Raw genomic sequence first — 229,600 nt, forward strand, 5'->3', positions numbered from 1 at the left:
GGTCCGGGCCGGCCCGGCCGCCGGGTCCGCCCGGTGTCGGCCGGGGCCCGGCGCGGGCCGCGGCGGCGGGCCGCCAGACACTGGCCCCAGTACCTGGCCATCTCGCCGTACTACCTGCTCTTCACGGTCTTCATGCTCTTTCCGGTGCTCTACACCGTGTTCCTCGCGTTCCAGAAGTGGGACGGCATCGGGGACATGCAGTTCGTCGGGTTCCAGCAGTTCCGCTTCCTCTGGGACGACCAGGTGTTCTGGCTGTCCGTCCGCAACACCCTCGTCATCTGGGTGCTGTCCACCGTGCCGATGCTCTTCCTGGCGCTGGTGCTCGCGGTGCTGGTGAACTCCACCAAGCGCCTGACGGCGTTCTACCGGGTCGCCCTGTTCATCCCCAGCATCACCTCGCTGGTGGCCATCGCGATCTTCTTCGGCGCGGTCTTCAGCAACAACTTCGGCCTGATCAACGCCATCCTGAAATCGGTGAACCTGTCGGCCGTGCCGTGGATGAGCAACGAGTGGACGATCAAGCTGGTGATCGCGGCGCTGATGACCTGGCAGTGGACCGGCTACAACGCCATCATCTATCTGGCCGGCCTCCAGGCCATCCCCTCGGAGCTCTACGAGGCGGCCAAGATGGACGGGGCCGGCCCGGCGCGGATCTTCTTCTCCATCACCATCCCGCTGCTGCGGCCCATCATCCTGTTCACCGTGGTGATCTCCACCGTCACCGGCCTCCAGAGCTTCACCGAACCACAGGTGCTGTTCGGCAGCGAGGCCTCCACCAATCCCAACTCCGGCGGGCCGGGCCAGGCGGGTCTGACCACGCTGCTGTACTTCTACCACCAGGCCTTCGACAACAACGACTTCGGCTACGGGGCCGCGATCGTCTGGGCCTTCTTCCTGGTGATCCTGCTCATCGTCACCGTCAACTGGCGCCTGGTGCAGCGAAAGGAGCGACGGCCGTGAACAGCAAGAACCGCAACCGCGTCCGCGGGCTGAGCGTCCATGCCATCCTGATGACCGGTGTCGTCATCTCGGTGTTCCCGTTCTACTGGATCGTCGTCATGGCGACGAACACCTCGCAGGACATCTACAGCTACCCGCCGAAGCTGTGGTTCGGTTCCAACCTGGGGACCAACATCCAGCACCTGTTCGACAAGATGGACTTCTTCGGGGCGCTGTCCAACACGGTGATCGTCGCGGTCTGCACGACAGTGCTGGTGCTGTTCTTCGACTCCCTGGCCGCCTTCGCCTTCGCCAAGTACGACTTCCCCGCCAAGAAGTACCTGTTCGGCCTCCTGCTCGGGATGTACATCCTGCCGACCCAGCTGGCGATCATCCCGCAGTACGAGATCATGGTGCAGCTGGGCTGGCTGGGCACGCTCCAGGCGCTCATCGTGCCCGCCGCCGCCAACGCCTTCGGCATCTTCTGGATGCGCCAGTACACCAGCACCAGCGTCCCCGACGAACTGCTGGACGCCGCCCGCATCGAGGGCGCCGGCTTCTTCCGCCTGTACTGGCACGTGGTGCTGCCGTGTGTCCGCCCGGCCCTGGCGTTCCTCGGCATCTACACCTTCATCGCCGCCTGGAACGACTACATCCTGCCGTTGGTGATGCTGGTCAACCCGGACCGCCTCACCCTCCAGGTGGCGCTGGCACAGCTGTACGCCGGCCACTCCACCGACTACAGCATGGTGATGTCCGGGGTGCTGCTGTCGGTCGTACCGCTGGTGCTGGTGTTCACCTTCTTCGCGCGCGGGTTCATCGCCGACGCCACGAAGGGGGCCCTGCGCTGACGGCTCACAGGAAGGGCGTGCCCGCGTCGAGCCCCGACAGAACCCGGCCGTACAGCTCCAGGTTGGTGGCGGGGTTCACGAACGAGTGGAGGCTCAGCGCGTGCAGGTCACGGACGGCCCGCTGGACAGGCACCTCCCGGCGCAGGGAGGAGGCTCCGGAGGCGGAGCCTATGAGGTCGACGGCCTCCTTGCACAGCCGCGTCACGTAGCCGCTCTGCGCCCGGATCCGGGCCCGCTCCTCCTGCGTGTACGGATCGCCGGTCTGTGTCCGCGACTCGATCCGTGAGACGAAATCGCCGGTCAGCAGCTCGGCGCAGGAGATCTTCAGCGCCGCCTCGGCCGCTTGCAGATGGGTGACGGCCGCCTCGTGCTGCCGCTCGTGGAAGGTGTAGGTGATGCCCCGCCGGTGGATGCGCTCGGTGAACTCCGTCAGGGCCGACCGCGCCAGGCCGAGAGCGTTCGGCGCAGTCCACGCGCAGAACAGCATCAGGACGGGCATCCGGTAGAAGGGGTCGTCGGCGTTGGCCTTGGAAGGGAACTCTCCGCGCAGCAGTGGCCCGACCGGCAGGACGCGGTGAGCGGGCACCACGACGTCACGCGCGACGACACTGCTGCTGCCGCTGCCCGCCAGCCCCGAGGCGTACCAGTCGTCGAGGATCTCCAGATCGGCCATGGGGACGGCGGTCCACAGCACCTCGGGCGGCCCCTCACCGGACTCGGACTCGACCCGGGCGGTCAGCAGGTGCCAGTCCGCGTCCTGACACCCGGTGGCGAAGGCCGAGGTGCCGTTGACCACATAGCCGTCGTCCGTGGGGACCGCCGTGGCGTCCGGGATGAGGGTGCCGCTGACCCGCACGTCGGGGCTGGTGAAGATCTCGTCCTGCGCCTCGTCGGGGAAGAGCGCCGCGATGAAGGAGCAGCCGGCCTGGATCGACGCCGTGAACGCGGTCGAACCGCACGCGGCGGCGATCTCGGCCAGCGCGTCGACCTGCGTGCGCAGCCGGGCCTGGTAACCGCCATACCGCCGCGGGACGTTCAACCGGTGGACCCCGGCGTCCGACAGCGCCGCGACGACCTCGCCCGTCACCCGCCTGTCCCGCTCGGTGCGTGGCGCGTGCTCGCGGATGAGCGGCCGGAGCGCCCGCACGCGTTCGACGATGCCGGCGTCGCGGCCGGCTGCTGACGTCGGAGCCATGAACGACCTCCCGGCGGGCGGGTGGACGGCGGGCGGGTGGACGGCGGGCGGGTGGACTGGCGCGTCTCACCACCGTCACCCGGATCGCCGGCACTGTCAACGGCGCGGCGATGAACGGCAGTTGGTGTCGAGCACGGGGGTGAACTCCCGGCGGCCGGGTCGCGGGTGACCGTCGTCAATATCCGTAGCTACAGGTTGAAAAATACGTGCTACGATCCACTCTTGCAGTTGTGGTTCCCATAGACTTCAAGTGCCTTCGGCGAGTTTATGTCGCCGGGCACTTTTTTATTTCCGGTCTTCTTTCGGACCGGATTCAAGGAGAATTTGACATGGCTACTGGCACCGTGAAGTGGTTCAACGCGGAAAAGGGCTTCGGCTTCATCGAGCAGGAGGGTGGCGGCCCGGACGTCTTCGCCCACTACTCGAACATCGCCACCCAGGGCTTCCGCGAGCTCCAGGAGGGCCAGAAGGTGAACTTCGACGTCACGCAGGGCCAGAAGGGCCCCCAGGCGGAGAACATCACCCCCGCCTGATGTAGGCAGCGTATGAGGCAGCTGGGGCCCCGCACCTTGCGGTGGGGGCCCCGGCTTCTTTCTTTTCCATCGGCTCGTTCTTGCAGTTCATTCGGTTCATGTCTGCCGGGAATTCCTCGATACGTGCCCATTCGAGGAAGGTTTCCCAATGAACCGATCTGCGCACGCCGGCGGCCGATTCTCCAAGGGGGAGTTCGCGCTGCCGGTCACCCTCACCCCCGCACTCCCCGCTGCGGCGACCTTCGGTGAGATGGATCTCCCCGTCGAGTTGCTGGAACTGCTCACCAGCCTCGGCATGAACGAGCCGTTCCCGATCCAGGCCGCCACGCTGCCGAACTCCCTCGCGGGCCGCGACGTCCTGGGCCGCGGGCGCACCGGATCGGGCAAGACGCTCGCTTTCGGCCTGCCGCTCCTCGTACGCACCGCCGGACGGCGTGCCGAGGCCCGCAAGCCGCTGGCCCTGATCCTCGTCCCCACCCGCGAGCTGGCCCAGCAGGTCACCGACGCGCTCACCCCGTATGCCCGGTCGCTGAAGCTGCGGCTGGCCACCGTGGTCGGCGGCATGTCGATCGGAAGGCAGGCCGGTGCGCTGCGCGCCGGGGCCGAGGTCGTCGTCGCTACCCCGGGCCGCCTCATGGACCTCGTCGAGCGCAAGGACTGCCGTCTGGACCGGGTGGGGATCACCGTCCTGGACGAGGCCGACCAGATGGCCGACATGGGCTTCATGCCCCAGGTCACCGCACTGCTCGACCAGGTGCGCCCCGACGGTCAGCGCATGCTGTTCTCGGCCACCCTCGATCGCAACATCGACCTCCTGGTCCGCCGCTATCTGCATGACCCGGTGGTCCACTCGGTCGACCCGTCGGTGGGCACGGTCACCACGATGGAACATCACGTGCTGCATGTGCACGGCGCCGACAAGCTCGCCACCGCCACCGAGATCGCCGCCCGCGACGGCCGGGTGCTCATGTTCCTGGACACCAAGCACGCCGTCGACCGGTTCACCAAGCACCTGCTGAGCAGCGGCGTCCGGGCCGCGGCGCTGCACGGCGGCAAGTCGCAGCCCCAGCGCACCCGCACCCTGGCGCAGTTCAGGACCGGCCAGGTGACGGCACTGGTGGCGACCAATGTCGCCGCCCGCGGCATCCACGTCGACGACCTCGACCTCGTCGTCAACGTCGACCCGCCCGGCGACCACAAGGACTACCTGCACCGCGGCGGCCGTACCGCCCGCGCCGGTGAGTCCGGCAGCGTCGTCACACTGGTCCTGCCCAACCAGCGACGTGACATGACCCGTCTGATGTCCGACGCCGGCATCAGACCGCAGATCACCCAGATCCGCTCCGGCGAGGCCGAGCTGAGCCGCATCACGGGCGCCCAGGCACCCTCAGGTGTCCCGGTCGGCGGCAGCGGGCCGGTGACCGAACCCCCGAAGCGCGGCGGCACCCCCTTCCGCGGTATGGGCACCCGCCAGGGCCGGCCCGGTGGCGAGACCCGCCGGTCCGCCGAGGCCCGTCAGACCGCCGAGGCCCGCAAGGCGGCCCGGATCCGTCGTGGCGCATAGGCCGAGCCCGGACCGACAACTCCCTTGCGGGCACGGGGACATGACCACCTGGCACCTGACGCCTGACGCCCTGACGTTTTCATGCTCATGCCATGGATACGTCATCGGTATCGCGCTGTAACACTCCTGACGGAGGCTCATATGGCACCTCCGGTCTCATCAGTAGCTCACTCCCCCCACGTGACCGGGTTGATCGGACGTCGCGTCCGGGCCGCAGCGCGGGCGCGGGTGAGGAGGAGTGGATGGTTGGGGAGAGATCCACGGCATCTCGGCGCGATTTCCTGCGTTCCGTCGGGATCGCGGGTGGCGCCGGAGTGCTCTACTCGGCGATGGGCGCGCTGGGCCTCGCGCCGGTGCCGGACGTACGGGCAGCGGAGTACCGGGCGCCGAGCAGGAACGACTTCGCGCTCAGCGGGCGCAGCGCCAAGAAGGTCCTCATACTCGGCGGCGGCATCGCCGGCCTGGCCACCGCGTACGAACTCGGCAAGGCCGGCTACGACTGCCGGATCCTGGAGGCGAAGGACCGGCCCGGCGGCCGCAACTGGACGGTGCGGGGCGGCACTTCGCTGACCGATCTGGACGGGCGCCGGCAGACCGCGTCGTTCTCCAAGGGCCAGTACATGAACGCGGGCCCGGCCCGGCTGCCCCAGTCGCACGTCACGCTCGAGTACTGCCATGAACTCGGCGTCCCCGTCGAGGTGTTCACCAACCAGAACGCCAACGCGTACATCTACCACGAGAACAGCGCCGCCCTCGCGGGGCAGCCGATGCGCTGGCGCACCGCGAAGGCCGACGTCTACGGCTACGTCTCCGAACTGCTCGCCAAGGCCACCGACCAGGGCGCCCTGGACGCGCGGCTCACCGCCGCCGACAAGGAGGGTCTGATCGCCTTCCTGCAGAACTTCGGCGCGATCAAGGGCAAGGCGGACGGCTACGCCTACACCGGCACCGACCGGCGCGGCTACTCCGTCGAGCCCGGTGCCGCCTTCGAGGCCGGCACAGCGCTGGGGCCGGTGCCCTCGCTGTCGGACGTCATCGCCAGCGGCGTCGGGCAGCGCTTCTCCTTCGAGTTCGGCTACGACCAGGCCATGCTCATGTTCCAGCCGGTGGGCGGCATGGACGCCATCCCGTACGCCCTGGCCGAGGCCATCGGGCGGGACCGGATCACGTACGGCGCCGAGGCGCTGGAGGTCAAGGACCTGCCGGACGGCGCCGAGGTCACCTACAAGGACGACCGGGGCCGTATCCGCACCCGGCACGCCGACTTCGTCGTCGCCGCCGTACCGCCCATGGTCATGGCCCGCATCAAGCACAACCTCGGCGCGAACGTCACCGCCGCGCTTAAGTACCCGGTCGCGACACCCGTCGGCAAGGTGGGCCTGGAGTACGGCAGCCGCTGGTGGGAGACCGACGAGCACATCTACGGCGGGATCACACCCACCGACACGGACCTGGCCACCATCTGGTACCCGTCGTACGGCTACTTCGGCCGCCGCGGCACCCTCATCGGCTACTACAACTTCGGCGCGAACGCCCTCGCCTACAGCGCCCTGCCGCACGAGGAACGGGTGGCGCGGGCGGTGAGCCGCGGTGTGAAGATCCACGGCGAGAAGTACCGCACCGAACTCGAACACGCCTTCAGCGTGGCCTGGCACCGCACCCCGCACATCGAGGCCGGCTGGGTGGGCTGGCCCTCGCAGGACGGCCCGGAGTACAAGCTCCTCAACCAGTCCGCAGGGCACGTGCACTTCGCCGGGGACTGGCTCAGCCACGTCATCGCCTGGCAGCACGGCGCGTTCAGCTCGGCCCGCAAGGTCGTGACCGACATCCACGAGAAGGTGATGGCCGCATGAACCGGCGTACGAAGGTTGTCATGGGCACGGTCCTGACCGCCTCGCTCCTCACGGGCGGCACCGCGCTCGCCGACGCCCGGGGCTGGTGGCCCGGCCCGAGGGAGGTGCGCGTCATGCTGCCCGACGGCCAGTCCAATCCCGCTATCGCGAACGGCGTGGCGACCGGCGGGGAGGTGGCCGTCTACCAGAGCAGCGGCCTCGGGCCCACCGCGCTCAACCCCTCGGCGCCGGAGGGGACTCCGGAGCGCTACACCGACCCCGCCCTCACCGAGGGCGCCGAAGGCGTCACGATCACCGAGGCGCAGGCGCTCGTCGTGCTGCGCAACATCAAGACCAACCTGGAGGCCGCGGGGCTCACCCCGGCCCATGTCATCACGATGAAGTGCTACCTGATGAAGCCGCCCGGCGCCGAGAGCGCCGACTACGTGGGCTGGAACCGCGCGTACCGGCAGTACTTCGCCAACATCGACCTGACGACTCATCAGGTCGTGCCGGTGCCGATGGGCACGTCCGCCCCGAAGCCGCCGCTGCTCGCCAACAAGGCCCGCCCGGCACGGGCCACGATGGAGGTCGCCTCACTGGCCGTCAAGGGCTGGCTGGTGGAGGTCGAGGTCACCGCGACGTACGGCAAGCACTGACCGGGTAGTGGTCTCTCCTGTCCGGCACACCACCCCCGTGCACTGGGAGCTTCCGTGGACATCGAAGACACCTCAGCCGCCTCGAACAGCTCGAGCGCCCCTCGTCTCGGCCCTCTCTCCCGCCGCAGATTCCTCCAGACCACCGCCGCGGCCACCGCGCTCGTCACCGTAGGCACGCCGGCCGGGGCCGCCGCTTCCGGCACCACCACGCTCTCCTTCACCGCCGCCACGGGCGGCTCGGCGACCCTCGCCCCGTCCGGTGACCGGCTGGTCGCCGAGGTCCAGAACGTGCTCTGGTCCGTTCCGCGGGAGGGCGGTGCCGCGGTCGCGCTGACCCCGCCCGGCCTCGAACCCACCCGCCCGCAGTTCTCGCCCGACGGCAACCGTCTCGTCGTCTGCGCCTATCGCGGCGGAGGCTTCCACCTCTGGACGTTACGGCCCGACGGCACCGGGACGCGGCAGCTCACCGACGGGCCGTGGGACGACCGGGGTCCGGCCTGGTCGCCGGACGGCACCCGGATCGCGTTCGCCTCCGAGCGCGGGGGCGACACCGTGAGCGGCTCCCCGTACCGCGTCTGGGTCCTTGACGTGCGCACCGGCGCGCTGACCCGGCTCACCGGACGCCCCGGCCAGCAGGGTCCCGGGCAGGGCGCCGCCTGGGAGGACTTCGATCCGACCTGGTCGGCCGACGGCGAGCGGGTGCTGTTCGTGCGCGCGGCCGTCACCGCTGCGGGCGCCCTCCGATCGGACACCGTCGCGTCGGTGGCCGCCGACGGCTCGGGTGCGGTCACCACCGAGCACACCGACGACTCCGGCGCCCAGCTCATGACCCCCGCCGTCTCGCCCGCCGGCCGTCTCGCCTACCTGCGCACCACGGCCTCGCCCGCCGCCTCCAGCACCCTCGTCGTGGACGGCGATCCGGTCGCCGTCGCGGGCGATCTCCTCCCCGCACCGCCCCGCTGGACGGACGGCGAGCGCCTGCTCCTCACGGTCGACGGACACTTCCGCCTGCTCGACCCGGACGCGCCGGGCGACGGCGAGGAGATCCCGTTCACGGCCACGCTGCCCGTGAACCGACCCAACTACCGTGGCAAGGCGTACGACTTCGAGGGCGCCGGCGCCCGCCCTGTCCGCGCGCTGCACCTGCCCGCCCTGTCACCGGACGGCCGCCGCGTCGCCTTCGCCGCGCTCAACGCCCTGTGGACCACCGACACCACGGGCGGCCGTGCACCCCGCAAGGTCCTTCAAGTCCCCACGACACGCTATGTATTGGCCCCGACCTGGACGCCCGACGGCACGGCGCTGGTGTACGCCGACGACCGCGACGGACTGTTCGCCGTACGGCGCCGCGACCTCGACTCCGGCGAGGAGACCCTGCTCGCCGAGGGCGGCCGGGTCTTCCCCGCCCTCTCGCCCGACGGGACGCGGCTGGCCTGCCTGGACATGTCCGGCAACCTGATCGTGCGCGACCTGCCCGACGGCAGCGAACGCAACCTGGCCGCACCGCTCGGCGCGGGCGGCCTGCCCGGCCGCCCCAGCTGGTCGCCCGACGGCCGGTACCTCGCACTGTGCGACCGCAATCGCCTCAACCAGCGCTTCCGTGAGGGCTACAACCTCATCCGGGTCGTCGACACCGCCACCGGAACCGCCGCCCTGCACGCCCTCGCCCCGCACACCTCGCTCTCCGACCGCTACGCCAGTGGCCCCGTCTGGTCCCCGGACGGCCGCTGGATGGCCGTCGTCGCCGAGTCGGCGCTGTGGCTGCTGCCGGTCCGCGCCGACGGCAGCCCCGACGGCGAACCCCGCGCGCTCACCACCGAGCCCGCCGACCATCCGTCCTGGTCCGCGGACGCCCGCACCCTCCTCTACCTCTCCGCAGGCACCCTGCGCCTGATCGACATCGGCAGTGGCAAGGCCCGTACCGTCCGCGTCCCGCTGGACTACCGCAGACCGCGGCCGGCCGACACGGTCGTGCACGCCGGCCGCTTCTGGGACGGCACCGGGCCGGACGTCCGCGAGGACATCGATGTCGTGATCCGCGACGGCCGGATATCGGAGGTGTCCCCGCACCGGGCCGGCCGCCCGGCCGCACGCCAGGTCGACGCGAGCGAGCGCACCGTGATCCCGGGCCTGTGGGACGCGCACACCCACCCCTGGCAGAGCACCTACGGCGGACGCCAGACCGCGCTCCAAGTGGCGTACGGCATCACGACGGCCGTCTCGCTGGGCGGGTTCGCCTACGAGCAGGCACGCATCCGGGAGGCCGTCGCCGCCGGAGTCCTCGCCGGACCCCGGCTGCTGGCCACCGGCGAACTGCTCGACGGGGCGCGCGTCGCCTACAGCATGGGCCGCGCCCACCGCACCCACCAGGGCCTGCGCCGCTCGCTGGCCCGCGCGGCGGCGCTGGACTGGGACTTCGTGAAGACGTACGTACGGGCCCCCGGCTGGGTGATGAAGGAGGCCGCCGACTTCGCGCACGACCGGCTCGGCGTGCGCAGCGGCAGCCACCTGTGCACCCCGGGCGTGCAACTGGGCCAGGACCTGACGACCCATCTTCAGGCCACCCAGCGCCTGGAGTTCGGGCACGCGACCTCCGCCACGGGGCGTGCCCACCAGGATGTCGAGGAGATCTACACCCGCGCCGGCTTCCACCTCGTCGCCACCCCGTTCACGGCAGCGCCCCTGCTCGGCGCCGACCCCGCGCTCGCCGACGACCCGCGCGTCACCACGCTCATGCCGCCGTGGGACACCGTGCTCGTCCGCCAGCAGGCCGGGCAGTCGCCCACCGACGCCCAACTAGCCACACTTCAGAGGGAGTTGGGCGTCTACCGGCGGATCCTCGCGGGCGGCGGTCTGATCGCGCTCGGCACGGACCAGCCGCTCGTGCCGGTCGGGCTGCACCTGCACCTGGCCCTGCGCGCACTGCACCGCGCCGGCCTGTCACCGGCCGAGGCGCTGCGCACCGCCACGGTGCTGCCCGCGCGGGTCTTCGGTGCCGACGCCGACCTGGGCACACTGGAGGAGGGCAAGCTCGCCGACCTCACCGTCGTGGACGGCGACCCGTTCACCGACTTCGCCACCCTGATCCGCACGGTGGCCGTCCTCCGCGGCGGAGTCCTCTTCGAACAGGCGGACCTGGTCGACGCCTTCGGGGCCGCCGCCGCGCGGCATGCCGACCCACAACGGTCGTCCTCGTCCTCGTCCTCGTCCTCGCCCTCGGCCGAGGACTGGCTGGAAGTCAGCCGCCATATGCGGCGCGAGGGGTGCTGCGATCCGGAGAGCGCGGGCTGAGCCTGGCCGGAGCGGGCTCGGGTCCACGCCCGTAGGGACACGAGCCCGCGCGGCACTCCAAAGTGGCCAAATCGAATGTTGCGTTCCTGTTTCCCGAGGCGCAGGTTGGATGCTGCGGGAGCGCTCCCACGCTCCTTCGTCCCCAGTCTCACACTCACCTCGGAAGGCGCGAGATCATGAGTTGTCATGAACCGATCAAGAGAGCCCGATCCCGTACGGCACTCGCTCTGAGCGCGCTGGCCGCCGTGCTGCTCTGCCTGATCCCCTGGAGTGGCACCGCCGTCGCCCATGGTTCGGTCGTCGACCCGGCATCCCGCAACTACGGCTGCTGGCTGCGATGGGGATCCGACTTCCAGAATCCGGCCATGGCGCAGGAAGACCCCATGTGCTGGCAGGCGTGGCAGGACAACCCCAACGCCATGTGGAACTGGAACGGGCTGTACCGCAACGGCTCCGCCGGCGACTTCCAGGCGGTCGTCCCCGACGGTCAGTTGTGCAGCGGCGGCCGGACCGAAGGCGGCCGGTACAACTCCCTGGACACCGTGGGCGCCTGGAAGACGACGAACGTCGCCGACGACTTCACCCTCAAGCTGTACGACCAGGCCAGCCACGGCGCGGACTACTTCCACGTCTACGTCACCCGCCAGGGCTTCGACCCCACCACCCAGCCGCTGACCTGGGACGACCTCCAACTCGTCACCACCACCGGCCGCTACGGACCCAGCCAGAACTACTCGATCGACGTGAGCACCTCGGGCCTCAGCGGCCGTCACGTCGTCTACACGATCTGGCAGGCCTCGCACATGGACCAGACCTACTTCCTGTGCAGCGACGTGGACTTCGGCTGAGCAGGCTAGGGCCTGTCGTTTGGATCAGGTCGCAGGAAATCGACAGCGCTGTTCAGTGCCGGTGAGCGGGGTCTGGTGCGTGCAACTGCAAGGCGGAGGAGGGCGTCGACGCGATGGGGGTCCCCCCGCGCGAGGTTGTTCGAGCGTGGGGGAGTCGGCAACCGACGACAACGCGGCAGATGCGCGTGCCAGACCCCGCGTCTGCGGCGTGATCCAAACGACAGGCCCTAGGTCCGACGGGCCGGGAGGTCGTCAACCGAAGGCGGGCATGATCACGTCGTGGATGAGGCGGAGCTGCGTGTTCACGTCGGCCACGTCCTCGAGGTCACGTCCGGTGAAGGCTTTGACGAGGGTGCGGTCGGTGAGGGCGCAGATCATGTGGTTCACGCCGCTCGGAGCGATCTCCCGCTCGATCTTGTCCAGGCACTCCTGAGGGGTGCCGGCGATGGAGAGGCGTTCGGCGATGTCGGGCGTGGTCAGTTCGATGCCGCGGGCGAGGTCGCCGCCGGCGATGGCGTCGATGACCGGTTTGAGTTCGCCGGGATCCACGCCGTTGCGCCGGAGTTGTTCCTCCGGCATCGAAGAGGCGTAGATGCCGACCATGCTGCGAGCCGCGTCCTTCGCGGCCGCGGAGTCGGGTCCGGTGGCGAGGACGACCCAGGCGCCGATGTCGAGCGACCGCCAGTCCTTGCCGGCCCGTTCGGCTCCCGCCCGGATGTGCCGTACCGCGTAGTCGTATGCCTCGCGGGTGTAGCTCAGCGCGTGGTGGCAGCCGTCCGACAACTCGCCTGCGGCCTCGAAGGACTTGGGGCCGCGCATCGCCCCGAGCTTCAGCGGGAGATGGTCCTGGACCGGCCTGGCGAAGGTGAACAGGCCCTGGTAGGAGAAGAACTCGCCGTCGTGGGTGATGGCTCCGTCGTCCAGGAAGGTGCGCACCACATGGAGCGCCTCCTTGACCCGGGAGAGCGGGCGCGTGCCGGCCCAGTCGATTCCGTACTGCGCGAGGAGGCCGAAGTTCCCGCTGGACAGCACGCCCTCCGCGCGCCCGCCGGACAACTCGTCGAGCGTGGCCAGCGCCTGGGCGATCAGGGTGGGCTCCCGCAGCGTGACCGGGGAGACGCTGGGTCCCAGGCGGATCCGGGAGGTCTGTCCGGCGGCTGCGGCGAACAGCAGCCACAGATCCTTGTGCCAGGTCTCGTCGGCCGCGTAGCAGGCGTGGAAGCCGAGTTCGTCGGCGAGTCTGATCGAGGCCAGCGACTCCTCGACGGGGTAGTCGGGGAGCATGGCGTAGCTGAACTTCACAGGGCCACCTTCCGTAGAGGGCTGAACCGTTGTGCGGACGGGTCGTGCTCCTGTCGTTCTGCTCCAAGGGTGAGCCGGGGGCCCTCGACTGTCGAGTGCCCCTGTGCCGTTCTCTGGTGAGAAACCACGCCCCTGGCCTTTACAGTGAGGGACACCAGCTCCGGTGACTCTCCGACCTGTGAGGTACACGCGAACCATGTCGACCGAAACGTTTGAGTTCCAAGTAGAGGCCCGTCAGCTCCTGCAGTTGATGATCCACTCGGTCTACTCGAACAAGGATGTCTTCCTGCGCGAGCTCGTCTCCAACGCCTCCGACGCGCTGGACAAGCTGCGTCTCGAATCCTTGCGGGACGACACACTCGACGCGGATGTGTCCGATCTGCACATCGAGATCGAGATCGACAAGGACGCCCGCACCCTCACCGTGCGGGACAACGGCATCGGGATGTCGTACGACGAGGTGGGCCGGCTCATCGGCACCATCGCCAACTCGGGTACGGCCACGTTCCTCCAGGAACTGCGGGAGGCCAAGGACGCGGGCGGAGCCGAGGGCCTCATCGGCCAGTTCGGCGTCGGCTTCTACGCCGGCTTCATGGTGGCGGACGAGGTGACCCTGGTGACCAGGCGCGCCGGCGAGACCCAGGGCACCCGCTGGACCTCGCGCGGCGAGGGCACGTACACCCTGGAGCGCGCCGACGACGCGCCGCAGGGCACCGCCGTCACGCTGCACCTCAAGCCCGCGGACCCCGAGAACCAGCTCCACGACTACAGCGCCGCCTGGCAGATCAAGGAGATCGTCAAGCGGTACTCGGACTTCATCACCTGGCCGATCAGGCTGGTCCCGGAGGCGAGCGACGGCGAGGCCGCACCCGAACCCGAGACGCTGAACTCGATGAAGGCCCTGTGGGCCCGCTCGCGCGAGGAGGTGTCCGACGACGAGTACCACGAGCTGTACAAGCACATCAGCCACGACTGGCGTGAGCCGCTGGAGACCATCCGGCTCCAGGCGGAGGGCACCTTCGAGTACCAGGCCCTGCTGTTCGTCCCGTCGCACGCCCCGCACGACCTGTTCACGCAGGGCTACCAGCGCGGCGTGCAGCTGTATGTGAAGCGCGTCTTCATCATGGACGACTGCGAGGCGCTGCTGCCGCCGTACCTCCGCTTCGTCAAGGGAGTCGTCGACGCGCAGGACCTCTCGCTCAACGTGTCCCGCGAGATCCTCCAGCAGGACCGCCACATCCGGATGATGCAGCGCCGCCTGACGAAGAAGGTCCTGTCCACGGTCAAGGACCTGATGACGTCCGCCCCTGACCGCTACACCACCTTCTGGCGGGAGTTCGGCGCGGTCCTGAAGGAGGGACTGGTCACCGACTCGGAGAACCGCGACGCCCTCCTCGCCGTCTCCTCGTTCGCGTCCACGAACGGCGACGAGGAGCCGACCACGCTCAAGCAGTACATGGAGCGGATGAAGGACGGCCAGGACGACATCTACTACCTGACCGGCGAGTCCCGGCAGAGCATCGAGAACTCCCCGCACATGGAGGCGTTCCGGGCCAAGGGCCTGGAGGTCCTGCTGCTCACCGACGGCGTCGACGAGGTGTGGGTCGACGCCGTGGGCGAGTACGAGGGCAAGCGGCTGCGCTCCGTCGCCAAGGGCGAGATCGACCTCGGCGCCCAGGGGGACGAGCAGGCCGACGCCGAGCGGGAGAAGCAGAGCGAGGAGTTCGCCGGGCTGCTCGGCTGGATGAAGGAGCAACTGGACGGGGACATCAAGGAGGTGCGCCTCTCGTCGCGCCTGACCGTCTCCCCGGCCTGCGTCGTCTCGGACGCGAACGACCTCACGCCCGCGTTGGAGAACATGTACCGCGCGATGGGCCAGGAGGTGCCGCGCACCCAGCGGATCCTCGAACTCAACCCCGACCACCTGCTGGTGAAGAGCCTGAACCAGTCCTACAAGGAGGGCGGGGACCGCGCGCGGGTCGCCGAGACCGCCGAACTGCTCCACGCCCTCGCGGTGCTCGCCGAGGGCGGTCAGCCGAAGGAACCCGCCCGTTTCGTCAAGCTGGTGGCGGACCGCCTGGAGCGCACGCTGTAGTGCGGGGGACCTCACCGCGACGGCCGGTGGCGGCTGCGTCCGTGCGTCTCACCCACGCACGGTGGTACCGCCGCCGCCGGTCGGGGCGGGCGCCGCTCGCCGGAATGCCCACCCCATGTCCGGTTCCATCGCGAACCGGAACACCCGCCGGACGGGCGCGGTGCACAGCGCCGTCACGACCGCGGCGGCGACGACGGTGACGGTGACGGCCCCGAGCGGCTGGTAGATCCAGGCCGGGTCGTACCAGCCCCAGGGCTTGGAGATCTGGGCGACGAAGCCGTGCAGCAGGTAGCCGTAGAGGGTGCCGGCGCCCAGCGTGGTGAACCACGTCCGGCGCCCGGGCACCCAGGCGAGGAAGCAGGCGACCAGCGTCACCGAGCAGCCGAAGAGGGCCAGGGTCATCACCGGGCCGTACCAGTCCGGTACGCCGAAGTCCGCGGCGGTGTCGCGGTGGAAGAACCAGCCGTAGTCCATCCGCGGCACCACCCAGTACGCCACGGCGAGGGCGCAGGCGAACACCGGCACGGCCAGGACGCGCGCCGCGCGCCGGCGCACGAGCCGGAAGTGCTCCGGCTTCAGGCACAGGCCCAGGACGAAGTACGGCAGGAACTGCAGGGTTCTCGGCAGATCGAGGTCGCCGCCGATGGGCGAGAGGGTCGCCAGCATCGCGACGGCGAGCGCGAGCGGCATCGGCCAGCGGACGCTCTTCCAGATCGGGGTGGTCAGCCGCCAGATGAAAAGGGCCGCCAGGAACCACGTCAGATACAGGGGATCCAGCAGGCTGATCGGCCGGTCCGGTTCGCCGTCCGTCCACCGCGTGAAGAGGGTGTACGCCGTCTCGAAGACGACGTAGGGGACGACGACGCCGGTGACCAGACGCTTGACCTTCTGCGGAGTTGCGTCGAAGCCACGGGAGAAGTAGCCGGACATGATGATGAACGCCGGCATGTGGAAGGCGTAGACGATCATGTAAAGCGCGGTGACCGTCCGGCTGTCGGAGCGCAGCGGCTCCCAGGCGTGGCCCATCGCCACCAGGACGATGGCCAGATACTTGGCGTTGTCAAAGAAGGCGTCGCGCTGCTTCGGTGGCTCGAGTGGGGTCCGCGCCGCTGAAGCTGTCCCGTCCGAGACAGCGTCGTCGACGGCGGCCGAGGTGTGAGGGGGCGGCATCCGACGCGCCTCACCGACTTTCGCCGCCGCAAACATCTCGCACGAGGTTGTGGCGTGACTCACAGGAGCGGAAGCGGAGTCGCGTCCTTCGCGGGGATCAGTTCGGCGAGCAGGAGCGTTCGGTCGTCCGCGCCGCCGGTGGGGGAGGTGCGCTGAAGCAGCCCCTGGCACAGTGATCGCAGGCTGTCCGGGCCGCCGGCGGGTTCGACGCTCTGCGCGTCGAGGTGCCCGGCGAGGCGGGCGATGCCCTGGTCGATGTCGGCTTCTCGGGACTCGACCAGGCCGTCGCTGTACAGCAGGAGCAGCGCGGGTTCGGGGACCTGCACCACCGTGGGTTCGTAGGTGCCCGTGCCGAGTCCCAGCGGCAGTCCCGCGCTGGTGAGTGAGACCGGTGTGGCGGGCCCGCCCGGGCCGCGGATCAGCGGCGGTGGATGGCCGGCTCCGACGAAGGCGCAGCTGTGGCGCCGCGCGTCCCACTCGGCGTACATGCAGGTGGCGAAGGAAGCCCCCGGTGTGTCACAGGCGAGCAGGTCGAGCCGTCGCATCAGCTCGGCCGGGGGGATGTCGAGCCCCGCCAAGGTGCGTAAGGCGGTGCGCAGTTGGATCATGGCGACGGCCGACTCTGGACCGTGCCCCATGGCATCCCCGACGATCAGCCCGACCTGGCCTCCCGGCCGCGCCAGCACGTCGAACCAGTCGCCGCCGATGATGTTGTCCTGGCCGGCGGGGAGGTAGCCGTGGGCGATCCGGCAGCCCTCGAACTCCTGGGCCGTGGCGGGCAGCAGGCTGCGGCGGATGGCCAGCGCGGTGCGGCGCTCGCGTTGGTAGCGGCGTGCGTTGTCCAGGGCCACGCCGGCGCGCGCGGCGAGCGACTCGACGGCCACGGCGTCGCCGGGCAGGAACGGTGCCCTGTCCGGGCCGCGGGTGCAGGCGATGAAGCCGACGGCGGTGCCGCGCAGATGCAGCGGGACGACGAGGAAGGAGGTCGCCCGCAGGATGGCGGCGACGCGGGTGTCGCCGGCCCCGGAGGCGATGAGCCGCTCGGACGTGTGGGAGTCGACCGCGTCGAGCAACTGCGTCCGCCCGGCGGCGAGGGCGCGCGCGTACGGAGTCTCGCGCGGGAAGACGATCACCTCGCCGACCGGCAGCACACCCTCCCAGACCTCCGGTGGATCGGCTCTCACACGCAGCGCCAGCCTGCGGGCCTCGACCTGGGGCGGATCCGGGGCGAGGTACGCGTTCTCCTCGAGTCGCCAGCGCTCCAGCAGATAGACCGACGCGGCGTCGCAGAACCCGGGCGTCAGCGCGTGCACGACGTGGCTGCCGGTCAGGTTCAGATCGAGTTCCGAGCCGATGACGTCGGCAGCGGGGGAGAAGGTCGGCCGGCGGCGCGAGTGCGCGGCGGGAGGTGCGTGGTCGCTGTGGCTGCGAGCTTCGTTCCGCAGGATCGCGCCCTTCCGGCTGGGGGTAGGCTTCGGCCGCGTGGCATGGACATCTCCTCGCCGCGTCGTCGGCAACTATAGGATGTCGCGTCAACACCCCAGAACAGACAGGGAGTTGTTGTCGTGGCGGGCAGTGAAGGTCTACCGCAGGGGGTCGACCCCGACAAGGCGAGTGTCGCGCGCATGTACGACGCCATGCTGGGCGGGCAGCACAACTTCGCCATCGACCGGGAGGCGGTGGCGGCCTTCACGGCCATCGACCCCCAGGTGCGCACGCTGGCCCGGGCCAACCGCGCCTTTCTGGGTCGGGCGGTGCGCTTCCTGGTGGCGGCCGGGGTGCGGCAGTTCATCGACCTCGGGTCGGGCATCCCCACCCAGGGCAACGTCCACGAGGTGGCGCAGCAGGCCAGCCCCGGGGCCCGCGTGGTCTACGTGGACAACGACCCGGTGGCCGTGGCCCACAGCGCTGCCTTGCTCGCCGGCAATCCGGACGCGGACATCGTCGACGGGGACATCCGCCGGCCGGCCGACATCCTGTCCTCCCCGCAGGTGCGGAAACTGATCGACTTCGATCAGCCCGTCGCCGTACTGATGATCACGATCCTGCACTTCGTCACCGCGGAGGAGGACCCGGCCGGCATTGTGGCCGCCTTCCGGGACGCCCTGCCCGAGGGGAGCCGGCTGGCGCTGTCCCATGCCACCAACCAGGACCGCCCGGACACGGCCGCCGCCGTGGGACAGCTGTACCGGTCCAGGGCCACCTCGCCGGTCACCCCGCGCTCCCACGACGCGATCCTCGGGCTGTTCGACGGCTTCGACCTCGAGGAACCCGGCCTGGTCTACGTACCCCTGTGGCGCCCGGACCCGGGCGAGGGCGTCCCGGACAATCCGTCGGAGTACTGGGTGTACGCGGGCGTCGGCCGCAAGCGTTCCTGAGGCAAGCGGCGGGCGGTCAGTCGATCAGCGGGTAGTGGCAGGCGGTGTGCCGGCCGGACGGCGTGCGGGTGAGCGCGGGACGTTCCACCGCACAGCGCTCACGGGCGTACGGGCAGCGGGTGCGGAACGTACAGCCCGTCGGCTTGTCCACCGGGTTGGGCACTTCGCCGGTCAGGACGATGCGTTCCCCGCGTGGTCCGTCCACCGAAGGGGTGCCGTCGTCGATGTCCGGGACCGCGGACAACAGCGCCTGCGTGTAGGGGTGAGCGGGTGACTTGTACAGCGCCTCCGTCTCGGCGAGTTCGACGATCTCGCCGAGGTACATGACGGCGATCCGGTCCGACACATGCCGGACCACGCCGAGGTCGTGGGCGATGAAGACGTAGGTGAGCGCGAACTCCTCCTGGAGGTCGGCGAAGAGGTTCAGTACCTGGGCCTGGATCGACACGTCGAGGGCGGACACCGGTTCGTCGGCGACGATCAGCTTCGGGGCGGTGGCCAGCGCCCGGGCGATGCCGATGCGCTGGCGCTGGCCGCCGGAGAACTCGTGCGGATAGCGGTCCAGATGCGCCGCGGCCAGTCCTACGACGTCGAACAGCTCGGCGACCCGGCGGCGGACCGCGGCGCCGTCCCCGTAGCGGTGCACGAGCAGGGGCTCGGCCACGATGTCCCCGGCGCGGCGGCGGGGGTTGAGCGAGGCCTGCGGGTCCTGGAAGACCAGCTGCATCCCCGGACGTACGGGGCGCAGCCGGCGTGCGGACAGGGTGGTGATGTCCTGCCCGTCGAACTCGACCCGGCCGCCGGTGAGTTCGGTGAGCCGGACCAGGCAGCGGCCCAGGGTGGACTTGCCGCAGCCCGACTCGCCGACGATGCCGAGCGTTTCGCCGGCGTGCACCTCCAGGGAGACTCCGTCCACGGCGCGCAGCACCCTGCGGCGCCGGGACAGCGCCTCCGCACGCAGCGGGTAGTGCTTGGTGACGTCCGTGGCGCGCAGCAGCACCTCGCCGCCCGGCGGGGCGGCGCTGTCGTCGTCCACTGTCGCGAAGTTCTGCGCCGTCACGATGTCGTCTCCCTTGCCACGTCCGGTACGTCGATCGCGGCGGCCCGTGCCGTCAGGCGCAGCGCCGCACGATCGTCGGGGGCCAGCCAGCAGGCGTCGCGGTGCGCGGTGTCACCGTTGCCCGCGGCGAGTGCGGGGCGTTCGTCGCACCGGTCGTGCCGCAGGCGGCAGCGCGGCGAGAAGGCGCACCCCTCCGGCAGGCTCCCGGGCGAGACGGGCACGCCCGCGATGGTGGGCAGCCGCCTCAGCCGGGGACCCCCGACGCGGGGCACCGAGTCGAGCAGCCCCCAGGTGTAGGGGTGCCGCGGACCGTGGAACACGGCCCGGCGCGGGCCCTCCTCGGCCGCCCGGCCGCCGTACATGACCAGGACCCGGTCGGCGATCTGGGAGATCACGCCCATGTCGTGCGTGATGAGTACGACGGCCGATCCGCGCGCGTTGAGCTCGCGCATCAGGTCGAGGATCTGCGCCTGCACGGTCACGTCGAGCGCCGTGGTCGGCTCGTCGGCGATGAGCAGTGCGGGGCCGCAGGAGAGGGCCATCGCGATGACCACCCGCTGGCGCATGCCGCCGGAGAACTCGTGCGGGTACGACTTCGCCCTGGAGGCCGCGTCGGGGATGCCGACATCGGACAGCAGCTCCACCGCGCGCGCGTGCGCCGCCCTCCGGGACACCTGTTCGTGCGCCCGTATCTGTTCGGCGATCTGCCAGCCCACGGTGTAGACGGGGGTCAGCGCGGTCATCGGGTCCTGGAAGACCATGGCGATCTCCCGGCCCCGTATCGCGCGCATCCGCTTGTCCGGGAGAGCGAGCAGGTCCTGCCCGCGGAAGAGGACTTCGCCCGACACGGTCACGTTCGGGTTGGTCAGCAGCCGCAGTACGGCCAGCATCGACACGCTCTTGCCCGAGCCCGACTCGCCCACCACGCCCAGGATCTCGCCGGGCGTGACGGAGAAGGAGAGGCCGTCGACGGCCGTGACCGGGCCGGTGCGGGTGCGGAAGGAGACCCGCAGGTCACGTACTTCCAACAGGGGTTCAGGCATGGCGGGCCCTCGGGTCGATTCGCGCGTACAGGATGTCCACCAGTGCGTTGGCGAGGACCACGAAGAACGCCGCGTACAGGACGGTCCCCATGATCACGGGCAGGTCCAGGTTCTGCAGGGCGTCGAAGGTGAGCTTGCCGATGCCGGGCAGGCCGAAGACGACCTCGGTGAGCAGGGCGGCGCCGCCCACGAGCGCGCCGAAGTCCAGGCCGAACAGCGACACGATCGGGATCAGCGAGCAGCGCAGGGCGTGCCGGATCAGGATCCGCCGCTCGGACAGGCCCTTGGCGCGCGCGGTGCGGACATAGTCCTCGTTCAGCGCGGTGACGACCTCGCCGCGCAGCAGCCTGGCGTAGATACCGGCGTACAGCAGGGCCAGGGTCAGCCAGGGGAAGAGCATGTGCAACGCCCACTGGCCGACGTTGTCGCTCAGGCCGACGTATCCGGGTGGCGGCACCCAGGAGAACACCGAGTCGTGCAACTGCTTCTGGGTGATGAGGTTGACGACCTCGCCGAGCCAGTAGGCCGGCAGCGAGACGCCGACCACGCCGACCAGCATGATCAGCGGGTCGACGGCCGTGCCGCGCAGGGTCGCCGCGGCCGTGCCCATGATGATGCCGACGGCCATCCAGAGGACCGCCGCCCCCACCACGAGCGACAGCGTCACCGGCATCGCCTGCACGATCTGCGGGATGACGCGGGAGCCCCGGTTGACGAACGACTCCAGGTCGCGGTCGACCAGCAGGTGACGCATCATCAGCAGATAGCGGACGGGCATCGGGCGGTCGAGGCCGAAGGAGTGCCGGACCTGGGCGAGCGTGGCCGGGTCGGCGTTGCGTCCCGCGATGCGGGCCGCGGGATCGACTCCGGGGGTGGCGAAGAAGATCAGGAAGACCAGGATGCTGATGGCGAACATCACGAACAGGGCCGAGGCGAAGCGCTTGAGCGCGAAGGAGAGCATGAGCGTCACACCCCTCCGCGCAGCCGGGCGCTCGGATCGAGCGCGTCCCGCACGCCGTCGCCCAGGACGTTGAGTGCCGCAGTGGTCAGCGCGATGAGCAGTCCCGGCGCGATGGTCACGGTGGGGCGGGTGTAGAGCAGCCCCAGGCCGTCCTCGATGATCGTGCCCCAGCTGGCGTCGGGCGGCTGGACGCCGACGGACAGGAAGGACAGGGCCGACTCGGTGAGCATGGCCAGCGCGGTCATCAGCGGCACGAAGACGATCGCCGTGGGCAGGACGTTCGGCAGCACCTCCCGGCGCAGGATGCGCGGGATGGGCGCACCGGAGCCGACGGCCGCGTGGATGAAGTCCTTGTTGCGCAGCACCAGTACCTGGCCGCGCAACGGGCGGGCGATGTACGGCACATAGATCGCCGCGATGATCGTGACGGGCAGCCAGAGACTTCCCGCCTCCACGGTGAGCGGCCCCAGGCGCAGCCCGTTGGTGAGCAGGACGACCGACAGACAGATGGCCAGCAGATACACCGGGAACGCCCAGATCACGTCCAGGATCCGGGAGATGACGGCGTCCACGGCGCCGCCCGCGTAGCCGGCGACGACCCCGACGGCCGTACCGATCAGGCAGGTGAGCAGGGCCGCGGTGACGCCGATGAACAGGCTCGTACGGCCGCCGTACAGCAGGCGGGCCATGACGTCGCGGCCCTGGTTGTCGGCGCCGAGGAAGTAGTGGGCGGGGTCCCAGGTGGGGCCGATGGGCGTGACTCCGAGGCCGAGGCCGGTGCTGCTGGGAGTGAGCACCGGCACGGTCTTGCCGTCGACGACCGTGGTGCCGGAGACATGGGACTGGAACGGGTCGGTGTGGGCGATGTGGTCCGCGTACAGCGGCGCGCACAGGGTCGCCAGCACGACCACGAGCAGGACGACGGCCGCGGCCACCGCCGACCTGTTGCGCAACAGGTCGGCGGCGGCCGTCCGCCAGGGGCCCGGCGAGCGCCGGGCCTCGGTCGACGGGTTCGGGAGCGTGCGGCTCATTTGACCCACAGCTGCCCGACGAGCATGTAGAACTGCTTGCTGAACTGGTAGTTGCCGACCCGCTTCGACGTGAAGTCGATGAGCTTCGGGGTGATCAGCGGGACGACCGGGGACTGAGCCATGACCTCCTGGTCGATGGTGCCCCACTGCTGGTCGGCGCTCTTCTGGTCGGTCTGCCCGGTCTCCAGCGCGGTCTTCATCTTCGCGTCGATGCCCTTGTCGCAGAAGCCGGCGATGTTGATGCTGGAGTCGCTGCCGGGGTGGAACGAGGCGCAGGACAGCAGCACGTTGAGGAAGTCCGAGGCCGCCGGATAGTCCTGGTACCAGGACGTCAGCGCCAGCTGCACCTTGTTCTTGGTGTTCTGGATGTAGGTGAACTGGATGTTCCCCGACAGGGGCTTGAGCGTCGCCTTGTAGCCGAGCTGGGTGAGCAGGCTCTGGAGGTACTGTCCGATCGACTTGTTGACGTCGTCGTCCTGGACGACGATGCCGACCTCCTGCCCCGCCGTACCGGACTGCTTCACCAGCGCCTTGGCCTTGGCCAGATCCGCGGCCGTCCAGGTCTTGCCGCCGCCCTTGGTGTAGTCGCACGAGTCGACGTGCCCGGGGAAGCCGGGCGGCAGGATCGTGCACGCGGGAGAGGCGAGGTTCTTACCGCCGTACAGCCGCACCACGGCGGACCGGTCGACGGCCCAGTTGATCGCCTGACGGGCCAGCTTGTTGTTGAAGGGCGCCGTGTTGACGTTCAGCGTCGCGTACCAGAACGCGGTCAGCGGGTTCACATGCGCCTGGGAGGCGTACTTGGTGCCGATCTCGTTCAGCCGGTCGGCGGGCGGCGGGTCGTACATCCAGTCCGCCTGGCCGTTCTGCACCGCGGTGACCTCGGACTCGACGGTCTGGCCGAAGGTGTAGTCGATCGCGTCGGGGTAGCCCTCGGGCTGCGCCGGACGCGACCACTCCTTGAAGTGCGGGTTGCGCACCAGCTTCAGCGCCCGGTTCGGGTCGTACGAGGCCGCCATGTAGGGGCCGGTCGTCGGCAGTGGCTTTGTGCCGGCGTCCTTCGCCGGCGAGTCCTTCGGTACGACGCTGGCGTGCGGGACGGCCAGCTTGAACGCGAACTCCGGGTCCGGGGCGGTGAGGTTGACGGTGACCGTGTTGGCCGTGGCGTCGCCTGTCACACCTCCCTTCAGCGTGCAGGAGGCGGGCTTCTTCAGACAGGCGTCGGCTCCGACGATGCCGTTGTAGAAGGTGCCCGCGGTGGGGCTGGAGACCTTGAAGATGCGCTGGAAGGACGCCACCACGTCGTCGGTGGTGACCGCCTTGCCGTTGGAGAAGGAGATGCCCTTGCGGAGCGTGAACGTGTACGTCTTGCCGCCGTCGGTCACCTTCGGCATCGCCGTCGCCAGGTCCGGGACGACGGTGAACGACTGCTGGCCGCCGACCTTCTTGAACGAGAGCAGCCCGTCGTACATGGACTGGTACAGCTGCCAGTACTGGAGCGTGTAGTTGACCTGAGGGTCGAGGCTTCCCGCGGCGGCGTGAGCGACGAGCTTCAGCGTGCCGCCCTTGTGCTGCGGCTGGAAAGCGGAGGAACCGGAGCCGGACGAGGACGCGGTCGGGTCGGAGGAGGCGCCGTCGTCGGAGGACGAACAGGCGGCGGCGGTCAGGGCGAGGGCCACGGTGGCGGCGGCGAGCGCGCTGCGTCTCTTGCTGCGGGTCATGCTGGACATGCGGGACATCCGGGAAGCTCCCGTCGGGGGATCAGTCGGTGGAGTCGAGGAACGAGCCCACGACGCGGAGGTAGAGCTCCTCCTCCTCGACGTGCGGCATGTGGCTGGAGTGCTCGAAGAGGTGCCAGCGCACGTCGGGGATGCGGTCGGCGAACGGGCGGAGGGTCTCGGGAGTCGCCTCGTCGTACCGCCCGGACACCAGCAGGGTCGGCACGTCGATCAGGTGCAGCCGGTCGATGACCGACCAGGTCTTCAGAGTCCCGACGACATGGAACTCGTTCGGCCCGTTCATCGTGTGGTACACGGTCGGGTCGGCCGCGATGTTGTCCCAAGTAGCCTGGATCTCGGGCGGGTTGGGGACCAGACGGCACACGTGGCGCTCGTTGAAGACCTGCTCGGCCGCGCGGTAGTCGGGGTGGTCGGTGGTCCCGGCCGCCTCATGGGCGAGCAGCGTCGCCTGGACCTCCCGGGGGAGGGCGTCGCGCAACTCGCTCGCCGCCGAGAGCCACAGCTCCATGGACGCGGGGGAGTTGGCGATGACCAGACCGCGCAGCCCCGGTGGACGGCGTACGGCGTGCTCGGCGGCGAGCATGCCGCCCCAGGACTGGCCGAGGATGTGGTAGGCGTCGGCGATGCCCAGCTGCTTGAGGAGAGCGTCGAGTTCGTCGAGGAAGAGCTGGACGGTCCAGAAGTCGGCGCCCTTGTCGGGCAGATGGGTGGACAGTCCGGTGCCGAGCTGGTCGTAGTGCACCACGGCGCGACCCTGCTGGGCGATGCCCGCGATGCTCAGCGTGTAGTTGTGACCGGCGCCGGGCCCGCCGTGCAGGACGACCAAAGGTGTCCTGCCCGGTTCGCCCGTGATCCGGTACCAGGTGGACCAGCCGTTGAAGTCGACCGTTCCGGTGTGGTTCGGTTCGGGAATCGCCACGGGGGAGCCTCCCAGAGCGGCTGGAATCAGCCGACCTCTGTCTTAAATGAGTTGGGTGTGACGGATGGATGAGATAGTGATTGGGTAAAAGGTCAGCGCACAAGACCTTTTAACCGGGCGGAGCAAGACGTAACGGCGTGTTTACGTGGCACCCGCCCGTTCACAGAAGCGGCGCCTGAAGGGAAGACACCTGACATCCGTACCTGAGCCACCTGAACCGGGGGACGAGTTCTCCCGGGTGCTCGACCGCGTCCTCCTCGGCGGCACCCCGTCGTCGTCGCTGCGCCCCGTGCGCGTGACCACGGCGGTCGACGAGGTCTCCGACCGGCTGCTCACCGCGATCGCCGTCGGAGAATTCCTGCCGGGCGAACGGCTCCCGGCCGAACGCGAGCTCACCCGGCTGCTGCGGGTGAGCCGCCCCACCGTGCGCGAGGCCGTCGGACGCCTCCAGGCCCTGGGAGTCATCGAGATCCGCCGGGGCCGCAACGGGGGAGCCTTCGTGCGCGAGAGCTGGAGCGAGTCCTCCGGGGCCGCTGTCCGCCGTACGCTGCTGCCCCGGTGGGAAGAGTTCGAGCAGCTCTTCGACCTGCGCGGGCTGGTGGAAGGCCTGGTGGCCGCGACGGCCGCCCGACGCCGACGGCCCGAGGACTTGGAGCCCATGCGTGAGGCGCTCGCCGCGCACCTGTCCGCGCACACTCCCCGGGAGGAGCAGGCCGCCGACAGCGCCTTCCACCGGAGCATCTGCGCGGCCACCCACAATCCGCAGATCGCCCTGCTCAGCCGGGACCTGCTGACCCGGATCAGCCTCGGCTTCCCGATCGAGCCGTGGGGCAAGGGCGAGCGGACCCACTTCCACCGGGCCGGCCAGGGCCACACGGCCCTCTACGAGGCCATCGCGGCGGGCGAGCCCGAGCGAGCGGAGGAGATCGCCCGGGACCACTTCATGATCAGCGCCGAGATGATCCGCGACGTATTGGCCCGTGTTCGGGCCGGGGAGCAGCCCGGATAGACGGATCAGGCTTTCACGCGACCGCGTGCCACCAGCCTCCTCAGCAGCGGCCAGGCCAGCAGCAGCGCGATCACCGCGTACACGGTCACCGCGAAGGGCGTGTCGACCAGCCCCGTGACGCTGCCGTCGCTGATCTGAAGCGCGCGCCTCAGCTGCTGCTCGGCGTTCGGGCCGAGGATGACGCCGATGACGGCGGGGAGGACCGGCAGGCCGTAGCGCCGCATGCCGAAGCCGATCAGGCCGATGATCAACAGGATCACCAGGTCGATGACCTCGCCGCCCACCGCGTACGCGCCGACCGCCGCGAAGAACAGGATCCCGGCGTACAGATACGGCCGTGGGATGCGCAGCAGCTTCGACCACACCGGCGCCAGCGGCAGGTTGAGCGCGAGCAGCAGCACCATGCCGACGAACAGCGAGGCGATCAGGCCCCAGACCAGGTCGGGTTCGCGCTCGAACAACAAGGGCCCTGGCTGGATGCCGTACTGCTGGAAAGCGGCCAGCATGACCGCCGCGACCGCCGTGGTCGGCAGGCCCAGGGTCAGCATCGACACCAGCGTGCCCGCCGCCGAGGCCGACGCCGCCGACTCCGGTCCCGCCACGCCCTCGATCGCGCCCTTGCCCCAGTCGTCCTTGTGCTTCGACAGGCGCTTCTCCGTGACGTACGACAGAAAGGTGGGGATCTCGGCGCCGCCCGCCGGAATCGCGCCGAACGGGAAGCCGATGAACGGGCCGCGCAGCCATGACCTCCAGGTCCGCCGCACATCGTCGCGGCCCAGCCAGGGGCGGCCCACCGGGATCGCCTCGCCCGGGCTGCGCCGCAGGTGCGCCGCCACCCACAGGGCCTCGCCGATCGCGAACAGGCCGACCGCCACGATCACCACGTCGATGCCGTCGGCCAGTTGCAGGGAGCCGAAGGTCAGGCGCTGCTGGCCGGTCATCTGGTCCAGGCCCACCAGACCGAGCGTGAGACCGATGAGCAGGGACGCCAGGCCCCGGATGCGGGACGAACCCAGCACCGAGGTCACGGCGATGAACGCGAGCACCATGATGGCGAAGTAGTCCGGCGCACCGATGTCCACCGCCAGGTCGGCGACCGTCGGAGCGAGCGCCACCAGCAGGATCGTGCCGATCAGGCCGCCCGCGAAGTGGCCGATGGCTGCAGCCGCGAGCGCCTGCGCGCCGCGCCCCGACTTGGCCATCGGGTTGCCCTCCATGGCCGCGACCACGGCGGCACTCTCGCCGGGCGTGTTGAGCAGGATCGAGGTGGTCGAACCGCCGAACATCGCGCCGTAGTAGATGCCCGCGAACATGATGAACGCGCCGATCGGGTCGAGTCCGTACGTCACGGGCAGCAGGAGCGCGACGGCCATCGCGGGGCCGATGCCGGGCAGGACGCCGATCGCGGTGCCGAGCAGCACGCCGATGGCGGCCCACAGCAGGTTGACCGGGGTCAGCGCCGTACCGAACCCGTCCATCAGGGAGTTGAGGGCATCCATGTCACAGCACTCCCATCAGCGGGCCGCCCGGCAGCGGTACGCCCAGCAGGTTGTTGAAGACGGCGTAGGTGGCGAGGGAGAGGACGGCCGCGATGAGCGGGTCCCGGTCGGCCCGGCGGCTGCCGAGCGTGAAGGCGGCTCCCCAGAACAGGAGTGCGCCCGCGACGGGGAAGCCTGCGGGCTCGATGAGGACGGCCGCGCCGAGGAACACCCCGGTGAGCAGCAACACCGTGCGCCAGTCGGCGGGTTCGGACAGGTCGATGTCCTCGCCGGTCTCGGCCTGGCCACGGCCGCCGCGCAGGACGTCGACGGCGAGGAGGGCGGCGATGACGAGCAGCCCGACCCCGACGACGACGGGCACGGTCTTGGGGCCGACGGGCCCGCGCTGGGTGAGGTCGACGTCCATGGTGAGCGCGTCGGTCAGGACCAGCACGCCGAGCGCCAACAGCAGGACGCAGACGCCGAGTTCGGAGTGCTCGCGCAGCCATGAGCGCAGCCCCGAGGGCCGCTCGGCCGGCTCCGCCGGCTCTGCTTGGGAAAGGCCCGTCCGCGTCGTCACAGCCCCAGCTCCTTCAGCACCGAAACCACGCGCCTGTCCTGGGCGTCCAGGAACGCGCCGAACTTCTCGCCGGTCAGGAAGGCGTCGTCCCAGCCGTTCTGCCGCATCGACTCCTGCCACTCGGGGGAGTCGTGCAACTCCTCGATCAGCCGGGTGAGCTTGTCGCGCTCGGCCTCGGACAGGCCGGGCGGGGCCACGATGCCGCGCCAGTTGGTGAAGTCCACGTCGTAGCCGGACTCCTTGAGCGTGGGCGCGTCCGCGAGCTCGTCGACCCGCTCCGGGCCGGTGACCGCGAGCAACCGGAGTTCGCCCGCCTTGATCTGGTCGAGGTACTCGCCGACGCCGGACACCCCGAAGGCGACCTTGTCGCCGAGGATCGAGGCGAGCAGCTCGCCGCCACCGTCGAAGGGGATGTAGTTGACCTCCTTCGGAGCGATGCCGGCGGCCTTCGCCATCAGCATCGGCGCGAGATGGTCGGGGCCGCCGGGTGAGGAGCCGCCGCCCACCGGGAGCTTGCCGGGATCGGCCTTCCAGGCGCGGACGAGGTCGTCGATCGTCCGGTACGGGGAGTCCTTGCCGACCACGACGACGTCCTGCTCCTCGGTGAGCCGGGCGATCGGGGTGGTGTCGGCGAGGGTCTTGGGCGCGTGGTTGGAGCGGACGGCGCCCACGACCCCGAGGCCCATCGACATGGCGAGCTTGCCGTTGCCGTGCTCGCTCACGAGCCGGCTGAGTCCGACGGTGCCGCCGGCACCAGGCAGGTTGAACACCTCGATGTTGTGCGTGAGTCCGGCGTCCTCGGCGTTCTTCGCCGCCGTACGGGCCGTGATGTCGTAGCCGCCGCCGGGCGTGTTGGGAACCATGAAGCGCAGGCCCGGGATCCGTGTGCCGGTCGCGGCGTCGCTGCCGGTCGTCAGCAGCGGAGGTCCCACCAGCACGAGCACGGCGGCCCCGAGCAGGGCGAGAGGGGTGCGCAGGCGCACGAATGCCACCACCTGTCGGTACGTCGGTGAAGGTCGATGAAGTACGGCAGCCTGTGGGGGGAGGGGGGTGATGTGGGCCACATGTTGCCCGTACGTCCAGCACCTGTCTCTCTTGCGGAACCAACGGAGCTTGTGGTCTTTGCGGTCACCGGCCGACTCGGGTCGGGACATCGGTCTGGCGCTCGCCCGCCCGGTCTGCGAGCGTCACGGTGGTGAGATGCCGGTGACCACGCCCCTGACGGGGCCCTGTTCACCGCGCGCAGGACCGTCAGCCACCTCACCGACGCGGTGGCGGAAGGAGCGCCTCGATGACCCGTACGGCGTCCGGCACGACCGACACGATCGATGTGCTCGTGGTCGACGACGACTTCAGGGTGGCCAAAGTCCACCGCACCTTCGTCGAACGCGTCGAGCCGTTCCGGGTCGTCGGAGTCGTGGGCACCGGCGAGCAGGTGGCCGACGCCGTCGACGCACTGCACCCGGACCTCGTCCTGCTCGACCTGTATCTGCCCGACGTCTTCGGCCTGGACGTCATCCCCCGGCTGCGCACCGCCGGCCACGACTGCGACGTCATGGTCATCAGCGCCGCACGCGAGGCCGACGCGGTGCGCGGTGCCGTCCGTCACGGCGTCGTCGACTACCTCCTCAAGCCGTTCGCGTTCGACGACCTGCGCACCCGCCTGGAGCGCTACGCCCACCAGCGCGGCCGCCTGCTCGCCACCGTCGTGCACGGCCAGGCCGACGTGGACCGGGTCCTGGCCGGAGCACCCGTGCCGGCGTCGACCGCCGGCGCGCTGCCCAAGGGCATGAGCGCGGAGACCGCCGCACTGGTCGAACGCGCGCTCCGCGACGCGGAGGGCACCCTGTCCGCCGCCGAGTGCGCGACCTCGACCGGCATCTCCCGCGTCAGCGCCCGCCGCTACCTGGAGTACTTCCACACCACCGGCAGCGCGGAGGTGTCCCTGCGCTACGGCACGGCCGGGCGGCCCGAGCGGCGCTACCGGTTCCGCGGCCGGCCCACGGGACTGCGGCCCGGCGGCGAAGCGCGCGCTTAGGGGTCAGAACTTCCTGGAAGTCGGCTGCGTGAACTTCCGGGCTGTAGGTCGGGACGCTGAGCAGGTACTTCTCGGAGCCTGCGGTGAAGACCTCGGGTTCCTTGAACGTCGCATACGAGGGGCGGATGTGCAGCTCATCGCCCAGCCTGTTCGCGCCCGCTGACGTCCACGGTCCGATTACCCAGCCCGCAGTTGCTGAGACGGATGCCAGTACGGCCCCCGTGATGCCAGATCCGATGTAGTTGCAGAATCGGGCGGAGAGAGTTTCGATTGTGGCGCCGTGCCATCCGGGCTTCGAAGATCGAGACGCTTGACGAACAGACCGCGACGACCAGAGCGCACAGCGCGATGGTGGTCTCCGAATTCACTCGCGGCCCTGTGATGCTCTACAAGCCTCAAGGTGATGACGGTATCTACTCGGTCGACGAGCAACCAGAGCACCACGTGGCCAACACGTGAGTGACTGCTCACGGTTCCACAGAGCACCGCTCCCGAGGAATACGCGACACCTCAACATGCGAGCCCACCAGCCCCGCGGCCGTTCATCCCCGGCCTATGAACAGTGTCTGGAGACAGCAGCCCTGGCGAGACCCCGCCGACTACTTCGATACCGCCTCGCGGGAGCTTGAGGAGGGTGGCGAGGAGGAAGCCGCCGCACACTACGAGGAGATGGTCCGGCCCGCCGCCGGCAGACAGCCGGGCCGAGGAGCCCGTGCTCTACCTGGAACGCCCCGGCGGAGACGACGAGTTGCGGCTGAGCGTCGGCCCGGCGGCGTACGCCCACGAGTCGCAGGTCCTGCTCGCCCGGAGCGAACTCATGGACGCGCTGGGCAGGAGAAGTTCCACTGCGTCTCTTGCGGCCACACCGCGCACGCGGACACGGTGAGCGCCCTGAATGTTCTACGGGCCGGGCTGGTCCGTCGCCAAGCCACACCGGCTTAGCGAGAAGCCCCCTCGTTCACGAAAGGGAGGAGTCACGAGTCCGGAATCCACCGGCGCCGGCAACTCCCGCATCCCCGCGGTGGTACGGCGTCCCGGACCGGCCGGGCTCGTCCCCGCCGTCCAGGTCAGCCAGTGCCACGTCCGTCTCCGTGGCACTGCCACTGCGTACCGAAGCCGCCAGCCCGGTCAGCCCCAGCTCGTCCTCCAGGCCCCGGCCCCCGTCATCGCGAAGGCACTCGGCTATCACGACAAGACCGTCACCCGCCTGGTCACCGACAGACGGGTCCGGGCAGTGACACGCAGATGACAGTCGATCGGTAGGGGACCGACAGCCCGGATGCCTGGTGGCCTACAGCAAACGGCTCATACCGTCTGTTGTCATGAACGACCACGAGGAAGAAGTGCACGAGCACGACCGGGGCCTCTCCTACGACCTTCCCCTTCTCACCCGTCGCCGGATGGTACGGCTGCTGGCGGGGGTGAGCCTGGTGCCGCTGGTGGGCTGCACTTCCGAGGGGGAGACCACGGCGTCCTCGTCCCCGTCGTCCTCCCCGTCGTCCGCGTCGTCGCCCGTTCAGTGCGAGACGATCCCCGAGGAGACCGAAGGTCCCTTCCCCGGCGACGGTTCCAACGGCGTCAACGTCCTGAGGGAGAGCGGTGTCGTCCGCAGCGACATCACGAAGAGCTTCGGCGACTCCGCGCGGGGTACCGCCGAGGGCGTGCCCCTGACGATCACGCTCACGGTGGTGGACGCCGCCTCCGGCTGCGGCACGCCCAAGAAGGGCGCCGCCGTCTACATCTGGCAATGCGACCGGGAGGGCAGGTACTCCCTGTACGACGACGGCGTGACGGACGAGAACTACCTGCGCGGCGTCCAGGAGGCGGACGACAAGGGACAGGTCACGTTCAAGAGCATCTTCCCCGGCTGCTACCCGAACCGCTGGCCACACGTCCACTTCGAGGTGTACGGCAGCCTGGCCGACGCCACGGCGGCCAGGTCCATCACGAACACCTCGCAGCTCGCGCTGCCGAAGGACGTGAGCGACAGGGTGTACGCCACCGACGGCTACAGCGAGAGCGTGGGAAATCTCAGCGAGCTCTCCCTGGAGTCGGACAGCGTCTTCAGCGACGGCTACGACCAGCAGCTCGCGACGGTCACCGGCAGCGTCGAGCAGGGGTACACCGCGACGCTGACGGTTCCGGTGTGACCCGTCACCGATGAACGGCTCGGGGTTCATTCCACCCGCTCACCATCCAGCCTCTCCGACTCGCGCCCCATCCCATCGACAGGGGCACTGAGCTGCCACTTGGCTTGACTCTGTCGGGAATCCTGCCGTGATGGCACCCTGAGGCGCCCGGGGGCACACCACCATGATCCGACGCTGTGCGAAGGACCTCGCGACGCGGTTCTGATCAGGGACTTCGGAATGGTGGAGAGCCCACAATTGGCGGTGGTGGCCGGTAGCCGGGCGGCGGGGCGAGGTGCTCGCACACGTCGGTGTACTCGGGGAACACGCGCCGGTTTCCTTCGCCAGCGCGGGAAGAACTGTTTGGCCTCGGGGGCCAGTGGTCTGCCAGGCGTAGTCGGGCCCGTCGGTGAGCGCCCGGAGGATCAGCTGGCGGCCGAGGCCCCGGCCCGGAGGATGGACTCAGATGTCCTGATCGTGTGGGGGGTACTCGCTCGCGATCGCCTCGGCCCATTCAGCCAGGACTCGCCATTGTTCTGGGGGCAAGTGGCGCCCGCAGCGGAGGCGCTGCTCGGGACCGGCACTGTGCGATGAGGCGACGGCAAGCGTGTGTTCGATGGATCGCAGAGCTTGAAGGAGAGCCCGCAGGGCGTCGTCATCCGAAGCGTCGGGCAGGGTGGTGTCATTGAGGAGGCGGATGACCGAGTGCTCGGGGATGCCGCAGCATAAGGACAGTGCTGCGACGTCCAGTAACTCTGCGAGACGGCCTGGCCGCTCGGTCACTTGGCTGAGACGCTGCACCTGGCCGGCGAGGCTGGTGTGGATGGCTGTCATCGAGTCCTCCTGAAGGCGTTGCAAGTCCCGGGCCCCTGACCTGAGTTGAGGCTATCCAGCCGTTCAGATCACTGCCAGAAGGCCGCAGTGTCGTTCCGCTGGGGGACAGGCCGGCCGAGGGTACGCCCGCGGCCGGGGCAGCATGGCCGCAGGCATCGTTGTGAGTGGCGGGCAACTCCTAGTCTGAAAGACCGGGCAGTGAGATGGCGGCGCCCTCCAGAAGGCGCCGTTCCGCAGCGGTGAATGTCGGACTGCCGAGTTGGGGACGTAACGGTCCCATCAGAGCCGCTGCCAGGACGCTGGGCCGCAGCAGGGTGGTGCCCGGGGCCTGGAGCGTCAATACCTCCGTCATCGCGGTCGCCACATGGTAGGAGCCGGTCGCGGTGTGCGAGAGCCGGCTGACATAGCGGTGCAGGAGCCGGTCGGCCGTGCCCGCCTTCTTGCCTTTGGTCGTCGGATAGTGGATGTCCTGACCGATGGCGAGGCTCCAGGCGAGCTTGACGGATCGGGCGATGGCTCGCTGCGCCTTGTGGGCCATGCCGGTGCCGAGTTCCCGGGAGGCTATCTGGGCGCGCAGGGCGAGTGCGCCCTGCGCGGCCACGGACATGCCGTGTCCGTACACGGGGTTGAACGCGGCCACCGAGTCGCCGAGTGCGACGAGGCCTTCGGGCCAGGACCTCAGACGTTCGTAGTAGTACCGCCGGTTGACCGTGCTGTGGGTGGTGGTGACGTCGGTGAGCGGCTCGGCCTGAGCCAGGAGATCAGCGACGATGGGGTGGCGCAGAGTGCGGGCGTACGCCTCGAACTCGGCCGCATTGCGGGAGGGCTGCCCGCCGGGGGTGCCCATCAGGCTGACGTGCCAACGTCCGCCTTCGATCGGCACGATGCCGCCTGAGCGGCCGGGCTCGGGCAGCCGCGGATCGGCCTGCACACTGATCAGGGGCCAGTTCTGGGTGGAGACAGGGGCGCGGTAGATACGGCTGGCATAGGCCACGCCGGAGTCGATGCGGTCTTCGGCCAGCCCTGTGATGCCCAGTTCGGCCAGCCACTGCGGGGTGCGCGCTGCCCTGCCGGAGGCGTCGATGACCAGATCCGCGGCCAGCTCTGTTTCGGTGCCGTCGGCGGCGCACAGCCGCACCCCGGTGACGCGGCGGGAATCCCCCAGCAGAGCCGTGGCCCGGGTGAGCGGGCGAACGCTGACCCGCGGGTCCTTCAGGACCTGCTCACGGATGACGAAGTCGGTCAGGTCCCGGCTGGCGGCGATCAGGTAGTGGCTGTCGCGTTTCCAGCGGCGATACCAGCCCTCGGGGGAGTAGAGCACCATGTTGGTGGTCATGGGGACGCGGTTGGCGCCCGCGGCCAGAAGCTGGTCGATCGTGCCCGGCAGAAGCTCGTCGATCGCGCCTGCCCCGCCGGACAGCAGGATGTGGAAGTGCGCGGCTTGGGGGACGCCGGAGCGCGGCTGGGGCCCGGTGGGCACTTCGTGCGCGTCGATGATTTCGACGGTGTCGACGTAGTCTTTGACGGCGGCCGCGGCGAGCATGCCGGCGAAGCTGCCTCCGACGATCACGGCACGGCTGCGGTGCGGCGAGTCACTCATGAGAGCTGCTTTCTGCGGAGGCACCGTGGTGCCGGCGGATGCCTGAGACGACGGGCGAGGCGAGCGCCTCCGACAGGCGGATCAGGTCATGAGATCGCCATTCCTGCGTGTCCGCAGCCTGGGCAAGATCAGGACTCGTTCGGGCCTGCTGCGCAGTGGCTGCGACGATCATGGCTGCGTCCGCCGTAATGGCGGCAGTTCGCTCGTCCTCACCCTGCTCCAAGGCGGAGCGGTGGGCCTGTGCGTGCACCATGGCGTCGTAGTACGGGGCCAGGGCAAGGAGCGCATCGTAGATGAGCGTCTTCCGCCCGGTCAGGTGCATAGCCGGAGCGGACCACCATGGCGGCAAGGCGCGGATGGCTCCCGGCGTAGGCACGTGCAGAAGCTCCCGCCACAGCGGGGCGAGCTGCCGCAGCTGCCGCATTGCCTGAGTGGTCTGCGCGATACGCGGACCTGCGAGCGGCAGAAAGAACCCGGTGACCGCGAGGAGGGCGGAGGGAGCGGCCAACTGCGGGGCGACCTGGTCGATGAGGAAGTCCAGGTTGTGGCCGGTCCACCGGGCGCCGATCGCGATGAGCTTGACGACGTCGTAGCACACATGCAACAGGTAGGCGGGGGCCAGGATGCGCAGTCCCGCTCGGAGCGAGCCGTGCACCTCAGTCGACCAGCGCCAGCACAGCACGCTCGTCGCCATCGTTGCCGCACCCTGAGCGATCAGATACGTAAGGATCATTTCGCGGATGTACGGCGTGCTGGCGTAGTAACCGTCGAACAGGGTGAGTTGCTCGACCGGAGCATCACCCACCCAGAACAGCACAATGATCGCGACGACGACGAGAGTGTAGGCCGTGATGCACACCTGCGAGGCACGGCGGGTCGTCTCCGGCGGCGCCGGGCGCCAGTTGATGATCAGCAGCAGGCTCGCTCCACCGAACGTGGCCAGCACCGAGTACACAATGGGGGCCGCGACATTGGGTATTCCGGTGAGCCGGTTGATTTCCGCGATGGATTCCGGCGCTGCCAGGAAGAAGACCCACGCCCCGGCGAAGAGGAGCAGGCAGGCGGCACGCAGCAGCATGTCGTGGCGCCTGTGGATGAGCGCCGGGACTTTCAGGAGACAGATCACCAAGAGCAGGCTGCCGCAGATGTAGAAGGCGGTGCTGTCGGGGCCGTGGTTCACCGTGCTGTGACTCTCCTCAGACGGGCACTACCCGCTCGCTCGCGATCGGAAAAAGGGGTGCGCCATAGAGACCTGGATACGGTCGGCGAGGTGGTGCGGGTCGGCGAGAGAGGGGGCCTGCGCGAGGGCGGCCTGCACGTCCGTGGCGAAGCGGAACCCGAAGAGTTCTGCCTCGCGTTCCCATTCAACCGTGTGAACATCGGCGCGGGCGGCGAAGTGCAACGCGGCGTCCGTGCGAGCGTTCGGGGGCAGCTCGATGTCGTCGACCTCGGAGACGACGGCTACGAACTCCGCCAGGGCGCCTGCCGCCGCAGTCTCCCGGGCGCGTGACGCGAAGGCACCGTGAGCGCCGGCGCTGCATTGACCCTGGAACATGTGCCACGCCTCATGACCGATGATCACGAGCTGGTGCTCGGGGTCGGTGTTCTCCTCATAGACGATCAGGTCATGGCTGGTGCGGTCGATCCACAGCCCGCTGGCGATCCCGGGCGGAAAGGCTGTCCTGCGCAGGCGGACCGGCCGTCCTCGCACGTGGGTGAGGGCCTGGCCTAACGCGGGGATGACCTCCTGCTCGCCGGCGGGCGACGGCAGGTTGCGGACGAGCTGCGCACTGAGCTGCCGCATCGCCCTGGCTCCCGTACTCACTGCTCTCCTTCGCTCTCATCAAGGACCAGCAGGGCATTCAGGGTCGCGGTGAGAACCTTCCACCGGTCCTCTGGCAGGTCACGTGCCTGCCTGAGGGCGATGCCGCGGACGTCCTCGAACTGGTCCTGTATAGCGGCCAGGGGATCGGCCGCGGACTCTGAGGTCTCTGGCACCGGCTGCTGCGCCGCGAGGATGGGCAGTAGTACGCGGTTGAGGGCCTCGGGTGCCGGGGCGGTGAAGAATGCTTCCTTGCCTTCGACGCGGAAGAAGCGCACCAGGCCGTGCAGGAGTTCGACGCTGGGCGTTTTGTCGCCGGAGCAGACCTGGCGTGCCCAGACTCCGGAGACTCCCAGCTGCCGGGAGATGCTGCCGGCGAGATCGGACATGCGCTGGCCGTTGCGCGCCAGATGGGACTCGGAGAGGACCTTGAGGCGTGCCCGGACTCGCTCGTTGACGGTGTCGGCGGGGGGAGTGCCGCCCCGGAGCAGGGTACGGACGGTGTGTTCGGGCAGGGCCGTCTCGGCTGCCAGCTCCTCGGGTTCGAGCAGGTCCGACTGCTCCAGGTCCTGCTCTTGGAGCAGCGCCCTGAGGCGCTCAAGTGTCTCGGGCAATAGTGTCTCGGGCAGTGGCGGGGCAGAGTCCACCGGCGTACTCCCAGGCGCTCCGAATCGAATTCTGGTGTGCATCGGGCACGGTACGCGCCCCCGCCCAGAATTTCAACGATCGTTAACTGGCTGAAAATGATCGTTGAAGTCCCGGTTTCGGCCGGAGCGGCGTCCGGGCGCCGGACGCTGCGGGCACACGTGGGAGGTCGGCCGGCGCGGGTGCAGTCCACCCTTCCGTCGCGCCGTCACGGTCAGGCCGATAGCCGGTCGAGGTCGCGTCGTTGGCGACCCGTGGGCGGCTGCCGTCCGCCTTGATCGCCGCCGAATCCTGCATGGTGGGCACCCGCTGTGTCCAGGGGGCCGTGTGCGGGTCGGTTTTCGGCGGGATCCGCCCGGACCTTCCCACTGTCGGCGGCCGGACCTGCGGCATCTTCCGCTGCAGTGCTGATGCACCCACGGGGCGCCACCGTCCGCTTGTCCTGCACCCCCCCGCATTGGAGATTTGCGTATGCGTGCGTCAACTGTTCCAAATGCACAGCTGACCGAGCGCGACTTCACCGACCAGGACGTCGCCGAATTCCGCCGCCTGATGACGGAATTCCTCACCACCTGCAAGACAGCCGCCGCCACGCACGCCCCGCACGGCGAGTGGGAGCCCCCTGCCTCCGACCTGTTCGGCCAGTTCAGCGATTCCATGGAGCTGATCGCGGAGGTCTCACGGGCCCTGAGCCACACCCGTCGCGACATCCGCACGATCAACACCCAGGCCCGCATGCGCGCATACGACCGCACTTCCGAGCCGGCCCAGCACCGGCAACCGCACTGAGAGGCACCCGAACTGCTCTCGGCACATCCCGTGTAGCAGGCGGGCGGGGCCGAGAGTCCGGCGGCGAAGGCCGGCCTGACTCCCCAACCGCAGACTGGCCTGCGCCCCACAGCCCGGTGCTTCTCTCTTGCTGACGCCCCGTCCGGTACCACACACCTCGGTGCACGCCGGACTGATGAGGACTCATGTCCCCAGCCGGCCGATCCCAGCGCGATCACCCCGGCTTCGACTGCCCCGTGCCCCTCCATCACGGGCTGTGCGCGCTTCAGGGCGTCGCGATGCACGCCTCGACCGACAGCATTGAGGCCATCGGCTCCGCCGTGGTGGTCCACGGAACGATCTCCGAGGAGGACCTCACCAGCATCGAGGACAGTCACCCAGGCCGGCACGTCGTGCTCGACGGCGACACACTCGTCCTGTGGCCGGCCGACAAACCGACCGGGTAATGCACCTGGTCCAGACGGCCGTTGTGGGCGTGACACCGGGAGACACTCAGGCTCTCAGCGCGGAGGAGTCATGCTCGACTTGCACGTTTTCCTGGTCACCCATCCCGAACTGTGCGTCCGGCCCGTCGACTTATTGTGCCCTCGCTCGCGACACGACGTATCCGCTCGGTTCGCATTGTCCCGGACCTCAGCGAACTGCACCATCACCCCCACGGGGCCGCGGGAGGAGTACGCCTTGTCCCCGGCGACCGCGTCCGGCCTGGTGCGGGGACGGCCGGCCGGGCCAGAGACGCGAACCTTGCCCAGCGCGGGGATGTACCGGGGGCTGTCCGCGGCCTGTCCTGCGATCGGTACGATCGCCGGCGGGCGCCACCTACGGTCGGCGGCAAGGTGGATCTTGCTGGTCTGCCCGCCCCGTGAGCGCCCGAGCAGGGCGGCCTTCAGCCGGACTCTGTGCCGGTGCCGGATGCGTCTTCGGTCTTCTCGCGCGGGGGCGTCCTCGGTGTACTGCCCGTTCCGTCCTTCCGAAATGCCCCTTTCTGCCGGGCCTTCTCCTCCTCGGCGGCGACCTTCTCCCGAGCGGTCAGGACATCGTCATCGAGGTGCGTCCCGGCGGCGTCATGGTGGGCCCGTGCGGTGGTGGAGTCCACGCTGACCAGCGACAGGTCCACCTCGTCCCGCTTCGCGGCCTCGGCGATCAGGCCCTCCAGCAGGGCCTCGAAGACACCGGCGTCGCGCCACTGCCGGAAACGGTTGTAGACGGTCGACCAGGCACCGAACCCGGCGGGCATTTCCCGCCACTGCCCGCCCGTCCGAAATCGCCACAGCACCCCCTCGAACTGCTGCTGCACCCGCACCGGGTACGGGCCATACTCGCCGGTCGGCAGGTACGGCTCGATGAACTCTCCACGCCGGCCAGTTGCGCACGTGTCATGCAAGACGATCTACCGGATCGAAGATCGTGCGAGGGGAAAACCCGCTCATTGATCACGACCCGATACGCGCCCTAGCCCGGTAGGCGGAGAGCCGGTGGGGAGCTGGCGGGGTGCCGGTGGGGTGCGCGGTGTGGGCGGTGGCCCGATGGGTACGCGGTGGCGGGTGAGCAGCACGCCGCACCGTCGTCCTTGTCCTTCGGTGCCGTGAGGAAGAAGAAGCAGATGCAGTTCCGTGACCGCAGGCAGGCGGGCCAGATGCTGGCGGAAGAGCTGCGCGTCCTTCAGGAGAAGGGGCACCTTCCGCATCCCGTGGTCCTCGCCCTGCCCCGCGGCGGTGTCCCGGTCGCCCGCGAGATCGCACGGGAGCTTCAGGCCCCACTGGACGTGCTCGTCGTGCGCAAGATCGGGGCCCCGTTCCACGAGGAGTTCGGCGTCGGCGCGATCGCGGGTGAGGATCCTCCGCTCTACGACGAATGGTCCCTGGGCCGGCTCGGGCTGAGCGAGGCCTCCCTCAGCGGGGTGGTGGAGCGTGAGCGGAAGGAACTGCGGCGCCGTGAGGAGCACTACCGGCAGGGCCGGTCCGCCCCACAGCTGAGCGGCCGGACCGTGATCGTCGTCGACGACGGACTGGCGACCGGTTCCACGGCACGCGCCGCGTTGCGCGCCGTACGGCGCCGGGCACCCGAGCGCGTGGTCCTGGCCGTACCCGTCGGCTCACCGGAAGCGGTCGACCTGATGCGGAACGAGGCCGACGAGGTGCTCTGCCTCCACCAGCCCAGGGCATTCATGGCCGTCGGCGAGTGGTACGAGGACTTCGCGCAGCTCACCGACGACGACGTACTGGAGGCGCTGCGCGACGGCCGGTGAGCGAGCGGGCGGGGGCGGCACCGACCCGCCGACTGTGAATCCTTAGCGTTCAGAACTGGGTCTGACGATCCCCAGCGGTCGTATGGAAACCTCCAGGCAGGCGCGGCCAGGGAGCTCTGTTCGGTCCGAAGGCACGCGCCTGACCTGCGCGGCCCTCGACCTCCAGGAGAAGAACCAGTGACCTCCGAGCACTCGCTGAACACCCCGCCGGCGGCCTGGGCCGCCGATCCTTCCTCAACGGCTCGCTCACCACAGCGATGGCGGCGGCCACCCTGACCGGTGCGGCGACGTCGGCACAGGCGGCGGGCACCGGCGAGTCCACCGCCGCGTCGGGCGAACTCAGGGCCGGAGTGGCGAAGGTGGACATCACGCCCACCGATCTGACCAACCTCAACGCCATGGGCGGCTCGTTCGACGGCGTACACGACAGGCTTAACGTGCGCGCGCTCGTCCTGGACAACGGGCTGAGTCAGGTCGCGCTCCTGGTGCTGGACGCGATCGAGGTCGGCGACATGCGGCCGATCCGCTGGCGCGCTGGCCCACGACGGCGGCGCCGAGGTGCAGGCCAACACGCTCAAGTTCGAGACCACGGACGGCGAGCCGATCGCCGTGCTGTTCAACTACGCGGTGCACTCCACCGTGACACTCGGCATCAAGAAGATCAGCGCCGACCTGATGCGAGAGGCCGCCACCTATGTCGAGGAGAACCTCGGCGACGGCGTCGTGGCGCTGCCCACCATCGGCGCACTCGGTGATCAGGCGCCCCGGATCGACATGAGCGCGTCGGGCAAGGACACCGCGGAGAACGAGGAGTTCGTCCACCGGGCGATGTACGCCCGTCTCATGCCCCGTCAAGGCGGGCGAGGACGTCATGGACAACATGAACCAGGCGGACGTGGACGCGGTGGACCTGCGCCTGGCGCTGATCACGCTCAACAAGGTCGCGCTGGCCGGCGTCTCGGGCGAGGCGGTGACGGAGATCTACCGGACCCTGCGCAAGGAGTCGCCGCTCGCCAACACCATCCTGCTGTCGATCGCCAACGACCGTATCGGCTACCTCCCGCAGGACTCGGCCTACCCGCTGGGGACCTTCGAGGTCAACGGCTGCCCCATCCAGCAGGGCTACTGCCAGAGCACCATCGTCGACGGCCTCACCGGCCTGATCGAGAACGCGGTGCGCTGAAGCCCGCCCGGTCCGCACCGACCCCTGCCAGCCGCAGTGAATAGGTACGGCCCTCCACTCCCCACTCGCCCGCCGGAGGCCGCAGACCGGCGTCGATCGCCCGGATGCCGGGCCGCCCGATGTGGGCGTGGACCAGCCGCCGTACGCCGTGCCGCACGGCCTGTTCGGCGACGGCCCGCACGCTCGCGTGGCCGCCGACGCCGCCCCGGAACCGGATCGGCCGCGCCCAGGCCGCGGCGTCGGCGAACATCAGGTCCGCCCCGGCGGCCCAGGCCGGAAACTCCCAGAACTCCGGTGCCCACACCACGACCAGATCATCGGCCTCGATGCGATAGCCGTAGGTGGGATGGGAGGTGTGGGCCACCGGGCGGCACCGTATCCGGACCTCGCCGAGGTCCAGATCACCGGCCCGGATCGAGACGTCCCGGGCGGTCGCGCTCCGGCGCAGCTCGGACCTGAGCTCCGACCGCTCGTCGGTGACCAGCCAGGCGGCGAGCCTCCCGGGCGGTGGTTCGGCGCCGGGGCCGCCGTCGAAGGCCACCCGGTGTCCGCCGTAGCGCAGCAGCAGACCCGCCGGGGCGAACCGCGGTGAGTTCATCGCGCCGACGCCGAGCAGCGTGAGCCGCAGCCACCGGTTCACGGGCCCGTTCCCGTCGCGGCCGGCGCACACGACAGCGTGTCGTCGGGCTCCAGGGTGATGTGCACGCCCTCGCTGATGTGGTCGAGGGTGGCGCGCAGCCAGGCGCGGTCCTCCTCCGGCGCGGGCTCCAGCCGCATGCGCCGGGCCCGCAGGGGCGCCATGCGCAGGCCGGTCAGCCGGCCCGTGTCCGCCGCCACCGTGACGAGGTAGGCGATCCGGAGGTCGTCGCGGTACTCCTCGTAGCCGCCGATGCCCTCGTAGTCGTCGACGAAGTCGCCGCAGCCGTGGAGGATCAGCCGGTCGCGGTACACCTCGATGGGGCGGGGGTGGTGCGAGGAGTGCCCGTGGACGAGGTCGACGCCGCCGTCCACCAGGGCGTGGGCGAAGCGGGTCTGTTCCCGGGGGACGCGGTAGCCCCAGTTGGACCCCCAGTGCACGGACACGACCGCGATGTCGCCCGGCTGCTTCACCTGCCGCACGCGCCTGACGACCGCGGCGGCCGAGCGGGCCGACAGGTCGGGAACGTACGCCACACCGGACAGCTCGGCGCCCGCCGCCCAGCCGGGCGGAACGCCGCTGGACGGCGTTCCGACGGCGAGGACGAGTACGCGGCCGCCGGCCGGGACGGGGACCGCCACGGGCCCCCACGCCTCCTCGGCGTTCCGCCCCGCGCCCGCCGCCCGCAGGCCCGCGCGGGTCAGCGAGTCCAGCGTCTCCGCCAGGCCCGCGCGGCCGAAGTCCAGCACGTGGTTGTTGGCCAGGACACAGACGTCGGGCCCGGCCACCGTGAGAGCGGGCAGGTTGGCCGGATGCATCCGGTAGTGGACCTCTTTGCCGGACGCGAACGCGTCAGAGCGCGTCACGGACGTCTCCAGATTCACGATCCGGACGTCCGGCGTGGCCTCCTCCAGCAACCGCAGCGCGTCGCCCCACGGCCAGGACGGATCGACCGGGGCCGGGACCGGACCGTTGAGCGACTCCGCCAGGCGCACATACGACCGTGCGTCCCGGACGTAGGCCTCCCGCAGCGCCGGATCACCGGGCCGCGCCAGGATCTGGTCGACACCGCGCCCGAGCATCACATCACCACAGACGAACAGCGTCACCACGCCTTCGGCCATACCTCCAGACTAGGAGCCGTCCCGAGCGGCGGAGGTCAGCCTCGTGACTGGACGATGTTGACCATCCAGGTAACGCCGAAGCGGTCCGTGCACATGCCGAACACGTCGCCCCACATCTGCTTCTCCAGCGGGACGGAGACGGAGCCGCCGGCGGACAGCTTCTCCCAGTAGCCGCGCAGTTCGGCGTCGTCGTCGCCGCTGACGCTCACCGAGAAGTTGTTGCCCGGCGTGAGCGGCATGTCCGGAGGGGTGTCGGAGCCCATCAGGGTGAAGTCGCTCGGCGTCTCCAGCATGCCGTGCATGATCTTGTCGGACCCCGGGGTGTCCGGCTGCCCGCCGAGCTCCCCGTAGGTGTGGAGCGTCAGAGTGCCGCCGAAGACCTCCTTGTAGAACTCCATCGCCTGCCGGGCGTCGCCGTCGAAGCTGAGGTACGGGTTGAGGCGCGAGGTCATGGAAACCTCCTTGAATGGGGCAAATAGTCGGACTTGTGCAGACTAGCGCGGGCCGCCGACAACGGCCTGACGTGAGATACCGGACAGGTCGTGGGGGGTCATGCTGTTGCGGTCGGTGACCGAGCGGCCCAGGGAGTGGTGCGGCCACAGTCCGCCGGCCATCCGGCGGCTGCGCTCGCTCCAGGCGCGGGCCGCGGAACCGCTGGTCTTGTAGTGGTTGAGGGCATAGCCACCGGTGTGGATGCGCAGCAGGCTGAAACCGCCCGGGTACTCCTTGGCGGCGCAGACCTCCTGAAGGGTCACGTGCGGAGCCTGCGGCAGGACAGTGCGCTTGTTGCGGTGCGTGTGGCCGGCGTGGTGGAGGAAGACGCCGGGCGCGTCGGCGTAGGCGTCGAGGACGGCGCGGGCCTGGCGGCGGCCCAGGCGCTGCCCGCCGGTCACGGGGAACACGCCGTCCCGGACGGTCAGCGGGTGGTGGCCGAAGACCACGGTGGGCTGATCCTTCTGCTCCCTCAACCGGGCCCGGAACCAGGAGAGCTGCTCGGCGCCGAGCCCGCCCGCGTCACTGCCGTTGCCGCTCTTCACATAGGTGTCGAGCCCGATGATCCGCAGCCCGCCGAGGTCGCGGGCGAAGTACGCCGGCCCCTCCCCGCCGAGGAACCCCGCGCGGAAGGAGTCGTCGCCGCGGTGCCGGGGCCGGTCGTGGTTGCCGCGCACGACGAAATAGTCCTGCCCGTGGGTGCCGAAGCCGTCCAGGATCCGCCGGGCCTGGGCCAGATCCCGCGGCGCGCCGCCCGCGGTGATGTCACCCGCGGCCAGCAGCAGGTCCGCCCCGCGCCGCCGGGCCTCCGCCACCAGGTCCCGGCTCATGATCTCCGCATACGGCGCGAGCCCCGGCTCCTGCGCCACCCCGCGCAGCATGGGGACGCCGGCCATCAGACCGGCGGTGGTCTCCCCGAGATGCAGGTCGTTGCAGAGCGCTATGGACAGCAGATGCCGGCCGGGCGGGGGCTGCGGCGTGGTGAAGGAGTACGGGCCGCCGCGCGTACCGAGCCCGTAGCGGTGGGTGCCGACGGCGTTGCCGCGCACGAGGTGCAGCGGGGTGGGAGTGGCGTGGGTGCGCCGCGAGCGGGCCTGGTAGTAGTACGTCTGGCCCGGCTCCAGTCCGGTCAGCTCCACCTGGTGGTGAGCGGTGGGCCGGTCCTCGGCCGCGACCCGGTTGAGGCGTGCGGGGTGGGTGCCGTAGACGACCTCGCCCTCGGTGACGGCGGGGAGCGGGTGGCCCAGTCCGTCGTTCGTGCCGGGTATTCCGGTGTACCAGGTGATGACGGCGCGATCCTCGGTCAGGGTGACCAGTTCCAGATGGAGGGCGGCCGGGGTGTCGGGGTGCGGACGGCTGTCGCGGGCGGGGCCGTGGAGGGCGGTGGCGGCGGCCCGGAGCAGGGCGGGGGCGAGGAGGGCACCGGAGCGCAGGATTTCGCAGGGAGCGGGCAGGGCCGACAGGGCCGCGAGGGGAGCGGAGAGGCAGCAGCGCATACCTGAGTATGTGCCCGTGTCCGGTGAACTCCGGCTGTGATATCGACGGCGGCATCGGGTAGGGAACGCGACATATCCGCAGACTCCCGACCAGTTCGATCTTTACCGGCGCTTCGAGTTGTCGCCCACCTGGGCTCAACCTCTGCTTATCACAAGGAGTTTGGCGGGGCGTCTGCGGGGCCCGGGGCGTCGGCGAGAGGGAGCGACATGACGTACGACGAACTGATCCGACCGTTGGCGGAGTCGTTGAAGTCACACGCCGAGATGTCGGGATAACGCGTCGCGTTCTCCGATTCCTTACGGAGCGTCACCTACGCCGAGCGTCGAGGACGAGATCGCCGGGGCGGGCTTCACATCGAAGACGGCGGAACCTTCCGCTGGGGACGCGACCGGGACCCGTGGCAGTTCTCCTTCGCGCTGTCCCCGCGGCCGGCCGACCCGACCTCCCTCGCCTACCAGGTCGAGCGGTCCCGGTTCGACGCGATCCTCCTGGACAACGCCCGCCGGGTCGGCGGCGTCCGCTGGACCGATGCCGACGGCGAGATCCGCGAAGCCACGACTTCTTCCGCAACATCGCGGTGTTCGGCTACTTCGCCGGAGGGGGGCGGTTCCCGGCGCCGGATGATCGACGCCTGCATCGAGGTCCGGGACCTCCTCGACGGAGTGCCACAGGCGACCGGGGCGCCGTACGACCAGGTCCGGGTCCGCCGGGACTGGTCGTACGGGAGTCCGGAACGAGGAAGCCCGGAACGAGCAACTCCTGGAGGAGGCCCGCCTGTTCGACGAGTTCGAGGCCCGCTACGAGGTGTTCGTCGAGCTGGTGGGCGGCCTGGCGTCCGGCGACGCGTCACTCGCCGGGCCCGTGGAGGCGGGCGCGCGCCTGACGGCCGTCTCCTGCGACTTCGACCGGGCTTCGACGGGCTGCCCCTGGAGGAGGAGACACCCGTGTGCGCCGGCGGGCTGGTGGCCTCGGAGGACGGCCTTGCCTGGGTGGATCCGGGCCGGTGACCTGAGCAGTCTGACGATCCGAGCCGCGCCCGTCAGCCCAGCTGCCTCGACGCCCGTTGCAGCAGCGTCCGCAGCAGGGCCGTCTCCTCGGTGCCTAGGGTGGTCACGATGTGTTCCTGCGCGCGTTCGACCGCCGCCGTCCAGCGGGTCAGCGCCTCACTGCCCCGCTCGGACATGAACGCCAGCACGCGCCGCCGGTCCGCGTCGTCCACCCGGCGCAGGACGAGGTTGAGCGACACCATGCGGTCGACGACCTTGGTCAGGGTCGGCGCCGTCAGCAGGGCGAACTCGGCGATCTCGGTCATCGGACGGCCCGCGCCGTCGCCGAGGAACGACAGCACGCGCCACTCCTCCAGCGTCGCGCCCTCCGCCTTCAGCGCCTCACCGATCCTTTGGACGACGCTCCGCTCCACGAGCGTGAGGGCTCGTGCCAGATCGAGATCGGATACGGCCGCCGGGGTCGTCGTGGTCATCGCCCTGCCCAGTGTCGTCGTGGTGGGGGTGCTGTGGGGTGCGCTGCACTGCCGCGGTCGCGGTCGTCCGGACGCGCACGGCAGACGAGGATCGCGTGAAGTGGTTCCACGATACAGTCATTTCCTTATCGCTGCGAAATATTCTCGTAGCAACCAACCGCTAGTGTGAGCGCCTATGATCGAGAAGGCGTCTGTCCGACTCGGCTCTGCGGCAGGCCGGACCCGGGACGCGCTGGATGTCGCCCTGGTGATCCCGCTCCAGGGCCCGGCCGGGATCTTCGGCCCGTCCTGCGAGTGCTGCGCCCAGCTCGCGGCCGAGGAGGTCAACGCCGAATCGGGCGTGCTGGGCAGGGAGTTGCGCCTGGTGCTCGTCGACGGCGGAGCGCCGCCCGAGCAGGTGGCGACCGAGATCGACGCGCTGATCTCCGGCGGCGTCGTCGACGCGGTGGCCGGCTGGCACATCTCCGCCGTCCGCGAGGTCGTCGCCCCGCGCATCGACGGCCGTGTGCCGTACGTCTACACCGCGCTCTACGAAGGCGGCGAGCGGTCCCCGGGGGTGTTCCTCACCGGTGAGACCCCGGGCCGCCAACTGCGGCCCGCGCTGGAGTGGTTCGCCGGCGAACTCGGCATCCGGCGCTGGACGATCGTCGGCGACGACTACGTCTGGCCCCGCTCCTCCGCCCGTGCCGCCCGCCGCTATCTGCGCGAACTCGGCGGCGAGGTCTGCGACGAGATGTACGTGCCGCTCGGCACCAAGGACTTCGGCCCGGTGCTGGCCCGCGTCGCGGCCAGTGACTGCGAGGCCGTCCTCATGCTGCTGATCGGCGACGACGCCGTGCTCTTCAACCGCGCCTTCACCGCGGCCGGGCTCGACCGGGACCACATCCGGTTCAGCTCGCTGATCGAGGAGAACGTCCTGCTGGCGACCGGGTCGGAGAACACCCGGGGCCTGATGACCTCGGCCGGCTACTTCGAGGACCTGCCGACCGCGTCCGGCCTCGACTTCGCCGCCGCGTACGGGCGCCGGTTCGGGCCGCGGGCGCCGCAGCTCAACAGCCTCGGCGAGTCCTGCTACGAGGGCGTCCGCATGCTCACCGAGCTGCTGCGCCGGGCGGGCGGCGTGGACGTGGACCGGATCCAGGCGACCGCCGAGGGGCTGGAGTACGAGACTCCGCGCGGCACGGTCCAGATCCAGGACCGCCACCTCAAGCAGCGCGTGTTCCTCGCCGCGGCCGACGGATTGCAGTGGGACGTGCTCCAGCAGCTGCCGTAACCGGGCCCTCCTTTTTACGCGCATGTAACACGACCAACCCTTGCCCAATTGCTTCGGCTGGAAATACTTTTCTCTCGAAGCTTTTGGAGGTTGGTTGTCCATGGCTACTTACCAATACCGCTGCACGAGCTGCGGAGCCTTCGACGTGATCCGTCCGATGGGCCGCGCCCTCGCCGAAGAGCCGTGCGACACGTGCGGCGACCAGGCTCGCCGGGTCTTCAGCGCACCGATGCTGACCCGCACGTCCGCCCCCTTGGCCCGCGCCCTGCGCGCCCAGGAGGCCAGCGCCCACGCACCCCAGGTCGTCACCGAGGTGCCGTCGGCCCGCCGCGGTCCGGCCCTCGCCGCCGACCCCCGTCAAGCCCTGTTGCCCAAGCCCTGAGCTCCACCACCCCCTTGGACCTGAGCTCCACCACCCCCTTGGAAAGGCAGCCCCCATGCCCGACGTCGTCTTCAGCGTCGACCAGGCCATGTCCATGCGTGACCAGAAGGTCCCCGGCCACAACCGCTGGCACCCCGACATCCCGCCCGCCGTCAGCGTGAAGCCGGGCACGGACCTCCGCATCGAGTGCCGGGACTGGACCGACAACCAGATCGGCAACAACGACTCGGCCAACGACGTCCGCGACGTGGACCTCACCCACGCCCACATGCTCAGCGGCCCGATCGCCGTGGAGGGCGCCGAGCCCGGCGACCTGCTCGTCGTCGACATCCTCGACCTGGGGCCCATACCGCAGCAGCAGGGCGAGGGCTCCGGACAGGGCTGGGGCTACACCGGCGTCTTCGCCAAGGAGAACGGCGGCGGCTTCCTCACCGACCGCTTCCCCGACTCGTACAAGGCCGTCTGGGACTTCCACGGCCAGCAGGCCACCTCGCGCCACATCCCCGGCGTCCGTTACACCGGCATCACCCACCCAGGCCTCTTCGGCACCGCGCCCTCCGCCGAGCTGCTGGCCCGCTGGAACGCCCGCGAGCAGGCCCTCATCGACACCGACCCGCACCGGGTGCCGGCGCTCGCCCTGCCGCCGCTCGCCGACAACGCGCTGGCCGGCACGGCGACCGGCGAGGCCGCCTCCCGTATCGCCGCCGAGGGCGCCCGCACGGTCCCGGCCCGGGAGAACGGCGGCAACCACGACATCAAGAACTTCACCCGCGGCTCCCGGGTCTTCTACCCCGTCCTAGTCCCCGGCGCCCTGCTCTCCGGCGGTGACCTGCACTTCAGCCAGGGCGACGGTGAGATCACCTTCTGCGGCGCCATCGAGATGGGCGGCTTCATCGACCTGCACGTCGACCTGATCAAGGGCGGCATGGAGAAGTACGGGGTGACGACCAACCCGATCTTCATGCCCGGCAATGTCGCGCCCCAGTACACCGAGTTCATCTCGTTCGTCGGCATCTCCGTCGACCACGAGACCGACACCAACCACTACCTCGACGCGACGATGGCGTACCGCAACGCCTGCCTCAACGCCGTCGACTACCTCATGACCTTCGGCTACAGCGGCGAGCAGGCCTACCTCCTGCTCGGCTCGGCCCCGATCGAGGGCCGGATCAGCGGCGTCGTGGACATTCCGAACGCGTGCAGCACCCTCTACCTCCCCACGGCGATCTTCGACTTCGACATCCGGCCGACGGCCGAGGGCCCGAGAAAAGCCGACCGCGGCCAGTGCGCCGTCACCTCCTGAAAGTCCTGAAAGGCAGCCCCATGAGCGACCATCTCACCTTCCAGCTGGGCGACTTCACCACCCAGAGCGGCGCGACCCTGCGCGGCGCGCACCTCGCCTACACCACGTACGGCGAGCTCAACGCGGACAAGTCCAACGTGATCGTGTACCCCACCTGGTACTCCGGCCGGCACTGGGACAACGAGTGGCTCATCGGCTCCGGCATGGCACTGGACCCGGAGCAGTACTTCATCATCGTCCCGAACATGCTCGGCAACGGCCTGTCCACCTCGCCGAGCAACACCCCGCCGCCGTACGACCGCGCCCGCTTCCCGGACATCACCGTGTACGACCAGATCGCAGCCCAACACAAGCTGGTCACCGAAGAGTTCGGCATCGAGCGGATCCAGTTGGTGACCGGCTGGTCGATGGGCGCCGGGCAGACCTTCCAGTGGGCCGTCAGCTACCCGGACATGGTCGAGCGGATCGCCCCCTTCTGCGGCTCCCCGCGCACCAGCGCCCACAACAAGGTCTTCCTGGAGGGCGTCAAGGCCGCGCTGACCGCCGACGGGGTCTTCAACGGCGGCTGGTACGACGCGGACAAGTGGCCGACGACCGGACTGCGCGCACTCGCCCGGGTGTACGCGGGATGGGGCTTCTCGCAGGCGTTCTACTGGGAGAAGGAGTACGAGAAGCTCGGCTACACCTCTCTGGAGGACTTCCTCGTCGGCTTCTGGGAGGGCTTCTTCCTCGACGGCCGCGACCCCAACAACCTGCTCACCATGCTCTGGACCTGGCAGAACGGCGACGTCGGGCTCACTCCGGGCTTCAACGGTGACACGGAGGCCGCCCTCGGCTCCATCAAGGCGACCACGCTCGACATGCCCGCCGAGAAGGACCTCTACTTCCCGCCGGAGGACGAGGCCTGGGCCGTCAGCCACATCCCGGGCGCCGAACTCCGCGTGATCCCCGGCATCTGGGGTCACTTCGCCGGCGGCGGCAGCAGCCCCGAGGACACCGAGTTCATCGACACGGCCATCAAGGAACTGCTGGCCAAGCCGGGCGGATTGGCGTAGCCATGAACATCGGACGCATCAGACTGCCGCACGAGGTCAGCGCCTCGATCGTCGCCTTCGCCACGGTCTTCCTGCTCCTGAGCCCACTCAACCTGCCGACCTGGGCGATCTTCATCACCTGGGCCGGAACGTTCATGCAGGGCGGCCCGAGCATCGCCAACGCCATTTCCATGGTCACCGCCACCACGACCGGGGCGGGGTTCGCGGTGGTGGCCGTCCTGCTCAACCGGGAGACGGGCACGATGTTCGGCACCGGGGAGTTCGCCCAGACCCTGGCGCTGGGCGTGGTGATCTTCTTCGTCAACGGCACCCTGCTGGCGACCGGCCGGCTGAAGCCGTTCGCTCTCATCCCGGCGATGTTCTTCGGCTTCGCGTCGACCTTCGCCACGTATTTCGGCGGATTCGGCTACGACGCGGGGAATCTGGGCGCCGCCTTCCTCAGCGCCGCCGCGATGTGCGCCCTCGGCCCGCTCGCGGCCACGCTCGGACTGCGGCTGATGTTCGCCCCGCAGGCCGCACCCGAGCCCGAGCAGCAGCAAAAGACCGAGGAGGTTACGGCCTCGGTCAGCGAAGCACCCGCCTGACCCGGTCGCCGGCGGGAGCCGAGGCTGAGGGCCTCGGCTCCCGCCGGCGTGCGGTCATCCCGCCCTCGTCGCCTTGAGGGAGAGGTCGTTGTCCACCGTGTAGTAAGGCTCTACGGCGACACCGTCCACCGTGGCCGTCGGATAGACGAAGATCTCCTTGCGGTCCGCCACGTCGTCCAGCAGACGGCCGATCCGGATCCGCGGGGCATCCGCGGCGGGCGGAAGCTGGACGAAGAGGTCCCAGACGCGGGTTCCGGTACCGCCGCCCGCGACCAACTCCTCGTAGTCCACGGTGAAGGAGAACCCCGGGCTGCCTGTCTCGGCCCGAAGCCCGACGGTCCGTACGGCGCCGTCCTCGCCCCGTGGGCTCAGTCGTACGGCGGCACCCTCACCGAGCGAGGCGCCGTGGAGCCGGGCCCTGACCGTCATCGACCGGTCCGTCACGTCGATGCCGTCGACCTCCGCATGGGCGGTGCGCAGCCAGGCCCGTACCGCGAGGAAACTGTCCTTGGTGGCGTACGGAATCCGCACGGCCACCGGCGACGACCGGTCACGGGCGTGCCCGTCGACGAGGGCCCGCAGGTCCCGCAGACCGGGGCGCAGCCGCTGCCGCGCCGCTCCCGGCTCGCTGAGCAGGTACACGTCCCACCGCCCCTCGACGAGAGCGGGCCGCGGCTCCAGGACGGCACGGAGGCGACCGTCACCCATGGGCTCCAGATCGAGCGTGTGCAGGACCGTCTCGGGCTGTCCCTTCTTGGGGCGCAGCCGCAGCAGCAACTGGGGGCGTACTGCCGATTGCGGCTGGAGGACGAACGTCGTCCTTCCGTCCGCGTCGACGGTGCAGTCGGCACGAGGTTCCGTACCGGGGTCCGACTTCGGTTCCGTACCGGCTTCCCTGCCGGGTGCCATGCTCAACTCCGTCCCCTCCGTACCGTGCGCAGCGCGTTGCCGGCCGCGGCATGGGCGGCGTCGCGGGCGGCGAAGCCCTGGCTGACCAGGGCGCGGTGCATCCGAACGCGCTCCGGTACGACCGGTCGCCCGGTGCTCCTCGCCGACAGCGCCTCGTCGAAGAGACGCTCGGCCTGTTCCACGACCGGGGCCGGGGCGAACCGCCGCGCGTTCTCCACGGCCGTACGGCCCATCCGCCGGCGCCGCTCGTCGTCGCGGACGAGTTCCAGCAGCGCGGCGCCCAGCGCGTCGCGGTCCCCGACCGGTACCAGCCGGCCGTCGACCCCGTCCTCGATGATCTCGCGGGGTCCGTGCGGGCAGTCGGTGCTCACCACCGGCAGCCCGCAGCGCATCGCCTCGACGATGGTCATACCGAACGGCTCGAAGTTGGACGTGGCCGCTCCGATCGAACCCTTCACCCACTCCGCCTCCATGGGGGCTGCCGCGCCCATCAGGAAAACGTTGTCGCTGAGACCGAGATCCTGGATGAGCCGCCGCAGCCGGTCGTGTTCCTCGCCCTTGCCGTAAATGCGCAAGAGCCAGTCCGGGCGCTCGGCGGCGACCAGGGCGAAGGCCTCGACGAGCAGGTCGTAACGTTTCACCGGGACCAGCCGGCCGGCCGCGACCACCACCTTCGCGGTGCCGTCCGCGGCCGGCAGCCTGGGATCGGGAACGCTGTTGGGAAGCGCCTCCACGCGGACCCCGGGCAGCCGCATCTTGCGCCGGTAGGCGGCGGCGTCCGCCTCCGTGACCGTGGTGAGCACGTCGAGGCGGCGGTAGGTCCGGCGCAGCGTGGTGCGCAGCCGGGACGGGTGGTTGTCCAGGGTGAGGTGCTCCTGCCCGACGCGTACGACCCGGCGCGGGGCCTGGAGCGCGAGATGCACGTTGAGCCCCGGGCGGGTGCCGATGACCACATCGGCGTCGATCGTCTCGAGGGCCTCGCCGATCCGCTCGTCGGTCAGCTCGCTGTACTGCTGGTAACGGTACTCGGCGGAGGGGAACACCTTCGCCGGTCTCAGATGCAGCGGATGCTCTTTCTCCTGCCGTAGATCCACCAGCGGCCTCAACGACACTCGCGGGTCCAGGGTGAAGTTCGGCCGCTCGCGGTGCCGCAGTACGGAGACGATCTCCACGTCGTGCCGGTCGGCCAGCGCCTGGGCCAGGTTGAACGTGGTGCTGATGGTGCCCCCGATTCCGTAGGCGTTGTGAATGAGGAAAGAGATCTTCATAGTGGGCTAGACCTCCTCAACTCCTGAGTGGTTGCCCGCCGTTACCGGTTCGTGGCCCTTGACCGGCGCTTGGGCAACCACTGCTGCGGCCAAGTGGCTCTATGGCCAGTGGACAGGTGTGCCGGCTTTGTGGTCTCCGAGCCAGATCGTCCGTTCCGGTTCGTCGTAGTAACTGATGTCCGCGCAGGCTCCCTCCGGTTCCTTGTCGGCGGTCTGGAAGTGGCGGCTCGTCCAGCCATCGAGGTCGTGCTTGGCCAGGAGTTGGCCGATCACCCTCTTCAGCTCGGCGTGGGGGATGCACGTGCGTCCGGCGAAGTGCTTCGCGAGGTCGGTGCGGAGGTGGGCGAGGCCCAGCTGCTCCCGGGTCGGTCCGCGATACGGGTCCGCGCGATGGCGTCCGCACTGGTCCGGGCCCCCCGGGTAGACGGCGATCGAGCCCTGCTGAGAGCTGTCGACGCAGGCGGTGAGTGTGCGGGGCGCCGGCTCACCGAACATCTCCTGCCACACCTGTCGGCAGTTGCGCACCGGATCGTCGGCGGCGGGGTCGAAGCCGAGGACGGCATCGCTCCGGTCGGAGCCGACGCACATCAGTCCCGTCGAGTCGAGCGTATGGCCCTTGCCGTCACCGGCCACCCACGCGTAGGTCCCCGCGGTGACACCGGCCACGGTCAGGGCCACCACCGGGGCCAGGACCAGGAGGCGCCTGCGCCGTCGCTGTGCGCCTCGACGGACCCGGGCGAGGATCCGTGCCGCGGCCGCCGAGTCCGGGTCGGTCGCCGGTCCGCCGGGATCGGGGTCGCTGTCCCGGAGCAGCCGGTCGAGTTCGTCATCGCTCAGCATGGTTGCTCTCCTGTGTCGGATCGGCGTGGTGGCTCGGCGTGGCAAGACGTTCGCGCAGACGCTGTCTGGCCCGGTGCAGACGGGTGTCGACGGCGCCGACGGAGATCCCGAGCACGGTCGCGATGTCCTGCCGGGACAGGTCCTCCCAGTAGGCCAGGCGCAGCAGTTCGCGATCGGCGTCCGACGACTGCGCCAGGGCCGCGGCCAAGTCGTCGTCAGTGTCGTGCTGGTGGTGCTCGACGTGCGGCGGATCGGCCCGTTCGGCGACCCGCAGCAGCAGGCGTGCCCAACGGCGCTGACCGCGGGCCTGGTTGGCCAGTACCCGGCGGGCGATGCCCAGCAGCCACAGCACCGCCTCTTCGTCGTCCGAGGGCAGCTGCCGTCGGCGGCGCCAGGCCACCGTGTACACCTCGGCCACCACGTCGTGGGCTGCGGTCTCTTCCGTCCGGCGCAGGCAGTACGCCATCACCCGACCGAAGGTCCGCCGGAACAGCCGTTCGAGCTGTTCGCTCCGTTCATCCGCGTCCATGCACAGGAATGTCCACCAGCGCGCGATGACTTACGCCTCTCGGCGTCCCGATTGCTCTCGCCGGGCACGGCGCCACGGCTGCCCGGCCTCAGGGCCTGTCCGGCGGATCATGCCGCAGACGCGGGGTCGCAGCGACACTAGCCGCTCCGCGGCGGGCGCCCATCTGCCGCGTTGTCGTCACTCGCCGACTCCCCCACGCTCGGCTTCGCTCGCGCGGGGGCACCCCCGTCGCCCCCGCTCACCGGCACCGATGGGGCGCCGCCGATTTCCTGCGACCTGATCCGGCGGACAGGCCCTACGGCAGCAGCCGTCGCTCCTTGGCGACCGCCACCGCGCCGGCCCGCGTCTCCACCTCCAGCTTGTCGTAGATCCGGCGGAGGTGGGTCTTGACCGTCGCCTCGCTGATGAACAGGGTCCGGGCGATCTCCCGGTTGCCCACGCCGCGGGCGAGCTGCTCGAGGATCTCGTGCTCACGCGCGGACAGGGCGGGGCGCGGGTGGCGCAGCCGGGTCATCAGCCGGTCGGCCACGGGTGCCGACAGCGCGGTGCGGCCGGACGCCGCGTCGCGGATCGCCGTGAACAGTTCGTCCGGCCGTTCCGCCTTGAGCAGATAGCCGGTGGCGCCCGCCTCGATGGCACGGGTGACGTCGGCGTCCGTGTCGAACATCGTCAGCACCAGAACCCGGGGGCCCGCCGCACCGCCGGAGGTCAGGCGCCGGGTGGCGGTCACGCCGTCCATGCGGTCGTCGAGCTGAAGGTCCATCAGCACCACGTCGGGGCGCAGCCGGGCGGCCATGGCGAGGGCCTCCTCGCCGTTGCCCGCCTCACCCACCACTTCGATGCCCTCGGCACTGGAGAGCAGGGCACGCAGGCCTGCCCGTACGACGGCGTGGTCGTCGCACAGCAGCAGCCGGACGGGCGGCGAGGACACCGACGTACTCATGGGACGGGCTCCTTGTGAGGGGCGAGAAGGGAGGGTGTCAGTGGGACGGCGACCGAGACCACCGTGCCCTCGCCCGGGGTGGACTCGACGGTGAGCGTGCCGCCCGACTGCCCGGCCCGGATACGCATGGCCGGAAGCCCGTGCCCGCGCGTGCGGCCCGGTTCCGGGGGAGAGAGGCTGTGCGGGGCGGACGGAGCCGGCATGCCGCGCGGGCCGTCCGTCTCGAAGCCGCGGCCGTTGTCGGCGATGTCCAGCGCGACCTCGTCGTCCAGGCAGGTCAGGGTCAGCGCGGCCCGGGTCGCCGCGGCGTGCTCGCGCACATTGGCCAACGCGCCCTGGGCGATGCGCAGCAGCGCCGACTCGACCCGTTCCGGCAGCCGGCCCAGGTCGCCGTCGAGCCGGAACTCCACGGTCAGGCCCGGGCCGCTCTCGCGTTCGGCGAGTGCGGTGAGCGCGCCGGGAAGCGAGTGCTCGGCGAGGTCGGCCGGTGCCAGGTCGTGCACGAACCGGCGTGCCTCGGCGAGGCTGCGGGAGGTGATCTGGGCCGCTTCGCGGACGTGCTCCCGGGCCGCGTCCGGATCCGTCCGCCAGACCCGCTCGGCGGCCTGCAACAGCATTCGCTGGCTGGACAGGCCCTGCGCGAGGGTGTCGTGGATCTCGGTGGACAGCCGCTGGCGTTCCGCGAGGACACCCGCCCGGTGTTCGGTGGCCGCGAGGTCGCGCCGGGTGCGGACCAGGTCCTCGATCAGGACGCGCTGGCGGGCCCCCTGGCGTTGCAGATGGACCAGTACGGCGGTGGCGACCGCGGCGACGGCCGGCGGGGCGACGACCATGTTCGGGTTGAGCGGGCCGTCGGCCACCCGCACCTCGGTGGCGACGATCAGTGCGGTGAGCACGGCCGCGAACGGCACCGCGATCCGCGCGGGCAGCGCGTGCAGACCGGCGAAGAGCAGGGGCATCGCGCACCACGTGGCACTCGGCGCGAGGACGAGGAGGACGATCCAGACGGCGGACACCGAGCCCAGCCAGGCCAGATGACGTGTGGCGGGGGCAGAGCCGGGGCGGGGCGCCGGGGCCAGCAGCTGCCCGAGGACGTAGAGCAGGCAGAAGACCGCGAACAGTGCCACCACCCACCCGGTACGCGCTCCGCCCTGCTCGCGGGTCAGGAAGCGGGCGAACGAGGAACCGAGCAGCAGGAAGAACGCGGAGTGTACGACCGCGGCCAGCCAGCGCTCATCCGGATCGGTGTGTTTCATCCTCACGTGTCTAACGTTTACGTACACGGGGCCGCATCATCCAATCGGGTGACATGAGGATCGTCCGAACCGCCCCCGGACCGCAGCCCGTTGACCGAGCCGGACACACCTCTCGTGCACCGAGGCTGGCATCAGGACCCCGCACTTCCGGGAAAACGTCCTGCACTGCTCGGGAAACGCCGTTCGGGAAGGCAAGAACCCCATGCCCGCCAAGAGTCTCACCGTCAACCGCGCCGCCCTCGGCCACCGCGTCACCTACGCCCTGCGCCACCCCGGCCGCGTGCCCCGCCACCTGGCCCGCGCCGCCCGGGACATGTGGCTGCGTCGCCGCCACGCGGACCACATCTCCTACTACCGCGCCGTGATGCGCTCCGACACCCGCGCCGACCCGGACGCGGCGGTCGGCAGCCACAGCCGTGAGCGGTGGCTGACGCTGGGGGCGATGCAGTTCGACTACCTCCTCGGCCACGGGCTGCGCCCGGAACACCGCATGCTGGAGATCGGATGCGGCAACCTGCGGGGCGGCTGGCGGTTCATCCGGCACCTGGAGCCCGGGCACTACTACGGCATCGACATCTCACCCGACATCCTCGTCGCCGCCCAGGACACCATCGTGGAGATGGGCCTCCAACGACGTCTGCCCACCCTGACCCCGGTACGCGACCTGACGCTGCGCTTCCTGCCCGACGGCCACTTCGACGTGGTGCACGCGCACAGCGTCTTCTCGCACTCGCCGCTCCCGGTCATCGAGGAGTGCCTGACCCATGTCGGCCGGGTGCTCGCACCGGGCGGCTGGTTCGACTTCACCTTCGACCGCACCGAGGGCGAGGAACACCACGTCCTGCGCGAGGACTTCTACTACCGCACCGAGACGCTCGTGGTACTGGCCGAGAAGCACGGCCTGCGGGCCCGCTTCATGGACGACTGGGAGAAACTCCCGCACGGCCAGTCCAAGATCCGCGTCACCCATGCGGAGTGAACCGGCCGTGCGGGCAAAGGGGGTTCAGTGCACCCGATCAGGACCGAGCCTCCCGTGCGGGGCGGCGGAGTGTCCGTCCAGCAGTGACAGCCCGAGCGGGGTCAGCGTGTGCAGCACCGCCTTGCCCGTTCTGTGCGTACTGAGCAGGCCCGCCTCCCGCAGGACGCCGACGTGATGACTCGCGGTGGCCGGCGCGATGCCCACGCCGTGCGCGAGCTCCGTCGTCGTCATCCCGCACCCCGCGACCGAGCCGAGGATCTCGGCACGGGAGTGTCCGAGGAGCGCGTCGAGGGAACGCGGCCGTGTCCGGCCCTCGGTCCCCGGCGCGTCTCCCAGCGGCGCGTCGTGCGTCATGGGATAGACCACCACGAACGGCAGCGCGGGATCCCTGATCAACGTGGGCTTGCGCCAGCAGAAGTACGAGGGGAGGACGAGGAGTCCGCGCCCGTCGAGACGGACCTCCCGGTCGACGCCCATGCCGGTGATCTCCAGCACCGGCCGCTGCCAGACGAGTCCGGGATGGAGCGAACTCAGCAGCTCGCCGAGTTCGCCGTCGGCCAGGAACCGGCTGTGGACCGCGCGCTCCGCCGCTGATCGGGCGCTGATGTCGCCCCACCAGGGATCCAGGGCGATCCGGCAGTAGCCCCGCAGGGTGTGCGCGAGCTGTGTGACGGTCTCCTTGTCGCCGTCGGCGAGCGACCCGGCCCAGGCCGGCAGCCGCCCGCCCTGATGAGCCAGTTCCAGCAGGTCGTGCCGGAACCGCCGGCGCGGAGTGGACAGCAGAGCGCCGATTCCCGCCTCCAGGCTGCCCGCGCCGCCCGCCGGCGTGAGGAAGTCGGCCGAGTACCCGACGGGCGGCGCGAGCCGGAGCAGGTCGCGCACCCTGGGAGGCAGTCGGCGACGTACGGCATGTCGCCAGCGGCCGAAGACGGCCGACGCGCTGTCCGTCTGGAGCATGTGCATGCTGAGCAGCGCTTCCCACATGGGATCCGGTGCCTGCGCCAGCCTGGTGTTCGCAAGATCTTCGGCGGTGAAATGAACGCGTACCACCATATGAGCCACCCCCGTTCAGAACTGCGGCACGCCTGGCTCGGTGGGCGTGCCTCGATTCATGGTCAGAAATGGGTGCGCATCGCATCTACCGGGAGCGGTAGACCTGCACAGAATCGGCACCGACCTCACTTTCCCAGCGTGTGCGGCTTCCCTGAGAACGCCACGCACGGCAGATGCCGTAGCTAAACTCGCGCCCCATGCGCAACAGAAGAGACACCCAGCACATCACTCGTGCCCTTCGTGGCGCCTCCCCCGGGAGGAGGGCCGAAGATCCGTGAAGGGCCGGCACAAACAGTCCCGGGACCCGCGGGGGCACTGGCTGTTACTTGTCCTCGTCCTCCCCGCGATGTTCGCGGTCCTGCTCTTCGAGGGCTGGACCACCCACGAGGTCGACGCCGCGAAGACGCGGTCGCCCTGCACCTCACCCGCACCGGACGCGGTGGTCGACGGCAAGGGTCCCGTGGTCGGGATCAACCGCAACGGCATACAGACCGGCTCCATGCCCGCCCGCACCGTCGCGCTCACCTTCGACGGCGGCCCCGACCCGGTCTGGACCCCGCGCCTGCTCGACCTGCTGCGCAGCAACCAGGCCCGCGCCACCTTCTTCCTCTACGGCTCCCAGGCCGCCCGCTACCCGGAACTGGTACGGCGGATCCGTGCCGAGGGCCACGAGATCGGCTCGAACACCTACACCGGCGCCGTCCTCGGCGAGGCCTCGTCGCCGCGCTTCTCGACCGAACTCGACCTGACGCAAACCGCGTTGGCCGGTGCCGCGGACCTGAACACCACGCTGCTGCGGATGCCGAGGACCACCTCCGCGGACACCCTGTGCGGCAAGGAGTGGCGGGCGGCGCGGCAGGCCGCCGCCCGCGGCTATGTGCTGGTCACCGCCGACAAGGCCACCCGCAAGCCCGCGCAGGGACTGATCCGTCAGTTCAGCCAGACGGCGACCGCGTTCCAGAAGACACAGCGGCTGCTCGCCAACCCGAGCGTCGACCGCTTCACCACCGTGTCGGACGGACTCGACCTCACCCCGTACACACCGGTGTCCACCATCGCCCGCTGGCAGGGCGAGGCTCTGCTCTGGGGCACCTCCGCCGGGCGCAGCTTCTCGACCGCGATGACCTGGATCCTCGGGATCGCCGGCGGACTCGGCGTGCTGCGGCTGGCGCTGCTCGCCTTCTTCGCCCGCGCTCATGTGCGCCGGCTGGAGCGCTTCCGGCCGGGCGCCCCCTGGTTGCGGGAGGTCGTGGAACCGGTGACGGTGCTCGTCCCGGCGTACAACGAAGAGGCCGGCATCGAGTCCACCGTCCTGTCGCTGCTCGACTCCACCCACCCGGAGCTCCAGATCATCGTGATCGACGACGGGTCGACGGACCGTACCGCTCAGATCGCCGAGGGGATCGGTGATCCGCGCGTGGAGGTGATCCGCAAGCCCAACGGGGGCAAGGCCGCGGCCCTCAACACCGGATTGGCCCGCACGCGGCACGAGATCGTGGTGATGGTCGACGCCGACACCGTCTTCGAACGGGACGCCATCCACCGGCTCGTCCAGCCGCTGGCGCACCCGGCGGTCGGCGCGGTCAGCGGCAACACCAAGGTCGGCAACCGGCGCGGTCTGCTCGCCAAGTGGCAGCACATGGAGTACTGCTTCGGGTTCAACCTCGACCGCCGGATGTTCGAGGTCCTGGAGTGCATGACGACCGTTCCCGGTGCCATCGGGGCCTTCCGCCGGGACGCGCTGCTGGGCCTCGGCGGGGTCAGCGACGACACCCTCGCCGAGGACACCGACGTCACGATGGCCCTGTGGCGGGCCGGCTGGCGGGTGCTCTACGAGGAGTCCGCCGTCGCCTGGACCGAAGTACCCACCTCGCTGCGCCAGTTGTGGCGACAGCGCTACCGCTGGTGCTACGGAACCCTCCAGGCCATGTGGAAACACCGCGGCGCCGTCCTGGGCGTGGGCACGGCCGGGCGCTTCGGCCGGCGCGGACTGACCTACCTCGCGCTCTTCCAGGTCGTCCTGCCGCTGCTCGCGCCGGTCATCGACGTCTACGCCCTGTACGGCGTGCTGTTCCTCGATCCGCTGACGTCGGCCGCGGTGTGGCTCGCCTTCTTCGGCGCCCAAGTGGTCAGTGCCGGTTACGCGTTGCGGCTCGACGGTGAGCGCAGAAGGACCCTGTGGTCGATGCCGTTGCAGATCTTCGTCTACCGGCAGCTGATGTATCTGGTCGTCATCCAGTCCGTCGTCGCCCTGCTGCTCGGCACCCGGCTGAAGTGGCATCGCATGCGGCGTTCCGGTACGGCCGCTGAACAGATCGGCGGCCCCGACCCGTATAAGAGCCTGCCGACGAGGTGATCCCGATGCGTTGAGGTTGGACAGGCCGATGGACGACTGGATTGACCGCCGGGCGGGCGACGACCGGCGTGGGGGCAGAGCAGAACCACCACGTGGCGTGGTGGGGCCGGGGGTGCCCGGGAGCGCACCCCCGGCGATGATCCGCACGGCACCACTGCCCGGCATGGCCTCTCCCGCTCCTCCAGGCCGTATGGGCGAAGGGCGCCCGCCCCACGGGGGCGGGGCGGGCGCCCCCGACCACGGCAGCAGGTCTCCCAGGCCACGCGCCACCCGGCGCCGCCGGGTCGTGCGACTGGCGGTCCTCCTGCTCTCCGCGCTGGTCGCCGCCGTCGCCGGTACGTACCTGTGGGCCGACACCCGGCTCGACCAGGAGGTGGACCTGGCCGCGATGACGGACCGGGCGCCGCAGGGCAAGGGGACCAACTACCTCGTCGTGGGTTCCGACAGCCGCGAGGGCCTGTCCCAGCAGGACCGGAAGGATCTCAACACCGGTTCCGCCGAGGGCCGCCGCACGGACTCGATGATCCTGCTGCACACCGGTGCCGGCGGCACCACGATGATGAGCCTGCCGCGCGACTCGTGGGTGACGATCCCGCCCTACGTCGATCCCGACACGGGCAGGAACTACCGCGCCACGCCGAACAAGCTGAACGCCGCCTTCTCCCTGGGCGGCCCCGAACTGCTGGTGCGGACCGTGGAGCGCAACACCGGGCTGCACGTCGACCACTACGCCGAGATCGGCTTCGCGGGCTTCGTCGGAGTGGTGAACGCGATCGGCGGCGTGGACCTGTGCATCGACCGCGCCGTCACGGACAAGGATTCGGGCGCGAATCTGAGCAAGGGCTGCCAGACCCTGGACGGCACCGAGGCCCTGGCGTTCGTACGCCAGCGCAAGCAGGAGGCCCAGGGCGATCTGGGCCGTACCCAGAACCAGCAGAAGTTCCTGGCCGCGCTCGCCAAGAAGGCGGCCACCCCGGGCACGCTCCTCAACCCCTCCAAGTCCTTCCCGTCCCTCACCGCGGGACTCGACACGCTCATCGTGGACAAGGACACGGGCCTGCCACAGCTCATGTCACTGATGCAGACGATGCGCCGAGTCACCGCCGGCGACGGCCGACAGCTCAACGTGCCTGTCTCCGACCCGAGTTTCGCCACCTCCAAGGGCAGCGCCGTGAAATGGGACGCGGGCCGGGCCCGGCAGCTCTTCACCGAGTTGAAGGATGACCGGCCCGTGTCCGTAGGGCAGCGGAAGTGACCTGCGTCCGCGATCAGCGAGGCTGGTAGGCCTTGGGCAGGCGCATGCCGCGGTCGGCCATGATCTGCCGTACGCGGTCGGGGTAGTTGGTGATGACGCCGTCCACGCCCAGGTCCATGAGCGCCTCGACGGTGGCCGGATCGTCGCAGGTCCACGGGATGACCTTCAGGCCCCTGGCATGGGCCTCGGAGACCATCGTCCGGTCGGGGTAGAAGCGGAAGTCCGGATCGCCGACCTTGCCGCTCTGCGGGAAGCCGTAGTTGGGGGAGAGGGCCCTGACGCCGGGGATCGTGGCGGCCGCCCTGACGAAGTCGCCGCCGTAGTCGTCGGCGTCGATCCCGCCGAGCCACGGGGAGGCGCCGGGCTTGCCGACCTGGAGGAAGTCGTAGTTGGTGAGCGCGACCAGCGGCCACCTCGGGGCCAGCTTGTGCATCGCCTTCAACGCGCCCCAGTCGAAGGACTGGATAATGACCTGGCGCTCGATGCCCGAGGCGTGGATCTCCTCGTGGACCCGGCGCACGAACAGCTCACGCGGCGCGGTCTGTTCGGGCGCCCCCGCCTCGACCTTCGTCTCGACGTTGAGGGTGACCTGCCTGGCCCGGTAGCTCTTGACCAGGTTCAGGACGTCCTTCAGCTCGGCCATCCGGAACCCCTTGACCACCTCCTGCTCGGGGAAGCCGGGCAGCTGCTGGTAACCGCAGTCCATGGTCCTGATCTGAGCCAGCGTCAGGTCCTTGATGTACTTCCCGACGTACGGGAACATCGGGTCGCCCGGCGTGAGGGGCGCCGTGTCGCGGCACTTCTGGGCGCTGACCTGCCGGTCGTGGGTGACGACGACCTTCTCGTCCTTGGTGATCTGGGTGTCCAGCTCCAGGGTGGACACCCCGAGGCGCAGCGCCTTGCCGAATCCCTCCAGGGACTCCTCGGTCGTCATGCCGATGCCACCGCGGTGCGCCTGGAGATCGAAGCGGGCCTGCTGAGGCGGCACGCCGGAGCCGTCGTACGTCGTCGCACCGGCGGCCGCCGGAAAGGCGAGCACCGGTACCAGTGCCAGGCCGACGAGGACATGTCTTGGGGACATCGAAACCTCACTCGTGTTGGTTCGGGCGACCAGAGAGGCTAGTTCGGCCTCGGGCGTGCGCAACGGCCTGGACGTGATGGTGCCGTGAATGGCGGAAGAACGGCCACGGCTCGACCGGATCCGTCTCCGCGACGACTCAGACGGACACCCGGTTCGCGGCCGGGGTGCGCCCGGCTCCCGGGGACGACTGCCACAGCGCGCCGGTCAGGGTCTGACCGGACAGCAGCCGCACAGGGCGCCGGCGCGGATCACGGGTGAGGTGAGGGACGAGGACATGAGGCTGCTCCGGGTGCTCGCTCCTGTTCGGACAGGAGGTTCAGGGTCGTCACCGTAAGGAGCGGCCGACGGGCGGTGGGAGGTACCGGACGTCGGCCGTCGACAGCCGGAAGTCACCTTCTTCCGGGAGGAGTTGGGCCGCTCGGGCAGGCCTTACTGCTGTGTGCCCCCCTCCACGCCCGCCGCCCGGCCGGGAAGGCTGGTCGGACGGGTGCGGAGCACCTCTTCGACGGAGGAGAGGGCGAAGCGGACCGCGCCGGTGATCACGGCCTCGTCCCCCAGGGCGGACAGCCGCCACTGCGGCAGGTCGACGAGGAGAGTGCCGGCCTCCTCCTCGGCGGCGCCCAGGAGGAGTTCCGCCGCCCCAAGCAGGCCGGGGACCGGGAAGAGACTGGTGCCGAGGACGACCAGCGCCGGGTCGAGAGCGAGCAGCACGGGGGCGATCCCGGCGGCGAGTCTTCGCCCGTACGACGTGATGACCGCGACCGCGTCCGGCTCTCCCGCCGCGGCGCCGCGGATGACGCCGGCACCGGTGCGAGCCGCCGCGTGCGAGGCGACGCCGTCCGGGACCAGGGGTTCGAGGCCGGGCTGCGCGGACGTACTGCCGGGGAAGCGGATGAAGCCGATCTCTCCGGCCGCACCGCGGTGTCCGCGCAGCAGGCGCCCCCCGGTGATGACACCGGCACCGAGGCGTTCCCCGAGTAGGACGAAGACCATCTCGTCGGCCGCGCCGCCGACCCCCCGCCACTGCTCGCCGAGCGCGGCGAGGTTGGCGTCGTTCTCCACGGCGACCGGGCAGCCGAGCAGGTCGCGAAGGGTGGTGACGATGTCCGCCTCGGCCCAGCCCTTGAGGTTGTCGGCCTGCCGGACAAGGGTGTTGCTCCGGTCCACCAGGCCGGGGGTGCCCACCGTCGCGGCCCACACCCTCCGGGGGTCCGCTCCGGCGCGGTCGATCGCGCGCAGCACCACCGTGGTGACGGCGCGGGCCCGGGCCGATCCGCCCAGATCGGCGCGCACCGCCTTGCGTTCGACGGCCACTGCCTGGCCGTCGAGGTCGGCCAGACAGGCGCTCACCGAGCGGGCTCGTACATCCACGCCGATGACGAAACCCGCGTGCGGGCGGAAGCGGAACCGGCGGGCCGGGCGGCCGGGCGACCGCTGGCCCCGGGTGGAGACGGCCGGGGCGACCTCGATGAGCCCGCAGTCGGTGAGTTCCTCGACGATCGCCTCAACGGTGGGGCGGGAGAGCTTGGTCGCCTCGGCCAGGGTGGAGAGCCGGGGGTGCGGGTCGGCCGAGCGGACGGCGGCGAGGACGGCCGCGGCGTTCGTGGCACGCAGGTCCGCGACGCCCACCACCGCGGGCAGTTCGCGCCCGGGAGAGTGCGGTTCCGGCAGCCCGCCGAGCGGCCACCTGTCCCTGGACGTCACCAATGATCAACCTCCTGTGGAGCGGCACAACCGGGGACCGGCGCGGACCGCCCCGACGATAACAATCCAGGCATGAATCCTTGACGCGGACCAGGCTCCCTCTGATTATAAAACGCAATTGCGTTATCGAACTAATCGAACGCCAGGAGACCCCCGTGAGCTCCATCCCGTCGTCCCTGTCCAGACGTACCTTCCTCGCGGCCACCGGCGCGGTCGGCGCCGCGGCACTCACCGCGTGCAGCGATCTGACCCCGGGCGCCTCGTCGTCCGAGCAGAGCAGCGCCGGTCCCGTCTCCACCGCGGTACCGGCCGACAAGAAGATCACGCTGGTGGTCGCCGACGCCGACGACACCACCATGACCCCCGGCCTCATCGCGGCCTTCCGTGAGAAGCACCCCAACATCAAGGTCAACCGCCAGTACACCGGCTGGGACGACTACCTCAAGAGCATCAACACCACCATGTCGGCCGACAGCGCCCCCGACATCGCCCAGTTCACCTCCGGCATGCAGAACCTCGTCCCCGGACGGCTGCTGCTCAAGGTCGGCGAGTACGGCAAGGCGTACGGCTGGGCCAAGAAGTTCCCCGGGCTCGACCAGATCACCCTCACCCCGGACGGCAAGACCGTCGGCACCGGTGACCTCTACGGCGTGGGCGCGGGCCTGTCGTTCGAAGGCGTCTACTACAACAAGGCCAAGGCGCGAAAGCTGGGCCTGACCGTCCCCCCGGCCACCCTGGAGGACCTCGAGGCCCTGTTCGCGAAGGTCAAGGCGGCCGGTGAGACCGCACTGGTCGCCGGCAACCTCGACGGCGGTCTCAACCACCCCTTCAACGTGCTGCTCTCGGCCTACCTGACACCGAAGGACCGCGAGGCGTGGGCCTACGGCCAGCAGAGCGCCACGATCGAGCTGCCGGAGGCCGAGAAGGCGGCCGAGACGCTCCAGCGGTGGGTGGACAAGGGGTACGTCACCCCCAAGGTCAACGGCGTCAGCGACAACGACGCGACCGCCGCGTTCGCCAAGGGCGAGGGTGTCTTCCGGATCAGCGGCAACTGGGCCGCGGCGGCGGTGGCCAAGGGCCTGGGCGAGGGCGCCGGCTACTTCAACATGCCGCCCGTCACCTCCGGCGGGAAACTACGCACGACCGGCGCCGGGGTGTACTACTGCGTCTCCAGCAAGTCGAAGAACGCCGCCGCGGCCGCCGCCTTCCTCGACTTCGCCGCGAGCGCGCAGGCCGCCGCCATCACCGCCAAGGCCGGCTTCATGGCTCCCGACGCGGGCGCCATGCCGAGCCAGAGCGGGCTGCTTGGCGATGTCCAGAAGGGCTGGCAGACGATCGTCGCGGACGCCGGTCTCCAGCCGTTCATCCAGAACGCCTCCACCCCGACGATGGGCGACACCCTCACCACCCAGCTCCAGCTGCTCGCCGGAGGCAAGGCCACGCCCGAGAAGTTCCTGACCGGGCTCCAAACGGACTTCGAGAACTACCACAAATGACCACTGCCGACCGACTGACCGACCCCGCACGCGCTCCCGGCCCGCCGCGTGTGGTGAAGCGCGGAGCGGGCCCCGCCGAGCGCCGGCAGCGCGGCCCGGCACCGTCCGTGCGCCGCCGCCGACGCCGTGCCGTGGCCTTGCTGTACCTGCTGCCGGCGTTGCTGCCCTACACCCTCTTCGCCGTACTGCCGCTGCTGCACACCGCGTATCTCTCGCTGTTCGACTGGGACGGGGTGACCCTCCCGTCCTTCGTCGGCCTCGACAACTACGGCCGTATCGGCACCGATCCGCAACTGCGTGCCGCCGCCTGGCATGCCGGCGCGCTGATCCTGTTCTTCTCCGTCCTGCCGATCTGCGTGGGACTGGTCTCGGCGGCGATCGTGTCCCGGCGCGCCGGACGCCGGGGCACCGCCCTGGTCCGCACGGTGCTGTTCCTGCCCCAGGTCATCCCGCTGGTCGCGGTCGGCATCCTCTGGCGCTGGGTGTACGCCGAGGACGGCACCCTCAACCAGGCGCTGCGGGCGATCGGTCTGGGCGGCCTCGCCGACGCCTGGCTGGGCAGCTTCACCTGGGCCCTGCCCGCCGTCGGCCTGATCGGGACCTGGGTCGTCTCGGGCCTGTGCATGGTGCTGTTCCTGTCCGGGACCCAGCGCATCGACCAGGAGATCTACGAAGCGGCACGGATGGACGGGGCGGGCCCGGTACGCGAGTTCACGGCGATCACCGTCCCGCTGCTGCGACCGGAGTTCGCGGTGGCGCTGTCCATCACCGTGATCGCCGCCCTGTCCAGCTTCGACCTCATCTACATCACCACCTCAGGAGGCCCGGGCAACAGCACCGTCGTCCCCGGAATCCTCATCTACCGCCTGGCCTTCGGGGGCGGCGCGGTCGGCGTGGCCAGCGCGCTGGCGATCGTCCTGACGGCGGTCATCTCCCTCGCCGTCCTGGTGATCAACCGGCTGTCCAGGGAGGCACCGTGACCACATCGGCGAGAGCGGTCACCGGGCGCTTCGTGACACCCGTCGTGCTCGCGCTGTTCATGGCCGCCGTACTCATACCGTTCGCCTCCCTGCTGCTGGCCTCCCTCCAGCCCGCGGGGGCGCCGCTGACCGGCTTCGCCCTGCCGGACGGGCTGCACTTCGAGAACTTCTCCCGCGCCTGGTCCGCCGCGGGCTTCGGCACGCTGCTGCGGTCGAGCGTGGTGATCGCGGTGTGCGTGGTGCCGGCCGCGGTGGTGTGCGCGACCCTGGCCGGGTACGCGCTGGCGACCCTGGACGTCCCCGGCCGGGGAAGGCTCTACGCGTATCTGCTGCTCGGCCTGTCCATCCCCACCGAGGGCACGATCATCCCGCTCTACTACGACCTGCGCGCCGTAGGACTGACCAACACCGTGCCGGGACTGGCCCTCGCGGAGATCGGCGCGTTCATGCCGTTCGGGGTCTTCTGGATGCGCGCCCACTTCTCGACCATGCCGCGCAGCCTGATGGAAGCCGCGCGGCTGGACGGCGCCTCGTCGTGGGCGACGCTCTGGCGGATCCTGCTGCCCAACTCCCGCCCGGCGGTGACCACGTTGGGCGTTCTCTACTTCGTCTGGAGCTGGAACCAGTTCCTGCTCCCGCTCATCCTCATCCAGGACCCGGCCCGCCGTACCGCGCCCGCCGGACTGGGGTTCTTCACCGGGCAGTACGGCGTCGACGTGCCGCTGCTCGCCGCGGCCACCCTGATCGTGATCGCCCCGGTGGTGCTCGTCTACCTGTTCTTCCAGCGGCACTTCATCAGCGGTGTACTCAGCGGCGCCCTCAAGGGCTGACCGTACAAGGCTTGAACCCACAGGAGGTCGGAGAATTTCATGGCAGAACTCGAAGTCGCGCTGATCGGTGCGGGCGGCATCGCCCGCACGCATCTGCCCGCGTGGGTCGCGCTCGGCGCGCGGGTCCGCATCTACGCACCCGACGGCCAAGCCCCCACCCTGGCCCGCGAGTTCGGCGCGACGTCCGTGGGCTCCCTGCGTGAGGCGATCACCGGAGCCAACGTGGTGGATGTGTGCACGCCGACCGACACCCACCGGGAGATCACCCTGGCCGCCGTCGCGGCCGGCGCCCATGTCCTGTGCGAGAAGCCGCTGGCGCTCGGCGCGGCCGAGGCCGCGGAGATGTCCGACGCGGCCGAACAGGCCGGGGTGAAGCTGTACCCGGGCCACGTCGTGCGCTTCTTCCCCGCCTACGCCCGCCTGCGCGCCCTGGTCGCCGGGGGCGGCCTGGGCAGGGTGGCGGTCGCCCGGTTCACCCGCACCGGCCGCTATCCCACCTGGAGCGGCTGGTTCGCCGACCCGGCGCGTTCCGGCGGGATCCTGACGGACCAGATGATCCACGACATGGACATCGCCCGCTGGCTCTTCGGCGAGGTCGTCCGGGTCCACGCCCGGCACCAGGGGCATCTCACCACCCCGGCCCCGGAAGGCGCGGTCGCCACCGGAACCGCCGTACTCACCCACGCGGGCGGCACCATCACCCAGGTCGTGGGGGTGTGGGGGCCGCCGGCGACACCCTTCCGCACCACGTTCCATGTGTCGGGCACGGGCGGCACCGTCCAGTACGACTCCCTGGCCCACCTCGACCTGCGGATCACCGGTGCCGCGTCCGGCGGCCCGGCGGACGGCATACCGGGCGGGGACTTCGGTCAGTCGCCCTACCTCACCCAGATCCGCGAGTTCGCCCAGGCGTTCGCGGGCGGTCCGGAGCCACGGGTGAGCGGCCTGGACGGCGTGGCGGCCGTCCGTATCGCCGAGGCCGCGGTCGAGTCCGCCCGCACCGGGCGGACCGTCGAGCTCGCAACCACCGTACCCACAGGGGGAATCGACCAGTGAGAGTCGCCGTACTGTCCTTCGCCCATGTGCACGCCGCGACCTACATCCGGCTGCTGCGCGACCGCGACGGCATCGAACTGATCACCGCGGACCCGGACGCCCCGCCGGACGACCCCACCCGTGGCCGGGCCCTCGCCGAAGGCCTGGGTGCCGCCTACGCCGACACCTGGGACGAGGTGTTCGCCCTCCGCCCCGACGCCGTGGTGGTCACCAGCGAGAACGCCCGGCACCGGCACCTCGTCGAGCGGGCCGCCGCGACCGGGGCGCATGTGCTGTGCGAGAAGCCCCTGGCGACGACGGAGGCCGACGCACGGGCCATGATCGACGCCTGTGCACGCGCCGGCGTCGCACTGATGACCGCCTATCCCGTACGGTTCAGCCCCGCGTTCACCGCCCTGCGCCGCGCGCTGGCCGACGGCTCGCTCGGCGGGCTGATCAGCGTCCACGGAGCCAACAACGGGTCGAACCCGGCCCTGGCCCGCCCCTGGTTCGCCGACCCCGAACTGGCCGGCGGGGGAGCGCTGGCCGACCACACCGTCCACATCGCCGACCTCGTGGACGCACTGCTGGACGGCGAGCAGGCGGCGGAGGTCTACGCCCAGGCGAACAGCATCCTGGACGACGGCGGCCCCGCACCGGACGTCGAGACCGCGGGCCTGGTCACCATCCGCTACCCCAGCGGGGTGGTCACCGCCGTGGACGCCAGCTGGAGTCATCCGCCGGACCACCCGACCTGGGGCGGGCTCGCCATGACCTGCGTCGGCGAGAAGGCGATCGTGGAGTTCGACGCCTTCCCCCCGCTGCTCGGCGGATTCGACTCCGCCACCGGGCGCGACCGCTGGGAGGCGGGCGGGGCGGATCTCGACACCGCCATGCTCGACGAGTTCCTCGACGCCGTACGCACCGGACGGCGGCCGTCACCCGACGGCGAGTCGGGCTTGCGCACCCTGCGGATCGTGCTGGCCGCCTACGAGTCGCTGCGCACCGGACAGCCGGTCGCCCTGCCGGATGCCGCCGGCGTGACCGGCGGCTGAGGAGTGGCCGTCAGTTCGGCGAGGGGCCCAACAGGTCCCAGGGCGAAGGTGATCCCGGTGGCTGGGGCGGGCGCTTGCCGCCGGGGTTGCCGTCGGGGTGCTGGTTGATCCAGGACAGGCCGCCGAGGTCGAGCCGGTGGCGGGCGCGGGTGACGGCGACGTAGGCGAGGCGGGCCTCGGCGTCGTCGATGTCGCCGGGCAGCGGGTCGCCGTTCGCGTCGGTCTCTTCCTGGTCGGCGGGTTCGGTGAAGTCCTCGCCGATCCGGACGGAGGCCCATTCACGGCCCTTGGCCTTGTGCGCGGTGGAGACGACGAGCTCGGCGCCCTGCTCGACGGCGAGTCTGTCCACCGCGCTGAGAATGACGTCGACGCCGTGCTCGTCGACGAGATCGACCAGCGGCAGGAGGTCCCGTCCGGAGGGGTCGTACTCGGCGTACTCCTGGAGTTCGCCCCAGGAGTCGAAGAGGATCAGTTCGGGGTGGGTGCAGCGTTTGCCGGCCTTCAGGTCGCGGGCCGCCCTCGCCAGTGCCCGCAGGGAGTCTCCGCCGCCGATCAGGGCGACGCGGCGGCCCTCGTCGAGCAGGCGCATGACCTCGAGCATCGCGCCGACGTTGGAGCGGCACAAGATCGCGTCCGGTTGCTCGACGCGCTCCAGCCGGGTGTCGACCGCGGCGGTGCCGGCCAGGCGGATCGGGGCGTCCACGATGCCCAGCCACCGGTTGGCCTCCGCGGCGAGCGCGGGGCCGAAGCGGAACGACTGGGACAGCGCACGCTCGGTGCCGTCGAAGCCGCTCATCACGTCCCGCGCGCCGCGCCAGCCGTAGATCGCCTGGGCGGAGTCGCCGACCATCACCAACTGGGTGTGCTCCCGCTGGTCGTTGAAGACCTTCTCGACCACGGGATTGGTGTCCTGGGCCTCGTCCAGGAGCAGGAAGTCCGCTTCGATGCGCGGCTGGGAGAGGGCCCAGTGCTTGAGATAGTGGTCGTGGTCGAAGCGGACGACGCCTTCCCCGGGGTTCTGCAGGTCTTTCCAGGCCCGGTTCGCGTACGGCAGGACGAGGTCGACGAGTTGGGCATGGAGGTCCTCGGCCTCGATGCCGCGCAGCCGTGGGACGTGGTAGCGCTCGATGGCCGCGTCCGCGGACTGGCAGAAGCGGGTGACGGTCCGCAGCACGGTGTAGGACAGCGCCTTGTTGGTGACGTTGCGCTCGCCGATCCGCACGCGCATGTTGATGCCGATGCCCAGGGCCGCGCCGGTCTTCCACCCCGGGACGCGGGGCGCGTCCATCCGGCTCCTGAACCGGTGACCGACCGCCGCGTACGCGAGCGAGTGCATCGTCTTGCAGAGCACGTTGGCGGGGAACTTGCGGGCGGCCTCGGTGGCGATGGCCTTGTTGAAGGCGATGTACCGGCCCCGCCCGCCGGTGCTGGCGGCGATCATCGACAGGGTCGTCGTCTTGCCGGTTCCGGCGCCGGCCTGGAGGACAAGGTGATCCCCGCGCCGGAAGACGTCGATGGCGCCGCTCTGTTCAGCGGTGGGTGCGGGCATGATGCTCCTCAGGGTGGTGCGGCTTCATAGCGCAATCGCAAGGTGACACACCGGGACATCCGGTGTCCGGCGATCACCGGATCCGCGCCAAGTCGCACCATGTCCCGCACCGGTCGTACTGGTCACATTGGTGCCCGCGGACGTCAACTTCGTTTGCCTTACCGGGGTTGATGCAGCGAGTGAGGGGGCGCATGGCCGCATATGTGCCCGTGCGGTGGGTGGCGCCGCTGCTGTACGGAGCGGTGCTCACCGGCGGTCTGTACTACGCGCGGGCCGGCCTGGGCGACACCCCTGGGCCGACGCCGCCGCGCCTGTCGGCGTTCGTCGCCGCCATCGCCGCGCGGTTCGCCTGGAAGCGGTCGGACACCGCAGGCCCGCGCCCCGCGTGCCGCTGCTGCCGACGCGGTGCGGGCTGATCGGCGCCGTGGTGTTCCTCGCTGCCTCCGGGCTGTCCCAAGTGCTGTGCGTTCGCGCCATCGCCATCGCCGGTGTCACCGGCGCGGCCGTCGCCGCCCCGCTGGTGGCCTCCGCCGCCTCCGCCGCCGCCACCGCCCTGCTCCCGTTCACCGCCTACTTCGCCTTCGGGCGCACGACCGCGCTCGCGCTGGGCGCGCTCTGTCTGGCGGGGCCGCTCACCGCGTACGTGCTCACCGCACCGCGCTGGTATGGCGACCCGGAGCGGGTGTCCGACTTGTTGATGCTCACCGTGGGTCTGGTCCTCACGATCTCGATGGCCGCGGTGGTGGGTCCTTGGCGGGCCGCAGCGGCTGGACGCGCCGGGGGGAGTCGAGGACGGTCTGTACGGCGGTGGTGAAGTCCTCCCAGCCGCGTACGTCCAGCACCGAGTCGAAACGCCCCGCCCTGGAGGAGTCCTCGGTGTCCTCATGGGCGGAGGGGGACGGTACGACGAGCGCCCGCTCGGTGCCGTCCGTACCGGCCGGCTCCCGCCAGGCGGCTCGCACCGCCCCCTCCCCGTCGGGCGGCGCCGGACGCCCGGTCGGCGGGCATCGGCACGAATCCGGGCAGCACCGGCAGTCCCGCCCACGGCGGAGCGGGCCAGATCGGCGGCCTTGGCGCCCGTGACCTTCGTGGCGCTGCTCTCCGGGGGAGCCGAGGGTGCCCGTACCCGCGGTGCGGCCCGCCCCGCCACTGCCCTGCGTGGCAAGCCTCTTCAATATCAACTGCAGAGGGGTTGTCCGGACATTCCCTCGGCGCCTAGGGTCACCCCGTGAGTGCAAGCGCTTTCTGCGCGTGTTCGCCGGCCGTCCGAGGAGTACCGCATGTCCCCGCTTCCAGCCCGTCGCCGCGTCGCCGTGGTCGGTACTGGTGCCATCGTCAGCGGCAGTCATCTGCCCGCGCTCAGAGCCCACGCCGACCGGACGGAACTGGTCGCCGCGGTCGACGTGGACCAGCCCCGGCTCGACGCCTTCCGGGAGCTCGCGGGCGCGGACGTCGCCGGATACACCTCGATGGACGCGATGCTGGAAGCCGTACGTCCCGACCTGGTCCTCATCGGCACCCCGCCGTCCCTGCACCGGGAGCAGACGGTGGCCGCGCTGAAGGCGGGCGCCTGGGTGCTGTGCGAGAAGCCGCTGACCCTGTCGCTCGCCGAGTACGACGAGATCGCGGCGGCCGAGGAGGCGTCGGGGACGTACGCCTCCGTGGTCTTCCAGCACCGCTACGGCTCCGGCGCCGTCCATGCCCGCGAGCTGATCGCGAGCGGTGAGCTGGGCGCCCCGCGAGTCGCGCACTGCCAGACCACCTGGCACCGGGACGCCGCCTACTACGCCGTACCGTGGCGCGGAACGTGGGCCAGCGAGGGCGGCGGGCCGACGATGGGACACGGCATCCACCAGTACGACCTGCTGCTGCACCTGCTCGGCCCCTGGACGGAGATCCGGGCCATGGCGGCGCGCCTGGTCCACGACACCGAGAGCGAGGACGTCTCCACGGCCCTCGTACGGTTCGAGAACGGCGCCCTCGCCACCGTCGTCAACAGCGTGCTCTCCCCGGACGAGGTCAGCCGCATCCGGATCGACTGCGCCGACGCGACGGTCGAACTCACCCACCTGTACGGGCACCGCAACGAGGACTGGACCTACACCCCGGCCCCGCACGTCGACTCCGAGCGCGCCGCCGCCTGGCGCACCCCCACCTCGGACGTGCCCAGCTCGCACACGGCACAGCTCGGCGGTCTCCTCGACGCCTACGACAGCGGTCTGCGGCCGCCGGGCAGCGGACCGGATGCCCGTGCCACCCTCGAATTCGCTGCCGCCCTCTACAAGGCGGCGTTCACCGGCAGCCCGGTGCACGCGGGCGAGATCGGCCCGGGCGACCCCTTCTACCCGGCCATGCACGGCGACCACCCCCACTGGGCCCCCAAGGAGCGCGCATGAGCATCCGCGTCAGCCACGTCCACGGCGAGCACATCGCGGTGGAGGCGGCGGACGGCACGGAGATCCTCCGGTACGTCTACCGCCCCGACCCCGACCCCTTCGAGGCCCCCAAGCCCTACGCCCACCCGGTCCGCACCCTCGCCGGGCGCACGGTGACCGGCTACCGCCCGAGCGACCACCGCTGGCACAAGGGACTTCAGATGACGGCGAGTCATCTGTCCGGCCAGAACTTCTGGGGCGGCAACTGCTACGTCCACGGCCAGGGCTATCTGGCCATGCCCGAGCGGGTCGGCTCGATGCGGCACGACGGCTTCCCGGTCTTCGCGGTCGAGGACGACCGCCTCACCTTCGCCGAGGAGCTCACCTGGGTGGAGAACGGCGGCGCCCAGTGGGCGCGCGAGGAGCGCGGCCTGACCGTCCACTCGGTGGACCAGGAGGCCGGTGCCTGGGCGCTGGACTGGTCGATCCGCCTCACCAACATCCGCGACGCGCCCCTGGCCTTCGGCTCCCCGACCACCGCGGGCCGCGAGATGGCCGGCTACACCGGCCTTCAGTGGCGCGGTCCGCGCGACTTCACCGGCGGCAGCGCCTTCGCCGCGGAGGGCGACACCGGCGCCGAGAAGCTGATGGGCACTCAGGGCCCATGGCTCGCCTTCACCACCGAGCACGACGACGTCGACGGCCACTCCACGATCGTCTTCGCGCACGCGCCCGAGAATCTCGACCAGAAGACCGCGATCCACGAGTCGCACTGGTTCGTGCGCGCCGAGCCGATCCCCACGGTCGCGTTCTCCTGGGCGTTCTTCGAGGAGTTCGAGCTGCCGCCGGGCGAGTCCTTCGCCTACCGCTACCGGGTCGTCGTCGCCGACGGCGCCTGGGACCGCGAGCGCGTCGGCACGTACCTGGAGGGGCTGCCGTGGTGAGCGAGCCCAAGCCGACTCTGCCGCACCCCCTGCCCGGCGCCGTGGGCCTGTCCCACCTGAGCGCCTACGACTGGGAGGCCGCCGACGGCGTGTGCGGCGGCAGCCCGCATCTGCACCTGGTGTGCACGGAGGCGTATGTCGTCACCGGCGGCCGGGGCGCGGTGCAGACCCTGAGCCCCGACGGCTACCGGGACATCCCCCTGGAGGCGGGCTCGGTCGCCTGGTTCACGCCGGGCACCGTGCACCGCATGGTCCAGGGCGGCGACCTGCGCATCACCGTGCTGATGCAGAACAGCGGTCTGCCCGAGGCCGGGGACGCCGTCTTCACCTTCCCGCCCGAGGTGCTCGCCGACCCCGAGGCGTACGCGGCGGCAGCCACGCTCCCGCCCGGCACGGGAGAGGAGACGGCGGCGGCCGCCCGGCGCCGCAGGGACCTCGCCGTCGAGGGCTACCTCGTCCTGCGCGAGTCCCTCGTCGCCGGCGACAACGGCCCCTACCGGGAGTTCCAGCGCGCCGCCGCCCGGCTGGTGCGCGCCAAGGTGCCCAACTGGCGCGAGCTGTGGCGGGCCGGCGCGCTGGCCACCGCCGAACGCACGGGCGCCCAGCTCGACGCGCTGGCGGCCGGCGAGCCGGCGTATCTCGGCGAGGCGACCGCGCACGAGGCCGCGCCCACAAGGCTCGGCGGCTTCGGGATGTGCGGACGCCGGGACGAGTACAACCTGCCGGGGACGACGCTGCCGTACGGGGGCGAGTAGCAGCGCGCCCAACAGGGCTCGGATCAAAGGGCGTTGAAGAGAGCCGCCAGGGGAATGCAGGGGGGCGTCAACAGAAAGTCCGAGGAGGGAAAGAGGTGACCTCGGCATGCCCGGACACAGGACAAAGGGGTTCTGCGCATCGGCCGCCGCACTGGCGCTCTGTGCGGTGCTGGCCGGTTGCGGCGGATCAGGCGACTCGGTGGGCGGCGGCAAGGTCGTGCTGCGCTACACGTGGTGGGGCAACCCCGACCGCGCCGAGCGCACCGAGCAGGCCGTCGCCCTGTTCGAGAAACGGCACCCGGACATACGGGTGCAGACATCGTTCGCGGGTTACGACGCCTACAAGCAGAAACTCGCCGTCCAGGCCTCGGGCGGCGACGCCCCCGACGTGATGCAGCTGGACTACCGCCAGATCGACCAGTACGCCTCCGGCGGGGTCCTGTTCGACCTGGCCAAGCAGAAGACGGTCCTGCGCACCTCCGAGATCGATCCCGGACTGCTCGACACGGGCCGCGTGGACGGCGTCCAGTACGCGGTCCCGCAGGGCCGGGGCACCGAGACCGTCGTCTACGACGTCAAGGCCTGGAAGGACTCCGGCGTGCCGCTCCCGAAGCAGGGGTGGACCTGGGACGACTGGGCCGAGGCCATGCGCGCCCTCAAGGAGCGGACCGGCAAACCCGGCGCCACCGACCCCGGCTGGAGCGAGGACAGCTTCGAGGTCTGGCTGCGCGGACAGGGCAAGTCCCTCTACACCGAGGACGGCGGACTGGGCTTCACCGCCGACGACCTCACCCGGTGGTGGACCTTCACCGACAAGCTCCGCCGTGCGGGAGCCGTCTCCTCGGCCGAGCAGACCACCCAAGTCGACGGCACCGTGGAGAACACCCCCCTCGGCCGTGGCACGGCCCTCAGCGACACCAACTGGGACGCCCCGGCCAGCGGTTACCTCGCCCTCGTTGCGGGCGGCGTCGCACTGGCCCCGATGCCCTCCAACGAGGACGGCACGCCCGGCCAGTACTTCAAGCCGTCGATGTTCCTGGGTGTGGGCGCGAGCACCAGCCATCCGAAGGCGGCGGCGCAGCTCATCGACTTCCTGATCAACGACGACGAGGCGGCGAAGATCCTCGGCGCCACCCGTGGCATCCCCGTCAACGAGACCATCCGCAAGGAGACCGCGCCGCTCCTGAAGGACTTCGACCGGACCGTCTCCGACTACCAGGCCTCCCTGGAAGGGAAGTTGAAGGATCCGCCGCAGGCCCCGCCCTCCGGCGACAACGCCCTCCAGACCACTTTCCAGCGCGACTACGACCAGGTGTCGTACGAGCGCATGTCGCCCCGCGAGGCGGCCGAGAACTACGTCACCGAGGCGAAGGCGGAGCTGAGGTCATGACCACCACCGCGATCCCCGCCGAGTCCAAGCGCGCCACGCCCCCCGCACCGAAGCGCCGGCCCAAACGCGAACGCGAGGGCGCCGCCTGGGTGTTCCTGTCCCCGTGGGTCCTCGGAGCGGTCGTCCTCACCCTGCTCCCGATGGCCGTGTCGCTCTATCTCTCCTTCACCGACTACAACCTCTTCGACCCGCCCCGCTGGGTCGGCCTGCGCAACTACACGCAGATGTTCACCGAGGACCCTCGCTACTGGCGCTCGGTCGTGACGACCCTGACGTACGTCGTCATCGCCGTCCCCCTGCAACTGGCCCTGGCCCTCGTCGTCGCGCTCGCGCTGAAGTCGATGAACCGCGGCAAGGCCTTCTACCGGTCCGCGTTCTACGCGCCCTCCCTGCTCGGCGCCTCCATGTCCATCGCCCTGGTCTGGCGGGCGGTCTTCAACGACGGCGGCACCGTGGACAACCTGCTCGGCACCGGGGGCTGGGTGAACAAGCCCGGCTGGGCGCTGCTCGCCGTCGCGCTGCTGACGGTGTGGCAGTTCGGCGCACCGATGGTCATCTTCCTCGCCGGACTCCAGCAGATTCCCGCGGAGCTCTACGAAGCGGCGGCCGTCGACGGGGCGAGCAAGTGGCGGCAGTTCCTGTCCGTCACCGTGCCGATGCTGTCCCCGGTGCTCTTCTTCAACCTGGTGCTCCAGACCATCCAGGCCTTCCAGGTGTTCACACCCGCCTTCGCGATCAGCGCCGGCAAGGGCGGCCCCGCCGACTCCACCCTCGTCTACACCATGTACCTCTACGACCGCGGCTTCGTCGCCTCCCACATGGGCTACGCCTCCGCCATGGCCTGGGTGCTGCTCCTGGTCATCGGCGTCGTCACGGCGGTGCTGTTCCGCACCTCGCGCTCCTGGGTCTTCTACGCGTCTGACACCGATGAGGGAGAGCGATGACCGCTGTATCAACTGCCGCTTCCCGTAAGCCCGTTCGCTGGGGGCGCCTCGCCCTGCACCTCGGCTGCCTGGCCGCCCTGCTCGTGATGCTCTACCCGCTGGCCTGGCTGCTCGCCACCTCGCTCAAGCCCGCGAACGAGGTCATCGCCAGCCTCAACCTCCTGCCCAGCCACCTGGAGTGGTCGAACTACAAGACCGCCTTCGAGGGCGTGAACGACGTCTCCATCTGGCGGCTGCTGTCCAACTCGCTGCTGATCGCGTTCGGCGCGGTCCTCGGCAACGTCATCAGCTGCTCGCTCGCCGCCTACGCCTTCGCACGCCTGCGATTCCGCTTCCGCGGCCCGCTGTTCGCCTTCATGATCGCCACGATCATGCTGCCGCACCACGCGATCCTGATCCCGCAGTACATCATCTTCAACCAGTTGGGCCTGGTGAACACCTACTGGCCGCTGATCCTGCCGAAGTTCCTCGCCACCGAGGCCTTCTTCGTCTTCCTCATCGTGCAGTTCATGCGCGGTCTGCCGCGCGAACTGGAGGAGGCGGCCCGCATCGACGGCTGCGGCCCCTTCCGCAGCTTCTTCCTGGTCGTGCTGCCGCTGACCCGGCCCGCGCTGATCACCACGGCGATCTTCACCTTCATCTGGACCTGGAACGACTTCTTCACCCAGCTCATCTACCTCTTCGACCCGGACAAGTTCACGCTCACCCTCGCCCTGCGGTCGTTCGTGGACGCCTCCAGCCAGTCCTCGTTCGGCCCCATGTTCGCGATGTCGGTGATCGCGCTGCTGCCGATCGTGCTGTTCTTCCTCGCCTTCCAGCGGTTCCTGGTGGAGGGCATGGCCAGCTCCGGACTCAAGGGGTGAACGGGGATGAGTGAGATGCACACGCGTGAGCCGGGCGAGGTCTTCGGCCCCCGGATGACCCTGTTCGCCGACATGCTGAGCGTCGGCCTCGCCACGACCGTGGCCTGCCTGCCGCTGGTGACGGCCCCGGCCGCGCTGTCGAGCGCCTGTGCCGTCCTGCGGGGGGCGGGGGAGGGGCAACCCGCCACCGCAGGCCGGTACTTCGCCGTCCTACGCCGACGCCTGCGCGTCGGCGACCTGGTGGCGGGGATCGTAGCCCTGGCGGGTGCGCTGCTGTTCGTCGCGGACCTGGCACTCGCCGGGGCCGGGCTGCCCGGAGCGCCGCTGTTCGCGGTGGTGGCGGCCGCGATCGGTGCGGGCGCCCTGGTCGTGGGGCTCAGGGCATGCGCGCGCCCCGAGTCGCTCACCGACTGGCCGGCCGCCCTGCGCGAGGCCGCGCGGGACGCCGTACGGGATGCGGGCGGCACCGGCCTGGTGCTGCTCGCGGTGGCGACGGCCGCGCTGTGCGCCTGGATGCTGGTGCCGCTCGCCTTCCTGACGCCGGGGCCGCTGGCGCTGGCACTGACCGCGATCGACGTCCGATTCGCCGCCATATCCAAGAGTTAATGGTCCATTAGGGGACTTGGAGTGTGAAGGGCCACTTGAGGTGTCAATCATCTTGTCATGAACCTGCGACCCGACGGGCGGGTCGCGGTCTCATGGAGGTGTGGGATGCACCGCAGACTCGCCACCGGAATGGCCGCCTCAACTCTGGCCCTGATCACCGTCGTCGGCACCGCCGCAACAGCCGACGCGGCCCCCGCCGACAAGCCCCAGGTCCTCGCGAGCTGGACTCAGACCAGCGCATCGAGCTACAGCGCGTGGACCGCCGCCCGCGCGAACCAGTCCGCCTGGAGCGCGTACGCCTTCGACTGGTCCACCGACTACTGCTCCTCCTCGCCGGACAACCCGTTCGGCTTCCCCTTCTCGACGTCCTGCGCGCGCCACGACTTCGGCTACCGCAACTACAAGGCCGCGGGCGTCTTCAGTGCCAACAAGACGCGCCTCGACAGCGCCTTCTACGAAGACCTCAAGCGCGTGTGCGCCAACTACGCCGGTGGGACGAAGACCGCCTGCAACAGCACGGCGTGGACCTACTACCAGGCCGTGAAGGCCTTCGGCTGAGGGGCTCGTCCGGTCGGGGGGGCACCACCCCCCGACCGGACGGTTCAGTCCGCCGTCCGGAAAGAGCGCAGCCGCAGCGAGTTGCCGACCACGAACACCGACGAGAAGGCCATGGCCGCCCCGGCGAGCATCGGGTTGAGCAGGCCGGCCGCGGCCAGCGGCAGGGCGGCCACGTTGTAGGCGAACGCCCAGAACAGGTTGGACCGGATGGTCCCGAGCGTCCGGCGGGCGAGCCGGATGGCGTCGGCCGCGGCGCGCAGATCACCGCGTACGAGGGTCAGGTCGCCCGCCTCGATCGCGGCGTCCGTACCCGTGCCCATGGCCAGGCCCAGGTCGGCCTGGGCCAGGGCGGCCGCGTCGTTGACGCCGTCGCCGACCATCGCCACCGAACGGCCCTCGCCCTGAAGGCGCTTGACCACGTCGACCTTGTCCTGCGGCAGGACCTCTGCGAAAACGTCCTCGGGGGCGATGCCGACCTGGCGGGCCACGGACTCGGCCACCGCCCGGTTGTCGCCGGTCAGCAGGATCGGAGTCAGGCCCAGGCCGCGCAGCCGGCTGATCGCCTCGGCGCTGGTCTCCTTCACCGCGTCGGCGACTTCGAGGACCGCCCGCGCCTCGCCGTCCCAGGCGACGGTGATGGCCGTACGGCCGGCCTCCTCGGCGTCCGCCTTGGCCCGCCGCAGATCCTGAGGCAGTTCCATCGCCCACTCGGTGAGCAGACGCTCCCGGCCGACGAGGACCGCGTGGCCCTCGACGATGCCCTGTACCCCGAGCCCGGGCACGTTGGCGAAGTCCTCGGGCGTGGGCAGGGATCCCAGCTTCTCCAGCGCCCCGTCGGCCACGGCGCGGGCGATCGGGTGCTCGGAGGAGTGCTCCAACGCGCCCGCCAGCCGCAGGACTTCGGCCTCGTCGGCGTTGCCTGCGGTGTGTACGGCCAGCAGGGTCATGCGGCCGGTCGTGACGGTGCCGGTCTTGTCGAGGACGACGGTGTCGACCTTGCGGGTGGACTCCAGCACCTCCGGGCCCTTGATGAGGATCCCGAGCTGTGCGCCGCGTCCGGTGCCGACCAGCAGCGCGGTCGGCGTGGCCAGGCCCAGGGCGCACGGGCAGGCGATGATCAGTACGGCGACGGCGGCGGTGAAGGCCGCCGTCAGTCCGGCGCCGTTGCCCAGCCAGAAGCCGAGGGTGCCCAGGGCGAGGGCGATCACGATCGGCACGAAGACCCCGGAGATTTTGTCGGCGAGCCGCTGGGCCGCGGCCTTGCCGTTCTGCGCGTCCTCCACCAGCCTGGCCATCCGCGCCAGTTGGGTGTCGGCGCCGATCCGGGTCGCCTCGACGACCAGCCGGCCGCCCGCGTTGACCGTCGCCCCGGTGACCGGGTCGCCGACCCCCACCTCCACGGGCACGGACTCGCCGGTGAGCATCGAGGCGTCGACGGCGGAGGAGCCCTCGACGACCGTGCCGTCGGTGGCGATCTTCTCGCCGGGGCGCACCAGGAAGCGGTCGCCGGTCTTCAGGTCCTTGACGGGCACGGTCTGTTCGCCGCCGTCGGCGCGCAGCACGGTGACGTCCTTGGCCCCCAGCTCCAGCAGTGCCTTCAGCGCCGCGCCCGCCTTGCGCTTGGAGCGGGCCTCGAAGTACCGCCCGGCCAGGATGAAGGCGGTGACACCAGCTGCGGCCTCCAGGTAGATGTTTCCGGAGCCGTCACCGCGGGCGATGGTCAGCTCGAAGGGGTGGGTCATGCCGGGCGTGCCCGCGGTTCCGAAGAACAGGGCCCACAGTGACCACAGGAACGCGGCGGACGTACCGATCGAGATCAGCGTGTCCATGGTGGCGGCGCCGTGCCGGGCGTTGGTGAACGCCGCCTTGTGGAAGGGCCATCCGGCATACGTCACCACGGGTGCGGCCAGCGTCAGCGACAGCCACTGCCAGTACTCGAACTGGAGGGCGGGGATCATGGCCATCGCGATGACGGGCACGCCCAGCACCACCGCGGTGACCAACCGCTCCCGCAGCGGACGCAGTTCGTCGTCCTCCGCTCTGTCATCGCTCTCCGGCTCGGCCCGCACGGGTTCCTGGGCCGTGTACCCGGTCGCCTCGACCGTGGCGATCAGGTCCCGCACCAAGACCTCGCCGGCGTAGCTGACCTTGGCCTTCTCGGTGGCGTAGTTGACGGTGGCGGTGACCCCGTCCATGCGGTTGAGCTTCTTCTCGATGCGCGCCGCGCACGAGGCGCAGGTCATGCCGCCGATGCTGAGCTCTACGTCGGCGCCGGCGCCGACGCCGGTCGTGGTGGTGGACATCACTGCTCCTTATACGGGGCGGGGGTATCCTGACAGGAGTCCTGTATACCCCCCAAGGGTATCTAAGGCAAGTTGCCGAGAAGGGTTGACTTGATACCCTAGGGGGGTATGTTGAGCCGCATCGAGGGGCCGACGCAGGCCCTGTGTCCCAGGAGGTCGCCATGCATGCAGGACTGAAGATCACCGCGTACGCCGCCGCGCTGGCCGCGACGTTCGGCACCGCCTACGGAGTGGGCCAGGGCATCGGCCCCGTCGCCGAGGAGGCCGCGCCCGCGCCTCACGAGAGCCACGGTGAGTCGTCATCGCGACCGGAGGGAGGCGGGCGCGAACAGGTCCCGGCCGGCGGGCTCCAGATCTCCGAGAAGGGCTACACCCTCGATCTCCGGACGCCGCGTGTCGCCGCGGGGCAGCGCGCCGACCTGCGCTTCGTCGTACGGGACACCAGTGGCCGTGCCGTCACCGCGTACCAGCGGGAGCACGACAAGGAACTCCACCTCATCGTGGCCTCACGCGACCTGGTCACCTACCGCCACCTGCACCCCACCCGTGCCGCCGACGGCACGTGGAGCATCCCCGTCGAACTGCCCCGCGCGGGCGGATATCGGGTCTTCGCCGACTTCACCCCGGCGAAGAAGAATGCCGAGAACCTCACCCTGGGCGCGGACCTGGCGGCCTCGGGCCCCTTCGAGCCGCAGCGGCTGCCGGCGCCGAGTGCGACCGCGAAGGTCGACGGCTACGAGGTCGAGCTGAACGGAGGCCTGCGCCCCGGCGCGGCCACCGAACTGAAGCCGGCGGTCTTCCGGAACGGCAAGCCCGTCACCGACCTCCAGCCCTACCTCGGCGCGTACGGTCACCTGGTCGCCCTGCGTTCCGGCGACCTCGCCTACCTCCATGTCCACCCGAACGGCGAGCCCGGCGACGGCGCGACCGAGCCAGGCCCGGACATCTCGTTCACGGCCACGGCGCCGAGCAGGGGCACGTATCGCCTCTTCCTCGACTTCAAGCACGCGGGGAAGGTCCACACCGCGGCGTTCACCGTCCGGGCGGGGACGGCGGCGGGTGAGGAGTCGCCGAGCGCTGCCGAGCCGTCGCAGGCCCACGAGACCTCGGACGGCCACGGCCACTGATGTCCCGGACCGCGCGCGGATTGTTCCAACTATTGTAAACAATCTCGTAGGTTTGCCCCGCCCGCCGCGCCGAACAGGCCACCAGCGAGGACGCCCTGCGCTGGGTGCACACCAACATCGACCGCTTCGGCGGTGACCCGGAGAACGTGACCATCGCCGGACAGTCGGCCGGCGACGGTTCGGTCTGCGACCACCTCGCCTCGCCCACCGCCAAGGGGCTGTTCGCCCGCGCGGGCATCATGAGCGGCGGCATCGCCACGCCGATGACGGCCGCCCAGTACGAAGGAGCCGTGCGCTCCTCCTGCGGCGACGACGCCGACGCGGCGCTCGACGAATACCCGCTCAGCGCCTACGACACCCCGGGCGAGGCGTTCACCGCCGCCCAGAACGGCTCGACCTCCTACACCCGCCAACAGCTGATGGGCACGCTGTCGAAGTGCGTGCAGGCGTACGCCTACGAGTTCGCCGAGGGAGCTGTCCCGGCAGATGATCACCTACTGGGCCGGTTCGCCGCCGCCGGTGACCCGAACGGCGCCCGCACCCCCGCTTGGCCCAAGTACAGCGCGAAGACACAGGAGTTGATGTCACTGGTCGCCTGCGACTTCTGGCAGGGCCTGTCGTCCTGAGGCCTGGAACGCCGACCCCACCGTGCCCTCGGTTTCGTCAGCCGAGGGCACGGTCCAGGTTGAAGGCGGCACTGATCAGGGCGAGATGCGTGAACGCCTGCGGGAAGTTGCCCTGTTGCTCGCCGGTGTGGCTGATCTCCTCGGCGTACAGGCCCAGATGGTTGGCGTAGGTGAGCATCTTCTCGAAGGCCAGCCGCGCCTCCTCGATCCGCCCGGCGTGCACCATGGCCTCGACGTACCAGAACGAGCAGATGGAGAACGTGCCCTCGTCGCCGTGCAGTCCGTCGGGGCTCGCCACCGGGTCGTAGCGGTAGACCAGCGAGTCGGACACCAGGTCGTTGGTGAGGGCGTCCAGCGTGGACAGCCACTTGGGGTCGGTGGGGGCGATGAACTTCGTCAGCGGCATCATCAGGACGGCCGCGTCCAGCACATCGCCGTCCTCGTGCTGCACGAAGGCCTGACGGGTCTCCGACCAGCCCTTGGTCATGATCCGCCGGTAGATCGTGTCGCGGCACTCCCGCCAGCGGTTCAGATCGGCCGGCAGACCACGCCGGTTGGCCATGCGGATGGCCCGCTCGATCGCCACCCAGCACATCAGCCGCGAGTACAGGAAGTTCTTGCGGCCGCCGCGGGTCTCCCAGATGCCCTCGTCGGGCTGGTCCCAGTTCTCGCACACCCACTCCACCAGCGCGGACACGTCGTCCCACTGGTCGCTGGAGATGGGCTTGGCCCACTTGTCGTAGAGGTAGATCGAGTCGATCAGCGCGCCGTAGATGTCGAGTTGGAGCTGCTCGGCGGCGCCGTTGCCGACCCGTACCGGCGCGGAGGCCCGATGGCCTTCCAGGTGGTCGAGTTCACGTTCCGGCAGATCGGTACGGCCGTCGATGCCGTACATGATCTGCAGCGGGCCCGACGGTTTCCCGTCGCCCGGACTGATGTGCCGGGTCAGGAAGTTCATGAACGCCTCGGCCTCGCCGGTGAAGCCCAGCCGCAGCAGCGCGTAGACACAGAAGGCGGCGTCGCGCACCCACACGTACCGGTAGTCCCAGTTGCGCTCGCCGCCGAGTTGCTCGGGCAGGCTGGTGGTCGGCGCGGCGACGATGGCGCCGGTCGGCGCGTAGGTGAGCAGCTTCAGCGTGAGCGCCGAGCGGTGCACCATCTCCCGCCAGCGGCCGCGGTACTTGGAGGCGGACAGCCAGTGCCGCCAGTAGGCGACCGTGGTGGTGAACTGTTCCTCGGCCTCGGTCCGCGCGCACCGGCGCGGTGCCACCTCGCCGCCCACCTGGTCCAGTGCGAACACCGCCGTCTCGCCCTGGGCGAGCTTGAACTCGGCGCGCGCGTCCAGGCCGTCGGTCTCCAGCGGCACGGTCGCGGTCAGCCCCAGCGACAGCTTGGCCGACTCGAAGACCGCGACATCCCCGACCATGCGGACGGTGTGCGGTTCGACGCCGTAGTCGAACCGGGGCGCCACACGCGTGCGGAACGGGATCGAGCCGCGCACGCACACCACCCGGCGGATCAGCCGATGGCGCTCGGTCTCCACCGAGTCACCGTCGACCGGCATGAAGTCCTGCACCTCGCCGACGCCGTCCTCGGTGAAGAACCGGGTGATCAGCACGTTGGTGTCGGGGAAGTAGAACTGCTTCGTCCGGGCCGGCACGGTCGCCGCCAGCTCGAAGCTGCCGCCCTTGTCCGCGTCCAGGATCGAGGCGAAGACACTCGGGGCGTCGAAGGACGGGCAGCAGTACCAGTCGATCGTGCCGTCCGTGCCCACCAGGGCCACGCTGCGCAGGTCGCCGATCAGCCCGTGCTCGGCGATCGGCAGATATCGTCCGGCCCCGGACCCGTGATCCTCGGTCGGTGTTCCATTCATCGCAGCCTCCCTGCCCCGGCACGCCCCTCGGCGTCGAGATCAGCTTAGGTGGCATCGGAGTGTCGCGGGGGCGGTAACGGTCCTGGCCCTGTGTCGTGCGTGCGAAGGGAATGTGGCGAAAGGGCCTAGGGCCCTTCTGGCGGCCCTAGACCGCGACGACCCTCAACCCCGCCTCCTCGAACCGCCGCACCGTCTCCGGACCGACGGCGGCGTCCGTGACCAGCGTGTTCACGGACTCCGCCGCGCAGATCCGGGCGAAGGCCCGCCGGCCCAGCTTGCTGGAGTCGGCGGCGACGATCACCCGCTCGGCGCGCTCGCACAGCAGCCGGTTGATCGCGGCCTCCGCCTCGTCATGGGCCGCGGCGCCGTGCGTGACGTCGAAGGCGACGACACCGAGGACCGCCACGTCGAGGGTGATCTGGCTCAGCACACCGTCCGCCAGCGGCCCGATGAGCTCGTACGACTGCGGGCGCGCGACCCCGCCGGTCACCACGATCTTGAACTGGGGGCGTACGGCCAGCTCGTTGGCGATGTTGAGCGCGTTCGTGACGATGGTCAGCGCGGGCGCGCCGGACGTCAGGTCGCTGCGCACCGCCAGCGCCCGCGCCACCTCGGTGGTGGTCGTCCCGCCGGTCAGGCCCACCGCCTCGCCGGGGGCGACGAGATCCGCGACCGCCTTCGCGATGCGCTGCTTCTCGGTGGCGTGGCGGGCCGTCTTGTAGCGCAGCGGCAGTTCGTACGACACTCCGTGCACGACGGCGCCGCCCCGGGTACGCACGAGCATCTGCTGCTCGGCCAGCTGGTCGAAGTCGCGGCGGATCGTCGCGGCCGAGACCTCCAGATCGGTGGCCGCCTCCTCGACGTCCAGCCGGCCGCGCTCGACGAGCAGCTCCAGCAGCGCCTTCCAGCGGGCGTCGCGCGACATCCGCGCCCTCCGTTCCTCGATTCCCGGCGACCCTACCGCACGCTTTCTTCAGCCCAATGCTTGATTATGCTCGAAAGCTCGCTATATCTTGCAAGAATAATCAGACCGAGGGACGGGGACGGCATGACGCATGTCGAGGAAGAGCTGACGAGCCAGCCCGAGTGCTGGATCCGAGCGGCGGCGCGGGCGCCGGAGCACCGCGCGGCCCTGCCGGCGTCGGGTGAGCGGGTCGCGATCGTGGGGTGCGGCACCTCGTACTTCATGGCGCAGGCCGTGGCGGCGCTGCGCGAGGGATCCGGACAGGGCGAGACGGACGCCTTCGCCGCTTCGGAGTTCCCGTACGGCCGCTCGTACGACCGGGTCGTGGCCCTGACCCGCTCCGGCACCACCACCGAAGTGCTGGAACTGCTCGGTGAGTTGCGCGGGCGCACCCGCACGACCGCCGTCACCGCGGACCCCGGCACGCCCGTCATGCAAGCCGCCGACGACGTCGTCGTCCTCGACTTCGCGGACGAACGGTCCGTCGTGCAGACCAGGTTCGCCACCACCGCGCTCACCCTGCTCCGCGCCCATCTCGGCCTGCACACCGACGCCGTCGTCGCCGACGCCCGCACCGCCCTCGACGCGGAGCTGCCTCAAGGGCTCGTGGAGTGCTCACAGTTCTCCTTCCTCGGCCGCGGCTGGACCGTGGGACTGGCGAACGAGGCCGGGCTGAAGATGCGCGAGGCCTCCCTCGCCTGGACCGAGGCCTATCCGGCGATGGAGTACCGGCACGGCCCCATCAGCATCACGACCCACGGCACCGCTACCTGGATGTTCGGCGAGGCGCCCGAGGGACTCGCCGAACAGGTGCGCGCGACCGGCGGGTTGTGGGTGGCGGGCGGTCTCGACCCGCTCGCCGAGCTGGTCCGCGCCCAGCGGCTCGCCGTCGCCGTCGCCGCCGCGCGCGGCCTCGACCCGGACCGGCCGCGCCACCTGACCCGCTCGGTGATCCTCGCGCCCTGAAGCCCACACAAGGAACGGAAGGACACATCGTGCCCCTGGTGACCACCGGCGAACTCGTCACCCGAGCCGCCGCCGAGAACTCCGCCGTCGCCGCCTTCAACATCATCACGCTGGAGCACGTCGAAGCGGTCATCGCCGGTGCGGAGTCGGTGAGTTCGCCCGTCGTTCTCCAAGTCAGCGAGAACGCGGTCAAGTTCCGCTACGGCAGTCTCCTCCCGCTCGCCCGCGCGGCCCTCGCGGCGGCCGAACGCGCAGCCGTGCCCGTCGCGTTGCACCTGGACCACGTCCAGAGCGACGACCTGCTGCGCCAGGCGCCCGGCGCCGGGTTCAGCTCCGTCATGTACGACGCGGCCCGGCTGCCGTACGCCGAGAACCTCGCCGCGACCAGAGCCGCCGCCGACTGGGCGCACTCCCAAGGGCTCTGGATCGAGGCCGAGTTGGGCCGTGTCGGGGGCAAGAACGGCGACCCGGCGCTGGACGCCCACGCGCCCGGAGCCCGCACCGACCCCGCCGAGGCGCGCGCTTTTGTCGCGGGCTCCGGTGTGGACGCCCTCGCCGTGGCCATCGGCAGCTCGCACGCGATGACCACGCGCACCGCAACTCTCGACCACGCCCTGCTCGAACGGCTGGCCGAAGCGCTGGACGTGCCGCTCGTCCTGCACGGCTCCTCCGGAGTCCCGGACGGCCAGCTGGCCGCGGTGGCCGCGGGCGGCATCACCAAGGTGAACGTCGGCACCGCCCTCAACATCGCCATGACCGGCGCGATCCGCGCGTTCCTGGTCGCCCATCCCGAGGCGGTCGACTCACGCGCGTACCTGAGCGTGGGGCGGGAGGCGATGGTGCGGACGGTGGCCGACCTCATCCGTGTGCTCGGCTGACGCGACGCCCGCGACCTTGCCCGCTACCTCTTGACGGCCTTGAGGACCACGAACTTGGGGTCGCTGGCGACCAGTTGGCTGTTGCCGAACAGCCGCCGCAGCTTCAGGTGATACCCGAGATGACGGTTGCCGATCACCCACAGCTCGCCGCCCGGCCGCAGCGCGCGCCGCGCCCCCGTGAACATCCGCCACGCCGTGGCGTCCGTCGTCGCCTGGTGCGAGTGGAACGGCGGGTTGTTGAGCACGAGGTCGACGCTGCCGGCCGGCACCCCCGTCAGCCCGTCCCCGACCCGGAACTCGGCGTGCCCCGGGACGCCGTTCGCCTTGAAGGTCGCCTCCGCGGAGGCCACGGCCTGGAACGACTCGTCCACGAACAGCACCTCGGCCTCCGGATTGGCCAACGCCATCGCCGTACCGACGACACCGTTGCCACACCCCAGGTCCGCGATGCGCCGCGGGCCCTTCGTGTCCGGCAGATGCTGGAGGAGGAACCGGGTGCCGACGTCGAGCCGGTCGGCGCAGAAGACGCCCGCGTGATTGACGACGGTGCGCCCCGACACCACGCCGATGCCGTCGGGGAGGTCGTAGCGGTACGGCCAGGGGTTGGCGGGCGGCTCCGGCGACGGCTCGGGCGAGAGCTCGGGTGTGCAGAAGATGAGCCGGGCCTTCTTCTCGGCGAGCGAGGTCCGGGTCGGGCCGAGGATCCGCTCGAACAGCTTCAGCGTCGAGGTGTGGATCTCCTTCGTCATGCCGGTTCCGACGACGACCGTCCCCTCGTGCACCGACGGCGCCAGCCGCAGCAGCTGGTCCTCCAGCAGGGACAGGCTCCTCGGGACGCGTACCAGGAGGACATCGATACGGGAGGGCGGAGGGTCCTGGGTCGTGAGCAGCCGCACCGCGCCGGTCTCGACGCCGCCGCGCGCCAGGTTCGCCCGCGTCGCCTCCTGCGCCAGGAACGAGTCGGTGATCTGCGCCGGCCGGTGCGCCGCGAGCGCCGTGACCAGCGCGCCCCAGCGGTCACCGACCACCACGACCGTGCCGGACAGCGGGATCTTCTCGTCCGCGAGGTGCCTGAGGAGGTACTCGTCACAGGCGTCCCAGGCGCGCAACTTCTCGCGCGGGTCCTCGGGGAAGCGGGCGAGCGCGAACTCGCCCCATGGGGTCGTCATACGGTCGTCCATCGTGCGTCCAGGCTAGCCGAGCCGCAGCTCACCCCTTGTCGGGCAGGATGGGAGACATGGACGCCGAGCTGTTCCCCAGGGCCCGTACGGAGGTCGCGCCGGGCGCCGTGCACCTGCCCGACTGGCTGGACGCCGAGCGGCAGCGTGAGCTGCTGCGGGCGTGCCGCGACTGGGCCCGGCCGCCGGCCGGACTGCGGACGGTGCACACGCCGGGCGGCGGCACGATGACCGCCCGCCAGGTGTGCCTGGGCTGGCACTGGTATCCGTACGCCTACGCCCGCACGGTCGTCGACGGCGACGGCACGCCGGTCAAGCCGTTCCCCGAGTGGCTGGGGGAGCTGGGCCGCCGTGCGGTGACCGACGCGCTCGGCCGGGAGGAGGCCGCGAGTGCCGCGTACGACATCGCACTGATCAACTTCTACGAGGGCGACGCCCGCATGGGCATGCACCGCGACAGCGACGAGAAGTCGGACGCGCCCGTGGTGTCCCTGAGCCTCGGCGACACCTGCGTCTTCCGCTTCGGCAACACCGAGACACGCACCCGGCCGTACACGGACGTCGAACTGCGCAGCGGCGACCTGTTCGTGTTCGGCGGACCGTCCCGGCTCGCCTACCACGGCGTGCCCCGGGTGGACGCCGGCACGGCGCCGCCGGAGCTGGGGCTGACCGGGCGGCTGAACATCACGCTCCGGGTCAGCGGCCGGTAGGCCCGCCGCACCTGCGGATCATGGGAGACTCGCCCTCATGAGCGGGAAGGCGGACCCCCGGCCGGCGGGGGAAGGGACCACCTCGAGGACGCGGTTGGACCGGGGGCGTGGAGCGCTCGGGCCCGCCTTGGAGCTCGTGCACACCGGACGCGCCCCGACCCGCGCCGTGCTCACCGCCGAACTCGGCGTGACCCGGGCCACGGCCGGTGCCGTCGCCGCCGAACTGGAGGCGCTCGGGCTGATCCGCGTGGACGCCCGGCCCGGCGCGGCGGCCGGCTCCCAGGGGCGGCCCTCGCACCGGCTCGCGGTCGCCGAGGACGGGCCCGTCGTGCTGGCCGCACAGGTGCACGCCGACGGCTTCCGGGCGGCCCTGGTCGGCCTGGGCGGGCGGATCGTCGCCACCGCGCCCGGCTGCGAGACCGTCGACGCCGACCCGGCGAAGGTCCTCGGCTCCGTCGTGGAAGCGGGCGCCGAACTGCTGCACACCACCGGACGGCGCTGTGTGGGCGCCGGGCTCGCCGTGCCGTCCGCGGTCGCCGAGCCGGACGGACTCGCGCTGAACCCGCTGCACCTGGCCTGGTCCGTGGGCGCGCCGGTGCGCCGCATCTTCGACGAGTGCGTGCGCGCGGCCGGCATCACCGGACCGGCGTTCGCGGGCAACGACGTCAACCTCGCCGCACTCGCCGAGCACCGGCACGGCGCGGGCCGCGGCGCCCGCGACCTGCTGTGCGTGGCCACCGGGCACCGAGGCGTGGGCGGCGCGCTGGTGCTGGACGGGCGCCTGCACACGGGCAGCTCCGGGCTGGCGCTCGAAGTCGGCCACCTCACCGTCAACCCCGAGGGCCGCCCCTGCCATTGCGGCAGCCGCGGCTGCCTCGACGTCGAGGCCGACCCGCTGGCCTTCCTCACGGCCGCCGGACTCGACCCCGGGCCCGAGCTGTCCCTGGTGCAGCAGGCCAACGACCTGATCCGCGACCACTACGACGACCCGGCCGTCCGCACCGCCACCGAGACCCTGATCGACCGGCTGGGCCTCGGCCTCGCGGGCCTGGTGAACATCCTCAACCCGGACCGCATCATCCTCGGCGGCCTCCACCGCACCCTCCTCGACGCCGACCCCGACCGCCTGCGCGCGGTCGTCGCCGACCGCAGCCTGTGGGGACAGAGCGGCGGCGTCCCCATCCTGGCGTGCACCCTCGACCACAACAGCCTGGTCGGAGCGGCGGAGCTGGCATGGCAACCGGTACTGGACGACCCCCTGGGCGCGCTGGCTGGGTAGGCTCGTGACATGCGGATCTCTGTCTCCTCCGACATGGACGAACCCGTGGCGCGCGGCCTCGTCACGGAACTGCGCACGCGCGGCCACGAGGTCAGCGCGCACGGGGCGCTGAAGGACGGCGACGACCCCCAGTGGGCCGTCTGCTCGGAGGCGGCCGCCCGCGAGGTCGCCGCCGGGACGGCCGACCAGGCGATCGTGTGCTGCTGGACCGGCACGGGCGCCTCGATCGCCGCGAACAAGGTGCCCGGCGTGCGAGCCGCCCTGTGCACGGACGCGTACACCGCGGACGGGGCCCGCCGCTGGAACGACGCCAACGTGCTGGCCCTGAGCCTGCGACTGACGTCCGAACCACTGCTCAAGGAGATCCTCGACGCCTGGTTCACCGCCGAGGCCAGCACGGACACCGAGGACCGACAGAACGTGTCCCGCGTCGGACGACTCGACCTCGGCAGGAACACGCCGTAGGCACACGTTGATCGACTCGTTCTCGAGCGGGGCATGGCCGGGCGGTGGCTCAGCGCCACTCCACGGCGAAGGCCCGGCGAGGGTTCTCCGTGAGGACACGCTCCGCCAGGTCCGCACCCAGAGCGAGCGCGAGCCGCGGTCGCACCCGGCGCAGCAGATACGGCATTCCCGGGCCGCCGGCGACCGAGCGGGCCGCCGCGGTCGTGGTGTCGCCACCGAGGAGCAGCCGGTCCCCGTGGCCCGCGTCGGCGAGCGCCCGTACGGCGTCCGGCATCCGCCAGTCCGTGGCGTGATGGGCGCGTGACGGCCCGTCGAAGGCGAGACAGCAGCCCGACTCGGCGGCCTGACGGTGCACGACGAAGTCGGGGGAGCGGTTGAGGTGGCCCAGGACCACCCGTCGCGGCGGCACGCCCAACTCCCCGCACAACAGGTCCAGTACGTCCAGCGCGCCAGTACCCAGCTCCAGATGGACGGCGATGGGCGCTCCCGTCGCGTGGTGGGCCTCGGCCGCCGCGGTCATGGTCCAGCGGGCGTGCGCGTCGAGGGCGTGGAAGCCGCCGGCGACCTTGATCAGCCCGGCACGGACCCCCGACGTGCCGATGCCGTCCGTCAGTTCGGCGACGAAGACCTCGGCGAGCCTGCCGCGCAGCGCCTTCAGCGTCGCGTCGTCGTAGTGCACGGCCTGGTGCAGTCCGGTCGCGGCCACCACATGCACGCCGCTCTCCCGGGACAACGGCGGCAGATCGGCGGCCCGTCTGCCCAGCCCGTACGGCGTCCACTGCACCACGCTGCCGCCGCCCAGCTCCCGGAACGCGGTCAGCTCGGCCCGCGCCGCGGGGATGCTGCGCAGCTCCTGGCCGGGCAGTTGGGGACTGCCGAGGAACAGGTGGTCGTGCGCGTCGCACACGCCGAGCTGCTCCGGGGGTACGTCCCCGAGCACGGTGCGGACCGCGCTCACCACTGCCGCCCCCGCGGCAGCCCTTCGCGCCCCGGCGCCGACAGGTGCAGGACCCGGAACACATCCCCGTCCGCCTTGGGCGTGTCATGGTCCCAGAGCGAGAAGTGGACCAGCTCCCAGCGGCTCGTGTCGACGGCCACCGCCGCGAGTACCGCGCCGTCCTCCCCGGCCAGCCGCCCGGTCTCGCGCACCGCGTCCTCCACCATCTCACCCAACCGCACCCCGTCCGGCACGCGCTGCCGCCTGCGCACCGCCACCCGCGCGGGCGAGCCGACGGCGCCGCCCTCCTCGTACGCCACCCCCGTCCACTGCCGGACCGACGGCCGCCCGAAGTCGTCACTGAGCCCCTGGAAGGCGCCGCCCCAGAGGAAGGAGTTCATCCCCTCCACGGTGTTCCACAGGTAGAAGGGCGCGTACTGGTTGACCGGCGAGCCGTCCACCCCGCGTTGGCGCAGCAGATACGCCTTGATGCCGAGGCCCGCCCAGTCGTCGAGCAGATGCCCGACCCGGGCGACCCGGCCGCGGATGATGCCCATGTCGTAGTCGGCGGGCAGGGTGAGCTCGTACTGCATGGCGTGCATCAGGAGGAACTCCTCTACAGGGGCTGGGTGTTGCGCTGGAGCGCGAGCAGGGAGAGCAGCCCCCGGACACCCGCGTCGAAGGCCGCCGGTGATCCGGACGCGCGGGCGAGGACGTACCCGCCCTGGACGGTGGAGAGCACGGCCGCGGCGATCTCCTCGCCGTCCAGCGAGGGCGCGAACTGGCCCTGCTCCTTGCCCTCCTCGACGATCCCGGCGAGCCGTTCCCGGATCCAGTCCAGCGTCTCGTCGACCGGCGCGCGCAGTTCGTCGCTGGCGACGATGTCCGGATCCATCGTCAGCCGCCCGATCGGACACCCGCGCAGCACCTCACGCTCCCGCCGCAGATACGCCTCGATGCGCTCGTACGGCGTGCCCGGAGCGCTGAGTACTCCCTCGGCGGTAGCCCGCAACTCCTCGGCCGTCCGCCGGATCGCGGCCAGGGCGAGGTCCGGCTTCCCCTTGAAGTGGTGGTACATGCTGCCCTGTCCGGCACCCGCGCGCTCCAGGATGGCCTTGGGGCTGGTGCCCACATAGCCGCGCTCCCACAGCAGTTCACGGGTGGACTCGATCAGTCGCTCCGAGGTGCTCACGCACGCACTGTACATACTAGTAGTTACAGAAGTCGAGGCCGAGTGGAGCAGTGACGACGAACGTGCGTACTCCCCGCGAGGTACGCCTATTGCCGCTGGCCGTACGACGACCCGGACCCCTCTCCGGAGCCACTGTCGAGACATCACGAAAGACCTCACCGAGGAGATGACCCGACATGCAGACCCTGGCGCACTTCGCAGACGGCGGCCCCGGCCCGTGGATCCTGTTCTTCCCCCTGATCTGGGCGGCCGTCGTGATCGGCGGCATCACCCTCCTGCGCCGCACCGTGTGGCGCGGACGCGGCGGACCCCGGCAGCGGCGCTCCGCCGTCGAGGACAACTCGCCCATCGCCGTGCTCGGCCACCGCTTCGCCTCCGGCGAGATCGACGAGGACGAGTACTGGCGCCGGCTGTCCGTCCTGGACGAGCAGTTCGGCCGCATGGGCAAGGGCGGTGCGGCATGACCACCACGACCGCCACCGTCAGCACGCTGCCGGCCGCCCGGGTCGTCGACGCCGTGAAGGTGTACGGCAGCGGCGACACCGCGGTGAGGGCCCTGGACGGGGTGAGCGTCGACTTCCCGGTCGGCCGCTTCACCGCGATCATGGGGCCCTCGGGCTCCGGCAAGTCCACCCTGATGCACTGCGCGGCCGGCCTCGACACCCTCACCTCGGGCGCCGCCCACATCGGCGACACCGAACTCGGCTCCCTCGACGACCGCCGCCTCACCCTGCTGCGCCGCGACCGCGTCGGCTTCGTGTTCCAGGCGTTCAACCTGGTGCCGACGCTGACCGTCGCGGAGAACATCCGGCTGCCCCTGGACCTCGCGGGCACCAAGGGCGACCGGGAGTGGATCGACGCGCTGATCGACGTCGTCGGCCTGCGCGACCGGCTCCACCACCGGCCCTCCGAGCTCTCCGGCGGCCAGCAGCAACGCGTCGCCGTGGCGCGGGCGTTCGCCGGCCGGCCGGACGTCGTCTTCGCCGACGAGCCGACCGGCAACCTCGACTCCCGCTCCGGCGAGGAGGTCCTCGGGCTGCTCGGCCGCGCCGTCCGCCAGACGGCCCGCACGGTCGTCATGGTCACCCACGACCCGGTCGCCGCCGCCCACGCGGACGAGGTCGTCTTCCTCGCCGACGGACGCCTGGTCGACCGTATGGAATCCCCGACCGCCGACAAGGTCCTGGACCGCCTGAAAGCCTTCGAGGTGCCCTCATGAACGCCTCCGTACGCCTGAGCGTGTCCTCCCTGCGCGCCCACAAGCGGCGTTTCGCCGGGACGTTCCTCGCGGTGTTCCTCGGCGTCGCCTTCCTCGCCGGGACGCTCGTCATGGGCGACACGCTGCGCGCCAGCTTCGACACCATGTTCGGCAACGCGACCAGCGGCACCGACGCCGTCGTCCGCAGCGCCGACGACATCACCACGCCCGGCGAGAGCCAGGGCATACGGCAACCGGTCAGCACCGACCTGGTGAGCACCCTCGAGAAGGTCCCGGGCGTCGCGGCCGCCGCCCCCAACATCGAGGGCGCGGGCCAGCTCGTCGGCGCGAACGGCGACCCCATCGGCGGCCAGGGCCCGCCCACCCTCGCCGGCAACTGGATTGCCGACCCGGAGCTCAACCCGTACCGGCTCGCCGAGGGCCGCGCCCCCGAGAAGTCCGGCGAGGTCGTCGTCAACCGCGGCGCCGCCGAGACGGGCGACCTGAAGATCGGCGACACGACGACCCTGCGCACACCCGACCCCGTCAAGGTGACGATCGTCGGCCTCGCGACCTTCGGCGGCGAGGACGGCATGGCGCAGGTGACCTTCACCGGCATGACCCGGGCCGACGCCGAGAAGTACCTCACGGCCAGGCCCGGTCAGGCGGCGAGCATCCAGGTGCGGGCCGGACCCGGCGTCAGCCGGCAAGAGCTGGTCGACCAGCTGACTCCCGTCCTGCCCAAGGGGGTTGAGGCCATCACCGGTCAGGAGTCGGCCGAGGAGAACACGGACATGATCTCCAGCCAGTTCCTGACCCTCTTCACCACCTTCCTGCTGGTGTTCTCCGGCATCGCCCTGCTGGTCGCCACCTTCTCCATCCACAACACCTTCGCGATCGTCGTCGCCCAACGCACCCGGGAGAACGCCCTGTTGCGGGCCCTGGGCGCCTCGCGCCGCCAGGTCACCGCCTTCACGCTCGTCGAGGCGAGCGCCGTGGCCGTGATCGCGTCGGCCGCGGGCCTGGCGGGCGGCATCGGCATCGCCGCCGGGCTCCAGGCACTCTTCCCGGCCATCGGATTCCCCTTCCCCGAGGGCAACTTGGTGATCAGCGCCCTGTCGATGGCGCTGCCGCTCGCGGTCGGCATCGTGGTCTGCCTGGGCTCCGCCCTGCTCCCCGCCGCCCGAGCCGGCCGCACCGCTCCCCTCGCCGCACTGCGCGAGACGGCCGTCGACTCCTCCGGCGCCTCCCGCTTCCGCGCCGTCACCGGCATGGGCCTGGCCGCCCTCGCGCTCGCCGTGACCCTCACCGGCGTCCTGGTGTCACCGTCCCTCTGGCTGGCGGGAACAGGCGCCGTCCTGGCCCTGGCCTCCTTCGTGGTCCTGGGCCCGGTCGCCTCCACGACGGCCGTACGCGTCCTCGGCGGCCCGCTCGACAAGCTGCGCGGCGTCACCGGCGGCCTCGCCCGGCGCAACGCCCTGCGCAGCCCCAAACGGACGGCCGCCACCGCCAGCGCCCTGATGATCGGCGTGGCCGTCGTCTCGCTGTTCACGGTGTTCGGGGCCTCGCTGAAGGCGACCATGGACCAGACCGTCTCCCGGTCCTTCGCGGGTGACGTGGCTGTCAGCACCCCGTCGTTCGGCGGAGGCGGCAGCGGTCTGAGCCCCCGGCTCGCCGGAGCGGCCCAGGAACTGCCCGAGGTGGACACGGCCGTCGGACTCGGCCGCGGTGTCGCCGAAGTCGACGGCAAGGGGCGCGCGTTGACCGTCACCGACCCGGTCGCGCTGGAGCGCACCTTCGACCTCGGCAAGATCGACGGCTCCCTGACCGGCCTCGGCACCGACGGCCTCGCCGTCACCGAGAACGAGGCCGACAAGCAGGGCCTGAAGACCGGCGACAAGGCACGACTCACCTTCACCGACGGCAGGACGCAGACCTTCACCGTCCGCGCGGTCTACGGCCAGTCCGAGCTCGCCGGCGACTACGTCATCACCCGCGCCGCCTGGGCCCCGCACCGCACCCAGGACTCCGACACCCTCGTCGCCGTCTCCTTCAAGGACGGCGTGAGCACGGACGCGGGCAAGGCCGCGGTGGAGAAGGTCGCCGACGGGTACGGCAACCCCGAGGTGCAGACCCGCGACGAGTACGCGCAGTCCTCGGCCGGCGGCATCGACATGATGCTCACGCTCGTCTACGCGCTGCTCGCGCTCGCGGTGCTCATCGCGCTGCTCGGCATCGCCAACACACTGACCCTGGCGATCCACGAGCGCACCCGCGAACTGGGTCTGCTGCGGGCCGTCGGCCAGACCCGGTCCCAGCTGCGGGCCATGGTCCGCTGGGAGTCGGTCCTGGTCGCCGCCTTCGGCACGGTGAGCGGGCTGGCCCTCGGCGGCTTCCTCGGCTGGGTGCTGGTGAAGGCCTCGGACGGGGCGAGCGACAGCGCGTTCGCCTTCGCGATGCCGCCCCTGCAACTCGCGGTGGTGGCCCTGGTGGGGCTCGCGGCAGGCGCCCTCGCGGGCTGGCGCCCGGCCCGGCGCGCGGCCCGCCTGGATGTGCTGCGGGCCATCGCCACGGAGTGACGGGGCGGGCCGCCTTCAGCCCACCCCCGTGTGGGCCCACCCACGGTGCGGGCTCACCCCGCCACGGCGCGGGCCCACCAACCGTTCCTTTGCAGTGAGCGGGAGTGAGTCCGCCCACTGGCACGCCCCGAACGGTCTTGGGCGCACTGGTCGTCCCCCGCGGCCGGAGGCCGCTGATGGGCGCTGCCGCAACCGGGCAGCGACACGGATCCTGTCCGTGGTCCGATCCGGAGGGCGGAGTCCCCCACGACCTGACCTATGGATGCGGCCAGAGGCGACGGGGAGGCCCTGAACCATCACTCCGGTGGAGCAGGGGCCCCGCACGCTGGCACCGCACCCGGCGTCCCAGATCGCACGATCACGCTAACCCGGACAGCCCAAGGCGCCGCAAGCTCGCAGGCGGACCATCACACGATCGAGCTAACTCGACACCGGCTTTGGCGCCCCGCAGGCGAGCGAACCACAAGAGGTGCGTGTCAGCCGGCAACGGCCGACCGGGCGGGTGCGTGTTCGGGCCTGCGCAGGTCGACGGTGTGCTCGACCTCCGCGAACCGGTGCGCGGGCTTGTCCATGACCACGCGCCGCAGGGGGCGCGCGGCCTGCGCCGGTGTCGACGAGGATGTCGGCAGCGTGAACCAGACGATCTTGCCCGACTCGCCGTCCGGCCGCGCGCCCCAGCTCTCGCTGACCGCGGCGACCATCGCGAGCCCACGCCCATGAGTGGCGAGCCCGTCCGCGTCCTCGCCGTCCGCGACGACGATGTCCTCCACGACCGGCAGACGCGGGTCGTGGTCGCGCACCGAGACCATGAGCCGGTCGAGCAGCAGCTCGATCTCCACGGTGCACGTCTTGTCGGGCCGGGCGTGTCGGTGGACGTTCGTCAACAGCTCCGTCACACCGAGCGCGGCCCGGTCTATGAGGGGGTCCAGATGCCAGTAGCGCAACTGCGCCGATACGATCCTGCGGACCTGGCCGATCCGCGACGGCAGGGCTTGGAGCTCCACCGCGCAGTGCCTGCTTGGGTGACTGATCACGGCTGCGACTCCCCGACTTGAGGTCCGGAAGAACACGGAGTTCGGATCGATCCAGCAGAGTGCCTGCGTGAAACGGCCGCCTGCTGTCGTGGCCGACGGGCTGGTTCTCAGCGTTATCGCCGGTAAACCCAGAGTGATGTGAGACCAGCGTGACGCAGGGGGTGGGGTACCGCAACTCGCGGTGACTCAGCGACTACGCCCCGCAGCCCTTCGTACGGCTTCGATGAACCGGCGTGCCGCGGGCGGGCCCGGCTCGCCGGGCGCGGGGTCGTGATCGCCCAGGGTCAGCAGGTAGCGCTTGCCGTTGAGATCCGCCAGCGCCCGGTCGTCCGCGGCGAACCAGGGCTTGGAGGCGCGCACCGCCTGCACCGGCGCGCTGTCGATCTCGCTGCCGTAACTGGTGAGCAGTTCCAGCCTGCCGCCGCTGATCCGGACCTGTCCGGCCCGGGTGAGCGAGCGCAGCCGCTTGCCTATGCGCACGCCAGTCGCCCTGAACTCCGGCTCCGCCATCCCGCCCCGCCCCCTTGTGCGTGTGGGTGTACCGGCCCGCTCTCCCGCGTGGCCGACGTCCCGTTCGTGTCGTGATCCAGTGTGCGCCCCCGCTCGGACCTGCGTCCCGTCGGGCAGTCTGCCCGCCCCCGGCGTCGAGCACCAGTACGCATGAGGGTACGGCCGACGGCGCCCGGAGCACTCGCGCGAATGCGCCCCCCACGGGCGGCCGCAGGTTTGCCCCAGGGGTGCCTTTGAGCTGCTCAAAGGTGTGTTTATGCAGGTGAGAGGGGTGTGGGAGGTGTCTATGATCGGTGTGTCGGCCGCACGAGGCGCCGTCGGCGCGCAGCGTAAGGAGCCCTGCCGTGAGCACCCCTCAGCAGACCCGGGCCGCCGAAACCCTTGACGTCGACCGCAGCGACGCCGCCTATCGCGGCTGGCTGAAAGAGGCCGTCCGCAAGGTCCAGGCCGATGCCAACCGCTCGGCCGACACCCACCTGCTCCGTTTCCCACTGCCGGAGAAGTGGGGCATCGACCTGTACCTGAAGGACGAGTCGACGCTCCCGACCGGCAGCCTCAAGCACCGGCTCGCCCGCTCGCTGTTCCTCTACGGCCTGTGCAATGGCTGGATCCGGCCGGGCCGCCCGGTGATCGAGGCGTCCAGCGGCTCGACGGCCGTCTCCGAGGCGTACTTCGCGAAACTGATCGGCGTGCCCTTCATCGCCGTCATGCCGCGCACGACGAGCGCCGAGAAGATCCGCCTGATCGAGTTCCACGGTGGGCAGTGCCACTTCGTGGACGACTCACGGAAGATGTACGAGGAGTCCGCCCGCCTCGCGACGGACACCGGCGGCCACTACATGGACCAGTTCACCTACGCCGAACGGGCCACGGACTGGCGCGGGAACAACAACATCGCCGAATCCATCTTCCGTCAGCTTCGGTTGGAGCGGTTCCCGGAGCCCGCGTGGATCGTCGCGACGGCGGGCACCGGTGGCACCTCGGCGACCATCGCGCGCTACGTCCACTACATGCAGCACGACACCCGCATCTGTGTCGCCGATCCGGAGAACTCGTGTTTCTTCGAGGGCTGGACCACCGGCGATCCGGGCGTCACGTGCGACTGGAGTTCGCGTATCGAGGGCATCGGCCGCCCGCGTATGGAGCCGAGCTTCGTGCCCGGCGCGATCGACCGGATGATGAAGGTCCCGGACGCGGCCAGCGTCGCCGCCGTACGGGCCCTGGAATCGGCCATCGGCCGCAAGGCGGGCGGTTCGACGGGCACCGGGCTGTGGGGCGCGCTGAAGATCGTCGCGGAAATGGTGGCCGAGGGGCGGCAGGGGAGCGTGGTGACGCTGCTGTGCGACCCGGGGGACCGCTACCTGGACAAGTACTACTCGGACGCGTGGCTCGCCGAACAGGGCCTGGACATCAGGCCGTACACGGCGGCGATCACCTCACTGCTGGCGACGGGGAACTGGCCCTCCTGAGTCACCGCGGGGCCAGCCGCCTCTCCAGTGCCCCCGCCGCGTCCCTGAACGCGTGTCCGAGGCCCGCCCGGGCGGACTTCAGTACCAGCCGGAACGGCGGCGTGCCGTCGGCGGCGAACGTCCACTGCACACGCGTGCCGGTTCCGGCCGGCGTGAGCCGCCACTCCTCGACCAGTGCACGCAGGCCCGGCGCGTTGGTCACGTCCGCGCGATAGGCGTACACCTCCGCCTCTTTCGCCGCGAGCACCGTCTCCAGGAAGCGCGTCCCGCCCTTGAGCCGGACCTCGCGCCGGGCGCCGTCGTCGATGGGCCGGGCGAGCGTCACCGCCGCGAACCACTCGCTCCAGCCGGGCACGTCCTCGGCGAGCGCGTGAAAGACCGCCTCGGGAGCGGCGGAGATCTCCCGGGCGAAGACGAGGCGTACGGGGGCGGAGCCGACGAAGTCGATCCCCACCGGACGCAGCTGGCGAGCCATGGGCTGAACCCCCCTGAGGGAGACGGCTGGTTGACCGGGCAGCGTCACCTTAGCTGACGGTCAGTCACCTGTCTGCGCCGCTTCCTGCTCGCCCGCCACGACCAGGCGCCGCAGATGCTCCGCCACCTCCACGCGCGCGTCGCCCGACAGCCCGGAGTCCGTCACCAGCGTGTCGACCTGCTCCAGTGACGCGAACGAACTCAGGCCCACCGTCCCCCACTTGGTGTGGTCGGCGACCACCACGACCCGCCGCGCCGACTGCACGAGGCGGCGGTTGGTCTCGGCCTCCGCGAGGTTCGGCGTCGACAGGCCGGCCTCGACCGATATCCCGTGCACCCCGAGGAACAGCACATCGAAGTGGAGGGCCGCGATCGCCTGGTCGGCCACCGGCCCCACCAGTGAGTCGGACGGGGTGCGCACCCCGCCGGTCAGCACCACCGTGGCCGCGCCCTGCCGAGGGCCGGAGGTGCGCTGCGCCGCGTGGAAGACGTCGGCCACCCGCACCGAGTTGGTGACGACGGTCAGGTCCGGCACGTCCAGCAGATGGTGCGCCAGCGCGAACGTGGTCGTACCGCCCGACAGCGCGATCGCGCTGCCCGGCGCGACCAGCTCGGCCGCGGCCAGCGCGATGTCCTCCTTGGCGGTCAGCTCCAGGCCCGACTTCGCCTCGAAGCCCGGCTCGTGCGTGCTCGCCTCGACCACCGGGACGGCGCCGCCGTGCACCTTCTCCAGGACACCCTGCCGGGCGAGCGCGTCGAGATCGCGCCGTACGGTCATGTCCGACACGCCGAGCTTGCGGGTCAGCTCGTTGACGCGGACGCCGCCACGGCGCCGGACCTCGTCGAGGATCAGGGCGCGCCGCTGCTCCGCGAGGAGGTTCTGATTCTCACTCACGTACGCTCCGGTCCTTTCGCCTCAAGCCGTCCGACACGCCTCGCGCACCCTCCCCCGACTCGCGACTTCGCTCGAGTCCGGGGACCCCCATCGACCAGGAGATTTTGCCCGACCCTGGTGCGCAGGCGTCCCATCCTCGCACGGGCCGTGTCGGCTCGCGCCACCGACCGTCACGACGTGCGCATGCCATCCGGTCGCGCATCGAAGCCCGCGACGTCACACGGATCGGGGAGATTCCGTAAGAAGGGGTGTACGCCGCCCGCGGAGCGGAGATCCTGTTGCCCGCACGGACAGATGCCGACGGCGCGTCACGGGGGAAGTGCGAACAGTGGAACATGTGCAGAAGGATGCCTCGACCGGCGCAGCCGAGGGCCGCGCGGCGCGGCCCGAGGAACCCGGAACAGCCCTGGAACTCCTGGTCCATGGAGTGGGCGGCACCACACCCGAGCGGATGCTCGACGATCCGCGCACGGTGCGGATCACCGGCGACGACACGGCGGCCGTCTTCCGGCGCGCCGAGGACGTGGACGCGGAGTCCAGGCCGGACGACTACCGCGGCCGTCCGGTGCCCGAGGCGTACGTGTGGTCCAACCTCACCTCCGGCAACGGCACCCGCGCCCTGTGGCTGTTGCTGCTGCCGTTCATGGTCGTCAACCTGGCCCACTGGATGCGGCCCACCGCCCGCGGACGCCGGCGGACGGTCCGCCTGTACGGCCTGCTGGTGCGGCTCGCCGGACTGACCCTGACGGTGTTGCTGGTCGCCGCCGTCTGCGAGGTCGCCCTGGACCTGGCGGCCTGGCAGTGCGCGGGCACGCCCGCCTGTGCCGAGCGGCACTCCTGGCTCGGCTTCCTCTCGCCCGAGGTCTCGGACGGCGGCTGGTGGAGCCGGCCGGGTCGGCGTCTGGCCCTCGCGGCCCTTGTCCCGGCCGCGCTCACCGGGCTGCTGTGGTACCTGTCCCACCGCACCTGGAGTGCGTACGAGTCCCAGGAGCCGATGTCCCGGCCGATCGAGCCCGACCTGGAGGCTGGCCGCACCGCGCTCAGCCGGCCCGGCTTCTGGTACGGGCGCCGCCTGGTGGCCCGGCTGCGCGCCGCGCACACCGCCGCGGGCCTCCTGACGATCGCCGCGGCGGTGGGCACGTCGGCCGCACGGTTCGACCACCGCCCGGGCGGGCCCGCACTGCTCGACCTACTGGGCCGGCTCCTGGAAGCGGCGCTGATCGCCGCCGCGGTGGCCGTGGTGTGGGTGGTCTGCCGCCGGGGCCGCAGCGAGCGCCGCCTCGACCAGGAGCTCGACGCCCGTCTCGTACGACGGCTGTCGTCGGCCGTCCTCGTCCTGCTCGCCCTCTCCGCGCTGTACGCGGGGTGGGAGCGCCCGGGGTGGGAATCGGCCGGCCGGTTGCCGGGCGACGCGACATTCAGCGCCGTCGCCCTGGTCCAGGGCCTGCTGGTGATCGCCCTGTGCGTGGTCGCCCACCTGCTGCACGGCATCCGTCCCGACCGCCGCGCCGCGATGCGCGGCCTGGGCGGCCCCGCCGTCGCGATGCTGGCCTGCGCGCTCGGCGGACTGATGTCCGGCGGCGTGTCCCAGCGGGTCGCGGACTGGCTGGACGGCACCGGCGGGCACATCCCCGGCCCGCCGGTCGTGCTGACCTGGCAGGCGTCCGTGATCCCGCCGCTGCTCGTCGTCGTGCTCGTGTTCTGCGGCTGGCTGGGATGGCGCACCTGGCTGCTGCACCGCGGCGAACTCGGCGCGGTGCAGCGCGACTACCCGGGTGAGCCGCAGGACACCACCCGCACCCGCCGCATCGCGCGGACCCGCGCGCTGGCCACGCTCACCGACCGAGCACCCCTGCTCGTCGCGGTCACCGCCGCCGCGACCCTGCTGCTGGGCGCCGGCGCCCTCGTCGGCGCGATGGCCACCGCCCATGCGCCCGGCGAGGCCGCACGGCACACGTACGCCGCCGTCGAGAGCGCCGCCGAGACCGCCGAGGCGCTGGGCTCCTGGCTGATCGGAGTCGGCTTCATACTGTTCGTCACCTGGGGCCGGCGCGCCTACAAGGACCCCTCCGCCCGGCGCACCATCGGCATCCTGTGGGACGTCGGCACCTTCTGGCCCCGCGCCGCCCACCCCTTCGCCCCACCCTGCTACGCCGAGCGGGCGGTACCGGACCTGACCTGGCGGATGGCGACCTGGACCCGCGCCACCGGCGGCCGGCTCGTCATCTCCGGGCACTCACAGGGCAGCGTGCTGGCCGCCGCGGCGGCCTGGCAACTGACGCCGTCGGACCGCAGACGCGTCGCGCTGCTGACCTACGGCTCCCCGCTGGAGCGCCTCTACGGCCGCTGGTTCCCGGCCCACTTCGGCCCGGCCGCGCTCAGCGCCCTGCACGACGACGTCGACTGCTGGCGCAATCTGCACCGGCTCACCGACCCCATCGGCGGCCCGGTCCGCCTCTCCGGCGACTGCGGCCCGGCAGTGGACCGCGAGCCGCTCAAGGACCCCCTGGCGTACGGCAGGACAGCTGAGCATCCGCTGCCCGCGCCCATCCTCGGGCACTCCGACTACCAGGCGGACCCGGCGTTCGCCCAGGAACGGGAACGGCTGCTGGCGCGGCTGCGGCCGGAGGTGCCGGCGCCGCGCCCGGAGGCAGGGCCGCCTCAGGCCGATTCGGGCAGATCCTCGGCGTAGAGCAGCGTCAGGTCGTCCGTGCTCGGGTCGGCGAACTGGGCGACGCGGCTCGCGTGCCGCTCGACCATCCCCTCGAAGGTCTGGCGGGCGGTGCGGCCGTTGCCGAAGGCGGGACCCTTGGGGATCGCCGTGAAGTACTTCAGCAGCGCCTCCGTGGCGCCCGGTGCCAGCCGGTACTCGTGCTCCTCGGCCTGCTGCTCCACGATCCGCAGCAGCTCGTCGGGGTTGTAGTCGCTGAAGGTGATGGTCCGTGAGAAGCGGGAGGCCACGCCCGGGTTGACGGAAAGGAACCGCTCCATCTCGGCCGTGTAGCCGGCGACGATCACCACGACCGATTCCCGGTGGTCCTCCATCAGCTTCACCAGCGTGTCGATGGCCTCCTTGCCGAAGTCGCGGCCCGAGTCCTCCGGTGACAGGGCGTACGCCTCGTCGATGAACAGCACGCCGCCGCGCGCCTTGTCGAAGGCCTCCTGGGTGCGGATCGCCGTGGAACCGATGTGCTCGCCGACCAGGTCGACGCGGGACACCTCGACCAGATGGCCCTTCTCCAGGACGCCGAGGGAGGCGAGGATCTCGCCGTAGAGCCGGGCGACCGTCGTCTTGCCGGTGCCGGGGGAGCCCGTGAAGACGAGGTGCCGCTTGACCGACGCGGCCTTCAGGCCCGCCTGCTGCCGGCGCCGGCCCACCTCGATCATGTCGGTGAGGGCCCGCACCTCGCGCTTGACGCTGTCCAGGCCGACCAGCGCGTCCAGTTCGCCGAGGACGTCCTTCGAGGTGCGCGCCGGCTTCTTGGGCTCCGCGGCCGCGACGAGCGGCTCCTGCTCGGTGGTGCGCTGCCCGGGGATCGCGCCCAGCAGGCCGGGGGAGTGCTGAGCCGTCTCTACGGCAGTCTCCCGCGCGGCGGGGGGCGTGATGCTCCCGCTCTCGTCGCTGGTGCAGTCCTCCACGACGGGACCCACGCCGGACGCCGCGTCCGGGCCGCCCTCCGCGAACTCGTACCCACCGCGGGCGCACCGCTCCGTACGGCACTTCTTCAGCGTCGTACGGCAGCCGTCGAGCACATGGAAGCCGTAGCCGCCGCTGCCCGTCACCCGGCAGTTCAGGAAACTGCCGCGACCGCCCGCCGAGACGTAGAAGCCCGCTTCGGCCGGGGAGTCGACCGTGCAGCGCTCTATCGTCGGGTCGGCGCCCTTGGTGACGATCACGCCGGTCTGCGTGCCGTCCAGGGTGCAGTTGCTGAGGGTGCCTCCGCTGCCGTGGTCGCGGAACCACGCGCCCGTCGCCGCGTCCCGGATGCGGCAGTCGTCGAGCTGCGCGGTGGCGCCGTCGCTCACCGACACGGCCGTGTTGCGGACCTGGGAGAGGTCGCTGTCGACGACGTCCGCGCGCGAGCCGCGGTCGAGGACGAACAGGGCGTCCGGCACGTCGTGCACGCGGCAGGAGTCGAGCACCGCGGTGGCGCCGTCGCTGACCCAGACGGCCGGGTAGTCGCCGGTGCTGTCGAAGATCTCGCACTGGTTGGCGTCCACCCGGGTGCCCGGGTCCCACACCGACAGGCCGTTGCGCCCGAACTGACGCACTGTCGTGCGGGTCAGCGTGAGGACGGAGCGCGAGCGCAGGTCGACCGCGTTCTCCGGGATGTCGTGGATGCGGCAGTCGGCCAGGGTCAGCACGGCGTCCGTGTCGAGGGTGACGCCGTCGCCGGTGGTGCGGTGCACATCGCAGTCGGTGAGGTGTGCGGTGGCCCGGGCGGTGACCTGGACGCCGCTGCCCCGCACCTCGTAGACCTCGCAACCCACGGCCTCCAGCGCGGAGTTCTCGCCGGTCGCCGACAGGCCCACGCCCGAGGCGTGGTGCACCCGGCAGCGCTCCAGACGGGGATGCCCGCCGTCGCGGACCGCGACGCCCGCCTGGCCGGCCGCGACGATCTCGCACTCCTCGAACACGCCGCCTCCGCCGTCGAGTACGGCGATGCCGATGCCGGCCGGGTTGTCGACGGTGCAGCGCCGTACGGTCGGCCGGGCGCCGCCGCGCACCTCGATGCCGGCCGCGGACCGGGTCACGACCCGGACGTCGGTGAGCTCCGGGGTGCCCTCCTCGACGAGCAGGGCGGGCGCTGCCGCGTCCTGGCCCTCCAGGTGCAGGTCCTGGACCACTGCCGAAGCCCGCACGGTCAACGGCACCCCGTCCAGGGGCGCGATGCGCACGGAGCCGGGGGAACCCTCGGGGCCGCGCAGCGTCACCGCCCGCTCGACGACGAGGTTCTCCCGGTAGGTGCCGGGGGCGACGGTGAGGACGTCGCCGTCCGCCGCGGCCTCCAGGGCGGCGGCGAGCGACGCGTACTCACCTGTGCGGCGCCGCCACCGCGATGTGCCGGTGTGCGTCACCTGGACCGTGCCCTGTGCCACTGTTGCTGTGCCCCCACCTCGTGGTTCTCATGGTTCGCTCGACACCGGCGCGCTCCTGCCGCTCGCTCGCGCGCGGGTTGTCGCCGAAGAGAGTTCGCCGGTCCACCGTAGCGTGCGCGCAGGCGGTGGGTTGACCAGAGCCGGAGGCTGTCAGCTGCCGGTGCCGGTCCTGCCCCAGTCCGGGCCCGCCCGGTCCCAGGCCTGGTCCCAACGGGCGTACCGGCGACGGACCATGCGCCAGACCAGCAGCTGTCTGCCGCCCTCGACTACGCCCGCGGTCAGCAGTGCCGCACCGAACCCGGCGAGGACGGCATGGGTCGTGGCCGTGGCGGAGTCCAGCGGCCGGGTGACCATGCGTCCCCGCTGGTCCGTCCACAGCGTGAAGTGGTCGCCGGGATGGGGGGTCTGGAGGGGGGCCGTGGCCGTGCCGTGCCGCGCGGTGCCGTCCGGCGCGGTCCAGTCGGCGAGCACCCGGCTGCGCAGCTCCCGGCCGGAGGCGGTCTCGGGATCGGCGTCCAGCGGGGAGCGGTCCAGCTTGCGGACCACGGTGGCCGTCACCAGGTGACGGGACTCGCGCTGCTCCCGGACGGACCGCATCAGCGCGTCCTCGGCGGTACCGCCGACGAGCGCGCCGATCACGGGTCCGACGACCAGGATCAGCGACAGAGCCACCAGGCCCACCCAGGCCTCGGCCAGATCGGTCCCGCGGCGCAGCGGGTTGTGCCGCCAGCGCCACAGCCCACTGATTGCTCGCACCTGCCCGCACCCCCTTCCCGCTCCGTGATAACTCCCGGCGGAGCCGTTCACGCGAGGACCCGGTCAAAGAGAGAGCGAAATCACCTGGGAGAGGGCCTCTCATGAACTTCTCATCAAAGCCCAACGCCCGGACCCTGGGCGGGGTTCCCGAGATCACTCCCGGAAGCGGGAGGTGTCCTGGCGGGAGGTGTCCTATGCGATGACGGTGACGGGATCGCCGACCCGGATCGTGCCGCGCGAGTCGGGCACCAGGTTCTGTCCGAAGACGAGCTTGCCGGCGAGACGACGGTGCCGGCCGAGGGTGTGCAGGGGCTCCCTGCCACGCTCGGCGGTCTCCTGGTCGGTTGTCGTCACGACGCACCGCCCGCACATCTTGGCGACGCGGAAGGTGACCTCGCCGATGGCGATACGCGACCAGTCGTCCTCGGCCCAGGCGGCGGTGCCCGCCACCACCACGTTCGGCCGGAAGCGGTTCATGGGCAGGGGGCCCTCATGCGCGTGATCGCCGCGGGCGATCAGGGAGTTGAGGGCGTCGAGGGAGGAGGCCGAGGCGAGCAGCAGCGGGTAGCCGTCGGCGAAGGAGACGGTCTCGCCCGGCAGCGCGTGCTCGGGGTCGACGGGCCGGCGCGTGGCCGGGTCGTCCAGGTACACCAGGCGCACCTCGGCGCCGAGATACGCGCTGCACCAGGCATGCGCGGCGTCGCCCTCGGCCAGCACCCCTTCGACCTTGTCACGGAAGATCTCCACGGGCACCGTGCCGGACGGCCGTGGTACGGGCACTGCCAGCGGGTCCATGCCGGGTGCGGACACACGAACGCCGCCGCCGGGCAAGAGCTCGGCGACGGCGGGCGCGAGGCGCGGTTGCTGGCGCTGAGTGACGACCTTTCCCCCGTTGTCGATCAGTGCCCAGCGTCGGTCACCGGCCAGCCCCCAGGGCTCCACGACGGCCTCCCGGGGCGCCTGGCCCCGGAACGCCTTGACCGGATGAACATGAATCGACCACAGTCGCGCCTTCCCCATCAGGCCATCCTGCCAGTCGGCACGGACAGCCCGGGAATGACTCAGTACCCGCGGTACTGCTGCTGGTTGTTGTACGGATCCTGGTAAGGAGCCTGGGCGGGCCGGGGAGCCGCGGGGCGCATCGCCTCGTAGCCCGTGCCCATGCCGGGGCCCGCCGGCCGCGGCTGCTGCGCCTGCGGACCGGGGTAACCGCGCGGCGCGCCGGCCTGTTGCGGGATGTACGCCCCGGGTGCCTGCTGCAACGGGGCGGGTTGCTGCGCCTGCGGGTAGTTGTAGCCGTAGGAGGGCTGGGAGGGGCCCGCGGGCAGGGCGGGGAGTGCCGACGGCAGCGCGGGCAGATGGCTGCCCGGAGTGTCGTATGCGGCGGGGACCCGGATCGGGGCGATCTGCGGGGTGCCCCGCTCGGCCACGAGCGAGTCGTAGATCGGAGTGTCCGGGAAGGAGGCGGAGTAGTAGCCGCCGCCATAAGTGGAGCGGGGGGAGGTCATGGCACATAAGTTAAGCCCACGATGTGCTGGTTGGGGAGACCGATAAGAGGGTTGTTTTTCGTGTCGGCAGTGACGCGGGACCCCCAATGCGAGCGAACTCGGCAAAAAGGGGCATCATGCAAGATGGTCTTCATGTAAAAGCCGAGTTCCCTGTGGGTTACCGGCGGTTGTTCATCCGCTTTCCTGTACTCCTCATGGGAGTTCACCGCCCCCGGGGAATAGGTTGAGCGAGTGGACAACCCGATCGGGCTGCCGGGGCGTGGCCTGGCGCTCCGACACGTGAAGGGGGCGGACATGTCAATGCCGAAAGGGTCGAACGTTCCGGTGCCGACGACGGCACTGCGCGTCGAATTGGGCTGGCGTTCCGGACCGGGGGTGCCCGACGCGGACGCCTCGGCGCTGCTGCTGGTGGGCGGAAAGGTCCGTTCCGACAGCGACTTCGTCTTCTACAACCAGCCGGCGCATTCCTCCGGCGCGGTCCGGCACGAGGGCAAACGGGACGCGGGCGGCCAGGTGACCGACACCCTGCTCGTCGACCTCGCGCGCGTGGAGCCCGCGATCGAGACCGTGGTCCTCGCCGCCTCCGCCGACGGCGGCACGTTCGCGGCCGTCCCGGACCTCTACATCGAGGTCAAGGACGCCGCCCCGGGCACGGTGGTCGCCCGTTTCGACAGCACGGGCGCCACGGTCGAAACCGCTTTCGTGCTCGGGGAGTTCTACCGCCGTCAGGGCGCCTGGAAGTTCCGCGCCGTGGGCCAGGGCTACGGTAGCGGGCTCGAGGGCCTCGCCACGGACTACGGCATCACGGTGGACGAGCCGCAGCAGACCGTACCCGCGGTCCCCGCATCGACGCCGGTCACACCGCCGGTGACCGCGCCTCCGCCTCCGACTCCTGCGGCACCCCCCACGGCACCCGTCCGCCTCACCAAAGTGACCCTCACCAAGGCGGCCCCCTCCGTCTCGCTGACCAAGCAGGGCGGCACCTCGGGTGCCCTGCGTGTGAACCTCAACTGGGAGATGCGCAAGCAGTCGTCGTCGGGGTCGGGGTCGGGGTGGGGCAGCAAGCTGGCCCGCGCGGTCGCCATGCCCGCGAGCCTCGACCTCGACCTGTGCGCCCTGTACGAACTCACCGACGGCCGCAAGGGGGTCGTCCAGGCCCTCGGCAACGCCTTCGGCGCCCTGCACCAGCCGCCGTACATCCACCTCGACGGCGACGACCGCACCGGTGCCGTGTCGAGCGGGGAGAACCTCACCGTCAACCTCGACCACAAGCAGGCCTTCCGGCGCATCCTCGTCTTCGTGACCATCTACGAAGGAGCGCGGTCCTTCGCCGAGCTGAACGCCAAGGTCACCCTCCAGCCGCAGCACGGGGCCGCGATCGACTTCTCGCTCGACGAGTGCACCGTCCCCTCCACGGTCTGCGCGCTCGCCCTGATCACCAGCACCGGCAGCGACCTGGTCGTCCAGCGCGAGGCCCGCTACCTGGTGACCGAGCGCGGCGTGAGCCCGCAGCGGACCGTCGACCAGGCCTACGGGTGGGGCATGAACTGGACACCCGGCCGGAAGTGAGCGGTCAGGTCTCGTCGCCGACGACGGCGTCCGGACGCGTGTAGGTGCGGCCCTTCCAGGCCGCACCGCGCCCCCTGTAGTGCTGCACCGCGGAATCGACCGTCATGAGGAGGTAGAGGAACGCCGTGAACGGCAGCAGGGGAGCGAGCCACAGCGGCTGCCGGTAGTAGTGGAGCATCGGGAGGTAGGTCCCCGTCATCACCAGCCAGGCGAGACCACCGGCGACCGCGGTCGCCGTACTCCCCGTGGCCGCGCCCGCGATCACGGCCAGCGGCGGCACCAGGTAGACCAGTGCCAGCCCGGCCACCGTTCCGGCCAGCAGCAGAAGGCTGTGCCGCAACTGCGCGTAGGCGCTGCGCGACACCATCCGCCACAGGTCGTGCAGCCGCGGATACGGGCGCACGCTGTCCACCCGCTCGGCCAGTCCCAGCCAGATGTGGCCGCCGCCGCCCTTGACGGCCCGCGCGAGCGCCACGTCGTCGATGACCGCGTGCCGGATGGCATCCGGGATCCGGGCCCGCTCGGCGGCCTCGGTCCGCAGCAGCACACAGCCGCCCGCCGCGGCTGCCGTCCGCGCTCCTCGCCTGCCGATTCGGCGGAACGGATACAACTGTGCGAAGAAGTAGACGAAGGCAGGCACCACGAGGCGCTCCCACACGCTCTCCACCCGCAGCCGGGCCATCTGGGAGACGAGGTCGAAACCGCCGGTGCGGGCCGCCGCGACCAGCCGGCGCAGGCTGTCCGGCGCGTGCGCGATGTCGGCGTCCGTCAGCAGCAGGTACTCGGGGGCACGCGCGCGTGCCAGGCCGATGCCGTGGCGCACGGCCCAGAGCTTGCCGGTCCAGCCCGCGGGCGGCTCACCGGGCGAGGTCACGGTCAGCGCCAGTCCGCCGTGGCGCCGCGCCAGCTCGTGCGCGAGCTCTCCGGTGCCGTCCGAACTGCCGTCGTCGACGAGGAAGACCTCCGCCCGGCCCGGATAGTCCTGGGCGAGCAGCGACGGCAGGCTCGCCGGCAGCACCGCGGCCTCGTCCCGGGCCGGTACGACGACGCAGACGGACGGCCAGGTGTCCGGCTCCGTGTTCGGCTCCGTGTGCGTCGGCAGCCTGACGTCCGTACGCCAGAAGAAGCCCTGGCCGAGCAGCAGCCACAACCAGGCGAGGAGTGATCCGACGGCGGTCCACACGAAGGCGCTCACGCGCGCAGTCTGCCCCACCGGACCGGCCTTCAAGGGCCCATCGTCTATCGTGGCCGGGTGAAGATCGCCCTCATGGACTCCGGAATCGGTCTGCTGCCCGCCGCCGCCGCGGTACGGCGTCTGCGCCCCGACGCGGATCTCGTCCTCTCCTGGGACCCCGACGGGATGCCCTGGGGGCCGCGCACTCCCGAGGACATCACCGAGCGCTCGCTGTCGGTCGCCGGGGCCGCCGTCGCGCGACGTCCCGACGTCCTGATCGTCGCCTGCAACACCGCGTCCGTGCACTCCCTGCCCCAGCTGCGGGCCCGTTTCGAACCCGACGTGCCCGTCATCGGTACGGTCCCCGCCATCAAGCCGGCCGCCGCCGGCGGTGGACCTGTCGCCATCTGGGCCACACCGGCGACCACCGGGAGCCCTTACCAGCGCGGCCTGATCCAGGAGTTCGCGGGCGGCGTGGCCGTCACCGAGGTGCCGTGCCCCGGGCTGGCCGACGCCGTGCACCACGCCGACGAGGCGGCGATCGACGCCGCGATCGCCGCGGCCGCCGTGCTCACCCCCGACGACGTATCGACCGTCGTCCTCGGCTGCACCAACTACGAACTGGTCGCCGAGCGCATCCGGGTGGCCGTGCAGAAGCCGGGCCGTCCGCCGCTCATCCTGCACGGATCCGCCGGAGCGGTCGCCGCCCAGGCGCTGCGCAGGATCGGCGCGGGTGCCGCTCCGGACGCCCGGGCCGACACCACGCTCACGGTGCTGCTGAGCGGACGTGAGGCGGAGCTGCCGGTCACCGCACTCGCGTACGCGGAAGGCCGGCTCCTCCGGGCGGTCAGCACCGCCCGGTGACCGAAAGGCACGGATGGGACGCCATCGGTCGTGACCCGTGCCCGGCCCGGACGCCCTCGGTCCGTCATGCGCCCGCACGGCGCAGTCACCCTCCGCGACGCGCTACCCGCAGAGCGAAACCTGAGTAGTCTCATAGGCATGAGGGACCACCCCCACGGCGAGAACGCCCCGCACCCCGACATCTGGACCGGACGCGCCTCCAACCGCATTCAGTGGTTGCTGGCGCTCGTCGGCGCCGCCTGTCTGGCGCTCGGCATCGAGCTGGCCGTCGACTCGGCGTGGACGTCCGAGATCGCCCCGCTCGTGATGGCCGTCGTCGGCTGCATCGCGGCCGGGCTGCTGGTCCTCTTCGGCACGCTCGCGTTCGTGCACGTCGCCCTGAGGGTCGACAAGGAGTCCCTCGAAGTGCGCTGCGGCCACATGGGTCTGCCGCGCCGCCGCATCCCCCTGGCCCATGTCGCCGGCGCCGAGTTCGACCCCCACGTCACCCCGCGCCACTGGGGCGGCTGGGGCTACCGCTGGCGCCCCGAGAAGGGCACCGCGGTCGTCGTACGGCGCGGCGAGGGCGTGGTGCTGCGCCTGTGGGACGGCCACACGTTCACCATCACCGTGGACGACGCCGAGGCGGCCGTACGGGTCATCAAGGACCGGCTGCGGTCGGGCGCGGCGCACTGAGCCACGGAGCCGGGCGGTCACCACGATGGGCGTACCTCCGTCTCGTGACCTGGTGACTCCTCGGCCAGGGGGCGTGCCGTGGCCAGCCCCGCCAGCAGTCCCGCGCCCACCGACACCGCCGTGAAGCTCAGCGCGTTGCCGACACAGGCGATCGTCGCCAGCGCTGTCAGGGCCGCGCCCGCGGTGAGGGCGATCGGCGTGGGCCGCCGGGTGCGCCACAGCGCGTACAGGACCCAGCAGAAGGCCGCCGCCAGCAGCAGCACCCCGACGACTCCCTGTTCGGCCGCCTGTTGCAGCGGCGCCGAGTGGGGCTTGCCGTCGGACAGCAGCGTCCGGGTCGCCGTCCCGCTGAGCTCCCCGAACCGGCCCGGACCCACGCCCACAGCCGCGTCCCGCTGCGCCATGTGCAGTGCGTCCTGCCACAGCTCGATCCGGTGCCGGGTCAGTCGGCCCTCCAGGGACACGGCGAGCCCGTCCGGGACCGCGTGTGCGGCGACCGCCCAGGTCAGGCCGGTCGCCAAAGCCGCGGACAGGCCCAGTGCGAGGATGCCCGGACCGCGGTGGCGCACCCGGCCCGCGGCGAGCGAGCACAGCAACACCGCGGCGCAGGCGACGAACCCGCCGACCGAGCCGAGGACGGCCGCGGTCACCGCGATCCCGGCGGCCAACGCGCGCAGGGCGAGCCGCAGGGCCGGGGCCCCGGCGGCCCAGGCGGCGCAGCAGGCGGCGCCGACGGACAGCGTCAGCAGGGCGGCGGTGGCACCGGCGTGGCCGAGCGGCGTGACGATCTCCGGCCCGGGAACGAGGTGCTCCGGGCCCACCGTCAGGCCGAGCCCGGCCAGGGCACCGGCACACGGTGCGGCGACCGGCAGCAGCGCTCCGCAGATCCGCCCGGCGGCGTAACCGGCGGCCACGGCCAGCAGCGCGAGCAGCACCCCCTCGGGGCGGCCGTCGTGCACGGCCGCCGTGATCAGGGACCAGGTCGCGCATGCCCCGAGCACCATGACGCCCGCCGCGTCAGAAACGTTTCGTCTGTCGTCGTCCGCTTCCGGACCGGCCGCAGACGTCATCCCCGTGGAACCCACCCAGCCCCCCGAACCCGGTCGCCCCCGACCTGTGCCGATCCCGGTCGTGCCGGGCGTTACCGGCCCGTACGACAAAGACTGGGCACACCGTAACGGCTGATGGGCGGTTTGGGGACGAGTAGGGCCGAGTTGCGCAGGAACGATACGGCGGACATACGTGACCACTCCCACCATGGGCGAGGCGGACCGCGCTGTCGGCGTCAAGGTCAGCCGCCGTACACTCCCACAGTGACCGTCACCGCAACCTCCGTGGACGAGTCGGACCAGCTGAGGCCGCCGATCGCGCCCGCATCGCGCGTGGCGCGGCTCAGGCGCCTGGTCCCGGCCGCCGTCGCCGCGCTCTCCGGAGTGCTGCTCTACGTCAGTTTCCCGCCGCGCACCCTGTGGTGGCTGGCCCTGCCGGCCTTCGCTCTCTTCGGCTGGGTGCTGCGCGGTCGCAGTTGGAAGGCGGGCCTCGGTCTCGGCTACCTCTTCGGCCTCGGCTTCCTGCTGCCTTTGCTGGTGTGGACCGGCGTGGAGGTCGGTGCCGGGCCCTGGCTCGCGCTGGTCGTGATCGAGGCGATCTTCGTCGCGCTGGTCGGCGCGGGCGTCGCCGCCGTCTCGAAGCTGCCGGGCTGGCCTGTGTGGGCGGCCGCCATGTGGATCGCCGGCGAGGCGGCACGCGCGCGTGTGCCCTTCCACGGCTTCCCCTGGGGCAAGATCGCGTTCGGCCAGGCGGACGGCGTCTTCCTGCCGCTCGCCGCGGTGGGCGGCACACCGGTCCTCGGCTTCGGGGTCGCCCTGTGCGGCTTCGGTCTGTACGAGGTCGTGCGTCTGGTCGTGGAGGGGCGGCGCACGCGTGCCGTACGGCGGTCGGCCGCGGCCCTCGCCCTGCTGAGCGTGGCCGTCCCGGTGGTGGGGGCGCTGGCCGCCCGGGCGCTGGTGAGCGACAAGGCCGAGGACGGCACCACGACCGTCGCGGTCATCCAGGGCAACGTGCCCCGGGCCGGGCTGGAGTTCAACGCCCAGCGGCGGGCCGTCCTCGACTACCACGCGCGGGAGACCGAGCGGCTGGCCGCCGAGGTCAAGGCGGGAAAGATCGCCCAGCCCGACTTCGTGCTGTGGCCGGAGAACTCCTCCGACATCGACCCGTTCGCCAACCCGGACGCGCGCGCCGTCATCGACCAGGCGGTCAAGGCGATCGGTGTGCCGATCTCGGTCGGCGGTGTGGTGGAGCGCGACGGCAAGCTGTACAACGAGCAGATCCTGTGGGACCCGGTCAAGGGCCCCACCGACACCTACGACAAGCGGCAGATCCAGCCGTTCGGCGAGTACCTCCCGCTGCGCTCGCTCATCGGGGCGATCAACAGCAACTGGACCTCCATGGTGCGCCAGGACTTCAGCCGGGGCACCAAGCCGGGCGTGTTCGACATGGCCGGCGCCAAGGTCGGCCTCGTCACGTGCTACGAGGCCGCCTTCGACTGGGCCGTGCGCTCCGAGGTCACCGACGGCGCCCAGATGATCTCCGTGCCCAGCAACAACGCGACCTTCGACCGCAGCGAGATGACCTACCAGCAGCTCGCCATGTCCCGGGTGCGCGCCGTCGAGCACAGCCGCACCGTCACCGTCCCGGTGACCAGCGGCGTCAGCGCGATCATCATGCCGGACGGGAGGATCACGCAGAAGACCGGCATGTTCGTGGCCGCCTCGCTGGTACAGAAGGTGCCCCTGCGCTCGTCGCAGACGCCCGCCACGCAGCTGGGCATCCTCCCGGAGATCGCCCTGGTACTGGTCGCCGCGGGCGGACTCGGCTGGGCCATCGGCGCCGGCGTGCGCGGTCGACGCGCCGGTGACGTGTAGCCGTACGCCTGTCGCACGCCCTGGGAAGAACGCCGGGGCGAGGGAAGCGGCCCGTTAGGGTCGGGCCATGGCTACTCCTGACTTCATCCGTACGCTCCGGGGCTCCATCGCCCACGAGTTGCTGTGGCTGCCCGGCGTCAGCGCCGTCGTCTTCGACGGCGAGGGCCGCGTACTGCTCAACCGCCGCTCCGACACCGGCAAATGGGCGCTGATCGGCGGCATCCCGGAGCCGGGCGAGCAGCCTGCGGCCTGTGCCGTGCGGGAGGTGGAGGAGGAGACGGGGGTGCGCTGTGTCGTCGAGCGGGTGATCGTCGTCCAGGCGCTGAAGCCCGTCACCTACGACAACGGCGACGTGTGCCAGTACATGGACATCTCGTTCCGCTGCCGGGCCGTCGACGGCGAGGCCCGGGTCAACGACGACGAGTCGCTGGAGGTGGGCTGGTTCGCGGTGGACGCCCTGCCGGAGCTGAGCGCGTTCGGGCTCATGAGGATCAAGCAGGCACAGTCCGACGCCCCCACATGGTTCGACCCTACGAGTCCCGAGTGAAGTATGGGTGCTGACCACATGGGGCCGGAGACGGGTGCTGCCTAGGGTCGAGACATGACCGCTCGCAGTGCCCTCCCGGGACCCCACGCCCCCACCCTCGACCTCGGCGGCCGCACCGCCCTCGTCACCGGCGCCGCCGGCGGCATCGGTCGCGCCTGCGCGCTGCGGCTCGCGGCCGCCGGGGCCAAGGTGAGAGCGGTCGACCGGGACGCCGCCGGGCTGGCGGCGCTGTACGAGTCGTGCCGGGACCTCGCGGGCACCGTCGAGCCGCACGTCCTCGACCTCACCGACCTGGACGCCGCCGAACTCGCCGCCGCGGGCACCGACGTCCTCGTCAACAACGCCGGGCTGCAACGGGTCAGTCCCATCGAGGAGTTCCCGCCCGACGTCTTCCACACGGTGCTCACCGTGATGCTGGAGGCGCCCTTCCGGCTCATCCGCGGCGCCCTGCCCCACATGTACGGGCAGGGGTGGGGCCGCATCGTGAACGTGTCGTCCGTACACGGTCTGCGCGCTTCGGCGTACAAGTCGGCCTATGTGGCCGCCAAACACGGTCTGGAGGGGCTGTCCAAGACGGCCGCCCTCGAAGGCGCCCCCCATGGTGTCACCTCGAACTGTGTGAACCCCGCCTATGTGCGCACCCCACTGGTCGAGAGGCAACTCGCCGACCAGGCCCAGGCGCACGGGATCCCCGAGGAACGGGTGCTGTCCGACGTGCTGTTGCGGGACAGTGCCGTCAAGCGGCTGATCGAACCGGAGGAGGTCGCCGAGGCCGTGGCGTATCTGTGCGGCCCGCAGGCCTCCTTCGTGACCGGCACCTCGCTCGTCCTCGACGGCGGCTGGACCGCGCACTGAGCGGGGCGGCGGCTGTGGTGCGGGGAGTTTTCCACAGGGCTGACGGGGCGGTGGGGTGATGGGGAATCCTGTCAGCATGTCCCGCGATCACGTGCAGTCCGCCGAGCGCCCCGCCGACAACGGCGCGGTGCTCCCGGACAGTGTCGAGGCACCGTTCCTGGAGCTGCTCGCCCGGGGCGCGTCCGTCGACGCCTATGAGCAGCCGGTGCTGCTCGCCCGCGCCGAGGGACGGCCCGCCGAGCGGATCGCCGCGCTGGAACAGGCCAAGCTGCTCGCCCTGCGCGTGCGCGCGGAACTGGAAGGCCGGCGCCGGCGGGAGGCCGAGCTGTCCGCGCTCTTCGAGACCGCCCACGATCTTGCCGGGCTGCGTGGCCTGGACGCCGTCCTGCGGGCCATCGTGCAGCGCGCCCGGTCGCTGCTGGGCACGGACGTCGCGTATCTCAGCCTGAACGACCCGGCCCGGGGCGACACGTACATGCGGGTCACCGAGGGCTCGGTCGCGGCCCGCTTCCAGCAGCTGCGGCTCGGGATGGGGGAGGGGCTCGGCGGCCTCGTCGCGCAGACGGCCCGGCCGTACGTCACCGACGACTACTTCAGGGACGACCGCTTCCAGCACACCCTCTCCATCGACGCGGGCGTGCGCGACGAGGGCCTGGTCGCCATCCTCGGCGTGCCCCTGATGCTGGGGCCCCACGTCATCGGGGTCCTCTTCGCGGCGGACCGGCGTGCCCGGGTCTTCGAGCGGGAGCAGATCGCACTGCTCGGCTCCTTCGCCGCCCTGGCCGCGGCCGCCATCGACACCGCGAACCTCCTCACCGAGACCCGCTCGGCCCTCGCTCGCCTGGAGCGCGCCAACGAGATCATCCGGGACCGCAGCGGCGTCATCGAACGCGCCTCGGACGTCCACGACCGGCTCGCCGAACTCGTGCTGCGCGGCGGCGGGGTCCACGACGTGGCCGCCGCGGTGTCCGAAGTCCTGGACGGCACGGTCGAGTTCACCGAGGCCGCCGCCGCACCCGGTACCGCACTGGAGGCTTCCCGCGCCGAAGGGCACGCGATGCGGCACGCGGACGACTGGATCGCCGCCGTGGCCGCCGGCGGTGAACTCCTCGGCGCGCTCGTGCTGCGCGGCCATCCCGGGCTCGACCCCGTCGATCAGCGCACCCTGGAACGCGCCGCCATGGTCACCTCGCTGCTGCTGCTCGCCCGGCGTTCCGCCGCCGAGGCGGAACAACGCGTACGCGGCGAACTCCTCGACGACCTGCTCGACGCCCGCGACCGCGACCCCCGCCTGCTGCGCGAACGCGCCTCCCGCCTGCACGCCGACCTCGACGCCACCCACGTCGTGCTCGCCGCCCGCCTGGACGGGGCCGCGGCCGACGCCGAGCAGGAGGCGGCCGCCCGCCGGCGACTGTGGTCCGCCGCCTCCCATCTCGCCGCCACCCGCCACGGCCTGGCCGCCGCCCGCGACGGCGGCACCGTCCTGCTGCTGCCCCTGGAACCCGGCGACAGTGCGACGGAGCTCGCCCGCCGTACCGCCCGCCACCTCGGCGGCGCCGTGCACGAGGCGGTCACCGTCGGCGCCTCCGCCCCCGTCGAGGAGCTCGCCGCCCACCCGGACGCGGTGGCCGCCGCCTATGCGGAGGGCCGGCGCTGCCTCGACGCCCTGCGGCTGCTCGGCCGCGCCGGAGACGGGGCCGCCGCCGAGGACTTCGGCTTCCTGGGCCTGCTGCTCGCCGGGGACCGGGACCTCACCGGCTTCGTCGACCGCACGATCGGGCAGGTCGTCGCGTACGACGAACGGCGCGGCACCGACCTGGTGCGCACCCTCGACGCGTATTTCGCCTGCGGGATGAGCCCCGCCCGCACCAAGGACGAGCTGCATGTCCACGTGAACACGGTCGCGCAGCGACTGGAGCGCGTCGGCCGGCTCCTCGGCGCGGACTGGCAGAGTCCCGCACGGGCCCTGGAGATCCAACTCGCGCTGCGGCTGCACCGGTTGTCGGGACCGGGACAGCGCTGACCCCCGTACGCACGGACATACGGGGGCCGGTTGCTCAGAGCGTCAGACAGGACGAGCGTCCGCGGCCCGGGTCGGCGCGAGCTGTGCGTCGACCGGGGGCTCGACGTCGGTCAGGTCCCGGTGGCGGGTCTCCTTGGCCAAGCCCACGGCGACGACCGTCAGGACGGCCGCGGCGATGACGTACAGCGCGATGGGGGTGGAACTGCCGTAGTCGGCCAGCAGTGCGGTGGCGATCAGGGGCGCGGGCGCGCCTGCCGCGACCGACGCGAACTGGGCACCGATGGAGGCGCCGGAGTAGCGCATCCGGGTCGCGAACATCTCGGAGAAGAAGGCGGCCTGGGGTGCGTACATCGCGCCGTGCAGCACCAGGCCCACGGTCACCGCGAGGATCAGGTTGCCGAAGCCGCCGGTGTCGATGAGCGAGAAGAACGGGAACATCCACAGGCCGACGCCCACGGCGCCCAGCAGATAGACGGGACGGCGTCCGACGCGGTCCGACAGCGCGCCCCAGGCCGGGATCACCGCGAAGTGCACGGCCGACGCGATCAGCACCGCGTTGAGCGCGGTCTGCCTGGAGACGCCGGCCGACGTGGTGGCGTAGACGAGGATGAACGCGGTGATGACGTAGTAGCTGATGTTCTCCGCCATGCGCGCGCCCATCGCCACCAGGACGTCGCGCCAGTGGTGGCGCAGCACGGAGACGACCGGCAGCTTCTCGGCCGCGCCCGTGTGCGCCGCCTTGCGGGCCTCGGCCTGCGCCAACGCCTGCTTGAAGACCGGCGATTCATCGACAGACAGACGAATCCACAAACCGACGATCACCAGCACACCCGAGAGCAGGAACGGGATCCGCCAGCCCCAGCTGCCGAACGCGCTGTCCGACAGGACGGCGGTCAGCAGGGACAGCACACCCGTCGCGAGGAGCTGTCCCGCGGGCGCGCCGGTCTGCGGCCACGAGGCCCAGAAGCCGCGCCGCCGCGCGTCCCCGTGCTCGGAGACCAGCAGCACGGCCCCGCCCCACTCACCGCCGAGCGCGAAGCCCTGCACCAGGCGCAGCACGGTCAGCAGCACGGGAGCGGCCGTCCCGATGGTCGCGTGCGTGGGCAGCAGACCGATCGCGAAGGTCGCCCCGCCCATCAGCATCAGGCTCAGCACCAGCAGCTTCTTACGGCCCAGCCGGTCGCCGTAGTGCCCGAAGACGAGGGCGCCCAGCGGACGGGCGGCGAATCCGACGGCGTACGTCAGGAAGGACAGGAGGGTGCCGACGAGCGGGTCGGAGTCCGGGAAGAACAGCTTGTTGAAGACGAGGGCGGCCGCGGAGCCGTAGAGGAAGAAGTCGTACCACTCGATGGTGGTGCCGATGAGACTGGCGGCGACGATGCGCTTGAGGCTGGCGGGGGGTGGGGGAGCGGTCGCGGGGGAGGACATCGGCACCACTTCCTGGCAGTTGGCGGGGACGTGTTCGTGTCGCCATACCGTAGGAATCCGCAGGTCAGTGTCACATGTGGTGGGGCACCATAGTTATGGGTGCCAAGGTGCGTGCGGCCACCATGAGGGCGTGGTCGGAGCCTCTTACGAGAGCCTCCATCTGGCCCGCGCAAGCGCTGTCCGAGTTGCACGGATCAGTGCCTCGCTGCGGAGCAGTGTCTCCACCGGGGTCTGTTCGTCGCGGGTGCGGGTGAGCGTGCTCAGGACGAGGAGATCCTAGCGAGGAGTTCCCCGGCGGTGCTGACCGATTCGGCGGCCTCCTCACCGAACGACCAGGTCGGGTAGGCCGGTTCGTGGCCGAAGTCCCGGTCGTACTCGACGGCGAAGGCGGCGCCGGGCAGTGCCTTGGGCACGCGGGTGATCAGCCGGGTGGCACGAAATGCGGTCCGATGGTGGCTGGCAACTTCGGTACGGAGCGCGGCGGGCGGCCCGTGATCAGCACTTGTGAGCCGCGCCCACGCGCTGGTCTTCCGTGCATGGAATGCAAGATGTTGATCTGTCACGTTGTTATGACGTGCCAACTATTACGCTCCTATGGATGATATGTCAACCATCGTCTAGGGTGAGTTTGCATGGAAGAGGAAACGAACTGGCTCACCGCGTCCGAACAGCGCGCCTGGCGCGCCTTCGTCGGCGTACACCAGAAACTCCCCCGCGCGCTGGCGCACAAGCTTCAGGTCGCGGGGAACCTGTCCAGCGCCGACTACCTCGTACTCATGGCCCTCACCGACGCGCCCCACGGCCGGCGGCACTTCCAGGAGTTGGCCCAAGCGGTGGACTGGGAGCGCAGTCGTATGTCCCACCATCTCAGTCGTATGAACAAACGCGGCCTGGTGACACGTGAAGACTGCCCCAAGGACGCACGCGGGGTTCATGTCATGGTCACACCCGCCGGCCGCGCGGCCGTGGAAGAGGCCGCCCCCGGGCACGTCGCAACCGTGCGTCGGCTGGTCATCGATCCCCTCAGTCCTGAAGAGCTCGACATGCTCACTCGTCTTTGTGAAGGCATCCTTGGCCGGTTGGAGGCGGGGCCACCCTGACATCTCGCCGGTTGGTCGCCTGCCCGCGACGAGCGCCAGTTGTCCTTTTGCATATCAGCACTTGATGCGTCATCGACCTCTTGGCCGTCCTGCCGTCGAGGACCGCTGGTTCCTGGCCCCAAGAGCACGCACCGCGACCGTGCTGGGGCACCGCGAAACGACGATCACGACTCCACCACCTTCCTCAGGTTGATAGGTCAACCGTTTCGCTGATACGTTGTTGATGCGTCAACAAGAAGCCTTTCTGACGAGGAGAACTGTCATGAGCAACAAGAAGGTCATCGCAGTCGCCGGAGCAACGGGTGCGCAGGGCGGCGGTGCCGCGCGAGCGATCCTGGCGGATCCGGAGTCGGGCTTCACGGTCCGTGCGCTCACCAGGAATCCAGACTCGCCCGCGGCCAGGGAGCTCGCCGCGCTGGGCGCCGAGGTCGTCCAGGCGGACTTCCACGACGAGCCGACGGTGCACAAGGCGTTCGAGGGCGCCTACGGCGCTTTCCTCGTCACCAACTTCTGGGCGCACGGTTCTGCGGCCAAGGAGACCGAGGAGATCAATGTCCTGGTCCGGGCCGCCAAGGCCACGGGCCTGAAGCACGTGGTCTGGTCCACCCTGGAGGACACCCGCGAACTGCTGCCGGTGGACGACGACCGCATGCCAGTCCTACAGGACAAGTACAACGTGCCGCACTTCGATGCCAAGGGTGAGGCCAACGAACTGTTCACACAGGCCGGAGTACCGACGACCTTCCTGAACACCACCTTCTTCTTCCAGGGCTTCACCCAGGGCATGGGCCCCCAGCGCGGCGAGGACGGTGTGCTGACGCTGAGCCTGGCGCTGGAGGACGGCAAGCTCCTCGCCGGGGTCGACGTGGCGGACATCGGCCGGACGGCGCTCGCCGTCTTCAAGCGCGGGGAGGAATTCATCGGCGCCACCGTCCACCTGGCCGGCGACCATCTGACGGGTGCGCAGTACGCGGAGAAGTTCGCGTCGGTGCTCGGTGAGCCGGTGCGGTTCCAGTCCGTGCCCTACGACGTCTTCCGCGCCCTGGACTTCCCGGGGGCCGAGGAGATCGGCAACATGTTCCAGTACTACGGCGACTTCGATCAGGAGTTCACCGGCGCCCGTGATCTGAACCGGCTGCGCGAGATCAACCCGGCGCTGAAGAGCTTCGACGACTGGCTGGCCGAGAACGCCACGAAGTTCGAGTTGAGCTGACTGGGCGCGACCACTCCCGTGAGGGGGCGGCTCGACGGCAAGGTCACCTCGCGGTGCGGTCGCGCGCTCATGACCGGCTTCCGTCGACGACGCGGTTGCGCTGCACACCGAGGTCGATTCGGCCGTCCCGGCTGGTGATGCTCGCCTCGACGACGTCGCCGGGTTGCAGATACGGTCGGCGCCCGGTCCGGGAGCGGCGCGGCCGCCTACGAGGAGACCCAGCCTGACGGGTTGGGGTGGCGCGCCGGCAGCGGAGTCGTCTGACGCGTGGGGACCCCCTCCTCGTTCCGTGCCTGTCGGGAGTGACTCGGCCTTCCGGCGGAGCGGGAAGATCCAAGGCGGCGAGACGCTGCGCCTCGTCCGGTGCGATGCCGAGGGCTCGCAGGATCAACTCGGCGGCGGCGCTGCCGGCTTCGCGCCAGCCCTGGTGGCCGTCGAGGACCATCCACATCGCGCTGACCGTCGTACCGCTGATGAATGCGGCCACACTCAGTACCTTCGGAATTTGCCGATCGCCGGATCCTCGTGGGAGAGCCGGACGAACAACCGTACCCCGGTGGGGAGTCGGGCCGCCGAGGCGGTGTTCGCGGTGCCGGCGACGACCGCGTCGACCTTGGCGTGCAGCTCGCTGGCCGTGTTCTCGACCGCGGTCGTGAACAGTTGCTCGATCGAGTCGACTTTCTCGGGGATCCGCTCCCGCGACGACGGGACACTCCCGCTCGAAGCGACGATGCGGGTCTCCCGGATCCTCCTCGAACCGGCGCTCAGGGAGCACACTGAGGCCGTGCCCGGCACATCAATGCTCCACTGTGGGACCAGCTGCGCAGCGAGGAGAACCGGGCCGGCGCGATCGGTGAGTTGTTCACTACGGACGGGACGCCGGTGAAGGGCGTCCCGGCTGCCGCTCGTTCGGGTCGAACCTCTCCGCCTGCCCCGGTCGTAGGTGCCCGCGGGACGCGGCCCGCGAGATCCCGCTGGCCGTGGCCAGCGACGCAGTGGCCGCCGCGGTACGCCTGACCGCGGGAGTTGCCATGGCCGATGGGTCGGCTTTCGGGTAAGTGGATGACCCATCAACTCCTTTACACTCGCTTGTATGGAAGAAGACGTGCGGTGGTTGACGGCGGAGGAGCAGCACGCCTGGCGGAGCTTTGTCCGGTTGCATGAGCGGCTGGGGGGTCGACTGTCGCGCCTGTTGCAGAGCGAGTCGAAGCTCTCGGCCGCGGATTTCGGCGTGCTGGTCAATCTGACGGATGTGCCGGACGGCCGGCAGCGTTACCAGGATCTGGCCCGGGCGCTCGAGTGGGAGAAGAGCCGCATGTCCCACCACATCGCTCGGATGGCCGGACGAGGGCTGGTGATCCGCGAGGAGTGCCCCGATGACGCGCGGGGAGCGTTCGTGGTGATCACGGACGCCGGGCGGGCGGCGATAGAGATGGCGGCGCCGCTGCATGTGGAGGCGGTACGAGAGCTGTTCCTGGACCATGTCACCCCGGCAGAGCTGCGGACTCTGGCCGACATCTCCGACCGAGTGGTGGGGAAGCTGGACGAGAACCCCGCCTGATCGGCCGTTCGCGGTGCTACCTGGCAGCAGAGCTCTTTGGCTGTCAGGTCGTTGACGGTGCTGGCATCGAGATCGAGCCACGCGCACTCCACCCCTTGCCGCAGGGCGTTGCTGGCGGCGTCGGAGCCGAGCAGGCGGACGAGGTCGGTCTGGCGCTGGGGTCCGCGGTCCCACAGCTGCATCATGACCAGTTCCTGGCCGGGGTGGAGACCGGCGCGGCGCAGCAGCTGCCCGGCGAGCATGCGGTGCACGCGGGCCACGCGGAAGATCGCGTGGCTGAGGGGACCGGCCGTGACGGACGGTGGCAGTGGCAAGGGGCCGCCGTCCGCCGCCGGCGTCGTCCGGGCTGTGGTCGGGCGACTTGCGTCCGCATCTACGGCGGTGACCACACCGGCTACCCGACCCACGGCTGCCTTCGGCCCCGGGGTGCCGAATCCGAGGACTTCCGAGCAGCTGCGAGAAGCGGCGGGTGCCCAGCTCCAAGCTCCCAGCTCCCAGAGTCCCTCGGCGCACAGCGGATCGACCTCGCTTTGCCTTGTCCCACGGTTCTGGGAGGACACGAGGTCGCCCAGGAGCTCTTCCGAGGTCGCGCGCAGGTTGGGCCGTCGATGGCGAGGTGTCGGTGGAGGGGCCCTCGATGCCGGCCTTGGAAGTGACGTAGGCGAGACCGGCGGCGGCGCCGCGCTGACTCGCGACCGAACCGATGGAGAGTAGGAATCCTCCATCGAGGGCCTGAAGTGGAATCCTCATGAGACGTCGAGCGAGATTTTGGGAAATCCACCGGCGGGGGAGTCTCAGGGATCCGGGGCGGCCTGACGAGCCGCGTAGGTGGCGGGCGTGAGGCCGGTGTGCTGCCCGGAAGAAGCGGCCGAAGTTGGCCGTGTCGGTGAACCCGAGGTGGTCGGCGACCACGCGGGCGGTCCACCGGGCGTGGCCGAGCAGCCGGCGTGCTTCGAGCAGTCGGCGCTGATCGATGACCTGCCGTGCTCCGGTGCCGGCGGCGGCCCGGGTGGCGCGGCTGAGGGTTCGTACGGAACAGCCGAGCAGCCGGGCCCTGTATACCAAGGGTCTGGTGCGCTGCCAGGACGGCGACCTCCCCTGGACGCGCTGGCCCGCTCCGTCCTCGCGGGCATCGGCGAACCGCCGGTCCGTGAGGACATCGCGCTGCTGCTGGTACGCGCGCCGTGCGGCGAGAACACCGCGCGCTGGACCCTCGCGGCCGACCCGACCGTCGTGGCTGAGGCACGGGAGGAGATCGCCCGCCAGTTGACGTGCTGGTGCGGTTTCCGGATGTCGCCCACGCGCTGGAATGGGAGAAGCGCCGGGTGTCGCATCACAGTGCCCGGATGGTGAAGCGCGGGCTCGTGACGCGAGAAGACTCTGCGAAGACGGGCGTGGCACGTTCGTGGTCATCACACCAGCGGGTCTACATGGCCAATCCGAGTGTGACGGCGGTCGCCGCGGAGACCAGCGCGAGGATGATGGGGGCCATGGCGTTTCCGCGCGTGGCGGGGTCGGCGTAGTCGCCGGCCTTGGCGTGGAAGGCCACAGCGCCGATCATCGTGATCCCGAAGCCGACGGCGGCGGCGATGCCCAGAGGCTGCCAGAAGAGCCCCACGACCAGGCCCACGACCGCGGCGATCTCGGCCAGTCCTACGAAGCGGACCAGCCCGGCGCTCAGGCCCATGTGGGACTGGAGCCCCGCGGACACGTCGCCCTTCAGCATTGCCTTCGGCACGCCGGCGGCCAGCGACACAAGGGCGAGCAGCACGCTGAGGACGGCGGCGGTGATGTACATGGGGTTTCCCTTCCGGTGAGGCCCAGGCCCCGGCAGGGGGTTCGTAGACCATTGGTTGTTGCATCAACGGGATTCGTCACCAGGAACATAGGGAAAGCTGTGGTGATGTGTCAACAAAAGTGTCCTCCGACGTGCTCGACGACCGCGGAGATCTCGTCCTCGGATGTGCAAGAGGCTCGGCGGACGCCTCGCGCCCGACGGTCGCCGCCATGTGGATCTGGCCAGGAGCCTGGAGTGGGAGAAGAGCAGGATGTCGCATCAGGTCTCCCGCACGGTGAAGCGCGGACTGGTGGCTCGGCGGGAATGTCCCGAGGACGGCCGCGGCGCGTTCGTGGTCATCACGCCGGAGGGGCGAGAAGCGATCGCGGGAGCCGCGCCCCGTCATGCGGAGCGCGTCGTCGAGCACCTAGACAAGGGGTGCGGCTGATGGCCGGCTCGTGATGGGGGACGGCTGACGCGTGCAGCCGGAATACGGATGTGCCGGGACAGGTTACGGGGTGCCGTCCTCGAGCGCTGGGTGGGCCCAACTGCTCTTCGCGGCCCGGGACTTCATTGGTGGCGCCCTGGATGCGGATGGCTGCCGCCTTCTCGGGCGAGCTGTAAGCCGAGGACTGAGTCGCGCGTGTGCGGGAACAGGGGCACCGGTCAACCGGCGCCCTCCAGGCCCAGGCTGCGTAACGGCGTGCCGGCGCCAACGGGTCCGGGCGCCAACGGGCTCAGCGGTGCGCGCTGAGAAGCAGGTCGGTCCAGTCGATGGTCGTGCCGATCAGGCTCGCGGTGACGATGTGCGGTGGGGACGGGTACGTGTCGGCACGCCGAAGGAAGGCACAGGTCAAGGGCACATGTGTTGGGGCACCACACCTTGCGGGCATGGGGTGCGTGCGGCCCCCATGCCCGGGCACGGCAACGCGCCTCAGACCGCGAGCCAGGCGGCTTGGTCCGGTGCCAGGAGGCCGTCTTCGAGGGGGCCGCTGGAGAGCAGGAGAGAGGTGTGTTCGGGCAGGGGGTGTGGCTCGGCCGAGAGGTTGACCACGCAGGCGAAGCCCGGGGCGCGAGAGAAGGCGAGGACGCCCTCAGGGGCCCGCAGCCAGGTCAGGGTGCCGTCGCCGAGGGCGGGGAGCTCGCGGCGCAGTCGCAGCGCGGCGCGGTACAGCTCCAGCATCGAGGTCTCGTCACCGGTCTGCGCCTCAGCGCTGAACGCGCCCCAGCCGGCCGGCTGGGGCAGCCAGGGCTCGGCGGAGACGTTCTGCGGGCTGAAGCCGAACGGCGGTGCCGCCCCGGACCAGGGGATGGGCACCCGGCAGCCGTCGCGGCCGCGGTCGGTGTGCCCGGACCGCTCCCAGATCGGGTCCTGGAGTACGGCCTCGGGCAGGTCCTCGACCTCCGGCAGGCCGAGTTCCTCGCCCTGGTAGATATAGGCACCGCCCGGCAGGGCGAGCATCAGCAGGGCGGCCGCACGGGCGCGACGCGTGCCCAGTTCCAGGTCCAGCGGGCCCTCGGGCCGGTACGGCTCGTTGGCCACCCAGCGCTTGACGGCCTTGCGGCCGTAGCGGCTGGGGTGGCGCACGACGTCGTGGTTGGAGAGCACCCACGTGGCCGGGGCGCCCACCGCGCCGAGCATCGCGAGCGAGTCGTCGATCACCGCGCGCAGGTCCTTCACGTCCCAACTGGACATCAAGAAGTCGAAGTTGAAGGCGGTGTGCAGTCCGTCCGGGCGGACGTAGGCGGCCAGCCGCTCAGGGGTGTCCGCCCACGCCTCGGCGACGAAGGACCGGTCGCCGGGAAACTCGTCGGCCACCCTGCGCCACGCCCGGTAGACGTCGTGCACCTCGTCGCGGTCCCAGTGCGGGTGATCGACGTGCTGCCGGGGCCGGGCCGGCTCGTCCGCGTCGTCCCGGCGGGAGAGCGGTCCGAGCACCCCCGCCGGCTCCTCGCGGGGCGGCAGGTCGGGCAGTTCGGGGTCCTTGACGAGCCCGTGGGCGACGTCGATACGGAACCCGTCCACGCCCCGCTCGAACCAGAACCGCAGGATCGACTCGAACTCCGCCCGTACCTCCGGGTGTTCCCAGTTGAGGTCGGGCTGTTGAGGGGCGAACAGATGCAGGTACCACTCGCCGTCGGGCAGCCTCGTCCAGGCCGGGCCGCCGAAGCAGGAGACCCAGTCGTTGGGGGGCTCGGCTCCGCCGGGTCCGCGGCCGGGGCGGAAGACGTAGCGTTCCCGCTCCGGGCTGCCGGGGCCGGCCGACAGGGCGGCTTGGAACCAGATGTGCTGGTCGGAGGTGTGGTTGGGCACGATGTCGGGGATGACCCGGATCCCGTGCCGGTGTGCTGCCTCGATGAGCTGCTCGGCCTCCGCGAGGGTGCCGAAGAGTGGGTCGATCCGCCGGAAGTCCGCCACGTCGTAACCGTGGTCCGCCATCGGCGACTCGTACCACGGGTTGATCCAGATGGCGTCGACGCCGAGCCGCTCGAGATACGGCAGGCGGGAGCGGAGGCCGGCGATGTCGCCGACGCCGTCGCCGTTCCCGTCGGCGAAACTGCGGATGTAGACCTGGTAGATGACGGCGCTGCGCCACCACGGTGCGGTGCTGGGCATGCTGTGGGTTTCTCCTTGGACCTGGGATGGGTGGCTACTTGGCCGCGCCCGCGGTGAGTCCGGCGACGATACGGCGCTGGAAGAGGAGCACCATGATCACCAGGGGGATGGTGACCAGGACGCCCGCCGCCATCTGGCTGCCGTACGGGGTCTGGTACGACGTGGCACCGCTGAACTTCGAGATGGCGACCGTCGCGGTCTGCATGCTGGGCTTGTTGGTCATCGACAGGGCGATGAGGAACTCGTTCCAGGCGGCGATGAAGGTGATGATCGCGGTGGTGAAGATGCCCGGTGCGGCGAGGGGAATGATGATCCGGCGGAACGCCTGGCCGCGGGTACAGCCGTCGACCATGGCGGCCTGCTCCAGCTCGTCCGGCATCTGCCGGAAGAACGTGGTCAGGTTCCACACCGCCAGCGGCAGCGTGAAGGACATGCTGGGGACGATCATCGACTGGTAGGTGTTGATCCAGCCGATGTTCGTGAACAGCTTCAGCAGCGGGACCACGATCGACACCACCGGGAACATCGAGGTGGCGATGATCAGCGTGAGGATCAGCCGCTTGAACCGGAACTCCAGCCGGGCCATCGCGTACGCGGTGAACGTGGCCAGCAGCAGCGACAACGCGGTGGTGACGCCGGCGACGATCAGGCTGTTGAGCAGCGCCCGCGTGAACCCCTGGGACGGGCTGAACACCGCACGGTAGTTCTCGAACGACAGCGGATGGGGAAGCAGCGAGGTGCTGAAGATGTCGGTGCTGCGCCGCAGGCTGGAGACCAGCATCCAGTAGAACGGGGCCAGGCAGTAGGCCACCACAGCGGCGACACCCACGTAGGGCAGCCACTGACGCCACTTGGCCGTGAGGATCATGCCGTCACCTCCGCACGGCGCGGCGCCACGACGCCTCGCCGCTTGCCCCGGGCAGTGCGCCGCCCCTTGGCTCCGCCGCCGTCGCCGACGAGATCGGCGCCGAGCAGCCGGACGAAGGCGAGCGCGATGAGGAAGACGTAGAGGAAGAGGAGCACCGCGTAGGCGGAGGCCGGTCCGAAGCGGACGTTGGAGGCCTCGTTCTGCGCGAGCATCGACAGGGTTTCCACCGAGCCCTTCTGCGCGCCGATGAGGATGTACGGCAGGTCGAACATGCGCAGTGCGTCCAGGCACCGGAACAGGACCGCCACCATCAGCGCGGGCTTCACCAGGGGCAGGGTGATGCGCCAGAACTGGGCCAGGGCGCTTGCCCCGTCGATCCGGGCCGCCTCGTAGACCTCCTTCGGGATCACCTGGAGGCCGGCCAGGACCAGCAGCCCGATGAAGGGGGCGGTCTTCCACACGTCGGCGATGATGACCGCGATCTTGGCCTGGAAGCCGTCGGCGGTCCACAGGACCTGATGTCCGATCAGGACGTTGGCGATTCCGTCGGCGTTGAAGATCCACCGCCACAGCAGGCCGGAGATGGCCGTGGGAATCGCCCAGGGCACCAGGATGCCGGCCCGCACCAGGGCCCGGCCCCGGAACGCCTTGGCCATGATCAGTGCCATGGCCACACCGATCACCGTCTCCAGGGACACGGTGACGACGGTGAAGAGCGTGGTGTTCCAGAAGGCGTTCCAGAACCGGTCCCCGGCCTGCGTGAAGATGTCGGTGTAGTTCTTCAGCCCGACGAACGGCTCGGTGTTGCTGATGAAGCCGGTCTTCGGGTCCAGTCCCTTCGGTCCGTACAGCGACTCGTTCAGCGCCATGAGCGTCGGATAGATCACGACGATCGTCAGCACCAGCAGCGTCGGCGAGACCAGCAGGGCGGCCAGCCGCCCCGTGCCCGCGGTCGCACGGGCTCGGGTGCGGCGGCGTTTCAGCGGCGAGGAGAGCCGCCCGGAAGGGCTGCCGGACGCGCCGCCGGACCGGGGCGCGGTGGGTCCGGGCGGGACCTTGGTGTCGGCCATCACCCCCTCCTCACTTCGCTGTCAGCTTCTGCAGGTCCGCCTGAAGGTCCTTCAGCGCCTGCGCGCTGCTCTTCTTGCCGGTCAGCGCGGCGTAGACCTCGTTCTGGACCGCCGCCGTCACATCCCCGTACTGCACGACCCGCGGGCGCGGCACGGCACGCGTGATGGACTGCTTGAGGACGGGCAGGTACGGATACTGCTTGTCCAGCGCCGCGTTGTCGTACAGGTCCGCGTACGGCGGGGCGAGGGAGGCCTTCTTCAGGAAGTAGCTCGCGTTCTCCTCGCTGCTGAAGAACTTCATGAAGTCCAGGGCCGTCGCCTTGTTCTTGGCGAACGAGGACAGGGCCAGGTTGGAACCGCCCAGGCTGGAGGTGCCGGGCCCGTTCAGGCCGGGCAGCGGCGCGACCGCGATCTTGCCCGCGAGCTGGCTCTTCTGGGCCAGGGAGTACACGTACGGCCAGTTGCTCAGGAATATCAGCTTTCCGGCCTGGAAGGCCTGACGGCTGTCCTCCTCCTGGTAGGTGATGGCCTCCTTCGGGATCGTCTTGTCCTTGAAGGAGTTGACGAGGAAGTCCAGGCCCTTCTTCGCCTGCGGGGTGTCGACGTCCGGCTTGCCGTTCGCGTCGGTGATCTGACCGCCCGCGGAGTTCACGGCCTCGGCGAAGTTCACCGTGAGGCCTTCGTACTTCTGGAACTGCCCGGCGTAGCAGGACATGTTCCTGGCCGCGGGCAGCTTCTTCACCTTGGCGCAGTCGGCGGTCATCTCCGCCCAGGTGCTGGGGGGTTGAGTGATCCCTGCCTGCTTCAGCAGATCGCTGCGGTAGTACAGCATGCCGCCGTTCGAACTGGCCGGGACCGCGTACAGATTGCCGCGGTACTTCGCCGTCTCCACCACCGGCTTCAGCATCTTCTGCAGCGGGAACTGGCTCGCGGGCAGGGGCTCGATCCACTGGTGGGCGGCGAACTCCGACGTCCACACGACGTCGGTGGCGAGCACCGTATAGGCGTCGGACTTCGTCTCCGCGTTCTGGATCATCTGCTGTCGCTGCGAGTCGGCGTCCGTCGGCAGCTGGATGAAGGTGACCTTCTCCTTCGGATGCAGCTTGTTCCAGCGGTCGAGGATCGTCTGGACGGTGCCGGTGGTGTCCTTTCCGGCCACGTAGGTGATGGGTCCACGGCCCTTGAAAGACGTGCTTTGGGCCGGCGCCGCGGAGCTGCTGCCGCCGGACGAGCCGCAGGCCGTGAGCAGCAGCCCGGCGGCGACGAGCGTTGCCGAGCACTGGATGACTCTGGAGGTCCTGATCTTCTTCACTGTCTCTCCTGGTCGTGCGAAACCGGAGCCGTGACTGAGCTGTCACGGGGTTCGGTAGAAGAAAACGCAGGTCGAGGCCATGAGGGGGGAACTTCACAGGGCGGCTTCGACGCTGCGATGGCAACGTTTGCATGACCTGCGTGCAACCTGGGGGAAACAATCCGCAAAGTCCTGGCAATGCGGGCGGATCTTGACCGAACCGTGCGCCTTCTCCCGATGACAGCGCTGTCACCGATCGGCTTCTCCGAAGGGCCAACCGTGTTAGCGTCCGGTCATGCCACCAGCTCAACGGCACCCCACGATGACCGATGTCGCCGAACGGGCCGGGGTCTCGCCGTCCACCGTCTCGCGCACCCTGCGCGGCCTGCCGACCGTCTCGGCGGAGGTCCGCGCCCGGGTCGAACAGGCCGCCCGCGAGCTGAAATTCGCCGTCTCGCGGCAGGCCGCGAGCCTGGTCACCGGCAGAACCGGAGTCGTGGCGGTCCTGGTGCCCACGCTCGCCTCGTGGTTCATGGGTTCGGCGCTGTCCAGCCTGGGCCCGCTCCTGCGCGCGGCCGACATGCAACTGGCCGTCTACGTCATCCCCGACCTCACCGAGCGCACGTCGTTCTTCGAGCATCTCCCGGCCCGCCGCAACGCCGACGCGCTGCTCGTGTTCTCCTTCGACCTCACCGACGAGGAGAGCGCGCGACTGGACGACCTCGGGATGCCGGTCATCTACGTCAGCCAGCACGTCGAGGGCCGCCCCAGTGTGTACGTCGACGACGTGGCCGGTGCCCGCGACGGCACCCGGCATCTCCTCAACCTCGGGCACCGCCGGATCGCCTTCGTGACGACGGTGGGCGCCAGCGGCTTCACCTTCAGCTCGCACGAGCGGCTGCTCGGCTACCGGCAGGCGCTCACGGAGGCGGGCATCTCCCCGGACGACGACCTGGTGGTCGCGGCACAGGCCCAGGACAGGCGGGCCACGCTCGAGGCGGTCGGGAAGCTGCTCAGCCTGCGGGAACCGCCGTCCGCCATCTTCGCCGAGCAGGACGAACTGGCCGTCGCCGTCATCTCGTCCTTGCGCAGGACACAACTGGACGTTCCCGGGCGGATGTCCGTCCTCGGCTTCGACGACCAGCCACTGGCCGAGTGGTCCGACCTGTCCACGGTGGCGCAACTGCCCTCGGACATAGGGCGCTTGGCCGGCGAACTGGCCCTGCGGCTCATCAACGACCCGGACGCGGACCACAAACGCCACGTCATCCTGCCCACCCACGTGATCCCACGGGCCACGACCGCTCCACCACCCGCGCCTCAGCAGGAGCAGGACGGCCGCGAGCGGCGCCACGGGTGAGGGATCCGAGGCTGCCCGCCCGAGGAGCCGCTTCCGCCCCGAGTACCCGGGGCGCGGCGGATGCCGTACGCCATGCAGTCGGCCTCCGACGGGTCGCCCGCGTAGATCGCCCCGGGCCGGGATCGAGGGTGGTGAGGGCCTGGAGGAACGGCAGCGCCTCGGTGACCGACAGTTCGTCGTCGCCGAATTTTGTCCCCCTTTCGCGGCCTGCTCGAAGGTGCGATCTTAGGGATGGCCGCCCGTATCCAGATCACCTCTGGTGCCCGACAGCTACAAGACGCACTACAACACGCAGGTGAAGGGAAGTTGACGGGATGTCCACCCCCCACGTGACCACCCCCACGACCACGGCTCAACCGACCGATCGAGAGCGCTCGGTCGTCGACCGGGCGCTCAACATTCTCGGAGTCTTCGACCAGGACAACCGGTCCCTGACACTCAGCGAGATCAGCCGGCGCGCGGGCCTGCCCGTCGCGACCGCTCACCGCATCGTCCACAAGCTCCAGGACTGGGGAGCCCTGGAGCGGCGTCCCGACGGCAGGTACAGCATCGGCCTGAAGCTGTGGGAGAAGGGGAATCTGTCCCCGAGGTGCTCCAACCTCGCCGAGACCGCGAAGCCCTATCTGGTGGAGCTGCACCGCCGGAGCGCCGCCGGCGCGGCACTCGCGATCCGCGACGGGGACGAGAGCGTCTGCCTGTCCATGCTCACGAACGATCCGGCCATGATCGCTCTCGCGAGCGCCCCGGGCGACCGGCTGCCGCTGCACGCCACCGCGGCCGGGCTGCTTCTGCTCGCTCACGCGGGTGAGCCGCTGCAGAACGAAGTCTGCGCGGGTCCGCTGCGCCGGTACACGGCCGTGACCACCACCGACGGCAGTGTCCTGCAACAGCAACTGGCGTCGGTCCGACGAGCCGGGTACGCCGTCGCCGACGGCACGTTGGTCGACGGACGCGGAGCGGTGGCGGCTCCGGTGCGCGATCCGCAGGGCAGTGTCATCGCCGCCGTATGCGTGGTCGCGCACCGTGAAGCGTTCCAGCCGCTGCGCCAGGTTCCCCTCGTCCTGACCGCCGCCGACGCCGTCTCCCGGCGGATCCAGGCTGACGCAGGGCGCGTGACGGCCCTCGACATCTGATGGCGTCCTCCGATGGAAGATCCGTGCCCCGGGACTCTCGCCCTCCGGCGCGGCCGGGTTCGCGCGCAGGAGGCTCGGGCCCTCAGTCCCAGGGGCGAGGGAGCGCCGATCGCATGACCGCCGACCGTGGCCTGCTGGCCGTCATCGACATGCAGCGCGTCTTCGCGGAGCCCGACAGCCCCTGGGCCACCCCGGGATTCGCCGAGGCCGCGGACGGCGTACGACGTCTGCTGCCGGCCTTCGGCGACCGGGTCGTCTTCACGCGTTTCCTGGCGCCGGAGAAACCCGTCGGCGCCTGGCGCGCCTACTACGAGCAGTGGCCCTTCGCCCTGCGGCCGCCGGACGCCCCGCTGTGGCGGTTGACGGACGAGTTCGCCACCCGGGCCCGGCACGTCGTGGACGCGCCCACCTTCGGCAAGTGGACCCCGCGACTCGCCGCGCTCGTCGGGCCCGCGGGACGCCTGGTCCTGGCCGGCGTCAGCACCGACTGCTGCGTCCTGTCCACCGCCCTCGCCGCGGCGGACGCCGGCGTCGAGGTGCTGGTCGTCGCCGACGCCTGTGCGGGCGCGGACGACACCTCGCACGCCGAGGCACTGCGCGTGATGGACCTGTACCGGCCGCTGATCCGCGTGGTCACGGTGACCGAGCTGCTCGCCCGTTGATCCCCCGAAGCGCACCGGATCCCCTGGACCTCGTGGGAACTCCTGCATCCCGCAGGATTGCTTCGGCCGAGGTCGGGTACGCGAGCAGGACCGCGCCCGGTGCGATCTTGCCTCGGGCGGGGAAGCACACCACCGCTACCAGGGGATCAGCCATGGACACACCCGCGTACGACAACGCCGTCACACCGGCCCGGCGGGCGCTGGACGCGCTGGCCGAGAACACCGAGGACATGGGGGCGCTGGCCACGCTCGCGAGCAGCGAGGTGCTCGTGCCCGTGCCCGACGACGCCGGACAGGAGGAGACCGGCGATTCCAGCACGGTGGCGCTGCCCGTCCTGGAACAGCCGGACGGCGCTCCGGTGGTGCCCGTGTTCACCTCCGAGCCCGAGATGGCCGAGTTGCTCCCGTACGTCTCCCGCTACCGTCTGGTTCCGCTGGGCGCGCTCGCCGCACAGTGGCCCTCCGACGATCTGTCGCTCACCATCGACGCCAACTCCGAGCACCCCCTGACGCTCACGTCCGAGGGTGTCCGCACCCTGCTGGCCAGGCCCCAGGGCTGAACCGGCACCACAATCCCGCACCACAAACCCGGCCCTGTGGTTCTCGTAGATCCTCACAGGGCCTTTCCGGGATTGAGGATCCCCCGGGGATCGAACACCTGTTTGATCTGCCGCTGGAGGTCGTGGGCGGCGGGCCCCAGCTCCTCGGCGACCCACTGCCGCTTGAGCACGCCCACCCCGTGCTCGCCGGTCAGTGTCCCGCCCAGGCGCAGCGCCAGCGCGAAGATCTCGCCCGCCACCTCCCATGCTGCCTCCGGCAACTGGTCGAGGGACGGGTCCACCACGACGATCGGATGCAGGTTGCCGTCCGCCGCGTGCGCGAGCGTGAACACGGGTACGCCGTGGCGCGCAGAGATCGCCCGGATCTCGCGGACCGCTTCCGCCAGGCGGGAGCGGGGCACCGCGATGTCCTCGATGAGCGGCCGGCCCAGCCGTTCCAGCGCGGGCAGGGCCTGGCGGCGGGCGGCCAGCAGGGCCTCGGCCTCGGCGGGATCCTCCGTCGTCTCCACCGCGGTGGCCAGGGGTGCGACGAGCCGGCCGACCGCCGCCGCCTCGGCCGCCGCGCCCGCGCCGTCGCACTGCACCACCAGCAGCGCCGCACCCCGCTCCCGCAGGGCCGGGTCGATGGCGTGCAGCACCGGCCCGTCCAGGAGCTCGGCCAGGGCGGGTTCGACCCCGGCCCGCGAGATCGCGTACGAGGCCTCGGCGGCGGCCTCGAAGGAGGGGAAGTACGCGGCCAGCGTGGCCGTCGCCACCGGAATCGGCCGCAGCCGCAGCGTCGCCGAGGTGATCACCGCGAGGGTGCCCTCCGAGCCGGTGAGCAGCGCGGTCAGGTCGTAGCCGGTGACGCCCTTGACCGTACGGCGGCCCGTGCGCACCACCGTTCCGTCGGCCAGGACCGCCTCCAGGCCCAGCACGCTGTCCCGGGTCACCCCGTACTTCGCGCACCTGAGACCGCCCGCGTTGGTCGCGATGTTCCCGCCGATGGTGGACAGGGCCGCGCTCGCCGGGTCGGGCGCGTACCGCAGGCCGTACGCGCCCGCCGCCCGGTCCAGCTCGGCGGTGATCACGCCGGGTTCGACGACGGCGAGCTGGTCGTCGGCCGACAGTTCGAGGACCCGGTTCATTCCGGACAGGTCCAGGACCAGGGAGCCCTCGTGCGCCGTGGCCCCGCCCGACAGGCCGGTCCCCGCGCCGCGCGGCACCACCGGCACGCGGAGGGCGTGCGCGTGCCGGAGGGCCACCGTCACGTCCTCCGTCCGCCGGGCACGCACCACCGCCAGGGGTTCGCCGGCGGGCCGGGTGCCGGAGCGGTCGGTGGCGCGCGCGGCGAGCTCGGCCGGGTCGGTGGTCAGCCGGTCGGGCGGCAGGTCGCGGGCGAGCAGGCCGAGGAGCTGGGCGGGCGCGGTCGTCGCAGGCGTCGTTCCGGGCGTCTTTTCGGGTGCTGCGGTCACGGGTTCAGTGCCTTCGTTCCGATGGCGAGCAGGGAGATGTCCTCCTGGGGCGCGTGCACGGGCGCGCACTGGATGTCCCGGAAGTGCCGCTCCAGCGGATTGCCGCGGGCCAGCCCCGGGTTGCCCAGCAGCCGTAGGGCCAACTCCACCGCCCGTACGCCGTGCCGGTCGGCCAGCACCCGTGCGCCCAGGGCCTGTTCGGGGGTGTACGAGGTGTCGCCGCCGTCGAGCTTCGCGGCGCCGTCGAACACCAGCTGCTCGGCGGCCGTGAGCAGTACCTCGATCTCCCCGGCCGTGCGCCGGAAACGCTCAGTCCGGGCCACCGGGTGCCCCAGGTTGGCGGGCACGCGCGCGTGGGCGAAGGTGTGGAAGAACCCCTGCGCCGCGCGGGCGGCACCCAAGTAGAGGGCGGCGAGCGGGAGATGGAGCGCCGCGCCAGCCCGGTTGTCCTGTTCGGCGGCCGGTCCGGCCGGGCCGAGACCGATGACGTGCTCGTACGGGACCTCCACCGCCCGGAAGGTCACGTCGTGGCTGCCGCTGGCCCGCAGCCCCAGCTGGTCCCAGCGGCCGGTGATCTCGACGCCGGGCGAGCCGCCCGGCACCAGGAACGTGCCCACGCGCGGCTCCGGTTCGTCGGTGCTCGCCCACACCAGGAACCAGTCGAGTCCCTCGGCGCCCGTCACGAACCGTTTGGTGCCGCTGACGGCCCAGCCGTCGGTGGTGCGCCGCGCCCGGGTGGCGGGCAGCCCGCCCCGCGCGGGGGAGCCCAGATCGGGCTCCACGCGCGCGTGGTTGACGAGCACGGGACGCTCGTACGACTCCTTGAGCACGCGCGCGTACAGCTCCTCGGGCCAGTGCGGCTCGGCGGCCTGCCGGGCGTGGGTGGCGAGCGTCATCGCCGTGATCAGGGCGACGGACGGATCGGACCGTCCCAGCCCGTGCAGGATGCGGGCGGTCTCCTCCACCCCCGCGCCCCGGCCGCCGTACCGCTGTCCGACGGTCGCGGTGAGCGCCCCGGCCTCGTGCGCGATCCGCAGGGACTCGGCGGGGAAGGCGGCCGACCGGTCGTACTCGGCGGCCAGTTCGGCGATGCGGTCGGTCACAGGGCCTTCTTCAGATCGGCGTTCAGGTCGGCGTTCAGCTCGGTGGTCCAGAACGACTTCACGTCCAAGTGCTCCTTCAGCGCCCCGAGTTCGGTGAAGACGTCGGCGACCTTCTGCTGCGAGGCGACGGCGTCGTCGCCGACCGTCCTTGCCTGCGTGGGGCGCTGGGCCTGTGCGTCCACGAGGTCCTTCCTCGCCTGGGCGAGGGGCTGGTGGGTGGCCTCGGCGGAGACCTGGGCGAAACCCTCCTCGTGTCCGTCGCGGACGTACGCGTACGCCCGGGTGATCCGCGCGATCAGATCGGCCGCCGCCTTCTTCTGCGCCGGGCTCTTCAGCACGCTGTCCCGCGCCGACCACAGGAAGTTGCCGGACAGGATGTCCTTGCCCGAGCCGACCGTGCGGGCGCCCTGCTGGTGGGCGGTGATGATCGAGGTGCCGTACGAGGCGAAGGCGTCGACGCTGCCGCCGTTGAGGGCGGCCAGCCCGTCGTTGGGCAGCAGCGGCTTGGCGTCGATGTCGGACCACTTCAGCCCGGCCTGCTTGAGCAGTTCGTACAGGAAGTAGTGAGCGGTGGTGTTCTGGACGTAGCCGACCTTCTTGCCCTTCAGGCCGGCGATGCCGGTCACCTTCGAGCCCTTGGGGACGACGACCTCCTGGTTGAGCGTCGCCCCGCGCTGTACGGCGACGACCTCGAAGTTCGGCTCGCCGTCGGCGGCGGCGAAGACGGGTGGGATCTCGCTGGAGGAGGCGAGGTCGAGGGCTCCGGCACGGATCGCCTGGAGCTGCTGGTCACCGCCCTGGAACTGGCTCCACTTGACCTGGTACGGCGTGTCGTCGAGACCCGCGTATTTCAGTACGGCCTCTTCGAGCTTCCAGCCAGTTGCGCCCACTCTCAGGGTGACGGACGAGGACCCGGCCTGCGCCTGGCTTCCGCAGGCCGCCGCGAAGGGCAGGAGCAGGGCGAGGACGGCGGCGGACGTGCGCGGGGTACGGCGGAACAACACGGGAGCTCCATCAGGCGGCGTGGGTCGTGGTGCGGTGGGCGAGTTCCTGCCGGACGAGCGGCAGCACGTGGCGGGCGTAGTCGATCGCGTCGTTGAGCGGGTCGTAGCCGCGGACCGACAGCAGGTCGCAGCCGATGTCGACGTAGTCGAGCAGCGCCTTCGCCACCGTCTCGGGGGAGCCGACCAGCGCCGTGGAGGCCCCGGCGGCGTTGGTGGCGACCGCGGGGGCGGTCCACAGGCAGCGGTCGTGGACCTCGCCGCGCTCGGCGATGTCGAGCAGCCGCTGCGAGCCGACGTTGGCGGGGCGCCCGGTGGTGCGGTAGTGGCGCAGCAACTCGGTGTTGCTCGCCTGGTCCTTCAGCACGCCCAGGGTGCGGTGCGCCTTCTCCCAGGCCAGTTCGTCGGTGGGCGCGATGATCGGGCGGAACGACACCCAGATACGGGGACGGGGCCGCCCGGCGGCATCCGCGACCGCGTTCACCGCGGCGATCTGCTCGGCCGTCTCCTTCAGCGGCTCGCCCCACAGCCCGAAGATGTCGCCCTGCTGCCCGCCGACCCGGTAGGCGTCCTGGGAGGAGCCGCCCACCGAGATCGGGATCAGCCCGTTCACCGGCTTCACGTCGGAGTAGTAGCCCTCGAACCGGAAGTGCCTGCCCTCGTGCGACACCGGCCCGTCGGCCTGCCACACCTGCCGCAGGATCTGGATGTACTCGTCCGAACGCTCGTACCGCTCCGTCTTGTTGAGGTAGTCGCCTTCCCGGCGCTGCTCCTCGTCGCTGCCCCCGGAGATGATGTGCACGCTCAGCCGCCCGTCGCTGATCTGATCGAGGGTGGCCAGGGCACGGGCGGCGTGCGTGGGGAAGACGACGCCCGGCCGGTGCGCCAGGATCGGGCGGATCCGTTCGGTGTGGGTGGCGACGAACTGGGCGACCTGGAAGGCGTCCGGGGACGCCGAGTGGTAGGCGACCAAGGTGTGATCGAAGCCGCCGTCGTCGAGTGTGCGGGCGTATCGGCGCAGATGGTCGGGGTCGAAGCCGGTACGGCTCGCGGCGGCGGGACCGGAGGCGGCGGCATCCGTGTGGACGGCGCTGATGAATTCCACTGGCATGGTGCGACTCCTTGACGGATGGGGCTACTTCAGGAGGGAGGTGTCGGCCGACTCGGCCACGTCGACGTTCGGCTCCAGCACACCGATCCCGTTCATGAGGTCGGCCACGCCCTGCACGGTCTTGTTCACCTCGGCGGTGACCGGCAGAGCCTTGCTGTACGCGGCGGAGGCGAGCGTCTTCGCCACGGAGGAGTCGGCGCCGTTGCGCTGCTCGATGGCCTGCGCGTAGGCGTCCTGGTGGGTGCTCGTCCACGTCAGGGCCCTGCCGAGGCGCCCCAGGAAGTCGCTCAGCGCGGCCTTCTTCGCCGGGTCGCCGAGGGCCTTGTCCGAGGCGCCGATGAAGCCGTAGCCGCTGACCCGGCCGTCGGCGCCGTCGACGAGCAGCTTGCCGCCCTGCTCCAGGCCGACGGCCTGGTAGACGCCGAAGGTCGCCCAGGCCTTGATCTTGCCGGAGGCGAAGGCGGCCTGCGCGTCCGTCGGCAGCAGGTACTGCACCTTCACGTCGGAGTAGCTGAGACCGTTCTGCTTGAGCACGTTGGCCAGCAGATACTCGGCGATGCTGCCCTTGGCCGAGGACACCACGACTTTCTGGCCCTTGAGGTCCTTGACGCTGTCGATGCCGGAGTCCTTGCCGACGACGATGCCGACATGCCGGCCGTCGTTCTTCAGGGCGGCCACGTTCTTGAACCGCACCCCGCCGCTGAGTGCCTGGAGCGCGGGCAGGTCCGCGGAGTACGTGGTGTCGGCGGCGCCCGCCTGCACGGCCTGGTAGAGCGGGGCGGCGCCCTCGAACTCGGCCCACTTCACCTTGTAGTCGGCGCCCTTCAACGCGCCCGAGGCGGCGACGATCGTCTGCAGGGTCTTGGCCTGGTCGCCGATGGTCAGCGTGACCTGGCCCTTTCCGGCCGCGTCGGCCGAGGAGTCCGCGCCGCAGCCGGTCAGCGCCAGCAGGGCGGAAAGGCTCAGCGCGGCGGTGGCGAGTCGTCGTATCACGACGGGGTTCCTTCCAAGGTGCGGGTGACGCCGAGCCAGTTCAGGAGGCGGGCGCGCAGGGAGACGAACTCGGGGGCGGTGAGGTCGCGGGGGCGGGGCAGGTCGACGGTGAGCTCGTGGGCGATGCGGCCCTCGTCCATCACCAGGACGCGGTCGGCGAGCAACAGCGCCTCCTCCACGTCATGCGTGACCAGGAGGATCGCGCAACCGTGCCGCTGCCACAGCTCGGCGACCAGCTGCTGCACCTTGCCCCGGGTGAGTGCGTCGAGGGCACCGAACGGCTCGTCCAGGAGCAGCAGTTCGGGCTCGCGCACCAGGGCGCGGGCGAGCGAGACACGCTGAGCCTGGCCGCCGGAGAGGGTCTTGGGCCAGACACTCGCGCGGTCCGCGATGCCGACCTCGTCGAGTGCCTTCTCGGCGAGCGCCCGGTCGGGCCGGCCCGGCAGCCCCAGGACCACATTGCGCCACACCTTCAGCCACGGCAGCAGCCGCGGCGACTGGAAGGCGGCACTGCGACGGGCGGGCACCGTGACCTCGCCGCCGATCCGGTCGTCGAGCCCGGCCAGGATCCTCAGCAGCGTCGACTTGCCGCAGCCGCTGTGCCCGAGCAGGGCCACGAACTCGCCCTCGCGCAGGTCGAGATCGAGGTCGTGCAGGACGGTGTTGCCGTCGAAGGCCCGCGAAAGCCCCCTGATCTCCACGCTGTTGGCCATGGTCACGCCTCACCCTCGAAGTTGGCCCGCCAGGTCAGCAGGCGGCGCGAAAGGATCCGTACGGCGAAGTCGCAGGCGAGCCCGAGCAGCGCGTACACGACGAGGCACAGCACGATGACGTCCGTACGGAAGTACTGCTGGGCGTTGCTCATCAGATAGCCGAGGCCCGCGTCCGCGTTGACCTGCTCGGCGAAGACCAGCGCCAGCCAGGCGGTGGACAGCGCGTACCTGAGGCCCACGAGGGCCCCGGGCAGCGCGCTCGGCAGGATCACGTACTTGATCAGCCCGAGCCTGCCGAGCCCCATCATCCGTGCCGCCTCGACGAGTTGTGAGTCGGTGGAGCGGATGCCGCCGTAGATGTTGAAGTACAGCGGATACGTCACGCCGAGCGCGACCAGCGCGATCTTCGGGGTCTCGTCGATGCCGAACCAGACGATGAACAGGGGGATCAGACCCACCCAGGGGATCGCCCGGAGCATGCCCATCGAGGAGTCGATGACGTCCTCGCCGAGCCGGAACAGCCCGGCCAGCAGGGACAGGCCCAGCGCGATGGTGGCCCCGATCAGGAAGCCGGTGGCCGCGCGGCGGCCCGACGCGGCGATGGCGTCGGGCAGTTCGCCGCTCTTGGTGAGTTCGACGGCCTGCCGTACGACGTCCACGGGGGAGGCCAGCACGGTTTCCGGGAGCACTCCGGTGGCCGAGGTGACAAACCAGAGGAGGACGAGGCCGACGGGGCCCGCGGAGCGGCGTACGGAACGGGGAACGGTGAGGCGGCGGGCGGATTTGGCGGCGCCACGGATGGTGACGCGGGTGGGCGGGGGCGATTCGGAGGCGGCGGACTGCCTGGGCAGCACCGCCGTGTCCAGCGGTTTCGTCGTCATGGCGGGGATTCCTCTACGGGACGGCAGTGGGCCGGTCGTTCGGACGGCAGCTTCAGGACGGCAGTGGGCCGGTCGCGGCCGGGCGGGCGGGATCGGCGGACCAGGCCGACCAGGAGCCGGGGAAGAGCACCGCCTCGAAACCGGCGAGCTCCAGCGCGGCGATCTGGTGGGCGGCGGTGACACCGGAGCCGCAGTACACGCCGACGCGCGAGGCCGTACCGGCGCCCTTCTCCTCGAACCGTTTGCGCAGCTCCTCGGGCGGCAGGAAGGTTCCGTCCGCCGCGAGGTTCTCCCCGGTGGGAGCGGAGACCGCGCCCGGTATGTGTCCCGCCCGCGGGTCCACCGGTTCCACCTCGCCGCGGTACCGCTCGGCGGCCCGCGCGTCCAACAGCAGTCCGTGCGTGGCGAGTTCGGAGGCTCCGTCGGCATCGACCACCGGCAGACCGCCCGCGCGCAGCACGACGTCGCCCGGTGGCGGGCCGGCCGGGACCCCGGACTCCAGCGGCAGCCCGGCCGACCGCCAGGCACCGAGCGCGCCGTCGAGGAGCGTCACCCGGGTCAGGCCCGCATACCGCAGCAGCCACCAGGCGCGGGCCGCCGCCGTGTTGCCCAAGTCGTCGTGGACGACGACGTGTTGGCCCTGCCGGACACCCCACCTGCGCGCCGCCCGCTGCAAGTCCGCGATCCCGGGCAGGGGATGCCGGCCGCCCTGCGGGCTCGGCGGCGCGGCCAGCTCCGTGTCGAGGTCGACGTAGACCGCGCCCGGGATGTGGCCCTCGGCGTAGTGGTCGCGGCCGTGCGGATCGCCCAGCGCCCAGCGGACGTCGAGCACGACGGGGGGATCGTCGGAGGCGAGCAGTTCGTGCAGCTCGGACACCGTGGTCGTGACGGTCATGCCAGGTCCTCCGCGATCGCGGGCAGCTCGGGGGACAGGCGCAGCCGCTCCAGGAACAGCACGACGGTCGCGGCGGCCGTGCGGTGCAGGGCGTCGTTGAGGACGTCGTGCCGGCCGCCGTGGAAGGCCACCGTCCGCACGTGCGGGTGTCCCGCGTAAGCGGCCCGTGCCTGGGCGAGCGGGCTCACCCTGTCGTCCGTGCCGTGGAGAGCGAGCACGGGGACGCGCACGCGGTCGAGGCGCGGTGCGGGCAGGTCCGGGTGCGCGTCGAGCGCGCCGCGGCGGAAGTGCGGGTCGTTCGTGAGGCGGGCCTGGTGGGTGGGGCACGCGGTGCGGGCCTGGACCTCCGACTCCCAACTCCCCGAATTCCAGGGCGCGGTGGGCAGGCCGGCCAGGATCAGCGCGTCGACGCCCGCGTTCTGCTCGGCGGCGAGAGCGGCGGCGTAGTGGGCGCCCGTGTCCGAGCCGACCAGCACCTTCGGGCCGGGCAGCGACTCGTCGGCGAGCAGCTTGGCCGCGCGGTCGAGCACGGAGGGATCGGCGGACGGGTCGCCGAGGGCGCGGACCCGGTAGGCGTCGTAGGCCAGGCGGCGGCCGAACCGCTCGTACACGCCGCCGTGTTCGCCGCGGCCGGCCAGCACGATCAACGTGCCGCGTGCGGCGAGGCCTTCGGGTTCGTCCCAGGAGTTCAGGGAGTCCACGGAGGAGGATGAGGACATGAGGGGGCAGCTCCCGTTTCAGGGCAGAGGGCATCCATACGGAGCAGAGGGCATCCATACGGAAAAGGGCAGCCGAAGGCGGCTGTCACGTCTCGGTGAAGAGGAGACGCGACCGATGCAGACTGCGGTCAGACGCCGGAGTGCGGCGGGAGATCAGCGACAGAGCGCGCTGCACGCCACGCCGAAGTCAATGACTCGGCGCTGCGTCAGAAGGGCAGCGGAAGCGGTCGCGGGCAGCATGCGTTCATCATGACCGGCCGCTGCGGCCGCGTCCAACGACGATTCCGTATCGAAATCGATCAGGGATCGCGATCGTTCCGCCGTAGCGGCTACTGTCGCCGCATGTCCCACCCCGTCCTCGACATCGTGGCCCTGCGCAGCCTGACCGCGATCGCGGACTGCGGCGGCTTCCACCGCGCCGCCCGGACGCTGTCCCTGAGCCAGTCCGCGGTCAGCCAGCACGTCCGCAAACTGGAGAAGGCACTGGGCCGGCCCGTCGTCGAACGCGAGGGACGCGGCACCCGGTTCACCCCCGAGGGGCGCCTGCTGCTGGAACAGGCCCGCCGGATCCTCGCCGTCCACGACGAAGCCGTACGCACGCTGCTCGACCCGGACGGCGACATCGTCACCGTCGGCTCCACCGAGCACGCCGCCGACCGGTTCCTGCCCCGGCTGACCGCCGCCGTCCAGGAGGTACGGCCCGGCTGCCGGGTCCGCTACCGCATCGACCGCTCCGCCCGCCTCGTCGAGGCCGTGGAACGCGGCAGCGTCGACGTGGCGGTGTACGTCACCGAGGCCGCCGCCACCGAGGGCACACCCGTCGGCGGCCTCCCGCTCACCTGGCACGCCGTCCCCGGCTGGGAGCCACCGCCGGCACCGGCCCCCGTGCCGCTGGTCGCCATCGAGGAGCCGTGTGCGATCCGCCGCCGGGCCATCGCGACCCTGGCCGCACACGGGGTGCCCGCCGCGGTCGTCGGCGACGCCGGATACCTCGCGGGCGTCCTCGACATCGCCCGCACCGGCCAGGGAGTGGCCCTCCTCGCCACCGTCGGCCCCGCCCCCGACGGCCTGACCCGCTACCCGGGCCTGCCCGCCGTCACCCCCATCCCGATGAGCGCGCTCGCCCGCCCCGGCGCGGACCCCGCCACGGTCGAGGCGGCCTTTGCCGCCGTACGGGGGCTGCTGAGTTGACGGGATCCGTGGCGCGGACGGGTTCCGCTGGGCCGATGGGGCGCACCGAGGTCGGCCGGAACCGGGCCGGAGCTCGTGCTCCAGGGCCGCTCTAGGGCAGGTCCGGAGCGTCGTCCAGCATGCGGGCCAGTACATCCCGCTGCAACGGCAGCACCTCGGCGTGCAGGTCACGTCCCTTGCGGGTCAGGGACACCCACACGCCTCGCCGGTCCTCCATGCAGACGGAGCGCTCCACCAGGCCGTCCTTCTCCAGCCGGCCGATCAGGCGGGACAGCGCGCTCTGGCTGAGATGCACCCGCCCGGCGATGTTCTGCACCCGGCACTGGTCGCCCTCCCGCGGGTACTCGGTGGCGAGGATGTCGAGCACCTCGAAGTCGCTCGCGCCCAGTCCGTGCGGATGCAGCACGCGGTCCAGCTCGCACATCGTGCGCGCGTGCACCGACAGGATGTCCCGCCACCGCGCTTCGAGGTCGGCATCGGCCGTTTTCGCTGCCATACACGCCATGTTAATGCGTATGCATTGACATGCGGAAAGCGGTCGTAGGGACTCGTAGGGACTCAGGCGTCCTGGAGGAGCCCGACGAGATTCCCTTCCGCGTCCTTGACGGAGGCGATCAGCCTGCCGCCGCCGACGTCGTGGACCTCCTGGAGCGTCTCCGCGCCGGCGGTCAGCAGGGCCGACAGGGTGGATCTGATGTCGGCCACGTGCCAGTAGGGGATCGGACCGGTCATGCCCTTCGCGTGTCCGTTGGGGTCGAGGCCGACGTCCTGCCCGGCGTCCTTGTACCCGACGTAGTACGGCTCGTCGGCGTACGGCTCCACCCCCAGCAGGGCGCCGAACAGGGCCTTCGCCCGGGCGAGGTCCTTGACGGGATAGATGATCGTCTTGAGGCCGGCGGTCATGGCGTGCTCCTCCGTTGGATGCGGTCGGTGGCTTCACGCTAGGCCGGGGGAGCGGCGCACGGCTTCTTCGATCCTGACCGGTTACTGCACCCGAGTACCGCCGGGAGCGAAACCGGCTGTTCGTGGGGCCCTCCCCGAGCCCTCGTCGGGACGCGTCACGTCGACTCCCGCTTCACCAACTCCGTCGGCAGAATCACCGCCGCCGGATCCTCGCCCCCGATCTGGGCCAGCAGCACCCGGACCATCTCCGCGCTGATGCGGTCCCAGGGCTGGCGGATGGTCGTCAGCTCGGGGCGGGCGGCGACCGCGGCGGGCGAGTCGTCGAAACCGCCGACCGCGACGTCCTGGGGCACCCGCCGTCCCGCCCGCTCCAGCGCCGTCAGCACACCCTGCGCCATCAGGTCGGACGCGACGAACACGGCGTCCAGGTCCGGGGCCCGCGCGAGCAGCCGCTCGGCGCCCGCCTCACCGCTGGCCCGGCTGTAGTCGCCGGAGACGACGAGCCGCTCGTCGATCTCCACGCCCGCCTCGGCGAGCACCTCCTTGTAGCCGGCCAGGCGCTCGACACCGCCCGGGGTGTCCAGCGGGCCGGTGACCACGCCGACGCGGCGGCGGCCCAGCGACAGCAGGTGGCGCACCATGTCCCGGGCGCCGTCCCGGTCGTCCGCCGCCACGTAGCTCACCCGGGAACCGAGACCGATCGGCTTGCCGCACGCGACCAGCGGCACCCCCGCCGCGCGCAGTTCCTCGGCGACCGGGTCCCCGGAGTGGCTGGAGACCAGCAGCACCCCGTCGACGTGCCCGGCCGTGATGTACCGCGTGATGCGGCGCCGCTCGTCCTCGGTGCCCGCCAGCATCAGCAGCAGCGGAATGTCGTGCGCGGCCAGCGCCTGCGTGCAGCCGCGCAACAGGACGTTGAAGTTCGGGTCCTCGAAGAACCTCTCCTGCGGCTCGGTCAGCAGGAAGCCGACCGAGTCCGAACGCCCGGTGATCAGCGAACGCGCGTGCCGGTTGACGACATAGCCGGTCTTGCGGATGGCGGCGTCGACCGCCTCCTGGGCGGCGGGGCTGACGTAGTGCCCGCCGTTGAGCACGCGCGAGACGGTGCCGCGGGAGACGCCCGCCTCCCGCGCGACGTCGTGGATCGTCGGCGGTCTACGCCGGCCCCCCGCAGTGTTCATGGTCACGACTTTAAGGCCCCGGATGGCGGATCGGAGCAGCCCGGACCGCCCTGTGCCACCCGACAAGCCCCCGACAAGCACCCGTCAAGCCCTCGACAAGCCCCCGCCGAGGCCAACGGCCTGTGATCGTGCACAGCACACCCTGCTTCATGACACTTGGCAAGGGTCACCCTCGTACGGTTATCTTGGGCCGCGTGCCGCTGACGCCGTATGTGCACGTTCCCAACCATCTGAACCGGGAGAGTTCCATGCCGGACACCACCCCCAGGGGCCTGACCAGGCTCGCCTTCGGCGGGGACTACAACCCGGAGCAGTGGCCCGAGAGCGTCTGGCAGGAGGACGTCCGGCTGATGCGCGAGGCCGGCGTCACCATGGTGAGCGTCGGCATCTTCTCCTGGGCGCTCCTGGAGCCCGCCCCCGGTAGCTACGACTTCGGCTGGCTGGACCGGATCCTCGACCTGCTGCACGACAACGGCATACGCGTCGACCTCGCCACCCCCACGGTCGTCCCCCCGGCCTGGTTCTACCGCGCCCACCCCGAGGCGCTGCCCGTGACGGCCGACGGCACCCGCCTCGCCTTCGGCTCACGCGGCGCGATCTGCCACAGCAACGCCGACTACCGCACGGCCGCCGCCAACATCACCACACAACTCGCCGAGCGCTACGCCGGCCACCCGGCCCTGGCCCTGTGGCACGTGCACAACGAGTACGGCGTCCCCGTCTCGGCCTGCTACTGCGACTCCTGCGCCGCCCACTTCCGCCGCTGGCTCGCGACGGAGTACGGGACGGTCGACGCGGTCAACGAGGCCTGGGGCACCGCCTTCTGGGGCCAGCGCTACGCCGGCTTCGAGCAGATCGACCCGCCGCGCACGACACCCACGGTCGGCAACCCCGGCCAGGCGCTGGACTACAAGCGGTTCGCCGACGCCACCATGCGCGAGAACTTCGTGGCGGAACGGGACATCATGCACCGCCTCGCACCGGGCGTCCCGGTCACGACCAACTTCATGACCGCGCTCAGCCAGTGCGATTCCATCGACTACTGGGCCTGGGGCCGAGAAGTCGACCTCGTCACCAACGACCACTACCTCATCACCGACGGCCGCCGCACCCACGTCAACCTCGCGATGGCCGCCGACCTCACCCGGTCCGTCGCCGGCGGCGCCCCCTGGCTGCTGCTCGAACACTCCACCTCGGGCGTCAACTGGCAGCCGCGCAACCCCGCCAAGGCGCCCGGCCAGATGGCCCGCAACTCCCTGGCGCACGTGGCGCGCGGCTCCGAGGGCGCGATGTTCTTCCAGTGGCGGCAGTCGCGGCGCGGCGCCGAGAAGTTCCACTCGGCGATGGTGCCGCACGGCGGCACGGACACCCGCGTGTGGCGCGAAGTGGTCGAACTGGGTGCCTCGCTCGACTCGCTGACCACGATCCGCGGCACCCGCACCACCGCCGACGTGGCCGTCCTGTGGGACTGGCACTCCTGGTGGGCGCAGAACCTCCAGTGGCGCCCCAGCGAGGACCACGACCCGCGCGAGCGTGCCGACGCCTTCTACGAGGCCCTCTACGACCGTCACCTCACGGTCGACTTCGCCCACCCGGAAGCCGACTTGTCGAGGTATCCCCTTGTCGTCGTGCCCGCGCTGTACCTCATGACGGAGGCGGCCGGCCGCAACCTCACGCGGTATGTCGAGGGCGGCGGCACCCTCGTCGTCTCGTACTTCTCCGGCATCGTCGACGAACACGACGCCGTCCACGAGGGCGGCTGCCCGGGGCCGCTGCGGGACGTGCTCGGTCTGACCGTCGAGGAGTTCTCGCCGCTGCTGCGGGACCAGTCGGTGCGCATCGCGGGCCCCGAGGGCTCGGAACTCACCGGTGACGTGTGGACCGAGTTCGTGGTGCCGCGCGGCGCCGAGACCGTGTGGACGTACGCCGACGGCCTGACCGCGGGCCACCCCGCCGTCACCCGGCACCACCTCGGCCAGGGCACCGCCTGGTACCTCTCCACCCGCCTCGGCGCCGACGGCCTCGACGCGCTGCTCGGCTGGGCGATCGAGGACGCCGGGATGAGCACCCGCGCCGACCTGCCCCGTGACGTGGAAGTGCTGCGCCGCACCGGAGAGTCGGGCAGCTACCTGTTCGCCATCAACCACACCGCGTCGGACGTCAAGGTGCCGATGGACGCGCACGGCACCGAGCTGCTGACCGGTGAACGTGCCGTGGGCCGCCTGCCGGTCCCGGCGGGAGCCGTCCGGGTCGTACGCCTCGACGGCTGAGCCGACTCCCCTCCGTCCGTGCGAGCATCCGAGCCGCGGGCGGAGGGGGTTTTCCCGCTCCTGGTGAGTCCTGGCCTTCACCTCGCGTCGAACAGGCCTGTGCCGCAAAAGAGTTCGGTACCGGACAAGGTTGCGGAGTCCCGGACGCGGCGGGGTCGACTGCGGGACAGTGGGCAGACGCGGTACGAGGAGGCTCGGACGGAGGGGAACGACATGCTGAGGACTCCCACCGGCGAAAGGCGCCTGGACATCCTCGAGTGGCTGAAGGACCCGGCCGCACACTTCCCGCCCCAGCGGCACGGCGACCTCGTCGAGGACGGAGTCACCGCGGACACCCTCGCGGAGAGACTCGGTGTGCCCCGCGCGGTCGCCGAGACCCACCTCTCCCTGCTCGCGGACATCGGCCTGCTGCGCACCAAGCGGATCCGGCGACGCACCCACTACCGGCGCGACGAGATGCGGATCGCCGAGGTGGCGCGCATGTTCGAGAAGGGCTGGTAGCCCCGGCCCGTGCGGGTACCCGCACGCGCGACGAGCCGTCTTCGACCGCGAAGGGCAGGCGTCCATGCACCGTCCCACGGCACTCGTCCCCCGCCGCTACGTCGCGATCGGGGCCCGCGGCCCGGAGGACGTGGTGGCCGACGCCCGAGGTCGCGTCCTGACCGGCGTCGAGGACGGCCGGATCCTGCGCCTCGACGGCCTGACGGAGCCGGCCGCGCCCCGCGTGGAGGTGCTCGCCGAGACCGGCGGCAGGCCGCTCGGCCTCGAACTCCTCCCGGACGACGCCTTGTTGGTGTGCGACGCCGAACGCGGTCTGCTGCGCGTCGACCTGGCGTCCGGCGCCGTACGCGTCCTCACCGACTCGGCGGCGGGGGAGCGGCTGCGGTTCTGCAGCAACGCGGTCGCCCTGTCCGACGGCAGCGTGTACTTCACCGTCTCCAGCCGCCGCTACCCGCTCAAGCAGTGGATCGGCGACCTGGTCGAGCACACCGGCACCGGCCGGCTCCTGCGCCTCGCCCCCGGCAGTGACACGGCCGAAGTCCTCCTGGAGGGGCTTCAGTTCGCCAACGGACTGGCCCCGAGCGGCGACGAGTCCTTCCTGGTCGTCGCCGAGACGGGTGCGTACCGGCTGACCCGCTACTGGCTCACCGGACCGAGAGCGGGCCACCTGGAGCCCTTCGCCGAGAACCTGCCGGGCATGCCCGACAACCTCTGGCGCGCCGGACGGCACGGCCCGGTCTGGGTGTCGCTCGCCGGCCCCCGCGTGCCCCCGCTGGACCTGCTGCACCGCGGCCCACCGCACCTCCTCCGCGCCGCCGCCCGCGTGGCCGTGCGCGCCCCCTTCCGCCCCTCGGGCACGATCGCAGTCCTGGCGGTCGACGACCAGGGCGAGATCCTCCACCACCTCACCCGCCGCCACTCCGGCTTCCGCATGGTCACCAGCGTCTGCGAGACCGCGGGCCACCTGATCCTGGGCAGCCTGTGGGAGCGCGGCATCGCGGTCTGCGAGGCACCGGCCACGAAGTGACCCCGGCGAAGCGCCGGGGTTACCCTGTTGACCGGCCGCGATCACCTCGCGGCGCGGCGGTGGGGCCCGCCGTACCCGAACCGCGGCACCCGTGCCGCCAACGGTCCCTACTTGCGATGGCGCGCGCCCGCGTACGACCGGGCCCCGGCGAGTAGGAGACGTACGACATGACAGCCCCGGAGACCGAGAGCCTGCCCCTTCCCGCGCGCGCCCCACGCCGCCCCGACTGGCGCGGGCAGGCGCCGGTGGTCGCGGTGGTCGCGCTCGGCGGCGGCCTCGGCGCCACCGCCCGCTACGCGGCCTCCCTGTGGTGGCCCCTCCAGCCGGGCGGATTCCCCTGGGCGACCTTCTGGACCAACGTCGTCGGCTGCGCCGTGATCGGCGTGTTCATGGTGGTCATCACCGATGTGTGGGCCGCCCACCGCCTGGTCCGGCCCTTCTTCGGCACCGGCGTGCTGGGCGGCTTCACCACCTTCTCGACGTACGCCGTGGACATCCAGAAGCTGGTCGACGCCGGTCATCCCCGCACGGGGCTGGCCTATCTCGCCGCGACCCTGCTCGCGGCGCTCGGCGCGGTGTGGCTCGCGGTCGTGGCCACCCGCCGCGTCCTGAAGTGGAGGCAGCCATGACGAGGCTGACCGGCAGGGCGCTGCGCGTGACCGTCTTCGTCGGCGAGAACGACACCTGGCACCGCAAGCCGCTCTACACGGAGATCGTGCACCGGGCCCACGCGGCCGGCCTCGCGGGGGCCAGCGTCTTCCGGGGCATCGAGGGCTTCGGCGCCTCCTCCCTGATCCACACCTCCCGGCTGCTCTCCCTGAGCGAGGACCTGCCGGTGGCCGTCGTGATCGTCGACGGCGAGGAACGCGTACGGGAGTTCCTGCCGCAGCTCGACGAACTCGTCACCGAGGGACTGGTGATCCTCGACGACTGCGAGGTCATCAGGTACGTCGGGCGAGATGACGAAAAGAACAATCCGGGCACGAAGGGTAAGAAGTCGTTGTGAACTGGCTGCTGGTCGTCGCGGGCGCGATGGTGGGTGCCCCGCTCCGCTATCTGACCGACCGGGCGGTGCAGTCCCGGCACGACTCGGTCTTCCCCTGGGGCACCTTCGCGGTGAACGTCACCGGCTGCCTGGTCCTCGGCCTGCTGACCGGCGCGGTGGCCGCCGGATCCGCCGGTTCCCACCTCCAGCTGCTTCTGGGCACCGGCCTGTGCGGGGCGCTGACGACGTACTCGACCTTCTCGTACGAGACCCTCCGGCTCACCGAGACCGGGGCCGGGTTCTACGCCGCCGCCAACGTGGTCGCGAGCGTGGTGGCGGGGCTGGGGGCGGCCTTCGTGGGGGTGGCGCTGGCGCAGGCGGTGTGGGCGTAGGCGGGGCTCGGCGCTCGCCCACGGGCAGGTCGGCTCTCGCCCGAGGGTGGCTCGGCTCTCGCCCGCGTGTAGTAAGACTGTCCCCGCCGCACCCGCCTTCCCCGCACATCCCCTGACTTCCCCGCACATCCCTGAGAAGAACTGGATCCCATGAGCGTCATCAGCGTCGGTCAGGCCGTCGTCCTCGGAGCCGTCGAGGGGGTGACCGAGTTCCTGCCCGTCTCCTCCACCGGTCACCTGAAGATCGTCGAGGGGCTCATGGGCATCCCCGTCGACGACAACGCCGTCGTCGGGTTCTCGGCCGTCATCCAGGTCGGGGCGATCGCCGCCGTGTTCGTGTACTTCTTCAAGGACATCGTGCGGATCGTCTCCGCGTGGGGCCGGGGGCTCGTCAACCGGGAGGAGCGGTACCACCACGACTACAAGTTCGCCTGGTGGGTGATCTGCGCGACGATCCCGATCGTCGTCGTGGGCCTGGCCGCCAAGCCGCTGATCGAGGGGTCGCTGGCCTCGCTGTGGGTGGTCGCGGGCTCGCTGATCGTCGGCAGCGGGGTGATGTGGGCGGCGGACCAGATGGGCCGGCACAAGCGCGGTGAGGACGACACCTCCTTCAAGGACGCGATGCTGGTCGGCTGTTCGCAGATCCTCGCCCTGCTCTTCCCCGGCTTCTCGCGCTCCGGCGCCACCATGTCCACGGCGCTGATCCTGGACCTGGACCGGGTGGCCGCCACCCGCCTGTCGTTCTTCCTCGGGATCCCCGCCCTGACCGGCGCCGGCCTGTACGAACTGAAGGACGCCCTGGGCACCGGCGCGGGCGCGGCGCCGCTCGCCGTGGGCACCGTCGTCTCGTTCGTCGTCGCCTACGCCTCCATCGCCTGGTTGCTGAAGTTCGTCGCCAAGCACTCCTTCAACGCCTTCGTGATCTACCGGATCGTCGTCGGTGTGCTGCTGTTCGGGCTGTTGGGCACGGGCGTGCTCAGCGGCTGACCACGGGCGTGCCCAGTGAGCGACCGCCGGGGGTGTGAGGCCGCATTCAGGCTTCACACCCCTTGAAATTTCCGTTTCGGCCACCTTGACAGAAACCTCACGGCCCCCGGAGTATCACTCCCGTGAACCTGTCAGACAGCCAGACAGGTGGGGGACCGCGGCGCGTCAGCGCCATGGAAGCGGTACTCACCCACCTCCGCGGTGCCATCGAGCACGGCGTCTACGCGATCGGCGACAAGCTCCCCTCCGAGGCGGAGCTCTGCCGCAGCCTGGAGGTCTCCCGGCCCGTGCTGCGCGAGGCCCTGCGGGCGCTGCAGACCATGGGGCTGACCGTCTCCAGGACCGGCAAGGGCACCTTCGTCGTCGCCAACGCCGTCGAGGACCCCACCTTCGGCGACTACGCGGCCAGCGACCTGCTGGAGGTGCGCCGCCATGTCGAGATCCCGGTCGCCGGGTACGCGGCCCGGCGCCGCACCCCGGAGAACCTCGACCATCTGGCCCACCTCCTGGACCGGATGGAACGGGAGACGGACACCACCGCATGGGTCGCGATGGACTCGCTGTTCCACCTCGGCGTGGCGGAGGCCGCGCAGAACCCGGTCTTCCGCCGGGTCATCGAGGAGATCCGCGACGCACTGGCCCGCCAGTCGGCGTTCCTCAACGAACTCGGCGGCCGGCGCGAACAGTCCAACCGAGAGCACCGCGCCATCGTCGAGGCACTGCTCGACGGCTCCGAACACGACGCGGTGGAAGCCATGGCTCACCATCTCGACCGGGTCGAGACGACCCTCACCGACATCGTGCGCCCCACGCGCACGGACACCCCCACGGAAGGCGGACCCGAGGCGTGAGCGAGCATCACCTCCAAGAGGCGACACGCAAACCCCCCACACATGTCGACGCCGGCGACGCGGGCTACAGCAAGTCCCTGAAGTCCCGGCACGTCAACATGATCGCCATCGGCGGCGCCATCGGTACCGGCCTCTTCCTGGGCGCCGGCGGCCGCCTCGCCGACGCGGGCCCGTCCCTGTTCATCGCCTACGCGGTCTGTGGAATCTTCGCCTTCCTCGTCGTGCGCGCCCTCGGCGAACTCGTCCTGTACCGCCCCTCCTCCGGCGCCTTCGTGTCGTACGCCAGGGAATTCCTCGGCGAGAAGGGCGCGTACACCGCGGGCTGGATGTACTTCCTCAACTGGGCCACCACCGGCATCGCCGACATCACCGCGGTGGCCACCTACACCCACTACTGGGGCATGTTCTCCGACATCCCGCAGTGGGTGATCGCACTGATCGCCCTGGCCGTGGTCCTCACGGTGAACCTGATCTCGGTGAAGATCTTCGGCGAACTGGAGTTCTGGTTCGCCATCGTCAAGGTCAGCGCGCTGGTGATCTTCATGTGCATCGGCATCTTCGTGCTGGTCACGCAGCATCCCGTCGACGGCACCACCCCCGGCCCGTCCCTGATCACCGACCACGGCGGCCTCTTCCCCAACGGCCTGCTGCCCATGCTGCTGATCATCCAGGGCGTCGTCTTCGCCTACGCCTCGGTGGAGTTGGTGGGCGTCGCGGCCGGCGAGACCGAGAACCCCGAGAAGATCATGCCGAAGGCGATCAACTCGATCATGTGGCGCGTGGGCCTGTTCTACGTCGGCTCGGTGGTCCTGCTGTCGATGCTGCTCCCCTGGAACAAGTACACGTCCGGCGAGAGCCCCTTCGTGACCGTGCTGTCCAACATCGGCATCCCGGCCGCCGGCGGCGTGATGAACCTCGTCGTCCTCACCGCGGCCATGTCCTCGCTCAACTCCGGCCTGTACTCCACCGGCCGCATCCTGCGCTCGATGGCGATGTCCGGCTCCGCGCCCAAGTTCACGTCGGTGATGAGCCGCAGCAAGGTCCCATACGGCGGCATCCTGCTCACCAGCGGCTTCTGCGTACTCGGCGTCGGCCTCAACTTCGTCGTCCCCGCCGACGCGTTCGAGATCGTGCTGAACTTCGCCGCGATCGGCATCCTCTCCACCTGGGGCATGATCATGATCTGCCACCTGATGTTCTGGCAGAAGACCCGGAAGGGCGAACTCTCCCGCCCCGGCTACCAGTTGCCGGGATCCCCCTGGACCGAACTCGTGACGCTGGCCTTCCTCGCCTCCGTCCTGGTCCTCATGTACGCCGACGGCGGCGCCGGCCGCACCACCGTGCTGTGCCTTCCGCTGATCGTCGCGGCGCTGGTCGCCGGGTGGTTCGCCATCCGCGGCCGAGCGGCGCGCAAGTCCACCACCGGAGCCGACGCGTGAGGCACGCGCCGCTCCCTAAGAAGCAGGAAGCGATGTACAGCAGTTCCGTCGCGGACGCACCCCTGATCCGTGAACCCCTCCACGCCCCCGTCGCCCACCTCATCCGCGGCGGGGTGATCGAGGGCATCCACTACGGCTCCGTCGTCGTCCTCGGACCCGGCGGCGACGACCTCCAGTTCCAACTCGGCGACATCGAGGCCGCGTTCTACCCCCGCTCGGCCCTCAAGCCCGTCCAGGCCGTCGCCATGGTCCGGGCCGGGCTCCCGCTCGACGGCGAGCTGCTCTCGCTCGCCGCGGCCAGCCACTCCGGCGAGGAACGCCACCTCGCCGGCGCCCGGCGGATCCTGGAACTCGCCGGACTCACCGAGAACCACCTGCGCAACGTGACCGACCTGCCCTTCGACCCGGTCGTCCGGGACGACTGGGTGCGCGCGGGGCGGCCACCCTCCCGGCTCGCCCAGAACTGCTCCGGCAAGCACGCGGCCATGCTCTACACCTGCGCGCTCAACGGCTGGTCCCTGGACGACTACATCGACCCGGCCCACCCCCTCCAACAGGCCATCGCCGAGATCGTCGAGAACCTCACCGGGCAGCACATCGCCCAGGTGACCGTCGACGGCTGCGGCGCCCCGCTGTTCTCGATCTCCCTGCACGGCCTCGCCCGCGCCGCCGCCCGCATCACCACCGCCGCACCCGGCACCCCCGAGGCACGCGTGGCGGACGCGATGCGCGAGCACGCCGAGATGGCCTCCGGGTCCGGCCGTGACGTGGCCGCGATGATGCGGGCCGTGCCCGGACTGCTCACCAAGGACGGGTTCGAGGGCGTGCAGGTCGCCGCGCTGGCTGATGGGAGAGCTGTTGCCGTGAAGATCGCTGACGGGGCGAATCGGGCGCGGGTTCCGGTGGTGGCCGCTGCGCTTGCCTGGGCGGGGGTCGATCCAGCGTTGCTCGTCGAGTTCGCGGGGGAGCCGCTGCTCGGGGGTGGTGAGCCGGTCGGGTGTGTGCGGCCGGTGCGGGCGCTGGACCCGGTCACGTTGTCGGCCCGCGTCTGACGACTGGTCGGCTGAGCGACGTAGGGGTGACTGTGATCGACCGGCTGCGGCGGCGCTGTGGCTGGTCGCGCAGTTCCCCGCGCCCCTAGGGCGTTTGCCGCAGCCGTGTCGAATCGCTCGGCCCCCTCCGCTTCCACCCCCTCCCCACTCAGAAAGAGGACCCGTACCCTCATGTCCGACATCACCCGCAGCGAGCACGACCTTCTCGGCGACCGGGATATCCCCGCCGACGCGTACTGGGGCATCCACACCCTGCGCGCCACCGAGAACTTCCCCATCACGGGTACGCCGATCTCCGCCTACCCGCATCTGATCGACGCCCTCGCCGCCGTCAAGGAGGCCGCGGCCCTCGCCAACGAGGAACTCGGCCTGCTGGAGCCGAAGAAGGCCGCCGCGATCGTCGAGGCCTGCGGTGAGATACGCGACGGCAAGCTGCACGACCAGTTCGTCGTCGATGTGATCCAGGGCGGCGCCGGCACCTCCACCAACATGAACGCCAACGAGGTCGTCGCGAACCGGGCGCTGGAGCTGCTCGGGTACGCCAAGGGGGAGTACCGGCACCTCCACCCCAACGAGGACGTCAACCTCGGCCAGTCGACCAATGACGTCTACCCGACAGCCGTCAAGATCGCGACGGTCTTCGCGGTACGTGGACTGCTCGAGGCGATGTCCGTACTCCAGGACGCGTTCGCCCGCAAGGCCGTCGAGTTCCGCGATGTGCTCAAGATGGGCCGTACACAGTTGCAGGACGCGGTGCCGATGACGCTCGGCCAGGAGTTCTCCGCATACGCCGTCATGATTGACGAGGATCGCAGCCGTCTTGCCGAGGCCGTCGAGTTGATCCATGAGATCAACCTGGGCGCCACAGCGATCGGCACCGGCCTCAACGCCCCCGTCGGATACGCCGAGTCGGCCCGCCGCCACCTCGCCGAGATCACCGGACTGCCGCTGGTCACCGCCGCCAACCTGGTCGAAGCCACCCAGGACTGCGGCGCGTTCGTCCAGATGTCCGGCGTGCTCAAGCGGGTCGCCGTCAAGCTGTCCAAGAGCTGCAACGACCTGCGCCTGCTGTCCTCCGGGCCGCGCGCGGGGCTCGGCGAGATCAACCTGCCGCCTGTGCAGGCGGGTTCGTCGATCATGCCCGGCAAGGTCAACCCGGTGATCCCCGAGGTCGTCAACCAGGTCGCCTTCGAGGTGATCGGCAACGACGTCACCATCACCATGGCCGCCGAGGCCGGACAGCTCCAGCTCAACGCCTTCGAGCCGATCATCCTGCACTCCCTGTCGGAGTCCATCACGCACCTGCGCGCCGCCTGCCTCACCCTCGCCGAGCGCTGCGTCGACGGCATCACCGCCAATACCGAGGTACTGCGCAGGACCGTGGAGAACTCCATCGGCCTGGTGACCGCCCTCAACCCGCACATCGGGTACACGGCCGCCACCGACATCGCCAAGGAGGCCCTCGCCACCGGCCGGGGCGTGGCCGAACTCGTCCTGGAGAAGGGCCTGTTGCCGGCCGAGAAGCTGGCGGACCTGCTGCGGCCGGAGGTCCTCGCGGGCAGCGGCTCACCCCTCGCCTGAACCGAGGACGCACACCAGAACCGGCCCGGAGGCACAATGGCGATCATGGCAGAGTCCCCCTCGTCCCTGACCTTCCAGCCGATCCTGGAGCGCATCGCCGACGAGATCGGACGGACCCCCGGCCGCGGCCGGCCCGCCGACTACATCCCGGCGCTCGCGGCCTGCGACCCCCGCAGCTTCGGCATGGCCGTCGCTGAGCTGGACGGCACGGTGTACGGCGTGGGGGACTGGCGGCAGCCGTTCTCCACGCAGTCCATCACCAAGGTCTTCACCCTCGCTCTCGACCTGGCCCGCGAGGGCGACGAACTCTGGGAGCACGTGGGCCGCGAGCCCTCCGGCAATCCCTTCAACTCCCTGATCCAGCTGGAGTACGAGAACGGCATCCCGCGCAACCCGTTCATCAACGCGGGCGCGCTCGTCGTCACCGACCGCCTCCATACCCGTACCGAGGACGCGGCCGGCGAACTGCTCGCCTTCCTCCGCTCGGAGAGCGGCAACCCGGCCCTCGGCTTCGACAAGGAGGTCGCCGCCTCCGAGTCCGCGCACGGTGACCGCAACGCCGCCCTGGCCCACTTCATGGCGTCGTACGGCAACATCGACAACCCTGTGCCGGTCCTGCTCGACCAGTACTTCCGCCAGTGCTCCCTCACCGCCTCCTGCGCCGACCTCGCCCTGGCGACCACCTTCCTGGCCCGCCACGGCGTCCGCGCCGACGGCACCCGCCTGCTCACCAGCAGCCAGGCCAAGCAGATCAACGCGGTGATGCTGACCTGCGGGACGTACGACGCGGCGGGCGAATTCGCCTACCGAGTCGGCCTGCCCGGCAAGAGCGGAGTCGGCGGCGGCGTCATCGCGGTCGTACCGGGCCGCTGCACGCTGTGCGTATGGAGCCCGGGGCTGGACGAACGGGGCAACTCGGTGGCGGGGGTGGCAGCACTGGAGCGCTTCACAACATTGACCGGCCTCTCGGTGTTCTGAGGGGCCTCGCTGAAACGCCCTAAAGGGGCGCGGGGAACTGCGCGACCAGCCCCCACCGGCCCGCACCCAACAAACAAACCCCACCGACCAGTCACACCCCCGCTTCCGCCCGGCAGGGCATACGTCGCTTCCCGGCCACCCACCCTTGACACGCTCCCCGAGTGTTGGCCATGGCTTTCCCCGTCGATCTCCGCCGCTGCCAGATACTCGGTCTCGCCGGAACCACCTGCGTCACCGCCGGAGGCGAGACCGCCGGAGCCCTCCCGGTCCGGGAGCTCCTCGCGCCGTCCTCCGCCCATGCCGCCTTCGGTCTCGTCGGCGCGTACTTCGGCGTCGTCCTGCTGATAGCGGCCTGGGCACTGCTGGGCCGGCTGATCCGCGGCGCCGAACCGCCCAGCCCGCGCGCCCTGCTGGCGGTGCTGGTGATCTGGGCGGCCCCGCTGCTGGTCGCGCCCCCGCTGTTCAGCCGGGACGTGTACAGCTACCTCGCGCAGGGCGCCATGGTCGACGCGCACATCGACGTCTACGCGCACGGGCCCGCGCAGCTCGGCGGCCCGCTCGCCGCCGAGGTCTCCCCGCTGTGGCGGCACACCGGAGCGCCGTACGGCCCGGTGTTCCTCGGCCTCGCCTCCGCGCTGTCCGGTGTGACCCGGGGCGAACTGCCCGCCGGTCTCTTCGGGATGCGCCTGGTCGCACTGCTCGGGGTGGGGCTGATGGCGGCCGCGCTGCCCCGCCTCGCCCGGCACAGCGGCGCCGATCCGGCCGCCGCGCTCTGGCTAGGCGCCCTCAACCCGCTCGTGCTGCTCCATCTGGTCGCGGGCGCGCACAACGACGCCATCATGCTGGGCCTGCTCGGCCTCGGCCTGGTCGCGGCGCTCGGCCGGTGGCCGGTGCTGGGCGCCGTACTCGTCACGCTCGCCGCCCTGGTCAAGGCGCCCGCCGTGCTGGGGCTCGCCGCGGTCGTCGTCCTCCAGGTGCGCGCGGGACGAGGCCGGGCGAAGGCCGTCACCACGACCGCCGTCGCGGCGGCGGCCACCACGGTCGCCGCGACGACCGTGGCCGGCACGGGATACGGCTGGATAGGCGCCCTGAACACCCCGGTCTCCCCGCAGAACTGGGCGCTCACCAGCCTCCTCGGCCGCGCCACCGGTGCCCTGCTGGAGCGGCTCGGCAGCGATCTGGCGCCCCTGGCCGTCCCGGCCTGGCACGCCTTCGGGGTCGTCGCCGCCGTGGTCGCCGTCCTCCTCATCTGGCTGCGGCTGCGCCCGCGGCCGGTCTACGCGCTCGGCCTGAGCCTGGCCGCCGTGGCCGCGCTCGGCCCGGCCATCCGCCCCTGGTACGCCCTGTGGGGACTGTTCCTCATCGCCGCGGCGGCGCCCAGTGCGTCGGTACGGCACCGGGTGGCGGCCGTGTCGGGTGTGCTCGCCCTCGCCGCGCTGCCCAGCGGCGGCCCGGCCGACACCGGGCAACTGGTCCTCGCCGTCTCGGGCGGCGTGCTCGCCGTGGTGGTCCTGTGGCAGGCCCATCAGGCGGAGCTGGCACCGGCGTTGGGGCGTACGGCATGAGACTGCCCCGCACCGACCGCGGGCGCCTGCTGTGCGTGCTCGCCCTCGCCGCGGCCGTGACCGCGTTCACCGCGACCGTGCCGCTGCTGCGCGACTGGTTCGACCTGCGCGTCTACTACGGCACCGTCGACACCTGGGTCCACCACGGCGGGCAGATCTACGACTACCGGGTGCCCGGGACGACGTACGGCTTCACCTACCCGCCGTTCGCCGCCGTCGCCATGCTGCCGATGGCGCTGCTCGGCCCGCACGCCGCGATCGCCGTCGCCCTGCTGCTGAACCTGGCGGCACTGGCCGTGGTCCTGCGCATTCTCGCCGGTCCGGCCTGGCGGCGCTACGGCTGGTACGGCTGCGCCCTCGGCGCCTGCGTGCTCGCCCTGTTCGAACCGCTGCGCGACACCCTCAGCTTCGGCCAGGTGAACCTCCTGCTGCTGGCCCTCGTGCTCGCCGACGCGTGGCTGCTCGCGGGCGGGCGGGAGCGCTGGGCGGGCGTGGGGATCGGTCTCGCCGCCGCGGTGAAACTCACGCCGGCGGTGTTCATCGGCCTGCTGCTGCTCGCCCGGCGCTGGCGCGCGGCAGCGGTCGCCACGGCCGTCACCGCGGCGGCGACGGCGCTCGCGGCCTGCGTGGCCCCGGACGCCTCGCGCTTCTACTGGACCGAGGCGCTGTGGGACACCACCCGGGTGGGCCGCCTGGACTACGTCTCCAACCAGTCCCTGCAAGGGATCCTGGCCCGGCTGGGCGAACAGGACCGGATGGTGTGGGCGGTGGCGGTCCTGCTGGTCCTGGGCGTGTGGGCGAGCCGCGCGCGCCGGGCCCTCGCCGCGGGGGAGTGGATGACGGCGTTCGCCCTCACCGGTCTGACCGCCTGTCTGGTCAGCCCGATCACCTGGGTGCACCACCTGGTGTGGCTGCTGCCGTCGTTCGCCGTGCTGATCCGCGCGGGGCACCCGCGGACCGCGGGCGCCCTGTACGCCGTGCTGTGCACCAGCGTCGTGTGGCTGTGGTTCGACGACGCCTCCGGCATCGACGGATTCCTCGGCAGCAACACCTACGCCTGGATCACGCTCGGCCTGCTGCTGTGGCTTCCGGTCGGTCAGTCCCGCGCCGGCCGGCGGGCCCAGATCCGCAGCGCCAGTGCCATCGCGCCCGCGCCCAGCCCGGCGACGCCCGCGATCGCCCCCGTCCGCGGCCAGCCGGCCTCGTCATCCTCGTCCGCCACCGCAACCGCGGGCAGTTCGGCCGGCCCGGGCCGCGGCCTGACCCGCAGCGCGTCCAGCGACCCCACCGGATCGACCCGCCCGGCCGCGCCGAACCCCCAGTCGAGCAGCACGCGGGCCTCCTCGTACACGGCGAAGCCGCCGCCCGCCTGAGGATTGAGCACCGTCACGACGAGGGTGCGCCCGCCCCGGCGGGCGGCGGCCACGAGCGTGTTGCCCGCGTTGCTGGTGTAGCCGTTCTTGACGCCGATCAGCCCCGGATACGCCTTCACGCCGTCGTCGCCGGTCAGCAGCCGGTTGGTGTTCCGGATCGGGTACGACCATCCGCCACCGCCCGGGAACTGGGCCTCGACCGTGCCGCAGTACCGCGCGAAGTCGGGATTGCGCAGCCCCGCCCGGCCGAAGACCGCGAGGTCGTACGCCGAGGACACCTGGCCCGGCGTGTCGTACCCGTCCGGTGAAGCCACGCGCGTGTCGCGGGCGCCGAGAGCACGGGCCTTGGCCTGCATCCGCGCGGCCGTGGAGCGCCAGCCGCCGCTCAGCCCGGCCAGGACGTGCACAGCGTCGTTGCCGGAGTTGAGGAAGACCCCGCGCCACAGGTCGGCGACCCGGTACGTACGGCCCTCGGCGACCCCGACCCGGCTGCTGCCCTCCCCGATGCTCCTGAGTTCGGCCTCGTCGACCCGGTGCCGAATGCCGCCGGGCAGCACCGGCAGCACCGTGAGCGCGAAGAGGGTCTTCAGAGTGCTGGCGGGCGGCAGCTTGCGGTGCGCGTCGTGCGCGGCGAGCACCTCGCCGGTGCGGACATCGGCCACCAGCCACGACAGCGCGGAGACCTTCGGGACCTCGGGCGCCCCGGGGTGCGGCCGGACCTGCGTGCCGGAGCGGTACAGCAGGGCGGGTTGCGGGGCCGTCGCCCGGGACCTGCCCGGTGTATCAGGGTCCGCCCCGGTGCGGGTCGCCGCCGCGGCCGGTGCGAGCGCCAGCAGGCCCGCCATGCAGAGTGCGCAGGTGGACACGACAGCCCGGGAAGTACATCTGATTGTCATACCGCAAACGTAGGAAGGGGGCCGCCGTACACCGTGCTGCCCGGGCCGAGCGCGGCCTGCGAGCACCCGGATGCCGCACGTGGGAATGTCCTCAAGGGCGGAGGCGGGCTAGGGCCGGTGCTCAGCCGGTGGGCAGCGTCGGCTGGATCCGGCGCAGGAAGGTCGCGTTGTCCGGGGTCTCGCGCATCCGCTCCAGGAGGGTTTCCAGACTGGGCTGGCCGTCCCGGGTCTGCAGGGCGCGGCGCAGGCCGCGTACGGCGGTCAACTCCGGCGGGGCCAGCAGGAGTTCCTCGCGGCGGGTGCCGGAGGGGTTGATCTCGACGGCCGGGAACACACGGCGGGAGGCGAGTTCGCGGCTGAGGCGCAGCTCCATGTTGCCGGTGCTCTTGAGCTCCTCGAAGTAGAAGTCGTCGGCGCGGGAGCCGGTCTCCACCAGGGCGGTGGCGAGGATGGTGAGCGAGCCGCCCTCCTCGGCCTGGCGGGCGGCACCGAAGAACCGCTTGGGGCCGATCAGCGCGGTCGCGTCGACGCCGCCGCTGAGGGTGCGGCCACCGGAGGCCGCCGCGTTGTTGTAGGCCCGGCACAGCCGGGTGAGGGAGTCGAGGAGGATGACGACGTCCTCGCCCGCCTCGACGAGCCGCTTGGCCCGCTCGATCACGAGCTCGGCCAACGCGATGTGCTGCTTGGGCTTCTGGTCGAAGGTGGAGGCGTACACCTCGCCGCGCACGGAGCGCCGCATGTCGGTGACCTCCTCGGGGCGCTCGTCGACCAGCACCACCATCAGCCGGGCCTCGGGATGGTTGCCGGCGACGGCGGCCGCGATCTGCTGGAGAAGGACGGTCTTGCCGGTCTTGGGCGGGGCCACGATGAGCCCGCGCTGGCCCTTGCCGACGGGCGTGAGCAGGTCGGTCACGCGCCCGGTCAGCCCGGCCGCGGGGTGTTCGAGGCGGAGCCGCTCCTGTGGATGCAGCGGCGTCAGGTCGCGGAAGTGGCGACGGTTGCGCAGCTGTTCGGGGGTGTGCCCGTTGATCCGGGCGACTTCGGTCAGGGCGCGCTGGGCGCCGTGCGTCCCGTCGATGTGGTCTCCCTTGCGCAGGCCGTAGCGGCGGATGAGCGCGGGAGGGACCTGGAGGTCGGAGGAAGAGGGCAGCAGGCTCTCGGCCCGCAGGTGCCCCTTCCCGTTGGTGTCGATGTCGAGGACGCCGGTGGCGGCCTGGACGGGGGCTTGCTGCTGAGTGGGGCGTTCGAGTGTGGTGGTCATGAGAGCTGGTCCTTTCAAGGACGAAGAGGATGTGAGACATGCGCGAGGAAGGGGAGAAGCCGCGTGCGGAGGGCGGACAGCGCGCCTCGGGGCGGCGGAAACATCACCTCGGGTACGGCGAAAACCTGTGCCGTTGCGAGGTGGTGCGGAAGAGCCGATGAGAGCCGGCCGCGAGAATCGCGAGGCGGGCGGATCGGCGAATCGAAGAGGAACTGGCACCGGCGCCCGGACAGAGGGCGTACACAAGTGCTAGCTGGAATCTACCACGCGGTGAGCGGTGCTGTCTGTGAGTTGCGACTCAGCGAGTGGCCAGCAGGCCGTACAGGAGCGGGATTCGCGGCTCGGGCAGCCGCCACCAGCCGGAAGAGGTGCGGACCATCTGCGGCCAGCGCTGCCAGGGAAGCTCGTCGCTCTCCCGCAGTCGTCGGACGTTCAGTCCTGCCCCGGTCAACGCGCCCACGACCTCTCCTATTCCGTGCGCCCACTCGTAGGCGTCGGTGGCGCCCTCGACGGCCGGGCCGTCGGTGTAGGTGTGGGTCGCGTCCCGGTGCACGGCGCCGTCGCCGCCCAAGTAGTCGTGGCGCAGCAGGAGTTCGGGTCCTTCGCCCGGAGCGGGCTTCGGGCCCAGCGAGTTGAGCAGCGGATGGAACTCGACGATGTACAACCGGCCGCCGGGACGCAGGAGTCGGGCCACCACACCGGCCCACCGCTCCAGATCGGGCAGGTAGCACAGGGCGCCCTTGCCGGTGTAGACGACGTCGAACCGCCGTCCCTCCAGGGCCTCGACGGCGTCGTACACGTTCGCCTGTACGTAGTCGACGTCGAGCCCCGCCCTGGCGGCGATGCCGCTCGCCGCCGTAACGGACGCCTCGGAGAAGTCGAGGCCGACGGCCCCGGCCCCGCGCCGCGCGAAGGCGAGTGTCTCGGTGCCGAGGTGACATTGCAGGTGGAGCACGTCGCGCCCGGCCAGTTCCCCGAGGTCGTCCCACTCGAAGGGGGCGAACCAGCGCTCGGGGTCGAGATCCTGGTCGAGCCCGTAGAACCGGCTGGCCAGATGGACGGGGGTCCGGGCGTCCCAGTTCGCCTGGTTGGCCCGCATGAGCCGCGCGTGCTCGTCGGTGGTCATGGTGCCCATCCAACCGCCGGCGATGAGGAGTGTCGACGGCGCACATCAGCACGGCCGCCGAGACCGAGCTGATCGATGTTGTGATGTGGGTCACAAAAGGACTACGGTGAAGTTGCTTGGAGTAATCCACCCGGAGGCGCGTCGAACGGCGGCGCGCGACCCGGGGCGCCTCCAGGCGAGAGAAGTGATCCAGTTGTCCGTCGCCTGGGACGACATCGGCGGGCTCGTCGATGCCCACGAACGATTTCTGGCGGGTGCGCTGGTCGACTCCGCGGTCCGGGACTCGGTGCTCGACTCCTGGAAGCGATGCAGGTCCGCGGGGCTCCAGCCGCACCAGCTGCTGGTCCCCTACGCGCCGGACCTGGCCCTGGAGGACCGGTTCCTGCGCGCGGCCGACCCGGTCCTGAAGGACCTGGCCGCGTCGCTCACCCAGGTGGGCATGACGATCGCGCTCTGCGACGCGAACGGCCGCATGATCGAGCGCCTCGGCGGTGACCGGCGACTGCGTGACCGTCTCGACGAGGTGAATTTCGCCCCCGGCTTCGACGCCTCCGAACGGGTCGTGGGCACCAATGGCGTCGGCACCGCGCTGGCCGAGCGCAGCCCCGTCTATGTCGTCGGCCGTGAACACTTCGCCGACTGCCTGCAACCCTTCGCCTGCGCGGGCGCACCCGTCCGCGACCCGTTCAGCGGGCGCATCGAGGCAGTCCTCGATCTGACCTGTCTGCGCGGCGACAGCGACGCCACCATGCTGCGGCTGGTCCGCGACGCCGCCCGCGGCATCGAGGCGCGGTTGCTGGAGCAGTCCACGCAGCGCGAGCAGTCCCTGCTCACCGCGTACCGGCGAGCCGGCCACCACGCCGGCGGCTGGCCGGAGCAGCCCGGACTTCCGGCGCGCGGCAACGGACACGGTCTCGACGGCGGCGACCTCGGCCGGATCGACCTGGCGGTGCTGCGGGAGAAGGCCGAGGAACTCATGGCCTCCTCGCAGCGCACCGTCGACGAGGTGGTCCTGTCCGGCGGCCGGCTCGCCACGCTGCTGCGCCGCACGGTCGTGGGTGAGGCGGGAGAGACGGGAGTGGTCGTCGAGGCCCGGATCCTGGGCGGCCCGCGCCTGCGCCACACCCGACTGACCGCGACGGGCCTGTCGACTGCGCCCGGGCCGGTGGTCGCGCCGACCTTGACGGGCGTGACGGGCGTGACGGGCCTGACGGGCGTGACGGCCGGGCAGATGTCGGTGGCCGCGCCGACCGCGACGGGTGCCTCGGGCGGGGAGTCATCGGTGGCCGCGCCGACCGCGACACGCGGGTCGGCGCGGCCGACCACAACCGCCCGGCCGCCGGTGGCCGCACCGACCGTGACCATTCCGCCTGCCAGTGCCACCATCGCGGCCCCTGCCCTTGCCCCCGCGCCCTCAGCGTCGTCGCCCGAGGCCGGGCAGAGGACGTCGCCCGGGGCCGGTGCCGACGGGGACGAACACGGTGGTGGCGCCGACGGATGGCTCCTGCTCGTAGGTGAGCCGGGTGTCGGGCGGCTCGCCGTGCTGGCCCGCAGGCGCCTCGAGTTGCTGCACGACGCAAGCGTCCGCATCGGTACCACCCTGGACGTCACCCGCACGGCCGAGGAACTGACGGACGTGACCGTGCCCCGCTTCGCCGACTTCACCGCCGTAGACCTCCCCGACTCGGTGCTGCACGGCGACGAGCCGGGACCGCTCGGCGCGGACACCCCGCTGCGCCGGGTCGCGCTGGGCGCCGTCCATGAGATGCCCTACCTGTACAGCGTCGGCGACCCGGTCCAGTACGTGCCGTCCACGCCGCAGGCCCGCAGCCTGGAGAGCAGGCAGTCCGTACTCGAACCCGTACTCGTCGAGGCCGGCGGCTGGCTCGCCCAGGACCCGGCACGGCTCGAACGCGTTCTCGCGGCCGGCATCCACTCCCTGATCACGGTGCCGCTGCGGGCCCGCGGCGCGACCCTGGGCGTGGTGAGCTTCTACCGGTCCCAGAAGCCCGCCCCCTTCGAGGACGACGACCTGTCCCTGGCCCAGGAGCTGGCCGGCCGCGCGGCGATCTGCATCGACAACGCCCGCCGCTACACCCGCGAGCACAACACCGCCCTCGCCCTCCAGCGTAGCCTGCTGCCCCGGGGCCGGCCCGAGCAGAGCGCTGTCGACGTCGCCTACCGGTACCTGCCCGCCCAGGCCGGCGTCGGCGGCGACTGGTTCGACGTCATCCCGCTGTCCGGTGCCCGGGTCGCGCTGGTCGTCGGCGATGTCGTCGGCCACGGACTGCACGCCGCCGCCACCATGGGCCGGCTGCGCACCGCCGTACACAACTTCTGCTCCCTGGACGTGCCGCCCGACGAGCTCCTCACCCACCTCGACGACCTGGTCGGACGGCTCGACCGGGGCGAGGGCTGGGCGGTGGAGAACTCCCAGGCCGATTCCGGGATCGTCGGCGCCACCTGCCTGTACGCCGTCTACGACCCGGTGTCCCGGCGCTGCACCCTCACCCGCGCCGGACACCCCCTTCCCGCGGTCGTCGCCCCCGACGGAACCGTGGAGTTCGTCGACCTGCCCGCGGCGCTGCCGCTCGGCCTCGGCGGGATGCCCTTCGAGACCGTCGAGCTGGAGCTGGCCGTGGGCAGCCAGCTCGTGCTCTACACCGACGGTCTGGTCGAGGACCGGCACCGGGACATCGACTCGGGGCTCGACCGGCTGCGGACCGTTCTGGCCCAGGCCGACCGGACACCGGAAGACACCTGCGAGGCGGTTCTCGACGCCCTGCTGCCGGCCCGACCGAGCGACGACGTGGCCCTGCTCGTCGCGCGTACGCACCTGCTGGGGCCCGAACGGGTCGCCCAGTGGGACCTGCCCAGCGACCCGGCGGTCGTCTCCCGATCCCGCGCGGCGGTCACCGAACAACTCGCCGCCTGGGGACTGGGCGACATGGCTTTCACCACCGAACTCGTCGCCAGCGAACTGGTCACCAACGCCATCCGCCACGCCACCGGCCCGGTGCAGCTGCGGCTGCTCCGCGACCGCGCGCTGATCTGCGAGGTCTCCGACCGCAGCAGCACCTCGCCCCGGCTGCGCCGCGCCCGGACCGAGGACGAGGGCGGTCGCGGCCTCTTCCTCGTCGCCCAGCTCACCGAACGCTGGGGAACCCGCTACACCCCGAACGGCAAGGTCATCTGGACCGAGCAGCCGCTGCCGCGCCAGGGCTCATGACGCGTGGCTAAGCTGGCCCGGATGTTCAGCCCCGAAGGCCCCAGCGTTCGCGAACTCGCCGTCCAGGCTCTGTCGTCCGTCGAGCACGGCTACGACCTGCTCGCCCCGAAGTTCGACCACACCCCCTTCCGTACCCCGGACTCGGTGCTCGAGGCCGTCGGCTCGGCGCTGCGGCGGATGGGGCCCTTCGACGTGGGGCTCGACCTGTGCTGCGGTACCGGCGCCGGGGTCGATGTACTGGCGCGGGTGTGCCGACGCGGCGTCACCGGGGTCGACTTCAGCGCCGGCATGCTCGCGGTGGCCGCACAGCACACCCCGCCCGCCGGGCCGCATGTCTCCTGGGTGCGCGCGGACGTCCGTGCCCTGCCGTTCGGCCCCGCCTTCGACCTCGTCGTGAGCTTCGGGGCGTTCGGGCACTTCCTGCCGGGCGAACTGCCGGGACTGTTCGGCCAGGTGCGTTCCGTGCTGCGGCCGGGCGGGTGTTTCGCCTTCCCCGTCGTCGCCCCGCCGCGGCCCGCGTCCCGCGCCTACTGGATGCTGCTCGGCTTCGACGCGGTGATGCGGGTGCGCAACGCCGTGTGGCGGCCTCCGTTCGTCATGTACTACCGGGCCTTCCGGATGGGAGAGGTACGGCGGGAGCTGGAGCGGGCCGGGTTCCGGGTGGAGCTGCACGCCCTGCCCGAGTTCGGACGGCGGCGGGACGGCAGCCCACGGGTCCGGATGGTCGTGGCCCGTCGGCTGCCGTAGCGGAGCCGGGTGTCAGTTCCGGATGAACGTCAGTTCTGGATAACCGGATGAACGTCAGCTCCGGATGAAGTCGAGCAGGTCGGCGTTGAAGGCCTGCTCGAAGTCGCCCACCAGACCGTGCGGGGCGCCCGGATACACCTTCAGCGTGGCGTCCTTGACCAGCTGGGCCGTCTTCTGCGCGGAGGCCGCGATCGGCACGATCTGGTCGTCGTCGCCGTGCGCCACGAGCGTCGGCACGTCGATGCGCTGGAGATCTTCGGTGAAGTCGGTCTCGGAGAATTCCTTGACGCAGTCGTACGCCCCCTTGAGCCCCGCCTGCATGCTCCACAGCCAGAACGCGCGGCGCATGCCCAGCGACTCGGTGGCGCCGGGCCGGTTGTAGCCGTAGAAGGCCTCGCTCAGATCCCAGTAGAACTGCGAGCGATCCGCCTCCACGCCCGCGCGGATCCCGTCGAACGCCTCGATCGGCGTGCCCTCCGGGTTGGCGGCCGTCCGCAGCATCAGCGGTGGCACCGCGCCCAGCAGCACGGCCTTGGCCACCCGCGCGGTTCCGTGTCGTCCGATGTAGCGGGCCACCTCGCCGCCGCCGGTCGAATGACCCACCAGGATCGCGTCGTTGAGACCCAGGGACTCGATCAGCTCGGCCAGGTCGTCGGCGTACTGGTCCATGTGGTTGCCCTGCCAGGGCTGGCCGGAGCGGCCGTGCCCGCGGCGGTCGTGCGCGATCGCCCGGTAGCCGTGATCGGCGACGAGACGGGCCTGTCCGTCCCAGGCGTCCGCGTTGAGCGGCCAGCCGTGGCTGAAGACCACGGGCTGCCCGCTGCCCCAGTCCTTGTAGTGGATGTCGGTGCCGTCGGAAGTCGTGAACGTGCCCACGAGGAACCTCTCTTCCTGTGCTGATTCTTGAACGAGGCGTTGGCGATCAGCTTTGCCTTCTCCTCGCCGACCGTTTTGGCGAAACCGTACCGGAACTGGTCATAAGCGGGCGAAACGGCGCGAGGTCTGATCAGCCGGGCAGCGATGTCGTGAGCGTGAACGGCGGCACCGCCCTACAAGGCGCCGACCAACGCCATCTTCCACGGGTCGTCGGCGATGCGGCCCCATGCGGATCATCACGTAGCCCAGTGACACCTCCGCCTCCGGGTCGGCCAGGCCGCACGAGCCGCCGAAGCCGTCGTGTCCGAAAACCCTCGGGTTGGGCCCGTAGGAGCCGCTCGGCCCGCTGAGCCACGGGCCGAGCCCGACCTCGGTGTCGTGTGCGAGGCCGGCGCCGAGCACCAGGTCGCGACAGTTGCCCTGCCCCTCGCGCACGCGTTCGGCGGCCTCGGGGGAGAGCACCCGGTGGCCGTCGTGGACACCCCGGCCCGCGAAGACGCCGTAGAGCGCGGCGACGGCTCGCGCGGTGCCGTGGCCGTTCGCGGCGGGGATCTCGGCGGCCCGCCACTCGGGCGAGTCGGCCTCCGCGGCCCCCACCGGGGGATTGGTCAGAGCGGCGATCGCCGTCGGCGTCAACTGGCTGAAGAGGGCCGCCTGTTCGTCGGCCGGCAAGGCCGCGGAGGCACCAGTTCGGCCGCCCGCCCGGTCTCCTTCTCCGGCAGCCCGATGGTGAAGTCGATCCCGAGCGGCCCGGTCACCTCCCCCTCCAGGAACGCGCCGGGCAGCAGCCCCGAGACGCGCCGCACGACCTCACGGCCACCGGCGCGTCGAGGTCGAGCCACGGGCTCGCCGTCGACCATGACGGTGACCGCGGCACCCAGCTCCCCGCGGTCGCGGAAGTTCTCCTCGAACGCCCCCTCCGTCGTCCGTCGGAAACCCGGGCCGCTGTTGTCGCGTCCCGGGCCCCAAGAAGCCGGCCGGCCGCGTCGAACCGTACGAAGACGCAGCCGGCGAGCGTGGCGGCCGCACCGCCCTCCGCCGCGAGAACCCGCCTCTCAGGCGTACGACCGCAGCCAGTCCAGCTTGGCCGCCTCCTGGTAGGGGCCGCCGCCCTCGTGGTCGTTGAAGTCGTACACCTCGATCGCCTTCTCGTCGTGCGCCCAGGCGTTGAAGGCCCCGAACACGGTCGAGGGCGGGCAGGTCTGGTCCTCCAGGGCCGCGGAGAACAGGGCGGGAGCCCGGCCGCGGGTCGCGAAGTGCACGCCGTCGAAGTAGGAGAGGGTGCGCAGGGCCTCCTCGGTGCGACCGCGGTGCGTCTTGAGGTAGAGGCCGATCTCCCGGTACGGGTGACGGTCCGTCAGCCTCGCCGCGCGCGGGAAGTCGCACAGGAACGGCACGTCCGGAGCGACGGCCGCCAGGTCCGGGACCAGGCCGCCCACCGCGATCGAGATGCCGCCGCCCTGGCTGCCGCCGGTGGCGACCGTGCGCGCGGCATCGGTCAGCGGGTGCGAGCGGGCCGCCTCCACCGCGCGCACCCCGTCCGTGAACACCCGGCGGTAGTAGTAGTCCTCGGGAGCGTCGATGCCCCGGGTCATGAAACCGGGGAACGCGGGCGCGCCGCCCACCGGATCCGCGGTGCCGCCACCGCCACCCGACGCGCTGCCCTGGCCGCGGGTGTCCATCACGAAGTGCGCCCGGCCCGTCGACGCCCACAGCAGATGCTCGTGCGGCAGACCGCGCCCGCCGCCGTACCCGATGAACTCCACGACCACCGGGACCGGCGCGGAGATCTCGGCGGGAATCGTGAACCAGCCCTTCACCGGGTGTCCGCCGAACCCGGCGAACGTGACGTCGTACACCTTCACCGTGGTCAGGCCCGTGTCGACAAGCTCGAAACGGGCGTTCAGGTCGTGCTCGCGGGCTTCCTGAAGGGTCTTGGTCCAGAACGCGTCGAAGTCCTCGGGCTCGACGGACGCGCTGCGATACGCGCGGAGCTCGTCGAGCGGAAGGTCGAACAGGGCCATGTAGAACCGCCTTTGTGGAGATTGGGTGCGGGCGATCACACGGTACGTGGGTGGTCGGACGACTCGCCAGGTCTTTGCCCCCATACGCGCCTACCATGGCGCCATGACGTCTGCCGCGGATGCGCCGGTCAACGCAGTGGAACTGCTGGTCAGGGATGCCGAGCTGCTCGTCGTGGACGGGGAGCGGGAGATCCCGGGCGGCTGGGTGGGCATCACGGGTGGTCGGGTCACCGGCATCGGACCCCCCGGGACCGAGCCCGTATCCCGGACGACCGTCTCCGCGGCTGGACGGCTCGTCACGCCGGGCCTGATCAACACGCATCACCACATCTACCAGAACCTCACCCGTTCGTACGCGCCCGCCGTGAACGGCTCGCTGTTCGACTGGCTGACCACCCTGTACCCGCTGTGGGCCGCCCTCGACGAGGAGGCCGCCTATGTCTCGGCGTACGTCGGGATGGCCGAGCTGCTGATGGGCGGCTGCACGACGTCGTCGGACCACCTCTACGTCCATCCCCGCCCGCGCCTGGTCGACGCCGAGATCCGGGCCGCCCGCGACATCGGCTTCCGGTTCCATGCCACCCGCGGCTCGATGACCCGCTCCGTCGAGGACGGCGGGCTGCCGCCGAGGAGCGTCACGCAGACCGACGAGGAGGTCCTCGCGGACAGCGAGCGGGTCGTCAAGGCCCACCACGACCCCGAACCGGGTGCGCTGGTGCGGGTCGCGCTCGCGCCCTGCTCGCCGTTCTCGGTGACCAAGGAACTGATGACGGCGACCGCCGAACTCGCCGAGCGGCTCGACGTACGGCTGCACACCCACCTCGCCGAGGACCGCGACGAGGACAGCTACTGCCTGGAGACCTACGGCTGCCGGCCTGTCGAGTACTTCGAGGAGACCGGCTGGATGAGCGACCGCACCTGGGTCGCCCACTGCATCTACCCGAACGACGCCGAGCTGCGCCGCCTCGCGGCCGCGGGCGTCGGCGTGGCGCACTGCCCCAGCTCCAACATGCTCATCGGCGGCGGCACGGCACGCGTCCGCGAAATGCGCGAACTCGGACTGCCCGTCGGCATCGGCTGCGACGGCTCCGCCTCCACCGACCACGCCTCGCTCTGGATGGAGACCCGCGGGGCGCTGCTGCTCGGGCGCTACCGGGGCGGGCCCGGCGCGATGACCGCGCGGGACGCCCTCGACCTCGCGACCCGCGGGTCGGCCCGCTGCCTGGGCCGCGCGGACGAGCTGGGGCACCTGCGGCCCGGGGCGTGCGCCGACCTGGTCGTCTGGGACCTGCACGCGGTCGCCCTCGCCGGTGCGGTGAGCGACCCGCTGGAGGCGTGGCTGCGCTGCGGGCCCGCTCGCGCGTGGACGACGGTGGTCGCGGGGAAGGTGCTGGTCGACCGGGGTGAGCCGGTTCTCCCAGGGCTGGCGGACGCGCTGCGGACGCACGGGGGGATCGCGCGGCGGATGCAGCAAGGGGCGTAAGCGGTACTTCGGCCGGCCGGTCAGGCGCGGCGGCGCGTCCACTGCGGCTCGGTCAGGGCCCAGTCCCGCTCCCACTCGGCCATCCGGCGGCGGGTGGCCGCGCCCCGGACGACGGAGCGGCCGAGGAGCACCACGGCGACCGCGGCGCCCGCCGCGCACACGCCCATGGTGAGGGTGTGCTGCCAGACCGCGGTCTCGTCCGGCGGCGGGGGCACGCTCCGGCCGCGGCTGTCGAACCACACGTCGACCAGATCTCCCTGGCGCGTTCCCGCCGGGACGGGCGCCGTGGCCGTCCGCTGACCGCTACCGGGCTCCGTCCAGCGCACGGTCGCCCGATAGGTGTGGTCCCGGCCGCTCAGCACCGTCGTCCGCGTGCCGGGGGTTTTGCTGACGACCTCGGCGCGGACGCGCTCGCGATCGGCGCGCTGCGTCGTCGCGATCGCATGTGCCTCGTCGTGCGCCCACCAGGCCGCGATCGCCCCGACCACGGGTGCCCCGACGAACAGCAGCACCGCGACGGCCAGGACCGTCCACGCCTCGATGACGTCCGACCGGCGCCTGAGCGGATTGCGCCGCCAGCGCCAGCCGCGCACCCGGGTTCGCATGTCGACCTCCGCACCGCGCACACCTGCGAGTGCCCACACGGATCTAGTACCCCTCCACCGGCAATTCACCAACGGCCCCCGCACGGGACCGCCGGGCAGGGGTGCCCAGCCGGGACGTGCCGAAACGCCGGGGCCCTGCCCAGACCCGGGGACCGGCCAGGCGGGTGCGGAAGAGTTCCGCGGTCCCGTCCGTCAGCCGAAGCGTTCGATCCGGATACGGTCCACGGGCTGGCCCGCCTCGACGAGCAGCCGCGAGGCATGCTCGGCGAAGGCGTTGGAGCCGCACACATAGGCCTCCCACCCACCCGGCGGCTGCTCGGCCAGGTGCGGCGCCACATGTGCCGCCGCCATACGTCCCACGGGCACACCCTCCGGCGCGCTGCGCGTGAACACCGGCGTCGTCTCCGCGCCCAACTCCCGCGCGTAGATGAGCTCCTCGGGACCGCGCGCCGACACCAGCAGCCGCAGCGGCACGGACAGGCCTCGCGCCCGGTGGTGACGCACCATCGACATCAGCGGTACGACCCCGGAGCCGGCGCCGATCAGCAGCGCGGGCCGGTCGCCGGGCCAGGCGAAGAAGCCGCTCAGCGGGCCGCGTACCGCGACCTCGTCCCCCGGCTGGGCGACCGTGTGGAACCAGCCCGAGACCTCACCGCCCTCGACGTGGTCGAGGGTCAGCTCGATGTGCCCCGAGTCGTCGGGGGCGGACGCGATCGAGTAGTGGCGCTGGGCCACATAGCCGTCCTCGGCGGTCAGCCGCAGCATCAGGTGCTGACCGGGCAGGTGCCCCGCCCAGCCGGGCACCGCGAACCGGAAGGTCGCGGCGTGCGGGGTCTCGCGGCGGATCTCGGTGAGCGTGGCGGTCTGCCACCGCGCGGCGGCCTGACGGCTCACGGCGATGCGCCCGGGCACGGCGAACCGGGTCGGCGGAGTGGAGGCGGGGGGAGTGGGGGCGGGTGGAGTGGACGTGTCAGTCATCTCAGTCACCGGAGTACCGCTGCTCCTCCCAGGGGTTGCCGCGCGCGTGGTAGCCGTTCTGCTCCCAGAAGCCCGGCTCGTCGTGGTCGAGCAGCCGGATGCCCGCGATCCACTTGGCGCTCTTCCAGAAGTACAGGTGCGGCACCAGCAGCCGCGCCGGCCCGCCGTGCTCGGCGGCGAGCGGCTTCCCGTCGTACTCCCAGGCGATCCAGGCCCGTCCGCCGGTGAGGTCGGCGAGCGGGAGGTTCGTGGTGTAGCCGGTGTGCGCATAGGCGACGGCATGTGTGGCGGACACATGGGGTCGCACCACATCCAGGAACGCGTCCAGCGACACGCCTCCGAACCGCACCCCGAACTTCGACCAGCTCGTCACGCAGTGGATGTCGCCCTCGTAGGCGGACGCCGGCAGCGCGTGCGCCTCGTCCCAGTTCCAGGTGCGCGGCCGCTCGACCAGGCCGTCGACGCGGAACGTCCAGTCGGCGGGCGCCAGTTCGGGCGTGACCTCCGCGGACAGGACGGGCCAGTCGTCGCCCGCGTCGTACTGGCCGGGCGGCAGACCGGGGTGGTGGACGCGGGCGCGTCCGGTGAAGCCTCGGGTGACATTCATATGGGTCCTGCGTGACGGCGGCGACGGTTGCTTACGCAGCCAACCGTACGTGCAGGGCAGGCGTGCCCGGCTCCCGGGCCGCTCCGGGATCATGAAGGCCGTATGAAGTCTCCCGGGTCCCGGGAATAGCGGACCGCGGATCTTCCTTGCCGACTGATGCCGCATCCGGTGGCCCCGGCGACAGCGAGGGAGAGTGGGAGCAGTGTCCAAGGTGTGCGTCTTCACGCGGTACGGCGGGTCGGACGGCGAGGCCTGCGGCAAGGTCGTGATCGAGGTCGCCCGATGACCACCAGCGCATCGCCGACCGCCGCCGCATCGCCGACTCCCGCCGCCCCGCACATCCTCGACAACCCCGCTCGTGCCGCGCTGACCGGCCCGCACGCCCACTTCGCCGAGCGGCGTGGCCGGGTGCTGCGCTATCCCGTCGACGTCACGCCGTGGCTGGCCCTGCCCGACGAGCCCGACGCCGACGACTGGGCCGACGTCGCGGCGCTCGCGGGCCCCGGCACCGAGGTCCCGCTGCTCGGGTTCCGGGGGCGGGTCCCCGACGACTGGGAGGTCACGTTCCGAATAGAGGGCGTGCAGTTCGTGGACGACGGGCTGGCCGCCGCCCCGGACCCGGAGGCCGTCCGACTCGGCCCCGCCGACGTGCCCGACATGCTCGACCTGGTGCGGCGGACCCAGCCCGGACCCTTCCTGCCCCGCACCATCGAACTCGGCACCTACCTCGGCATTCGCCGGAACGGCGCCCTCGTCGCCATGGCGGGGGAGCGGCTGCGTCCGCCGGGCTGGACCGAGATCAGCGCGGTCTGCACCGACCCGGCCGCCCGTGGCGAGGGGCTCGCGACCCGGCTGATCCTCGCCGTCGCCCACGGCATCAGGGAACGCGGCGAGACCCCGTTCCTGCACACGGGCGCCGGCAACGCCGGCGCCATCCGGCTCTACGAGTCGCTGGGCTTCCGCCTGCGCCGCACGACGGCGTTCGGTGCCGCGCGGGTGCCGGAGCCGCTGCCGGAGACCCGTGCGGCTGTGCCGACGTCGTAAACGTCGTAGCGGAGCCGTCGGTCGGGGAGCTCTCAGTCCTCCCCGGAACCGGAACCGGCCGCCGCCGACCACGAGTTGTAGCGCGCGAGATACCTGGCGAACCGCTCCAGATCCTCCGCCGGCCAGTCCGCGAGCCGTTCCCGGAAGACCGAGCGGCGGCTCGCGGTGACCTGGGCGAGGATGCGCCGGCCGGCCGCGGACAGATCCAGGACCTGGACGCGGTGGTCCTCCGGGTCGAGGCGCCGCTCGATGAGGCCGGCGCGCTCCAGCGCGGCCACCTGGCGGCTGACCGTGGACTTGTCCAGGGCGTAGTGCGCGGCCAGGTCGGTGGCGCGGCAGCCGCCGCTCTCCTCCAGGTGCCCGAGCAGTGTGTACGAGACCAGCGACAGCTCGGGGTGCATGCGTCCGGCCGAGGCACGCGCCCGGCGGGCGAAGGCGGTCATCTCGCGCTGGATGGTCTCCACGGCGATGTCGGCGGCGGTTGCTTCGGCTGCTGTCACGGGATCTCCTTCACCCCATCGGATTGCTGGTTGCATAATACAACTTGAAGTCTGAGGGCCGTCGGGCGACTGATCGTTGGGATAGGGTGGCCGTCCGGCTGCGGGTGGTCCCAGCCGTGCGAGCCGTGGAGGTGAGACCCATTACCGCTGTGTCAGCTCGGGTGCTCTCTCCTCGAATCGGCGCGGATCACCGCCAGTAGGTGACCGCGGGAGCGCCCTTCGGCTCCCGAAAGGCCTTCGGCTTCCATGCCCCCACTGTCTTCTCCCTCTCCCTCTCCCTCTTCCTCGCCTTCCTCACCGCAGTCGTCGCCCTCGTCCCATGGCTCCGTCGTCGCCGCGCTCCGCGCCGCCGGCTGTGTCTTCGCCGAGGACGAGGCGCAGCTGATCCTGGCCGCCGCCCGCACCTCGGAGGAGCTGGCCGCCCTGGTGGACCGCCGGGTCGCCGGGCAGCCTCTCGAACTCGTCCTCGGCTGGGCCGGGTTCCGCGGGCTGCGCGTCGCCGTGGAACCCGGCGTCTTCGTGCCCCGTCGCCGTACCGAATTCCTGGTCGAACAGGCCCTCGCCCAAGCCCCCCGGGCCTCCGTCGTCGTGGACCTGTGCTGCGGCTCGGGTGCTGTCGGCGCCGCCCTGGCCGACGCGCTCGGCCCCGTCGAGCTGCATGCCGCCGACATCGACCCGGCCGCGGTGCGCTGCGCCCGCCGCAACATCGCCGCCGCCGGCGGTCACGCCCACGCGGGCGACCTGTTCGAGGCGCTGCCCGGTGACCTGCGCGGCCGGGTCGACCTCCTCGCGGCCAATGTGCCGTACGTCCCCACCGGCGAGGTCGATTTCCTGCCCGCGGAGGCGCGTGAACACGAGCCGCTGGTCGCTCTCGACGGAGGCGCGGACGGCCTGGACATCCTGCGCCGGGTCGTGGCCGAGGCGCCTCGGTGGCTCGCGCCCGGCGGCAGCCTGCTGATCGAGACGAGCGAACGCCAAGCCCCGGAAGCCGTCGCCGCGTTCACCCGCGGCGGCCTGTCGACCCGCCTGGCCGTGTCCGAGCGGCTGTACGCCAACGTCGTGATCGGAACCAAGGCCTAGGCCCGGCCTAGCCCAGTTCTAGCGGCGCACGGCGGCCTGGTCCCTCCGGACCAGGCCGCCGGACACCGGCGCCGGGCCGAGGTCGCGGTCGCCGTCCGCGTGGCGCAGGACCCAGTCGTCGAGGTCGCGTGCCGCTTCCAGGGGGTGTCCGGCCATACAGGCCCGCCAGCAGCGGGCCGCGGCACCCTCGGGGGAGCGCAGTTCCTCGCGGAAGCGGGCCTCGGCCGCCGCGAAGCACGCCCGCGCGGTCTGCGGGGGCACGCCCAGCACCTCGCCGACGCGGGCCCAGCCTGCGCCGCCCAGGCGCTCGGACACGGCGGCGGCTTCGAGGAAGCGGTGCGCGGCCCTGAGCACCTGGACGGCGTCCGCCAGTACGGCACCGGGAGAGCGGACCGTGCCGTCGGAACACAGCTCGTGCTCGCCGATCGGGACGGCGGCGCGCGCGAGGTCGGCCAGTTCGCACGCCTCGTAGGCCATCACCACGCGCGCTCGCGTCGCCTCCGTGTACGGCGCGGTGGCTCCCGCGTCACCTTCGGTCATGTCATCGGCCTCCGTCCCGGCGGTCCTTGGAAGATCACTGAGCCTCCCCGGCGTCAACTGCGCACGAAATAGAGGACGGTCATCGTGACGGCGGTGCTCAGGACGATGCTCCGCAGCAGCCGGGCGGGGAGACGGCGGGCGAGATGGGCGCCGCCGAAGCCGCCGGCCACCGCGCCGGCCAGCATGCTCGTGAGCACCAGTGGAGCGCTCCGCGCGTCCGAGGCGATGAGGAACAGCGCGGTCGCGCTGAGATAGACGGCCGCGAGCTGGGTGATCCGCATCGGATTGCCGGCCGCGGCGTCGACACCGAGGCCGATGCTCCACAGGGCGAGCATCATGATGCCTACGGCACCGCCGAAGTATCCGCCGTACAGAGCGAGGAGGAACTGGCCGGTCACCACGGCCCCTGAACCCATCGCGACCGGGCGGCCCAGCGTCGCGCTCAGCGCGCCGGAGAGGCGGCGCCCGAAGGCGAGCAGCACCGTGGCGAACGCCAGCAGCCACGGCACCGCGGCGTCGAAGACCTCCGACGGCAGTGCCAGCAGCAGACCCGCACCGAGGCCGCCCCCGATCACACTGGCTGTGGTCAGCGCCGTCATGGAGGTGCCCCCGACCGGGGTGAGCTCGCGTCGGTAGACCCAGGCGCCGGCCACCGCGCCGGGGACGAGGGCGATCGTCGACGAGGCGTTCGCGGTCACCGGGGACAGGCCGACGGCGACCAGCGCGGGCAGCGCCACGAAGGTGCCGCCTCCGCCGACGGCGTTGAGCGCGCCGGCGGCGACACCGGCCAGCAGGACGAGCAGGGTCTCGGACACCTGCCGAGCATCGCCCCCTGTGCGGCCGGTTCACAATGCGCGATCCGCACACCCAGCCTAAGGCTGTGCCATAGGCTCGGGCACGTGCGCTATGACCTGGACGATCTGCGGCTCTTCCTCGCCATCGTGGCGGAGGGGTCGATCACGGCGGGCGCACGCAGGATGCACCTGAGCCTGCCGTCGGCCAGCGCGCGGGTGCGCGCGCTGGAGCACCACGCCGGCGTGGACCTGCTGGTGCGCGGCCGCCGGGGGGTACGGCCCACTCCGGCGGGGACGACCCTGGCCCGGCACGCCCGCGAGGTCGTCGACCGGACGGCCCGGCTCGACAGCGCCGTCGCGAGCTACACCAAATCACCAACCACCCGGCTGACCCTGCTGAGCGGCAGTTCGGCGATGCACCGACTCGTGCCGCGGGCCCTGGTCTCGTTCCTCCAAGCCCACCCGGACGTCGACGTCACGGTCCGGGAAAGCCGCACCCCGCACACTGTGCGCATGCTCGCCGACGGCGAGGCGGACCTGGGAGTCGTGGTCGACGACGAGGCCCGCGACCGCGGCCTCGACCTGGAGGCCCTAGGCGACGACTTCCTGGTCGTCATCGGCCAGTCCGGCGGGATTCTCGTCGGCCGGAGCGCGGTGTCCTACAGCGAGGTGGCCGAGCACCCGCTCGTCGGGCTCGACGCCGACTCCGCGCTGCGCCGCTGGATCGAGGAGCACCTCGGTCCGCACGCCCCGGCGGCGCGGTATCGCACCACCGTCGCCGACCTCAACGTCCTCATCGCCCTCGCCGCCGCCGGCGTCGGGCTCGCCGTCGTACCGCGCCGCGCCCTCGACCCGGGCCGGCCGCTCGACGTGTGCGAACTGCGAGATCCCTGGGCCCGCCGTCACCTCCTGCTGGCCTGGGGCGTCAACGACCGGCCCGCGCCCGCCGCGGCGCTGGCCGAACACCTGCGACAGGCGGCACTGCCCGAGCCTGCCGCCACGGGGCAGACGGGAATGTGACGACAGGGCCCAGGACCTACCGGGCCCACTTCGGCGTCCACGTCCCGGCGTCACGCCGGACGGCGCCGAGGTGGGCTCGGAGCGCGGGCGACGAAGGTGGGTACGGCATCGAGATCCACGGCCGTCAGCGTAGAGACACAACCCACGGTTGTGGCGACCCGGCCCGCTGGTTGTTTGATCTGCTGACCTGTTCCCCGCTTTGATGTCGCTGGCCGACGTGAGGTTGTTCAGGGCGACAGCGAGGGGTGTGCCGGCGATGGGGGCGAGGCGGTCGCTGGGGAGGCCATTCGGATGGCTGTGGGCGGCCTACGCCGTCAGTACGTTCGGCACGCGCCTCGCGTTCGACGCCTTTTCCCTGATCGCGGTGCTCGTGCTGCACGCCGGGCCGACCGCGGTGTCCGCGCTGGCGGCCACCGGGCTGGCGGTGGGGGCGGTGGTGGCGGTTCCGCTCGGCCCGTGGGTGGAGTTCCGCCGCAAGCGGCCGGTGATGGTCGCGATGGACCTGATCCGGTTCGCGGCCGTGCTGAGCGTGCCCGCCGCGTTCGCGCTCGGCCGGCTCACGTTCGCCCACCTCCTGCTCGTGGCGGTCGTCGCCGCGGCGGCCGACATCACCTTCATGGCGGCGTCCGGCGCCTTCCTCAGGGCACTCGTGCCGCGCGAGGACCGGCTCGTCGCGAACGGCAGGTTCGAGGCCACGACCTGGACCGCCACCATCCTCGGACCGCCCATCGGCGGGGCCGCGATCGGGCTGTTCGGCCCGGTGACGACCCTGGTCCTCGACGCCGTCAGCTACCTGCTCTCGGCCCTGGGGATCCGCGCGATCGGCGGCAAGGAGTCCCCACCCGCGCGCTCCGAGCCGCCTGCCCGCTTCCGGGCGGGCGACCTGCTCGAAGGGTGGCGGCACATCCTGGCCGGCCCGGCGCTGCGGCCTCTGTTCCTCAACACGATCGCGGTCAACGGTCTGACCATGGCGACCTCGCCACTGCTCGCCGTCCTCATGCTCGGCCACCTGGGATTCGCGCCCTGGCAGTACAGCCTCGCCTTCGCGGTGCCCTGCGTGGGCGGCCTGATCGGCTCACGGCTGGCCCCCCGGCTCGTCGCGCGGCACGGACACCGCCGGGTCATGCTCACGGCCGGGGCACTGCGCGCCTGCTGGTTGATCGGGCTGGCCTTCATCCAGCCCGGTACGCCCGGTCTCGTGCTGGTCATGGCCGTAGAACTGGGGATGATCACGTGCTTCGGCGTGTTCAACCCGGTGCTCTCCACCTACCGGCTCGACCACACCGCGAAGGACCGGGTCGTGCGCACTCTGTCGGCGTGGTCGGTCACCAGCAAACTCACCATCGCGGCCCTCACCGCCCTGTGGGGTCTGCTGGCCGGTCTCGCCGGAACCCGCACCGCGATCGCGATCGCCGGTCTGCTGATGCTGGCGACCCCGCTGCTGCTGCCGAGACCCGACCGGTCCCCCAAGGATGAGCGGGACGCGGTCGGCAGCCCTGTGTGACGGAGGCCGGCGGCAGCCTTGTGCGACGGAGGCCTGCGTCAGGTCGTCGTGCCGCTGCCCGAGGGGCTGGGGCTGGGGTCGCGCCAGTCCCGGGGCCCGTGGCCGGGGAACTTGTGACGCCCGTCGCCGTGGTGCTTCTTCTCCTTCTCCCAGGTGCCCGACAGGACATGCGTGGCGGTCCTGGTGCCGTCGTCGGAGCGGGTGCCCACCAGGTAGGCCTTTTCACCCTTCTTGAGGGCGCCGGAGCCCGACGTGCCGTCCGTGCCGTCGCCGAAGACCTTCGTGTCCGAGCCAACGGTCCACGTCCAGGAAGCTCCGTCCTCGCTCTTGACCGTGACCTGGTCGCCGTCCGCCTTCTCGACGGTGCCCCGCTGCCAGACCCGGACGACCCAGTCACCGGTGTCGTGGTCCCGCACGGTCGCCTCGCCGTGCACCCCGCCGACGCCGAGCCCGAACCGCGGGCCACGGCCGTGGCGGTCACCGCGGTCGCCCGGTGACGGCGACGCGGATCCGGCGGCCGCGGGCACGGCCTCAGCGCCCGAGCCGGCCGAGTTTCCGGAGTTCCCCGAGGTGGCCGCGTAGGCGACCGAGCCGCCGAGCGCCAGGACGGCGACCGTGGCCGCCGCGGTGACCGCGCGGGCCCGGAAAGACTGCCGCCGCCACAACCCGCGCAGGGCCGCGCCCTGTCCCGACTCCCGTTCCGCTCCGCCGGGACCGGTGACCACCTCCCAGTCCGCGCCGGCGGTGTGTTCCTGGTCCGGATCGTGCGTCACGGTTCTCTCCCATCGGCCACGGCACTTGGCATCCCGACTGCCATGCCTTGCTGTGATTGTCCGTTGCGACCGATAAGAAACGGATAACCAGTTCCTGTGAATTCGGGCCGCGGCACCCGTCCCCGCCGCCGCTCGCGGCTAATCGGGCGTCTGCACGCGGGCGATGAGCAGCGCCACGTCGTCGGAGGTGTCCGGCTGGTGCAGGGTCCGCAGCAGGAGGTCGCACACCTCCTCCAGCGGGCGGTCGGGCCCTTCGAGCAGGGCCAGCAGGGCGCTGAGGCGTTCGTCGAGCGGGTGCTGCCGCGTCTCGACGAGGCCGTCGGTGTAGAGCACGAGCCGGTCGCCGGGTTCCAGGTCGACGGTGGTGGTGGAGAAGGCGACGCCGCCCACGCCCAGCGGTGCGCCGGTGGGCAGTTCGAGCAGTTCCGGGGGACGGCCGGCGCGCACCCGGGCCGGCGGCAGGTGCCCTGCGTTGGCGATCCGGCACTGCCGCAGCCGGGGGTCGTGGATGGCGTACACACAGGTGGCGATGGCCTCGTCCAGGCCCTCGGTGATCCTGTCGAGGTGCTCCAGGAGCCGGGCCGGGTCGAGGTCCAGGGAGGCCAGCGTGGTGGTGGCGGTACGCAGCCGGCCCATGGTCGCGGCGGCGTTGATGCCGCTGCCCATCACGTCGCCCACGACCAGCGCGGTCTTGCCGTCCTCCAACGGGATCACGTCGAACCAGTCGCCGCCGACCTCGGCGGTGGATCCCGCGGGCTGGTAGCGCGAGGCGACCTCCAGCCCGCCGGTCACGGTCGGGTGGCTGGGCAGCAGGCTGCGCTGCAGGGTGAGGGCGGTGTCGCGGGCGTTCTGATACCAGCGGGCGTTGTCGATCTGCACGGCCGCGCGCGACGCCAACTCACGCGCCAGCAGCAGGTCGTCCTCGCCGAACGGCAGCGGGTTGCGGGTGCGCTTGAGATCGAGGGCGCCGAGCACCTCACCGCGCGCGATCAGCGGCACGGCCAGATACGAGTGCACGCCCGCGCGGGCCAGCAGTTCCGCCGCCTGAGCCGAACGCGCGACGCGCGGCAGGTCCGCGGGCTCGACCCGTGCCACCAGGACCGGCTCGCCCGTGCGCACGCACTCGGTGACGAGGCGGTCGGCTGCGTACCGGACCACCTGCCCGGGCGGGTCGGCCGCGCGCAGCGCGTCCGGGGCGCGGTCGGCCTCGACGGCCAGGGCGCGGATCACGGCCGGTTCGGCGGGACCGAGCGTGCTGGGCCTGCCCTGCACCACCGCTTCCAGCAGATCCACGGCCGCGATGTCGGCGAGGTCGGGCACGGCCACCTCGGCCAGCTCCCCTGCGGTCCGCTCCAGGTCCAGCGTGGTGCCGATCCGGGTGGAGGCGTCGGCGATGACGGCAAGGCGCCGCCGCGCCGACTCGGTCTCGACGGCCGCCCGGTGCTCCTCGGTGACGTCCGCCACCGAGCCGGCCACGCCCAGCACGGTGCCGAGCGCGTCCTCCAGCCGGTACAGCGAGACCGACCAGGCGTGCTCCTCGTCCGGATCGGCCGGAGTACGGCCGACGGTGCGCTGATCGACGAGCGGCCGGCCCGTCCGCAGCACCTCGCGCGCCGCCGACTCGAAGGTGTCGGCGTCGAGATGCGGCAGGACCTCGCGGATCGTACGTCCCAGGTGCTCCTCGGCCGGGAGGCCGTTGAGCCGCTCCAGCGCCGGATTGACGGAGACGTACCGCAGGTCCGTGTCCAGGACGGCGAGACCGATCGGGGACTGCGCGACCATCCGCGTCGACAGCGCCACGTCCCGCTCCAGCTGTCGTACGGTCGTCCGGTCGGCGGCGAGCCCCAGGGCGTAGACGTCGCCCCGGCCGTCGAGCAGCCGCATGTTGCGGAACTCCACGAGCCGGGTGCTGCCGTCCTTGCGCCGGACCGGAAAGGCCCCGGCCCAGCCCTCGCCGGTGTGCATGACGTCGGCGAACAGCTTGACGACCAGGTCGACATGCTGCTCGTGGACCATGATCCGGGCCGCGTGCTGCCCCAGCGCCTCCCGTGCCGGGTAGCCGAACAGCTCCTCGGCCTGCGGGCTCCACAGCACGATGCGTCCCTCGGTGTCCAGGACCACCGAGGCCACGCCGAGCACATCGAGCAGCCCGCTCGGCCGCACCGACCCGCGCACCGGCTCATCGCCCTCCGGCACGGGAATCCCGGCTGCTGTCATGGCACGCACCGCCTTCGCCGTTGCTCGCGGCACGCCGTTCCCCCATGCCGACTCCCCTTGTTCTACCGCGCCCAACCGTCTCTGCGACGCCCTCGGCGGCTTATTCCACCATCCCTCAACACGGCGCGGCCGTCCGGCGAAGCCGCGGCGTGCGCGTGACCGGGGCGTCGGACAGCAAGACGTATCGCCTCACGCGGAGTTGAGCGGCCGGTCATCCCGCCCTCGCCAGGTATGACGGCTGTCTCAACCTCGTCACAGCCGCCCCAACCGGCATGCGGCAGTGCTTACATGAGGTCCAAGATTCACTTCGGCCCAGCATGTGATCGACGGGGGAGAGATGGACGTACGGCGTGGTGGATCCGGGGTGCGCCGCCCCGCGCAGACATCTCTGCGTCGCGGTGCGGTCCTCGCGGCGTGTGGACTGATGCTGACCGCATGCACGCAGGCGGGCGACGGCGGGGGCGGGAGCCGGCCGCCCGGGTCCGCGAAGGGCGCCAGTGGTTCTCCCTCGGCGAGCGCGGAGGCTGTGCCGCCCGCCGCGCCCACCAAGGAGGCCGACCCGGCCAGGGTCCCGAGAACGGCGTCGGCGGCGACGGCGCTCGTCCGCGCGGTGATCGCCGACCCGGAACTGGTCGGCGCCGGTGCGGTGCGCGCGACGCCGTACGAGAGCGACCCCGGCAGCTGGGCGGTGCTGGGCGCGGACTGCGCCTGGCAGCGCGAGCGGCTGCCGCGGGACGTACTCGCCACGCTCACCCGGTACTTCGAGGTGCCGGCGAAGAAGGGGCAGAAGGGCCAGGAGGCGACGCGGCTGTCGGCCACCGTCACCGTGCACCGGACGACTCTCGACGCCGCCTGGGAGCAGGCCGGAATGCTCGAAGAGGCGATGGGCTGTCCGCAGCAGACGCTGAGCGCCGACGAGCGGCTGACGGGGCTCGCGTCCTCCGCCTTCGGCTGGGGCGAGAACAGCAACTTCTACGCCGACGACGTGCTCCGCGAGGGGGGCGAGTGCCGCAGGGGTACCGGGAGCGGCTCGCGCCCCTACCACTGGACCCAGGCCACGTTCGGCCCAGTCGTCGTGAGTGTGTCCAGCTGCGGCGAGCAAGCCGGCAATGAGGGGCAGGCGGTGGACCCGGCGGACTCCCTCACCTTGATGCTGAACCGGGCCGAGGACAAGATCGGGCGCCCGGTCGGCCGGGCCTCCGGCACGGCCACACCATCCGCCGGCGAGGGAGGTGCGTGATGGAGCGGCTGCTGCCGTCGGACCCGTCGCGCCTGGGCGAACACCGGCTGCTGGGGCGGCTGGGCGCGGGCGGCATGGGCGTGGTGTACCTGGCGCGTACGGACGCCGGGGAGCTGGCCGCCGTGAAGGTGATCCAGCCCGAGTACGCCGACGAGGCGGAGTTCCGGACCCGGTTCCGTCGTGAGGTGGCCGCGGCCCGGCAGGTCGCCAGCCCGTGGGTGGTGCGGGTGACCGGCGCCGACACTCAGGCACGGGCCCCCTGGCTCGCGACCGCGTTCGTGCCCGGGCCGTCGCTGGCCGAGGCCGTCGCCGCCCGCGGCCCGCTGCCCGGATCCGCGGTGCGCGTGCTCGGCGGGATGCTGGGGCGGGCCCTGGCGACCGTGCACGGTGTGGGGCTGGTGCACCGGGACGTCAAGCCCGGCAACGTCCTGCTCGCCCTGGACGGTCCGCGGCTGATCGACTTCGGCATCGCGCGTTCCACGTCGGCCGAGGAGACGGCGCTCACCGCAGACAGCGTGGTCGTGGGCACCCCGGGCTTCCTCTCACCCGAGCAGGCGCGGGCGGGGCGGGTCGAGGCGGCGAGCGATGTGTTCTCGCTGGGCTGTGTGCTGGCGTACGCGGGCACCGGCCGTCCGCCCTTCGGCACCGGCGCGGTCGACGCCCTGCTGTACCGCACCGTGCACGACGAGCCCGACCTCGACGGCATCGCGGACCAGGACCTGCGGGCGCTGCTGGCGCGCTGCCTCGCCAAGGACCCCGCCGCCCGGCCCACGGCGGACGAGGTCGCGGTCGCGCTCACTCAGGAGGTGCCGGACGGCTCCGTCGACTGGCTGCCGGACGCGGTCGTACGGACGATCGCCGACCGGTCCGCCGAGATGCTGGCACTGCCCGCCGTCGAACCCACCGAGGTGTCGGGCTCCTCGGACGCGGTGCCGCCGGACCGGCGGCGGTTCCTCGCCCTGGCGGCGGGCGGCACCGCGCTGGTCGCCGCCGGCGGCGGGACCGCCCTGTGGGCCGCGCTGCGCGACGGCGGTTCGGGCGGGCGCACCCCCGCGGCCCGCCGGTGGGTGATCGGCGTCCAAGCGGACCTGACCGGCCCTCAGAAGGCGGCGGGCCGGGCGCAGGAGCGGGCGGCACGGCTGGCCGTCGAGCAGTTCAACTCCCGTGAGAACAAGCCCTTCACGCTCGCCCTGGAGGTCGTGGACGACCAGGGCGGCGCGGCCGGGGCGCGGTCGGCGGCCCGGCGGCTGACCGGCGACGACGACGTGCTCGCCGTCCTCGGCCCCACCGGCTGGACCTCCGCCGAGGCCTCCGTGGAGACCTACGAGACCGCGGGCCTGCCCCTGTTGACCGTGTCGGAGGTGTCCGTCTCCTCGACGAACTCCGCCCTGGTCCTCGACCCGAAGGTGTACTTCCACGCCGCCCCGCTCATCATGACCGCCGGCTACATGACTGACCTGACGCTGGCCGCGCAGGGCTCCCGCCGGATGGGCCTGCTCGTCGACCGCGCGGGACGGCTGACCGGCTGGGAGACCTCCGAGATGGCCTACAACGTGGCGGCCACGGCCAAGCTGGAGCTGTACGACCGTTTCGTCCCGGCCGCCGCGCCCGATCCGTCCGTGGTCCTGCCCGACATGCTCGGCCGCGGCATCGACAGCCTCTACTACACCGGAACCCCCGAGCGGGCCGCACTGGTCGCCCGCGCTCTGGCCGAGCGGGGCTTCGACGGGCCGCGGTTCCTCGACCATCCCGCGGCCACGGACGCCTTCGTCACCGCGGCCGGGCAGGCGGCCGAGGGCTGGGAAGTGCTCGCCCCCTACGTCACCTCCGACGCCCCGGCCGTACGCACCTTCGTCACCGACTACCGCGAGCGGTACGGCGGCACACCGGGCATCTGGGCCCCGGAGGCGTACGACGTCACCCGCCTGATCATCGACCGGATCACCGCCCTCAGGACGAGGAACGGCCGGCGCCCCAGCCGGGCCCAACTCGCGGCAGCCCTCCTCAAGGCCGACTTCAAGGGACTGACCACCACCTACGCGTTCGAGAAGGACCGGACACTGCGCCTGAGCCACCTGTACCGACTGCGGGTCACCGGCGGCCGTTTCCGGTACGTCGACCTCGTGCCCATGGGCGGCTGAGGCGGAGGCGCCGGATGCGAGCACTGACAGCGGCGGACCCCGAGGAGGTCGGCGGGCACCGCCTGCTGGCCCGGCTGGGCGCCGGCGGCATGGGCGTGGTGTACCTGGCCCGTACCCGCCGGGGGCAACTCGTCGCGCTCAAGGTGATCCGCGTCGAGCACGCCGCCGACCCGCACTTCCGGGCCCGGTTCCGGCGTGAGGCGCGGCTGGCGGCACAGGTGCGGGGCCGTTGGGTGGTGCCGGTGACGGACGCCGACGCCGAGGCCCGCGCGCCCTGGCTGGCCACCGCGTTCGTCCCCGGTCCGGCGCTGGCCGAGGCGGTGGCCGGCCACGGACCGCTGCCGGTGCGGAGTGTGCTCGTCCTCGGCCGGCGCATCGCCGACGCGCTGACCGGCCTGCACACCACCGGGCTGGTCCACCGGGACGTCAAGCCCGCCAACATCCTGCTCGCTCAGGACGGCCCCCGCCTCATCGACTTCGGCATCGCGCGGGGCGCCGGAGCCACGGCCCTGACCGCCCCCGACGCGGTGATCGGCACGCCCGGTTACCTTTCGCCCGAGCAAACGCGCGCGTACGGCGACGAGGTGGGCCCCGCGAGCGACGTCTTCTCGCTGGGCGGCGTCCTGGCCTACGCGGCCTCGGGGCGGTCGCCGTTCGGCGGCGGCGACCCCGCGACGGTCCTGTACCGCACCGTGCACGAGGAGCCGGACCTGGACGGCCTCGCCCGGCTGCCCGGCCCGGCGCGCGACGCCATCGCCCGCTGCCTGGCCAAGGACGCCACCGAGCGCCCCACCGCGGCCGAACTCCGCGATCTGCTGGACGACTTGAGCACCCGGCGGGACCCCCGCCTGACCCTCGCGGACGCACCGCTCGGTCCGGACGCCCCGGACGGCGACTGGCTGCCACCCGCCGTGCTCCGCATGGTCGCCGAGCGCGCGGCCCGCGCCCTGGATCCGCCCGCCCGCACCGCCGCGCCCGCGGCCCCCGACACGCCGCACACCTTCCCGACCAAGGCGTACGACGACTCGGCCGAACAGACGCTGTCCGCCTCCCGCCGCCGGATCCTGGCCGTCGGCTCGGCGGCGGCCGCCGTACTCGTCACCGGTGGGATCGGCGCCGTGGCCCTGACGACGGGAGACGACACCGCGAAGGGGAACGGCGCCGCCGGCCTGCCCTCCCACACCATCGGCCTGCAAGGAGTCGGCACGGAGCAGGAACGCGGCGCCCGCCTCGCGGTCGCCGCCCACAACGCCCGGGAAGACGTCCGCTTCCGGCTCGCCCTGAAAGCCGTCGACGACCATGGCACGGCCCCCGAAGCCGAGAACGCGGCCCGCGAACTGATCGCCGACCCCGCCGTGCGCGCGGTGATCGGTCCCACCACCAGGGCCGCGGTGGGCGCGGCGGGCCCGCTGTTCGCGAAGGCGAACATGCCGATGGTGCTGGTGTCCTCGGACGGCAGCCCACTCAGCACCACAACGACAGAAAGTCTGTGCATCACCCGGGTCGGCGACGACGACCTCGGCATGCCCCTGGTCTACTACCTCACCCTGGCGGCCTCCGCGCCCCGGACCGCCGTCATCGAGGACCGGGCGGCGGGCAAGACGGCGGCAGACCTGGCCCGCACCGTCCGCGACAGGCCACCCGGCGGCGGAACGGTGAGCATCCACTCCGTGCCCGCCGACGAGGACGACTTCCGCCCCGCCGTCGCCCGGGCGCTGGCCGCCAAGCCCGGCGCCGTCGTCCACGCGGGCGTCTCACCCGCCCGGGCCGCCGCCTGCGCCCGCGCCCTCGCGGCGGCGGGATTCACCGGCCCCCGCACCGCCGTCGAACCCGTCATGCGCTCCGCGTTCCTCAAGGCGGCGGGCGGGGCCGCCGAGGGCTGGGTGTTCGCCGCGCCGTACACCCAGCCCCAGTCGGCCACCACCAAGGCCGCCCGCGCGTTCACCGCCGCCTACCGCACCCGCTACGGCGCCGCCCCCGGCCGGTGGGCCGCCGAGGCGTACGACGCCGTGAACCTGATCGCCCGCACGCTGACGGCACTCGGCGGCGGAGCCGACGTCACCGCCGGTCAGGTCACCGGCCGGCTGTTCCAGACGTCGACGGACGGAGTGGCCAAACCGATCCGCTTCGACAACCCGCACACCTTCGACTCCGAGCACGCGAGCTTCCTCTACCGGGCCACCGAGGGGCGTTTCCGGTTCCTGGGCCGATACGACCGCGTGGACGCCTGACACGCGTCGCCCGGGCCTGCCGTTCGGGCGACTACGAGGTGCCGTTCCAGTCGTACGGACCGCCGCCGCGCCACTCGATCAGCCCGGGGTCGTCGACGGCCGTGTCCTCGGCAGGCACGCCCGCGCGGCGCAGGAATTCCAGCACGTCGAAGAGGCTGTACGCGGTGCCCGCCGGCTCGCCGTGAATCGTCACCTCGCGCCCGCCGTCGGGCGAGGGCGCGAGTACGACCACGGTCGGCTGCTCGTCCATAGCACCACCATGCGCCGCAACGGGCCGGGACGCAGCTTGACTGACGCGCGACGGCCCATTCGCGCCCTCTGCATACACCTTCTGCATACACCTCTGGACGGACCTCTCCACGCACCTCGGGTTCGCCGGTAGTGCTCCGCCGGAGGTGGTGGTTTTCTGGGGTGGGGCGGTTTCGCGGAGCGTCCGTGGTACCGCGCCGCGGCCACGAGAGGAGCGATCACGATGGAGGATCAGCGACCGCACCCGGAATCCGTCTCGGTGGAGATCAGCGGATGCAGCAAGCACGACGCCCGGATCGTGTTCGACACCCTGTGCGCCTGCTTCGCGTCCGACCGGTGCGCCGACGACGTACCCGAGGAGCTCTCTCAGACCCGCCCGACGGTGTGGCTCGGCACGTTCGACGTCGCCGAACCGCACGAGGGCGCCCGCCCGGCCCGGCTCTCGGCCTCCGTCGAGGCCGACATACAGGGCGGCTACTGGGCGATCGACCGTTTCCGCACCACCCTGGACTCCCTCTTCTCCGTGCACGACCTGTCCACGGCCTCCGGAGACCAGGAGAAGGAGCTGCACGTACGGCTGGAGAGCAGGTGAGGGCTACCGGTCCGCACCAAGGAGGGCCAGCACCGCACGCCGGTAGACGGCGTGGACCGCGGGCAGGTCCGTGAGGCGGGCGCGCTCGTCCACCCCGTGCAGTCCCTCGTAGCGCACCCCGAAACCCGCGGTGGCCGGGATGCCCTCGCCCGCCAGCAGGTTGCCGATGTTGGACGGGCCCGCGGTCTTCGCCCGGACCGGCAGACCCTCGCCGGCGGCGGCGTCGAGGAGGGCGGCGGCGGGCTGCTCGTCCCCGCTCAGCCGGTACGGCGGCCAGGCGGCCACCGGGGTGATGCCGGTCGGCCGCGGGGCCGGCCACCGCGCGTCCAGCTCCGCCGCGGCGGCCCGGACCAGGGCTTCGGCGGCCCCGGCGCCGAAGGCCGGGGTGGTGCGGATGTCCACACCCAGCTCGCACAGATCGGGCACCACCGAGAAGCCCTGCCCGCCGTGGCACGAGGTCACCGACAGTTTCGGCGGCAGCGGGAACTCCGCGCCCCCGCCCGGGAGCTCGGCCGCCTCCAGCAGGCCCACGAGACGGGCCGCGCGGGACACGGCCCCCATGGTGGACCGGCTCGACCCCGAGTGGCCCGAGGCCGTGTGCACCGCGAGCGTTGCCCGCCACAACCCCCGACCGCCGACGACGACCTCGTCCATCCCGGGGTAGCCGATCATCACCCCGGCCGGGCGGTGCGCGACCGGATCGGCCAGGTAGGCCCGGGCACCGCCGAAGCCGCCCGTGTGCTCGTCGACGTCGAGCAGCACGGCAAGGCCGCCGCGCAGGGCGTCCCGGCGGTCGTGCAGGTCGGACGCGAGATGGCAGAACATCGCCGCGGCGAGCTTGGAGTCGGCCGCGCCCCGTCCCAGCAGCCACCCGTCGACGACGTCGCCCGAGGCCGGCGGGAAAGACCAGGCCGCCTCGTCGCCGTACGGCGCGGTGTCCACGCAGGCGTCCAGCGCCCACCAGGGCCCCGGCCGGTCGCCGGAGACCTCCACCAGGAGGGCGACCGCGCCGCCTGAGTCGTCGTACAGCCGCCGATGCGGCAGGCCGCGGGCGGCGAGCCAGTCCTCGAAGACGGTGAGGACGGGGCCGTAGTCGTCGATCCCGGCTCGGCTGGGGCGCCGGATCAGCTCTTGGGCGAGCCGCACGACCGAGGCCGTCCGGTCTGGGTTGCTGTTCACATCGCACAGTCTCGTCGGGTGGGGCGTGCGAAACGGAGCAGGATCATCCCAGTGAGGTAGTGGCAGAACGATTCGCCGGGTGAACTGGCGCGGCAATCGATCAACCGCGTGGGGCGGAACGCCGATGCTGAAGCGGCAGTTCAACCGGCTGCTCCAGTTCACCAGCCAAGGAGCTTCCCTTGCGTGTACGTCGTTTGGTCTCCCGCGCCCTCGGTTCCGCCGTCCTCGTCCTCTCGTCCATGGGCGCGGTGAGCGCCACCGCGAGCCCGGCGGCCGCCGACCCGTGCGGATTCTTCGAGACCGGCTCCGACGCCTTCTACAACCACTGCACCTCCGACGGCTCGAACGTGGTCATCAAGGTCGAGGTCGCCTTGGCGCCCGACTACGAGCGCTGTGTCGGGCCCGGCAAGACCTGGCTGGGCCCTGCCAGCAAGATCCAGGGTGCGCACTACGTCAACCGCACGTGCTGACGCGATAGGTCCCGGCTGTGCTCCGTACCGCCCTCTCCTGGACGGTGCGGAGCACTTTTGCGCGTCAGGGTAGGAGTATCGCGGCCACCTTGCGCACTACCTGGGTCCCATCGCCGGTCCTAGGGTCGAGGGCATGGACAGCGACAACCAGCTCGGCCGGTTCCTGCGTGCCCGCCGAGCCCTCGTACAGCCGGAGGACTCGGGGCTGCCGGCCGGCAGCCGGCGCCGGGTCGCGGGCCTGCGCAGGGAAGAGGTCGCGATGCTGGCCGGGGTCAGCTCCGACTACTACGTGCGCCTGGAACAGGGCCGGGAACGACACCCCTCGGCCCAGGTGATCGACGCGCTGGCGCGGGCCCTCGGTCTCGAGGACGACGCCGTCGACCATCTGCACGGGCTTGCGCACCCCGCCCCCCGCCGAACCCGGACGCCTTCCCGGCCGGAGCAGGTCAGCCCGGTGCTGCTGCGGATGATGGAGGGCTGGCACCGCACCCCGGCGGTGGTCCTGGGCCGCTGTCTGACCGTGCTGGCCCACAACGCCCTGGGCCGCGCGCTGTTCGCCGGGCACACGCACAGCTCGGACCTGCTGCGGCTGGTGTTCCTCGACCCGGACGCGCGGGAGTTCTATCCGGACTGGGAACGCGTGGCGGTCAACACCGTGGCCGGGCTGCGCTCGGCCGCCGGAACCGACCAGGACGACCCGCGGCTGATCGAGGCGGTCGGCGAACTGTCGCTGAAGAGCGCGGAGTTCCGCACGCTGTGGGCCCGTCACGACATTCGCCAGAAGACCCGTGAGACCAAGCGCTTCAGGCATGCGCTGGTCGGCGAAGTGGTCCTCGACTACGAGTCGCTGACCGTCAACAGCGCCCCGGGCCAGCAACTGGTCGTCTACCAGGCCGAGGCGGGCAGCCCGTCCGAACAGGCGCTGTCCCTGCTGGGCAGCCTCGGCGCCGACGACACCTCCTCCACCGACGACACCTCCACCACCTCCTCCACCCGCTCCACCGCACCTTCGAACAAGGACTTTCGCACATGAACGACGACACACCGGTCTGGTTCATCACCGGCTGCTCCACCGGCCTGGGCCACGCCCTGGCCACCACCGCCCTCGACCGCGGCCACCGCGTGGCGGCCACCGCCCGCGACCCGCACGCCCTCGCCGGCCTGACCGCCGGCCACGGCGACCGTGTCCGCACCCTGGCCCTCGACGTCACCCAGCCCGCTCAGGTCGCCGCAGCCGTCAAGCAGGCGGAAGCGGAGTTCGGGCGGATCGACGTCCTGGTGAACAACGCCGGATACGGCTATCTCGCCGCCGTCGAGGAGGGCGAGGACGAAGAGATCCGCGCCCTGTTCGACACCAACGTCTTCGGCCTCGTCGAGACCACGCGGGCCGTACTGCCCGGCATGCGCGCCCGTCGCGCCGGCCACATCGTGAACATCTCCTCGCTCGGCGGCCTCGCCGCCTTCGGCGCCACCGGCTACTACCACGCCACCAAGTTCGCGGTGGAGGGCCTGTCCGAGTCCCTCGCGGCCGAGGTCGCCCCGCTGGGCATCAAGGTGACGATCGTCGAGCCCGCCGCGTTCCGCACCAACTGGTCCGGGCCCTCCATGCGCCAGTCCGCGCACGTGATCGACGACTACGCGGACACCGCAGGCGTCCGCCGTACGAGCACCCTGTCCACCTACGGCCACCAGCCGGGCGACCCGCTGCGCGCCGCCGCGGCCGTCGTCGACGCCGTCGAGTCGGCAAAGCCCCCGCTGCGTCTGCTGCTGGGAAAGGCCGCGTACGACATCGCCACCGCGCGGCTCGACACCCTCAGGGACACGTTCGACAACTGGCGGGACGTCACCCTCAGTGCGGATTTCCCCGCCGCCTGACGTGGTCGGCATCACCTCCCCCCGATTGTGCAACTAGTTGCACAAAGCGCGTGCGGTCGTCTACAACAAGAGGGCATGACACCGCCGCGCACGGAGGGCCCGATGAGCCGTTACCCGCACTTGCTGACCCCGCTCGACCTGGGCTTCACCACGCTGCCCAACCGCGTCCTCATGGGCTCGATGCACGTCGGCCTGGAGGAGGCCGAGCGGGGCTTCGAGCGGATGGCGGAGTTCTATGCCGCCCGGGCGCGCGGGGGAGTGGGGCTGATCGTCACCGGCGGCATCGCGCCCAACGAGGCGGGACGGCCGTACGAGGGCGGCGCGAAGCTCACCACCGACGCGGAGGCCGAACAGCACACGCTCCTCACCGGTGCCGTACACCGCGAGGGCGGCCGGATCGCGATGCAGATCCTGCACTTCGGCCGGTACGCCTATCACCGGGACCTGGTCGCACCGAGTCCCCTCCAGGCGCCGATCAGCCCCTTCCCGCCGCGCGAACTCAGCGACGCCGAGGTCGAGATGACCATCGACGACTATGTCTGCGCCGCCCGCCTGGCCCGGCAGGCCGGCTACGACGGCGTCGAGATCATGGGCTCCGAGGGCTACCTCATCAACGAGTTCATCGCCGCGCGGACCAACCACCGCACCGACCGCTGGGGCGGCTCGTACGAGAACCGCATGCGCTTCCCCGTCGAGATCGTCCGGCGGGTGCGGGAGGCCGTCGGCGAGGACTTCATCATCGTCTACCGCCTGTCCATGCTGGACCTCGTCCCCGGCGGCTCGACGCTCGACGAGGTGATCACGCTCGCCCGGGCCGTCGAGGCCGCCGGAGCGACGATCATCAACACCGGCATCGGCTGGCACGAGGCCCGCATCCCCACCATCGCCACCTCGGTGCCGCGCGGCGCCTACACCTGGGTGACCAAGAAGCTCATGGGCGAGGTGTCGGTCCCGCTGGTCACCACCAACCGCATCAACACCCCGGAACTCGCCGAGGAGTTGCTGGCCTCCGGCGGTGCGGACATGGTGTCGATGGCCCGGCCCATGCTCGCCGACCCCGACTTCGTCGCCAAGGCCGCGGCCGGCCGCCCCGAGGCCATCAACACCTGCATCGGCTGCAATCAGGCGTGCCTGGACCACACGTTCAGCGGGCAGATCACCTCGTGCCTGGTCAATCCCCGCGCCTGTCACGAGACCGAACTGGTCCTCTCCCCGACCCGGCTGCGCAAGCGGGTGGCCGTGGTGGGTGCGGGCCCGGCGGGTCTCGCCTGTGCCGTGAGCGCGGCCGAACGCGGCCACGACGTAACGCTGTTGGACGCGGAGAGCGAGATCGGCGGCCAGCTCAACGTCGCCCGCAAGGTCCCCGGCAAGCAGGAGTTCGACGAGACGATCCGCTACTTCCGCCACCGGCTCGACGAACAGGGCGTGGACGTACGGCTGAACACCTGGGTGGGCGCGGAGGATCTCTCCGGCTACGACGAGGTCGTCGTCGCCACCGGCGTCACCCCGCGCGTCCCTGACATCCCCGGCGCCGACCATCCCAGCGTCGTCGGCTACCTGGACGTCCTGCGCGACGGCGCCCCCGTCGGCGACCGTGTCGCCGTCCTCGGCGCGGGCGGCATCGGCTTCGACGTCGCCGAGTACCTCACCGACGGCGGTGACAAGGCGAGCGAGGATCCGGCGACGTACTTCCGCCAGTGGGGCGTCGACATGGACTACGCGGCACCCGGCGGACTGGCGGCCCCCGAGCGGCCCGCCCCGCCGCGCACCGTCCACCTGCTCCAGCGCAAGACCAGCAAGGTCGGCGCGGGCCTCGGCAAGACCACCGGCTGGATCCACCGCGCCGAGCTCAAGCACCGCGGCGTCACCATGGTCGCGGGCGCACGCTACGACCGTATCGACGATGCCGGACTCCACGTCACCGTCGGTGACACGAGCACGGTCCTGGAGGTCGACACCGTCGTGCTGTGCACGGGACAGGATCCGCGCCGCGACCTGTACGAGGCGCTGGTCGCCGCGGGCCGGAATCCGCATCTGATCGGCGGTGCCGACGTGGCCGCCGAACTGGACGCGAAACGGGCCATCAAGCAGGGCACCGAGCTGGCGGCGACGCTCTAGGCGCGTACGGAGGCGTCCCTAGGATGACTTCATGTCACTGCCGCACGCGATTCTCACCGCCCTGCTCGAGAAGCCGTCGTCGGGTCTTGAGCTGACCCGCCGGTTCGACAGGTCGATCGGATACTTCTGGTCGGCGACGCACCAGCAGATCTATCGCGAGCTGGGAAAACTGGAGGCCGAGGGCTACATCCGCGCCCTCCCGGCCGAGCAGCCGGCGCGCGGGCAGAAGAAGAGCTACGAGGTGCTGCCCGCGGGACGCGCCGAACTGGCCCGTTGGAGCGCGGCGTCCCAGGACCCCAAGCCGCTGCGTGACGTACTGCTGCTGCGGCTGCGCGCGGCGGCCGTGGTGGGCACCGCGGGCATCGAGAGCGACCTGCGCCGTCATCTCGACCTGCACCGGTTGCAGTTGGCCGAGTACGAGGAGATCGAGCGGCGCGACTTCCCGGCCGCCAAGGACAGCCCTCAGGACCGCCTGCGCCACCTCGTGCTGCGGGCCGGCATCGACCTGGAGACCTTCTGGATTCAGTGGCTCACCCACGCGCTGGAGGAGTTCGCCGACCTGCCCGGCGATCAGAGGCGGTAGGGCTTCGAGCGGCGGCGCAGGAACCAGGCCGTGGCCAGGGCGCCCGCCCCCACCAGGACCCCGCCGGCCGCCAGGGTGAGGGTGCCGTAGTCCGTGCTGGCACCGCCCAGACCGCCCATGACGCCGAGCGACGGGGAAGCCGTGGGGGAGGGCGTGACCGTGGGCGTGGGCGTGGGCGTGGCGGCCGGGGAGACGATGACGGACTGGGTGCCCGCCGTCGACCCGTCCCTGTTGCAGATCACGATCACGGTGTACGTACCCGGGCTCACGTTGGACCAGAGGGCCGACTGGCTGGCGTTGGTACCGGCCAGGTCCGCCTGACGGCCCTGCGCGAAGCTCGCCTGGCTGCTGGTGAGCAGCGAGGCTCTGCCGAATCCGTTGTTGCCGCTGGTGCACGCGCTGGTCGTGACCGAGACCGTGGACCCGGTGGTGCTCACCGAGATCCCGGACTGTGCGGCGGCCGGCCCGGCGGCCAGGGCGAGCGGCAGCGCGGCGGCGGCTGCCACGGCCGGGCCGTATCGGAGGAATGGCTGGATAGTGTGCATAGGACTGCCCTCCGGCGGCACGGTTGGCGGTACATCCCTTGCGCCGCCGAAGGTCGGGGAACGCCCGTGCTGCCTCAGGGGAAGCCAACGCGCCCACGGCCCGCTCCGCATGCGGAGCGCGACCGGTCAGGTGAACGTTCCCTTTTTCCTCTCCTTCTCCCTTCCTCCCTTTCGGCCGGTGGGAGGTGGTGACGTGAAGTGAGGTGAACTGGCTGTCATGGTCATGCCTGGACGTCGTAGGGAGGTGGCCGGGCGGCCGGCGAGGCAGCGACAGCAGCAGCGGTTGTTGACGGACCGTCCTGCGTAGTTACGTATGCTGAAGTTATTGACGACTGAACTCTCCTTGAGAGCTGGAGAGTTCATGTCCGTCGGCGCGGACCGCTGTCGTCGCTGTTCCCGCGCCGGTGCGGGCGGCCGGGGGGCCGGGCCTTACGCGGGCTCAGGCCCCCGGTCCCCGTCAGCGAGTTCAGGGACTGCTCCGTCCGGCCCCTCAATGGTGGCCACAGGATCGAGGCGGCACCACATTGGGCTGAGTGTCCGTCAGTGTCCCCCAGGAGAGGCTCCCTTATCGTGCGTGTCCAGTCCCTGACGCTGGCCGCGGCAGGCGCCGCCCTGCTCGCCCCGTCGACGCTCTCCACCGCCGCCGCCGAGCCCTTGGCCCACGGGGAGCGGGTGGCGCGGCACGAGGGCGACGTCCGCGCCGCCGACCTGCTGGCCGAGGTGCGCGACTGCGCCCCCGTCTCCCGCGGCCGTTACCGAAGTGACCACGGCACGCCCGCCGACATCCCGGTCTGCGGCACCCGGGACGCCGTGTTCTGGAAGGCCGACCTGGACATCGACTGTGACGGGCGGCCCGGCCGCCACTGCAACGCCCGTACCGACCCGGACTTCTCCGACGCCACGGCCTACCAGCAGTCCGACGGCCGCCCGTTGAGCGCCGAAGACCTCCCCTACATCGTCGTGCCCGCCCCGAGCCGCATCTGGAACTACCGCGACCACGGCGTCCGCGGCGGCTCGGTCGCGGCCGTCCTCCACGGCGACCGGGTGCAGTACGCGGTCGTCGGGGACGTCGGCCCCGACGGCATCATCGGCGAGGCGTCCTACGCCACCGCCGAGGCGCTCGGCATCCGCCCCGACCCGCGCGGCGGCGGCACGCCCTCGGACGTCACCTACATCGTCTTCAAGGGCAGCCGGGTGACACCCCTCGAGAACCACGCGGCCGCCGTGAAGCTCGGGGAGCGGCTGGCACGGCGGTTCGTGGGCGGCGGATGAGCTCCGGTGATTTGCTGGCTGTGAGCGACTCGACCAGGAGCTGACGAGCGAGCGCCGTCGCGCCCTGGCGGAACGCGCCGGTCTGCCCGCCGACGACCTGCTGCCCACCGTTCGCGCGGCGATGTTCAACGCGGTCCTGCGCGCGGCCGTCGAACACTATGCCTGGCGCACCGCCGACGCGCCGGCCGACCCCGCGACGGCGGAGGCCGAGCTGGGGGCGACCCGGCGCTCGGCGCTCGCCGTCGTGGCGGAAGGACTCAAGTGACGACGGTCTCCCGGAGGCGGGGTTTGGCCGTTCGGTGGCAGCAGACCGTTCCGTGACTTTTCGGCGGCATCAGACCTTTCGGTAGTCGTACGCCTCCGCGGCCGCCGCCTCCACCGCCGCGAGGTCGGCTCCGGTCGCCGCCGTGACGACCGCGGCCACCGCCCCCTCCACGAACGGAGCGTCCACCAGGCGCGTGCCGCCGGGGAGTTCGTCGCCCTCCGCGAGCAGCGCCTTCACGGTGAGCACCGAGCTGCCGAGGTCGGTGAGGACGGCGACTCCGGCACCCCGGTCGACGGAGGCGGCCGCCGCGGCGATCAACTCCGCGCTCGTACCGAGGCCGCCGCCCTCGGTGCCGCCCGCCGGGGCGACGGGCACCTCCGTGCCGCCGCTCGCCAGCCCCTTGGCCAACTCGGCCACCGATTCGGCGACCGCCGCGCTGTGCGACACCAGCACGATCCCGACCAGCTTCGCGTCACTCACCGGCCGCCTCCACCAGTCCCGCGACGAGCAGCGACGCCGACGTGGCACCCGGGTCCTGGTGCCCGATGCTGCGCTCCCCGAGATAGCTCGCCCTGCCCTTGCGGGCCTGCAACGGCGTGGTCGCCAGGGCGCCTTCCTCGGCGGCGGCCCGGGCCGCGGCGAAGCCGTCACCGAGCGCGGCGACGGCCGGCACCAGGGCGTCGATCATGGTCTTGTCGCCCGGTGCGGCTCCCCCGAGCGTCATCACCGCGTCCACGCCCGCGCGCAGCGCCTCGGCGAACTGCTCCTCGTCGACCTCGGCGGCCTCCCCGAGCGCCTTGCCGGTACGGCGCAGCAACGTCCCGTACAGCGGCCCCGACGCGCCGCCGACCGTCGAGATGAGCTGTCGTCCGGCGAGCGTGAGGACAGCACCGGGTGTCTGCGGTGCCTCCTTCTCCAGGGTCGCGGTCACGGCGGTGAACCCGCGCCGCAGATTGCTGCCGTGGTCGGCGTCCCCGATGGGCGAGTCGAGGGCGGTGAGCCGTTCCGCCTCGCGGTCGACGGACGCGGCGGTCACCGCCATCCAACGGCGGAAGAAGTCGGCGTCGAGCACTGGATCTCCTTGCGTGGTCGGTACGTTGCTGAACTCGGGATCCGCCCGTTCACATTCCCCAGCGCAGCCCCGGCGTCTTCACCGGCGCGTCCCACAGGCGCAGCAGCTCCTCGTCGATCTGGCACAGGGTGACGGAGGCGCCGGCCATGTCGAGCGAGGTGACGTAGTTGCCGACGAGAGTGCGGGCGACGGCGATTCCGCGCTCGGTGAGCACCCGCTGCACCTCGGCGTTGAATCCGTACAGCTCCAGCAGCGGTGTCGCGCCCATGCCGTTGACCAGGACGAGGACGGGGTTGCGCGGGCTGAAGTCGTCCAGGATCGCGCCGAGGGCGAAGTCGGCGATCTCCCGCGAGGTCATCATCGCCCGCCGCTCCCGGCCGGGCTCGCCGTGGATGCCGACGCCCAACTCCAGCTCGCCGGGCGGCAGATCGAAGGTGGGGCTGCCCTTGGCCGGGGTGGTGCACGCGCTCAGCGCGACCCCGAAGCTGCGCGAGTTGCCGTTGACCTGCTGGGCCAGCGCCTGCACGCGCTCCAGCGGCTGCCCCTCGTCCGCGGCGGCGCCCGCGATCTTCTCCACGAACAGCGTCGCGCCCGTGCCGCGCCGCCCGGCCGTGTAGAGGCTGTCGGTGACCGCCACGTCGTCGTCGATCAGGACCTTGGCGACCTGGATGCCCTCGTCCTCGGCGAGTTCGGCGGCCATGTCGAAGTTGAGCACGTCACCCGTGTAGTTCTTCACGATGAACAGCACCCCGGCCCCGCTGTCCACGGCGGCCGCCGCCCGCACCATCTGGTCGGGCACGGGTGAGGTGAACACCTCGCCGGGGCAGGCCGCCGAGAGCATCCCGGGCCCCACGAAGCCGCCGTGCAGCGGCTCGTGCCCCGATCCGCCGCCGGAGACGAGTCCGACTTTTCCGGCCACCGGAGCGTCCCGTCGTACGATCACCCGGTTCTCGACGTCGATGGCCAGCTCGGGGTGGGCGACCGCCATGCCCCGCAGCGCGTCGGTGACCACGGTCTCCGGGACGTTGATGAGCATCTTCATGGGTACCTCCTGGTGGGACTGGCGGTCTCGGGTGATCCGCTCCCGGCAGTATCGGCGCTGGAGGGGGCGCCGGTCACGTGTGCGGAGCTTCTTGGGCGCGTGCGGGGCGCCGCGCCCTCTACGGCCGTCTCGTCGGCGCCTGTTCGGGCGCCGGCGCGGACGACGCCCGGGCGTCGACCATCCAGCAGGCCGCGGTGAAGCGGACTTCCGCGCCGTGCACATACGGATCGAACGCGCGGCGGACCGTGTCGATGACCCGCGCGCGGGTCCGCTCATCAACCTCGGGCAGGGCCATGCCGACCGGACCGAGCCGGGTGAAGTAAGGAACGAGCTCGCTCTCCGGCAGGGTGCAGGCCACATCGACGGGCCGGATCTCGATCCCGGCCCAGCCGCTCTCCTCGAGGATGCGGCGGACCCTGACCTGGTTCGCGAAGGCGAACTGACCCGGCGCGTCCGGCCTGCGGACGGGCAGGTCGGGCAGGAGCGGTGCGGCGGCGCGTTCGGCCGTCGTCATGAAGGGATTCTCCGCGGCGTCGCGCCACGCCACGAAGCGCAACTCGGCGCCGCCGCGCGCGGCACGCCGCAGGTTCGCGAAGGCCCCGGCGAAGTCGCTGAAGAACATGACGCCGAAGCGCGAAATGATCGCGTCGAACGTCGCGGGCTCGAACGCGTGATCCTGCGCGTCGGCGCAGATGAAGTGTGCCCGCACGCCCTCCCGTTCGGCGCGCGCCCGCGCGGCGGCGATCATCGGGGCGGAGATGTCGATGCCGACGCACCGGCCCTCCGCGCCGAGCCGCCGCGCGGCGGCCACCGTGGTGCCGCCCGTGCCGCAGCCGACATCGAGCACCTGGCCGCCGCGTTCGGCAGGGACCACCTCGACGAGCAGGGATTCGATGGGCCGGAACAACGCGTCCAGCACCGCCTGCATGTCGACCCAGGCATGGCCGGCGGGACCGTGCCAGCGTGCCTTCTGTTCCTCATCGCTCTTGCGCGTCATGTCCACGATCGTCTCCTGTGGTTGCCCGCACCGGACGGAGATGACACGGTGCTACTTCAAGTCGACTTGAGGTCAAGAAGATGGCAGACCTGGACATCGCCGAGGTGGCGCGGCGCGCCGGTGTTCCCGCCTCGACGCTGCGGTTCTACGAGGAGAAGGGGCTCATCGCCTCGACCGGCAGGCGGGGTCTGCGCCGTCAGTTCGATCCCGGTGTGCTGGAACGGCTGGCGTTGATCGCCCTGGGGCGCGCCGCCGGCTTCTCGCTCGACGAGATCGCGCGCGTGTTCGTGCCGGACGGACATCCGCACATCGACCGGCGGATGCTCGCGGCGAAGGCGGAGGAACTGGACCGGACGATCCGCGAACTCGGCGCCCTGCGCGACTCCTTGCGGCACGCCGCCGCCTGCCCCGCGCCGAGCCACATGGAGTGCTCCACCTTCCGCCGCATCCTTCGGGCCGCGATGACCGGCCCGGTGCGGCGAGCCGGCGGCGGTCCGGGAGTGCTCGCACGCGGGAGCCGGGCGCCTCGGCCATAAAGCCGGTGTTCCAGGGGATCAGGCACCGGTCGCTCGGCCGAACGGCTGATGTCGGGCATGGGGGCCGCGGCCAAGGATGAGAGGGCAGCCGGCGCTGCCCTGACGGGGGTTTTAGGCGCTCGCCTCTTCGCACCCGTACACAGCCCCGCCGCGGCTGGAGAACCCCTGATCGGAGACGTCGCCCTCATGACAGCTGCCGTCGAGCTGGTCCCCGACCGCACCACCGCGGGGAGGAGGGCTCCGTACCGCCGTGCCCGAGCCGTCATCCGCCGCAACCGGGTCGCCCTGCTCGCCACCGCGACGATGCTGCCGCTGTACCTGATATGGGCGTTCTTCCGCGCCAACGGCGGCGGTGACCTCGCGGCCCAGGAGACCTGGGCACGCTTCGCCGCCGAGCACGGCGGTTCGGCGTACGGACTGTTCTGGTTCGGCGGGCTCCACACCGCGAACTACAGCGTGATCTCGCCGTATCTGATGGGCTTCTTCGGTGTGCGCACGGTCGCGGTCGCCTCGGGGCTGGCCGCCGGCTGGCTGGCCGCGGTCCTGTTCGTGCGGTCGGGGATACGGCGTCCGACGGCGCCCGCGCTGCTGGCCGCCTTCGGCCTGTGGACCAACATCGCCGCGGGGCGGGTGACGTTCGCGCTCGGTGTCGCCTTCGCGCTCGCGGCCTGTGTGCTGCTGGTGGGGGAGCGGCGTGTGGTGCTCGCGGCGGGGTACGCGATGCTCGCGACGGCGGCGAGCCCGGTGGCCGGACTGTTCCTGGTGGTGGCGGGCGCGGCCTACGGACTGCTCCGGGACTGGGCGCGGGCCGCCGCGCTGACGGTGCCGCCGTTCGTGGTGGTGGGGGCGACCACGCTGTTGTTCCCGTTCCACGGCCAGGAGCCGATGGCGGCGGGGCGGATCCTGTGGCCCGCCGTGCTGGGACTGGCGGTGGCGGTCCTGTCGCCGCGCGACTGGCGGGTGGTGCGGTGGGGCGGCGCCGTGTACGTGGCGGGAGTCCTGCTGACGTACCTGATCCCCTCGCCGATCGGCGCCAACGTGGAGCGTTTCGCGCTGCTGTTCGCGCCGGCCGTGCTGCTCGCCGCCGTGCTCTCGGTCAGGCGGCGCGACTGGTACCGGCGCGGTGCCCTCACCCTGGCGCTCGTCGGGTCCTTGACCTGGCTGGGGTCGGGGACGCCCACCTCCTTCCTGCGGGGCTCGCCCGGGGTCCCCGCGTGGGCTGCCGACTCGCACGGTGTCGTACGGGCGCTGGACCTGCTCGGCGCGAACAGTGCCCGGGTGGAGGTGGTCCCGGCCCATGACCACCGCGAGGCGGCCGTGCTGTCCCCGTACGTGAACCTGGCGCGCGGCTGGAACACCCAACTGGACATGGAGCGCGGCCGGTTCTTCTACGACGACACGTTCTCCGCGGCGAAGTACCGGGCCTGGCTGGACCGCTGGGCCGTCGGCTTCGTGGTGCTGTCCGACGCCGAGCCCGACCGGTACGGAGCGGCCGAGGCGAGCCTGGTGCGCAGCCGGCCCGCGTGGCTGGAGCCGGTGTGGAGCGACGCGCACTGGCGGGTGTACCGGGTGCGGGACGCGGTGCCGCTGGTGTCGGCGCCCGCCGGGGTGGTCCGCACCACGGACGCCGAACTCGACGTGCGGATGCCGCACGCCGGCTCGGTGACCGTACGGGTCGCGTACTCGCCGTGGCTGCGTGCCGAGGGCGGCTGCCTGAAGGAGCAGGGCGCCTTCACGCGGCTGACCGTCGCCGGGCCGGGTGTCTACCGGATCGGTTCCACGTACCTCGCGTCCGCCTCCCCGTCGCAACCGGGCGGATGCTGACCGTCAGACGCCCGGCCGACGCGCCGGCCCGTCGGGCGCGGTGATGCCGTCGACGACGTGGCGCAGGAACCCGGCCGCGGTGCCGCCGTCGCAGACGCGGTGGTCGAACGTCAGCGACACCTGCACCACCTTGCGCACCTCCAGGCCGCCGTCCACCGCCCAGGGCCGGTCGGTGATACGGCCCACGCCGAGCATCGCGGCCTGGGGATGGTTGAGGATCGGCGTCGCGCCGTCGACGCCGAAGACGCCGTAGTTGTTCAGGGTGAAGGTGCCGCCGGTGCGGTGTTCCACCGGCAGCGGGCCCCGTCGGGCCAGGGCCGTGAGGCGCCGCAATTCGGCCGCCAGGTCGCCGGGCGGCAGCCGGTCGGCGTCCCGGACGACGGGCACGACCAGGCCGTGCGCGGTCTGCGCGGCGATGCCGAGGTGCACATGGGGCGGGCGGACGATCTCCTCGCGGTCGGCGTCGACACGGGCGTTGAGCTCGGGGAAGGCGACGAGCCCGGCGAGGCACACCCGGGCGAGCAGCGGCAGTAGCCCCGTCCCGCCGGAGTCACGGGCGGCGAGCAGTCCGGTGGCGTCGGTGTCGGCCCAGATGGTCACGGCGGGTGTGTCGCGATGACCGCGGACGAACTTCGCGGCGGAGGCGTCCAGCGGGATACGGGTGTCGGACCGGGGGTGCGTGTCCGGTTTCGCGAGGGTGCTGTCTCCGGCGGCTTCGGGCGCCGTCCGGGACCAACGCTGCGACGCGCCCGTCCCATATCCGGTGAGCACGGCGCCGGATCCGTCGACCGGAGCGGGCTCCGCCACGGTGATCAGCGGTGCCCCCACCCGCACGACCTCGCCGACCGGGCAGTGCAGAGCCGTCACCGTCCCGGCGAACGGGCTCGGCAGGGTCACGACCGACTTGGCCGTCTCCACCTCGGCGACGACCTGATCGTGCTCGACGGTGTCGCCCACGGCGACCTTCCACTCCAGCATCTCGGCGTCCGCGAGTCCCTCGCCCAGGTCCGGCAGCCGGAACGTCCGGTCGGGAGCCGACTGGTCGGCCAGCGCCAAGTCGGCCTCGTGGAGCCGCTGTTCGGAACGAGTGGGCAGCAGGCGGCGCAGGCCGTCGAGCACCCGGCCGACGCCGGGCAGGTGAGCGCCCTCCAACAGCGGGGGTGGATACGGGATGTCGAAGCCCGTGACCCGCAACACCGGTGCGCGCAGCGCGTCGAAGCACCGCTCCTGCACCCGGGCCGCGATCTCGGCGCCGACTCCGGCGAAGCCCTGCGCCTCGTGCACCACGAGGCACCGCCCGGTCCGGCGGACCGACTCGGTCAGCGTACGGTCGTCCAGCGGGACGAGGGTGCGCAGGTCCAGCACCTCCACGTCCAGGCCCTCGGCCGTCGCCGCGTGCGCCGCCGCCAGGGCCACCGCGACCGACGGGCCGTACGCCACGAGCGTCGCGTCACGCCCGGCACGACGTGTCGCGGCGGTGCCGAACGGCTCGGTACGGGCCGGGAGTTCGAGCCGCTCCTTGGTCCAGTAGTGGCGCTTGGGCTCCAGGAAGACCACCGGGTCGGGGTCGTCGATCGCCTCGCGCAGCAGCGAGTAGGCGTCCGCCGCCGTCGCCGGGGTCACCACCTTGAGGCCCGCGGTGTGCGCGTAGTACGCCTCGCTGGAGTCGCTGTGATGCTCGACCCCGCCGATGCCGCCGCCGTACGGGATGCGGACGACCAGCGGCAGCGGGAGGGCGCCCCGGGTGCGGTTGCGCATCTTGGCGATGTGGGAGGCGATCTGCTCGAACGCCGGGTAGGCGAACGCGTCGAACTGCATCTCCACCACGGGCCTGAACCCGGCCATCGCCATGCCGACCGCGAGGCCCGCGATACCCGCCTCGGACACCGGGGTGTCGAAGCAGCGCCGGTCGCCGAACGCGGCGGCCAGTCCGTCGGTGACCCGGAAGACGCCGCCGAGGCGGCCGACGTCCTCGCCGAAGACGACGACGCGTTCGTCCGCGTCGAGCGCGTCCCGCAGGGCGGTGTTGAGGGCCTGCGCCATCGCCGTGCCGCCGGCTGTGCCGTGCGCCGAACCGTGCGCCCTTTCGGCCGCCATGTCAGCGTCCCTCCAACTCGGCCCGCAGGGCCGCTCGTTGCTCCGCCAAGTGGGGGGTCGGTGCGCTGAACACATGGTCGAAGAGCGCGAGAGGATCCAAGTCCGGGTCCACGGCGAGTCGTTCGCGGACGTCGGCCGCGTACTGATCCGCCTCGGCTGCCACGGCCTTCACGTCGTCGTCGGTCAGCAGTCCGCGTTCGCGCAGCGCGGACTCCAGCCGGGCGATCGGGTCGCGATCCCGCCAGGCCTCCGTCTCCTCGGGGGAGCGGTAGCGGGACGGGTCGTCGGCGCTGGTGTGCGGACCCATGCGGTACGTGTGCGCCTCGACCAGCCACGGCCCGACGCCCGCCCGCGCGTCCTCGACGGCCCTGGTCAGGACGGCGAGTACGGCCGCGGCGTCGTTGCCGTCCACCTGCTCCGCGCGGACGCCGTACCCGACTCCCTTGTACGCCAGGCTCGGTGCCGCGCACTGATCGGACAGCGGGACGGAGATGGCGTACCCGTTGTTCTGCACCAGGAAGACCACCGGGGCTCGCAGCACCCCGGCGAGGTTCAGGGCCTCGTGGAAGTCACCCTCGCTGGTGGCGCCGTCGCCGACGAGCGCGAGGGCGACCGTGTCGGCGCCCTTGAGCCGCTCGGCGTGGGCGAGCCCGGTGGCGTGGGCGGTGTGGGTGGCCAGCGGGGTGCACTGGGGCGCGGTGCGGTGCCGTACGGGGTCATAGCCGCAGTGCCCGTCGCCGCGCAGCAGCGTGAGCGCCTCGACGGGGTCTATGCCACGACTGACCAGCGCGACGCAGTCGCGGTAGGTCGGGAACAGCCAGTCCGTGGCGCGCAGGGTGAGAGCGGCGCCGACCTGGCAGGCCTCCTGCCCGAGGCTGGACGGGTGGACCGCGAGCCGGCCCTGCCGGGCGAGCGCCGTCGCCTGCTCGTCGAAGCGCCGCCCGACGACCATTTTCCGGTACGCGGCCAAGAGCGCGTCGGGCGACGGCTCGGCGTATATCCGGGTCCCCGCCTTTTCCACCGAGTGGAATTCCCGGGTTTTGCCATTCGTTGACGAATGCGTTGACGGATGCATTGACGGACTTTGCGAAAGAAGGGAAACCGGAACCGAGGACGGAAGCCAGACGGAAACGTCTTCCCCGTCTCCGGTGACCGTATGCGTCGGTGTTTCCATCATTTTCCCGCCAACCTTTCGTGAACGGCGAGTGCGCCTCGGATGTTCCACGGATCCGATGCTCTCTCAACTACCTGGCCGATACGGGCAGATGAAGCGGAACTGAACAGTCCGCAGGTAGTGGGCTCACAGTGGGGACACGCGTCGACTGGCGTTCAGAAAAAGGTAATTCGAGAGTCACTCGCTCTTATCGAAGTCCCGGTTCCAATTGAGCAGCGAAAAGCGGCACTGCGGAAGGCAAGGGAAGATGTCCCGAGTACGCCCGGGAACACGTCACTACAAGGTCGTCTGTTCCTCATGCGGAACCCGCTACGAGGACGACGGCCTCGTCCTCGACTGCTCCCGTCGGCACGAACCCGCATTCCTGCGCACCGAGTACGACGGGATCGGCGCCCACGCCGGCGCCCACACCGGTGAGAGCACCGGGCTGTTCCGGCACGCCCCGATGCTGCCGGTGGCACGCACCTTCCCCGATGTACCCGGCCCGGTCGTGCACCGCGCGGAACGGCTCGGCCGCCGTATCGGTCTCGACAGGCTGTGGGTCGCCTTCAACGGCTACTGGCCGGAGAGCGGGGCGCACCTGCCGACCTGCACCTTCAAGGACCTGGAGGCCTACACGGTCCTCGGCCGCCTGCCCGCCGCGCCGCCCGTCCTGGTGATCCCCTCGGCGGGCAACACCGCCGCCGCCTTCGCCTGGGCCGCCACCCGCCACCGGGTGCCCTGCCTGCTCGTCGTACCCGCCCCGGCCCTGGAGCGGATGCGCTTCCCCGCCCCGCTCGACCCCTGCGTACGGCTCGTCGTCCTCGACGGCACCGCCACCTACAGCGACGCCATCGCCTGCGCCGACCTGCTCGCCGCTCTCCCCGGCCACCACGCCGAGGGCGGCTCGCGCAACGTCGGCCGCCGCGACGGCCTCGGCACCGTACTGCTGGCCGCCGCCGACGCCCTCGGACGGCTGCCGCAGACCTATGTGCAGGCCGTCGGCAGCGGCACCGGGGCCATCGGCGCCCACGAGGCGGCGCGCCGCGTCCGCGCGGACGGCGAGCCGCTGCCGCGGCTGCTGATGTGTCAGAACGCGCCCTTCGCGCCCCTGCACGACGCCTGGCACTCAGCCGGCCCGGCCCCGGCCCACCGCGAACACGAGCCGCTGGCCCGTGAACTGACCAACCGCCGCCCGCCGTTCACCGTGCGCGGCGGGGTCCGTGACGTGCTGACCGAGAGCGGCGGCGACGTCCTCTGTACGGACAACGAGGCCGCGCTCGCCGCCCTGGCCCTCTTCGAGGAGATCGAGGGCATCGACATCGAGCCGGGCGCCGGGGTCGCGCTGGCCGCCCTGGCCGAGGCGGTACGGGCCGGACAGGTCCGCAGGGACGAACTGGTGCTCCTGAACATCACGGGCGGTGGCCGGGCCCGCCAGGCCCAGGACATCGCGCTCGTCCCCGCCGAGCCGTGGCTGCGCGTGGCGTGGCCCGGACGCGAGGAAGGCCCGCGCTTCGTCGCCGAACAGGTGGAACGGCTGCTGACCGGCGCCGGCGCCATCGCCGTCGGGGAGGGCCGGTGACCGTCGCGCTGGACCTGTCCGCCGCCCAGCGCTCGATGTGGTTCGGGCAGCGGCTCGACCCCGCCGGGCCCGCCTACAACGTGGGCGAGTACACCGAGATCCACGGGCCCGTCGACCCCGTGCGCTTCCGGGCCGCGGTGCGTGCGGTGGTGGACGCGACCGAGACACTGCGGGTGCGGTTCGCCGCCGCGGTCGACAACGTGGCCACCGACGATCCAGGGGCGCGGGGAACCGCGCGAGCGGCCACCGACGACGAAGCGGCCACCATCCGCCAGTTCGTCGACACCGACCCGTCCTGGGACCTGCCCGTCGTCGACCTCACCGGCGAAGCCGAACCCCGGTCGGCCGCCGAAGCGTGGATGGACACGGACTTCGCCACGGCGTTCGACCTCGACCGTGGCCCGCTCTTCCGTTACGCGCTGCTGAGGCTCGCGGACGCCCACTGGATCTGGTACCAGCGCTACCACCACATAGCGGTCGACGGCTACAGCTGCTCCCTCATCGCCGGCCGGGTGGCCGACGCCTACACCCACCTCGTGGCGGATACGCCCCCAGCGCCCCTCGCGCCCCTCGCGCCCCTCGCGCCGCTGGTCGCCCAGGACGAGGCCTACCGCGCGAGCGAACGCCACGCCTCGGACCGTGCGTACTGGACGGGAGCCCTCGCCGACCGCCCCGAGCCGACGAGTCTGTCCGCCCGGCCGCCGCAGGTCGCCGACCGCTTCCACCGCCGGACCGGTCATCTCCCCGAAGCGGCGGGGGACTTGGTGCACGCGGCTGCCGGTCAGGCCGGCACCCGGTGGTCGCGGGTCGTGCTCGCGGCGACCGCCGCCTATCTGCACCGGCTCACCGGAGCCCGGGACGTCGTCCTCGGCCTCGCCGTCACGGCCCGCGAGAGCGACACCGAACTCGCCACCCCGGGCATGGCCTCCAACGTGCTCCCGCTGCGTGTCACCGTACGACCCGACACCCCCGCCCACGACCTCGTACGGCAGACCGCGACCGCCACCCGCGACCTGCTGGCCCGTCAGCGGTACCGGGGTGAGGATCTGCGCCGGGAGCTGGACTGGCCGCAGGACGGGCGGCGCTTCTTCGGGCCCGTCGTCAACATCATGGCCTTCGGGCCGGAGTTGCGGTTCGCCGGGCACCCGACCACTCGCCACAACCTGTCCACGGGGCCTGTCGAGGACCTCGCGGTCAACGTGTACGACCGCGCCGACGACCACGGCATCCGCGTCGACCTCGACGCCAACCCCGCCCATTACACGGATGCCGAACTCACCGCCCATCACCGGCGTTTCGTCCACTTCCTGGAGCGGTTCGCCACCGCCGGACCCGAAACCCCGGTGGGCCGCGTGGAGTTGCTCCTGCCCGAGGAGCGAGCTGCGACCCGCCTCGACGGCGCTCCCGCACGCGCGGACGAGGCGACCGTGCCCGGTCTCTTCGCCGCCCGGGTCTCGGCCGACCCGGACGGCACGGCCGTGATCCACGGTGAACACGGCATCAGCTACCGGGAGGTGAACCACCGGGCCAACCGGCTCGCGCACCGGCTGCTGAGCCTCGGTGTCCGGCCCGAGGACCGGGTCGCGGTCCTGATGCGCCGTTCCGACAGTCTCGTCATCGCGCTGCTGGCCGTCCTCAAGGCGGGCGGCGCCTACGTCGGCCTCGATCCGCACGCCCCGGCGGCCCGCACCGGGCGGATCCTCGCGGAGACCGGCGCGACGGTCCTGCTGACCGACAGCGTGCCGATCGAGGGGTACGAGGGGTACGAGGGCATCGTCCCCATCGCCGTCGACGATCCGGCACTCGCCGCCGAACCGGACACGGACCCCGGCGTACCCCTGCGCCCGGCCCAACTGGCCTACGTCAGCTACACCTCCGGCTCCACCGGCACACCCAAGGGCGTCGCCGTCACCCATCACGACGTCACCGCCCTCGCCGCCGACTCGGCGTTCGCCGACGGCGCCCACGCGCGCGTGCTCGTGCACTCGCCGACCGCGTTCGACGCCTCCACGTACGAGATGTGGGTGCCGCTGCTGAGCGGCGGCACCGCCGTGGTCGCCGGAGCCGACGAGGACATGGACGCCGCTGCCGTCGCCCGCCTGACGTCACGGCACCGGCTGACGGCGCTGTGGCTCACCGCCGGGCTGTTCCGGCTCGCCGCCGAGGAGGACCCGGGCTGCTTCGCCGGGCTGCGCCGGGTGTGGACCGGCGGCGAGGCAGTCCCCGCCGGCGCGGTCCGCCGGGTCCTGGAAGCCTGCCCGGACCTGATCGTCACCGACGGCTACGGCCCGACCGAGACCACGACCTTCGCCACCAGCCGCCCCTGCCTCCCGGGCACGCGAGTCCCGGACCCGCTGCCCATCGGCCGCCCCCTGGACGGCATGCGCGCCCATGTCCTCGACGGCGCCCTCCAGCCCGTTCCGCCGGGCACGGTGGGGGAGTTGTATGTCGCCGGTCCTGGTGTGGCCCGCGGCTACCTGGGCCGCCCCGCCGCGAGCGCCGTACGGTTCGTCGCCGATCCGTACGGCCCGCCGGGCGCCCGGATGTACCGCACCGGAGATCGCGTCCGCCTGACACCCGACGGCGAGCTGGAGTACCACGGCCGCGCCGACGCACAGGTGAAACTGCGCGGGTTCCGCATCGAGCCCGGCGAGATAGAGGCGGTCCTCGCCGCCCGCCCCGAGGTCGCCCAGGCGGTCGCCGTCGTCCGCGAGGACCGTCCCGGCGACCGGCGCCTGGTGGCCTACGTCGTGGGCGGTAGCCCTGAAGAGTTGCGCGACCATCTCGCCGGGCACCTGCCCGACTTCATGGTGCCCTCGGCCGTCGTCGTCCTGGACCGGCTGCCGCTGACCGCCAACGGCAAGCTCGACCGGGCCGCGCTGCCCGCTCCGGCGATGTCCGGGGCCGGTCCCGCCGAGTCCGCGCGTACCCCGCACGAAGAGGTCCTGTGCGCCCTGTTCGCGGCCGTTCTGGGCGTGCCGGACGTCGGCCCCCGCGACAGTTTCTTCGCACTCGGCGGCCACTCGCTGCTGGCACTGCGGCTCCTGGGCCGGGTGCGCGCCGCGCTCGGCACCGAGCTGACGCTGCGCGATGTGTTCCGGGCACCGACTCCGGCCGGACTGGCCCGGCTGGTCGTCAACGGGACCGCCGTAGGACCCGCCCCACGGCCGATCGTACGTACCGTCCCGGGCGAGGCGCCGCTGTCGTCCGCCCAGCGGCGGCTGTGGTTCCTGGACCGGCTGGAGGGTGCCGGTGCGGCGTACCACGTCCCGCTCGCCGTACGGCTGACCGGCGGCCCCCTCGATGTGGACGCCCTGCGCGCCGCCTTGGCCGACGTCGTCGACCGGCACGAGATCCTGCGCACCGTCTACCCGGAAGCCGACGGCATCCCGTGCCAGCGCCTGCTGGCGGGCTCGCGGCCCGGACTGCCCTTCGAGCACGTTGCCGACACCGAACTCCCGCAGCGGCTCGTGGAGTTGGCGGGAGTGGAATTCCACCTCGCCGAGGAGATCCCGTTCCGCGCCCATCTGCTCGCCCTCGGCCCCGAGGACCACGTACTCCTGCTCGTCCTGCACCACATCGCCGCCGACGGCTGGTCCCTGGACCCCCTCCTCCGTGACCTGGCGACCGCCTACCGGGCCCGCCTTGCGGGACAGGCACCGGAACTGTCGCCGCTGCCCGTCCAGTACGCCGACTACGGCGTCTGGCAGCACGACGTGCTCGACCGACCGGACCTGAAGGATCGTCAACTCGCCCACTGGCGCCAAGCCTTGGCCGGACTCGCGGACGAACTCCCGCTCCCGGCCGACCGGTCCCGGCCGGCCCGCGCCACCCACCGGGGCGGCGACGTCCCCGTCCTGCTGGACGCGGCCCTGCACCGGAGGCTGCGCGAGCTGGCCACCGAGAGCGGGACGACGGTGTTCATGGTCGTGCAGGCCGGGCTCGCCGCGCTGCTCACCCGGTTGGGCGCGGGCACCGACATCCCGCTCGGCACACCGGTCGCGGGCCGCGCCGACGAGGTGCTCGACGACCTGGTGGGCTGCTTCGTCAACACCCTCGTCCTGCGCACCGACACCTCCGGCGATCCGGCCTTCCGGGATCTGCTGGACCGGGTCCGGGAGGCCGACCTGGCGGCCTACGCGCACCAGGACCTGCCTTTCGAGCACCTGGTCGAGGCACTCAACCCGCCCCGCTCGCTCGCCCGGCACCCCCTCTTCCAGGTGATGCTCGCCTTCCGCCCCACCGCCGGACCCCACCTCGACCTGCCCGGCCTCGGCGCCCGGACGCTGCCCGTGGAGACCGGCGCCACGAAGATCGACCTGACGTTCAACCTGGGCGAGCAGCGCGCACCCGACGGGTCTCCGGAGGGCATCGAGGGCGTGCTCCAGTACAGCGCCGACCTCTTCGACCGCCGTACGGCCGAGGAACTGGCCGCTCGTCTGGAGCGGTTGCTGCGCGCCGCCGTCGACGACCCGGGCCGCGCGATCGGCACGCTCGACATCCTCGCCCCCGGCGAACGTCACCGCCTGCTCGTCGAGTTCAATGACACGGCACGGGACGTCCCGAACACCACCTTCCCCCGGCTGTTCGAGGCGCGTGCCGCCGATGCTCCCGACGCCGTGGCGGTGACGGATGCCGACACCTCGCTCACCTATCGCCAACTCGAGGCCCGAGCCGACCGGTTGGCTCGCACGCTGGCGTCGTACGGCGCCGGCCCGGGGCGGATCGTCGCCTTCTCGCTGCCCCGGTCGGTCGATCTCGCGGTCGCCGTGCTCGCCGTCCTCAAGGCAGGCGCGGCCTATCTGCCGCTCGACCCGGAACATCCCGCCGAGCGCACGGCCTTTCTGCTCGCCGACGCGGCTCCGGTGTGTGTGGTCGCCCGGGACGAGCTCCTGGTCGAGGTGCCCGTCGTACGCCCTGACGCGACCCCGGACGACCCGGCCACGCCCCTCCCCGAGGCCCGCCCCGCCGACCCCGCCTGCCTGATCTACACCTCCGGCACCACCGGACGTCCCAAGGGCGTCGTCGTCGAGCACCGCAACCTCACCGCCTATGTGGCCCGGTGCGTCGAGGCGTACCCGAGTCTGCGCGGGACCTCGCTGCTGCACGCCACCATGTCCTTCGACGCCACCGTGACCACCCTGCACGGAGCGCTCGCCGCCGGCGGTCGCGTCCACGTCGCCGCCTTCCACGAGGCGGGCGCCGCGCGCCTGCCCGGCGGCTACACCTTCCTCAAGGCCACCCCCAGCCACCTCCCGCTGCTGCCGGCACTGCCGCACGACCTGTCGCCCACCGAGGAGTTCATGCTGGGCGGGGAGGCGCTGGTCGGCGAGGCACTGCGCGCCTGGCGCCTCGACCATCCCCACGTACGGCTGATCAACCACTACGGCCCCACCGAACTCACCGTCGGCTGCACCGACCACCGCATCGAACCCGGCGACGACCTCCCGACCGGCCCCGTGCCCATCGGCCGCCCCATGTGGAACACCCGGGCGTATGTCCTGGACGCCCGCCTGAACCTCGTACCGGTCGGCGTCGAGGGCGAGTTGTACGTCGCCGGTGCCCAGGTGGCCCGCGGTTACTGGCAGCGGCCGGGCCTGACCGCCGAGCGGTTCGTCGCCGATCCCCTCGGGCCTCCCGGCGAGCGCATGTACCGCACCGGCGACCTGGCCGTGCGCCGCGCCGACGGGACCCTGGAACTGCGGGGGCGGGCCGACGGTCAGCTCAAGATCCGGGGCCTCAGGATCGAGCCCGGCGAGATCGAGGGTGTGCTCACCGCACATCCCGGCGTCGCCCAGGCCGCGGTGGCGGTACGGGAGGAAAGGGGCGGCCTCCGGCGTCTCGTCGGATACGTCGTCGCAGCGGCCGGCACCGACCGTGCCGCCCTCCTCGCGCACGCCGCCCGGCACCTGCCCGCCCATATGGTTCCCGAGGCGCTCATGGTCCTTGACACGCTTCCGATGACGCCCAACGGCAAGCTGGACCGCGCGGCTCTGCCCGCGCCGGACGCGGGCCGGGAGAGGGCCGGTGCGGGCCGGGTGCCGCGCACTCCGCAGGAGGAGACGCTTCGGGAACTGTTCGCCGAGGTGCTCGGCCTGGCCGAGGCGGGGGACGAGGTGGGCGTCGACGACGGCTTCTTCGACCTCGGGGGCGACAGCATCACCTCGATCCACCTCGTCAGCCGGGCGATGGCCGAAGGCCTGCGGCTGACCCCACGCGATGTGTTCGAGCAGCGGACCGTCGCCGGGCTCGCCGCACTGGCGGCGGGACGTCCGGCTCCCGAGGGGGCCGAGGAGCGGGAACCGGCGGTCGGCGAACTGCCGTTCACTCCGGCCATGCACCGGCTGCGTGAACGCGGCGGGCCGATCGGCTCGTTCAGCCAGTCGGTCCTTCTCGTCACACCCGTCGGGGCCGAGGAGAAGCGGCTGGTGGCGGCGCTCCAGGCCCTGGTGGACCACCACGACGTCCTGCGGATGCGGGTCGCGGTCGGCGAACGGACCGCGGTCGTGCCGCCGCCCGGAAGCGTCGACGCGGGCACGCTGCTGGAGCGGATCGCCGTACCGGACGGGGACTTCGCCTCCGCCCTGTCCGCGGACGCCGCTCAAATGCGCCCGGAAGAAGGTGAGTTGCTGCATGCCCGCTGGTTCGACACCGGACCGGATCGCCCCGGACGACTATTGCTGACAGTTCATCACCTGGCCGTGGACGGCGTCTCCTGGAACATCCTGCGCTCCGATCTGGTCCACGCCTGGAACGAGGAGCGGTTGTCCGAACCCGGCACCTCCTTCCGCCACTGGGCACGGCTGCTGGAGCGGGAGGCCCGGACTCCGACGAGGGCAGCCGAACTCGCCGTATGGCGACGCCTGTTGGACGCTCCTGACCCGGTGCTCGGAGCCCGGAGCGTCGACCCGGCACGGGACACGGCCGGCACCATGCGCCACCTCACCCGCGACATCCGGGCCGAGGTCACCGCCGAGCTGCTCACCACCGTGCCCGCCGCCTTCCACGCGGGCCCCGACGACGTACTGCTCGCGGCGCTGGCCGCCGCGTTCGTCCGGTGGCGGCGGACCCGGGACGGACACCCGGCGCTCCTGCTGGACATCGAGCGCCACGGCCGCGAGGAGATCGCCGAGGGCATCGACCTGTCCCGCACGGTGGGCTGGTTCACCAGCGTCGTACCCGCCCGGCTGGACCTCACCGGCGTCGACCTCGACGAACCGGCCGACGTCCTCAAGCGGATCAAGGAGCAGCTGCGGTCCGTACCCGACCACGGCATCGGCCACGGCCTGCTCCGCCACCTCAACCCCGAGACCGGACCGGCCCTCGCCGCGCTCCCCGTCCCGCAGATCGCCTTCAACTACCTGGGCCGCACGCCCAGAGAACCGATGAACGACTGGTCGGCGGCTCCGGAGGAACTCCCCGGCCTGTCCCGGCTGGGCGCGGCCCACGACCCCGCGCTGCCCGTGGCACACGGCCTGGAGATCACCGCCGTGACCACCGGTGACGGCCGGCTCGAGGCCACCTGGTCCTGGGCGACCGGCATCTGGTCCGAGGACGACGTACGCGCCCTCGCCGACCTGTGGTGCGAGGAACTGGCCACCCAGGCCGGCGGCACCCCGGCAGGCGGGCACACCCCGTCCGACCTGCCCCTGGTGTCCCTGTCCCAAGCAGAGATCGACGAACTCGAAGCCGAGTTCGGAAGCGAGTGGAGGTAACTCACGGTGACACGGTCCGGAATCGCCGACATCCTGCCCCTGTCGCCGTTGCAGGAAGGCCTGCTCTTCCACGCCCTCTACGACGACGAGCGGTCACCCGATGTCTACGCCGCCCAGCAGATCCTGGAGTTGACCGGACCGGTCGACCCCGCCGCCGTACGCGCGGCCGGACAGGCCCTGCTCGACCGGCACCCCAACCTGCGCGCCTGCTTCCGCCGCCGGGAGGCCGGGGAGCCCGTACAGATCGTGCCCACGGACGTCGAACTGCCGTGGGCCGAGGCCGAGTTGTTTCCCCTCGATGAGGCTGAGCGCGAGAAGGAGTGGGAGCGGCTGCTCGACGAGGAGCGCACCCGTCGCTTCGACCTCGCGAAGCCGCCCCTCCTGCGGTACCTGCTGGTCCGCTGGGCCGCGGACCGGTACCGGCTCGTCGTCACCAACCACCACATCCTGCTCGACGGCTGGTCGAAGCAGCTGCTCGTACGCGAGTTCACCACCCTGTACGCGGGCGAGCACCCGACGGCCCTGCCCCCGGCGCCCGCCTACCGCGACTATCTCGCCTGGCTGGCCCGGCAGGACCGCACCGCCGCCGAGACGGCCTGGCGGGACGCCCTGGCCGAGGTGGACGAGCCCGTCCTGCTCGCCCCGGCCGGGGCCGCCGCCGAGACCGTGCTGCCGCACGAACTCATCGTGGAACTCACCGAAGAGCTGACCACGGCGGCCGACTCCACGGCCCGATCCCTCGGCGTCACCCTCAACACCCTCGTCCAGGCCGCCTGGGGCGTGCTCCTTGGCCGCCTCACCGACCGCACCGACGTCGTCTTCGGCCAGACCGTCACGGTCCGCCCGCCCGAGCTGCCGAACATCGCCTCGATGGTCGGTCTCTGTATCAACACGGTGCCCACGCGGGTCCGTTGGGCCGAGGACGGCACGGTCGCCGACCTGCTCGCCGCCCTCCGGGACCGACACAGCGCCCTGCTGCCGCACCAGCACCTCGGCCTCGCCGACATCAAGCGGGTCACGGGCGGCGGCGAACTCTTCGACACGCTGCTCGCCTTCGAGAACCACCAGACCTCGGCCGACCCCGGAGGGACCCCGGTCACGCCGCTCGGCGGTCACGACGCCACGCACTATCCGCTCACCCTCGCCGTGCTGCCCGGGCGGCGCCTGGCCCTGCGCCTCTCGTATCGGCCCGACCTGTACGACTCGGTGCGGGCTCGTGCGTTGCTGGACCGGTTCGCGGTGGTGATGGAGGGGTTTGTAGCGGATCCGTCGCGGCCGGTGAGCGAGGTGGGGGTGCTGCTGGCGGGCGAGTGGGAGCGGCTGCTGACCCTGTCCCGGGGTGCGGAGTCGTCGGCCTCCGTGGCGACTCTGCACGGGTTGGTGGCGGCGCAGGCGGTGCGGACTCCCGGCGCCTGTGCGGTGGTGTGTGACGGCGCTGAAATGTCGTACGAGGAACTCGTGTCGCGTGCGGAGCGGTTGGCGCGGGTCCTCGTCGGCCGTGGTGCCGGGCCGGAGTCCTTGGTGGCGGTGGCCCTGCCGCGGTCGGTGGACGCCGTGGTGGCGTTGCTGGCGGTGCTGCGGGCGGGGGCGGCGTATGTGCCGCTGGATCCGGCGTCTCCGGCGGAGCGGGTCGCGTTCCTGCTGGGGGACACGCGGCCGGTGTGCGTGATGACGCAGGCCGGAGTGGAGCTGCCCGAAGTCGATGTGCCGTTGGTGGAGGTGGGGGCGGAGCCGGGCGTCGATGACGTGGAGTTGCCGGCGCCGGACGGCCGGGGCGCGGCGTATGTGATCTACACGTCCGGGTCGACGGGCCGGCCGAAGGGAGTCGTGGTGGAGCATGCCAGTGCCGTGAACCTGGTGCGGTGGGCCGTCGCCGAGTTCGGGGCCGACGCCTTGGCACGGACGGTGTGTTCGACCTCGTTCACCTTCGATGTGTCGGTGTTCGAGCTGTTCGCACCGTTGGCCTGTGGCGGCCGGGTGGAGCTGGTGCGGGACGTGCTCGCACTGGCCGAGCGGGACGCGGACGCGGCGACTCTGGTGAGCGGGGTGCCGTCGGCGCTGGCCGCGGTGGTCTCCGCCGGGCGGCTGCCGGCCGGGGTGGACACGGTGGTGCCGGCCGGCGAGGCGCTGCCGTCCGCCCTGCTGGCCGATGTGGTCGCGGCCGGCACCGGGGTGCGGGTGGTGAACGCCTACGGCCCGACGGAGGCCACGGTCTATGCCACGACCTGGTCGACACGGGAGGCGCGGAAGGCGGTGCGCGGGATGCCGCCGATCGGTCGGCCGGTGGCCAACACGCGTGCGTACGTGCTGGATTCCGGCCTGCGGCTGGTGCCGCCGGGTGTGGTGGGCGAGCTCTATCTGGCGGGTGCGGGGCTGGCGCGCGGGTACCTGGACCGGCCGGGGCTGAGCGCCGGACGGTTCGTGGCTGATCCGTTCGGGGGCCCGGGGGAGCGGATGTATCGCACGGGTGACCTGGTGCGCTGGTCGGCGGATGGCTTGGCGGATGGCTTGGCGGCGGGATCGGTGGACGGCCCGGCGGCGGGATCGGTGGACTGCTCGGTGGACGGCTCGGTGGAGGGCGAGCTGAAGTACGTCGGCCGGGCCGACGACCAGGTCAAGATCCGCGGCTTCCGTATCGAACTCGGCGAGATCGAAGCGGTGTTGGCGCGGCATGCGTCCGTCGCCCAGGTCGCCGTCGTGGTGCGGGACGGACGCCTCGTCGGCTACGTCGTCCCGCACGGCACCACCGACCCGGCCGTACTGCGCCGCCACGTCGCCGCGAGTCTGCCGGACCACATGGTGCCCTCCGCGACGGTGGTTCTCGACGCGCTCCCGTTCACCGCGAACGGCAAGCTCGACCGCAAGGCCCTCCCCGCCCCGGCAATCTCCGGCGGCGCCGAGAAGCAGGCTCCGCGCACCCCGCAGGAAGAGATCCTCTGCGGCCTGTTCGCCGACGTCCTGGGCATCCCCGGACACCAGGTCGGCGTCGACGACGGCTTCTTCGAGCTCGGCGGCGACTCCCTGCTCGTCATGCGCCTCGTCGACCGGGTACGCACGGCACTGGGCGCCACCCTGCCCGTACGGGCGGTCTTCGAGGCGCCGACACCCGCCGCACTGGCCGCCCGCCTCGACGAGAGCGACGACGTACGGCGTCCCGAACTCGCCGCGCGGGAACGGGAGTCGGCGCCGATTCCGCTGTCGTACGCCCAGCAGCGGCTGTGGTTCATGAGCCGGCTCGACGGGGGCAACACCGGCTACACCGTGCCCTGGGCACTGCGCCTGACCGGGCCGCTCGACCATCCGGCCCTCGAAGCGGCGCTCGCCGACCTCGTGACCCGGCACGAACCGCTGCGCACCCTGCACCCGGACTTCCAGGGCACCCCGTACCAGCGGATCCTGGATCCCGAGGTGGGGCGCCCGAGCCTGTCCGTCGTACCGGCCGCCGAGGCGGAACTGCCCGGCCTGCTCACGGCCGCCGCAACCCGGCGTTTCGACCTGTCCACGCAGACGCCGCTGACCGCGACTCTGTACGCCCTCGCGGACGACGACGACGTCAACGTACTACTGCTGCTCGCCCACCACATCGCCCTCGACGGCTGGTCCCTGGTGCCGCTGATGCGCGATCTGGAGACGGCGTACGCCGCCCGACGGGCGGGAGAGAGCCCCGACTGGGCGCCGCTGCCCGTGCAATACGCGGACTTCGCGCACTGGCAGCGCGACCTGCTGGGCGACGGAGGCGTACCCGGCAGTCTGATGCGACGTCAGCTCGACTTCTGGCGCGAGGCGTTGTCGGGGATGCCGGACGAACTGCCGCTTCCGGCCGACCGTCCGAGGCCCGCGGAACCCAGTGGGCGCGGTGGCCGGGCCGACCTCGTCATCGACGCGGAGCTGCACACCGCCCTCGCCGACCTCGCCGCGACGTCCCGGGTCACGCTGTTCATGGTGCTCCAGGCCGCGCTGGCCGCGCTGCTGACCCGGCTGGGCTCGGGCACCGACATCCCCATCGGCACACCGGTCGCCGGGCGTCCCGACGGCAGACTGGACGACCTGGTCGGCTTCTTCGTCAACAGCCTGACGCTCCGCACCGACACCTCGGGCAACCCCGAATTCCGTGAACTGCTGCACCGCGTCCGGGACTTCGATCTGGCCGCCTACCACCACCAGGACGTGCCGTTCGACCTGCTGGTGGACGCCGTCAGCCCCGAACGCACGCTGGCCCGGCACCCGCTGTTCCAGGTCATGCTGGCCTACACCGGCCACATGTCCGACCTCGGCCGGTCCCTGCCCGGTCTGGATGTCGCCCGCGAGCCCGTCGAGACGGGGGGCGCCCGCTTCGACCTGTCGCTCTACCTGAGCGAGCACCGCCACGGCGACGGCGCCCCGGCGGGCATCGACGGGGTCGTCGAGTACAGCGCCGACCTGTTCGAACCGGCCACCGCCCAGCGGCTCGCCCGGCAGTTCGTCCGCTTCCTCGCCGCCGTCGCGGCCGACGCCGGCCGACGCGTCGACGACGTCGATCTCCTCGGCGACGACGAACGACGGCTCCTCGACGCGTGGAACGCCACGGACCGCACGGTGCGCCCGCTCTCGCTCGCCGAGCTCTTCCGGGAGCAGGCCCGGCGCACACCGGACGTCTGCGCGCTGGCGGCACCGGGCGGCGAGCTGTCGTACGCCGAACTCGACGCGCGCGCCGAGCGGTTGGCGCGAGTCCTGGCGGGCCGGGGCATCGGTCCGGGGGACGTGGTGGCGGTGGTACTGCCGCGTTCGGCGGACCGCGTCGTCGCGGTGCTGGCGGTGGCGCTGGCGGGGGCGGCGTTCCTGCCCGTGGACCCCGCCCTGCCGGGCGAGCGGATCGACATGATGCTCGCCGACGCGCGCCCCGCGCTGGTGCTCAGGGACCTCGCGATGGACGGCGATCCGGGTGAACTGCCCGCCGTGCACGAGTCGTCCCAGGCCGCGTACGTGATCTACACCTCGGGTTCGACCGGCCTGCCCAAGGGCGTCGTCGTGGCGAACCGGGGGCTGGCCGCGCTGGCGCAGACACAGGTCGAGCGGTTCGAACTCAGCCCTGGCGCACGGGTGTTGCAGTTCTCCTCACCCGGGTTCGACGCGTCGGTGATGGAACTGCTGATGGCGTTCGCCTCGGGTGGGACGCTGGTCGTGCCGCCGGAAGGCCCGCTGGTCGGCGAGGTGCTGGAGGGGGTACTGACGGACGGCCGGATCACCCACGCCCTCGTTCCGCCCGCCGCCCTGGCCACGCTCCCCGAGACCGAGCTGCCCGCCCTGCGCACCCTGATCGTGGGCGGCGAGGCCTGCTCCGGGGCGCTCGTGGCCCGGTGGGCGCCGGGCCGCCGGATGGCCAACGCCTACGGCCCGACCGAGTCCACGGTGTGCGCCACCCTCAGCGTGCCCCTGAGCGGGGACCGGGCTCCGGCCATCGGGCGGGCGGTCACCGGCACCCGGGTGCGCGTCCTGGACGACCGGCTGCGGCCGGTCCCGCCCGGCGCGGTCGGCGAGTTGTACCTCGCCGGGGAGGGGGTGGCGCGCGGGTACCTGGGCCGGCCGGGGCTGAGCGCCGGGCGGTTCGTGGCCGATCCGTTCGGGGGGCCGGGGGAGCGGATGTATCGCACGGGTGACCTGGTGCGCTGGTCGGCCGACGGCTCGGTGGATGGTTCGCTCAACGGCTCGGCGGACGGCTTGGCGGACGGCTCGGCGGTCGGTTCGGTCGACGGCTCGGCGGGCGGCTCGGCGGTCGGCTTGGTCGACGGCTCCGGGGACGGCTTGGTGGACGGCTCCGGGGACGGCTCGGCGGGCGGCTCGGTCGGCGGCGAGCTGGAGTACGTCGGCCGGGCCGACGACCAGGTCAAGATCCGCGGGTTCCGCATCGAGCCGGGCGAGATCGAGGCGGTCCTGGCGCGGCACCCGGCCGTCGACCAGGTGACTGTGACCGTCCGGGAGGACGAGCCGGGCGAGCGGCGGCTGGTCGCCCACGTCGTCGGACATGCCGTGAATCCGGAAGAACTGCGCCGGTACGCGGGCGAGTCGCTGCCCGACTACATGGTCCCCTCCGCCGTCGTCGTCCTGGACGCCCTCCCGCTGACCCCCAACGGCAAGATCGACCGCAAGGCGCTGCCCGCCCCGGACCCCGGCTCCGCTCCGGCGGTGACCGGGCGGGCGCCCTCGACCCCCGCCGAGAAGGTCCTCGCGGGTCTGTTCCGGGAACTGCTGAAGGTGCCCGATGTCGGTCTGGACCAGGGCTTCTTCGATCTGGGCGGGGACAGCATCACCTCGATCCGGCTGGTCAGCCGGGCCCGCGAGGCAGGGGTGGTGATCACACCGAGGAATGTGTTCGAGACCCCGACGGTGGCGGGGCTGGCGGCGGCAGCCGAGGGTCCGGTCGGCGCGGGTGACGCGGAGGTGGCAGCCGGCCCGCGGGGTGCGGATGACGCGGGCGGCGGAGTCGGCCGGGTGCCCCTCACCCCGGTGATGCGATGGCTGCTGGAACGCGGCGGCCCGATCGACCGGCTCAGCCAGTCCGTCCTGCTCATCGTCCCGGCCGACGCCGACCTGACGCGCCTCACCAAGGCGTTGCAGGCGCTCCTCGACCACCACGCCATGCTGCGTTCCCGGCTCACCCCCGACCGGGAACTCGACGTCGGCCCCGCAGGCTGTGTCGACGCCGCCGCCGTCCTCGACCGCCGTGAAGTCTCCGGCACCGACGACCTCCACGCAGCCGTGGCCGAGGAATCCGCCCTCGCGGTGGGGGCTCTCGACCCGGCGGCCGGCGCGATGGTGCGCGCCGTCTGGTTCGACGCCGGTCCGGACCGCACCGGCCGACTGCTGCTGACGATCCATCACCTGGCCGTGGACGGCGTGTCCTGGCGGATCCTCGTCCCCGACCTCGAGGCGGCCTGGGAGGCGGTCGCGGCCGGGCGCACTCCGCAACTGCCGCCCGTCGGGACGTCGTTCCGCCGCTGGTCCACCCTGCTGGGCGAGGAGGCGCGCAGGCCCGCCCGGGTCGTCGAGGCCGACCTGTGGCGCCGTACGGCCGATGCCCCGAGGACGGTGCTGGGTGCCCGCCCGCTCGACCCCGACCGGGACACCGCGGCCACCACCCGCTCGCTGCGCCTCACCCTGCCGGCCGACGCCACCCGGCCCCTGCTCACCACCGTCCCCACCGCCTTCGACGCCGGGGTCCAGGAGATCCTGCTCACCGGGCTGGCACTGGCCGTCGCCGAACGGCAGGGCGGCGGGCACGTCCTGCTCGACGTGGAGGGGCACGGCCGGGAGGAACTCGCACCCGGGCTCGATCTCTCGCGCACGGTGGGCTGGTTCACCTCGCTCTACCCGGTCCACCTCGACCTGCACGGCGTCGACGTGCGCGACGCGCTGGCCGCCGGGCCCGCCGCCGGCGCCGCGGCCCGGCACGTCCGGGACCGGCTGCGGGAACTGCCCGACCACGGCATCGGCCACGGCCTGCTGCGCCACCTCAATCCGGACATCGGGCCCGACCTGGCCAAGCCACCCGCCCCGCTGATCGGCTTCAACTACCTGGGCCGGTTCCCGGCCACAGCCGACAGCGTTTCGTGGACCTTCGCTCCCGAGTCCGCGGCCCTGGGCAGCGGAGCCGACCCGGGCCTGGCCGCAGCTCATGCCCTCGACCTCAACGCCGTCGTCCAGGACACCGACACCGGTCCCCGGCTCGTCGCCGACTGGACATGGCCCGACGAAGTCCTGGACGAGACACAGGTCCGCGCCCTGGGCGAGTCCTGGTTCGCCGCCCTCAGCGCGCTCACGGCACGCGCGACCCGGTCCGCGCCGACCTCGTACGCGGACGTGTCGCTGGGCTCGCTGACCCAGGACGAGATCGACGAACTCGAAGCGGACCTCGGGGACCTAGGGCCCTTCTGATGGATCTCCGCGGCGTCGCGACGC

Annotated in this window: 197 protein-coding genes and 8 pseudogenes; 107 read left to right on the forward strand and 98 right to left on the reverse strand. The window is 71.5% G+C overall.

Annotated features, from left to right (window positions below):
- The first annotated feature begins 33 nt into the window (after nt 1-33).
- Complete coding sequence (locus AB0I77_RS06035) at nt 34-960, forward strand: sugar ABC transporter permease (RefSeq protein ID WP_363281585.1); 927 nt, start codon at nt 34-36, stop codon at nt 958-960.
- A gap of 50 nt (nt 961-1,010) precedes the next feature.
- Nucleotides 1,011-1,790: a carbohydrate ABC transporter permease gene (locus tag AB0I77_RS06040; protein WP_363281586.1), complete on the forward strand. Its 780-nt coding sequence runs from the start codon at nt 1,011-1,013 to the stop codon at nt 1,788-1,790.
- Between the two features lie 4 nt (nt 1,791-1,794).
- Here AB0I77_RS06040 and AB0I77_RS06045 read toward each other — a convergent pair whose 3' ends face one another.
- Nucleotides 1,795-2,985, reverse strand: coding sequence for an acyl-CoA dehydrogenase family protein (locus AB0I77_RS06045; RefSeq protein ID WP_363281155.1), 1,191 nt, complete (start codon nt 2,983-2,985; stop codon nt 1,795-1,797).
- 329 nt (nt 2,986-3,314) lie between these two features.
- On the opposite strand from AB0I77_RS06045, the gene AB0I77_RS06050 reads away from it, so the two are divergent.
- The 6 genes from AB0I77_RS06050 (at nt 3,315) to AB0I77_RS06075 (ending at nt 11,712) form a co-directional block, all read left to right on the forward strand.
- On the forward strand, nt 3,315-3,518 hold the full coding sequence (locus AB0I77_RS06050) for a cold-shock protein (RefSeq protein ID WP_035796868.1): 204 nt from the start codon (nt 3,315-3,317) through the stop codon (nt 3,516-3,518).
- A gap of 148 nt (nt 3,519-3,666) precedes the next feature.
- Nucleotides 3,667-5,082 carry a DEAD/DEAH box helicase gene (locus AB0I77_RS06055; protein ID WP_363281156.1) on the forward strand — a complete coding sequence of 472 codons (1,416 nt, stop codon included), beginning with the start codon at nt 3,667-3,669 and terminating at the stop codon, nt 5,080-5,082.
- Between the two features lie 242 nt (nt 5,083-5,324).
- A complete protein-coding gene (locus AB0I77_RS06060) occupies nt 5,325-6,935 on the forward strand; it encodes an FAD-dependent oxidoreductase (protein ID WP_363281158.1) in 1,611 nt (536 codons plus the stop codon).
- On the forward strand, nt 6,932-7,573 hold the full coding sequence (locus AB0I77_RS06065) for a Rid family hydrolase (RefSeq protein WP_363281159.1): 642 nt from the start codon (nt 6,932-6,934) through the stop codon (nt 7,571-7,573). Before AB0I77_RS06060 ends, AB0I77_RS06065 begins: the two co-directional genes overlap by 4 nt.
- Before the next feature lie 54 nt (nt 7,574-7,627).
- A complete protein-coding gene (locus AB0I77_RS06070) occupies nt 7,628-10,864 on the forward strand; it encodes an amidohydrolase family protein (RefSeq protein ID WP_363281160.1) in 3,237 nt (1,078 codons plus the stop codon).
- A gap of 176 nt (nt 10,865-11,040) precedes the next feature.
- Nucleotides 11,041-11,712, forward strand: a complete 672-nt coding sequence (locus tag AB0I77_RS06075) for a lytic polysaccharide monooxygenase (protein WP_363281161.1) — start codon at nt 11,041-11,043, stop codon at nt 11,710-11,712.
- 252 nt (nt 11,713-11,964) lie between these two features.
- Here the strand turns inward: AB0I77_RS06075 and AB0I77_RS06080 are convergent, their stop codons facing one another.
- Nucleotides 11,965-13,014 carry an LLM class flavin-dependent oxidoreductase gene (locus AB0I77_RS06080; protein WP_363281162.1) on the reverse strand — a complete coding sequence of 350 codons (1,050 nt, stop codon included), beginning with the start codon at nt 13,012-13,014 and terminating at the stop codon, nt 11,965-11,967.
- A gap of 196 nt (nt 13,015-13,210) precedes the next feature.
- Between AB0I77_RS06080 and htpG the strand changes: the two genes are divergently transcribed.
- Complete coding sequence (gene htpG / locus AB0I77_RS06085; RefSeq protein ID WP_363281163.1) at nt 13,211-15,109, forward strand: molecular chaperone HtpG; 1,899 nt, start codon at nt 13,211-13,213, stop codon at nt 15,107-15,109.
- Between the two features lie 48 nt (nt 15,110-15,157).
- On the opposite strand, the gene AB0I77_RS06090 is transcribed toward htpG, so the two are convergent.
- Together AB0I77_RS06090 and AB0I77_RS06095 are read right to left on the reverse strand one after the other, a co-directional pair.
- The gene (locus AB0I77_RS06090) at nt 15,158-16,279 is read right to left on the reverse strand and encodes an acyltransferase family protein (RefSeq protein ID WP_363281164.1); all 1,122 of its coding nucleotides are present in this window, start codon (nt 16,277-16,279) and stop codon (nt 15,158-15,160) included.
- Between the two features lie 59 nt (nt 16,280-16,338).
- On the reverse strand, nt 16,339-17,796 hold the full coding sequence (locus AB0I77_RS06095) for a SpoIIE family protein phosphatase (protein WP_363281165.1): 1,458 nt from the start codon (nt 17,794-17,796) through the stop codon (nt 16,339-16,341).
- A gap of 48 nt (nt 17,797-17,844) precedes the next feature.
- On the opposite strand from AB0I77_RS06095, the gene AB0I77_RS06100 reads away from it, so the two are divergent.
- Nucleotides 17,845-18,657, forward strand: coding sequence for an SAM-dependent methyltransferase (locus AB0I77_RS06100; RefSeq protein ID WP_363281167.1), 813 nt, complete (start codon nt 17,845-17,847; stop codon nt 18,655-18,657).
- 16 nt (nt 18,658-18,673) lie between these two features.
- Here AB0I77_RS06100 and AB0I77_RS06105 read toward each other — a convergent pair whose 3' ends face one another.
- From AB0I77_RS06105 to AB0I77_RS06130, 6 genes are read right to left on the reverse strand one after another with little or no spacing between them, the layout of a single operon-like run.
- On the reverse strand, nt 18,674-19,717 hold the full coding sequence (locus tag AB0I77_RS06105; protein WP_363281168.1) for an oligopeptide/dipeptide ABC transporter ATP-binding protein: 1,044 nt from the start codon (nt 19,715-19,717) through the stop codon (nt 18,674-18,676).
- A complete protein-coding gene (locus tag AB0I77_RS06110; RefSeq protein ID WP_363281169.1) occupies nt 19,714-20,760 on the reverse strand; it encodes an ABC transporter ATP-binding protein in 1,047 nt (348 codons plus the stop codon). The genes AB0I77_RS06105 and AB0I77_RS06110 overlap by 4 nt, the downstream gene beginning before the upstream one ends.
- A complete protein-coding gene (locus tag AB0I77_RS06115; protein ID WP_363281587.1) occupies nt 20,753-21,721 on the reverse strand; it encodes an ABC transporter permease in 969 nt (322 codons plus the stop codon). The genes AB0I77_RS06110 and AB0I77_RS06115 overlap by 8 nt, the downstream gene beginning before the upstream one ends.
- Nucleotides 21,722-21,726: 5 nt before the next feature.
- A complete protein-coding gene (locus tag AB0I77_RS06120) occupies nt 21,727-22,752 on the reverse strand; it encodes an ABC transporter permease (protein ID WP_363281171.1) in 1,026 nt (341 codons plus the stop codon).
- Entirely contained in the window at nt 22,749-24,482 is a 1,734-nt protein-coding gene (locus tag AB0I77_RS06125; protein ID WP_363281173.1) for an ABC transporter substrate-binding protein, read from the reverse strand. Before AB0I77_RS06125 ends, AB0I77_RS06120 begins: the two co-directional genes overlap by 4 nt.
- A gap of 31 nt (nt 24,483-24,513) precedes the next feature.
- Nucleotides 24,514-25,410, reverse strand: a complete 897-nt coding sequence (locus tag AB0I77_RS06130; protein ID WP_363281174.1) for a proline iminopeptidase-family hydrolase — start codon at nt 25,408-25,410, stop codon at nt 24,514-24,516.
- Between the two features lie 238 nt (nt 25,411-25,648).
- Here AB0I77_RS06130 and AB0I77_RS06135 point away from each other — a divergent pair, with 238 nt between their 5' ends.
- Complete coding sequence (locus AB0I77_RS06135; RefSeq protein WP_363281175.1) at nt 25,649-26,419, forward strand: FCD domain-containing protein; 771 nt, start codon at nt 25,649-25,651, stop codon at nt 26,417-26,419.
- 5 nt (nt 26,420-26,424) lie between these two features.
- On the opposite strand, the gene AB0I77_RS06140 is transcribed toward AB0I77_RS06135, so the two are convergent.
- Genes AB0I77_RS06140 through AB0I77_RS06150 form a run of 3 tightly spaced genes read right to left on the reverse strand, consistent with a single transcriptional unit; the run spans nt 26,425 to nt 29,460 of the window.
- Nucleotides 26,425-27,918: a tripartite tricarboxylate transporter permease gene (locus AB0I77_RS06140; protein ID WP_363281176.1), complete on the reverse strand. Its 1,494-nt coding sequence runs from the start codon at nt 27,916-27,918 to the stop codon at nt 26,425-26,427.
- Nucleotide 27,919: 1 nt separating this feature from the next.
- Complete coding sequence (locus AB0I77_RS06145) at nt 27,920-28,477, reverse strand: tripartite tricarboxylate transporter TctB family protein (RefSeq protein ID WP_363281177.1); 558 nt, start codon at nt 28,475-28,477, stop codon at nt 27,920-27,922.
- Entirely contained in the window at nt 28,474-29,460 is a 987-nt protein-coding gene (locus AB0I77_RS06150; RefSeq protein WP_363281588.1) for a tripartite tricarboxylate transporter substrate binding protein, read from the reverse strand. Before AB0I77_RS06150 ends, AB0I77_RS06145 begins: the two co-directional genes overlap by 4 nt.
- Before the next feature lie 308 nt (nt 29,461-29,768).
- Here AB0I77_RS06150 and AB0I77_RS06155 point away from each other — a divergent pair, with 308 nt between their 5' ends.
- From AB0I77_RS06155 to AB0I77_RS06165, 3 genes are all read left to right on the forward strand, one after another.
- On the forward strand, nt 29,769-30,515 hold the full coding sequence (locus tag AB0I77_RS06155) for a response regulator (RefSeq protein WP_363281178.1): 747 nt from the start codon (nt 29,769-29,771) through the stop codon (nt 30,513-30,515).
- Nucleotides 30,516-31,227: 712 nt separating this feature from the next.
- Entirely contained in the window at nt 31,228-31,401 is a 174-nt protein-coding gene (locus AB0I77_RS06160) for a hypothetical protein (RefSeq protein ID WP_363281179.1), read from the forward strand.
- Nucleotides 31,402-31,837: 436 nt separating this feature from the next.
- Nucleotides 31,838-32,665 carry an intradiol ring-cleavage dioxygenase gene (locus tag AB0I77_RS06165; RefSeq protein WP_363281180.1) on the forward strand — a complete coding sequence of 276 codons (828 nt, stop codon included), beginning with the start codon at nt 31,838-31,840 and terminating at the stop codon, nt 32,663-32,665.
- A 441-nt stretch (nt 32,666-33,106) separates the two neighbouring features.
- Here AB0I77_RS06165 and AB0I77_RS06170 read toward each other — a convergent pair whose 3' ends face one another.
- The 5 genes from AB0I77_RS06170 to AB0I77_RS06190 form a co-directional block, all read right to left on the reverse strand.
- Nucleotides 33,107-33,478, reverse strand: a complete 372-nt coding sequence (locus AB0I77_RS06170; RefSeq protein WP_363281181.1) for a hypothetical protein — start codon at nt 33,476-33,478, stop codon at nt 33,107-33,109.
- 178 nt (nt 33,479-33,656) lie between these two features.
- Nucleotides 33,657-35,078 (reverse strand): FAD-dependent monooxygenase, encoded by a 1,422-nt coding sequence (locus AB0I77_RS06175; protein ID WP_363281182.1) that lies wholly within the window; start codon nt 35,076-35,078, stop codon nt 33,657-33,659.
- A complete protein-coding gene (locus AB0I77_RS06180) occupies nt 35,071-36,258 on the reverse strand; it encodes an MAB_1171c family putative transporter (RefSeq protein ID WP_363281183.1) in 1,188 nt (395 codons plus the stop codon). The genes AB0I77_RS06175 and AB0I77_RS06180 overlap by 8 nt, the downstream gene beginning before the upstream one ends.
- A 27-nt stretch (nt 36,259-36,285) precedes the next feature.
- Nucleotides 36,286-36,903 carry a toxin-antitoxin system, toxin component gene (locus AB0I77_RS06185; RefSeq protein WP_363281184.1) on the reverse strand — a complete coding sequence of 206 codons (618 nt, stop codon included), beginning with the start codon at nt 36,901-36,903 and terminating at the stop codon, nt 36,286-36,288.
- Nucleotides 36,900-37,547, reverse strand: a complete 648-nt coding sequence (locus tag AB0I77_RS06190) for a hypothetical protein (protein ID WP_363281185.1) — start codon at nt 37,545-37,547, stop codon at nt 36,900-36,902. The genes AB0I77_RS06185 and AB0I77_RS06190 overlap by 4 nt, the downstream gene beginning before the upstream one ends.
- A 469-nt stretch (nt 37,548-38,016) precedes the next feature.
- On the opposite strand from AB0I77_RS06190, the gene AB0I77_RS06195 reads away from it, so the two are divergent.
- Nucleotides 38,017-38,334, forward strand: coding sequence for a hypothetical protein (locus AB0I77_RS06195; RefSeq protein WP_363281186.1), 318 nt, complete (start codon nt 38,017-38,019; stop codon nt 38,332-38,334).
- 185 nt (nt 38,335-38,519) lie between these two features.
- Entirely contained in the window at nt 38,520-38,780 is a 261-nt protein-coding gene (locus tag AB0I77_RS06200; protein ID WP_363281187.1) for a hypothetical protein, read from the forward strand.
- Between the two features lie 216 nt (nt 38,781-38,996).
- On the opposite strand, the pseudogene AB0I77_RS06205 reads toward AB0I77_RS06200, so the two are convergent.
- Nucleotides 38,997-39,718: pseudogene (locus AB0I77_RS06205) on the reverse strand (transposase); the annotation flags it as partial.
- Between the two features lie 219 nt (nt 39,719-39,937).
- Between AB0I77_RS06205 and AB0I77_RS06210 the strand changes: the two are divergent.
- Both AB0I77_RS06210 and AB0I77_RS06215 read left to right on the forward strand, forming a co-directional pair.
- Nucleotides 39,938-40,582, forward strand: coding sequence for a phosphoribosyltransferase family protein (locus tag AB0I77_RS06210; RefSeq protein WP_363281188.1), 645 nt, complete (start codon nt 39,938-39,940; stop codon nt 40,580-40,582).
- A gap of 871 nt (nt 40,583-41,453) precedes the next feature.
- Complete coding sequence (locus AB0I77_RS06215; RefSeq protein ID WP_363281189.1) at nt 41,454-41,765, forward strand: hypothetical protein; 312 nt, start codon at nt 41,454-41,456, stop codon at nt 41,763-41,765.
- Here AB0I77_RS06215 and AB0I77_RS06220 read toward each other — a convergent pair.
- From AB0I77_RS06220 to AB0I77_RS06240, 5 genes are all read right to left on the reverse strand, one after another.
- On the reverse strand, nt 41,734-42,405 hold the full coding sequence (locus AB0I77_RS06220; protein ID WP_363281190.1) for an MBL fold metallo-hydrolase: 672 nt from the start codon (nt 42,403-42,405) through the stop codon (nt 41,734-41,736). The two genes, AB0I77_RS06215 and AB0I77_RS06220, sit on opposite strands and share 32 nt — an antisense overlap.
- On the reverse strand, nt 42,402-43,526 hold the full coding sequence (locus AB0I77_RS06225) for a CapA family protein (RefSeq protein ID WP_363281191.1): 1,125 nt from the start codon (nt 43,524-43,526) through the stop codon (nt 42,402-42,404). The genes AB0I77_RS06220 and AB0I77_RS06225 overlap by 4 nt, the downstream gene beginning before the upstream one ends.
- A gap of 35 nt (nt 43,527-43,561) precedes the next feature.
- Nucleotides 43,562-43,978, reverse strand: a complete 417-nt coding sequence (locus AB0I77_RS06230) for a VOC family protein (protein ID WP_363281192.1) — start codon at nt 43,976-43,978, stop codon at nt 43,562-43,564.
- Nucleotides 43,979-44,020: 42 nt separating this feature from the next.
- Entirely contained in the window at nt 44,021-45,514 is a 1,494-nt protein-coding gene (locus tag AB0I77_RS06235; RefSeq protein ID WP_363281193.1) for a metallophosphoesterase family protein, read from the reverse strand.
- A gap of 1,040 nt (nt 45,515-46,554) precedes the next feature.
- Nucleotides 46,555-46,995: a MarR family winged helix-turn-helix transcriptional regulator gene (locus AB0I77_RS06240; protein ID WP_363281194.1), complete on the reverse strand. Its 441-nt coding sequence runs from the start codon at nt 46,993-46,995 to the stop codon at nt 46,555-46,557.
- 175 nt (nt 46,996-47,170) lie between these two features.
- On the opposite strand from AB0I77_RS06240, the gene AB0I77_RS06245 reads away from it, so the two are divergent.
- From AB0I77_RS06245 to AB0I77_RS06265, 5 genes are all read left to right on the forward strand, one after another.
- Complete coding sequence (locus tag AB0I77_RS06245; protein ID WP_363281195.1) at nt 47,171-48,268, forward strand: substrate-binding domain-containing protein; 1,098 nt, start codon at nt 47,171-47,173, stop codon at nt 48,266-48,268.
- A 100-nt stretch (nt 48,269-48,368) separates the two neighbouring features.
- A complete protein-coding gene (locus AB0I77_RS06250; RefSeq protein WP_363281196.1) occupies nt 48,369-48,650 on the forward strand; it encodes a zinc ribbon domain-containing protein in 282 nt (93 codons plus the stop codon).
- Nucleotides 48,651-48,705: 55 nt separating this feature from the next.
- Nucleotides 48,706-49,953: a formamidase gene (fmdA, locus tag AB0I77_RS06255; protein WP_363281197.1), complete on the forward strand. Its 1,248-nt coding sequence runs from the start codon at nt 48,706-48,708 to the stop codon at nt 49,951-49,953.
- 20 nt (nt 49,954-49,973) lie between these two features.
- On the forward strand, nt 49,974-51,008 hold the full coding sequence (locus AB0I77_RS06260) for an alpha/beta fold hydrolase (protein ID WP_363281199.1): 1,035 nt from the start codon (nt 49,974-49,976) through the stop codon (nt 51,006-51,008).
- A 2-nt stretch (nt 51,009-51,010) separates the two neighbouring features.
- Nucleotides 51,011-51,592, forward strand: a complete 582-nt coding sequence (locus AB0I77_RS06265) for a DUF1097 domain-containing protein (protein ID WP_363281200.1) — start codon at nt 51,011-51,013, stop codon at nt 51,590-51,592.
- Between the two features lie 54 nt (nt 51,593-51,646).
- Here AB0I77_RS06265 and AB0I77_RS06270 read toward each other — a convergent pair whose 3' ends face one another.
- From AB0I77_RS06270 to AB0I77_RS06295, 6 genes are all read right to left on the reverse strand, one after another.
- Complete coding sequence (locus AB0I77_RS06270) at nt 51,647-52,501, reverse strand: transferase (RefSeq protein WP_363281201.1); 855 nt, start codon at nt 52,499-52,501, stop codon at nt 51,647-51,649.
- A gap of 2 nt (nt 52,502-52,503) precedes the next feature.
- Entirely contained in the window at nt 52,504-53,769 is a 1,266-nt protein-coding gene (locus AB0I77_RS06275; RefSeq protein WP_363281202.1) for a glycosyltransferase family 4 protein, read from the reverse strand.
- Nucleotides 53,770-53,868: 99 nt separating this feature from the next.
- The gene (locus AB0I77_RS06280; RefSeq protein ID WP_363281203.1) at nt 53,869-54,609 is read right to left on the reverse strand and encodes a hypothetical protein; all 741 of its coding nucleotides are present in this window, start codon (nt 54,607-54,609) and stop codon (nt 53,869-53,871) included.
- Nucleotides 54,596-55,138 (reverse strand): sigma-70 family RNA polymerase sigma factor, encoded by a 543-nt coding sequence (locus tag AB0I77_RS06285; protein WP_363281205.1) that lies wholly within the window; start codon nt 55,136-55,138, stop codon nt 54,596-54,598. Before AB0I77_RS06285 ends, AB0I77_RS06280 begins: the two co-directional genes overlap by 14 nt.
- Nucleotides 55,139-55,433: 295 nt before the next feature.
- Nucleotides 55,434-56,081: a response regulator transcription factor gene (locus AB0I77_RS06290; RefSeq protein WP_363281207.1), complete on the reverse strand. Its 648-nt coding sequence runs from the start codon at nt 56,079-56,081 to the stop codon at nt 55,434-55,436.
- Entirely contained in the window at nt 56,078-57,337 is a 1,260-nt protein-coding gene (locus tag AB0I77_RS06295) for a sensor histidine kinase (RefSeq protein ID WP_363281208.1), read from the reverse strand. The genes AB0I77_RS06290 and AB0I77_RS06295 overlap by 4 nt, the downstream gene beginning before the upstream one ends.
- 202 nt (nt 57,338-57,539) lie before the next feature.
- On the opposite strand from AB0I77_RS06295, the gene AB0I77_RS06300 reads away from it, so the two are divergent.
- On the forward strand, nt 57,540-58,316 hold the full coding sequence (locus AB0I77_RS06300) for a class I SAM-dependent methyltransferase (RefSeq protein WP_363281210.1): 777 nt from the start codon (nt 57,540-57,542) through the stop codon (nt 58,314-58,316).
- Between the two features lie 24 nt (nt 58,317-58,340).
- Here the strand turns inward: AB0I77_RS06300 and AB0I77_RS06305 are convergent, their stop codons facing one another.
- Complete coding sequence (locus tag AB0I77_RS06305) at nt 58,341-59,369, reverse strand: winged helix-turn-helix domain-containing protein (RefSeq protein WP_363281211.1); 1,029 nt, start codon at nt 59,367-59,369, stop codon at nt 58,341-58,343.
- 346 nt (nt 59,370-59,715) lie between these two features.
- On the opposite strand from AB0I77_RS06305, the gene AB0I77_RS06310 reads away from it, so the two are divergent.
- Both AB0I77_RS06310 and AB0I77_RS06315 read left to right on the forward strand, forming a co-directional pair.
- On the forward strand, nt 59,716-61,725 hold the full coding sequence (locus AB0I77_RS06310; protein ID WP_363281589.1) for a glycosyltransferase: 2,010 nt from the start codon (nt 59,716-59,718) through the stop codon (nt 61,723-61,725).
- 136 nt (nt 61,726-61,861) lie between these two features.
- Nucleotides 61,862-62,980: an LCP family protein gene (locus AB0I77_RS06315; RefSeq protein WP_363281212.1), complete on the forward strand. Its 1,119-nt coding sequence runs from the start codon at nt 61,862-61,864 to the stop codon at nt 62,978-62,980.
- Between the two features lie 13 nt (nt 62,981-62,993).
- Here AB0I77_RS06315 and AB0I77_RS06320 read toward each other — a convergent pair whose 3' ends face one another.
- On the reverse strand, nt 62,994-64,061 hold the full coding sequence (locus AB0I77_RS06320) for a glycerophosphodiester phosphodiesterase family protein (RefSeq protein WP_363281214.1): 1,068 nt from the start codon (nt 64,059-64,061) through the stop codon (nt 62,994-62,996).
- Between the two features lie 429 nt (nt 64,062-64,490).
- Nucleotides 64,491-65,765 (reverse strand): ROK family transcriptional regulator, encoded by a 1,275-nt coding sequence (locus AB0I77_RS06325; RefSeq protein WP_363281216.1) that lies wholly within the window; start codon nt 65,763-65,765, stop codon nt 64,491-64,493.
- A gap of 155 nt (nt 65,766-65,920) precedes the next feature.
- Here AB0I77_RS06325 and AB0I77_RS06330 point away from each other — a divergent pair, with 155 nt between their 5' ends.
- Genes AB0I77_RS06330 through AB0I77_RS06350 form a run of 5 tightly spaced genes read left to right on the forward strand, consistent with a single transcriptional unit; the run spans nt 65,921 to nt 71,161 of the window.
- A complete protein-coding gene (locus AB0I77_RS06330; protein ID WP_363281217.1) occupies nt 65,921-67,261 on the forward strand; it encodes an extracellular solute-binding protein in 1,341 nt (446 codons plus the stop codon).
- Entirely contained in the window at nt 67,258-68,241 is a 984-nt protein-coding gene (locus AB0I77_RS06335) for a sugar ABC transporter permease (RefSeq protein WP_363281218.1), read from the forward strand. The genes AB0I77_RS06330 and AB0I77_RS06335 overlap by 4 nt, the downstream gene beginning before the upstream one ends.
- On the forward strand, nt 68,238-69,071 hold the full coding sequence (locus tag AB0I77_RS06340; RefSeq protein ID WP_363281220.1) for a carbohydrate ABC transporter permease: 834 nt from the start codon (nt 68,238-68,240) through the stop codon (nt 69,069-69,071). The genes AB0I77_RS06335 and AB0I77_RS06340 overlap by 4 nt, the downstream gene beginning before the upstream one ends.
- A 39-nt stretch (nt 69,072-69,110) precedes the next feature.
- Nucleotides 69,111-70,127, forward strand: coding sequence for a Gfo/Idh/MocA family oxidoreductase (locus AB0I77_RS06345; protein ID WP_363281222.1), 1,017 nt, complete (start codon nt 69,111-69,113; stop codon nt 70,125-70,127).
- Nucleotides 70,124-71,161, forward strand: coding sequence for a Gfo/Idh/MocA family oxidoreductase (locus AB0I77_RS06350; protein ID WP_363281223.1), 1,038 nt, complete (start codon nt 70,124-70,126; stop codon nt 71,159-71,161). The genes AB0I77_RS06345 and AB0I77_RS06350 overlap by 4 nt, the downstream gene beginning before the upstream one ends.
- A 10-nt stretch (nt 71,162-71,171) precedes the next feature.
- Here the strand turns inward: AB0I77_RS06350 and AB0I77_RS06355 are convergent, their stop codons facing one another.
- Nucleotides 71,172-72,710 (reverse strand): UvrD-helicase domain-containing protein, encoded by a 1,539-nt coding sequence (locus tag AB0I77_RS06355; protein ID WP_363281224.1) that lies wholly within the window; start codon nt 72,708-72,710, stop codon nt 71,172-71,174.
- Nucleotides 72,711-72,901: 191 nt separating this feature from the next.
- Here AB0I77_RS06355 and AB0I77_RS06360 point away from each other — a divergent pair, with 191 nt between their 5' ends.
- The 10 genes from AB0I77_RS06360 to AB0I77_RS06405 all read left to right on the forward strand — a co-directional run bounded on the left by AB0I77_RS06360 (nt 72,902) and on the right by AB0I77_RS06405 (nt 81,145).
- Nucleotides 72,902-73,126: a hypothetical protein gene (locus tag AB0I77_RS06360; protein ID WP_363281225.1), complete on the forward strand. Its 225-nt coding sequence runs from the start codon at nt 72,902-72,904 to the stop codon at nt 73,124-73,126.
- Nucleotides 73,096-73,524, forward strand: a complete 429-nt coding sequence (locus tag AB0I77_RS06365) for a hypothetical protein (protein WP_363281226.1) — start codon at nt 73,096-73,098, stop codon at nt 73,522-73,524. The genes AB0I77_RS06360 and AB0I77_RS06365 overlap by 31 nt, the downstream gene beginning before the upstream one ends.
- A 466-nt stretch (nt 73,525-73,990) precedes the next feature.
- The gene (locus AB0I77_RS06370) at nt 73,991-75,106 is read left to right on the forward strand and encodes a Gfo/Idh/MocA family oxidoreductase (protein WP_363281227.1); all 1,116 of its coding nucleotides are present in this window, start codon (nt 73,991-73,993) and stop codon (nt 75,104-75,106) included.
- A complete protein-coding gene (locus AB0I77_RS06375) occupies nt 75,103-76,029 on the forward strand; it encodes a PmoA family protein (RefSeq protein WP_363281228.1) in 927 nt (308 codons plus the stop codon). Before AB0I77_RS06370 ends, AB0I77_RS06375 begins: the two co-directional genes overlap by 4 nt.
- Nucleotides 76,023-76,784, forward strand: a complete 762-nt coding sequence (locus AB0I77_RS06380; RefSeq protein WP_363281229.1) for a cupin — start codon at nt 76,023-76,025, stop codon at nt 76,782-76,784. The genes AB0I77_RS06375 and AB0I77_RS06380 overlap by 7 nt, the downstream gene beginning before the upstream one ends.
- A gap of 106 nt (nt 76,785-76,890) precedes the next feature.
- Nucleotides 76,891-78,174 carry an ABC transporter substrate-binding protein gene (locus AB0I77_RS06385; RefSeq protein WP_363281230.1) on the forward strand — a complete coding sequence of 428 codons (1,284 nt, stop codon included), beginning with the start codon at nt 76,891-76,893 and terminating at the stop codon, nt 78,172-78,174.
- Nucleotides 78,171-79,118 (forward strand): sugar ABC transporter permease, encoded by a 948-nt coding sequence (locus AB0I77_RS06390; RefSeq protein WP_363281231.1) that lies wholly within the window; start codon nt 78,171-78,173, stop codon nt 79,116-79,118. Before AB0I77_RS06385 ends, AB0I77_RS06390 begins: the two co-directional genes overlap by 4 nt.
- Complete coding sequence (locus tag AB0I77_RS06395; protein WP_363281232.1) at nt 79,115-79,981, forward strand: carbohydrate ABC transporter permease; 867 nt, start codon at nt 79,115-79,117, stop codon at nt 79,979-79,981. Before AB0I77_RS06390 ends, AB0I77_RS06395 begins: the two co-directional genes overlap by 4 nt.
- Before the next feature lie 6 nt (nt 79,982-79,987).
- Nucleotides 79,988-80,587, forward strand: a complete 600-nt coding sequence (locus AB0I77_RS06400) for a hypothetical protein (RefSeq protein ID WP_363281233.1) — start codon at nt 79,988-79,990, stop codon at nt 80,585-80,587.
- Nucleotides 80,588-80,692: 105 nt separating this feature from the next.
- Nucleotides 80,693-81,145: a phospholipase gene (locus tag AB0I77_RS06405; RefSeq protein WP_363281234.1), complete on the forward strand. Its 453-nt coding sequence runs from the start codon at nt 80,693-80,695 to the stop codon at nt 81,143-81,145.
- 44 nt (nt 81,146-81,189) lie between these two features.
- Here the strand turns inward: AB0I77_RS06405 and AB0I77_RS06410 are convergent, their stop codons facing one another.
- Complete coding sequence (locus AB0I77_RS06410) at nt 81,190-83,448, reverse strand: heavy metal translocating P-type ATPase (protein ID WP_363281235.1); 2,259 nt, start codon at nt 83,446-83,448, stop codon at nt 81,190-81,192.
- 161 nt (nt 83,449-83,609) lie between these two features.
- Here AB0I77_RS06410 and AB0I77_RS06415 point away from each other — a divergent pair, with 161 nt between their 5' ends.
- Together AB0I77_RS06415 and AB0I77_RS06420 are read left to right on the forward strand one after the other, a co-directional pair.
- A complete protein-coding gene (locus tag AB0I77_RS06415) occupies nt 83,610-84,575 on the forward strand; it encodes a hypothetical protein (RefSeq protein WP_363281236.1) in 966 nt (321 codons plus the stop codon).
- Nucleotides 84,576-84,679: 104 nt separating this feature from the next.
- Nucleotides 84,680-85,201 carry a carboxylesterase family protein gene (locus tag AB0I77_RS06420; RefSeq protein ID WP_363281237.1) on the forward strand — a complete coding sequence of 174 codons (522 nt, stop codon included), beginning with the start codon at nt 84,680-84,682 and terminating at the stop codon, nt 85,199-85,201.
- A gap of 37 nt (nt 85,202-85,238) precedes the next feature.
- Here the strand turns inward: AB0I77_RS06420 and AB0I77_RS06425 are convergent, their stop codons facing one another.
- Complete coding sequence (locus AB0I77_RS06425) at nt 85,239-87,074, reverse strand: glycoside hydrolase family 15 protein (protein ID WP_363281238.1); 1,836 nt, start codon at nt 87,072-87,074, stop codon at nt 85,239-85,241.
- A 145-nt stretch (nt 87,075-87,219) separates the two neighbouring features.
- Entirely contained in the window at nt 87,220-87,999 is a 780-nt protein-coding gene (locus AB0I77_RS06430; RefSeq protein WP_363281239.1) for a DeoR/GlpR family DNA-binding transcription regulator, read from the reverse strand.
- A 123-nt stretch (nt 88,000-88,122) separates the two neighbouring features.
- On the opposite strand from AB0I77_RS06430, the gene AB0I77_RS06435 reads away from it, so the two are divergent.
- Entirely contained in the window at nt 88,123-89,004 is an 882-nt protein-coding gene (locus AB0I77_RS06435) for an SIS domain-containing protein (protein ID WP_363281240.1), read from the forward strand.
- 29 nt (nt 89,005-89,033) lie between these two features.
- Nucleotides 89,034-89,882 (forward strand): class II fructose-bisphosphate aldolase, encoded by an 849-nt coding sequence (locus AB0I77_RS06440; protein WP_363281241.1) that lies wholly within the window; start codon nt 89,034-89,036, stop codon nt 89,880-89,882.
- 23 nt (nt 89,883-89,905) lie between these two features.
- Here AB0I77_RS06440 and AB0I77_RS06445 read toward each other — a convergent pair whose 3' ends face one another.
- On the reverse strand, nt 89,906-91,051 hold the full coding sequence (locus AB0I77_RS06445; RefSeq protein ID WP_363281242.1) for a methyltransferase: 1,146 nt from the start codon (nt 91,049-91,051) through the stop codon (nt 89,906-89,908).
- Between the two features lie 68 nt (nt 91,052-91,119).
- On the opposite strand from AB0I77_RS06445, the gene AB0I77_RS06450 reads away from it, so the two are divergent.
- The 3 genes from AB0I77_RS06450 to AB0I77_RS06460 are packed head-to-tail and all read left to right on the forward strand — an operon-like array spanning nt 91,120 to nt 93,514.
- Nucleotides 91,120-91,770 carry an alpha-ketoglutarate-dependent dioxygenase AlkB gene (locus AB0I77_RS06450; RefSeq protein WP_363281243.1) on the forward strand — a complete coding sequence of 217 codons (651 nt, stop codon included), beginning with the start codon at nt 91,120-91,122 and terminating at the stop codon, nt 91,768-91,770.
- 37 nt (nt 91,771-91,807) lie between these two features.
- Nucleotides 91,808-93,049, forward strand: coding sequence for an ROK family protein (locus AB0I77_RS06455; protein ID WP_363281244.1), 1,242 nt, complete (start codon nt 91,808-91,810; stop codon nt 93,047-93,049).
- A gap of 9 nt (nt 93,050-93,058) precedes the next feature.
- Complete coding sequence (locus tag AB0I77_RS06460; protein WP_363281245.1) at nt 93,059-93,514, forward strand: RpiB/LacA/LacB family sugar-phosphate isomerase; 456 nt, start codon at nt 93,059-93,061, stop codon at nt 93,512-93,514.
- 49 nt (nt 93,515-93,563) lie between these two features.
- On the opposite strand, the gene AB0I77_RS06465 is transcribed toward AB0I77_RS06460, so the two are convergent.
- From AB0I77_RS06465 to AB0I77_RS06475, 3 genes are read right to left on the reverse strand one after another with little or no spacing between them, the layout of a single operon-like run.
- A complete protein-coding gene (locus tag AB0I77_RS06465) occupies nt 93,564-94,472 on the reverse strand; it encodes a phosphotriesterase (protein ID WP_363281246.1) in 909 nt (302 codons plus the stop codon).
- Nucleotides 94,469-95,053 carry a DUF4865 family protein gene (locus AB0I77_RS06470; RefSeq protein WP_363281247.1) on the reverse strand — a complete coding sequence of 195 codons (585 nt, stop codon included), beginning with the start codon at nt 95,051-95,053 and terminating at the stop codon, nt 94,469-94,471. The genes AB0I77_RS06465 and AB0I77_RS06470 overlap by 4 nt, the downstream gene beginning before the upstream one ends.
- 14 nt (nt 95,054-95,067) lie before the next feature.
- Nucleotides 95,068-95,658 carry a TetR/AcrR family transcriptional regulator gene (locus AB0I77_RS06475; RefSeq protein ID WP_363281248.1) on the reverse strand — a complete coding sequence of 197 codons (591 nt, stop codon included), beginning with the start codon at nt 95,656-95,658 and terminating at the stop codon, nt 95,068-95,070.
- A gap of 161 nt (nt 95,659-95,819) precedes the next feature.
- Between AB0I77_RS06475 and AB0I77_RS06480 the strand changes: the two genes are divergently transcribed.
- The 3 genes from AB0I77_RS06480 to AB0I77_RS06490 are packed head-to-tail and all read left to right on the forward strand — an operon-like array spanning nt 95,820 to nt 99,420.
- Nucleotides 95,820-96,107 carry an SHOCT domain-containing protein gene (locus AB0I77_RS06480; RefSeq protein WP_363281249.1) on the forward strand — a complete coding sequence of 96 codons (288 nt, stop codon included), beginning with the start codon at nt 95,820-95,822 and terminating at the stop codon, nt 96,105-96,107.
- Nucleotides 96,104-96,862 carry an ABC transporter ATP-binding protein gene (locus AB0I77_RS06485; RefSeq protein ID WP_363281250.1) on the forward strand — a complete coding sequence of 253 codons (759 nt, stop codon included), beginning with the start codon at nt 96,104-96,106 and terminating at the stop codon, nt 96,860-96,862. The genes AB0I77_RS06480 and AB0I77_RS06485 overlap by 4 nt, the downstream gene beginning before the upstream one ends.
- Nucleotides 96,859-99,420: an ABC transporter permease gene (locus AB0I77_RS06490; RefSeq protein ID WP_363281251.1), complete on the forward strand. Its 2,562-nt coding sequence runs from the start codon at nt 96,859-96,861 to the stop codon at nt 99,418-99,420. The genes AB0I77_RS06485 and AB0I77_RS06490 overlap by 4 nt, the downstream gene beginning before the upstream one ends.
- A gap of 476 nt (nt 99,421-99,896) precedes the next feature.
- Here the strand turns inward: AB0I77_RS06490 and AB0I77_RS06495 are convergent, their stop codons facing one another.
- Nucleotides 99,897-100,454, reverse strand: coding sequence for an ATP-binding protein (locus AB0I77_RS06495; protein WP_363281252.1), 558 nt, complete (start codon nt 100,452-100,454; stop codon nt 99,897-99,899).
- Nucleotides 100,455-100,640: 186 nt separating this feature from the next.
- Entirely contained in the window at nt 100,641-100,964 is a 324-nt protein-coding gene (locus tag AB0I77_RS06500; protein WP_363281253.1) for a hypothetical protein, read from the reverse strand.
- A gap of 344 nt (nt 100,965-101,308) precedes the next feature.
- On the opposite strand from AB0I77_RS06500, the gene AB0I77_RS06505 reads away from it, so the two are divergent.
- Nucleotides 101,309-102,433, forward strand: a complete 1,125-nt coding sequence (locus tag AB0I77_RS06505) for a PLP-dependent cysteine synthase family protein (RefSeq protein WP_363281254.1) — start codon at nt 101,309-101,311, stop codon at nt 102,431-102,433.
- Nucleotide 102,434: 1 nt separating this feature from the next.
- Here AB0I77_RS06505 and AB0I77_RS06510 read toward each other — a convergent pair whose 3' ends face one another.
- The gene (locus tag AB0I77_RS06510) at nt 102,435-102,908 is read right to left on the reverse strand and encodes an SRPBCC family protein (protein WP_363281255.1); all 474 of its coding nucleotides are present in this window, start codon (nt 102,906-102,908) and stop codon (nt 102,435-102,437) included.
- 60 nt (nt 102,909-102,968) lie between these two features.
- Complete coding sequence (locus tag AB0I77_RS06515; RefSeq protein ID WP_363281256.1) at nt 102,969-103,802, reverse strand: DeoR/GlpR family DNA-binding transcription regulator; 834 nt, start codon at nt 103,800-103,802, stop codon at nt 102,969-102,971.
- Nucleotides 103,803-104,139: 337 nt separating this feature from the next.
- Here AB0I77_RS06515 and AB0I77_RS06520 point away from each other — a divergent pair, with 337 nt between their 5' ends.
- Entirely contained in the window at nt 104,140-106,494 is a 2,355-nt protein-coding gene (locus AB0I77_RS06520) for a hypothetical protein (RefSeq protein ID WP_363281257.1), read from the forward strand.
- Here AB0I77_RS06520 and AB0I77_RS06525 read toward each other — a convergent pair.
- The 4 genes from AB0I77_RS06525 to AB0I77_RS06540 form a co-directional block, all read right to left on the reverse strand.
- Nucleotides 106,464-108,902, reverse strand: coding sequence for a right-handed parallel beta-helix repeat-containing protein (locus tag AB0I77_RS06525; protein WP_363281258.1), 2,439 nt, complete (start codon nt 108,900-108,902; stop codon nt 106,464-106,466). The genes AB0I77_RS06520 and AB0I77_RS06525 overlap by 31 nt on opposite strands.
- Before the next feature lie 150 nt (nt 108,903-109,052).
- The gene (locus AB0I77_RS06530; protein WP_363281259.1) at nt 109,053-109,658 is read right to left on the reverse strand and encodes a hypothetical protein; all 606 of its coding nucleotides are present in this window, start codon (nt 109,656-109,658) and stop codon (nt 109,053-109,055) included.
- A 192-nt stretch (nt 109,659-109,850) separates the two neighbouring features.
- Entirely contained in the window at nt 109,851-110,678 is an 828-nt protein-coding gene (locus AB0I77_RS06535) for an MOSC N-terminal beta barrel domain-containing protein (protein ID WP_363281260.1), read from the reverse strand.
- 41 nt (nt 110,679-110,719) lie between these two features.
- Complete coding sequence (locus tag AB0I77_RS06540; protein WP_363281261.1) at nt 110,720-111,166, reverse strand: DUF6643 family protein; 447 nt, start codon at nt 111,164-111,166, stop codon at nt 110,720-110,722.
- Between the two features lie 300 nt (nt 111,167-111,466).
- Here AB0I77_RS06540 and AB0I77_RS06545 point away from each other — a divergent pair, with 300 nt between their 5' ends.
- A complete protein-coding gene (locus AB0I77_RS06545; protein WP_363281590.1) occupies nt 111,467-112,735 on the forward strand; it encodes a TerD family protein in 1,269 nt (422 codons plus the stop codon).
- Between the two features lie 4 nt (nt 112,736-112,739).
- Here the strand turns inward: AB0I77_RS06545 and AB0I77_RS06550 are convergent, their stop codons facing one another.
- Complete coding sequence (locus tag AB0I77_RS06550; RefSeq protein WP_363281262.1) at nt 112,740-113,930, reverse strand: glycosyltransferase; 1,191 nt, start codon at nt 113,928-113,930, stop codon at nt 112,740-112,742.
- A gap of 57 nt (nt 113,931-113,987) precedes the next feature.
- Here AB0I77_RS06550 and AB0I77_RS06555 point away from each other — a divergent pair, with 57 nt between their 5' ends.
- On the forward strand, nt 113,988-114,773 hold the full coding sequence (locus AB0I77_RS06555) for an aspartate/glutamate racemase family protein (RefSeq protein WP_363281263.1): 786 nt from the start codon (nt 113,988-113,990) through the stop codon (nt 114,771-114,773).
- Between the two features lie 138 nt (nt 114,774-114,911).
- Complete coding sequence (locus tag AB0I77_RS06560; protein ID WP_363281264.1) at nt 114,912-115,448, forward strand: hypothetical protein; 537 nt, start codon at nt 114,912-114,914, stop codon at nt 115,446-115,448.
- Nucleotides 115,449-115,465: 17 nt separating this feature from the next.
- Here AB0I77_RS06560 and AB0I77_RS06565 read toward each other — a convergent pair whose 3' ends face one another.
- Complete coding sequence (locus AB0I77_RS06565; protein ID WP_363281265.1) at nt 115,466-116,452, reverse strand: O-antigen ligase family protein; 987 nt, start codon at nt 116,450-116,452, stop codon at nt 115,466-115,468.
- A gap of 309 nt (nt 116,453-116,761) precedes the next feature.
- Between AB0I77_RS06565 and lnt the strand changes: the two genes are divergently transcribed.
- The 4 genes from lnt (at nt 116,762) to AB0I77_RS06585 (ending at nt 121,797) form a co-directional block, all read left to right on the forward strand.
- Nucleotides 116,762-118,372: an apolipoprotein N-acyltransferase gene (gene lnt / locus AB0I77_RS06570; RefSeq protein WP_363281266.1), complete on the forward strand. Its 1,611-nt coding sequence runs from the start codon at nt 116,762-116,764 to the stop codon at nt 118,370-118,372.
- A gap of 67 nt (nt 118,373-118,439) precedes the next feature.
- Nucleotides 118,440-118,919 (forward strand): NUDIX domain-containing protein, encoded by a 480-nt coding sequence (locus tag AB0I77_RS06575; protein WP_363281267.1) that lies wholly within the window; start codon nt 118,440-118,442, stop codon nt 118,917-118,919.
- Nucleotides 118,920-118,973: 54 nt separating this feature from the next.
- A complete protein-coding gene (locus AB0I77_RS06580; protein WP_363281268.1) occupies nt 118,974-119,774 on the forward strand; it encodes a 3-hydroxybutyrate dehydrogenase in 801 nt (266 codons plus the stop codon).
- 76 nt (nt 119,775-119,850) lie between these two features.
- Entirely contained in the window at nt 119,851-121,797 is a 1,947-nt protein-coding gene (locus tag AB0I77_RS06585) for a GAF domain-containing protein (RefSeq protein WP_363281269.1), read from the forward strand.
- Nucleotides 121,798-121,839: 42 nt separating this feature from the next.
- On the opposite strand, the gene AB0I77_RS06590 is transcribed toward AB0I77_RS06585, so the two are convergent.
- Together AB0I77_RS06590 and AB0I77_RS06595 are read right to left on the reverse strand one after the other, a co-directional pair.
- Nucleotides 121,840-123,225: an MFS transporter gene (locus AB0I77_RS06590; protein ID WP_363281270.1), complete on the reverse strand. Its 1,386-nt coding sequence runs from the start codon at nt 123,223-123,225 to the stop codon at nt 121,840-121,842.
- A gap of 260 nt (nt 123,226-123,485) precedes the next feature.
- The gene (locus tag AB0I77_RS06595; RefSeq protein ID WP_363281271.1) at nt 123,486-123,638 is read right to left on the reverse strand and encodes a hypothetical protein; all 153 of its coding nucleotides are present in this window, start codon (nt 123,636-123,638) and stop codon (nt 123,486-123,488) included.
- Between the two features lie 219 nt (nt 123,639-123,857).
- Between AB0I77_RS06595 and AB0I77_RS06600 the strand changes: the two genes are divergently transcribed.
- Together AB0I77_RS06600 and AB0I77_RS06605 are read left to right on the forward strand one after the other, a co-directional pair.
- Nucleotides 123,858-124,325: a MarR family winged helix-turn-helix transcriptional regulator gene (locus AB0I77_RS06600; protein WP_363281272.1), complete on the forward strand. Its 468-nt coding sequence runs from the start codon at nt 123,858-123,860 to the stop codon at nt 124,323-124,325.
- 262 nt (nt 124,326-124,587) lie between these two features.
- On the forward strand, nt 124,588-125,538 hold the full coding sequence (locus AB0I77_RS06605; protein ID WP_363281273.1) for an NmrA/HSCARG family protein: 951 nt from the start codon (nt 124,588-124,590) through the stop codon (nt 125,536-125,538).
- Nucleotides 125,539-125,605: 67 nt separating this feature from the next.
- Here AB0I77_RS06605 and AB0I77_RS06610 read toward each other — a convergent pair whose 3' ends face one another.
- Both AB0I77_RS06610 and AB0I77_RS06615 read right to left on the reverse strand, forming a co-directional pair.
- Nucleotides 125,606-126,025, reverse strand: coding sequence for a hypothetical protein (locus AB0I77_RS06610; RefSeq protein WP_363281274.1), 420 nt, complete (start codon nt 126,023-126,025; stop codon nt 125,606-125,608).
- A 2-nt stretch (nt 126,026-126,027) separates the two neighbouring features.
- On the reverse strand, nt 126,028-126,333 hold the full coding sequence (locus AB0I77_RS06615; protein ID WP_363281275.1) for a hypothetical protein: 306 nt from the start codon (nt 126,331-126,333) through the stop codon (nt 126,028-126,030).
- A 298-nt stretch (nt 126,334-126,631) separates the two neighbouring features.
- On the opposite strand from AB0I77_RS06615, the gene AB0I77_RS06620 reads away from it, so the two are divergent.
- Nucleotides 126,632-127,099, forward strand: coding sequence for a MarR family winged helix-turn-helix transcriptional regulator (locus AB0I77_RS06620; RefSeq protein ID WP_363281276.1), 468 nt, complete (start codon nt 126,632-126,634; stop codon nt 127,097-127,099).
- A gap of 119 nt (nt 127,100-127,218) precedes the next feature.
- Here the strand turns inward: AB0I77_RS06620 and AB0I77_RS06625 are convergent.
- A pseudogene (locus AB0I77_RS06625) lies at nt 127,219-127,413 on the reverse strand (MarR family transcriptional regulator); the annotation flags it as partial.
- A gap of 480 nt (nt 127,414-127,893) precedes the next feature.
- A pseudogene (locus AB0I77_RS06630) lies at nt 127,894-128,152 on the reverse strand (helix-turn-helix domain-containing protein); the annotation flags it as partial.
- A gap of 227 nt (nt 128,153-128,379) precedes the next feature.
- On the opposite strand from AB0I77_RS06630, the pseudogene AB0I77_RS06635 reads away from it, so the two are divergent.
- Nucleotides 128,380-128,525 (forward strand): annotated as a pseudogene (locus AB0I77_RS06635) (MarR family transcriptional regulator); the annotation flags it as partial.
- Here AB0I77_RS06635 and AB0I77_RS06640 read toward each other — a convergent pair.
- On the reverse strand, nt 128,526-128,897 hold the full coding sequence (locus AB0I77_RS06640) for a DoxX family protein (protein WP_363281277.1): 372 nt from the start codon (nt 128,895-128,897) through the stop codon (nt 128,526-128,528).
- 205 nt (nt 128,898-129,102) lie between these two features.
- Between AB0I77_RS06640 and AB0I77_RS06645 the strand changes: the two are divergent.
- Nucleotides 129,103-129,288 (forward strand): annotated as a pseudogene (locus AB0I77_RS06645) (MarR family transcriptional regulator); the annotation flags it as partial.
- A 522-nt stretch (nt 129,289-129,810) separates the two neighbouring features.
- On the opposite strand, the gene AB0I77_RS06650 reads toward AB0I77_RS06645, so the two are convergent.
- From AB0I77_RS06650 to AB0I77_RS06665, 4 genes are read right to left on the reverse strand one after another with little or no spacing between them, the layout of a single operon-like run.
- Nucleotides 129,811-131,493, reverse strand: a complete 1,683-nt coding sequence (locus AB0I77_RS06650) for a glycoside hydrolase family 13 protein (RefSeq protein WP_363281278.1) — start codon at nt 131,491-131,493, stop codon at nt 129,811-129,813.
- 34 nt (nt 131,494-131,527) lie between these two features.
- On the reverse strand, nt 131,528-132,361 hold the full coding sequence (locus AB0I77_RS06655; protein WP_363281279.1) for a carbohydrate ABC transporter permease: 834 nt from the start codon (nt 132,359-132,361) through the stop codon (nt 131,528-131,530).
- Nucleotides 132,358-133,431 (reverse strand): sugar ABC transporter permease, encoded by a 1,074-nt coding sequence (locus AB0I77_RS06660; RefSeq protein WP_363281280.1) that lies wholly within the window; start codon nt 133,429-133,431, stop codon nt 132,358-132,360. Before AB0I77_RS06660 ends, AB0I77_RS06655 begins: the two co-directional genes overlap by 4 nt.
- Before the next feature lie 10 nt (nt 133,432-133,441).
- Entirely contained in the window at nt 133,442-134,743 is a 1,302-nt protein-coding gene (locus AB0I77_RS06665) for an ABC transporter substrate-binding protein (RefSeq protein ID WP_363281281.1), read from the reverse strand.
- A 274-nt stretch (nt 134,744-135,017) separates the two neighbouring features.
- Here AB0I77_RS06665 and AB0I77_RS06670 point away from each other — a divergent pair, with 274 nt between their 5' ends.
- The 4 genes from AB0I77_RS06670 to AB0I77_RS06685 all read left to right on the forward strand — a co-directional run bounded on the left by AB0I77_RS06670 (nt 135,018) and on the right by AB0I77_RS06685 (nt 138,437).
- Entirely contained in the window at nt 135,018-136,082 is a 1,065-nt protein-coding gene (locus AB0I77_RS06670) for a LacI family DNA-binding transcriptional regulator (RefSeq protein ID WP_363281282.1), read from the forward strand.
- Nucleotides 136,083-136,396: 314 nt separating this feature from the next.
- Entirely contained in the window at nt 136,397-137,215 is an 819-nt protein-coding gene (locus AB0I77_RS06675) for an IclR family transcriptional regulator (RefSeq protein ID WP_363281283.1), read from the forward strand.
- Nucleotides 137,216-137,328: 113 nt separating this feature from the next.
- On the forward strand, nt 137,329-137,877 hold the full coding sequence (locus tag AB0I77_RS06680; RefSeq protein ID WP_363281284.1) for a cysteine hydrolase: 549 nt from the start codon (nt 137,329-137,331) through the stop codon (nt 137,875-137,877).
- Nucleotides 137,878-138,029: 152 nt separating this feature from the next.
- Complete coding sequence (locus tag AB0I77_RS06685; protein ID WP_363281285.1) at nt 138,030-138,437, forward strand: SseB family protein; 408 nt, start codon at nt 138,030-138,032, stop codon at nt 138,435-138,437.
- Between the two features lie 53 nt (nt 138,438-138,490).
- Here the strand turns inward: AB0I77_RS06685 and AB0I77_RS06690 are convergent, their stop codons facing one another.
- The 9 genes from AB0I77_RS06690 to AB0I77_RS06730 are packed head-to-tail and all read right to left on the reverse strand — an operon-like array spanning nt 138,491 to nt 147,307.
- The gene (locus AB0I77_RS06690; RefSeq protein WP_363281286.1) at nt 138,491-139,891 is read right to left on the reverse strand and encodes an FAD-linked oxidase C-terminal domain-containing protein; all 1,401 of its coding nucleotides are present in this window, start codon (nt 139,889-139,891) and stop codon (nt 138,491-138,493) included.
- Nucleotides 139,888-140,994, reverse strand: a complete 1,107-nt coding sequence (locus AB0I77_RS06695) for an acyl-CoA dehydrogenase family protein (protein ID WP_363281287.1) — start codon at nt 140,992-140,994, stop codon at nt 139,888-139,890. Before AB0I77_RS06695 ends, AB0I77_RS06690 begins: the two co-directional genes overlap by 4 nt.
- Nucleotides 140,991-141,998, reverse strand: coding sequence for an ABC transporter substrate-binding protein (locus AB0I77_RS06700; protein ID WP_363281288.1), 1,008 nt, complete (start codon nt 141,996-141,998; stop codon nt 140,991-140,993). Before AB0I77_RS06700 ends, AB0I77_RS06695 begins: the two co-directional genes overlap by 4 nt.
- A 10-nt stretch (nt 141,999-142,008) precedes the next feature.
- The gene (locus tag AB0I77_RS06705; protein ID WP_363281289.1) at nt 142,009-143,106 is read right to left on the reverse strand and encodes an LLM class flavin-dependent oxidoreductase; all 1,098 of its coding nucleotides are present in this window, start codon (nt 143,104-143,106) and stop codon (nt 142,009-142,011) included.
- Between the two features lie 24 nt (nt 143,107-143,130).
- On the reverse strand, nt 143,131-144,099 hold the full coding sequence (locus tag AB0I77_RS06710) for an ABC transporter substrate-binding protein (RefSeq protein WP_363281290.1): 969 nt from the start codon (nt 144,097-144,099) through the stop codon (nt 143,131-143,133).
- Complete coding sequence (locus AB0I77_RS06715) at nt 144,096-144,812, reverse strand: ABC transporter ATP-binding protein (RefSeq protein WP_363281291.1); 717 nt, start codon at nt 144,810-144,812, stop codon at nt 144,096-144,098. Before AB0I77_RS06715 ends, AB0I77_RS06710 begins: the two co-directional genes overlap by 4 nt.
- 2 nt (nt 144,813-144,814) lie before the next feature.
- Nucleotides 144,815-145,693, reverse strand: coding sequence for an ABC transporter permease (locus AB0I77_RS06720; RefSeq protein ID WP_363281292.1), 879 nt, complete (start codon nt 145,691-145,693; stop codon nt 144,815-144,817).
- A 52-nt stretch (nt 145,694-145,745) separates the two neighbouring features.
- Entirely contained in the window at nt 145,746-146,588 is an 843-nt protein-coding gene (locus AB0I77_RS06725; protein ID WP_363281293.1) for a sulfurtransferase, read from the reverse strand.
- Nucleotides 146,585-147,307 carry a lysophospholipase gene (locus AB0I77_RS06730; protein WP_363281294.1) on the reverse strand — a complete coding sequence of 241 codons (723 nt, stop codon included), beginning with the start codon at nt 147,305-147,307 and terminating at the stop codon, nt 146,585-146,587. The genes AB0I77_RS06725 and AB0I77_RS06730 overlap by 4 nt, the downstream gene beginning before the upstream one ends.
- Nucleotides 147,308-147,649: 342 nt before the next feature.
- On the opposite strand from AB0I77_RS06730, the gene AB0I77_RS06735 reads away from it, so the two are divergent.
- Nucleotides 147,650-148,498 carry a LysR family transcriptional regulator gene (locus AB0I77_RS06735; RefSeq protein WP_363281295.1) on the forward strand — a complete coding sequence of 283 codons (849 nt, stop codon included), beginning with the start codon at nt 147,650-147,652 and terminating at the stop codon, nt 148,496-148,498.
- Nucleotides 148,499-148,589: 91 nt separating this feature from the next.
- On the opposite strand, the gene AB0I77_RS06740 is transcribed toward AB0I77_RS06735, so the two are convergent.
- The 3 genes from AB0I77_RS06740 to AB0I77_RS06750 all read right to left on the reverse strand — a co-directional run bounded on the left by AB0I77_RS06740 (nt 148,590) and on the right by AB0I77_RS06750 (nt 150,588).
- Complete coding sequence (locus tag AB0I77_RS06740; RefSeq protein ID WP_363281296.1) at nt 148,590-148,994, reverse strand: MarR family transcriptional regulator; 405 nt, start codon at nt 148,992-148,994, stop codon at nt 148,590-148,592.
- A gap of 62 nt (nt 148,995-149,056) precedes the next feature.
- Complete coding sequence (locus AB0I77_RS06745) at nt 149,057-149,401, reverse strand: VOC family protein (protein WP_363281297.1); 345 nt, start codon at nt 149,399-149,401, stop codon at nt 149,057-149,059.
- Between the two features lie 155 nt (nt 149,402-149,556).
- Nucleotides 149,557-150,588: a LacI family DNA-binding transcriptional regulator gene (locus tag AB0I77_RS06750; protein ID WP_363281298.1), complete on the reverse strand. Its 1,032-nt coding sequence runs from the start codon at nt 150,586-150,588 to the stop codon at nt 149,557-149,559.
- A gap of 242 nt (nt 150,589-150,830) precedes the next feature.
- Between AB0I77_RS06750 and AB0I77_RS06755 the strand changes: the two genes are divergently transcribed.
- The 14 genes from AB0I77_RS06755 (at nt 150,831) to AB0I77_RS06820 (ending at nt 165,583) form a co-directional block, all read left to right on the forward strand.
- A complete protein-coding gene (locus AB0I77_RS06755) occupies nt 150,831-152,852 on the forward strand; it encodes a beta-galactosidase (RefSeq protein ID WP_363281299.1) in 2,022 nt (673 codons plus the stop codon).
- A 213-nt stretch (nt 152,853-153,065) separates the two neighbouring features.
- Nucleotides 153,066-153,353 carry a helix-turn-helix domain-containing protein gene (locus AB0I77_RS06760; RefSeq protein WP_363281300.1) on the forward strand — a complete coding sequence of 96 codons (288 nt, stop codon included), beginning with the start codon at nt 153,066-153,068 and terminating at the stop codon, nt 153,351-153,353.
- 64 nt (nt 153,354-153,417) lie between these two features.
- On the forward strand, nt 153,418-154,380 hold the full coding sequence (locus AB0I77_RS06765) for an SMP-30/gluconolactonase/LRE family protein (RefSeq protein ID WP_363281301.1): 963 nt from the start codon (nt 153,418-153,420) through the stop codon (nt 154,378-154,380).
- A 167-nt stretch (nt 154,381-154,547) separates the two neighbouring features.
- Nucleotides 154,548-155,009 carry a fluoride efflux transporter CrcB gene (gene crcB, locus AB0I77_RS06770; protein ID WP_363281302.1) on the forward strand — a complete coding sequence of 154 codons (462 nt, stop codon included), beginning with the start codon at nt 154,548-154,550 and terminating at the stop codon, nt 155,007-155,009.
- The gene (locus AB0I77_RS06775) at nt 155,006-155,386 is read left to right on the forward strand and encodes a DUF190 domain-containing protein (RefSeq protein ID WP_363281303.1); all 381 of its coding nucleotides are present in this window, start codon (nt 155,006-155,008) and stop codon (nt 155,384-155,386) included. The genes crcB (AB0I77_RS06770) and AB0I77_RS06775 overlap by 4 nt, the downstream gene beginning before the upstream one ends.
- Entirely contained in the window at nt 155,383-155,757 is a 375-nt protein-coding gene (crcB, locus tag AB0I77_RS06780; protein WP_363281304.1) for a fluoride efflux transporter CrcB, read from the forward strand. Before AB0I77_RS06775 ends, crcB (AB0I77_RS06780) begins: the two co-directional genes overlap by 4 nt.
- 150 nt (nt 155,758-155,907) lie before the next feature.
- Entirely contained in the window at nt 155,908-156,744 is an 837-nt protein-coding gene (locus AB0I77_RS06785; RefSeq protein WP_363281305.1) for an undecaprenyl-diphosphate phosphatase, read from the forward strand.
- Nucleotides 156,745-156,917: 173 nt separating this feature from the next.
- Nucleotides 156,918-157,595, forward strand: coding sequence for a FadR/GntR family transcriptional regulator (locus AB0I77_RS06790; RefSeq protein ID WP_363281591.1), 678 nt, complete (start codon nt 156,918-156,920; stop codon nt 157,593-157,595).
- Nucleotides 157,592-159,034, forward strand: a complete 1,443-nt coding sequence (locus AB0I77_RS06795) for an amino acid permease (protein ID WP_363281306.1) — start codon at nt 157,592-157,594, stop codon at nt 159,032-159,034. The genes AB0I77_RS06790 and AB0I77_RS06795 overlap by 4 nt, the downstream gene beginning before the upstream one ends.
- Before the next feature lie 32 nt (nt 159,035-159,066).
- Entirely contained in the window at nt 159,067-160,086 is a 1,020-nt protein-coding gene (locus tag AB0I77_RS06800; RefSeq protein ID WP_363281307.1) for an asparaginase, read from the forward strand.
- 171 nt (nt 160,087-160,257) lie between these two features.
- Entirely contained in the window at nt 160,258-161,667 is a 1,410-nt protein-coding gene (gene aspA / locus AB0I77_RS06805; RefSeq protein ID WP_363281308.1) for an aspartate ammonia-lyase, read from the forward strand.
- Nucleotides 161,668-161,703: 36 nt separating this feature from the next.
- Nucleotides 161,704-162,645, forward strand: coding sequence for a glutaminase (locus tag AB0I77_RS06810; protein WP_363281309.1), 942 nt, complete (start codon nt 161,704-161,706; stop codon nt 162,643-162,645).
- Nucleotides 162,646-162,815: 170 nt separating this feature from the next.
- Nucleotides 162,816-164,210, forward strand: a complete 1,395-nt coding sequence (gene mptB, locus AB0I77_RS06815; protein ID WP_363281310.1) for a polyprenol phosphomannose-dependent alpha 1,6 mannosyltransferase MptB — start codon at nt 162,816-162,818, stop codon at nt 164,208-164,210.
- Nucleotides 164,207-165,583: a glycosyltransferase 87 family protein gene (locus AB0I77_RS06820; protein WP_363281311.1), complete on the forward strand. Its 1,377-nt coding sequence runs from the start codon at nt 164,207-164,209 to the stop codon at nt 165,581-165,583. The genes mptB and AB0I77_RS06820 overlap by 4 nt, the downstream gene beginning before the upstream one ends.
- A gap of 59 nt (nt 165,584-165,642) precedes the next feature.
- On the opposite strand, the pseudogene AB0I77_RS06825 reads toward AB0I77_RS06820, so the two are convergent.
- The 3 genes and pseudogenes from AB0I77_RS06825 to AB0I77_RS06835 form a co-directional block, all read right to left on the reverse strand.
- Nucleotides 165,643-166,479: pseudogene (locus AB0I77_RS06825) on the reverse strand (serine hydrolase); the annotation flags it as partial.
- Between the two features lie 121 nt (nt 166,480-166,600).
- Nucleotides 166,601-167,758: a transcription termination factor Rho gene (rho, locus tag AB0I77_RS06830; RefSeq protein WP_363281312.1), complete on the reverse strand. Its 1,158-nt coding sequence runs from the start codon at nt 167,756-167,758 to the stop codon at nt 166,601-166,603.
- A 280-nt stretch (nt 167,759-168,038) separates the two neighbouring features.
- Nucleotides 168,039-168,866, reverse strand: a complete 828-nt coding sequence (locus AB0I77_RS06835; protein ID WP_363281313.1) for a class I SAM-dependent methyltransferase — start codon at nt 168,864-168,866, stop codon at nt 168,039-168,041.
- A gap of 184 nt (nt 168,867-169,050) precedes the next feature.
- Between AB0I77_RS06835 and AB0I77_RS06840 the strand changes: the two genes are divergently transcribed.
- Complete coding sequence (locus tag AB0I77_RS06840) at nt 169,051-172,095, forward strand: SpoIIE family protein phosphatase (protein ID WP_363281314.1); 3,045 nt, start codon at nt 169,051-169,053, stop codon at nt 172,093-172,095.
- Nucleotides 172,096-172,116: 21 nt separating this feature from the next.
- Complete coding sequence (locus tag AB0I77_RS06845; RefSeq protein WP_363281315.1) at nt 172,117-172,842, forward strand: class I SAM-dependent methyltransferase; 726 nt, start codon at nt 172,117-172,119, stop codon at nt 172,840-172,842.
- 54 nt (nt 172,843-172,896) lie between these two features.
- Here AB0I77_RS06845 and AB0I77_RS06850 read toward each other — a convergent pair whose 3' ends face one another.
- The 3 genes and pseudogenes from AB0I77_RS06850 to AB0I77_RS06860 all read right to left on the reverse strand — a co-directional run bounded on the left by AB0I77_RS06850 (nt 172,897) and on the right by AB0I77_RS06860 (nt 175,742).
- Nucleotides 172,897-173,718, reverse strand: coding sequence for an alpha/beta hydrolase (locus AB0I77_RS06850; RefSeq protein ID WP_363281316.1), 822 nt, complete (start codon nt 173,716-173,718; stop codon nt 172,897-172,899).
- Between the two features lie 173 nt (nt 173,719-173,891).
- A pseudogene (locus tag AB0I77_RS06855) lies at nt 173,892-174,530 on the reverse strand (serine hydrolase domain-containing protein); the annotation flags it as partial.
- 243 nt (nt 174,531-174,773) lie between these two features.
- Nucleotides 174,774-175,742: an acetylxylan esterase gene (locus AB0I77_RS06860; RefSeq protein ID WP_363281317.1), complete on the reverse strand. Its 969-nt coding sequence runs from the start codon at nt 175,740-175,742 to the stop codon at nt 174,774-174,776.
- Between the two features lie 103 nt (nt 175,743-175,845).
- Here AB0I77_RS06860 and AB0I77_RS06865 point away from each other — a divergent pair, with 103 nt between their 5' ends.
- Nucleotides 175,846-177,225: an 8-oxoguanine deaminase gene (locus tag AB0I77_RS06865; RefSeq protein ID WP_363281318.1), complete on the forward strand. Its 1,380-nt coding sequence runs from the start codon at nt 175,846-175,848 to the stop codon at nt 177,223-177,225.
- Between the two features lie 20 nt (nt 177,226-177,245).
- Here AB0I77_RS06865 and AB0I77_RS06870 read toward each other — a convergent pair whose 3' ends face one another.
- The 3 genes from AB0I77_RS06870 to AB0I77_RS06880 all read right to left on the reverse strand — a co-directional run bounded on the left by AB0I77_RS06870 (nt 177,246) and on the right by AB0I77_RS06880 (nt 179,415).
- On the reverse strand, nt 177,246-177,830 hold the full coding sequence (locus AB0I77_RS06870; protein ID WP_363281319.1) for a hypothetical protein: 585 nt from the start codon (nt 177,828-177,830) through the stop codon (nt 177,246-177,248).
- Between the two features lie 192 nt (nt 177,831-178,022).
- Entirely contained in the window at nt 178,023-178,808 is a 786-nt protein-coding gene (locus AB0I77_RS06875) for a ferredoxin reductase (protein WP_363281320.1), read from the reverse strand.
- Nucleotide 178,809: 1 nt separating this feature from the next.
- Complete coding sequence (locus tag AB0I77_RS06880; protein ID WP_363281321.1) at nt 178,810-179,415, reverse strand: sulfite oxidase-like oxidoreductase; 606 nt, start codon at nt 179,413-179,415, stop codon at nt 178,810-178,812.
- A gap of 282 nt (nt 179,416-179,697) precedes the next feature.
- Here AB0I77_RS06880 and AB0I77_RS06885 point away from each other — a divergent pair, with 282 nt between their 5' ends.
- Nucleotides 179,698-180,459: a GNAT family N-acetyltransferase gene (locus AB0I77_RS06885; protein WP_363281322.1), complete on the forward strand. Its 762-nt coding sequence runs from the start codon at nt 179,698-179,700 to the stop codon at nt 180,457-180,459.
- 32 nt (nt 180,460-180,491) lie between these two features.
- Here AB0I77_RS06885 and AB0I77_RS06890 read toward each other — a convergent pair whose 3' ends face one another.
- A complete protein-coding gene (locus tag AB0I77_RS06890) occupies nt 180,492-180,902 on the reverse strand; it encodes a MarR family winged helix-turn-helix transcriptional regulator (protein ID WP_363281592.1) in 411 nt (136 codons plus the stop codon).
- A gap of 303 nt (nt 180,903-181,205) precedes the next feature.
- Between AB0I77_RS06890 and AB0I77_RS06895 the strand changes: the two genes are divergently transcribed.
- Entirely contained in the window at nt 181,206-182,039 is an 834-nt protein-coding gene (locus AB0I77_RS06895; protein ID WP_363281323.1) for a putative protein N(5)-glutamine methyltransferase, read from the forward strand.
- A gap of 18 nt (nt 182,040-182,057) precedes the next feature.
- Here AB0I77_RS06895 and AB0I77_RS06900 read toward each other — a convergent pair whose 3' ends face one another.
- Together AB0I77_RS06900 and AB0I77_RS06905 are read right to left on the reverse strand one after the other, a co-directional pair.
- Complete coding sequence (locus tag AB0I77_RS06900) at nt 182,058-182,579, reverse strand: hypothetical protein (protein WP_363281324.1); 522 nt, start codon at nt 182,577-182,579, stop codon at nt 182,058-182,060.
- 53 nt (nt 182,580-182,632) lie between these two features.
- Nucleotides 182,633-183,394: a sulfite exporter TauE/SafE family protein gene (locus AB0I77_RS06905; RefSeq protein WP_363281325.1), complete on the reverse strand. Its 762-nt coding sequence runs from the start codon at nt 183,392-183,394 to the stop codon at nt 182,633-182,635.
- An 84-nt stretch (nt 183,395-183,478) separates the two neighbouring features.
- On the opposite strand from AB0I77_RS06905, the gene AB0I77_RS06910 reads away from it, so the two are divergent.
- Together AB0I77_RS06910 and AB0I77_RS06915 are read left to right on the forward strand one after the other, a co-directional pair.
- Nucleotides 183,479-184,393 carry a LysR family transcriptional regulator gene (locus AB0I77_RS06910; protein WP_363281326.1) on the forward strand — a complete coding sequence of 305 codons (915 nt, stop codon included), beginning with the start codon at nt 183,479-183,481 and terminating at the stop codon, nt 184,391-184,393.
- Between the two features lie 256 nt (nt 184,394-184,649).
- Nucleotides 184,650-185,897, forward strand: a complete 1,248-nt coding sequence (locus AB0I77_RS06915) for an MFS transporter (RefSeq protein WP_363281327.1) — start codon at nt 184,650-184,652, stop codon at nt 185,895-185,897.
- A gap of 38 nt (nt 185,898-185,935) precedes the next feature.
- Here the strand turns inward: AB0I77_RS06915 and AB0I77_RS06920 are convergent, their stop codons facing one another.
- Nucleotides 185,936-186,670: a hypothetical protein gene (locus tag AB0I77_RS06920; RefSeq protein WP_363281328.1), complete on the reverse strand. Its 735-nt coding sequence runs from the start codon at nt 186,668-186,670 to the stop codon at nt 185,936-185,938.
- 138 nt (nt 186,671-186,808) lie between these two features.
- On the reverse strand, nt 186,809-188,887 hold the full coding sequence (locus AB0I77_RS06925) for a SpoIIE family protein phosphatase (RefSeq protein WP_363281329.1): 2,079 nt from the start codon (nt 188,885-188,887) through the stop codon (nt 186,809-186,811).
- Nucleotides 188,888-189,311: 424 nt separating this feature from the next.
- On the opposite strand from AB0I77_RS06925, the gene AB0I77_RS06930 reads away from it, so the two are divergent.
- The 3 genes from AB0I77_RS06930 to AB0I77_RS06940 are packed head-to-tail and all read left to right on the forward strand — an operon-like array spanning nt 189,312 to nt 194,499.
- Nucleotides 189,312-190,127: a hypothetical protein gene (locus AB0I77_RS06930; protein ID WP_363281330.1), complete on the forward strand. Its 816-nt coding sequence runs from the start codon at nt 189,312-189,314 to the stop codon at nt 190,125-190,127.
- Nucleotides 190,127-192,268 (forward strand): bifunctional serine/threonine-protein kinase/ABC transporter substrate-binding protein, encoded by a 2,142-nt coding sequence (locus tag AB0I77_RS06935; protein WP_363281331.1) that lies wholly within the window; start codon nt 190,127-190,129, stop codon nt 192,266-192,268. The genes AB0I77_RS06930 and AB0I77_RS06935 overlap by 1 nt, the downstream gene beginning before the upstream one ends.
- A gap of 14 nt (nt 192,269-192,282) precedes the next feature.
- Nucleotides 192,283-194,499, forward strand: coding sequence for a bifunctional serine/threonine-protein kinase/ABC transporter substrate-binding protein (locus AB0I77_RS06940; protein ID WP_363281332.1), 2,217 nt, complete (start codon nt 192,283-192,285; stop codon nt 194,497-194,499).
- 31 nt (nt 194,500-194,530) lie between these two features.
- Here the strand turns inward: AB0I77_RS06940 and AB0I77_RS06945 are convergent, their stop codons facing one another.
- A complete protein-coding gene (locus AB0I77_RS06945) occupies nt 194,531-194,749 on the reverse strand; it encodes a hypothetical protein (RefSeq protein WP_363281333.1) in 219 nt (72 codons plus the stop codon).
- Nucleotides 194,750-194,971: 222 nt separating this feature from the next.
- On the opposite strand from AB0I77_RS06945, the gene AB0I77_RS06950 reads away from it, so the two are divergent.
- A complete protein-coding gene (locus tag AB0I77_RS06950; RefSeq protein WP_363281334.1) occupies nt 194,972-195,340 on the forward strand; it encodes a hypothetical protein in 369 nt (122 codons plus the stop codon).
- Nucleotides 195,341-195,343: 3 nt separating this feature from the next.
- On the opposite strand, the gene AB0I77_RS06955 is transcribed toward AB0I77_RS06950, so the two are convergent.
- Nucleotides 195,344-196,519: a M20/M25/M40 family metallo-hydrolase gene (locus AB0I77_RS06955; protein ID WP_363281335.1), complete on the reverse strand. Its 1,176-nt coding sequence runs from the start codon at nt 196,517-196,519 to the stop codon at nt 195,344-195,346.
- A 179-nt stretch (nt 196,520-196,698) separates the two neighbouring features.
- Here AB0I77_RS06955 and AB0I77_RS06960 point away from each other — a divergent pair, with 179 nt between their 5' ends.
- The 5 genes from AB0I77_RS06960 to AB0I77_RS06980 all read left to right on the forward strand — a co-directional run bounded on the left by AB0I77_RS06960 (nt 196,699) and on the right by AB0I77_RS06980 (nt 201,565).
- The gene (locus AB0I77_RS06960; protein ID WP_363281337.1) at nt 196,699-196,989 is read left to right on the forward strand and encodes a DUF6355 family natural product biosynthesis protein; all 291 of its coding nucleotides are present in this window, start codon (nt 196,699-196,701) and stop codon (nt 196,987-196,989) included.
- A 133-nt stretch (nt 196,990-197,122) separates the two neighbouring features.
- Nucleotides 197,123-198,022 (forward strand): helix-turn-helix transcriptional regulator, encoded by a 900-nt coding sequence (locus tag AB0I77_RS06965; protein ID WP_363281338.1) that lies wholly within the window; start codon nt 197,123-197,125, stop codon nt 198,020-198,022.
- Entirely contained in the window at nt 198,019-198,864 is an 846-nt protein-coding gene (locus AB0I77_RS06970) for an oxidoreductase (protein WP_363281339.1), read from the forward strand. Before AB0I77_RS06965 ends, AB0I77_RS06970 begins: the two co-directional genes overlap by 4 nt.
- Nucleotides 198,865-198,966: 102 nt before the next feature.
- Complete coding sequence (locus AB0I77_RS06975; RefSeq protein ID WP_363281340.1) at nt 198,967-200,982, forward strand: NADPH-dependent 2,4-dienoyl-CoA reductase; 2,016 nt, start codon at nt 198,967-198,969, stop codon at nt 200,980-200,982.
- Nucleotides 200,983-201,013: 31 nt separating this feature from the next.
- Nucleotides 201,014-201,565 (forward strand): PadR family transcriptional regulator, encoded by a 552-nt coding sequence (locus AB0I77_RS06980; RefSeq protein ID WP_363281341.1) that lies wholly within the window; start codon nt 201,014-201,016, stop codon nt 201,563-201,565.
- On the opposite strand, the gene AB0I77_RS06985 is transcribed toward AB0I77_RS06980, so the two are convergent.
- The gene (locus AB0I77_RS06985; RefSeq protein ID WP_363281342.1) at nt 201,553-202,110 is read right to left on the reverse strand and encodes a hypothetical protein; all 558 of its coding nucleotides are present in this window, start codon (nt 202,108-202,110) and stop codon (nt 201,553-201,555) included. The genes AB0I77_RS06980 and AB0I77_RS06985 overlap by 13 nt on opposite strands.
- A 570-nt stretch (nt 202,111-202,680) precedes the next feature.
- Here AB0I77_RS06985 and AB0I77_RS06990 point away from each other — a divergent pair.
- The gene (locus AB0I77_RS06990; protein WP_363281343.1) at nt 202,681-203,382 is read left to right on the forward strand and encodes a glycoside hydrolase family 75 protein; all 702 of its coding nucleotides are present in this window, start codon (nt 202,681-202,683) and stop codon (nt 203,380-203,382) included.
- 121 nt (nt 203,383-203,503) lie between these two features.
- Complete coding sequence (locus AB0I77_RS06995; protein WP_363281344.1) at nt 203,504-203,647, forward strand: hypothetical protein; 144 nt, start codon at nt 203,504-203,506, stop codon at nt 203,645-203,647.
- A 69-nt stretch (nt 203,648-203,716) separates the two neighbouring features.
- Here AB0I77_RS06995 and AB0I77_RS07000 read toward each other — a convergent pair whose 3' ends face one another.
- The 4 genes from AB0I77_RS07000 to AB0I77_RS07015 form a co-directional block, all read right to left on the reverse strand.
- Nucleotides 203,717-204,127 (reverse strand): PTS fructose transporter subunit IIA, encoded by a 411-nt coding sequence (locus AB0I77_RS07000; protein WP_363281345.1) that lies wholly within the window; start codon nt 204,125-204,127, stop codon nt 203,717-203,719.
- Complete coding sequence (gene dhaL, locus AB0I77_RS07005; RefSeq protein WP_363281346.1) at nt 204,120-204,719, reverse strand: dihydroxyacetone kinase subunit DhaL; 600 nt, start codon at nt 204,717-204,719, stop codon at nt 204,120-204,122. Before dhaL ends, AB0I77_RS07000 begins: the two co-directional genes overlap by 8 nt.
- Nucleotides 204,720-204,768: 49 nt before the next feature.
- A complete protein-coding gene (gene dhaK, locus AB0I77_RS07010; protein ID WP_363281347.1) occupies nt 204,769-205,761 on the reverse strand; it encodes a dihydroxyacetone kinase subunit DhaK in 993 nt (330 codons plus the stop codon).
- Nucleotides 205,762-205,879: 118 nt separating this feature from the next.
- On the reverse strand, nt 205,880-206,758 hold the full coding sequence (locus AB0I77_RS07015; protein ID WP_363281593.1) for a class I SAM-dependent methyltransferase: 879 nt from the start codon (nt 206,756-206,758) through the stop codon (nt 205,880-205,882).
- Nucleotides 206,759-206,838: 80 nt separating this feature from the next.
- On the opposite strand from AB0I77_RS07015, the gene AB0I77_RS07020 reads away from it, so the two are divergent.
- Nucleotides 206,839-207,294 (forward strand): helix-turn-helix domain-containing protein, encoded by a 456-nt coding sequence (locus tag AB0I77_RS07020; protein WP_363281348.1) that lies wholly within the window; start codon nt 206,839-206,841, stop codon nt 207,292-207,294.
- A 186-nt stretch (nt 207,295-207,480) separates the two neighbouring features.
- On the forward strand, nt 207,481-209,118 hold the full coding sequence (locus AB0I77_RS07025; RefSeq protein WP_363281349.1) for a glycosyltransferase family 87 protein: 1,638 nt from the start codon (nt 207,481-207,483) through the stop codon (nt 209,116-209,118).
- A gap of 3 nt (nt 209,119-209,121) precedes the next feature.
- On the opposite strand, the gene AB0I77_RS07030 is transcribed toward AB0I77_RS07025, so the two are convergent.
- The 3 genes and pseudogenes from AB0I77_RS07030 to pdhA all read right to left on the reverse strand — a co-directional run bounded on the left by AB0I77_RS07030 (nt 209,122) and on the right by pdhA (nt 212,236).
- Nucleotides 209,122-210,237 carry a dihydrolipoamide acetyltransferase family protein gene (locus AB0I77_RS07030; RefSeq protein ID WP_363281594.1) on the reverse strand — a complete coding sequence of 372 codons (1,116 nt, stop codon included), beginning with the start codon at nt 210,235-210,237 and terminating at the stop codon, nt 209,122-209,124.
- Nucleotides 210,214-211,215: pseudogene (locus tag AB0I77_RS07035) on the reverse strand (alpha-ketoacid dehydrogenase subunit beta); the annotation flags it as partial. The gene AB0I77_RS07030 and the pseudogene AB0I77_RS07035, both read right to left, overlap by 24 nt.
- 1 nt (nt 211,216) lies before the next feature.
- On the reverse strand, nt 211,217-212,236 hold the full coding sequence (gene pdhA / locus AB0I77_RS07040) for a pyruvate dehydrogenase (acetyl-transferring) E1 component subunit alpha (RefSeq protein WP_363281350.1): 1,020 nt from the start codon (nt 212,234-212,236) through the stop codon (nt 211,217-211,219).
- Nucleotides 212,237-212,636: 400 nt separating this feature from the next.
- Here pdhA and AB0I77_RS07045 point away from each other — a divergent pair, with 400 nt between their 5' ends.
- From AB0I77_RS07045 to AB0I77_RS07055, 3 genes are read left to right on the forward strand one after another with little or no spacing between them, the layout of a single operon-like run.
- Entirely contained in the window at nt 212,637-213,950 is a 1,314-nt protein-coding gene (locus AB0I77_RS07045) for a cysteate synthase (protein WP_363281351.1), read from the forward strand.
- On the forward strand, nt 213,947-221,665 hold the full coding sequence (locus AB0I77_RS07050; protein ID WP_363281352.1) for an amino acid adenylation domain-containing protein: 7,719 nt from the start codon (nt 213,947-213,949) through the stop codon (nt 221,663-221,665). Before AB0I77_RS07045 ends, AB0I77_RS07050 begins: the two co-directional genes overlap by 4 nt.
- Before the next feature lie 6 nt (nt 221,666-221,671).
- Entirely contained in the window at nt 221,672-229,576 is a 7,905-nt protein-coding gene (locus AB0I77_RS07055) for an amino acid adenylation domain-containing protein (RefSeq protein ID WP_363281353.1), read from the forward strand.
- Nucleotides 229,577-229,600 lie beyond the last annotated feature (24 nt).

The sequence above is a fragment of the Streptomyces sp. NPDC050619 genome, assembly GCF_040654815.1.
Taxonomy (GTDB): domain Bacteria; phylum Actinomycetota; class Actinomycetes; order Streptomycetales; family Streptomycetaceae; genus Streptomyces.

Bases quoted from the DNA above. Each gene is read 5' to 3' on its own strand.
- AB0I77_RS06040 (WP_363281586.1), top strand. From the start codon at position 1,011: ATGACCGGTGTCGTCATCTCGGTGTTCCCGTTCTACTGGATCGTCGTC.
- AB0I77_RS06045 (WP_363281155.1), bottom strand. From the start codon at position 2,985: ATGGCTCCGACGTCAGCAGCCGGCCGCGACGCCGGCATCGTCGAACGC.
- AB0I77_RS06050 (WP_035796868.1), top strand. From the start codon at position 3,315: ATGGCTACTGGCACCGTGAAGTGGTTCAACGCGGAAAAGGGCTTCGGC.
- AB0I77_RS06055 (WP_363281156.1), top strand. From the start codon at position 3,667: ATGAACCGATCTGCGCACGCCGGCGGCCGATTCTCCAAGGGGGAGTTC.
- AB0I77_RS06060 (WP_363281158.1), top strand. From the start codon at position 5,325: ATGGTTGGGGAGAGATCCACGGCATCTCGGCGCGATTTCCTGCGTTCC.
- AB0I77_RS06065 (WP_363281159.1), top strand. From the start codon at position 6,932: ATGAACCGGCGTACGAAGGTTGTCATGGGCACGGTCCTGACCGCCTCG.
- AB0I77_RS06075 (WP_363281161.1), top strand. From the start codon at position 11,041: ATGAGTTGTCATGAACCGATCAAGAGAGCCCGATCCCGTACGGCACTC.
- htpG (WP_363281163.1), top strand. From the start codon at position 13,211: ATGTCGACCGAAACGTTTGAGTTCCAAGTAGAGGCCCGTCAGCTCCTG.
- AB0I77_RS06090 (WP_363281164.1), bottom strand. From the start codon at position 16,279: ATGCCGCCCCCTCACACCTCGGCCGCCGTCGACGACGCTGTCTCGGAC.
- AB0I77_RS06110 (WP_363281169.1), bottom strand. From the start codon at position 20,760: ATGCCTGAACCCCTGTTGGAAGTACGTGACCTGCGGGTCTCCTTCCGC.
- AB0I77_RS06115 (WP_363281587.1), bottom strand. From the start codon at position 21,721: ATGCTCTCCTTCGCGCTCAAGCGCTTCGCCTCGGCCCTGTTCGTGATG.
- AB0I77_RS06120 (WP_363281171.1), bottom strand. From the start codon at position 22,752: ATGAGCCGCACGCTCCCGAACCCGTCGACCGAGGCCCGGCGCTCGCCG.
- AB0I77_RS06125 (WP_363281173.1), bottom strand. From the start codon at position 24,482: ATGTCCAGCATGACCCGCAGCAAGAGACGCAGCGCGCTCGCCGCCGCC.
- AB0I77_RS06140 (WP_363281176.1), bottom strand. From the start codon at position 27,918: ATGGATGCCCTCAACTCCCTGATGGACGGGTTCGGTACGGCGCTGACC.
- AB0I77_RS06155 (WP_363281178.1), top strand. From the start codon at position 29,769: ATGACCCGTACGGCGTCCGGCACGACCGACACGATCGATGTGCTCGTG.
- AB0I77_RS06165 (WP_363281180.1), top strand. From the start codon at position 31,838: ATGAACGACCACGAGGAAGAAGTGCACGAGCACGACCGGGGCCTCTCC.
- AB0I77_RS06170 (WP_363281181.1), bottom strand. From the start codon at position 33,478: ATGACAGCCATCCACACCAGCCTCGCCGGCCAGGTGCAGCGTCTCAGC.
- AB0I77_RS06175 (WP_363281182.1), bottom strand. From the start codon at position 35,078: ATGAGTGACTCGCCGCACCGCAGCCGTGCCGTGATCGTCGGAGGCAGC.
- AB0I77_RS06195 (WP_363281186.1), top strand. From the start codon at position 38,017: ATGCGTGCGTCAACTGTTCCAAATGCACAGCTGACCGAGCGCGACTTC.
- AB0I77_RS06200 (WP_363281187.1), top strand. From the start codon at position 38,520: ATGTCCCCAGCCGGCCGATCCCAGCGCGATCACCCCGGCTTCGACTGC.
- AB0I77_RS06210 (WP_363281188.1), top strand. From the start codon at position 39,938: ATGCAGTTCCGTGACCGCAGGCAGGCGGGCCAGATGCTGGCGGAAGAG.
- AB0I77_RS06215 (WP_363281189.1), top strand. From the start codon at position 41,454: ATGGACAACATGAACCAGGCGGACGTGGACGCGGTGGACCTGCGCCTG.
- AB0I77_RS06225 (WP_363281191.1), bottom strand. From the start codon at position 43,526: ATGGCCGAAGGCGTGGTGACGCTGTTCGTCTGTGGTGATGTGATGCTC.
- AB0I77_RS06230 (WP_363281192.1), bottom strand. From the start codon at position 43,978: ATGACCTCGCGCCTCAACCCGTACCTCAGCTTCGACGGCGACGCCCGG.
- AB0I77_RS06235 (WP_363281193.1), bottom strand. From the start codon at position 45,514: ATGCGCTGCTGCCTCTCCGCTCCCCTCGCGGCCCTGTCGGCCCTGCCC.
- AB0I77_RS06240 (WP_363281194.1), bottom strand. From the start codon at position 46,995: ATGACCACGACGACCCCGGCGGCCGTATCCGATCTCGATCTGGCACGA.
- AB0I77_RS06245 (WP_363281195.1), top strand. From the start codon at position 47,171: ATGATCGAGAAGGCGTCTGTCCGACTCGGCTCTGCGGCAGGCCGGACC.
- AB0I77_RS06250 (WP_363281196.1), top strand. From the start codon at position 48,369: ATGGCTACTTACCAATACCGCTGCACGAGCTGCGGAGCCTTCGACGTG.
- fmdA (WP_363281197.1), top strand. From the start codon at position 48,706: ATGCCCGACGTCGTCTTCAGCGTCGACCAGGCCATGTCCATGCGTGAC.
- AB0I77_RS06260 (WP_363281199.1), top strand. From the start codon at position 49,974: ATGAGCGACCATCTCACCTTCCAGCTGGGCGACTTCACCACCCAGAGC.
- AB0I77_RS06265 (WP_363281200.1), top strand. From the start codon at position 51,011: ATGAACATCGGACGCATCAGACTGCCGCACGAGGTCAGCGCCTCGATC.
- AB0I77_RS06270 (WP_363281201.1), bottom strand. From the start codon at position 52,501: ATGGCACCCGGCAGGGAAGCCGGTACGGAACCGAAGTCGGACCCCGGT.
- AB0I77_RS06275 (WP_363281202.1), bottom strand. From the start codon at position 53,769: ATGAAGATCTCTTTCCTCATTCACAACGCCTACGGAATCGGGGGCACC.
- AB0I77_RS06280 (WP_363281203.1), bottom strand. From the start codon at position 54,609: ATGCTGAGCGATGACGAACTCGACCGGCTGCTCCGGGACAGCGACCCC.
- AB0I77_RS06285 (WP_363281205.1), bottom strand. From the start codon at position 55,138: ATGGACGCGGATGAACGGAGCGAACAGCTCGAACGGCTGTTCCGGCGG.
- AB0I77_RS06290 (WP_363281207.1), bottom strand. From the start codon at position 56,081: ATGAGTACGTCGGTGTCCTCGCCGCCCGTCCGGCTGCTGCTGTGCGAC.
- AB0I77_RS06295 (WP_363281208.1), bottom strand. From the start codon at position 57,337: ATGAAACACACCGATCCGGATGAGCGCTGGCTGGCCGCGGTCGTACAC.
- AB0I77_RS06300 (WP_363281210.1), top strand. From the start codon at position 57,540: ATGCCCGCCAAGAGTCTCACCGTCAACCGCGCCGCCCTCGGCCACCGC.
- AB0I77_RS06305 (WP_363281211.1), bottom strand. From the start codon at position 59,369: ATGGTGGTACGCGTTCATTTCACCGCCGAAGATCTTGCGAACACCAGG.
- AB0I77_RS06310 (WP_363281589.1), top strand. From the start codon at position 59,716: ATGTTCGCGGTCCTGCTCTTCGAGGGCTGGACCACCCACGAGGTCGAC.
- AB0I77_RS06315 (WP_363281212.1), top strand. From the start codon at position 61,862: ATGATCCGCACGGCACCACTGCCCGGCATGGCCTCTCCCGCTCCTCCA.
- AB0I77_RS06320 (WP_363281214.1), bottom strand. From the start codon at position 64,061: ATGTCCCCAAGACATGTCCTCGTCGGCCTGGCACTGGTACCGGTGCTC.
- AB0I77_RS06335 (WP_363281218.1), top strand. From the start codon at position 67,258: ATGACCACTGCCGACCGACTGACCGACCCCGCACGCGCTCCCGGCCCG.
- AB0I77_RS06345 (WP_363281222.1), top strand. From the start codon at position 69,111: ATGGCAGAACTCGAAGTCGCGCTGATCGGTGCGGGCGGCATCGCCCGC.
- AB0I77_RS06355 (WP_363281224.1), bottom strand. From the start codon at position 72,710: ATGCCCGCACCCACCGCTGAACAGAGCGGCGCCATCGACGTCTTCCGG.
- AB0I77_RS06360 (WP_363281225.1), top strand. From the start codon at position 72,902: ATGGCCGCATATGTGCCCGTGCGGTGGGTGGCGCCGCTGCTGTACGGA.
- AB0I77_RS06370 (WP_363281227.1), top strand. From the start codon at position 73,991: ATGTCCCCGCTTCCAGCCCGTCGCCGCGTCGCCGTGGTCGGTACTGGT.
- AB0I77_RS06375 (WP_363281228.1), top strand. From the start codon at position 75,103: ATGAGCATCCGCGTCAGCCACGTCCACGGCGAGCACATCGCGGTGGAG.
- AB0I77_RS06385 (WP_363281230.1), top strand. From the start codon at position 76,891: ATGCCCGGACACAGGACAAAGGGGTTCTGCGCATCGGCCGCCGCACTG.
- AB0I77_RS06390 (WP_363281231.1), top strand. From the start codon at position 78,171: ATGACCACCACCGCGATCCCCGCCGAGTCCAAGCGCGCCACGCCCCCC.
- AB0I77_RS06395 (WP_363281232.1), top strand. From the start codon at position 79,115: ATGACCGCTGTATCAACTGCCGCTTCCCGTAAGCCCGTTCGCTGGGGG.
- AB0I77_RS06400 (WP_363281233.1), top strand. From the start codon at position 79,988: ATGAGTGAGATGCACACGCGTGAGCCGGGCGAGGTCTTCGGCCCCCGG.
- AB0I77_RS06405 (WP_363281234.1), top strand. From the start codon at position 80,693: ATGCACCGCAGACTCGCCACCGGAATGGCCGCCTCAACTCTGGCCCTG.
- AB0I77_RS06410 (WP_363281235.1), bottom strand. From the start codon at position 83,448: ATGTCCACCACCACGACCGGCGTCGGCGCCGGCGCCGACGTAGAGCTC.
- AB0I77_RS06415 (WP_363281236.1), top strand. From the start codon at position 83,610: ATGCATGCAGGACTGAAGATCACCGCGTACGCCGCCGCGCTGGCCGCG.
- AB0I77_RS06425 (WP_363281238.1), bottom strand. From the start codon at position 87,074: ATGAATGGAACACCGACCGAGGATCACGGGTCCGGGGCCGGACGATAT.
- AB0I77_RS06430 (WP_363281239.1), bottom strand. From the start codon at position 87,999: ATGTCGCGCGACGCCCGCTGGAAGGCGCTGCTGGAGCTGCTCGTCGAG.
- AB0I77_RS06435 (WP_363281240.1), top strand. From the start codon at position 88,123: ATGACGCATGTCGAGGAAGAGCTGACGAGCCAGCCCGAGTGCTGGATC.
- AB0I77_RS06445 (WP_363281242.1), bottom strand. From the start codon at position 91,051: ATGACGACCCCATGGGGCGAGTTCGCGCTCGCCCGCTTCCCCGAGGAC.
- AB0I77_RS06450 (WP_363281243.1), top strand. From the start codon at position 91,120: ATGGACGCCGAGCTGTTCCCCAGGGCCCGTACGGAGGTCGCGCCGGGC.
- AB0I77_RS06455 (WP_363281244.1), top strand. From the start codon at position 91,808: ATGAGCGGGAAGGCGGACCCCCGGCCGGCGGGGGAAGGGACCACCTCG.
- AB0I77_RS06460 (WP_363281245.1), top strand. From the start codon at position 93,059: ATGCGGATCTCTGTCTCCTCCGACATGGACGAACCCGTGGCGCGCGGC.
- AB0I77_RS06470 (WP_363281247.1), bottom strand. From the start codon at position 95,053: ATGCACGCCATGCAGTACGAGCTCACCCTGCCCGCCGACTACGACATG.
- AB0I77_RS06475 (WP_363281248.1), bottom strand. From the start codon at position 95,658: ATGTACAGTGCGTGCGTGAGCACCTCGGAGCGACTGATCGAGTCCACC.
- AB0I77_RS06480 (WP_363281249.1), top strand. From the start codon at position 95,820: ATGCAGACCCTGGCGCACTTCGCAGACGGCGGCCCCGGCCCGTGGATC.
- AB0I77_RS06485 (WP_363281250.1), top strand. From the start codon at position 96,104: ATGACCACCACGACCGCCACCGTCAGCACGCTGCCGGCCGCCCGGGTC.
- AB0I77_RS06490 (WP_363281251.1), top strand. From the start codon at position 96,859: ATGAACGCCTCCGTACGCCTGAGCGTGTCCTCCCTGCGCGCCCACAAG.
- AB0I77_RS06500 (WP_363281253.1), bottom strand. From the start codon at position 100,964: ATGGCGGAGCCGGAGTTCAGGGCGACTGGCGTGCGCATAGGCAAGCGG.
- AB0I77_RS06510 (WP_363281255.1), bottom strand. From the start codon at position 102,908: ATGGCTCGCCAGCTGCGTCCGGTGGGGATCGACTTCGTCGGCTCCGCC.
- AB0I77_RS06535 (WP_363281260.1), bottom strand. From the start codon at position 110,678: ATGGGGAAGGCGCGACTGTGGTCGATTCATGTTCATCCGGTCAAGGCG.
- AB0I77_RS06540 (WP_363281261.1), bottom strand. From the start codon at position 111,166: ATGACCTCCCCCCGCTCCACTTATGGCGGCGGCTACTACTCCGCCTCC.
- AB0I77_RS06545 (WP_363281590.1), top strand. From the start codon at position 111,467: ATGCCGAAAGGGTCGAACGTTCCGGTGCCGACGACGGCACTGCGCGTC.
- AB0I77_RS06560 (WP_363281264.1), top strand. From the start codon at position 114,912: ATGAGGGACCACCCCCACGGCGAGAACGCCCCGCACCCCGACATCTGG.
- AB0I77_RS06565 (WP_363281265.1), bottom strand. From the start codon at position 116,452: ATGGTGCTCGGGGCATGCGCGACCTGGTCCCTGATCACGGCGGCCGTG.
- AB0I77_RS06575 (WP_363281267.1), top strand. From the start codon at position 118,440: ATGGCTACTCCTGACTTCATCCGTACGCTCCGGGGCTCCATCGCCCAC.
- AB0I77_RS06580 (WP_363281268.1), top strand. From the start codon at position 118,974: ATGACCGCTCGCAGTGCCCTCCCGGGACCCCACGCCCCCACCCTCGAC.
- AB0I77_RS06585 (WP_363281269.1), top strand. From the start codon at position 119,851: ATGTCCCGCGATCACGTGCAGTCCGCCGAGCGCCCCGCCGACAACGGC.
- AB0I77_RS06590 (WP_363281270.1), bottom strand. From the start codon at position 123,225: ATGTCCTCCCCCGCGACCGCTCCCCCACCCCCCGCCAGCCTCAAGCGC.
- AB0I77_RS06600 (WP_363281272.1), top strand. From the start codon at position 123,858: ATGGAAGAGGAAACGAACTGGCTCACCGCGTCCGAACAGCGCGCCTGG.
- AB0I77_RS06605 (WP_363281273.1), top strand. From the start codon at position 124,588: ATGAGCAACAAGAAGGTCATCGCAGTCGCCGGAGCAACGGGTGCGCAG.
- AB0I77_RS06620 (WP_363281276.1), top strand. From the start codon at position 126,632: ATGGAAGAAGACGTGCGGTGGTTGACGGCGGAGGAGCAGCACGCCTGG.
- AB0I77_RS06640 (WP_363281277.1), bottom strand. From the start codon at position 128,897: ATGTACATCACCGCCGCCGTCCTCAGCGTGCTGCTCGCCCTTGTGTCG.
- AB0I77_RS06650 (WP_363281278.1), bottom strand. From the start codon at position 131,493: ATGCCCAGCACCGCACCGTGGTGGCGCAGCGCCGTCATCTACCAGGTC.
- AB0I77_RS06655 (WP_363281279.1), bottom strand. From the start codon at position 132,361: ATGATCCTCACGGCCAAGTGGCGTCAGTGGCTGCCCTACGTGGGTGTC.
- AB0I77_RS06660 (WP_363281280.1), bottom strand. From the start codon at position 133,431: ATGGCCGACACCAAGGTCCCGCCCGGACCCACCGCGCCCCGGTCCGGC.
- AB0I77_RS06670 (WP_363281282.1), top strand. From the start codon at position 135,018: ATGCCACCAGCTCAACGGCACCCCACGATGACCGATGTCGCCGAACGG.
- AB0I77_RS06675 (WP_363281283.1), top strand. From the start codon at position 136,397: ATGTCCACCCCCCACGTGACCACCCCCACGACCACGGCTCAACCGACC.
- AB0I77_RS06680 (WP_363281284.1), top strand. From the start codon at position 137,329: ATGACCGCCGACCGTGGCCTGCTGGCCGTCATCGACATGCAGCGCGTC.
- AB0I77_RS06685 (WP_363281285.1), top strand. From the start codon at position 138,030: ATGGACACACCCGCGTACGACAACGCCGTCACACCGGCCCGGCGGGCG.
- AB0I77_RS06705 (WP_363281289.1), bottom strand. From the start codon at position 143,106: ATGCCAGTGGAATTCATCAGCGCCGTCCACACGGATGCCGCCGCCTCC.
- AB0I77_RS06715 (WP_363281291.1), bottom strand. From the start codon at position 144,812: ATGGCCAACAGCGTGGAGATCAGGGGGCTTTCGCGGGCCTTCGACGGC.
- AB0I77_RS06720 (WP_363281292.1), bottom strand. From the start codon at position 145,693: ATGACGACGAAACCGCTGGACACGGCGGTGCTGCCCAGGCAGTCCGCC.
- AB0I77_RS06725 (WP_363281293.1), bottom strand. From the start codon at position 146,588: ATGACCGTCACGACCACGGTGTCCGAGCTGCACGAACTGCTCGCCTCC.
- AB0I77_RS06730 (WP_363281294.1), bottom strand. From the start codon at position 147,307: ATGTCCTCATCCTCCTCCGTGGACTCCCTGAACTCCTGGGACGAACCC.
- AB0I77_RS06735 (WP_363281295.1), top strand. From the start codon at position 147,650: ATGTCCCACCCCGTCCTCGACATCGTGGCCCTGCGCAGCCTGACCGCG.
- AB0I77_RS06740 (WP_363281296.1), bottom strand. From the start codon at position 148,994: ATGGCAGCGAAAACGGCCGATGCCGACCTCGAAGCGCGGTGGCGGGAC.
- AB0I77_RS06745 (WP_363281297.1), bottom strand. From the start codon at position 149,401: ATGACCGCCGGCCTCAAGACGATCATCTATCCCGTCAAGGACCTCGCC.
- AB0I77_RS06755 (WP_363281299.1), top strand. From the start codon at position 150,831: ATGCCGGACACCACCCCCAGGGGCCTGACCAGGCTCGCCTTCGGCGGG.
- AB0I77_RS06760 (WP_363281300.1), top strand. From the start codon at position 153,066: ATGCTGAGGACTCCCACCGGCGAAAGGCGCCTGGACATCCTCGAGTGG.
- AB0I77_RS06765 (WP_363281301.1), top strand. From the start codon at position 153,418: ATGCACCGTCCCACGGCACTCGTCCCCCGCCGCTACGTCGCGATCGGG.
- crcB (WP_363281302.1), top strand. From the start codon at position 154,548: ATGACAGCCCCGGAGACCGAGAGCCTGCCCCTTCCCGCGCGCGCCCCA.
- AB0I77_RS06775 (WP_363281303.1), top strand. From the start codon at position 155,006: ATGACGAGGCTGACCGGCAGGGCGCTGCGCGTGACCGTCTTCGTCGGC.
- AB0I77_RS06785 (WP_363281305.1), top strand. From the start codon at position 155,908: ATGAGCGTCATCAGCGTCGGTCAGGCCGTCGTCCTCGGAGCCGTCGAG.
- AB0I77_RS06790 (WP_363281591.1), top strand. From the start codon at position 156,918: ATGGAAGCGGTACTCACCCACCTCCGCGGTGCCATCGAGCACGGCGTC.
- AB0I77_RS06800 (WP_363281307.1), top strand. From the start codon at position 159,067: ATGTACAGCAGTTCCGTCGCGGACGCACCCCTGATCCGTGAACCCCTC.
- aspA (WP_363281308.1), top strand. From the start codon at position 160,258: ATGTCCGACATCACCCGCAGCGAGCACGACCTTCTCGGCGACCGGGAT.
- AB0I77_RS06810 (WP_363281309.1), top strand. From the start codon at position 161,704: ATGGCGATCATGGCAGAGTCCCCCTCGTCCCTGACCTTCCAGCCGATC.
- mptB (WP_363281310.1), top strand. From the start codon at position 162,816: ATGGCTTTCCCCGTCGATCTCCGCCGCTGCCAGATACTCGGTCTCGCC.
- AB0I77_RS06820 (WP_363281311.1), top strand. From the start codon at position 164,207: ATGAGACTGCCCCGCACCGACCGCGGGCGCCTGCTGTGCGTGCTCGCC.
- AB0I77_RS06835 (WP_363281313.1), bottom strand. From the start codon at position 168,866: ATGACCACCGACGAGCACGCGCGGCTCATGCGGGCCAACCAGGCGAAC.
- AB0I77_RS06845 (WP_363281315.1), top strand. From the start codon at position 172,117: ATGTTCAGCCCCGAAGGCCCCAGCGTTCGCGAACTCGCCGTCCAGGCT.
- AB0I77_RS06860 (WP_363281317.1), bottom strand. From the start codon at position 175,742: ATGGCCCTGTTCGACCTTCCGCTCGACGAGCTCCGCGCGTATCGCAGC.
- AB0I77_RS06865 (WP_363281318.1), top strand. From the start codon at position 175,846: ATGACGTCTGCCGCGGATGCGCCGGTCAACGCAGTGGAACTGCTGGTC.
- AB0I77_RS06870 (WP_363281319.1), bottom strand. From the start codon at position 177,830: ATGCGAACCCGGGTGCGCGGCTGGCGCTGGCGGCGCAATCCGCTCAGG.
- AB0I77_RS06875 (WP_363281320.1), bottom strand. From the start codon at position 178,808: ATGACTGACACGTCCACTCCACCCGCCCCCACTCCCCCCGCCTCCACT.
- AB0I77_RS06880 (WP_363281321.1), bottom strand. From the start codon at position 179,415: ATGAATGTCACCCGAGGCTTCACCGGACGCGCCCGCGTCCACCACCCC.
- AB0I77_RS06885 (WP_363281322.1), top strand. From the start codon at position 179,698: ATGACCACCAGCGCATCGCCGACCGCCGCCGCATCGCCGACTCCCGCC.
- AB0I77_RS06890 (WP_363281592.1), bottom strand. From the start codon at position 180,902: ATGACCGCCTTCGCCCGCCGGGCGCGTGCCTCGGCCGGACGCATGCAC.
- AB0I77_RS06895 (WP_363281323.1), top strand. From the start codon at position 181,206: ATGCCCCCACTGTCTTCTCCCTCTCCCTCTCCCTCTTCCTCGCCTTCC.
- AB0I77_RS06900 (WP_363281324.1), bottom strand. From the start codon at position 182,579: ATGACCGAAGGTGACGCGGGAGCCACCGCGCCGTACACGGAGGCGACG.
- AB0I77_RS06915 (WP_363281327.1), top strand. From the start codon at position 184,650: ATGGGGGCGAGGCGGTCGCTGGGGAGGCCATTCGGATGGCTGTGGGCG.
- AB0I77_RS06925 (WP_363281329.1), bottom strand. From the start codon at position 188,887: ATGACAGCAGCCGGGATTCCCGTGCCGGAGGGCGATGAGCCGGTGCGC.
- AB0I77_RS06930 (WP_363281330.1), top strand. From the start codon at position 189,312: ATGCTGACCGCATGCACGCAGGCGGGCGACGGCGGGGGCGGGAGCCGG.
- AB0I77_RS06935 (WP_363281331.1), top strand. From the start codon at position 190,127: ATGGAGCGGCTGCTGCCGTCGGACCCGTCGCGCCTGGGCGAACACCGG.
- AB0I77_RS06940 (WP_363281332.1), top strand. From the start codon at position 192,283: ATGCGAGCACTGACAGCGGCGGACCCCGAGGAGGTCGGCGGGCACCGC.
- AB0I77_RS06945 (WP_363281333.1), bottom strand. From the start codon at position 194,749: ATGGACGAGCAGCCGACCGTGGTCGTACTCGCGCCCTCGCCCGACGGC.
- AB0I77_RS06950 (WP_363281334.1), top strand. From the start codon at position 194,972: ATGGAGGATCAGCGACCGCACCCGGAATCCGTCTCGGTGGAGATCAGC.
- AB0I77_RS06965 (WP_363281338.1), top strand. From the start codon at position 197,123: ATGGACAGCGACAACCAGCTCGGCCGGTTCCTGCGTGCCCGCCGAGCC.
- AB0I77_RS06970 (WP_363281339.1), top strand. From the start codon at position 198,019: ATGAACGACGACACACCGGTCTGGTTCATCACCGGCTGCTCCACCGGC.
- AB0I77_RS06975 (WP_363281340.1), top strand. From the start codon at position 198,967: ATGAGCCGTTACCCGCACTTGCTGACCCCGCTCGACCTGGGCTTCACC.
- AB0I77_RS06980 (WP_363281341.1), top strand. From the start codon at position 201,014: ATGTCACTGCCGCACGCGATTCTCACCGCCCTGCTCGAGAAGCCGTCG.
- AB0I77_RS06985 (WP_363281342.1), bottom strand. From the start codon at position 202,110: ATGCACACTATCCAGCCATTCCTCCGATACGGCCCGGCCGTGGCAGCC.
- AB0I77_RS06995 (WP_363281344.1), top strand. From the start codon at position 203,504: ATGTTCAACGCGGTCCTGCGCGCGGCCGTCGAACACTATGCCTGGCGC.
- dhaK (WP_363281347.1), bottom strand. From the start codon at position 205,761: ATGAAGATGCTCATCAACGTCCCGGAGACCGTGGTCACCGACGCGCTG.
- AB0I77_RS07015 (WP_363281593.1), bottom strand. From the start codon at position 206,758: ATGACGCGCAAGAGCGATGAGGAACAGAAGGCACGCTGGCACGGTCCC.
- AB0I77_RS07020 (WP_363281348.1), top strand. From the start codon at position 206,839: ATGGCAGACCTGGACATCGCCGAGGTGGCGCGGCGCGCCGGTGTTCCC.
- AB0I77_RS07025 (WP_363281349.1), top strand. From the start codon at position 207,481: ATGACAGCTGCCGTCGAGCTGGTCCCCGACCGCACCACCGCGGGGAGG.
- AB0I77_RS07045 (WP_363281351.1), top strand. From the start codon at position 212,637: ATGTCCCGAGTACGCCCGGGAACACGTCACTACAAGGTCGTCTGTTCC.